Raw genomic sequence first — 183,116 nt, forward strand, 5'->3', positions numbered from 1 at the left:
GCAGCATAGCTATGTACGGACGGGATAACCGCTGAAGGCATCTAAGCGGGAAACCCCCCTTAAAACGAGACCTCCCTTGAGGGCCGTGGAAGACGACCACGTCGATAGGCCGGGGGTGCAAGCGCGGCGACGCGTTGAGCCGACCGGTACTAATCGCCCGATTGGCTTGATCGCTCTCGTGATCCGTGTCCGGACTGGTTCGGCAGCCGAAAAGGCTGGCGAAGCCAGAGACACACGAAACAAGAAGACCCGCAGCGATGACGCTGCCTGCTTGCCGAACGAAACACTCGCCGTCGCAGCACCCTGCGCCGCCGAGTGCCAAAAAAGTTGCGATGTGCCGGTCTGGTGGCCTGAGCGGCGTGCCCAGAACCCGATCCCATCTCGAACTCGGCCGTTAAACACGCCAGCGCCTATGGTACTGTGTCTCAAGACACGGGAGAGTCGGTCGCTGCCAGACCTGCCCATCGCAATACACACACCTTCCCTCACCACGAACACCGATCCGGCCCCCGGACACGGCGCACGCTCACACAGAGCCCGCGTCGACCCGGATCAGCCGCACAGACTTGGCGCGGGGTGGAGCAGCCCGGTAGCTCGTCAGGCTCATAACCTGAAGGTCACAGGTTCAAATCCTGTCCCCGCAACCAAATCCGACACACAGAACCCGCCGCGCTTAACAGCGCGGCGGGTTCTGCGTTTATGGCTGTCTGTCGCATTGAAGCGCTCGTGGCGCGGACACGCTCCGCGACCGGGCCTGCCCTCCGCGAGGGGAGGGGAGTCCGAGCACCGCGCCGCCCCGGGTTCGCGGTCTGTGCCACCTGCATCACGCGCGTCGAAGCCCGTCGTCGACCAGCCTCATCGCGAGCGGCCGAACCGGTTCCCGGGCGCGGTCCCCGGGCCGCGACCTTGGCGGTGTTGGCCTCGCAGGCACCTGGCCTTAAGATGCGGTGGGGTACGTCGTGATACGGCGTAAGGGGGGAGCGGCAATGATCTCACAGGCAGGCGGCACGGCTGACCTCGATCGGAGCTGAAGAGCGCGGTTTGCGCGTCTCCGCTCCCTCTCATCGTCCAGGCCGACCGGTGATGCATCGCGCATCGCCGCCGAGGCTGGTCGCCCTGGCCCTGGCCCTGCTGGTCGCCGCGGGGACTCAACCCGCGCGCGCCTTCGACCTGTTCGGCCTGTTCGGCAGCGAGCCGGAGCCGCCGCCACCGAGCGCCACGGCGCTTCCGTACACGCTGCGGATCACCGGCACGGACGATTCCGACGTTCTGCGGGCCCTGCAGGACACGTCGACCCTCTATCGCCTGCGGCAGGAGCCGCCACCCGACGGCGAGGGCCTGCTGCGCCGGGCCGATACCGACCGCGCCAAGCTCGCCGACGTCCTGTCGGGCTACGGCTACTATCAGGGAACGGTCACGATCCGGATCGACGGCGCGCCGGTGCCGGGCCAGGCGGCGTCGGCGGTGGGTGCTGCGGAGGCGTGGCGCAACCGCGGCCTCGTCCCGGTACGGATCGCGGTGGATCTCGGGCCCCTCTACCAGCTGCGCCGGATCACCGTGCGCGATCCGGCGGGCAACCCGTTCCCGGACTCCGAGCTGCCCGCGCGGGTCACCCGCATCGACGAGGATGTGCCCGCGCGCTCCGCCACGGTGCTGGCGCGGGAAGCGCAGATCGTCGACCAGTTCCGCGCGCAGGGCCATCCCTTCGCCAAGGTGATCGCGCGCGACCCCGTGGTGGACGATGCCGCCCACGTGATGGACGTGACCTTCACGGTGGCGCCGGGCCCGGTGGCCGGACTCGGCCCGGTCACGGTCAGCGGTGCGCCGGGCATCGACCCGGCCACCATCCGCTCCTTCATCTACGCCGAGCCGGGCGACCCGTACTCGCCCCAGGCGGTGGCGGCGATCCGCCGGTCGGTGGCGCGGATCGAGGGGATCGGCGGCGTGCGAGTCCGCGAGGGCACGACCCTCGACGCCGACGGGAACCTGCCGCTGTTCGTCGCGGTCACCGAGCGCGAGCGCAACCTCGTGGGCGTCTCGGCGCGCTACTCCACCGTCGACGGGCCGGGCGTGCGGGCCTACTACGCCAACCGCAACCTGTTCGGTGGCGGCGAGTCCTTCAGGGTGGACGCCGACATCTACTACCTGGGCCTCGGCAACGACCCGTTCGCCAACCAGCGCAAGCTCGCGGGGATCGGCACGAACGGCCTCGGCGGCCGCCTCTCGGCGACCTACGTCCAGCCCGCCCTGTGGGGGACGCGCAACGACTTTCTCGCCAACGCCTTCGTCACCCGAGAGGTGCAGCAGAGCTACCTCGTGGATGGCGGGGGCGTCTCGGGGGCGATCCGCCACCGGTTCTCGGACACGTTCTCGGCGCAGATCGGGCTCGACGCGCAGGCGGGCCGGTCGAAGGACGCCCTCGGCACGGTCAATTACCGGCTGATCGGCGTGCCCGCCTCGGTCACCTACGATTCCACCGACAGCCTCCTCGACCCGACCCGGGGCGTCCGGGCCATCGCGTCGCTGGCGGTCTATCCCGGCGCGATCTCCTCGCCCGGCATCGTCGTGGCCAAGGCGCAGGGCTCCACCTACTACGCCCTCGACGACGAGGCCCGCGTGATCCTGGCCGGCCGCGTCGGCTTCGGCTCGGTCTCGGGCGCGCCGCTGGGGGAGATCCCCGACAATTTCAGGTTCTTCGCGGGCGGCGGCGGCTCGGTGCGGGGCTACCCGTACCGGACCCTCGGGCCGATCGGTCCCTTCAACCTGCCGATCGGCGGCCGCAGCCTGCTGGAGGCCTCGCTCGAGGCGCGCATCAAGGTCACCGACACGATCGGCGTGGTGCCGTTCTTCGACGCGGGCACCGCCTTCGCCTCGGCGACGCCGGATTTCGACGAGAAGATCCGCAAATCCGTGGGCATCGGCCTGCGCTACTACACCGGCATCGGGCCGATCCGCGCGGACGTCGCCTTCCCGCTCGATCCCTACAAGGGCGGACACGTGCGTCCCGCCGTCCTGTATCTCAGCCTGGGGCAGGCGTTCTGAATGGTGTTCCGAACCGGACTCACGCCGCGCACCGCGCGTCCGACCGCCCGTCCCGGCCGGTGGAGCCTGGCGCTCGTCCTGGTCTGCCTCGCCCTGCTGCCCTGGACCCTCGCGGCGACGCGCGCCGACGAGGGCGACAAGTCCGTCCTCGGCGGCCTCCTGTCCCGCGCCCTGTCGACGCCCTCGTCGCGGGTGGCGATCGGCGCCATCGACGGCGCCCTGTCCTCGGACGCGACCATCCGGGACGTGGCGATCAGCGACCGCGACGGCGTCTGGCTGAAGCTCGACCGGGCCCGCATCGTCTGGCGGCGGCTCGCCCTCCTGTCGGGACGGCTGGAGGTCGACAGCCTCGAGATCGGGCATCTCGACGTCCTGCGCCGCCCGATCCCCGGACCGCCGCCGCCCGAGGCCAAGCCCGACGGGCGGCTCCTCCCGGACCTGCCGGTCAAGGTCGAGATCAAGGGGTTCAAGCTGGCCGAGCTGACGCTGGGCGAGGCGGTGGCCGGGCAGCCGGCGCGGCTGTCGGCGGAGGGCCGGGCGAAGCTCGGCGCCGCCAGCGAGGGGCTCGACCTGCAGGCGAGGGCGCAGCGCCTCGACGCGCCGGGCCGCTTCCTGCTGTCGCTGCTGTTCGTGCCGAACGGCGAGCGGCTGGAACTCAAGGCGAACCTGGTCGAGCCGGCGGGCGGCCTGCTCTCGAAGGCCGCCAACCTGCCCGGCACCCCGCCGATCGACTTCGCGCTCGACGGGACCGGGACACTGGATGCCTGGGGGGCCAAGCTCGACTTCACGGCCGGTCCCGACATCGGCGCCAGGGGCGGGGCGAAGATCTCCCGCATCGGGGCCGAGCGGCGCCTCGCCCTCGACCTCGCGGCCCGGATCGAGGGGCTGATGCCCGGTCCGGCGGCGGCGGTCTTCGCCGGCACCACCAAGCTCGACGGCGGCCTCGCCTTCGCGGATAGCGGCGCCTTCCGGATCGACCGGCTGGAGCTGACCTCCCGCACGGCGCGCCTGACGGCCGGCGGCAGCCTCACCCGCGACCGGATCGCCGACCTGACGCTGCAGGCGCGCGCCCTGCCGACGGAGGGCGACGTCACCCGGGCCGGCGAGGCCGAGATCGGCAAGCTCGTCTTCGACGGCAGCCTCAAGGGACCGCTGGCGGCGCCCACCGTCCGGGGCCGTCTCGACGCGGCCGCACTGCGCAGCCGCGATTCCAGCCTCGACCGGATCGAGGCCAGCCTCGGCATCGACCCGCAGGGCGAGCCGTCGGCGCAGCGTTTCGCCATCGCGGCGGACGGCCGGGTCGACGGCCTGAAGCTCGCCGACCCGGCCCTGCGCCGGGCGATCGGCAGCCGGGCCACCGTGACGCTCCGGGCCTCGGCCGGCGCCGACGGCGTTCTCGATATCGCGGCGCTCAAGCTCGATTCCGACACGGCGCGGGCCGCCTATGCCGGCCGGGTCGGCCAGAACACCCTGACCGGCACCGTGGACGCGGCGCTGCCGGACCTCTCCGTCTTCTCGGGCCTCGCGGGCCAGGGTCTCGCGGGCAGCCTCGACGCCAAGGCGCGGCTCAGCGGCGATCCGGCGCGCAAGGCCGTCGCCGCCGAACTCGCCGTGACGACGAGCGGCGTCGTCACCGGGATCCGCGCGGCCGACCGCACCCTCGGCCGCGCGCCGAGCCTCCAGGGGCGCGTCTCCCAGACCTTCGACGGGTACGGCTTCGACCATCTGCGCCTCGAAGGCTCCGGCGTCACCGCGACCCTGCAGGGCGAGGCGACGGCGACCCGCGCGGACGTCACCGGCAGGATCGACCTCAAGAGCCTCGCGGATCTCGACGGGCGCCTCACCGGCAGGGCGGGCGTCGACGCGCGCCTGACCGGATCCCTCGAGCATCCGGACGTGACCGCGACCCTGACGGCGCCCTCCGCCACGGCGGCCGGCAAGCCGATCCGGGACCTGCGCGTCGAGGCGGTCCTGCGGGACGCGCTCCTCGCGCCGGACGGCACGGTCCGGCTCGGCGGCGATGTCGGCGGCAAGCCGCTGACCGGCGGCGCGCACCTCGCGCGCGTCGGCGGGGACTGGGTCCTCGACCGGCTCGGCCTCGATCTCGGCTCGGTCTCCGTCGCCGGCGAGGCGACGGTCGCGGCCGACACGTGGCTGTCGGCCGGCGCGCTCACCGTGCGGGCCGGCGACCTGACGGACATCGCGCCCCTGGTCCCGGAACCGGTCGCGGGCCGTCTCGACGCCGCGCTGACCCTCGCCCGCGACGGCGGGCGCCAGGACGTGACCGTCCGCGCCACCGGGGCCGGTCTCCGCTACGGCGAGACCGCCCTCGCGCGGCTCGACGCGGACCTCTCGGGACGCGACCTGCGCGCCCACCCGGTCCTCGACGGGCGCGTCGAGGCCGACCGGCTCCTGGCCGCCGGCCAGCAGGTCGACACGATCCGGCTCCTCGCGAACGGCACGCCCGCCTTCAGCGACGTGAACCTCACCGCCCGGGCGCGCGGCTTCACGCTCGACGGTGCCGCGCGGGTCGTCCCGGCCGCGGACACGCGGATCGAGATCCAGCGCCTGTCGGCGGCCCGCGGCAACGACCGCTTCGCCCTCACCGGGCCGGCGGCGATCACCCTCCGGGACGGCGGCGCGGTGATCGACGGCCTGTCGATCGCGGCGGGCTCCGGCCGCATCACGGTCGTGGGCCGCGCCGGGCGGGATCTCGACCTCAAGGTGGCGATCCGGTCGCTGCCCCTGTCGCTCGCCCGGATCGCCGCACCGAGCCTCGCCCTCTCGGGGACCCTGGACGGGGAGGCGGATCTCCGCGGCCCCGCGACGCGGCCGGAGGGGCGCTACGCGGTCAGCGTCGCCAAGCTCGTCGCCCCGCAGACGCGGCAGGCCGGCTTGCCGGCGATCGACGCGACCGCCAAGGGCACGCTGTCGGACGGGCAGGCGAGCCTGGACGGGCGGGTCACGGCCGGGCGCGGCGTCGCCCTGACGGTCTCCGGGTCGCTGCCCGTGGAGGCCGGGGGTCCGCTGGACCTGCGCGCGCGCGGGACACTCGACGCCGCCCTCGCCAATTCCCTCCTGAGCGTCGGCGGCCAGAGCGTCACCGGCAAGATCGCCATCGACGGCGGCGTCACCGGCACGCTCGCGGCGCCGCGGGCCCAGGGCGCGGCGGTGCTGAGCGGCGGGAGCTTCACCGATCCGCTGAACGGGCTCCGCTTCACCGGGATCGAGGGTCGCGTCACCGGCCGCGGCGACAGCGTCGTGGTCGAGCGCCTGACCGCGACCGCCCGCAACGGCGGTCAGGTCTCCGTCACCGGCCGCGTCTCCCTCGCGCCCGACTTTCCGGGCAATTTCCACGTCGTCGCCGACAAGGCCGAACTCGTCTCGAGCCCGCTGATGACGGCCGTGTCGAGCGTCGACATCACGCTGGCGGGGCCGCTGGCGCGGACGCCGCGGATCGCCGGCCGGGTGAACGTCGTGTCGATCGACGTCGCGGTTCCGGACCGGCTGCCGGCCACCATCAGGCCGCTGCCGGGCGTCCGCCACGTCAACACGCCGCCGGCCCTGAAGGCGCGCCTGGCGCAGCGGGCGGAGCGGAAGGCCGCGACCCGGTCCGGGCGACGGGGCGGGAAGCCGGCCGTCCCGTTCGACGCCACCCTCGACGTGACGATCGACGCGCCGAGCCGCATCTTCGTGCGCGGGCGCGGCATCGACGCGGAACTCGGCGGTGCGCTGCGCGTGACCGGCACCTCGGCGTCGCCCAACGCCAACGGCGCGTTCTCGCTGCGGCGCGGACAGTTCGAGCTCGTGGGCCAGCGCCTGGATTTCAGCCGCGGCCGGCTGACCTTCGCCGGCAGCCTGACCACGCCGGAGCTCGATTTCGTCGCCGAGACCAAGGCCACCGACGTGACCGCCCGCATCGCGGTCTCGGGCTTCGCGGACGCGCCGCAATTCTCCTTGACCTCGGATCCGGTCCTGCCGCAGGACGAGATCCTGTCGCGGATCCTGTTCAAGAAGGCCTCGGCCGGCCTGTCGCCGTTCCAGGCGCTGCAGCTCGCCCAGGCGGTCGCCCAGCTCTCGGGGGGCGCCGCCGGTCCGGACGTGTTCGAGCAGGCGCGCAAGAGCCTCGGCCTCGACAGCCTCGACGTCTCCACCGGCGCGAGCGGCGGGCCGGCGATCGGCGCCTCGCGCTACATCTCGGATCGGGTCAGCGTCGGCGTGAAGGCCGGGGCGAAGCCCGCCGACACCGCCGTCGGGGTCGACTTCGACGTCACCCGCCGGATCAAGCTGAAGGGCGAGGCCGGGACCGACGGCCGCACCAGCCTCGGCGTCGGCGCCGAGTACGAGTGGTAGCCGGCACGGTCACACAGCCGCCCGTTCCACCGCGCCCGCGGGGCTGCGGGATCGACACGCCCGGTCAATGGTTTAGGTTCGGGACGAGCGGCCGCCAGGGCCGCCGATCGGGCGGGAAACACCACGGGCGATGGACGAGCTTTTCGAGACCGATGACGATCCGCCGGTTCCGGAGGGCGGCCTGCTCCGCAAGCTCCCGATCATCAACAGGCGGGGCCTCCACGCCCGCGCCTCCGCGAAGTTCGTGCAGACCGTGGAGCGCTACGACGCCGCCGTGACGGTCACCCGGGCCGGCGAGACGGTCGGCGGGCGCTCGATCATGGGCCTGCTGACGCTCGGCGCCGCCATGGGCACACGCATCGCCGTCACCGCCGTCGGCCCGGACGCGGAGAGCTGCCTCGACGCCATCGAGGCCCTGCTGGCCAACCGCTTCGGCGAGGACGAGTAGCGTCTAGGCCGTCGCCTTACCCGGCCACGCGCAGAGGTCGGAGACCGGGCACCGGGGGCAGGCGGGCTTCCGGGCCGTGCAGATGTCGCGCCCGTGCCGGAACAGCCAGACATGGGCGTTGTCCTTGAACGCGTCCGGCACGATTCGGGCGAGGCCGTCGGCCACCGCGTCGACCGTCGCGCCCGGGGCGAGGGGGATCCGGTTCGCGATCCGGAAGATGTGGGTGTCGACCGCGATCACCGGCTCGTGGAAGGCGAAGTTCGCCGTGACCTCGGCGCTCTTGCGGCCGATCCCCGGCAGGCGGCGCATCTCCGCGGCGCTGCGCGGGACGGCGCCGCCGTGCTCCGCGAGCAGGACCGCCGACAGCCTGACGATGTTGCGCGCCTTGGAGGGCCCGAGCCCGACCGGCCGGACGATCTCGGTGATCCGGGCCTCCCCCAGGGCCGCCATGGCGGCGGGATCGCGGGCCTCGGCGAACAGCGCGTCCGCGATCCGCGAGACGGTCGGGCCGGTGGACTGGGCCGAGAGCAGCACGGTCACGAGCAGGCGGAACGGGTCGGTGCGGTCGAATCCGGCCTTCGGATCCGGGTCCCGCTCGGCGAGGCGCGCGAGGATGGCGGCCACCCGGTCGGCCTCGCCCGCCCCGCGCGAGCGCGGCACAGTCCGTGCGGCCGCCTTCCGGCGCGGAGCGGGTCGAACGCCGTGGGGCAGGTCGCGGGTCATGTCGGCCAGCTAGGGTTCGCCGCCCCCGTCGACAGGCGCCCCGGACGCGGCGGATTGACCGCTCACCGACCACTCAGGCCCGGGCGCAGCGCCAGGGCACCGCGTTGGCGCCGGCGCACAGGTGGAGCGTCCCGGCGACCACCGCGCCGGCCCGCCGGCGGAACTCGACCCGCAGCGCGCCGCGGCGGGCGAACAGCCGGGTGACCACACGCACCAGCGACGCCTCGGCCGGGTCGGCGATGATCGGCCGCGCGGCCGTGCGGGCGTCGAGGGCGAGGAAAGTCTCGACGGCGTCGCGGACCGCTTCCGGCTCGGTGACGGCGAGCATCTCGGTCTCCGCGGGCTCCCAGCCCTCGGGACGCACGCCGAGCAGGTTCCCGGCCGGGATCGGCCGGGAACGCGCCGGGCGGCTGGCCGCCAGGACGGGGCGCCGCGGCTCCGGATCCGGGGCGGGCGCGGACTGGCCGACGAGACGGAGCGGGCGGCGCAGCGCCCCGAGCCGCTCCCGCAGCGCCCGGTCGACGGCCTCCGCGGCCGCGCGCTCCACGAGGGAGGCCGCGTCGGGCTCGGCGGGCTCCCAGGGCCGGGCGCGGCGGCCCCAGACCGGATGCGGCATCGCCAGCGGGACCACGCCGCGCAGGGTCTCGTGGCCGTCGCGCGCGTCGCGGCTCCAGGCGAGGGCGACGGCGACGGGACGACCCGCCGGGCGGTGCTGGGCGAGCGGGAGGAGGTGATCCGGGTCGCGCAGCGGGTCGGTCACCGCGTTGCGCACCAGCATGGCCCGCCACGCGGCGACGGAAGCCGCGTCGACGGCACCGGGTCGCCGCAGATCGACCCGCCAGGTCCCGGTCTCGGCGCGATCCTCGGCGCCGTCCTCGGCACCGGCTCCGGCTTCCGGATCCGACGCGCGGTCCGGCCGCTCGGTGAGCCCGCCCTGTATCACGGTGAAGCGTCGCGCCATCCGCGTGTCCTGCCTCTCGACGACCCGTCCCGATCCGGGACGATCCGGCGCCTCCGGGGCGCCCTTCGCGTCGAGGGCTTCAAGGACGGTGCCGACCGCCGGCGTCAGGGGCCGGGGATCGCCAGGGGATTGTCGGTGAGGGCGGCGGCATCCGGCGCGTCGACCCGGGGGCGGCCGAGGAATGCGTCCCAGAGCTGGCGCACGAAGGCCGGATCGAGGTCGCGCAGGATCAGCACGAGCCGCGAGGTGTGGTCGGGATCCGGCCAGGCCGGGAGGGTGACCGGCGCGTGGAACACGTGCTGGACGCCGTGGACGACGAGGGGACGCTCGGGATCGTCGGCGAGGGCGACGAGGCCCTTGAGCCGGAGCAGCTTCGGCCCGTGGCCGGAGCGCAGGAGATCCATGAACATCTCGAAGGCGGGGCGCGGCACGGGCGCCGCGCTGGTCAGGCAGATCGCCCGGATCGACGCGTCGTGGCGGTTCACGTCGGCGTGGTGGTGATGCGCCTGCTCCAGGGCCGCGTCGCCGAGCCACGCGCGCACGTCGGCGGTCTTGCCGTCGAGGCCGAACAGGCCGCCGAGGAGCGTGTCCGCGGGGGCGTCCGGCGCGACGATCGGGGCGGCCGGGTTGAGCGCCGCGAGGCGCGCGCGGATCCCCGAGAGGTCGCCCGCGAGGTCGGCTTTGGTCAGCACGATCCGGTCGGCGACCGCGGCCTGCCGCAGGGCTTCCGGATGGGCGTCGAGGGTCGCGGCGCCCGCGGCCGCGTCCACCACCGTCACCACGGCCTGGAGACGGTACCGCAGCACCAGATAGGGATGGTAGATCAGCGCGTGCAGGATCGGCGCCGGATCGGCGAGGCCCGTCGTCTCGATCACGACCCGGCGGAACGGCCGGATCCGGCCGTTGTCGCGCTTGCGCAGCAGATCCTCGAGGGTGGCGATCAGGTCGCCCCGCACCGTGCAGCACAGGCAGCCGGCGCCGAGCAGGATCATGTCCTCGTCGACGGTCTCGATCAGCAGGTGGTCCAGGCCGATCTCGCCGAACTCGTTGACGATCACCACCGTGTCGGCGAGCGCGGGATCGCGCAGCAGCCGGTTCAGCAGGGTGGTCTTCCCGGCTCCGAGGAAGCCGGTGAGCACGGTCAGCGGGATGGGCTCCGGGCGGCGCGGGTCCGGAGCGGGGGCGGAAGACTCTGACAGAGGCGGCGACATGGGCGACGAAGTGGGGTGTGGCGGCCTCCGCGGCAACGCGGCGGCCGCACGGACACCCGCGCGGACCTACTCGTCGGCCGCCGCCTTCTTGGCGGCCGGCTTCCTGGCCGGGGCCTTGGCCGCCGCCTTGTGGGACGTCGTATCGGCCTTGGCGGGCGACGGCTTGTGGGCGGCCGCCTTCGGAGCCGGCTTGGTCAGGCCCTTCCCGGGCTTGGCCTCCGGCATCCCGGGCGTGACGTCCGACGTGTAGGCGCTGGCGTTCCGCGGCACGCCGTGGCCCGGCTTCGCGGCGACCTTGGGAGCGGATTTGGCGGCCGCCTTCGCGGCCTCGGCCCGCTCCAGGCGCGCCGCGCGCGCCTGCTTGGCCGCCTCCAGGGCGGCCGCGCGCTTGGCCTTGGCGGCCTCGAGCTTGGCGGCGCGAGTGTTGGCGGCGGCCGCCTTCTGCTCGGCCTCCTGCGCCTCGAGGATCTGCTGGCCCTCGGCCGGGTTGCGACCGACCCAGACGGCGATCGGCTGGAGCGGCGCCCGCGGCGGCAGGGACCGCGCCCGCAGGGCCGGGTTGGAGAACGCGGCGAGCGCCAGCGCCGGCGAGTTCGCCGCCGAGCCGCCGATCAGCTGCGCGGCCGAACCGGGGGCGCTCAGCGCGCCGGGACCGTCCTCGATGGCCGGGGGCTTCTTGCCGCCGCACACGAAGGGACGCATGTCCGGCGGCGCCGGGATCGCGGAGGCCGGCAGCGCGTCGAGGGTCGGGCTGGTCCAGCCGGCGCTCTGGCCGAAGGCGTAGTCGAACAGGTCGGCGGTCTTCACGTCGCGCTCGCGCGGGGTCGGCTGCCCCATCACGATGGTGACGATCCGCCGGCCGTTGCGCGTGGCGGTCGCCACGACGTTGAAGCCGCCCGAGCAGATGAAACCCGTCTTCATCCCGTCCGTGCCGGGATAGCGCCCGAGCAGGCCGTTGTGGTTCGCCATCACGGCGCGGCCGAACTGGATCGCCGAGATCGAGAACAGGTCGTGGGAATCCGGGAAGTCGCGGATCAGCGCCCGGGCGAGGACCGCCATGTCGCGGGCGGAGGTCCACTGGCGCGGGTCGGGCAGGCCGTTCGGGTTGAACCAGCGGCTGTCGTGCATGCCGATCCGCTGCCCGGTCTCGTTCATCAGCGCGGCGAAGTTCTCGACGGATCCCCCGAGCGACTCGCCGATCGCGTAGGCGACGTCGTTCGCCGACTTGACCATGATGATCTTCAGGGCGTTGTCGAGGGTGAGCTGCGTGCCCGGTTTGAAGCCCATCTTCGACGGCGGTTCCGCGGCGGCGGCGGCCGAGATGGTGATCATCGAGTCGAGCGAGACCTTGCCCTGCCGGACGAGGTCCAGGGCGACGTAGGTCGTCATCAGCTTCGTGATCGAGGCCGGGTACCAGGGGTCGGTCGGCGCCTGCGCGTAGATGACCTTGCCGGAATCCACGTCGGCCACGAGGATCGGCACCGTCACGGCGTTCGCGGCGCCGATCCCGACCAGGCCCGCCCCGAGCAGACCCGTCAGCGCCGCAAGCCCGACGGTGAGGCGTCGGTAGAGAGAAGAGGACATTCGAGCCCGACTCGTCAGAGGATCGCCTGGATCGACGCCCTGGGGGCGTCGGATTTCCGGCCGGCCAGCCGGAGAGCGGCGCAGCCCGGTCGGCCGAAAGGCGATCGCCGGACTGCATCTCGGCATGAACGAGCCTACCGTGGCAAGAGCAAGGCGAGATCACATCGCGGGTCTGCACGGCGCGGTTGTCGGTGGCCCGCGCGGGCGGCACGGCTTATGTGCAAGACGGGCGCGCAAGCCGGATCGCGCGCGACGGTGACTGGGACGGTTGTGGCTTACGCGGTCAAGGAGATCTTCCACACGCTCCAGGGCGAGGGCGCGCAGGCGGGCCGTGCCGCCGTGTTCTGCCGGTTCGCCGGATGCAACCTCTGGTCCGGGCGCGAGGCCGATCGCGCCGCCGCGGCCTGCCGGTTCTGCGACACCGATTTCGTCGGGATGGACGGGGAGGGCGGCGGGCGCTTCGCGGACGCGGCCTCCCTCGCCGACGCGATCGCCGCCACCTGGGCGGGCGGCACCGCGAACCGCTACGTTGTCTTCACCGGCGGCGAGCCGCTGCTCCAGCTCGACACGCCGCTGATCGAGGCCGTCCACGCGGCCGGGTTCGAGATCGCCATCGAGACCAACGGCACGCTGCCGGCGCCCCCGGGGATCGATTGGATCTGTGTCAGCCCCAAGGGGAGCAACGCTCTCGCACAGGTCTCAGGCCACGAGCTGAAGCTCGTCTACCCGCAGGCGGACAACGATCCCGCGGCCTTCGTGGATCTCGCCTTCCAGCACCGCTTCCTCCAGCCCATGGACGGCCCCGACCGGGTCGCCAGCACCGAGGCGGCGATCGCCTATTGCCGCCGGGACGCCCGCTGGCGGCTCTCTCTGCAGACCCACAAGATGATCGGCATTCCCTGAGAGGCCTGGATTTGGTCCCGGGATTGGGTTCGGACGAAGTGATCGCCAAGCCGGTGCCGCACGAGGCGCCGGTCCCCTCTCCCGTGCGGGAGAGGGGGTTACGGCGCGGTTGTCTCGACCGGGATCGCCGTCTCTCCGAACCGTCAGGACGCGATCGGGGACGGCACTACCTGACGATAGCCCTCCGCTGGGCGCGCGCCGCGCGGATCGCCGAGCGCGCGAACCGTCCGCCCGCGCGCGGCGGATCGGGATCCTGGCCGTCCAGCACGGCGCGGCGCAGGGCCACCAGCGCGGGATCGCCCCATCGGTCGAGGACGCGTCCGAACGCGGCGTGGCGCCCGGCATCGAACGGGACCGGTCGCCCGGCCCCGTCCCGCGCGGGATGGGCCGGATGCAGCGTCCCGCAGGGGATCCAACCCGGCGGGATCGGCGCGGTGGCCGCGTGCGTGCGTGCGAGTCGCAGGAGTTGCGGCAGCAGGTGGCACCGCGGCCCGGGCCCCGCGGCCGCCCGATCGGCCTCCGACGCGAAGACCTCGACACGACCGATGCGGGTGATGACGATCTGGTCCAGGCCCGAGATGACAGCGGACGGCATCGCCGCGGCGCCGGCGGCGAGGAGCGGACGCCCCGCCAGCGCCCGCAAGCGGGCGATCCGCGCGGGGTCGGCGGTCCGGATGCAGGCATCCGCGGCGCGCAGACCGAGGCCGAGATCGAACAGGCGCGCGGCGCGGTCCTCCGGCCGGATTGCCGCCTCGTCGGGACCCAGTTCGGTCAGAACGGTGCGCCGGCCCATCGCGCAGGCGGCCTCGGGAAGGCAGAGCGCGACCGTCTGGCTCCAGCCGTCGGCGAAGCCGGTCTCGTAGGCGAACGGCCTGAGATCCGGATGCGCCCGGACCGCGAGCGCGCCGCGGGCCGTGCGGAGCCCGATCGCGTCGTCCTCGAGGGGCCGTGCCGGCTCGTCGGGTTCCCGCGCGAACACGGCGGCGGCTCCGTAGCCGCCGAGGCTCCACGTGCAGGCCGGATCGGCCAGCTGGGCACGCAGCAGGCCGCCCACCGCGGGTCCGGCTCCGCCCGTCATCGGCTCCCCTCGTGCACGCCACCGCAGCCCGCACGCCTTGACACGGACGGCGAATGACCGGAAGTCGCGGTGCATCACCGAGGTTGTGGTCGGCGAGGCGGGCGCGCGACCCGGAACGACCGACGCGGAGACGTCCGCTGGACCTCGCGACGGGATCCGCAAGAAGGGCGCTGGCATGGACGTCATCGAGACCGAGATCCCGGACGTGAAGCGCATCGTCCTGAAGCGCTTCGGCGACGCGCGGGGCTGGTTCTCGGAGACCTTCCGGGCCGACACCCTGGCGCGGGCCGGCATCACCACGCCCTTCGTGCAGGACAACCAGTCCTTCTCGGCCCCGCAGGGGACGGTCCGCGGCCTGCACTTCCAGATCGCCCCCCGCGCGCAGGCCAAGCTGATCCGCGTGCTGCAGGGCGCGATCCTCGACGTCGCGGTCGACATCCGCAGCGACTCGCCGACCTACGGGAAGTACGTCGCCGTCACGCTCGACGCCGAGAACGGCGAGCAGCTCTACATCCCGCACGGCTTCGCGCACGGCTTCTGCACCCTGACGCCCGACGTCATGGTCGCCTACAAGGTCGACGACTACTACAGCCCCGAGCACGACCGGGCGCTGTTCTGGAACGATCCGGCGATCGGGATCCCGTGGCCGGTTTCCGGCGAGGCGGCGATCCTGTCCGACAAGGATCGCCGGGCGCCGAAGCTCGCCGATCTCGGCCGCGTCTTCTGAAGAGCGCGGCCCGGCCGCAATTTTGTCACGACGGCCGGTCTTAGGCTGCCACGGCTTTCTCAGTTCTCGATCGATCCGAAGAGGTAATCCACCATGCGCATCCTGGTGACCGGAGGCTGCGGCTTCATCGGCTCGGCGCTGGTGCTGCACCTCGTCAACGATCTCGGCCACGACGTCTGCACCCTCGACGCGATGACCTACGCGGCCAACCCGGTCTCGCTGGCGCCGCTCGCCGACAACCCGCGCCATCGCCTGGTCGAGGCCGACATCTGCGACCGCGCCGCCGTGCAGAAGGCCTACGCGGACTTCAGGCCCGAGGCGGTGATGCACCTGGCCGCCGAGAGCCACGTCGACCGCTCGATCACCGACCCGGGCGCCTTCGTGCGCACCAACGTGATCGGCACGCAGACCATGCTGGACGGCGCCCGCGGCCATTACGAGACGCTGCCGGAGGCCGAGAGGAAGACCTTCCGCTTCCTCCACGTCTCCACCGACGAGGTCTACGGCTCGCTGCCGCCGGACGCGTTCTTCACGGAGGAGAGCCGCTACGATCCGCGCTCGCCCTACTCGGCCTCGAAGGCGGCCTCCGACCACCTCGCCCGCGCGTGGCACGAGACCTACGGGCTGCCGGTCCTGGTGACCAACTGCTCGAACAATTACGGGCCGCGTCACTTCCCCGAGAAGCTGATCCCGCTGATGATCCTCAACGCCCTCGAGGGCAAGAAGCTGCCCGTCTACGGCGACGGCCTGAACGAGCGCGACTGGATCCACGTGGAGGACCACGCCAAGGGCCTCGTGGCCGTGCTGGAGCGCGGCCGGATCGGCGAGACCTACCTGCTCGGCGGCCGCGCGGTGCGCAACAACCTCGCGGTGGTCAAGGCGCTGTGCGCCGCCTTCGACCGGCTGCGCCCGCAGGGCGCGCCGCACGAGCAGCTGATCAGCTTCGTGGCCGACCGCCCGGGCCATGACCGGCGCTACGCGATCGACTGCACCAAGGCCGAGACCGAGCTCGGCTGGCGCCCGCAGAAGACCTTCGAGCAGGCGCTGGAGGAGACCGTGGCGTGGTACCTCGGCAACGAGGGCTGGTGGCGCCCGATCCGCGAGGGCCGCTACAAGGGCGAGCGCCTGGGGCTCAACGGCTGATGGACGTCCTCGTCCTCGGCGGCGCCGGCCAGGTCGGCACCGAGTTGCAGGCCCTGACTTGGCCGGACGGCGTCACCGTCCACGCGCCGGGCCGCGCGGATCTCGACATCACCGACGCGGACGCCGTCGCGGCGGCGCTCGCCGCCCGCGACTACCGGGCGGTGATCAACACCGCCGCCTACACGGCGGTCGACAAGGCCGAGTCCGACGTCGTCGCGGCGTGGCGCCTCAACGCGCTGGCCCCGGCGATCCTGGCGGCCGCGACCGCCGCCAAGCGAATCCCGCTGGTGCACGTCTCGACCGACTACGTCTTCGCCGGAACGAAGCCCGACGGGGCCTACGCGCCCGACGCGCCGATCGACCCGCAGAGCGTCTACGGTGCCAGCAAGGCCGCCGGCGAGCTGGCGGTGCGCACCGGCAACCCGCGCCACGCCATCGTGCGGACCGCCTGGGTGGTGAGCCCGCACCGGGGCAACTTCGTCAAGACGATGCTGCGGCTCGCGGCGGAGCGCGACGCGCTGACCGTGGTGAACGACCAGCACGGGTGCCCGACCTCGGCCGCCGACCTCGCCGCGGCCCTCGCGACGATCGCGCAGGCCATGGCCGCGGATCCGGAGGCGCCGACCGGCACGTTCCACTGCGTGAACCGGGGCGACACCACGTGGTGCGGCTTCGCCGAGGCGATCGTGGCGGGCTCGGCCCGGCGCGGCGGGCGCTCCGTGCCGGTCAAGGGCATCCCGACCTCCGCCTACCCGACACCGGCCCGGCGGCCGGCCAATTCGCGCCTGTCCACCGACAGCCTCACGGCCGCCTACGGCATCGCGCCGCGGCCCTGGCAGGCGGCGCTCGACGACATCCTGGACCGGCTCGTCGGGCCGGTCTCAGAGGGAGTTTCCAAGCCATGAAGGGCATCGTTCTGGCCGGCGGATCCGGCACGCGCCTGCACCCGGCCACGCTGTCGATCAACAAGCAGCTCCTGCCGGTCTACGACAAGCCGATGATCTACTACCCGGTCTCGGTACTGATGCTGGCCGGCATCCGCGAGATCCTGATCATCTCGTCGCCGGAGCACCTCGACAACTACAAGCGCCTGTTCGGCACCGGCGAGCAGTTCGGCCTGAAGTTCTCCTACGCCCTGCAGCCGCGGCCGGAGGGCCTCGCCCAGGCCTTCGTGATCGGGCGCGACTTCGTCGGCGACGACGACGTGGCGCTGATCCTCGGCGACAACCTGTTCTTCGGCGCCGGCATGGGCGAGCTCCTGGAGCGCGCGTCGAGCCGCAAGCAGGGCGCGACCGTCTTCGCCTACCACGTCGACAACCCCCAGGCCTACGGCGTCGTCAACCTCGACAAGTCGGGGCGGCCGACGAAGATCGTCGAGAAGCCGCAGAACCCGGAATCGACCTGGGCGGTGACCGGCCTGTACTTCTACGACAACCAAGTGCTCGACATCGCCGCCGACGTGAAGCCCTCGGCCCGGGGCGAGCTGGAGATCACCAGCGTCAACGAGGCCTACCTGCAGCGCGGCCAGCTGCACGTGGAGCGCATGTCGCGCGGCTACGCGTGGCTCGATACCGGGACCCACGACAGCCTGCTGGAGGCGAGCGAGTTCGTCCGCACCCTGCAGAACCGGCAGGGCCTGCAGGTGGCGTGTCTGGAGGAGATCGCCTACCTGCAGAAGTTCATCACCCGCGACCAGCTCGTGGCCCGCGGCGAGATGTTCGCCAAGACCGCCTACGGGCAGAACCTGCTGCGCCTCTCCCGCGAGAGCGAGGACGACCTGCGCCTGCGCCGCGGCAAGTAGCGCCGCCGGCGGCGCGGGGACGCCGCCCCGTCGCCGCCCCCCTTATCGGGGGGCGCAGCCGATGCAGATGCCGCGCATGAGCTTGTCGTTCTTCGCCTCGCGCGGCGTCCGCACGCGCCGGTCGTCCGGCGTCTCGGCACCGGCGCCGCGGCTCGGCGGCATGACGCGGCCGACCGACGAGGTGTTGGGGGCGGTCGCCGTGGAGGCGGGGCCGCCGCCGGTGCCGGTCTGGGCCTGAGCCAGCGCGGGGCCGGTCGCCAGGACCGGCAGGAGGAGCGCGAGGCCGAGGGCGGTGAGGGGGCGGGTCATGGGTGCGGAACTCCGTGCCGGGCCATAACGCGGGTGTGACCGTCCGGTTCGATCGGGCCGCGCGATCCCCACCTTTGTTCGCCTTTGCAGAAGCGATGCGGCGCCGTATCAGGGGCCGCGTTCCCGCCGCCGCCATCCTGATGCGTCGAAACTCGGAGCCGCCGCGACGATGCGGGACCCCAACGCGATCGACTTCTGGCGCGGCTTCGCCCTGATCACGATCTTCATCAACCACATCCCGGGCAACACCTTCGAGCGCTACACCTTCTCGCAGTACGGCATCTCGGACGCGGCCGAGCTGTTCGTGTTCCTGGCCGGCTGGTCGATCGGGATCGCCACCCGCGGGCGCGACGGCAACCCGGAGCCGCCGGGCCGGAGCGTGGTGCGGCTCCTCGCCCGCACCGTCGAGGTCTACCGGGCGCAGCTCACCGTGATGCTGCTGGCGCTCGCGATCATCGCGGGGGCGGCGCTGCTGCTCGACAACCCGCTGATCCTCGAGTGGCACAATGCCGGCGGCTTCTTCGCGGACCCGATCCAGTCGGTCTGCGGGATGGCGCTGCTGACCTACCAGCTCGGCTACTTCAACATCCTGCCGCTCTACGTACTGCTGATCGGCATCGCGCCCGTCTTCGTCCTGGTCGGCCGGTTCAGCCTGCTCGGGGCCCTGGGCCTGTCCGTGAGCGTCTATCTCGCGAGCCTCGTCTTCGGGTGGAACGTCCCGTCCTGGCCGGGCGAGGGCGACTGGTTCTTCGATCCGCTCTGCTGGCAGCTCCTGCTGGTGCTGGGCTTCGTCCTGCAGGGCTGGAACCTCCGCTCCGACGCCCTGCGCCGCTGGTCGCGGCGCCTGATCCCGGCGGGCGTCGTGATCGTTCTCCTCGGGATCGTGCTCGCCGTGACGGAGATCCGCCCGGATCCGATGCTCGTTCCGGAGCCGCGCCTGCTGTTCACGTTCGAGAAGACTTACCTGACCCCGGCGCGACTGGTTCATTTCCTGGGGGTATTGTTAGCGTTTGCACCGCTTTACGCGGTGCTCGCCCCCCGAATCGGCCGCGTCGTCGGTTATCTGAGTCAGATGGGCCGGAATTCACTGGCTGTCTTCTCGATGGGCTCGATCCTGAGCCTGATCGGACAGCTCGTGCGTTTCCAGACGGGCGGCGGCGCGCTGATCGATATGCTGGTCGCCGGCTCGGGCCTGGTCGGGCTGGGGTTTACGGCATGGTTCGTCGAATGGCGCAGCCGCAGCAGATCGTCGCGACCCCGCGCATGACGCGGGCCCGGCTCGCCGCGGCGCTGGCCGTGCTCCTGCTGTCGGGCCCCGCCGGCGGCGCGGCCGCGGCCGAGCAGGCCGCCGGCCCGGTGGCGGACGATCCGGCCCTGTCGCAGGAATGCCGGGTCCCGGGGGCGCAGCTCTACAGCGTCGCCCAGCTCGGCGCCGTCAAGGCGGCGCTGGCGGAGAACCGACCGCTCAAGATCCTGGCGATCGGCGGCAGCGCGGCGCCGGGCGCCTCGGCCTCCTATCCGGCCAAGCTCGAGGCCGCCCTGGAACACGCCCTGCCGAAGGTCGACGTCGTGATCGACCACCGCGGCCTGCCGGGCGAGATCGCCTCCGGGGCCGCCGAGCGCCTGCGCACCATGGTGGCCGAGGCCGAGCCCGACCTCGTCGTCTGGCAGGTCGGCACCCACGACGCCATCGCCCGCGTCGACGTGGACGCCTTCGCGAGCGCGCTGGCCGAGGCCGTGGGCTGGATGCGGTCCCACGGGATCGACGTGGTGCTGGTCGACCCGATCTACACGGCCAGCATGGCGGCCGACGTCGACTACAACCGGATCGTCGAGGCCGTCCGGAGCGTCGCGACCCAGCAGGGCGTGCCGCTGGTCCGGCGCTACGAGGCCCTGCAGTACCTGTCGCGCCGCAGCGACAAGGGCGAGGGTCACATGCTCGGCCGCCAGTTCCGGCTCAACGACCTCGGCCTGCGCTGCATGGCCGAGCACGTGGCGCTGACGATCGCCACCTCGCTGATGCGGACCGAGACGCCCAAGGAGCCCAAGGCGGCGCCGGCCCAGCCGCCCTTAACCGAGCCGCAACGCGCCCCGGGCTAGACCGGACGGCCAGAGATCGGCCTCCCGCCGAGTTCGGGACCGGCGCGGAGCGCGTAGTGTCAGCCACGGCCCTCCCTGTCCTCGCGCTCCGGCACCTCCGGGCGCTGCGCAGCGGCCCGCAGCGGGCGGCCCTGACGGTCTTCGCGATCCGCGTGGGGTCGGCCGGCTTCGCCTACGGCGCCCAGGTGCTCGCGGCGCGGCTGATGGGCTGGGACGCCTACGGGATCTTCGCGTCGGTCTGGGTCTGGACCGCGATGCTGGGCCACACCCTGACCCTCGGCCTCTCGCAGGGCGCCTGCCGGTTCGTGCCGGGCGACCAGGCGCAGGGCGACCTCGACCTCGCGCGCGGCTACATCCGGGCCGGCGCCCTCGTGACCGGCGGAGCGGCGCTCGCCGTCGCCTGCCTCGGCGCGGCGCTGCTCGTGCTCGAGCCGGGCCTGTTCGCCCCCGCCTACTGGGCACCGATCCTGGTCGCGCTCTGCGTGATGCCGCTCTTCGCGCTCCAGGACTACCTCGAGGGCGTGGCGCGCAGCCAGAACTGGGTCGGGCTCGCCATCGCGCCGCCCTACCTGCTGCGCCAGACTCTGATGATGGCCTGTATGGTCGCGGCGATCCTGCTCGGCGCGCCGCCCCGGGCCGAGGTCGCGATGGCCTGCATGCTGGTCGCCGCCGCGGTCGCGACCGCCCTGCAGGCCGCCCTCCTCGCCGCGCGGCTCCGGCGGGAGCTGCCGGCCGGGCCGCACCGCTACCGGTGGCGCACGTGGCTCGGCACGGGCCTGCCGATCGCCGCGATCGACCTCGCCAATGCCGGCTTCACCTTCGTCGACGTGATCGTGCTCGGCGCCCTGGTGAGCCCGGCCGAGGTCGGGATCTACTTCGCGGCGACCCGCATCCAGCAGTTCGTGGTGTTCGTGCACTACGCGGTCAGCGCGGCGACGCTCCAGCGCTACAGCGCCGCCCAGGCGCAGGCCAACCGCTTCCTCCTCGCCGAGCTGGTCCGGCGCCAGGGCCGCCTGACGGCGGCCGCGACGCTCGTGGTCGGCGGCGCGATCCTGGCCGTCAGCCCCCTGCTGCTGGCCATGTTCGGGCCGGGTCTGGGCGACAGCGTGCCGATCCTGTGCATCCTGATCGCCGGCAGCGTCGGGGCGAGCCTGTTCGGTCCGGGCGAGGATCTGCTGACCATGCTGGGCGGGGAGCGGCTCTGCGCCGGCATCACGGCGGGGAGTCTCCTCGCCGCCGCCGGCCTGTGCCTCGCTCTGGTCCCGGCGCTCGGGACGCTCGGCGCGGCCGTGGCGGTCGCGGTGGCGAGCGTGGGCCGGGCCGCCCTGCTGGCGCGCGCCGCGGGGCGGATCCACGGGCTGCCGACCCCGGTCTGGGCCGCCGGAGCGGTCCGATGATCCCGGCGAGCCCCCTGCGCGCGCCGTCCGGAGCCGTCGTCACCCTCGGCGACGCGCCGGAGCCGGAAGCCTGGGACGCGCTGGTCGCGGCGGGCGCCGCGGCGCACCCGCACTTCTCCCGGCACGTCATCGAGGCCCATCGGACCGCCGGGCTGCTGCCGGCGGCCCTCCGCTACGTCACGGTCCGCGCGGGCGACCGTCTCGTCGGGCTGCTCCCGTACCGTGGGGCCCGGGACCTGACGGGCCTCGGCGGCCGGGTTCTGCGGCCCTTCCTCTCGCCCTACGTGACCGCCACGGCTCCCCTGGTCGCCGACGGTCCGGACCGGGCCGCGCACGCGCTGGCCCTGGTGGCCGGCCTCGAGGCCGCCTCCGGCGGATGCCCCTGGCGCTGGCCGCTGCTGCCGACCGGGGAGGGCGCCGTTCCGGAGATGCTCGCGGCGATGCGCGCGCGCGGCTGGGCCATCGGCACGGTGGCGGGCTTCGACCGCCCGGTCATGGTCCGGCGCGCCGACCACGCGGCGTTCCTCGCCGACCATCCCGGCCGGGCGCGCTTCAAGGATCTGCGCCGCCGGGCGCGCCGCCTGTCGGAGACCGGAACCGTCGCCCACGCGTGCGCCACGGGCGGATCGGACCTCGCCCGCCTCGTCGCGGCCTTCCTCGACCTGGAGCGCGCCGGCTGGAAGGGGCAGGCCGGCACCGCCATGGCCTGCCGGCCCGAGAGCGCCGCGCTGGCCGAGGCGCTGTTCACCGCGGTTCCGGGCCCGGTCGCCGTCCGGGCCGACGCGCTGACCCTCGACGGCCGGCCTGTCGCCGTCAGCCTCGCCCTGGTCAGCGGCGGCACCGCGACCCTGCTGAAGACCGCCTACGACGAGGATCTGCGCGGCCACGTCCCGGGCCTGCTGCTCGAGGCCGAGATCGTGCGGGCCTGCCACGAGACCGGCTTCGCCGACCGGCTCGACTCGGCGACGCTGGAAGGATCGGCGCTGGAAGGTCTCTACCGCGACCGGGTTCCGGTCGCCGAGATCATCGCGGTCCCGCCCGGTCGACAGGTCATCTCGCTGGAGCGGCGCCTCCGGCTCGCCCGGTTCGAGCGGGGCGCGCGCGCGGCCGCGAAGCGGGCCCTGCGGCGGCGCTAGGGCAGGTTCAGCGCGTTCCGCACGCAGCGCTGGTCCCCTCTCCCGTGCGGGAGAGGGACAGGGTGAGGGATCGGGTCTGTCCGAACGAAGCGCAGTCTGGCCGAGCGGCAATGGCGCGCTCGACCGAGAGGCCTCTTGTCCCTCACCTCAACCCTCTCCCGCACGGGAGAGGGGGCGATGGCGCGGCTGTCGCGTTCGGAGCCGCCGCCCTATCAAACCGTTCCGGAGCGATCGGGACAGGTTCTCGCGCCTCACCCCATCCTCTCGCGGCGGGTCCACGGCGCCCTGAAGCCGCGGTGCGGCCCGCTACCGGCCCCGGTACAGACCGTCGCCCTGCACCCGATCGTAGACGCCGTGCCCGGTCCGGGCACGATAGGCGCGGCCGGCGATCGCGCCGGGGGTCGGCGGCGTGCCGGGCTGCGCGAAGCTCGTCTCGGGCCGGTAGGCCGGCCCCCAGCCGATCTCCTCGTCGCCCGCGGGATCCTTGCCCGGGAAACCCGTGACGTAGCCCGTGCTCTGGGCGAGCGCGGGCCCGGCGGCGAGCCCGAGCAGGAGCGCCAGCGTGCAGCGGTACGTTGTCCTGGATCGCATCGGCCGTATCCTCCGGTCCGGTCCGCCGGGCGGACCACCTGCGGGGCAAACCCGGTCCGGAACGGAGGGTTTTCCGGCGTGTACTCATGCCGCGGGCGAGACGGCGGGCGGGCTGTTGGGAATTCCGGCCGGCCGCGGGGCGGGCGATGATCGCGGAGGCGGGCGTCATGGACGACTGGAAGGCGGGGCTCCGGGCGGAAATGCGGGCCATCGACATCGCCACGGGCGAGGCGGCCTCGGCGCAGCTGCCGGACCTGCTGCGACGCCTGAGCCGGCATCAGGCCGGTCTCGGCGGCAACCCGGTCCTGTCGCTGTACCGGCGCTGGCGCATCCGACGCCTGGCACGCGCCGTCGCGGACGCGCGCTGGCACGCGGAACAGGGCCGCCTCGCACGCCGCGGCGGGCTCGATCCGCGTCCGTGAACGGTCCCGCTCAGGCGGCGGAACGGCCCGCCCGCGGCGCCTCGCGCCTGACAATCGTGGAATCGGCGGTCGTGGAAGGGGCCGAGCCGGCCGGAACGCCGGCCTCGCGCTCGGCCGGCGTGGCCGGCAGGCGGACGAGCACGATGGTGCCCACCGTCTCCTCGGAGCGGATCCGGAGCGAGCCGCCGTGGAGCTCGACCATCGAGCGGGTGATGGCGAGGCCCAGGCCCGAACCCTTGTGGCACCGGGTCATCTGCCGCTCGACCTGCGTGAAGGGCCGGCCGAGGCGGGCGAGGTCGGAAGTCGGGATGCCGATGCCGTTGTCCTCGATATAGAGGTGGGTGCACGCGCCGGCGCGGCGGCCCCGGACGGCGACGCGGCCGCCGGCGGGCGTGAACTTCACGGCGTTCTGCACGAGGTTGGCGAGGATCTGCCGGATCGCCTGCGGATCGGCCAGCAGCTCGAGGCCGGGCACGACGTCGACGCTGACGGTGATCGCCTTCTCGCGGGCGGCCGCCTCGACGGGCGCGAGGGCCGCGCTGATCGCGGTCTCGGCGGAGATCGCCCTGGGGCTCAGGCGCACGCGCCGGGCCTCGAGCCGGGCCATGTCGAGGATGTCGTCGATCATGGACAGCAGGTGTGAACCGCTCTCGCGGATGTCGCGGCAATACTCGGTGTAGCGCGGGGTGCCGAGCGGCCCGAGAACCGCGTTCTCCATCACGTCGGCGAAGCCGATGATGGCGTTGAGCGGCGTGCGCAGCTCGTGGCTCATATTGGCCAGGAACTCGGCCTTGGCCTGGTTGGCCGCCTCGGCGGCCGCCTTCTGGTCGAGGTAGCGCTCGGCGAGGTCCGCGAGCTGCTGGGTCTGGAGTTCGAGGGTGCGGCGGGACCGTTTGAGGTCCTTGACGGTCTCGATCAGCTCGCGCTCGGAGGCGAGGAGCTGCTCCTGGTTGCGCTTCAGGCTGGTGATGTCGGTCCCGACCGACACGTAGCCCCCGTCCTTCGTGCGCCGCTCGCTGATCTGCAGCCAGCGGCCGTCGGCGAGTTCCGCCTCGAAGGTGCGGGCGGCCATGTCGGTCAGCGCCATCCCGGCCTCGGGCGATTCCCGCCGGACCTGGGGCAGCACGCCGCGTCCCATCACGTCCGTGTAGCTCCGGCCCGCCTGCGCATCCTCGGGGCTCAGGGCGTGGAGGTGGCGGAATTTCGAATTGCACAGGACCAGGCGGTTGCCGGTATCCCAGAGCACGAAGGCTTCCGAGATCGCCTCGACGGCGTCGCGCAGGCGCATGTCGGCCGCGGCGTTGGTCTCCTCCAGGGCCCGCTGCTCGCTGATGTCGTTGGCGATGCCGACGAGGTGGCGGCCGCCGTCGGCGGCGTCGGCCACGACCTCCGCGCGGGCGCGCAGCCAGACGTAGGCCCCGTCGGCGCCGCGCATGCGGAAGGCGTGATCGATATGCGTCTGGTTGGCCGCGAGCCCCCGGGCGAGGCTGTACAGGTCGCCGTCGTCGGGATGGACCAGGCCGTTGACGTCCCCGAACGAGAGGTACTCGTGCTGCCGCCTGTAGCCGAGCAGCGTGTACATCGAATCGGACCAGTAGATCCGGCCGCGCGCGATGTCCCAGTCCCACAACCCGCAGGCGCCCCGGCGCAGGGCGGTCTCCAGGCGGCCGCGGATCTGCTCGCGGGCCCGGTCGGCGCGGGCGGCCTGGCGGGTCTGCAGGCCGTAGGCCAGTCCGACTCCGACGATCACGATCGCGGCGGCGGCGATCAGGACGATCTGGTCGCGGGTCCGGGCGCTCCAGCCGCGCAGCAGCGGCTCGATGGGCTGGAGCACCGCCACCTGTCCCGCGCCGCCGGGCAGGCTGTGCACCGCGGCGAGCACGCTCTCGCCGCCGGGAAGCTCGAGGGCCATCGCGCCGGCGCGCTCGCCGAGGCCGGAGAGCGGCTCGCTCTCGCCGAGCACCGCCGAGAGGGTCGTGCGGTCGGCCGGCAGCGGCGGATGGGCGGCGACGATGCGGGTGTCGGGGCGGACCACCAGCAGGCGACGGCCGGGATGCCGCTCGCTTTCGGGCATCAGGGCGCGCAGGTCCTCCGCCACGGTGCCGGCCGGATCCACCGCCCGCGCGGCCAGACGGGCGAAGCCTTCGACCTCGGCCTTCGCGCCCGCCAGGATCTCGGCACGCTGGCCCTGGATATGGAGGGTGGCGAGCCCGACGAGGCAGGCCAGGAACACCGCGAGCGTTCCCGGCACGGCGTAGCGCAGCCAGCGCTCGGCCTGGCCGAGCCGCGGATCCCGGCTCCGCATGGGCCACGAGATCGTGAGACTCGAATCCGCACGCGCGGAGAAGGAAGCGGAAGCCGCCTCCGGCATGGCCGAACCTCGCCCGTGGGAACTGTGATCCGGTGTGGGCACCCGGCCCCCGAAGGCCCCCCGAATCTGACTGAATACAATCACTTCGGGGGGCAGTTTGTCCACGGATTTTTTACATAAGGGCTTGACGGAACCCAGGTGTTGCCTGGGAGCCCGAGAATCGATTTCTACCGCAGGTTCAGACGGTTAGCCGCCTCCGAGGGTGCGCGCGAGGATGTCGGCGGTGTCCCGGGAAAGCCCCGGGATCGCCTTGATCCCATTCAGCATTTCGACCGCTTTGGCGCCGCGTGATTTTTCCAGCCGGCGCCAGGATCCGAAGGCCGTGAGGAGCCGCGCGGCCACCTGTGGGTTGGTCGAATCGAGCGCCGCGACCGTCTCGGTCACGCGGGCGAATCCCGCCCCGTCCGGTCGGGCGAACTGGGTCGGGTTGCCGAACGCGAAGCTCCCGATCAGCGCCCGCACGCGGTTCGGGTTGGTCATGGTGAAGGCCGGGTGTTCCTGCAGCCGCGCGATCCGGTCGAGGGTGCCGGGCTCGGGGATCTGGGCCTGGAGGGCGAACCACTTGTCGAGGACCAGGGGCTCGTCGGCGTAGCGGGCCGCGAACTCCGCGAAGGCGGCCTCGCGGGTCTCTCCCGGGATCAGCGCCAGCGTGCCGAGGGCCGCGAGCCGGTCGGTCATGTTGGTCGCCTCGGCCAGCCGCGCGGCGGCGCGGGCGGCCCCCTCCCGGGGATCGCCGGCGGCGATCAGGTCGAGGGCCGCGTTGCGGAGCGACCGGCGCCCCGCCGAGGCGGCGTCGGGGCTGTAGGGCGCACCGGCCACCGGCGCGAGCGCCGCGTCGATCGATTCGAGCCGCGGCCGCAGGGCCTGGCCCAGACGCGCCCGCAGGTTGAATCGCGCCCGGTGGATCGCGGCGGGATCCACGTCGGCCGGCACCGCGTCGGCGGCCTCGCCCTCGCTCGGCAGCGCCAGGACCAGGGCCGCGAAGGCCGGGTCGGCCAGGGCCTCGTCTTCGAGGAACTGGCCGAGTGCCGCGGCGAACGCCTCCGTCCGATCGGCGTCTGGCTCGAGGATCAGCCGCAAAGCGACGTCCTGCGCGGCCTGCCAGCGGTTGAACGGGTCGCTGTCCTGCGCGAGGAGCCGCATCCGCTGCGCGTCGGTCAGGGCGAGGTCGAGCCGCACCGGGGCGGAGAAGTCGCGCAGGAGCGAGGGGACCGGCTCCTCGGCGACCGCGTCGAACACGATCTCGGCCTCGGGGCGGTCGAGCACGTAGACGCCGTCCCGCACGTCCGGGCAGGTCGCGCCCGCCAGCGGCCCGGACGCCCCGACCAGCCCGAGGGCCACGGGGATCACCAGGGGCGGCCCGTCGGACTCCCCGCCGCCGCCGGGCAGGCTCTGGGCGAACCGGAGGGTGTAGCGGGCGGCGGCCGGATCGTACGCGGCCGCGACGGCGAGGCGGGGCGTGCCGGGACGCTCGTACCAGCGGGCGAAGGCGCCGAGATCGCGCCCGGTCACCGCCGCGAAGGCCGCCAGGAAGTCCTCGACGGTGGCGGCGCGGCCGTCATTGTCGGCGTAGTACCGGTCCATGCCGGCCCGGAAGGCCTCGGGACCGATCAGCGTCCGCAGCATCCGGACGATCTCGGCGCCCTTGTCGTAGACGGTCGCCGTGTAGAAGTTGTTGATCTCCGCGTAGGCCCGCGGCCGCACCGGGTGCCGCAGCGGCCCGGCATCCTCGGGGAACTGGCGCGCCCGCAGGGAGCGCACCTCGGCGATGCGGTGCACCGGCCGGGAGCGCATGTCGGAGGAGAATTCCTGGTCTCGGAAGACCGTGAGACCCTCCTTCAGGCAGAGCTGGAACCAGTCCCGGCACGTGACGCGGTTGCCAGACCAGTTGTGGAAGTACTCGTGCGCGATGATCGCCTCGATCGCCGCGTAGTCGCCGTCGGTCGCGGTCTCGGGACTCGCCAGGACGTATTTGTCGTTGAAGATGTTGAGGCCCTTGTTCTCCATGGCGCCCATGTTGAAGTCGGACACCGCGACGACGTTGAACACGTCGAGGTCGTAGGCGCGGCCGAAGGCGGTCTCGTCCCAGGCCATGGAGCGGATGACGGCGTCGAGGGCGTAGCCCGCCCGGTCTTCCTTGCCGGGCTCGACGTAGACCGCGCAGGTGACGGGGCGGCCCTCCATCGTGGTGAAGCGCGTCTCGACCTTCCCGAGCCGGCCGCCCACGAGGGCGAACAGGTAGGCGGGCTTCGGGTGGGGATCGTGCCAGATCGCGAAGTGGCGGTCCGGCCCGGCCGCGCCGGTCTCGACGGGATTGCCGTTGCCGAGCAGGACCGGCGCCTCGGCCCGGTCGGCCTCGATGCGCGTGGTGTAGACCGACAGTACGTCCGGCCGATCGAGGAAGTAGGTGATCCGGCGGAAGCCGTCCGCCTCGCACTGGGTGCAGTAGACGCCGTTCGACCGGTAGAGGCCCATCAGCTTCGTGTTGACGGTCGGATCCACCTCCGTGACGAGGCGCAGCGCGAAGGGCCGCTGCGGCGGATCGCGGAGGATGAGGCCGGACGGCGTCGCCGCGTAGGAGTCGGGCGCCAGCGGCGCGCCGTCGAGCGCGACCGAGACCAGCCGGAGATCGTCGCCGTCGAGGGTGAGCGGTGCCGCCGGCACGCCGGCCGGGTTCGGCCGCAGCGTCAGCGTCGCGTCGATGCGGGTCGCGTGCGGGTCGAGACGGATGTCGAGGTCGACGCGATCGATCAGGTAGTCGCTGGGCCGGTATTCCTCGAGGCGGATCAGCGGCGGCGTCTCGGTGCGCATTCGGCTCACTCCGGGTGCGGGGCGGGCCCGTTCTGGTCCCTCGGAGCGCGCGGCGCAACGATCGGAGCCGTCGAAACGGCCGGCGTGGCGCGGTCCTCGCCCGGCTCAGAGCCCCGGGGCGGGGCGGCCCTCCGCGCGGAGCGGCCGCTCGAGGCCGACCCTGTCGAGCGTGGCGGACAGGCGGGCGCGGACGAACGGCTCGGCCCAGCGCATCACGGCGTAGCTCAGCAGGAGCATGGCGCAGCACGCGGCCACGAGCGCCGCGTAGGGCGGAACCCCGCCGCCGACGAGGCGGTGGATCAGGGCGGCACCGTTGACGTTGTGCAGGAGGTAGAGCGGGTAGGTCATCAGTCCGAGCCGTCGGGCCAGCGCGCAGCCCCGCTCGCCGAGCCGCACGCGGAGCCACGCGTTGCCGCGCACGCTGGCCACGATCATCAGGACGCAGCCCGCGAAGACGAGGCGCGGGAGGAGCGGATCCTCGCTGCGGCCCATCTGGAACAGGAACGACCCGGCCGCGTCACCGATCTCGACGAGCGCCCCGACGGCGCAGACGGCGATCACGCAGAGCCGACCGGCCGTCGGCCCCTTGACGAGCGACAACCACAGGAAGACGCCGAGCGCGAAGAAGCAGCCGTGGCGCAGGAGCGTCAGCTCGGCCACGCGGTTCGCCGCCAGGGCGGGGAGGTTCGGCACGGCCAAGGTCGCGACCCAGAAGAGGGTGCTCACACCGCCGACCGCGGCGCAGACCGGGCCGATGCTCCGGAATCGCCCGAGCCGCAGCAGCGCGAAGACGAGTGCGTAGAAGGCGATCTCCACGCCGAGGGTCCAGTAGACGCCGTCCAGCCACGGCTCGACTGGAACGAACAGGACGCAGTCGAGATAGGCCCGCAGCACGTGCCGACCGGACCCCATGCGGCCGATGGCGAGCGAGACCAGGGCGGTGAGCGTGGCGCAGATCCAGACCGCCGGCACGAGGCGCAGGATGCGGCTGCGCAGGAAGGCGCGCGGGGTCGCGTGCTCGGCCGAGTAGGCGATCACGAAGCCCGAGATGACGAAGAACAGCTCGACCCCGATCCATCCGAACCACGTCCAGGCGAACAGGCCGGGGTAAGCTGCGGCGGAGTCGAAGGCGCGCCCGGCCGTCGAGAGCGGCGCCTGCCACGCGTAGGCGCCCAGATGAAAGACCATGACCAGCATTGCGGCGAGGAATCGCGCCGCATCGAGACCGATCATCTGTGCATCATGCCTGCCGCCCTCGGATCCCTGCGTCCTCATCACGGCCCCCGACGTTCGAAACCGCTCTCTTCATCCCGCGGGATAAGACGAATCCGTCGCGACCGGGCTACATCTTGCTGGGTAAGCCGCGCCCATACTTTCGGCCGAAGGGTCTCTCCTCCGGCGGATCGGGAGTTCGCGGCGGGACCGACGGGACGCACGCGGCGCGAGGCCCGCCGCCGGGCCGACGATGCCGGGGGCTGCCGAAACGCCCGCCCGGTCGGCTCGACGGGGTCCGACCGCGCGAACGCCCGGGCCCGATTGTCCCGAGTCTGTATCGGACGGCCTTCTCACCGCCGGAGCGGCCGCTAGCTAGCGGGGCGAGTCAGCCGGAGCGGGCCGGTGGCCCGTCTTCGAAGAGAACAGGACAGGATCCGATGGAATTTCTGCACACCATGGTCCGGGTCGCCGACCTCGACCGGGCACTCGCCTTCTACGTCGACACGTTCGGCCTGAAGGAGGTGCGCCGCGTCGAGAACGAGAAGGGCCGCTTCACCCTCGTCTTCCTCGCCGCGCCCGGCGATGTCGAGCGGGCCTCGGCGACCAAGTCGCCCCTGATCGAGCTCACCTACAACTGGGATCCGGAAACCTACTCGGGCGGGCGCAATTTCGGCCATCTCGCCTATCAGGTCGACGACATCTACGGCTTCTGCACCAAGCTGCAGGAGAAGGGCGTCACCATCAACCGGCCGCCGCGCGACGGCTACATGGCCTTCGTGAAGTCGCCGGACGGCATCTCCATCGAGATCCTCCAGAAGGGCGGCGCCAAGGAGCCGCAGGAGCCGTGGAAGTCCATGGAGAACACCGGCACCTGGTAACGGGCCCGCGCCCTTGACCCGGACGGCCCCGCGGGCGCATCTGCCCGCGGATCAGCCGGCCGGGCGGCCGCTCCGGACGCGCGAGCGTTCGGGGAGGAAAGTCCGGGCTCCATGGAGAGACGGTGCCGGATAACCTCCGGCGGGGGCGACCCCAGGGACAGTGCCACAGAGAGCAGACCGCCCCGGATCCGTCCGGGGTCAGGGTGAAAGGGTGCGGTAAGAGCGCACCGCGGACGCGGCAACGCGGACGGCACGGCAAACCCCACCGGGAGCAAGACCGAATAGGGGCGGCGCGCCCTTCGCGAGAAGGGCAGGCCGGCTCTCCAGGCCAGTCGCCCGGGTTGGTTGCTCGAGGCGATCGGCGACGATCGTCCCAGAGGAATGGCTGCCACGCCGGCGCGCGCGAGCGCTCCGGCCCTACAGAACCCGGCTTACAGGCCGGCTGATCCACTTCCCGATAAGACTTGCACCTGCAAGGCTTTATCGCCCCGCCGGAGTTCCCGCGCGGGCGGCCGGCGCGCCGAAGATTCCGCGGCGGCAAAAACCTTCGGTTAACCTTGCCGGGTTCAGATCGGTCCGCGCGGCAGTGCCAAGCTTGTGCGTTGACGATCCTCCGAGGCCCATGATACCCGGCATCCTCCCGTCAACGGCGTGTATCGGATCGCCGGGCGCACCCTGCCATCGCGCAGGTCCCGTCCGTGCGCGGCGTCTTGCGCGCTCCGCATCCGGTGCCGTTCCCGTCACGCGCGCCGCGCTCGCGCGGCCCGGCACAGGGCACCATGAGACGCACGAGCCGCATCCGCGCCCGGGTTTCCGGGACGCGCCGACAATCCGCCCATCCGCGCGCGCCACGGCGCGCCGGCGCGTCGAGGCGGTCATGACTCGGCGCCGCTCCTCCCCCGAGAGTTCGCCCCGCCACGGCGGCGGCGATGCGGCGGCTGAGCCGCACGTCCCCGTCCTCCTCGCGGAAGTCGTCGACACGCTCGGCACCGCGGGCGGGATCGCGGTCGACGGCACGTTCGGTGCCGGCGGCTACACCCGCGCGCTCCTCGCGGCGGATCCGGCCCTGCAGGTCGTCGCGATCGATCGTGACCCCACGGCCATCGCGGGCGGACAGGCGCTCGTCGCGGAGTCCGGCGGGCGCCTGCGCCTCCTCTCCGGCCGCTTCGGCGACCTCGACAGCCTCCTCGCGGAGGCCGGCATCGCGCAGGTCGACCGGGTCGTCCTCGATATCGGCGTCTCGTCGATGCAGCTCGACGCGCCGGAGCGGGGCTTCTCGTTCCGCAGCGACGGCCCCCTCGACATGCGCATGGCCTGCGACGGGCCGAGCGCCGCCGACCTCGTGAACGAGGCCGACGAGACCGTTCTGGCCGACATCATCTACCATTTCGGCGAGGAGCGGCGCTCGCGCGCGGTCGCCCGGACCATCCTCGAGGCGCGGCGCCGCGGGCGGATCGAGACCACCGCGCAGCTGGCCGAACTCGTCGCCGGCGTGGTCCGGACCGAGCCCGGCAGCCACATCCACCCGGCGACGCGGACCTTCCAGGGCCTGCGGATCGCCGTGAACGACGAGCTCGGCGAGCTGGTCCGTGCCCTGCACGCGGCCGAGCGCGTGCTCAGACCCGGCGGCCGGCTCGCCGTCGTGACGTTCCACTCGCTCGAGGACCGCATCGTCAAGCAGTTCTTCGCGGCGCGCAGCGGCCGCTCCGCGCAGGGCTCCCGGCACCTGCCCGGGGGCCCGGTCGAGACCGTCCGCAGCTTCCGTCCCGTCACGAAGGGCCCGGTCCTGCCGGGCGAGGCCGAGACCGCCCGCAACCCGCGCGCGCGCTCGGCCAAGCTCCGGGCCGCGGAGCGCACCGAATCCGACGTTCCCGAGCCGCTGGCCGCGCTGACCGCGCTGGCGAGCCTGCCCGACGCGGCCCGCGGAGGCCATCGCCGATGATCCGCCTCCTGAACCTGCTGGCGGTGGCCGGCCTCGTCGCCTCGGCGATCTACGCCTACTCGATCAAGTACGACACGCTCTACCAGGGCGGTCAGGTCTCGAAGCTCCAGACCGCCCTGCACAAGGAGCGGCAGGCGATCGCCGTGCTGCGCGCCGAGTGGCAGCTCCTGACGCGGCCCGACCGGCTCCAGGCGGCCGTCGACAAGCATCTCGCCCTGGAGCCGATCGGCACCAGCCACTTGGCGCGCCTCTCGGATCTGCCTGCCCGGCCGGAGCGCGGCGACGAGATCGGCCGTCTGCTCGCCGCCACGGCGACGCCCAAGGACAAGGGCGCGATCGAGCCGCGCACGACCGGCTCGATCACCCGCACCGTCACCACGACCCGCACCCCGACGACGGCTTCGAGGTAAACCCCCGTGTCCGATCACGCCGACGAGACCCTAGACCCGGCGGTCGAGCCCGCCGTGTCGGACCACGAGGCGGCGCTGCTCGAAGCCGCCGCGCTGGCGCATGCCGCCGGCGCGCCGCGCCCCCTGGAGGAGGAGGCGCGCGAGCCCGAGCCGCGCGCCGACCGCGCCAAGGCGCTCCTGCGCAGCATGTTCCGGCTGGCGATCGAGCGCTCGCACCTGCGGGTCGCGATGGTCGGGCTGGTCTTCGTCGGCGTGTTCGGGACGATCTCGGCCAAGCTCCTGATGATGGCGATCTTCGGGGAGCCGCCCAGCCAGGAGCACCGGGTCGCGGCCGCGTCCTCAACCGCCTTCCGGCCCGACATCATCGACCGCAACGGCGAGATCCTGGCCACCGACATCCGCACGGTCTCGGTCTTCGCCGAGCCGGGCAACATCTACGACAAGGACGAGGCGGTCGAGCTGCTCACCGCCGTCCTGCCGGAACTCAACGCCTCCGAGCTGCGCGCCAAGCTGACGCAACGCAAGGACAAGAAGGGCGCGGGCTTCGTCTGGGTGAAGCGCGAGCTGACCCCGAAACAGCAGGCCGAGGTCCACCGGCTCGGCATCCCCGGCATCGGCTTCCTACCCGACCACAAGCGGGTCTACCCGAACGGCGTCGCGGCCGCCCACATCCTGGGCGCGACGAACCTCGACGGCATCGGCATCGCCGGTATGGAGAAGTACATCGACTCCACCGGGCTGCAGGCCCTCAACAGCTTCGGGCTGATCAACAAGCAGGCCGACCTGAAGCCGGTGCAGCTCTCGCTCGACCTGCGCGCGCAGTTCGCCGTGCGCGACGAGCTGGCCTGGGGCATCGACCACTTCAAGGCCAAGGCCGGCGCCTCGATGATCCTCGACGTGAAGACCGGCGAGGTCATCGCGCTCGTCTCCATGCCGGATTTCGACCCGAACGATCCCAAGGACGCGCTCTCGCCCGACCGCATCAACCGGATGAATGTCGGCGTCTACGAGATGGGCTCGACCTTCAAGGCGATGACGCTCGCCATGGCGCTCGATTCCGGCAAGTACAACGTCAACTCGACCTTCGACACCCGGGGCGGCGTGCTGAACTGGGGCCGGCAGAAGATCCACGAGTACCACGGCACGAACCGCGTCATCACCATGCCGGAGGTGTTCACGCACTCCTCCAACATCGGCTCCGCCAAGATGGCGCTCGGCGTCGGCGTGCCCGGCCACAAGGCCTTCCTGAAGAAGATGGGCCTGCTCGACCGGCTGCGCACCGAGTTGCCGGAGAGCGCGGCGCCGATCGTCCCGTCCCGCTGGACCGAGATCAACACCATCACCATCGCGTTCGGCCACGGCATCGCGGTGGCACCGATCCAGGCCGCGGCCGCGGTGGCGGCCATCGCCAACGGCGGCGACCTGATGACGCCGACCTTCCTCAAGACGACGCCCGAGGCGGCGCGGGCGCGGGCCACGCACGTCCTCTCGGGCCAGACCTCCGAGGCGATGCGCTACATCATGCGGCTCAACGCCGCCGAGGGCTCGGCCAAGAAGGCGGCGGTCCCGTACTACTTCGTCGGCGGCAAGACCGGCACCGCCGAGAAGGTCATCGGCGGCCGCTACATCCACAACCGCCTGTTCACGACCTTCATGGCGGCGGCGCCGATGAACGATCCGAAGTACCTGTTCGTCACGATCATGGACGAGCCGCAGGGCCTGCCGGAATCGGGCGGCTACGCCACGGCGGCCTGGAATTCCGGCGTGGTCACCGGCAAGGTGATCGAGCGCGTCGCGCCGATCCTCGGCCTGCCGCCGCAATTCGAGCCGCCGGTGAGGCCGTTCCCGCAGATGGTCAAGCTCAACGCCTACCACGTCAACCAGCTGGGCGGCCCGTGAGATCGGATCGATGAGGGTGCAGCGATGAGCGCGCGGCTCGCCGACCTCTTCCCCGAGGCTGCTGGCCCCGCCGCGGACCTGACCGTCTCGGACCTCACGGCCGACAGCCGGCAGGTCGCGACCGGCACTGTGTTCGTCGCCGTTCCCGGCACGAAGGCCGACGGCCGACGTTTCGCCGCGCAGGCCGCGCAGCGCGGCGCCGCCGCGGTCGCCGGGGAGGGGGCCCGTCCCGCCGACCTGCCCGACGCGGTCGCCTGGATCCCGGTTGCCGACGCGCGCCGGTCGCTCGCCCTCGCGGCGGCCCGCCTCGCGGGCCCGCAGCCCGAGACCGTGGTGGCGGTCACCGGCACCGCCGGGAAGAGCTCGGTGGCCGACTTCGTCCGCCAGATCCTGGCGCGTCTCGGCCGCGACTCCGCGAGCCTCGGCACCGTCGGCATCGTCACCAACCGCGGCGCGCAGTACGGCTCCCTCACGACCCCGGACCCCGTGACGCTGCACCGGACGCTGGCGCAACTCGCCGCGGACGGCGTCACCGATCTCGCCATGGAGGCGTCCTCCCACGGGATCGAGCAGCGCCGGCTCGACGGCGTGCGCCTCGACGCGGCCGGCTTCACCAATCTCGGCCGGGACCATCTCGACTACCACGCGAGCATCGAGGAGTACCTCGCGGCCAAGCTGCGGTTGTTCACCGAGCTGCTGCCGCCGGGCCGCCCGGCCATCGTCAACGCCGACGGCGCTTACGCCGAGCGCGTCATCGCCGCCGCCGAGGCCGCCGGCCGGCCGGTCCGCACGGTCGGGCGGGGCGGCCGGGACCTGCGGGTCGAGGCGGTCCGCACGGAGGGGTTCGCGCAGGTCGCCCGGATCCTGTTCGCGGGCCGGGCCCGGGAACTGCGCCTGCCGCTCGTCGGCGAGTTCCAGGTCGAGAATGCCCTGGTGGCGGCCGGCCTCGCACTGGCTACCCCGGCGGGGGCGGCCGATCCCGACGGCGTCCTGGCGGCCCTCGACCATCTCACCGGCGTCCCCGGCCGCATGGAGCGGATCGGCGAGGCGCGGGGCGGCCTCTGCCTCGTCGACTACGCCCACAAGCCCGAGGCCCTGGAGAGCGTGCTCGCCGCGCTCCGCCCCTTCGCGTCGGGCCGGCTGATCGTAGTCTTCGGCTGCGGCGGCGACCGCGACCGGGGCAAGCGGCCGCTGATGGGCGCCATCGCGCAGCGGCTCGCCGACGTCGTCATCGTCACGGACGACAACCCGCGCACCGAGGACGCGGCCGCCATCCGCCGGGCCATCCTGGACGCGGCGCCGGGCGCCGAGGAGATCGGCGACCGGTCGGAGGCGATTCACAGCGCCGTCGACCGGCTCGGGCCGGGCGACGTGCTGGTCGTGGCCGGCAAGGGTCATGAAACCGGCCAGATCGTGGGAGATCGCACGCTGCCGTTCTCGGACCACGCGGTCCTGCGCGCCGCGATCGCCGCGGCGGCCTGAGGACGACGGGGGACCGACGATGACCGCACTCTGGACGCGGGAGGAGCTGGAATCCGCGACGGGCGGCCGGTTGGCCGGCGCCGGGCGCGCGATCGGCGGCGCCTCGATCGACACCCGCACGCTCCAGCCCGGCGACCTGTTCTTCGCGATCCGCGGCGACACCCGCGACGGCCACGACTTCGTCCCCGACGCCCTGGGGCGCGGCGCCGGGGCCGCCGTGGTGAGCGCCGCGCGCGCCGAGGCGCTCGCGGTCCACGGCCCCGTCCTGGCGGTGCCCGAGGGGGGCGCCGACCCGGTTCTCACCGCGATGGTGCGCCTCGGTGCCGCCGCCCGGGCCCGGACGCGCGCGCAGGTCGTGGCGGTCACGGGCTCGGTCGGCAAGACCGGGACCAAGGAGGCCCTGCGCCACGTCCTGTCCGAGCAGGGCGAGACCCACGCCTCGGCGGCCTCCTACAACAACCACTGGGGCGTGCCCCTGACCCTGACGCGGATGCCGCGCTCCGCGCGCTACGGCGTGTTCGAGATCGGCATGAACCACGGCGCCGAGATCGTGCCGCTGACCGCGCAGGTCCGGCCGGACATCGCGCTGATCACCACGATTGCGCCCGCCCATATCGAGCATTTCGCCTCGCTGGCCGCGATCGCGGACGCGAAGGGCGAGATCTTCTCCGGGCTCCAGCCCGGCGGCGTCGCCATCCTGAACCGCGACGCCCCGCATTTCGACCGCCTGGCCGCCCACGCCCAGGCCTCCCGGGCGGGCCGGGTGGTGACCTTCGGCGAGCACGCGGATGCCGACGTCCGCGCCCTTAGGATCGTGCTGCGGTCCGACCTGTCGGTGATCGACGCGGTGGTGATGGGCCAGCCCGTCACTTACAAGCTCGGCACCGCCGGCCGGCACGCGGCGCTGAACTCGCTGGGCGTCATGGCGGTGGTCCACAGCCTCGGGGCCGACCTCGCCCGTGCGGCCCTGTCGCTCGGCGGGCTGACGCCGCCGGCGGGGCGCGGCGAGCGCACCGCCCTCGAGATCGGCGGCGGCACCGCCTACCTCGTGGACGAGAGCTACAACGCCAATCCCGTCGCCGTCCGCGCGGCGCTGGCGACCCTGGCGGGGATCGAGACCGGGCCCCGCGGCCGCCGGATCGCGGTGCTGGGCGACATGCTCGAGCTCGGCGCCGCCGCGCCCGACCTGCATCGCGGCCTGGCGGAGGCGATCGAGGCGGCCCGGATCGACCTCGTCTTCACGGCCGGTCCGCTGATGCGCCACCTGTTCGAGGCCCTGCCGGTGAGCCGCCGCGGCGCGGTGGCCGACACCGCGGCCGACCTGCTCGAGCCGCTCGCCCGGACCCTGCGGTCCGGCGACGCCGTCATGGTGAAGGGATCGAACGGCAGCCGCATGGGCCGGATTGTCGAGGCGCTGAAAGCCCGCTACGCGGTCGATCCGACCCGGCGGACCCAGGCCGTCCCGTGACCGGCACGCCTGCGCGTGCGGCGCCGTCCCCCGAAACCTGAGCCTGAACAAGGGGGCCGAGCGCCCGGATGCTGTACCTTCTCTCGGACCTGAGCAGCAGCTTCACGCCGCTCAACGTGTTCCGCTACATCACCTTCCGCACCGGCGGCGCGCTGTTCACGGCGGGCCTGTTCGTGTTCTGGTTCGGGCCCTGGATCATCTCGCTGCTGCGGATCCGCCAGGGCAAGGGCCAGCCGATCCGCGAGGACGGACCGCAGACCCACCTGCTGACCAAGCGCGGCACGCCCACCATGGGCGGCCTGATGATCCTGGCCGGCGCCGTCGTGGCGATCCTGCTCTGGGCCAACCCGCGCAACCACTACGTCTGGGTGACGCTGACCGTCACCCTCGGCTTCGGCGCGATCGGCTTCTATGACGACTACCTCAAGGTCACGAAGCAGTCGCACAAGGGCTTCTCGGGCAAGTTCCGCCTCGCCCTCGAGGCGTTGATCGCCATGGCGGCCTGCGTGACCATCGCGGTCTACTCGCCCGCCGCCCTCCAGAACCAGCTCGCCTTCCCGGTATTCAAGGACGCGCTCCTGAACCTCGGCTGGTTCTACCCGCTGTTCGGCGCCTTCGTGATCGTCGGGGCGGGCAATTCCGTGAACATGACCGACGGCCTCGACGGCCTCGCGATCGTGCCGGTGATGATCGCCTGCGGCACGTTCGGCTTCATCGCCTACCTCGTCGGCAACTCGTTCACCGCCAGCTACCTGCAGGTGAACTACGTCCGCGACACGGGCGAGCTCGCCGTCGTCTGCGGCGCGGTCATCGGCGCCGGGCTCGGCTTCCTCTGGTTCAACGCGCCGCCGGCCCAGATCTTCATGGGCGACACCGGCTCCCTGGCGCTGGGCGGCCTGCTGGGCTCCATCGCGGTGGCGACGAAGCACGAGATCGTCCTGGCGATCGTCGGCGGCCTGTTCGTGCTGGAGATGATGTCGGTGATCATCCAGGTCGCGTCGTTCAAGCTCACGGGCAAGCGCGTGTTCCGCATGGCGCCGATCCACCACCATTTCGAGCAGAAGGGCTGGAAGGAGCCGCAGGTCGTGATCCGGTTCTGGATCATCGCGGTGATCCTGGCGATGGCCGGCCTGGCGACGCTGAAGCTGCGCTGAGAAATCGTGCTAGAGGGGCGGCCTGAGAGGTCGATCCGATCCTCGCCCTCGTCCTGAGGCGCGGCCGCGGAGGGGAGCCTCGAAGGAGGCTTCCGGCCGGCCGCGCGATCCCGGGAGCCCGCCTTCGGGGTCGCCGATGCGGGGCGCCCGGGAGGAGGGTCCGGTTCGGGTCGGCCGGGTCCGGTCGCCGCATCCAGAGTTCCGCATGACACCCGTCACCGTCTTCCAGGACAAGACCGTCGCCCTGTTCGGGCTCGGCGGCTCGGGGCTCGCCACGGCGCTGGCGCTGAAGGCCGGTGGCGCGGGCGTGCAGGCCTGGGACGACAATGCCGACAGCCTCGCCCGCGCGCGGGAGGCCGGCATCGAGACGCGGGACCTGCGCGCGGCCGACTGGTCCGCGTTCGCCGCCTTCGTGCTGAGCCCGGGCGTGCCGCTGACCCATCCCGAGCCGCACTGGAGCGTCCGGCTCGCCCGGGATGCCGGCGTCGAGATCATCGGCGACATCGAGCTGTTCTGCCGGGAGCGGCGGGCGCAGGCGCCGGGGGCGCCGTTCGTGGCGATCACCGGGACCAACGGCAAGTCGACCACCACGGCGCTGATCGCCCACGTGCTCGCGCAGGGGGGCCGCGACGTGCAGATGGGCGGCAATATCGGCACCGCGATCCTGTCGCTGGAGCCGCCGGCCGCCGACCGCGTCCACGTGATCGAGATGTCGTCGTTCCAGATCGACCTGACGCCGAGCCTCGACCCGAGCGTCGGCGTGCTGATGAACATCACGCCGGACCATCTCGACCGGCACGGCACGATGGAGCAGTACGCGGCCATCAAGGAGCGCCTGATCCAGGGCGCCGACCTCGCGGTGGTCGGCGTCGACGACGCCCCGAGCCGCGCCATCGCGGACCGCCGCGGCGCCGACCTCGTGCGCGTCCACGTGCCCCACGGCGACGTGCTGTGCACCGACGCGCTGACGGTGCGCGACGGGATCGTCCGGGAGCCGGACGGGACGGCCCTCGCCGACGTCAACGGGATCGGCTCGCTCCGGGGGGCGCACAACTGGCAGAACGCCGCGGTGGCGGTGGCCGTCGCGCGGGCCCTCGACCTGTCGCCGGAGCAGATCCAGGCCGGCCTGACCTCGTTCCCGGGCCTGCCCCACCGGATGGAGGAGGTCGGGCGGCGCGGCCACGTGCTGTTCGTCAACGACTCCAAGGCGACGAACGCGGATTCCACCGAGAAGGCCCTAACCGCCTTCCGGGACATCCACTGGATCCTCGGCGGCAAGGCCAAGGAGGGCGGGATCTTCCCGCTGGTGCCGTATTTCGAGCGGGTCGCGCACGCCTACCTGATCGGCGCGGCGTCGGACGCCTTCGCGGCGACCCTGGAGGGCGCCGTGCCCTACACGCGCTGCGAGACCCTCGAGAACGCCGTCCCGAAGGCCGCCGAGAACGCCGCCGCCTCGGGCGCACCGGAGCCGGTGGTGCTCCTGTCGCCGGCCTGCGCGTCCTACGACCAGTTCCGGAACTTCGAGATCCGCGGCAACCGCTTCCGCGAGCTGGTGCAGGCGCTGCCCTGAGGCAGCGCCACTTCAGCGCGCCAGAACCTCAGCGCGCCAGAACCTCAGCGCGCCAGAACCTCAGCGCGCCAGGACCTCAGCGCGCCAGAACCTTGGCGGCGTCGCGGGTGGTGTCGACCGCATGCGAGACGTTGGCCACCGACTGGACGATCGCCCCGATATTGCCGGTGATCTCCGTGACGGCCCCCGCGGCGCTCTGCATGCTCTCGGCCAGATCCCGGGTCACGGCACTCTGCTCCTCGATGGCGGCCGCGGTGGCCACCACGGTCTCGCGCATCACCGAGACCGAGGACCCGATCGAGCTGAGAGCCTGCACGACCTCCTGCGAGACGCGCTGCACGCTGGCGATCTCGCCGTTGATCTGACCGGTGGCGCGCGCCGCCTGGTCGGCCAGCGCCTTAACCTCGGAGGCGACGACCGCGAAGCCGCGGCCCGCCGCGCCCGCGCGGGCGGCCTCGATGGTGGCGTTCAGCGCCAGCAGGTTGATCTGGCCGGCGATGTCCTGGATCAGGCCGACGATGCCGGTCATGGCGGTGGCGGTCTCGGCCAGCCGCTTGGTGTGGCCGTCCGCGTCCTGAACACAGGCATAGGCGGTGTCGGTGGCGCTCTGGGAGCGCACGATGCTCTGGGACATCTCCGCCACCGAGGCCGCCAGCTCCTCGGCGGCGGCCGCCACGGTCTGGACGTTCCCGGAGGTCGAGTCCGCCGCCGACGAGGCCAGCGAGGCCGCCGTGGTCGAGTGCGTCACCGCCTGCTCGATCTCGCCGAAGTTCTGATCGATCAGGGTCCGCAGGTTGGCGAACAGCCGGACCTGGTCGCTGATGTCGGTGGCGAATTTCACCACCTTGTAGGGCCGGCCGGCGGCGTCGAGGATCGGGTTGTAGGAGGCCTGGATCCAGACTTCGCGCCCGTCCTTGCCGATCCGCCGGAACTGGGCCGCCTGATAGGTGCCGTTCCGCAGGGCCGCCCAGAAGGCCCGGTAGGCCTCGCTCTCCCGGTAGGCGGGCTCCACGAACAGGCTGTGATGCTGCCCGAGCACCTCGGCGCGGCTGTAGCCCATCGCGGCGAGGAAATTGTCGTTCACCGCGATCACCGTGCCGTCGAGGTCGAAGGCGATGACCGCCTGCACCTTGTCGATCGCGGCGATCTGCCCGGCGCGGTCGGCCTCCTCGGTGCGCTGCTGCGTGATGTCGGTGGCGAACTTCACCACCTTGTAGGGCCGGCCGCGGACGTCGAGCATCGGGTTGTAGGAGGCCTGGATCCAGATCGACCGGCCGCCCCGGCCGACCCGCTGGAACTGGCCCGACTCGAAGGTGCCGGAGCGCAGGCGTTCCCAGAAGGCCCGGTAGTCCGGCGCGTCCCGCTGGGCGGGCTCCATGAACATGCTGTGGTGCTGACCGACGATCTCCGGCAGCGTGTACCCGACGACGTCGAGGAAATTCCGGTTCGCCGACAGGATCCGCCCCGCCAGGTCGAACTCGATCACGCCCTGAACCCGGTCGAGGGCCGCGAGCTTGGCATGCGCTTCACGGACGTTCAGGGCAGAGAACATGGCGCGTCGGCTTCCGCTGGGCGGATCGGGCGCGGCGCACCGCGACCCGCCGGGTCGATACATCCGAAAGTTGCAATGGGAAGATTAACATAGAGTGTCTTTTTACTAGTATTGCGCCGTCCTAATACAGCATCCCAGGGCCGCCGGCTGCGTGGCCGTCGCGTCCCGACGCGTCCTGACGTGCCCCGACGCGCCCCGACGCGCCCCGACCTGTCGGTCATAAGGCTCCGTTTACCATTCCTGCCGAGGATCCCGGCCGACCCGCGCGGATCGGCATCCGCGCGGCCTGGAGTCGTTGCCCGGCATGATGTCACGCGCGGAACGCACCCCCCTGACGGACTGGTGGTGGACGGTGGACCGCGGCCTGCTCGCGGCGCTGTTCGCGCTGATGGTCGCGGGCCTCGTCTTCCTGATGGGCGGCGGCCCGCCCGTGGCCGAGCGGATCGGCCTGCCGACCTTCTACTTCCTCAATCGGCAGGCGATGTACCTCGCGCCGACCATCCTGCTGATCTGCGCGGTCTCGTTCCTGTCGCTGCGCGGCATCCGGCGGCTCGCGCTCGTCACGTGGATCCTGGGCGTCATCCTGTGCCTGCTCGCCGGCAAGTTCGGGCCCGAGATCAAGGGCGCGCATCGCTGGATCCAGTTCGGCTCCTTCGGCCTGCAGCCCTCGGAGTTCGTGAAGCCGGCCTTCGTGGTCGTCGCCGCCTGGGCCTTCTCGGAGGGCGCCCAGCGCCGCGACATGCCGGGCGGCATCCTGGCGCTGCTGCTCCTGCCGATCACCATCGTGCCGCTGCTGCTCCAGCCCGATTTCGGCCAGACCATGCTGATTACCATGGTGTGGTGCGCGCTGTTCTTCGTGGCCGGCCTCCACCTGATCTGGGTGGCCGTCCTCGGCGTGCTGGGCCTCGGAGGTGTGTTCGCTGCCTACCTGTTCTTCCATCACGTCCGCGAGCGCTTCAACAAGTTCCTCGACCGGGATTCCGGCGGCGGCTTCCAGGATTTCTGGTCGCGCGAATCGTTCCGCTCGGGCGGCTGGTTCGGCACCGGGCCGGGGGAGGGCGTGGCCAAGCGCCACCTGCCGGACGCGCATACCGACTTCATCTTCTCGGTCACCGGCGAGGAGTTCGGCGTGATCGTCTGCCTCTGCCTCGTGGCGCTGTTCGCCTTCATCGTCCTGCGCGGCCTCAAGCTGGCGCGGCGCACCGACGACACCTTCTCGCGGCTGGCGATCACCGGCCTGACCACGCTGTTCGGCCTCCAGGCCTGCATCAACATGGCGGTGAACACCCAGCTGATGCCCGCCAAGGGCATGACGCTGCCCTTCGTCTCCTACGGCGGCTCCTCGCTGATCTCGCTGGCGCTCGGCACCGGCTTCCTCGTCGCCCTGACCCGCAAGCGCCCCCGCACCGTGATGCTCAGCCAGAAGCCCCCCGGCACCGCGCCCGCCACCGTCGCCGGGGTGATGCGGTGACGGTCTTCACGCCCACGATCCTGCTCTGCGCGGGCGGCACCGGCGGCCACCTGTTCCCGGCCGAGAGCCTCGCCCACGCCCTGCGCGCTCGCGGCATCCGCGTGGCGCTCGCCACCGACGCCCGGGTCGATGCCATCGCGTCCGAGTTCCCGGCCTCCGAGGTGGTCACCATCGCCTCGGCGACGCCGTCCGGCCGCTCGCCGCTGAAGCGGGCCGGTGCCGTGCTGACCCTCGGCCGAGGCTTCGGTGTCGCCGCGAAGGAGATCCGCCGGATCAACCCGGCCGCCATCGTGGGCTTCGGCGGCTACCCGACCGTGCCGCCGGTGCTCGCCGGCCAGATCCTGCGCGTGCCGACGATCCTGCACGAGCAGAACGCCGTGATGGGCCGGGCCAACGCCTTCCTGGCGCGGGGCGCCCGCACCATCGCCACCGGCTTCAAGGTCGTGCGCGGCGTGCCCGACAAGGCCAAGGCCCCGCGGATCCACACCGGCAATCCGCTCCGCCCGGCGGTGATCGAGGCGGCCAAGGTCCCGTATCCCGCTTTCGGCGCGGGCGACGCCCTGCGCCTCCTGGTCTTCGGCGGCAGCCAGGGCGCCCGGGTCATGGGCAAGGTCGTGCCGGAGGCGATCGCCCGCCTGCCCGACGCGCTGCGCGCCCGCCTGCACCTCGTCCAGCAGGTCCGTCCCGAGGACCTGACGGCCGTTCAGAACCGCTATCTCGCCATGGGGCTCGCCGGGATCGAGGCGGCGCCGTTCTTCAAGGACCTGCCGGCGCGGATGGCCGCCAGCCACCTCGTGGTCTCGCGCTCGGGTGCTTCCACGGTCTCGGAACTCGCGGCGATCGGCCGCCCGGCGATCCTCGTGCCGCTGCCAGGCTCCCTCGACCAGGACCAGGCCGCCAACGCCGCGACCCTCGACGCGATCGGCGCGGCGCTGGCGGTGAAGCAGCCGGATTTCACGCCCGAACGGCTCGCCGCGGAGCTGACCGCCTGCTTCGAGACGCCGGCAAAATTGACCGCGGCGGCCGATGCGGCCAGAAGCGCGGGCATCCACGACGCCGCCGAGCGGCTGGCCGAGGTCGTCGTCGAGACGGCCGCCCGCACCTGATTTCTTGAGGGATTCCGCACCGGCGGTCCCGCCACCAGACGGTTCGACCCATGAAGCTGCCCGACAAGCTCGGCCCCATCCACTTCATCGGCATCGGCGGCATCGGCATGTCCGGCATCGCCGAGGTGATGCACAACCTCGGCTACACGGTGCAGGGCTCGGACGCCTCCGACAACGCCAATGTCCGCCGTCTCGCCGAGAAGGGCATGCGCACCTTCGTGGGCCACGAAGCCAAGAACGTCGAGGAGGCCGCCCTCGTCGTCGTCTCGACAGCGATCCGGCGCGACAACCCCGAGTTGCAGGCCGCCCGCGAGCGACGCCTGCCCGTGGTGCGACGGGCCGAGATGCTGGCGGAGCTGATGCGCTTCAAGTCCTGCGTGGCGATCGCCGGCACGCACGGCAAGACCACGACCACGTCGCTCGTCGCCACCCTGCTCGACGCCGGCAACCTCGACCCGACCGTGATCAACGGCGGCATCATCAACGCCTACGGCACCAACGCCCGCATGGGGGCGGGCGAGTGGATGGTGGTGGAGGCCGACGAGTCCGACGGCACCTTCCTGAAGCTGCCGGCGGACGTCGCGATCGTCACCAACATCGATCCCGAGCACCTCGACCATTTCGGCTCGTTCGACGCGATCAAGGACGCGTTCCGGCGCTTCATCGACAACATCCCGTTCTACGGCTTCGCGGTGATGTGCATCGACCACCCGGTGGTCCAGGACCTCGTCGGCCATATCGAGGACCGGCGGATCATCACCTACGGCGAGAACCCGCAGGCCGACGTGCGCCTGATCGACGTGGACCTGCGCGGCGGCCAGAGCCGCTTCCGGGTGATGATCCGCGATCGTCGGCCCGGCTACCGGATGGAGATGGAGGATCTCGTCCTCCCGATGCCCGGCAAGCACAACGCCCTCAACGCCACCGCGGCGCTCGCCGTCGCGCACGAGCTCGGCGTGAAGCCGGACGCGATCCGCCAGGCGCTCGCGGGCTTCGGCGGCGTGAAGCGGCGCTTCACCCGCACCGGCGAGTGGAACGGCGCGACCATCTTCGACGATTACGGGCACCATCCGGTGGAGATCAAGGCGGTGCTCAAGGCCGCCCGCGCCTCGACCGAGCACGGCGTCGTCGCGGTCGTGCAGCCGCACCGCTACACCCGGCTGCAGTCGCTGTTCGACGATTTCTGCACCTGCTTCAACGATGCCGACACGGTCATCGTCGCGCCGGTCTACGCGGCCGGCGAGCAGCCGATCGAGGGCTTCGACCGCGACAGCCTCGTGGCCGGCCTGCGCTCCCGCGGTCACCGCGACGCCCGGGCCCTGGAGCGGCCGGAGGAACTCGCGGGCATCATCGCGGAGCTCGCCAAGCCCGGCGACTACGTGGTGTGCCTCGGCGCCGGCACGATCACCCAGTGGGCCTACGCCCTGCCGGACGAACTCGCCGCGCGGGGCCGGTAGGCGCGGTGCGCGCGCCCGCCCCGGGAGGCCTCTCGGGTCGGCGGCACCCTCGACCGTCCACACTGGGCTGCGCTCCGAGGATGAACCCGGCGGTGACTCTCCGGACCCCGGCCTCGCAGCGTCCGCTGCCACCCCGATGCGACGACACCAGGATCGCCGCATCCCTCTCCCCGCGGGCGGGGCGAGGGGAGACACACAGATGACCGCCTCTCTGCACGATCGCATCCGGGCCGCCGCGCCCGACCTCCGCGGGCGCCTGCTCGCCGACCAGCCGCTCGCCGACCTCACTTGGTTCCGGGTCGGCGGACCGGCCGAGGTGCTGTTCACCCCGGCCGACGAGGAGGATCTCGCCCGCCTCCTCGCCGCTCTCGATCCGGACGTGCCGGTCACGGTGATCGGGCTCGGCTCGAACCTGATCGTGCGGGACGGCGGCGTGCCGGGCGTGGTCGTGCGCCTCGGCGGCAAGGCCTTCGGCAGCATCGCGGTCGACGGCGACGCGCTGACCGTCGGCACCGCGGTCCCGGACATGCGCCTCGCCAAGGCGGCCGCCGAGGCCGGGCTCGACGGGCTCGCCTTCTACCGGGGCATCCCCGGCTCGATCGGCGGGGCGCTGCGCATGAACGCGGGCGCGCATGGTGGCGAGACCACCGACGTGCTGGTCGAGGCCCGCGGCATCGACCGCGAGGGCGCGCTGCGCACCTTCAGCCACGCCGACATGGGCTTCTCCTACCGGCACTCGGACGCCCCGGAGGACGTGATCTTCACGCGCGCCGTCTTCCGCGGGCGGCCCGGCGACCGGGTCGCCATTGAGGCCGAGATGGAGCGGGTCACCGCCGCCCGCGAGGCCGCGCAGCCGATCCGCGAGCGGACCGGCGGCTCGACCTTCGCCAACCCAGACGGCGGCAAGGCGTGGCAGCTCGTCGACGCCGCCGGCTGCCGCGGATTGAGGCGGGGCGGCGCCCAGGTCAGCGAGATGCACTGCAACTTCCTGATCAATACCGGTACCGCGAGCGCGGCCGATATCGAGGGGCTCGGCGAGGAGGTCCGCCGCCGCGTCCGGGAGACCAGCGGGGTCGCATTGCGCTGGGAGATCCGGCGCATCGGCCGCCCCGCCGGCACGACGTGAGAGCGGTGTTCCGGACGGACCGGTGCGCTCAGATCCTGATTGAAGCCGACCTATTCGAGGTGCCCTGATGTCCAAGCACGTCGCCGTCCTGCTGGGCGGCACCTCCGCCGAGCGCGAGGTCTCCCTCAGTTCCGGCAAGGCCTGCGCCGACGCGCTCGAAGGGGAGGGCTACCGGGTCACCCGGGTCGATGTCGGCCCCGACATCGCCGCGGTGCTGACGGCGCTCCGGCCGGACGTGGCCTTCAACGCGCTCCACGGGCCGGACGGCGAGGACGGCACCATCCAGGGCCTGCTGGAGATCCTCAAGATCCCCTACACCCATTCCGGCGTCCTCGCGTCGGCGCTCGCCATGAACAAGGAGCGGGCCAAGACCGTCATGCGCGCCGCCGGCGTCGACGTGCCCGAGGGCCGGATCGTTAACCGTCGTGAGGCCGCCAGGACACACCCCCTGCCGCCACCCTACGTCGTGAAACCGATCGCGGAAGGCTCATCGGTGGGTGTGATCATCGTGCGCGACGGCCGCTCGCACCCGCCCCAGATCCTCGCCTCCGAGGAGTGGACGTTCGGCGAGCAAGTCCTTGCAGAACCTTACATTGCTGGCCGCGAACTCACCTGCGGCGTGATGGGCGACAAGGCCCTCGGGGTGATCGAGGTGAAGGCCGCCACGGGCGATTGGTACGATTACGACGCCAAGTACGCCCCGGGGGGCTCGGTGCACGTGCTCCCGGCCGAACTTAAACCAAATGTTTACCAGCGTGTCCAAGAACTGTCGTTAACGGCGCATCAAGCACTGGGCTGTCGGGGCGTCAGCCGTGCCGACCTTCGCTACGACGACACACCGGGTGGAACCGGTCTGCTCGTGGTGCTGGAGGTCAACACGCAACCCGGCATGACCCAGACGAGCCTTGTGCCGGAGATGGCGGCCCATGCGGGCCTGAGTTTCGGTGAGCTCGTCCGATGGATGGTGGAGGACGCTTCCCTGAATCGCTGAGCGGCGACGCCGCCGGCCGGAGCGGTCCCGCGCGCCTCGCCGGCGCGATCCTGGGCCGGCTCACCGGCCGCGGCACGTCCCGGTCGCTCTCGGTTCGTCGGGCCCGCCCGAGTCAGCGCCTGAGCGAGCGCCTGCCCCGCGGCGCCGGGATCGTGGCGGTCTCCGTCTCCGCCGCCGCCGTGGCGCTCGCCGGTTTCGTGGCGAGCGGCCGCTACGACGCGTTCGTGGCCGAGCAGGGCCGCCCCCTCGACATCGCCGCGCGCGTCGCCGGCTTCGGCGTCGAGCGCGTCACCATCTCGGGCATCTCCCGCATGTACGAGCGCGAGGTCCTGGCGGCCGCCGGGATCGACTGGCGCTCCTCGGTTCCCTTCCTCGACGTCAACGACGTGCGCGAGCGGCTGCTCCGCGTACCGCTGATCGCGCAGGCCTCGGTCCGGAAGATCTACCCCAACGAGATCGCCATCACCCAGGTGGAGCGCGAGCCCGCGGCCCTCTGGCAGAAGAACGGCGAGATCAGCGTGATCGCCGCCGACGGCACCGTCATCGACGCCATGCGCGACGACCGCTACGCCAGCCTGCCCCTGGTGGTCGGCGAGGACGCCAACACCAAGCTTCCGGAATACCTCGCCCTCATCGCCGCCGCGGGGCCGCTCGCCGAGCGGATCAAGGCCGGCACCTACGTGTCCGGCCGGCGCTGGACCCTCAAGTTCGACGGCATCGACGTGCGCCTGCCCGAGGTCGATCCGGCCGCGGCACTCGCCCGCCTCGTCCGGTTCGAGCGCGAGGCCCACCTGCTCGAGAAGGACGTCATCGCGGTGGACCTGCGCATGCCGGACCGCCTGGTGGTGCGCCTGACCGAGGAGGCCGCCGCCGCCCGCGCGGAAGCCCAGAAGGCGAAGAAGAAGGGCGCGGCCAGCTGATGCCCTTCCTGTCGATCTCCGCCCGTCCCGCATCCCGCGCCCGGTAGCGTCAATGCACAGCCAACACGGCCTCACGCCGCGCTTGAAGCCGCTCTCCGCCCGGCGCTCGACCACCCTCTCGGTGCTCGACATCGGCACGAGCAAGGTGGTCTGCCTCATCGCCGAATTGCAGCCCGCCGAAGCGCTCACGACGCTCCGCGGCCGCACGCACCTCGCGCGCATCATCGGCATCGGCCACCAGCGCTCCCTGGGCCTGAAGGGGGGCGCCATCGTCGATCTCGCCGCGGCCGAGAGCGCGATCCGTCAGGCGGTCCACGCCGCCGAGCGCATGGCCAAGGTCGAGGTCCAGTCGGTCATCGTCAACATGTCGGGCGGCCGGCTCGCCTCGCAGCATTTCCAGGCGCGGGTGAACGTCCGCTCGGGCACCGTCACGGGCAGCGACGTCGAGCGGGTGCTCGAGACCGCCAGCGCCCACGGCGTCAGCCCCGGCCGGGCCGTGCTGCACGCGCTGCCCACCGGCTACGCCCTCGACGGGCAGGGCGCCGTCATCGACCCGTCGGGCATGATCGGCGAGGCGCTCAGCGTCGACCTGCACGTCGTCACCAGCGAGCTCGCGGCCGCCCGCAACGTCATGCTGGCGGTGGAGCACTGCCACCTCGGCGTCGAGGCGGTGATCGCCACGCCCTACGCGGCCGGCCTCTCGGCGCTGGTCGACGACGAGGCCGAGATGGGCGTCTGCGTCGTCGACATGGGCGGCGGCACCACCAGCGTCGGCGTGTTCTCCGGCGGCCACCTCGTTCACGTGGACGCCCTCGCGGTCGGCGGCCACCACGTCACCATGGACATCGCCCGCGGCCTCTCCACCCGCATGGCGGCGGCCGAGCGGCTGAAGACCCTCTACGGCTCGGCCCTCTCCACCCCCTCCGACGACCGCGACATGATCGCCGTGCACGGCGTCGGCGAGGACGAGGGCGAGGCGCCGGCCCACATCCCGCGCTCGCAGCTCGTGCGGATCATCAAGCCGCGCGTCGAGGAGGTGGTCGAGCTGGTGCGGGACCGCCTGCGCGACGCGGGCTTCGCCGCCCAGGCCGGGCGGCGCGTCGTCCTCACCGGCGGCGCCAGCCAGCTCGTCGGTCTGCCCGAGGTCGCCCGCCGCGTCCTCCAGGGTCAGGTGCGGATCGGACGGCCCCTCGGCATCCGGGGCCTGCCGGAAGCCGCCAAGGGTCCGGCCTTCTCGGCGGCGGTCGGCCTGCTCGTCTACCCGCAGGTCGCCCATGCCGAGCATTTCGAGCCGCGGGGGCACGGCGCCTTCGCGGCGACCGGGACCGACAACTACCTGAACCGGGTCGGCCGCTGGCTCCGGGACAGCTTCTAGGTTTCACGCCCGCCCGCTCGCGCGGGGGGATCGAAGGGATCCGGCGCCCAGGCGTCGCACGGACAGCACAGTTAGCGAGAGGCTCGACACCATGGCCATCACCCTCCAGGCGCCGGACATCCGGGAACTGAAGCCCCGCATCACCGTCTTCGGCGTCGGCGGCGCCGGCGGCAACGCCGTCAACAACATGATCGAGTCGGGCCTCCTCGGCTGCGAGTTCGTCGTGGCCAACACCGACGCGCAGGCGCTCACCTCCTCGAAGGCCGAGCGGGTGATCCAGATGGGCCTGGGCGTCACCCAGGGCCTCGGCGCCGGATCGCACCCGGAGGTCGGCTCGGCCGCCGCCGACGAGGTGATCGACGAGATCCGCGACCAGCTCTCCGGCGCCCACATGTGCTTCATCACCGCCGGCATGGGCGGCGGCACCGGCACCGGCGCCGCCCCGGTCATCGCCCGCGCGGCCCGCGACATGGGCATCCTGACGGTCGGGGTCGTGACCAAGCCGTTCCAGTTCGAGGGCATGCGCCGCATGCGGACCGCCGAGTCCGGCATCCAGGAGCTGCAGGCCGCGGTCGACACCCTGATCGTGATCCCGAACCAGAACCTGTTCCGGGTCGCCAACGAGAAGACCACCTTCGCGGACGCCTTCGCGATGGCCGACCAGGTGCTCTACTCGGGCGTCGCCTGCATCACCGACCTGATGGTGAAGGAGGGCCTCATCAACCTCGACTTCGCCGACGTCCGGGCGATCATGCGCGGCATGGGCAAGGCCATGATGGGCACCGGCGAGGCGTCCGGCGAGAAGCGCGCCAACCGCGCCGCAGAGGCCGCCATCGCCAACCCGCTCCTCGACGACGTCTCGATGAAGGGCGCGCGCGGCCTGCTGATCTCGATCACCGGCGGCTCCGACCTGACCCTCTACGAGCTCGACGAGGCCGCCACCCGCATCCGCGAGGAGGTCGACCAGGACGCCAACATCATCCTGGGCGCCACCTTCGACGAGAGCCTCGACGGCATCATCCGCGTGTCGGTGGTCGCGACCGGCATCGAGCCGGCGCTGATCTCGGCGAACTCGCCCAACAACCCGGCCATCGCCGAGACCGAGCAGCGCATCGCCGAGGTCGCCGAGCGCCTGCGCGCCGAGGCCCGCTCGCGCGCCGCCTCGCCGGTGCCGAGCATCCGCACCGAGTCGGTCGCCCCGGCGCCGATGCCCGCCCCGGCCCCCGCGCCGCTCGCGGCCCCCGAGATGCGCCCCGAGTCGCGGATCGACAGCCGCATCGAGGCCGCCGCGCCGATGACCCGCGACGACGTCGTGCTCGCTCCGGTCCAGGCGCGCGCCGCGGCGCCGTTCGTCCCGGCCCCCGCGCCGCAGCGCGTCGAGGCGGCGCCCGCCGTCGAGGCCGGTCCGTTCGTGCCGCCGCGTCCGGCCGCCCCGACGGGCACGCCGCTCGCCCGCGCCCCGCGCATGCCGCAGATCCACGAGCTGCCGCCGATCGCCCAGACGCAGATCATGGCGAACCGCGCTGCCGAGGAGGCCGCCCCGGAATCCAAGCGGACCTCGCTGCTGCGCCGGCTCGCGACGGTGGGCTTCGGCGGCCGCCGCGAGGACATGGACGGCGCCCCGGCGGCCCGGCCGGCCTCGCCCGCCGCCCCGCAGCCGCACATGGCCCAGTCGCACATGGCCCAGCCCCACATGGCGCAGCCTCACGTGCCGCCGGCCCCGCGCGCTCCGGCCGCCCCCGCGGTCCCGCAGTACCGCCCGGCCCAGGGCAACCTCGACGGTCAGGGACGGGCCGCGCCCCAGCCGCGGATGATGGACGACGATCAGCTCGAGATCCCGGCCTTCCTCCGCCGTCAGGCGAACTGACCGGGCCGGGTCTCCGGCACGGCCCGGGGCTGGCGGGAAACCGCTGGCCCCTTCGCGCTGCAGCAAAGCAACTCATGGTTGTTGCGGTGAGAAATAGAGCTCGACGAGGCTGTGCGCCGCGCCTCTCGAGCCGCGGCGCATGGTGCATCCGCGCCACAGAACGGCCGCGGGTTAGTCACGCATTAACCAACCTTTAAGCCTTTGGTGGAGCAGCGCTTTGTGGTGACGAACCGCTAAGCGTGTCTGTAACAGACCGTAAGAATCCGTGATTTGGCTGCCCTGTGCGGCGCAGCTATAGAAACCATGTGATCGAGACGACACGCAGCAGGACACAACCTGATCGCGTGGGCTAGGGCATCAAGCAGCGGACGGATCAGTCAGTTTCTCCTCACCCCCAGTCGGGGTGGCGGAAATGATCGCGCCCGGGGGCTAAGGAATGCGAACGCATAAACAGACGACCCTCAAAGGGCCGGCGACTCTCTCGGGGATCGGAGTTCACTCCGGCAACCCCGCCGAGATCACCATCCGACCCGCTCCAGCCAATCACGGCATCGCCTTCCTCCGCACCGGCACCACCCACGGCAACGACCGCCTGATCAAGGCGCATCACGCCCTCGTCTCCGCCACCGAACTCTGCACCGTCCTGGGTGACGTCGAGACCGGCGCGGTCGCCACCGTCGAGCACCTGATGTCCGCCCTGTACGGGCTGGGCGTCGACAACGCTCTGGTCGAGATCGACGGCCCCGAGATGCCGATCCTCGACGGGTCCGCGCTCCCCTTCGTCCAGGCGATCGACCAGACCGGCATCGCCACCTGCGACACGCCGCGGCGCTGGCTCAAGATCCTCCGCCACGTCCGCATCGAGACCGGGACATCCTTCGCGGAACTGCGCCCGATCGACCGCGGCTTCCGCCTCGACGTCGAGATCGACTTCGAGAGCCCGGTGATCGGCCGTTCCCGCAAGGCGATGGACCTGTCGCCCGCGACCTACCGCCGCGAGATCGCCGGCGCCCGCACCTTCGGGATGATGCGGGACGTGGAGCGCTACTGGAAGGCGGGCTTCGCCCTCGGCGCCTCCCTGGAGAACACCGTGGCGGTCGGCGAGACCGCGGTGGTCAATCCCGAGGGCCTGCGCTTCCAGGACGAGTTCGTCCGCCACAAGATCCTCGACGCCATCGGCGACCTCGCCCTGGCCGGCCTGCCGATCCAGGGGGCCTACCGCTCCTATTGCGGCGGCCACCGGATGAATGTCGGGGTGCTGTCGGCCCTGTTCGCCGACCGTGCGAACTACGCCATCGTCGAGGCGCAGGGCTCGCGCCGCGAGACCGTGCTGTCCGAACTCGGCGCCGGCCTGGGCCTCGCCGCCTTCGCGGGCGACCTGTAGCCCCTGTGACCGACGGGCCACAGCCCCCAACCGATCCTGACTGCCGCAGCCTTGCCGCTTTCGTGCCCGAATCGAACGGCACGGTTTAACGGTCCGTGAACGGCGGGCACGGCCCGGGGCGGGCCGGATCCACCCACGCGATGGCATGACGGCGCGCAACGGCGCCGGTTCCGGGAAAGAGCGCCAGATGCCTGTCACCATTCGTCATCGCCGGGCAGCGGCCTTCGCGGCGCCCCTCGTGGCCGTCCTCGGCCTGGGCCTCGGCGGCTGCGACTTCGACCCGACGAGCATCTTCGCCGAGAAGTACAAGCCCGAGGTCGTGCCGGACGTTCCGGCCGACAAGCTGTACAGCGACGGCCTCGCCAAGCTCGAGGACAGCGACTACGAGGGCGCGGTCAAGAAGTTCGACAGCCTGGACAAGCAGTACCAGTACTCCGATTGGTCCCGGAAGGCGCTGCTGATGACGGCCTACGCCAATTACGAGGGCCAGAAGTACGACGACGCGATCAGCGCCTCGAAGCGCTACCTTCAGCGCCATCCGGCCAGCAAGGATGCGGCCTACGCGCAGTACCTGATGGCGATGTCGAACTATAAGCAGATCCCGGACGTCACCCGCGATCAGGAGCGCTCCGAGAAGGCCCTCGTCGCGCTGCAGGAGCTGGTGCAGAAGTACCCGACCTCCGAATACGCCGCGGACGCGAAGGCGAAGATCCAGATCACCCGCGATCAGCTCGCCGGCAAGGAGATGGAGATCGGCCGCTTCTACCTCGAGAAGCGCAATTTCCCGGCGGCGATCAACCGCTTCCGCGACGTGGTCGCCAAGTATCAGACCACCCGGCACGCCGAGGAGGCGCTCGAGCGCCTGACCGAGGCCTACTGGGCGCTCGGCATCACCCAGGAGGCGCAGAACGCCGCCGCGGTGCTCGGCCACAACTTCCCGGAGAGCCCCTGGTACAAGGACGCCCACGCGCTGCTGGCGCAGGGCGGTCTCGAGCCCCGCGAGGAGAAGAGCTCGTTCCTCTCGAAGATCTACCGGACCGTCACGGGCAAGACCGCCTCGGCCCAGTAAGCCGCCGCGCCCGCGCGGGGACCGCCCACGAACCATCGAGGCCCGGAGCCGCCGCTCCGGGCCTTTCCCATTGCGGCGCCCGGCGCGTTGCACCAACCGCGCGGTGCGACGCATTTTTGGGGTGAATCCGCGCCGCGGCGGCCTTATGTCTGCGGTCCCATCCTGAGGAATCCCCGTCGCCGCATGCTGGCGCAGCTCGCGATCCGCGACATCGTCCTGATCGACAGGCTCGAACTGAATTTCCGATCGGGACTCAGCGTCCTGACCGGGGAGACGGGCGCGGGCAAATCGATCCTGCTCGACGCCTTCGCCCTGGCGCTCGGCGGCCGCGGCGACGGCCGCCTCGTCCGCCACGGCGAGGCGCAGGGCGCGGTCACGGCCGTGTTCGACCTGCCCCTCGATCATCCGGCGCGCCGGATCTCGGCCGAGGCCGAGATCGACACCGAGGGCGACCTGATCCTGCGCCGGACCCAGATGGCGGACGGCCGGACCCGAGCCTTCGTCAACGACCAGCCGGTGGGCGTTCAGGTCCTGCGGGCGATCGGCGCGGCTCTCGTGGAGATCCACGGTCAGCACGATGACCGGGCGCTGGCCGACCCCGCCTCGCACAGGGCGATCCTCGATGCCTTCGGCGGCCTCCAGACCCAGCTCGCGAAGGTCGCCGCCGCGTCGCGGACCGTGCGGCATGCCCGCACCGAACTCGCCGAGCACCGCGCCCGCGTGGAGGCGGCCCGCAAGGAATCCGACTTCCTGCGCCACGCCGTGGAGGAGCTCGCCGCACTGGCGCCGCTCGCCGGTGAGGAGGCCCAGCTCGCCGAGCGCCGCACGATCATGCAGCAATCCGAGAAGGTCGCGCGCGAGCTCAACGAGGCGCTCGAGGCCGTCGGCGGCCCCCATTCGGGCGTGCCGCACCTCTCGGCCGCCCTGCGCAAGCTGGAACGGCGCGCCGCGCAGCTTCCGGCCCTGGTGGACCCGTGCGTGAACATCCTCGACGCCGCGATGGTCGCCCTCGACGAAGCCCGCGCGGTCCTCGAGGCGGCGGTGGCCGAGACGGAGTTCGATCCCCGCGACCTGGAGCGCGTCGAGGAGCGGCTCTTCGCCCTGCGCGCCGCGTCCCGTAAGTACGATGTCCCGGCCGACGACCTCGCGGCCCTGGCGGAGCGCTACGCCGGCGACGTGGCGGCGATCGATGCCGGCGAGGCGGCGCTGGCCGGGCTGGAGCAGGCGCTCGCGACGGCGGAGGCCGCCTACGCCGAGGCGGCCGAGAAGCTCAGCGCCGGGCGGCGCCGGGCGGCCAAGCAGCTCGACGCGGCCGTGAAGGCCGAGCTGCCGCCGCTCAAGCTGGAGCGCGCCCGCTTCATCACCGAGATCGCCACGGACCCGGATTCCCGCGACCCGGCCGGCACCGACCGGGTCGAGTTCTGGGCCCAGACCAATCCCGGGACCAAGCCCGGCCCGATGATGAAGGTCGCCTCGGGCGGCGAGCTGTCGCGCTTCATGCTGGCGCTGAAGGTCGTGCTGGCCGACAAGGGCTCGGCCCCGACGCTCATCTTCGACGAGATCGATACCGGCGTGGGCGGCGCGGTGGCGGACGCCATCGGGATGCGGCTCGCCCGGCTGGCGGCGACCGTGCAGGTGGTCGCGGTCACCCACGCGCCCCAGGTCGCCGCGCGGGCGGAGACGCATTTCCTGATCGCCAAGGCCCCCGTGAAAGGGGCCGGCCGCGTCGCCACGCGGGTGGCGAGCCTGCCGGTCGCCGAGCGCCGCGAGGAGATCGCCCGGATGCTGGCGGGCGCCACCGTCACCGACGAGGCCCGGGCGGCGGCCGCGCGACTCCTCCAGGGCGCCGACGCGTGAACCGGCGTCAACCTTAACCGTTGGTTGAAGGTAACAATTCGTTAACCATTCATCGCGAGAATGCTGCCATCCCGGTACCGCGGCAGGGTTGGGCGGTCGAAGGGCGGGAGGAGCCATGAAGCCGTCAGTCGTCGACTCCGATGGGTCTCTGCCCGCGGGACAGCCCCTGAAGCGGGCGGTCGACACCCGCCAGCTCGGCCTCACGCTCCGCACGGTCTACGAGGGCAGCGTCGACACGCAGCCGATCACCGACACGCATGTCGAGCTACTCCTGCGCCTGCGCCAGAAGGAGCGGGAGCTGCGCCGGGCGGTCTGACCCGGGGCGGCGGCCTCACCAGCGGCGCGCCCCCGGCCGGCGACGGTACTCGGCCGCACGAATCAACGTCAGCACGCGGTCGAGACTCACCAGCAGCTCCGCCTCCTCGACGCGCGCCGCGGAGGCCGCGTCCGGGTCGGGGCTGAATTTCTGCCGGGCCTGCGCCAGCGCGAGCGCCCGCTCCACGGCCTCCCGCTCGGCGTGCAGGGCCAGCCAGGCCGGATCGGATTCCGTCGCCGCATCCACCTCGTCGCCGCCCACGATCCGCGCGTCCTTCTGCTGCCGGCTGCCGCTCCTGGCGGAGAGGAACGCGCGAGAGGCCGGAACCGTGCCGCGCCCGGCCGACGCGCGGTGTCGTCCCCCGTGTCGTCCCCCCGTCATCCCCCGTGTCATCCCGGTGTCATCTACTTGTCGTAACCGCCCGGCCATCGGGCGGCCGGCGCTGGGTCTCTTCGGAAGATCGGCCGCAGGGCTCTGCCGCGGGCACGGGCCCGCCGGCGGGGCAGCGCAGGCTCTAGCCCGACGGCAACGGAGATTCCTTTGAGACCCTTCGCTTACGCGCTCGCCGTCGGCCTCGCGACGGTTCAGCTGGCGTCCGCGGCGCTCGCCGCCGATATCACCGGCGCCGGCGCCACCTTCCCGTTCCCGGTCTACTCGAAGTGGGCCGAGGCCTATCGCAAGGAGACCGGCTCGGGCCTCAACTACCAGTCGATCGGCTCCGGCGGCGGCATCAAGCAGATCCAGGCCAAGACGGTCGATTTCGGCGCCACAGACGCGCCCCTGAAGCCCGAGCAGCTGGCCAAGGACGGCCTCGTCCAGTTCCCGACCGTGATGGGCGGCGTCGTGCCGGTGGTGAACATCCCCGGGATCGAGCCCGGCAAGCTGAAGCTCACCGGCGACGTTCTGGCCGACATCTACGCCGGCAAGATCGCGAAGTGGAGCGATCCGCGCATCGCCAAGCTCAATGACGGGCTGAAGCTGCCCGACGCCAACATCACCCCGGTCTACCGCTCCGACGCGTCGGGCACGACCAACATCTTCACCACCTACCTGTCCCAGGTCTCCGAGCCCTGGAAGAAGGAGTACGGCGCGGCCACGACGATCTCCTGGCCAGTCGGTCAGGGCGGCAAGGGCAACGAGGGCGTGACCGCCACCGTCAAGCAGGTTCCGAACGCGATCGGCTATGTCGAGTCGGCCTACGCCAAGCAGAACAAGCTCTCCTACGCCCTGCTGCAGAATAAGGCCGGCCAGTACCCGCAGCCCGACGACAAGGCGTTCCAGGCCGCGGCGGCGAGCGCCGACTGGAAGGCGACCCCGGGCTTCGGCATCTCGCTGACCAACCAGCCGGGCGAGGCGGCGTGGCCGATCACGGCGGCGACCTTCATCCTGGTCCACAAGGACGCCGTCGACCCGGCCAAGTCCGCCGCCGTGCTCAAGTTCTTCGACTGGGCCTACAAGAACGGCGACACGCTCGCCACCGACCTCGACTACGTCCCGCTGCCGGACAACGTCGTCGAACTGATCCACCAGGAGTGGAAGGACGTGAAGGGCAAGGACGGCAAGCCTGTCCTCAACATGTGAGCGTGGCGGGGAGGGGGTGAGAACCTCCTCCCTCGCTTCCGGGAACGCACCGCGCTACCACGCCCCCCTTCGCAGAGAACCGCGGATGCCCGCTTTGACCGAATCGATCGCCCTCGGCCGAACCCGTTCCGCGACCGCGCGGAAGGCGCCGAGCCGGAGCCTCGACACGCTGTTCCGGACCTGCTCGTACGGCGCGGCCCTGCTGGTGCTGCTCGTGCTCGCCGGCATGCTCGGCTCGATCCTGTACGGCGGCTGGCCCGCCTTCCGCGAGTTCGGCTTCGGCTTCCTGACCTCCAGCGCCTGGAACGTCGGGACCGAGCAGTACGGCGCCCTGGTCGCGGTGATCGGGACCGTCGCCTCCGCCTTCCTGGCCCTGCTGATCGGCGTGCCCGTCTCGCTGGGCATCGCGGTCTACCTCACCCAGCTCTGCCCGGGCTGGGCCCGCAAGCCGGTCGCCATGACGATCGAGCTGCTCGCGGCCGTGCCGAGCATCATATACGGCATGTGGGGCCTGTTCGTGTTCGCGCCGCTCTTCGCGCGCTACATCCAGATCCCGGTCTCGAACCTCGTGGAGGGCATGCCGATCGTCGGCACGCTGTTCTACGCCCGGGTGCCGTCGGGCGTCGGCGTCTTCACCGCCGGGATCATCCTGGCGATCATGATCGTGCCGTTCATCGCCTCGATCGCCCGGGACATGCTCGACCAGATCCCGACCGTGCTGCGCGAGAGCGCCTACGGCATCGGCTGCACCACCTGGGAGGTCGTGCGCCACGTGCTGGTGCCGCAGGCGGCCGTCTCGATCATCGGCGCGATCATGCTGGGCCTCGGACGGGCGCTCGGCGAGACGATGGCGGTGACCTTCGTGGTCGGCAACGCCAACCGGCTCTCGGCCTCGATCTTCGACCCGAGCTCGACCATCGCGTCGCGCATCGCCAACGAGTTCAACGAGGCGGACGGCCTCCAGCTGAACGCGCTGATGGCGCTGGGCTGCATCCTGTTCGTGATCACCTTCGTGGTGCTCATCATCGCCCGGCTGCTGACGCGCCGCGTCCAGTCCGCCTGAGGAGCACGCGCGATGGTTTCCTCCAGCACGATCGCCCCGGCTGCCCAGCGCCGCCCCGGCCGCGTCCGTCAGGGACGCCGCGTCGCTGACCGGACCCTGCGCGTCGCCTGCACCGCCGCGACGGTGGTCGGCGCCCTGGTTCTCGGCTCGATCCTGGTGATGCTGATCGTCCAGGGCGTGCGCGGCTTCACGCCGACCCTGTTCACCAACCCGACCCCGGGCCCGGGCTCCGAGGGCGGCGGCATCGCCAACGCTATCCTGGGCAGCCTCGTTCTGACCGGGATCGGCATCCTGATCGCCACGCCGGTCGGCGTCATGGCCGGGACCTTCCTGGCCGAGTACGGGCGCGGCTCGAAGCTGGCCGCCCTGATCCGCTTCCTCAACGACGTCCTGCTCTCGGCGCCGTCGATCCTGATCGGCCTGTTCGTCTACACGCTGATGGTGCGGCCGATGGGCACCTACTCGGGCTGGGCCGGCGGCGTGGCGCTGGCGATCATCGCCGTGCCGGTGATCGTGCGCACCACCGAGGACATGCTGCGCCTCGTGCCCGGCACCCTGCGGGAGGCCGGCGCGGCGCTCGGCGCGCCGCCCTCGACGGTGATCATGAGCGTGACCTGGCGGGCGGCCTCGGCCGGCATCGTCACCGGCATCATCCTGGCCCTCGCCCGCATCGCCGGCGAGACCGCGCCGCTGCTGTTCACCGCGCTCAACAACAATTCCTGGTTCTCGGCCAACCTGATGGGCGGCGTCGCGAACCTGCCGGTGATGATCTACCAGTTCGCCCTCTCGCCCTACCCGAACTGGCAGGGCCTGGCCTGGGCGGGCGCGCTTCTGATCACCACCACCATCCTGGCGCTGTCGATCATCGCGCGCCTCGTGATCAAGCCGCAGGCCTCGCGCTGAGCCCCCTTTCGAGGACACGACGATGAACGCCGCCTCCGCGATCCCCACGGTCGAGCTGAACCGCAACCGCGCCGAAGAGGGCGGCCCCGTGCGGATCGCCGTCAAGGACCTGAACTTCTATTACGGCAGCTTCCACGGGCTTAAGGACGTCAACCTCAACTTCCACGACCGGCAGGTGACGGCGCTGATCGGCCCTTCCGGCTGCGGCAAGTCCACCCTGCTGCGCTGCTTCAACCGGATCTACAGCCTCTACCCGGAGCAGCGCGCGGAGGGCGAGATCCTGCTCGACGGCGAGAACATCCTCAGCCCCTCCGTCGACCTGAACGAGCTGCGCTCGCGCATCGGCATGGTGTTCCAGAAGCCGACGCCGTTCCCGATGTCGATCTACGACAACGTGGCCTTCGGCCTGCGCCTCTACGAGAAGCTGCCGAAATCCGAGCTCGACGGCCGGATCGAGGAATCCCTGCGCAAGGCCGCCCTCTGGGACGAGGTGAAGGACAAGCTCCGGCAGCCGGGGACCGGCCTGTCGGGCGGCCAGCAGCAGCGCCTGTGCATCGCCCGGACGGTGGCGCAGAAGCCGGAGGTGATCCTGTTCGACGAGCCGACCTCGGCCCTCGACCCGATCTCGACCGGCCGCATCGAGGAGCTGATCGAGCAGCTGCGCGACGAGTTCACCATCGTGATCGTCACCCACAACATGCAGCAGGCGGCGCGCATCTCGCAGTTCACCGCCTTCATGTATCTGGGGCAGCTCGTCGAGTTCGGTCCGACCAACCGGATGTTCATGAACCCGACGGAACGCCGCACGCAGGACTACATCACCGGCCGCTTCGGCTAGTCTGCCGGGCCGCTCCGGTCCCGGGACCGCCGCTCGCGTCTCCGGCGCGCCGGCGGGTCCCGCAAGCCTCCCGGAGGGCCGTCCCCGGGACCCCATCGAAGGATCCGCCATGCCCGGCCATATCGTCACCTCCTACGACACCGACCTGGAGAACCTGCGTCGCTCGATCTCGGAGATGGGCGGCGTCGCCGAGAAGATGACCGCGGAGGCGACCGACGCCCTCGTGCGCCGGGACGACACGCTCGCCCAGGCTGTGATCCTCGCCGACAAGCGCCTCGACGCGCTGCAGCGGGACATCGAGGAGCGCGCCGTGCTGCTGATCGCCCGGCGCCAGCCCCTGGCCATCGACCTGCGCGAGACCATCTCGGCGATCCGCGTCTCCGGCGATCTGGAGCGGATCGGCGACCTCGCCAAGAACGTCGCCAAGCGCGTGGTGGCGATCTCCGATCAGGCGCCGGCCCAGAAGATCGTGCTCGGCGTGCGCCACATGAGCGACCTCGCCGAGGGTCAGCTGAAGGACGTGCTCGACGCCTACGGGAGCCGCGACGTCCAGGCGGCCCACGACGTCTGGGAGCGCGACGGCGAGATCGACGCCCTGTACAATTCCCTGTTCCGCGAGCTCCTGACCTACATGATGGAGGATCCGCGCAACATCTCGTTCTGCACGCACCTCCTGTTCTGCGCGAAGAACGTCGAGCGCATCGGCGACCACACCACCAACATCGCCGAGACGATCCACTACCTCGCCACGGGCGAGACGCTGGCGGGTGACCGGCCGAAGAACGACGCGTCGAACTACGCGACCGTGGACGGCGTGCAGGCGCCGTGAGGCGCCGACCCCGGCGCCTTCCTGTGGGCGCGGCCGGGGTCACTCTCCGTGCGGGTTGAGGCGGGGCGGCGCCTCCTGCACCATCCGGGGACCGCCCGCAGAACGAGTCTTCGAACGTGAGCATGCAAGTCCTGATCGTCGAGGACGAGGAGGCCCTGAGCACGCTGCTGCGCTACAACCTGGAGGCCGAGGGCTTCCTGGTGGATTCGGCGGCGCGCGGCGACGACGCCGAACTGCTCCTCGCGGAGCGGATCCCGGACCTCGTCCTGCTCGACTGGATGCTGCCCGGCCTCTCGGGGATCGAGCTGTGCCGCCGGATCCGGGCGCGCCGGGAGACCGAGCGCCTGCCGGTGATCATGCTCACCGCCCGGGGCGAAGAGGGCGACCGTGTCCGCGGGCTCGGCACGGGCGCCGACGACTACATCGTCAAGCCGTTCTCGGTCCCGGAGCTGCTCGCCCGGATCCGCGCGCTCCTGCGCCGGGCCAAGCCCGCCCACGTCTCGGACCGGCTGGCGGCCGGCGACCTGGAACTCGACCGCACCGGCCACCGCGTCCGCCGCGGCGGCGAGGAGCTGCATCTGGGCCCCACGGAGTTCCGGCTCCTGGAATTCCTGATGCTGGCGCCGGGCCGGGTCTTCTCCCGCGAGCAGCTCCTCGACGGGGTGTGGGGCCACGACGTCTACATCGACGAGCGCACCGTCGACGTCCATGTCGGGCGGTTGCGCAAGGCGCTGAACGGCCCGCGCCAGACCGACCCGATCCGCACGGTCCGGGGCTCGGGCTACGCCTTCGACGAGACCTTCTCGCTGGAGGCTTGAGGCGGCCCGAAGGGCTGTCGGAGCGCCTCACCGCTCCGGCGCGCCGTCATCGCGAGCGGAGCGAAGCGACCCAGAGCGGCGGGACGCCGGCGCGCGCGGCGCTGCTGGGTTGCTTCGCTCCGCTCGCAAAGACGGTGGGACGGGCCCGCGAAGATTCGCGCGTCCCGGCCTCCAGGGACTCAGCGCGCCAGCGCCGCGCTCCGGCCCGAGGCGGCCGGCACCGCCTCCAGCGCCGCCAGGACCGTCCCCTCGGTGAGGATCTGCGGCAGCACCTGGGGCTCTCCCGTCCCGGTATAGAGCAGGTAGAGCGGGACGCCGCTGCGCCCGTGCTTCTCCAGGAGGCGGGTGATCTCGGGGTTCTGGTTGGTCCAGTCGCCCTTCATGTAGGTCACGCCGCGCTCGGCCATCGCGGCCCGCACGGCCTTCGTGTTGAGCGAGGTCGCCTCGTTGACCGCGCAGGTGATGCACCACGCGGCGGTCATGTCCACGAAGACGGGGCGGTGCGCGTCGAGCAGGGCGTCGAGGCGCGCCTGCGTGAACGGCTCGATCCCGTCGGCGGCGGCCTGCGCGGCCGGCGCGGCGCGATCCCGGGGCAGGGTGACGGCGAGGGCCCCAACGGCGATCAGCGCCAGCGCGGCGGCGGCCTGCGCGACCCGGCCGGCCCGCGGCGGGGCGGCGCGGCCGTGCTCCCAGGCCCAGGCGGCGAAGCCCACGAGGACGAGGCCGATCAGCGCCGCCAGCAGCCCGCGCGGGTCGACCTGCTGCGCCAGCACCCAGATCAGCCACGCCACGGTGGCGTAGACCGGGAAGGCCAGCACCTGCTTGAGGGTCTCCATCCAGGCGCCCGGCCGCGGCAGCGCCCGCAGGGCCGGCGGCCAGAGGGTCAGGAGCAGGAAGGGCAGGGCGAGGCCGAGGCCGAGGCTCGCGAAGACGGCGAGCGCCACGCCGGCGCTCTGGGTCAGCGCGAAGCCCACCGCCGAGCCCATGAACGGCGCCGTGCAGGGCGTCGCCACCAGGGTCGCGAGCACGCCGGTGAAGAACGAGCCGCTCAGGCCGCCGCGCCGGGTGAGGCCGTCGCCGAGGCCGGCGAGCCGGCCGCCGACATGGACCGCGCCCGAGAGGCTCAGGCCCATCGCGAACAGCAGGTAGGCGAGCCCCGCCACGATGGCGGGCGACTGGAGCTGGAACCCCCAGCCGATCGCGGCCCCGCCGCTCTTCAGGCCGATCAGCGCGGCGGCGAGCGCCAGGAAGCTCGCCAGGACGCCGGCCGTGTAGGCGAGGCCGTGGAGCCGCAGCCGGGCCGGCCCCTCGCCCGCGTGCCGCACGAGGCCGAGCACCTTGATCGACAGGACCGGGAAGACGCAGGGCATCAGGTTGAGGATCAGGCCGCCGAGGAAGGCGAAGGCCGCGGCGGTCGCCAGCGTCAGCGCGTCGAAGTCGGCGGTGGCCGGCGCGGTCGCGGGCGGCGCGGTCGCGGCCGCCGCCGCGGCGGCCGGGAGCACCGGCTCGTCGCCGTACGCGAAGGCGAGCCGGCGGGTCCCGGCGGCGTCGACCTCCTCGACCGTCAGGACGCCGGGCAGCGCGGCGGGCACTGGGTCGGTCGGGCTGCTCCGGGCGAGGGTCAGGTGCAGGCCGGTCCCGTCGACGCTCATCACCTGCGCGGCGGCGTTGTCGATCGCCGTCTCGGCGTAGGGGAAGTACGCGGCGTTCCGGACCGCCTCGGGCTTGAGGCCGGCCGCGGCGAAATCGAGGCGCAGGGTGTCGCCCTGGCTCGACAGGCTCAGGGGCCAGAGCGCCGGCACGGGGAGCGCGGCGCGGGCGCGCGCGAACAGCGCGGCGTTGGCCGGGTCCGGCTCGGCCTTGCCGACCGGCAGGGTCAGGGCGAGATCGGCCGAGCCGGGCACGCACTCGGTCTCGCAGACGAGGTAAGTCAGCTTGGCCTGGATCCGCACCGGGTCGGCCGGGTCGAGGCTCGGCGGCGGCGTCACCGGGACGAGGAGCGTGACCTCGCCCTCGTAGCCGTAGTTCATGAGGGTCGCGATCGGGATGCGCTCCGGCGCCGGCCACCGGATCGCGCCGGCGCTGAAGCCGGCCGGCAGGGTCCAGGTCACCTCCGGGGGCAGGCCGGAATCGCCCGGGTTGCGCCAGTAGACGTGCCAGCCGGGCTTGACCTGCATCCGCACCGCCAGCGTGAAGGGCTGCGCGCCGGCGACGGCGGCGGGCTCGGCCACGAGGCTCGCGCGCACGAGGTCCGCGGGCGTGCGGAAGCCCTGCGGGACCCCCTGTGCCGCGGCGGCCGAGAGGCCCGCGGCGAGGGCCAGGATCAGGAGGGCGAGGCGGCGGATCATGCTGTCCCTTCGCGCGCGGGGCGGTCGCGGTTTCACGCGCGGCGTGTCGGGCTCGGCGCGGGCGTTTCCATGGCGTCCGGTCTTACCATGGCGTCGGGTCTTACCATGGACCGCGTCCGGGATCCCCTGCGGCCGGCTCACCCCTCGAGCGGCGCCGTCGCCCGCTCGAGCCAGTCGCGCGTCGCGGTGTCGAGCCAGGGCGCCAGGGTCTCGCGGACCCTCGCATGATAGGCGTCGATCCAGGCCCGCTCCCCGGGCTCGAGCAGGTCCGGCCGGATCAGCCGGCGGTCGTAGGGAGCGAGCGTCAGCGTCTCGAAGCCGAGCATCGGGCGCTCCCCGCCCGCGATCGCGCGGGCCTCGACCAGGACGAGGTTCTCGATCCGGATGCCGTAGGCGCCGCGGGCGTAGTAGCCCGGCTCGTTCGACAGGATCATGCCGGGCTCGAGCGCCACCGTGCCGGTCTTGGCGATCCGCTGCGGCCCCTCGTGAACCGACAGGAAGGCGCCGACGCCGTGACCGGTGCCGTGGTCGAAGTCGAGGCCCGCCTGCCAGAGCGGTGCCCGCGCGAAGGCGTCGATCTGGGCGCCGGTCGTGCCGACCGGGAACACCGCCCGGGCGATGGCGACGTGCCCCTTCAGCACCCGCGTGAACCGGTCGCGCATCTCCGGGCTCGGCGCGCCGACCGCGACCGTCCGGGTGATATCGGTGGTGCCGTCCGGGTACTGCGCTCCCGAATCGATCAGGAACAGCTCGCCCGACTGGACCGCCCGGTCCGTGGCGCGGCTCACCCGGTAGTGGACGATCGCGCCGTTCGGTCCGGAACCCGAGATCGTGGGGAACGAGACCTCGCGCAGGTCGCCGCCGGCGGCCCGGAAATCTTCCAGGGCCTCGACGGCGGCGATCTCGGTGAGGCCGCCGGCCACGGCCGCACCGTCGAGCCAGGCGAGGAAGCGCGCGACGCTCGCCCCGTCCCGGACATGGGCCGCGCGGGCGCCCGCGATCTCGGCGGCGTTCTTGACCGCCTTCATGCCGGTGATCGGGTCCTTGCCGACATCGGCCGTGCCGCCGGCGGCCTCGATCTTCTCCTTCAGGGCGACGGCGCCGGTCGCGGCGTCGAGGCGGACGCGCACGCCCGCCAGGGATGCCAACCCGTCGTCCAGGTCCGCCCGCGGCAGGATCTCGGCGATCGGCGCGAGTTCCGCCCGCAGGGCCGGATCGACGTTCGGAGAGACGAGGTACAGCCGGGCCCGTCCCTCGCGCGGCAGGATGGCGTAACCCAGCGCCAGGGGCGTGTGGGCGACGTCGGACCCGCGCAGGTTGAAGGCCCAGGCCAGGTTGTGCGGGTCGGAGATCACCAGGGCATCGCAGCCACCCTCGGCGAGCGCCGCCCGGATCCGGCCGAGCTTGTCGGCGGCCCCCTCGCCGCACAGCGCGTCGGGATGGACCACCACCGGACCGGCCGGCGGCCGCGGCCGACCGGCCCAGACCGCGTCGACGAGGTTCGGCACCGCCCGCATGGTCCCGCCGGCGCGGGTCACGGCCCGCTCCAGGCGCGCTAGACCGTCCGGGGTGTGCAGCCAGGGATCGTAGCCGAGCACCTGATCCCGCCGCAGGTTGGCTCCGACCCAGACCTCCGGCGTCGATTCGGCAAGCGGCACCACCGTGACGAGGCCGGTATCGACCTGCTCGGGCGCCTGCAGGGTGTAGCGCCCGTCGACGACCAGCGCCGCGGAATCCATCAGGATCACGGCCGTGCCGGCCGAGCCGGTGAAGCCGGTGAGCCAGGCCAGCCGCTCGGCGTCGGCGGGAACGTATTCCGACTGGTGCTCGTCGGCCCGCGGCACGACGAAGCCGTCGAGTCCGGTCTCGCACAGCGCCGCCCGGAGGGCCTCGATCCGCTCGGCGCCCTTCCGGTGGCTCGGGTCGTCGAAGCTCTGGAAGCGCTGGCGCTGTCGGGACGGACGGGTCTCGGTCATGCGGCGAGCCTAGCGCCCGCCGCTCCCGCGTCGCAACACCCTGTTGTCATGAGAAAGAGGTTGGTCGGAGGTCGGTTGCGGTGCTTAAAGATCGTTAGCAATCTTATCACGCCGCGGATTCTCGCTTATTACTCAGACATGCCACGCCGCGTTTACTACCGGATCAGCGACAGACCCGACGGCCGCTTCGACGCCGTCGTGACGATCGAGCCCGACACGGTCGTCCGCCGCGACGGCTTCGATTCGCTCGCCGAACTCGAAGAGTGGATCGACGGCCTGCGCGCGCTGATGGCGGCGCTCGGCGCGCCGGTGTCGCAGGCGGACGCACCGGGGTCGCCGGCCGAGACCGCGGGCGCGCCGGACCGGCCGGGCCGGCTGCGCACCGCGCGCTGATCAGCCGTTCGTGATCGGCAGGTCCGGCGCCCGGTCCGCGGGTGCCCCATCGTAGCCCTCGAGCCAGGCCCGGCGCGCGGGCGAGTCGGCCGGATAGGGGCAGGCATCCTTGGGCCGCCCCTGCGCCCGAGCGCGGGCGCCCTCGGCGATGGGGTCCGCGGGCGGATCGTGGAGCGGCGTCTGGCTCATGGCCGGACAACACGCCGGCGGACGGGGAGTTCGGGGCGATCCCGCGCCGGTCAGCGCCGCGGACGCGGCGCCGCGCCGCCGCGCATCAGGACCAGGGCGACCCATCCCTCGATCACGCCGCGGCGCACGAGGGAGAAACCCTGGGGGCGGTAGGCGGAGAGCACGCCCGGCACGTCGCGCTCGATCAGGCCGGACAGGACCAGCACGCCCTCGGTGGCGACGACCCGCGCCAGGGTCGGCGCCAGGAGCCTGAGTGGCCGGGCCAGGATGTTGGCGAAGACGAGATCGAAATGGCGCGGCCGGTCGGCGAGGCGGTGGCGGACCCCGGGCCCCTCGTAGAGCTTGAGATAGGGGCCGAGCCCGTTGGCGCGGGCGTTCTCGCGGGCCGTGCGCACGGCCTCCGCGTCCAGGTCGCCGGCCACCACGGGCTGCCGCAGGGCCTTGGCGGCCGCGAAGGCGAGGATCCCGGTTCCCGTGCCGACATCGAGGACGTGGACCGGGCGCCGGCGCTTGAGTTCCGAGACCAGGGCGCGGAGGCAGCCCAGCGTCGTTCCGTGATGCCCGGTCCCGAAGGCGAGGGCGGCCTCGATCTCGATGGCCAGATCGTTGCCCCGGACCGAATCGCGGTCGTGCGAGCCGTGGACGAGGAACCGGCCGGCCCGGACCGGCTTCAGGCCCTCCAGCGACGCGCGCACCCAGTCCTGCTGGTCGATCGTGCGGAACTCCGCCGCGTCGGCCGCGTCGCCGATGACCGGGCGGATCAGTTCGCGGACGTAATCCTCGTCGGGCGCGTCCGCGAAGTAGGCCTCCAGGCGCCACGTGCGCCCGTCCTCGTCCTCGAAGGCCGCCACCGCGGTCTCCGTGGGATCGAACATCTCGCCGAGGAGGTCGGTCATCGCGCGGGCCGAGCGTTCGTCGGTCAGCAGACGCAGGACGTGGGACGGGCGATGGGGCGGCAGGCCTTCGAGCATGGTGCCCGGCTGTAACGCCGGGGCGCGCCGCAGCCCAGGGGCTGGCGCGAAAAAATCCGGGCTCGGCAAGGGTGGGGCCGCGGGGCGGGGCGGCGGAGCGGACCGGCGGCCCCGCCCGTTGTTGCCGGACGGTCACAAGCGCCAATACTTATCTTCTGCGCGACTCAAATCAGTGTCCACAGCCATCGCGTGTGCTTAAACAATCTCGGCTTACCCAAGGCCGGACCCTCAACTCGGGCGCGCCGCACTTCCCGGTGCGGCGCGCCTGTTTTGACAGACGATCGTGCTGCCATGACCGCGCCTCTCCTCATCAGCGTCGCCTTCGCGGCCGTGACCGCGGGCGCCGCCACGCTCTGGGCCTTGCTGGTCGCGAACGGCATGAACGGCATGCCGGAGGCGCGCCCGACCGAGCGGCACGACATCCGGACCTGGTGACGGCGCGGCACCGATTCGCGCGAGCGGGCGCCCAGGAATGAGGCAGGTTGTTCGCGCGTTAACCAAATGATGTACGGCAGCTGCGGAACTGGCCGACTTGCGCGGCGTTTTTGCCGGCTTTTTACGTGAATCACGATTGAGCAGGGTGCGTACAGCGTGACCAAGTCCCGGCGTTCCGGCCCCCGCGGGCCCGTGGTCGTCAACGGCGCGGCCGTGCCTGCCCGACCACGCGAGCGGATCTTCGGCGGTCCCGCACCGGACGGGCCGCTCCCGGGCCATCTCCTCGTCCTGCTGAGCCGCCTCCACCGGGCCGAGGCCGAGCCCAAGGACCGGCCGGAGGCCAAGCTCGGCTGACGCGCGGTCACCCGGGTGGCCGGGCCTTGGCCGACCGCCCGCGCGCGCCTATGATCCCCGTCGTTCCCCGCCGTATATAGCGGGTCGCGACCGGAGAGATCTGCGTGATGCCCCTGACTCGACGGATCCTGGTCGCCTGCGCGCTCGCGGCGCTGGTCCTCGCGCCGACCGACAGGGCCGCGCGGGCGGACGAGCCGGTCGTCGTGTTCGCGGCCGCGAGCCTCAAGAACGCCCTCGACGACGCCGCGGCAGCCTGGACGAAGGCGACCGGCAAGACCGCGCGGATCTCCTACGCCGGCTCGAACGCCCTCGCGAAGCAGATCGAGGCGGGGGCGCCGGCGGACCTGTTCATCTCGGCCGACCTCGCGTGGATGGATTACGTCGACCGGGCCGGGCTGCTGAAGGCCGGCTCGCGGATCGACCTCCTGCGCAACGCCCTGGTGCTGATCGCCCCGGGGCCGAAGGACAGCGCCGCGGATCCGCAGGTGGCCCTGGCGCCGAACCTCGGCACCACGCTGACGCGGATGCTCGGCGGCGGGCGGCTGGCGATGGCGACGATCGACGCCGTTCCCGCCGGCAAGTACGGCAAGGCCGCCCTGGAGAAGCTCGGCGCCTGGGACGCCGTGAAGGGGCAGGTCGCCCAGGCCGAGAACGTGCGCGCCGCCCTCCTGCTGGTCGCCCGGGGCGAGGCGCCGCTCGGCATCGTCTACGCCACCGACGCGGCCGCGGACCCGAGCGTCCACGTGGTGGCGACCTTCCCGGCCGACAGCCACCCGCCGATCGTCTATCCGGCGGCGGTGACCCGGGAGTCGCGCAACCCGGATGCCGGGACGCTGCTCGGCTACCTGCGCGGCCCGGAGGCCCGGGGTTCCTTCGAGCGCCAGGGCTTCACGGTGGTCGCGCAGCCCGGTGCCAGCCAGTAGCGGCGCGCCGCCCCCTTGCTCGGGCTCACGCCGGACGAGTGGACCGCCGTCGGCCTGAGCCTGCGGGTGGCGACGGTGGCGACGCTCGCGAGCCTCGTGCCCGGCCTCGCCGTGGCGTGGCTGCTGGCGCGGCGCCGGTTTCCCGGCCGCGCCCTGCTGGACGGGCTGGTCCACCTGCCGCTGATCCTGCCCCCGGTCGTGACCGGCTACCTGCTGCTGCTGGCCTTCGGCCGGCGCGGCCCGCTCGGCGCGCCCCTCGCCGAGATCGGCGTGGTCTTCTCCTTCCGCTGGACCGGGGCGGCGCTGGCCTGCGCGGTGATGGGCTTCCCGCTCATGGTGCGGGCGATGCGGCTGTCGATCGAGGCCGTGGACCGGCGTCTGGAGCAGGCGGCCGGGACGCTGGGCGCGAACCCCTTCGCGGTGTTCCTGACGATCACGCTGCCCCTCAGCCTGCCCGGGTGCCTCGCGGGCGCCGTGCTGGCCTTCGCCAAGGCGATGGGGGAGTTCGGCGCGACCATCACGTTCGTCTCGAACATCCCGGGCGAGACCCAGACCCTGCCGTCGGCGATCTACACGCTGACGCAGGTTCCCGGCGGGGAGGGGCCGGCCCTGCGCCTCACCCTGATCTCGATCGCGATGTCGGTCGCGGCGCTGCTGGTGTCGGAATTCCTGGCGCGGCGGGCCGGTCGGCGCCTGGGGGCGGGCTGAATGGCGACCGATCCGGGGTGGGACGCCCGCTCAGGCATACGCGTAGGGTCCGCCCTGCTGCAGCGCCCTCTGGTAGGCCGGACGGGCGTGGATGCGCGCGAGCCAGTCCGCGACGCGCGGGCCCGCGCCCGTGCCGCGCGCCGCGAAGGCCTCCAGCGGGAAGCTCATCAGGATGTCGGCCGCGGTGAAATCGGCGCCGCAGAAATACGGGCGGCCGGCGAGTTCCGTCTCCCAGAAGGCCGCGTGCCGGCGCAGGTCCGGATCGACGAAGCCCCGCAGCACCGTGTCGGCGATCCGCCGGACGAGGGGCCGCAGCGGCCAGGGACTGCCCGGCGCCAGCCGCCCGAAGACCAGCTTCAGCAGCAGCGGCGGCATCGCCGAGCCCTCGGCGTAGTGCGACCAGTAGACGTAGCGCCGCCGCTCCTCCGTCCCGGGTACGGGCACCAGCCGCGCGCCGGCCAGATCCGTCAGGTAGGCGACGATCGCGCCGGTCTCGGCGACCACCGTCCCGCCGTCGGTGATCACCGGCGCCTTGCCCAGCGGGTGGACGGCCAGGAGCTCGGCGGGCGCGCGCAGGGTCCGCGGGTCGCGGGCGTGGCGGATCACGCGGTAGGGCAGCTCCAGTTCCTCCAGCAGCCAGAGCACGCGCTGCGAGCGGCTGTTCTCGAGGTGGTGGACCGTGATCATCGCGGGCAAGTCCGGGCCGGCGCCGGGACGCGCCGGGGCTCCTGTTACGCGAGTCTGTCCGCGTGAGCATCCAGGTCGACGTTCAGCTCCGGCGCGGCACCTTCGCGCTCGCGGCCGCCTTCAAGGCCGGGCCGGGGCTGACCGCCCTGTTCGGGCGCTCGGGCTCGGGGAAGACCACGCTGATCGACCTGATCGCCGGCCTCGCGCGGCCGGACCGGGGCCGGATCGTCGTCGGCGGCACCCCGTGGGTCGACACCGCGTCCGGCCTGGTGCTGCCGTCGCACCGGCGCCAGGTCGGCGTGGTGTTCCAGGACGCGCGGCTGTTCCCGCATCTCAGCGTCCGGACCAATCTCGGCTACGGCCGGGTCTTCGCGCGGCGCCGCGCCGACCCGGCGGCCTTCGCGGCCGTGACCGACATGCTCGGCATCGACCATCTCCTCGACCGGCGGCCCGCCGGTCTCTCGGGCGGCGAGCGCCAGCGGGTGGCGATCGGCCGAGCGTTGCTGGCGAGGCCGCGCCTCCTGCTGATGGACGAGCCCCTCGCGGCCCTGGACGAGGCCCGCAAGGCCGAGATCCTTCCCTACATCGAGCGCCTGCGCGACGAGGCCGGCGTGCCGATCCTCTACGTCAGCCACGCCGTCTCCGAGGTGGCCCGGCTCGCCAACACGGTGATCGTGCTGGAGGCCGGGCGGGTGGCCGCCGCCGGCCCCGCGGAGACGATCCTGCGCCGCGCCGATCTCGTGCCGATCCACGAGGCCGAGGCCGGCGCGCTCCTCGACATGGTCGTCGAGGCCCTCGACGCCGCCACCGGGCTCACGCGCCTGACGGGCGCCGCCGGGAGCCTGTTGGTGCCGGGCCTGTCGCGCCCGGCCGGGACGCGGCTGCGGGTGCGCATCCCCGCCCGCGACGTGCTCGTCGCCACCGAGCCTCCCCGCGGCCTCAGCGCCCGCAACGTGCTGGCCGGCCGGATCTGCGGCCTGACGGCCGCGGGCGCCGAGACGGCGGTGGAGATCGACTGCAACGGCGCCCGTCTCGTGGCGCGCGTGACCGGCGCGGCCGTCCGCGAACTCGGCCTCGCCCCGGGGCGCGAGGTCCACGCCATCGTCAAGAGCGCGTCCTTCGATCCGGCGGGGATCGGCCTGCTGCGGCCGCCGCGGGCGATCTGAGACCGCGACGCGGCTCGGTGCGACGAGCCGGTCGAGCCCGGGAGGCGCACCCGCGGCGCAGACCACTCGCTTTGGTTGTAAAATTGAGCATTAAAACAACCATTAGTTAGAACATCGCCGCCACGATGGATCGTGCAGTGGTCGTGCTGCGCGAGTCGCGGAGGGCGATGCGATGGGCATGCGGCGCTTGCGCCGGCGGAGTGCGCCGAACGGGTGGACCTGCCGGCGCGGCAGTTCCGCGGTGGAGTTCGCCCTCGTGGCGCCCGTGCTGTTCCTGCTCTTCGCCGGGATCGCGGTGTTCGGGATCTGCCTCGGCGCCGCCCACAACCTCCGCCAGATCGCCGCCGAGGCGGCCCGCGCCTCCGTGGCCGGCGTCACGGATGCCGAGCGCGCGAACCTCGCCCAGTCCATGGTGAACCGGAGCCTGAGCGCCGGCGCGATGTTCCGGCCGGGCAGCATCGTCGTGCAGGTCGGGCCGGATCCCAGCGACGCGACGGTGTACACGGTCACCGTCACCCTCGACGCCAACACGCTCGGCATCAACGCCTTCGCGCGCCTGCTGCCGATGCTCCCGACCGTGCTGCGCAGCACCGTCAGCGTCCGGAAGGGCGGCCTGTGACCGGCCGGGGCGGGCGCCTGCGCCGCTTCGGGGCCGCGCGCGGCGGCAACGTCGCGATCCTGGTGGCGCTCGGCAGCGCGATGCTGATGGGGGCGGGCGCGGTCGGGATCGATCTCGGCCTGGTCTTCCAGGCGCGGCGCAAGGCGCAGGGGGCGGTGGACATCGCCGCCATGCTGGCGGCCGTCGATCCGAGCCAGGCCGACACGGTCGCCCGCCGCTCCCTCGGCGACAACGGCTACGGCGCGGCGACCGCCACGGTCGCGCCCGGCAGCTACGACGCGAGCACCAAGGGCGTCGCCCCGGGCGGCCGGTTCAGCGCCGGCGGCAGCCCGGCGAACGCGGTGCGGGTCGGCCTCGCGACCTCGGTCCCGGTGACCTTCGGCCGGGCGATCGGCCTGCCCGCCGCGGTGCCGCTGCGGGTGACCGGCACCGCCGCGAGCGCGCAATTCGCCGCCTTCACGATCGGGTCCGGCACGCTGAAGCTCGACGGCGGCATCGCCAACGCCCTGCTCGGCGCGCTGCTCGGCGCCAAGCTGTCGCTCAGCGTCAGCGACTACGATGCCCTGGCCAGCGCCCGCGTCGACGGGCTGCGCGTCCTCGACGCCCTCGGGGCGAGCCTCAACATGCAGGCCGCGAACTACACCGACATCGTTCAGGCGAATGCCAGCGTCGGTCAGATGCTGATGGCGCTCCGGGTCGCCGCGGCGGACAACGGCAGCGCGGTGTCGGCCCTGTCGGGGATCCTCAACGCCCTGCCGAATGCCGGAAACCTCGTCGCGATCGGCCAGGTGGACGGGCTCGGCGACGCCGCCGCGCTGGCGCCGCCGCGGGGCTTCGCCGGCCCCTCGCTCAACGTGCTGAACCTGCTGGGCGCGGCCGCCTCCCTGGCGAACGGCCAGAATCAGGTGGCGATCGATCTCGGAGCCACGGTGCCCGGCCTGCTCTCGACCCGCCTGACCCTGGCGATCGGAGAGCGCAAGCGCAGCTCCGGCTGGGTCCGGCCGGGCAGCCGGAACGCCACCGTGCAGACGGCGCAGACCCGGCTGCTGATCGAGACCACCGTCACGGCGCTCGGGCTCGGAACCATCACCCTGCCGGTCTACGCGGAGGTGGCACCGGCGCAGGCGACCCTGCGGTCGCTCAGCTGCGCCGGGTCCGGCGGACGCAAGGTCACCCTCGACGCGCAGACGGGACTGGCGACGCTGGCGATCGCGCAGGTGCCGCGCACCGCAATCAACGGGGGCAGCGCGAGCCCCGACCTGTCGCAGCCCGCGCCCCTGGTCACGGTGCTCGGGATCACCGTCTCCGGGCGCGCCCTGGCGACGCTCGGCACCGGGTCGCAGACCCTCGTGTTCTCGGACGCGGACATCGCCAACCACACGGTGCGCACGGTCGCCTCGGGCAACCTGACCCAGTCGCTCACCGGCAGCCTGCTGCGCAATCTCGTGCTGAGCGTCGGCGATGTCGGCGTGCCGCCGCTGATCCAGTCGACCCTGACGACCGCCCTGGGCACCGTGACGCCGGGTGTCGACCTCGTGCTCGACACCGTCCTGCGCAGCCTCGGCCTGCGTCTGGGCTACGCCGACCTCGAGGTCGACGGCACCCTCTGCAACCAGGCCGTCCTGGTGCAGTGAGCCGGGCCGGACGGCCCGGCAGAGCCCCGACAGGACGCGGCAGCCCCGCTCAGTGGCCGCCGCGGCGCGCACCGGTCGTGGAGGCCTTGGCGATGCGCCGTCCGAGGTGCAGCAGCAGCATGTCGATCAGGAGTTGAAGCTCGGAATCCGCCACCCCCTCCAGGGCGTCGCGGCATTCGAGAGCGCGGTCGACCGCCTGGGTGAGCGCGTCCGCGGGCTCGGGCATCGCGCGCGTCGCCGACGGCTCGTCGGTCACGTCGATGATGACACCGTGCCCGAGGCGCCGGCTCGACGCGCCCGGCGGGATCCGGCCGCGATCGAGGATCCGGCGGACCTGCCCCGAGGGCGACAGCGTCCGGTACTCGGCCACGAACAGGCCGCCGCGCTCGCGCAGAGCCTTGAACTGCCGCACCACGGCCGGCCGATCCTCGGGATGGACGCAGGCCTTGGCGACCGAGAGCGGGAGGGGGCGCCCGGCGAGCCCGGCATCCCCGGCCAGCACCTCGGCGGCGCCGGCATCGAGGACGCACCGCTCGGCGCGCGGCGACCACGACCACGCGCCGATGATCCCGGAGGCGTCGAGGGCGGCCGAGAGGTCGACCGGCCGAGGGCGGGGGCCCTGGATTGCGTCGGCCATCATGGGCGAACTCCGGTTCCAGCGCGCACCGTGCCCGCCTTCGTCGGAGACATACAACCGTTGATGGAATTAATGAGCAGTTAACTCAACTCGATAGCCCGTGAAGCATCAACGGCATTCCCCTGCGCGGACGGCGGAATCCCGATCGTCGGGCCGCCGGGCCGCGCCGATCGGGGCCGGGATCGACCCGCTCAGGTTGCAATCGCGGTCGCGCCTCAGCCGAGCTGCGTGAGCAGCGTGAAGGCGCCGAAAATCAGGACCGCCCCCACCGAGGCGGCGAGCAGGATGAGCGCCGCGCGCGATTCCCGCATCTCCGGTGACATGGCGCCCTCCCTTCGCGGCCCGCGTTGGCTCGCGGGCGAGTTCCGTCAGGATTCGCACCGGCCGGCCGCGCTGTCGACGGCCGGACGGGCTCGCGCGGCGACATCGCCCGCCATCCGGAAAGTCCCGGAGGGCGGGCACGGCGCCCGGCGTCAGGCCGCGGTGCGGCGCTCGACCATCCGCGCCAGGAAGGCGCTGCCGATCGGGATGATCGAGTCGTCGAAGTTGTAGCCGGCATTGTGCAGGCCGGGCCCCGGATTGGCGCCGAGCCAGACATAGGCGCCGGGGACCGCCATGGTCATGTCGGCGAAGTCCTCGCTGCCCATCTTGGGCACGACGTTCGACTCGACCTTGTCGGCGCCCAGGAGCTCGGTGGCGACCTCCGTGGCGGCGGCCGCCTGCGCGGGGGCGTTCTCCAGGACGGAGAACACGTCCTGCAGGTCGACCGTGACCTCGGCGCCGTAGGCCGCGCCGAAGCCGGCCGCCAGCTCGCGCATGCGGGTTCCGGCGAGCGCCCGGATCTCCTTGTCGAAGGTGCGGATCGTGCCGGCGAGATGGGCCGTCTCGGGGATCACGTTGTAGGCGGAGCCCGCCTCGATCCGGGTGATCGACAGCACGATGGACTTCAGCGGGTCGGCGTTGCGCGACACGATCGACTGGAGCGCCTGGGCGAGGCCGGTGGCGATGATGATCGGGTCGACGCCCCGGTGCGGCTGGGCGGCGTGGATGCCCTTGCCGCGGATGTGGATGTCGAAGAAGTCCGCCGCCGCCATGATCGGCCCCGGCCGGAGCTTGATCATGCCGTGGCCGCCGCCGGGCTGGTTGTGCAGGCCGTAGATCTCGTCGCAGGGGAAGCGCTCGAACAGGCCGTCCTTCAGCATGGCCCGGGCGCCGCCGCGGCCCTCCTCGGCCGGCTGGAACACGAACACCGCGGTGCCGTCGAAATCGCGGGTCTCGGCGAGGTAGCGCGCCGCGCCCACCAGCATGGTCGTGTGCCCGTCATGGCCGCAGGCGTGCATCTTGCCCGCGTAGGTCGAGCGGTAGGGGAGGTTGGTCTCCTCCTCGATGGGCAGGGCGTCCATGTCGGCGCGCAGGCCGATGCGCTTGCCGTTGTCGGTGCGGCCCTTGAGCAGGCCCACCACCCCGGTGCCGCCGACGCCGCGATGCACCTCGCAGCCGAACGTCTCGAGGAGGTCGGCCACGATGCCGGCCGTCCGGACCTCCTCGAAGCCGAGCTCCGGATGGGCGTGCAGGTCGCGGCGCAGGGCCGTCAGCTCGTCGGCGTAGGTCTTGATGCGGTCGATCGGGCTCATGGCTCGGAACTCTCGGGGGGGGAGGTGGTGGACGACGCGGTTCGGGACGGTGTCGCGCCCGCGCAGGCGTCGCCCGCGTCCGCGCGCCGGAACGGCGTCAGCGTGTCGAGGACGTCGACCGCCTCGGCGACGTGGGCGCGCTCCCGCTGCAAGTAATCGGCCACCGCGCGGCGCAGCGCCGGGTCGGCGATGTCGTGGGCCGAGTGCATCAGGACCGGCCGGTAGCCGCGGGCGAGCTTGTGCTCGCCCTGGGCACCCGCCTCGACCCGCTTCAGGCCCCGGGCGATCGCGAAGTCGATCGCCTGATAGTAGCAGATCTCGAAATGCAGGAAGGGGTGGTCCTCGATGCAGCCCCAGTTGCGCCCGTAGAGCGCGGTATCGCCGATGAGGTTGATCGCCCCCGCGATGTAGGCGTCCCCGCGCTTCGCCATCACGAGGAGCACCCGGTCGGCCATGCGCTCGGACAGGAGCGAGAAGAACCGGCGGTTGAGGTAGGGCCGCCCCCACTTCCGCGAGCCCGTGTCCATGTAAAAGGCGTAGAACGCGTCCCAGTGGGCCTCGGTGATGGCCGCGCCGGTCAGGTGCTCCACGGTGATGCCCGGCGCCAGGGCGTCGCGGCGCTCCTTGCGGATGGTCTTGCGCTTGCGGGAGGCGAGGGCGGACAGGAAGTCGTCGAAGGTCGCGTAGCCGTCGTTCTGCCAGTGGAATTGCTGGTCGGTGCGCTGCAGGAAGCCGGCCGCGCCGGCCCGCTCCCACTCCGACTCGCGCATGAAGGTGACGTGGATCGAGGAGGCCTTGGTCTCGCCCCGCAGGGCCCGCAGGCCCGCGACGAGGCCGGCCGTGGCCTCGTCGGGATCGGCCCCCGGCGCGATCAGGAAGCGCGGCCCGGTCACCGGCGTGAACGGCACGCTGACCTGGAGCTTGGGGTAGTAGGCGCCGCCGGCCCGCTCGTAGGCGTCGGCCCAGCCGTGGTCGAAGACGTACTCGCCCTGGCTGTGCGATTTCAGGTAGCAGGGCGCGACGCCGAGGCGGACGCCGTCGCGCTCGACCGAGACGTGGAGCGGCAGCCAGCCGGTCCTGCGCGAGACGCAGCCCGAATCCTCCAGCGCCGACAGGAAAGCGTGCGACAGGAAGGGGTTGTGGGTCTCGTCGCCCGCCGCCAGGGTCTCGGGCGAGAAGGCGCAGGCATCCCATTCCGCCGCGCCGATCTCCTTCAATCCGGGAAGCGCCCGCACGGTCAGTGCGGCGGTCTCCGGCGTCGGCCCGGGTGCTTGCTTCATGGGCCGGACTCTAGCCCCTGACCGGCCGGGGGCAAGCGGGCGGATGCGCGCGGCGACCATGGCAGCGTTGTCAGACGGCCGCCGACGTCACCCGCCCCGCGCCTTCGCGCGGCCTCCAGGACGGCGCGCGGCGACGCGCGCGCGCTCCGAACCGGACGGCGCCGTCGCGGCCCGCGCTCACTCGCCGAGGCGGCCGACGCACGACACGTCGTCCGCCTTGCAGTCGAGGTAACCCTTCAGGACCTTGATCCGCGCGTCGGTCAACCCCTTCAGGCAGCCGTTGTACTCCATCGCGTAGGCCGAGCCCCCGTCGAGGCCCATGGTCTCGAGGAAGCAGGTCGCGTCCCGGTACGACAGCCAGGCCTTCTGGGCGCCCCGCAGGGCGTCCTTCGTCTTCGGGCCGATCTTCTTCGTCAGCTGCCCGTAGACGGCGTTCAGCGCCGTGTCGGCGGCCCGGTAATCGGCAGCCGCGCAGGCGTTGAGATCCGCCTGGGTCGTGCCCGCGCACGGGTCGGCCGCCGAAGCGGGCGCCGGGGAGAGCAGGGTCGCGGCGAGGGCGAGGCCCCCGCAGAGCCGCGCGAAGCGGGCGCGCGCGTCACTCGAAGCGGTCATGGCGATCTTGGTCGGACAGAATCGGACAGGGCGTAGGAAAATTTACGGGACGAAGCCCTCGAACACCATCTGGTCCGCGTGCGCGGCCGCGCGGGCGCGCTGCTCCGCATTCCGGACCGTCCAGGTCATGACGGGGATCTGACCGAGCAGCCGGCAGAGGTAGGTCGGCGCGCAGGGCAGGTCGTCCACCCGCCAGGACAGGAAGTCGGGCCGCGTCTCGGCGAGGTGCAGCAGGTCGGAGAGGGACCGGCGGAGCGAGGGGGTCAGCGCCGCGTAGACCGGGTCGTCCTGCGTCGTCTCCGCCACGATGCCCCGCGGGATCGCGGCGGGGCAGAGGTCGCGCAGGGCCGCGACCACCTGCGGGTCGAAGGATTTCAGCGCCACCGGCCCGTCATAGGCGGCGGCCACTTCGGCGGCGCGGGTCGCGAGCCGCAGGTCGCCGTCGTAGCGGGACTTCACCTCGATCACCACCGGCACCGCCCCGGCCACCGCCGCCAGGAAGGCCGGCAGCGTCGGGATCGTCTCCGCGGACCCGGCGACGGCGAGCGTCCCGAGTTCGGCGGCCGACCGGTCGGCCAGAGCCGCGCTCGCCCCGGTCAGGCGCCCGAGCGCGGCGTCGTGGAAGACCATCGCCTCGCCGTCGGCGCTGAGCTGGACGTCGCACTCGATGGCGAAGCCGCCCGCGACGGCCGCCCGGGCCGCCGCCAGCGTGTTCTCCGGCCGGCCCGCCGCGCGGTCGTGCAGGCCGCGATGGGCGATCGGCCGCGCGGTGAGCCAGTCGGGGGCGGCCACCGTCAGCGGACCTCGAACATCGCCTCGACCTCGACGGCGGCGTCGAGGGGCAACTCGGCCACGCCGACGGTGGAGCGCGCGTGGCGCCCGCGGTCGGCGAGGAGCTCGACCATCAGGTCGGAGGCGCCGTTCATCACCCCGGCCACGGCCGAGAAGCCCGGCGCCGCGTTGATGAAGCCGCCGAGCCGCACGCACTGGACCACCGCGCGGTCGAGGTCGCCCACCGCGGCCTCGAGCTGGGCGAGCACGTTGAGGGCGCAGAGGCGCGCGGCCGCCTTGCCGGCCTCGGCCGAGACGTTGCCGCCGACCTTGCCCTTGTGCTCGGCCGCGATGGCGCCGTCCGCGCCGAAGCAGACCTGGCCGGAGATCACCACGAGGTTGCCGGCGCGCACGAACGGCACATAGTTGGCGACCGGCGCCGCCGCCTTCGGCAGCGTCAGGCCCAGCGCCGCCAGGCGTTCCTTGATCGAGCTCATCGGGTTCTCCCAGGTTCCTGCGAATCCGCGGGAGCAGGAGCACGGCCGCCCCCCGCGGCGCAAGGGCCGCCGCCGCGAAGGCCGAGATCGCGGTCCCGCGATTCTCCGGTGATCCGGGACGGGACCGCCGCAGATTTGCCGTCAGGATCTGCTCTATCGGTGCCGCGCGCAGGGCTGCCCGTCGGGCCTGCCGGGCACTGAAACGTTGACAGGCGCCGGCTCTTTCATAGTAATCGCGCGCGTGCCGCCCAGGACTGAGGCGGCACTTTCATTTGGAGCCGGCTCAACGCTCGCTCCGGGATCCTGCGTGAAACGGAGATGGGACCCGTGACGTCAGCCCTTCTGCCGACCTACGTCCGCGCGCCGCTCGCTTTCGAGCGCGGCGAGGGCGCCTGGCTCGTGACGGAGGGTGGGGAGCGATATCTCGACTTCGGCGCCGGCATCGCGGTGAACGGCCTCGGCCACGCGCACCCGCACCTCGTCGGCGCGCTGACCGAGCAGGCGGGCAAGATCTGGCACACCTCGAACCTGTTTCAGATCCCGGGCGGCGAGCGCCTCGGGCAGCGCCTCGTCGACGCGACCTTCGCGGACGTGGTGTTCTTCTGCAACTCGGGCGCCGAGGCGAACGAGGCGGCGATCAAGATCGCCCGCAAGTACCACGCGGCCGGCGGGCAGCCGGAGCGCTACCGGATCGTCACCTTCGCGGGCGCCTTCCACGGGCGGACGCTGGCGACGCTCGCGGCCGGCGGCCAGCAGAAGTACATCGAGGGCTTCGGTCCGAAGGTCGAGGGCTTCGACCAGGTCCCGGCCGGCGACTGGGCGGCGCTGGAGGCGGTGATCGGGCCGGAGACGGCGGCGCTGATGATCGAGCCGATCCAGGGCGAGGGCGGCGTGCGGGAGATCCCCCACGCGGACCTGCGCCGGCTGCGCGAGATCTGCGACGCCAACGGCCTCCTCCTGATCATGGACGAGGTCCAGACCGGCGTCGGCCGCACCGGGCGGCTGTTCGCGCACGAATGGTCCGGCATCACCCCGGACATCATGAGCGTGGCCAAGGGCATCGGCGGCGGCTTCCCGCTGGGCGCCTGCCTCGCGACCCGCGAGGCCGCGCGCGGCATGACGGCCGGCACGCACGGCACCACCTTCGGCGGCAACCCGCTCGCCATGGCGGTGGGCAACGCCGTGCTGGACGTCGTGCTGGAGGAGGGCTTCCTCGCGCGCGTCGCCCGCTCCGGCCTGCTGCTCAAGCAGAAGCTCGCGGCCCTGCGCGACCGCCACCCGCACGTCATCCAGGAGATTCGCGGCGAGGGGCTGATGCTCGGCCTCAAGCTCGGCGTGCCGAACACCGACTTCGCCGCCGCCGCGCGGGACGCGCACCTGCTGGTGATCCCGGCGGGCGACAACATCGTCCGCCTGCTGCCGCCGCTGACCATCGGCGAGGCCGAGATCGACGAGGCGGTCCGCCGCCTGGACGCGGCGGCGTCCGGCTTCGAGGCCGTGCGCGGCGCGGCCGAGTAGGATCGATCCGCGCGATTGAGAACACCGCCCCCCGGACCCCGGAGGGCGGCCCGAAGCATTTCCGGGCGCGGTCGATCCCGCCGCGCGTGACGGAGATGCCCCTGCCAGGAGGTAGAGTGCGGTTCATGATCAGGTGATCGGTGAGCAGACTCTAGTGATTGTGACGCGATGAAAGCCCAGATTGACGGCCGGGCACAGCCCCCGGCCAGGCACCTGAACGGTGCCGGCCCTCGTCATTTCCTCGACCTCAAGGATTTCTCCGGTGCGGAGCTGCGCCGGGTCCTCGATGCCAGCGCCGCCATCAAGGCGCGCCGCCGCAAGGGCGAGTTGGCGGCCGAGCGCCCGCTCACCGGCAAGACCCTGGCCATGGTGTTCGACCGGCCCTCGACCCGCACCCGCGTCTCCTTCGACGTGGCGATGCGCGAGCTCGGCGGCGAGACCCTGATGCTCACCGGCTCCGAGATGCAGCTCGGCCGCGGCGAGACCATCGGCGACACCGCGCAGGTGCTCTCGCGCTTCGTCGACGCGATCATGATCCGCATCCTCGACCACGGTCAGATGCTGGAGCTGGCCGAGTACGCCACCGTCCCGGTGATCAACGCTCTGACCAAGGTCTCCCACCCGTGCCAGATCATGGCCGACGTACTGACCTTCGAGGAGCATCGCGGGCCGATCCGCGGCCGCAAGGTCGCGTGGTCGGGCGATTCGAACAACGTGCTGGCGAGCTGGGTCCACGCCGCCGCCCGGTTCGACTTCACCCTGAACATCGCGAGCCCGCCGGAGCTCGCACCGCCGCCGGCGCTCCTCGCCTGGGCGCAGCAGGAGGGCGCCGACGTCCACGTCACCACCGACGCCTTCGCGGCGGTGGACGGCGTCGATGCCGTCGTCACCGATTGCTGGGTGTCGATGGGCGACGACGACGAGGCGCACCGCCACAACCTGCTCAGCCCCTATCAGGTCAACGACAAGCTGATGGCGGCGGCCAATCCGGGCGCGATCTTCATGCACTGCCTCCCGGCCCACCGCGGCGAGGAGGTGACGGCCGAGGTGATGGACGGCCCGCGCTCCGTGGTGTTCGACGAGGCCGAGAACCGCCTGCACGCGCAGAAGGGCATCCTGGCCTGGTGTCTCGGCGCCAGCGGGCTCTGATCCCGCACTCATACTGTCCGGCCTCGCGCTCGCGGGGTCGGCGCACCATATAGGCGTGAGCGGGCGGCCCGTGCTGCCCGTCTCCCCATCACGGCCGCCGGAAGGCGGCATCCCGGCGACGAACGGAGCGCGCTGCGCCGCCGCTCCCGCTCCGGGCTGGACGGGGTGAGGGATCCGATCGCTCCGCCAAGGTCATCGCCTCACGCCGCCCGGCCCCCGGGAGGACGGATCCCCGCTTTGCCGGCACGCGCCGCCGGACGCATCGATCGGAGAGGGCATGACCTCAGGAACGCAGTCGCACCCCCAGTCGCCATCCCAGCCCCAGAATGCCGGCAACGGCCATGCCGGCGCGGACGACGCCGTCCTGCCCTTCGCCGTCGAGGCGCTGGACGTCCGCGGCCGCGTCGTCCGGCTCGGCCCGGCCGTCGACACGATCCTGCGCCGCCACGGCTACCCGGACCCGGTGGCGCGCCTCCTCGGCGAGGCCGCGGCGCTGACGGTGCTGCTCGGCTCCTCGCTCAAGTTCGAGGGCCGGTTCCAGCTCCAGACCAAGACCGACGGTCCGGTCGCGATGATCGTGGTCGATTTCGAGGCCCCGGACCGGCTGCGCGCCACCGCGCGGTTCGAGCCGGAGCGGGTCGCGGCCCTCGGGACCGGCCCGCTCAAGGATGCCGAGCTGATCGGCACCGGTCACCTCGCCATGACCATCGACCAGGGCACAGCGGCGAGCCGCTACCAGGGCGTCGTCGCCCTCGAGGGCCAGAGCCTGGAGGAGGCCGCGCACCAGTATTTCCGCCAGTCGGAGCAGATCCCCACGCAGGTGCGACTCGCCGTGGCCGAGGCCGTGGAGGAGGGGGCCGGGCGCTGGCGGGCCGGCGGCCTGCTCGTGCAGTTCCTGCCCCAGTCGGTGGACCGGGCGCGCCTCGCCGACCTGCCCCCGGGCGATATCCCGGAGGGCCACGCGCACCTCTCGGGGGACGCGCCGGAGGACGATGCCTGGGTCGAGGCCCGCTCGCTGGTCGCGACCATCGAGGATCACGAGCTGGTCGACCCGAACGTGTCGAGCGAGCGGCTGCTCTACCGGCTGTTCCACGAGCGCGGTGTGCGGGTGTTCGACCGCCAGCCGGTCCAGGAGACCTGCCGCTGCTCGCGGGAGCGCGTGATGGGCATGATCCGCTCGTTCACCCCGCAGGAGCGGCACGACATGGTGGCGGATGACGGGCGCATCGTCATCACCTGCGAGTTCTGCTCCCGGCGCTACGACCTCGACCCTCAGGAGGTCGAGGCCGAGATCGCCGGACAGCCGAGCCAGTAGAGCGCAGGACAGCGGGCCGGCGGACCAGCATGTCCGCGTCTACGGCCAAGCTTTTTCGCGCGAAACGCACGAAGATCGGTATTCGTTGCGTAAATTTTTGAGCCCTCCAGGCTGAACCGTTTCGCGACCTTTGACGTTGCGTCGCAGATTCAACATTGGAGGGTACGCCATGCGGAAATTGTCGATCGGATTGGCCGCGCTGCTGATCAGCACCTCGGCCTACGCCCAGCAGGGTGGCGCCGATCGCGGCGCCGGGATGGGCGGTCGCGGCGGTCAGGGTGGCGCCGAATCCGGCATGAAGGCCGGCGGCGGCGAGCGCGGCGGCATGCAGGGTGGCATGCAAGGTGACATGAAGGGCGGCCGCCAGGCGGCGTCCGAGCGCTCCGGTGCCGAGGCAGGCCGGTCCGCGCAGGGCCGCGAGGCCGGCGGCGAGGGCCGCACGGGTCAGGATCGCATGGCCCAGGATCGCATGGCTCAGGACAAGGACCGGGCCGGCGCCGAGCGGGGCGACCGCCGCGGTGATCGCGCCGACCGCGACGAGCGCGGGGATCGCGACGGCGCGCGTGCCGATCGCGGTGACCGCCGCGGTGACCGCCGCGCCGACCGGACCGATTTCCGCGGCCGGACCGACGTGAGCCGGACGGACGTCCGGTCCGAGCGGGTCGAGGGCGGCTTCCGCCGCGAGGGCCGCTACGTGTTCATCGGCGGCCGCCGGGTCGTGTACGGCTCGCCGGAGTATCGCCGCCTGATCGTCACCGAGAATCGCGGCCCGCGCGCGCGCTACGTCGTCATCCGCGGCCAGCGCGTGCTCTACGGCTCGCCCGAGTACCGCCGCCTGGTCAGCGTCCGCGAGACCGGCCCGCGCGAGCGCTACGTCGTCATCCGCGGCCAGCGCGTGGTGTACGGCTCCCCCGAGTACCGCCGCCTCGTCTCCGTCCAGGAGGACCGCTTCGTGACGATCCGCGGCCAGCGGGTGCGCTACGGCTCCGCCGAGTACCGGCGCCTGAGCGGCGGCGGTGCGGTCAGCGCGAGCTTCCGCTCCGAGCAGCGCGCCGGCGCGCGCTTCGACAACCGCGGCGGGCGCGACGGCATCCGCAACGCGTCGCGGAACGAGGGCCGCAACGAAGGCCGGATGGACCGGAACGACCGCGGCCAGGATCGCGGGATGGACAAGGCCTCCCGTCAGCAGGAAGGCAAGAACGACGGCATGCGCAACAGCGACATGCGCGGCGGCCAGCAGGACGGCATCCGCAACGCCTCGGACCGCGGCGGCCAGCAGGGCGGCATGAAGGCCGGCGCCGAGGGCGGCCGGACGGGCGGCGCGGAGCGCGGCGGCATGAGTGGCGGCAGCGCGGGCGGCAACGGCGCCATGGGCGGCGCCCAGGGTGCCGGCCGGGCCGGCGGCCAGACGGGCGGTGCCGGCCGCAACTGAGCGGCGTGAGCGCGGGGGCGGGGCCGACGGGCTCCGCCCCCGCGTCGTTTCGAGCTCGTCCGCCGCCCGCCGGCGGCGGGCGAGACCCGGTTCAGACCTTCAGGACGGGCTCCGCGATGTCGCCGCCTCCGCCGCGGGCTCTCAGGTAGTCCGGCTGGAACAGGCACATCCGCACGGCGTCGCGGTAGCGCCCGTTCACGAAGAACTCGTCCTTCAGCACGCCCTCGGGGTGGAAGCCGCAGCGCTCGTAGATCCGCACGGCCCGGGCGTTGTCCCGGTCGACGTGCAGGTAGAGCTTGTGGATGTTGAGCACGCTGAACGCGTAATCCATGGCGATCCGGGTGGCCTGCCACGCGTAGCCGCGGCCCTGGAAGCTCGGGTGGATCGCGATCTGGAACTCGCAGCGCCGGTGCAGGTGGTTGATCTCGACGAGCTCGATCAGCCCGGCCGGCTCCCCGCTCGGATCGGCCACGATGAAGCGCCGCTCGGTCTGGTTGTGGATGTTGCGCTCGTAGAGCTGCTGCAGTTCGGCGAAGGACTCGTAGGCCTCCTCGAACCAGTAGCGCATGATGCTGTCGTTGTTGTTGAGCTGGTGGACGAAGCGCAGGTCCTCCCGCTCCAGCGGACGCAGCTTGATGGTGATACCGGTCACCGCATTCATGACGCACTGGCCTCGATCAGCTCGCGCAGGAAGTGCTCACCCTGGCCCAGGGCGTCGAGGGTGATGAACTCGTCCGGCTGGTGCGCCTGGGCGATGTCGCCGGGGCCGCAGACCACCGTCGGGAGACCGGCCGCCTGGAAGCGCCCGGCCTCGGTGGCGTAGGGGACCGCGACGGTGTGGTTGCGTCCGGCGAGGCGCAGGCAGAGGCGCTCGGCCGCCGAGCCCGGCTCCGGGGCGAGGCCGGGGATGTCGACCTCCTCCAGCGTCTCGATCCGCCCGAACGCGCCGTAGCGGTTGAGGCGCTCGCGGGTGACCCGCTCGACCTCGGCCGCGAAGAGCCGCGGGATCTCGGCCGGGTCGAGATCCGGCAGGCCGCGATACTCCCAGAGGAAGCGGCACTCCTTGGCGAGGATGTTGCGGGCGGTGCCACCCTGGATCGTCCCGACATGGACCGTGGTCGAGGCCGGGTCGAACCGCCCGGACGGGTCGCCGCGCTCGATCATCAGGTCGGCGATCCGGTTGAGGCCGGCGACGAGGTCGCAAGCGGCCGACACGGCGTTCGCGCCGAGAGCGGGGCGGGCGGAATGGGCCTCGTGGCCGTGGACCGTGGTGAGGCAGGTGACGATGCTCTTGTGGGCGTCCGCCACCTCCATCCCGGTGGGCTCGCCGACGATCACCGCGGCCGGCCGGGGCAGGCCGTCGCCGAACCGCGCGATCCCGTCCATCGAGCCGAGGCAGGTCGTCTCCTCGTCGTAGGAGAGCAGGATGTGGATCGGCCGCTTCAGGCCGGCGGCGAGCATGTCGGGCACGAGCGCCAGGGCCAGCGCGTCGAAGCCCTTCATGTCGACCGCGCCCCGTCCGTAGGCCCGGCCGTCGGCGACGCGCAGGGTGAACGGGTCGCCGGTCCAGGCTTGGCCCGCCACCGGCACCACGTCGGTGTGGCCGGACAGGACGGTGCCGCCGTCGACCATCGGGCCGACCGTGGCGAGGATGGCGGCCTTGTCGCCCGCCGCGTTCGGGAGGCGCAGGTACGGGACGTCCCAGCCGTCGAGATAGGCGCAGACGGCGTCGATCAGGGCGAGGTTGGACTTGTCGCTCTCCGTGTCGAAGGACACGAGGCGGGCGAGCATGTCGAGCGGGCTCAGCCGCTCGCCGGTCGCGGACATGGATTCCTCCGGGGCGAGGCCCCGGGCCGGGACCTCAGTGCAGGCTGCGGCGGACGTGCGGGCTGTCGAGGGAGAAGGCGGGGATCTCGGCCTCGAAGCTCTCGCCGGCCACCGTCGCCATGGTGTAGCTGCCGGCCATCAACCCGTCGGGCGTGTTGAGCGGACAGCCGCTGGTGTAGCAGAAGGACTCGCCCGGCTCCAGCACCGGCTGCTTGCCGACCACGCCGGTGCCGCGCACTTCCTGGCAGGCCCCGTGCCCGTCGATGATCCGCCAGTGGCGCGAGCGCAGCTGGACCTGCTCGCTGCCGTTGTTCACGATCTCGACCGTGTAGGCGAAGAAGTACCGGCTCTCGGTCGGCGAGGACTCCTCCTCGACGAAACGAGACTGGACCGTCACACTTATTCCCCGCGTCTCGGCCTTGTACATCGCCCTAATTGGCCCTTCTTCGGACGGTACGACTCGCTGAAGCCGAATGGAACGCGCTTCCCGGCCGGTGGTAGTGGGCGGCGGAATCGCCGTCAATTGCGGCGGACTACCTCGCGCGGCGCGGCGGGCCGCCGGTCGCGGCGCCGGCCTCGCGAGGCCTCCGGACGCGGTTAAGCCCGCGTTAGCGGGTCCCGGCGGACAACGCTGCTCGGCGTGACGCGGACCGGCCGGGGCGCGCGAGGGAGTCAGGGGCGCGATGAACGCGGGCGCAGCCACGGGAGCCGCCGAGTCGAGCGCGGACGGCCGATCCGGCATCCTGCCGGCCCAGGCGATCGCCGCCCTCGCGCGGGCGGGCGGCATCCGGAATGCGAGCCCCTTCGCGGCCGATCAGATCCAGCCCGCGAGCCTCGACCTGCGCCTGGGCGCCAGGGCCTACCGGGTGCGAACGAGCTTCCTGCCCGGCTCGGGACGGACGGTCCAGGCCTGCGTCGACCGGCTGTCGCTGCACGCCGTGGACCTGCGCCCGGGCGCCGTCCTGGAGACGGGCTGCGTCTACATCGCGGAGCTTCAGGAGAGCCTCACCCTGCCGGCCGATCTCGCGGCGGCCGCGAACCCGAAGAGCTCGACCGGGCGCATCGACGTCTTCACCCGCGTCATCACCGACCGGGGCGAGGCCTTCGACCAGGTCGAGCCCGGCTACGACGGGCCGCTCTACGCGGAGATCTCGCCGCGCACCTTCCCGGTCCTCGTGCGCAGCGGCTCGCGGCTGTCGCAGATCCGCTTCCGCCGCGGGGCGCCGCGGCTGACCGAGGCCGAGCTCGGCCTGCTGCACGCCCGCTCGGCCCTGGTCGACGCCGGCAGCCCGTCCTTCCAGGGCGGCGTGGCGGTCTCGGTCGACCTCGCCGGCTTCGACGGCCTCGTCGGCTACCGGGCCAAGCGCCACACCGGCCTCGTCGACGTCGACGCCCCCGGCCGCCACCGGGCGGCGGATTTCTGGGAGCCCCTCGCCGCCGACGGATCGGGCAGCCTGATCCTCGATCCCGGCCAGTTCTACATCCTGGCCTCCAAGGAGGCGGTGCAGGTCCCGCCGGACCACGCCGCCGAGATGGTGCCGTTCGATCCCCTCGTGGGCGAGTTCCGCGTCCACTACGCGGGCTTCTTCGACCCGGGCTTCGGCTATGCCGGGGCCGGCGGGGCGGGCGCGCGGGCCGTGCTGGAGGTCCGCTCCCGCGACGTGCCCTTCCTTCTGGAGGACGGGCAGATCGTCGGCCGCCTCGTCTACGAGCGGATGCTCGACCTGCCGGAGACGCTCTACGGGGCGGGGGCCGGCTCGAACTACCAGGCCCAGGGGCTCAAGCTCTCGAAGCACTTCGCCCTGTAGTCCGGCCCGGACGCGCCGAAGGGAGCATCGATCGCATGGACGCCGTGGACCGGAAGATCCTCGATCTCCTCCAGCAGGACGCGACGCTCCCGGTGGCCGAACTCGCCGAACAGGTCGGCATCAGCGCGGCGCCGTGCTGGCGGCGGGTGAAGAAGCTGGAGGCCTCCGGGGTGATCCGCCGCCGGGTCGCCCTGGTGGACCGCCGCAAGGTCAACGTCCCGACCACGGTGTTCGTGGCCGTGAAGGCGCCGCGCCACGCCGCCGACTGGTCGGACGCGTTCCGGCGGGTGGTCGCCGGCTTCCCGGAGATCGTCGAGGCGTGGCGCCTGACCGGCGAGATCGACTACCTGCTGCGGATCGTGGTGCCCGATATCGAGGCCTACGACGCGGTCTACCAGCGCCTCATCGCCAAGCTCGACTTCTCGAACCTGTCCTCCTCCATCGCCATGGAGGAGATGAAGTACACGACCGCCGTCCCGACGATCTACGTGGCGTGACCCGACCGCGCCGAGGCGGGGCTCAGCCCGCCGCCACCGCGTAGGTCCGATGGATCGACGAATCCTGCGCCCGGTGGTCGTAGCCGTAGACGTGGATCGAGACGGCCGCCTCCGGCCCGTCATTGGCGATCCGGTGCAGGTTCGGCCCCGTGGGCATCATGCAGGCGACGAAGCCGGGCTCGCGGACGGCGTCCATGGTCGCCACCGCGTGGGTCTCGCTGATCGGGCGATACCACGTCTCCCGGAGGCTGCCGCGCAGCAGGCCGAAGCAGCACGAGCAGTGGTGGTCGTGGACCGGCGTGACCGTGCCGGGCGCCCAGACCATGGCCCAGACGCTGATCGCCTCGGTGCCGAACAGGAGATTCCGGCTCAGGCCGGGCCCCCGGCCGACCAGCCGCGACGGGTCGAGCAGATCCGGCTGGGCCAGCAGGCGCACCAGGGTCGCCCGGGCCGAGGCCAGATAGGCTTCCGGCGAGCGGCTCGCGGAGCGCGCGAGGTTCGCCAGCATCGCCTCGACGTCGGTCGGGGTGGTGGTCTGCGGCATCGGCAGGTCTCCTTCGGTGCCCTTTCACGAGGCTGCACGAAGGATACCCAGAGGCTGGCGATGACGGGTTGCGTTCTCGAGCGTGATCTCGCGCGCGGTGGCAATGCCATTGCCCGGAGACGCCTCGGCAGGAAATGGTGTTGCGCGCGCCCGATCATTCCCGCGCGGCTGATGCCGGCGCGGCGGGCTCAGCCGGTCGCGGCCTCGTCGAGCAGCCACGCCACGGCGCCCGCGCTGGTCACGCGGCCGGCCGGCAGGGTCTCGCCGGCGGCCAGCCGGGCCAGCGGGGCCCGCTTGCCGGCCCCGGTGACGAGGAACAGCACGTGCCGGGAGGACGCGAGCGCCGGCAGGGTCAGGCTGATCCGCGGAACGAACGGCTCCAGCCCGGCCTCCGGCACGGCGACGACGAGCCGCCGGGTCTCGTCGACGCCGGGTTTGCCGGGAAACAGCGAGGCGGTGTGGCCGTCCTCGCCGAGGCCGAGCAGCACGAGGTCGAAGAGCGGCCGGGCCGGGTCGAGGTGCTCGGCCCCGTAGAAGTCGAGGAGCGTCCGCTCGTAGGCGCGGGCGCCCGCCTCCGGGCCTTCGTCCGACGGGATGAAGTGGAGATGCGTCGGCGGGATCCGGGACCCGTGCCCGAACGCCTCCCGAACCATCCGGACATTGCTGCGCGGATCGTCCCACGGCACGGCGCGGTCATCGCCGAAGAACCAGTGGATCCGCTCCCACGGCACCCGGGCCGCGTAGTCCGGCCCGGCCAGCAGGCCGTACAGCACCTTGGGCGTCGAGCCGCCCGAGAGGCAGAGCGCGATCCGGTCGGACCGGCTCTCGCCGCAGTCCACGATGATCCGCTCGGCCGCCTCGCGGGCGACCGCCTCCGGATCCTTCAGGACGTGGGTTCCGACGGGAAGGCTCATGGGTTCGGGCCCTGCGGCTTCGGGGGTCGGACAGGTCGGCCTGCGGGCGTCCCGCTCAGCCCTTCGGCTCCTGGTGGCCGCCGAAGCCCTTGCGCATCGCCGAGAGCAGCTTGTCGGCGTAGCTCGCGTGCTCGCGGGAGCGGAAGCGGCGGTAGAGCGCGGCGGAGAGCACCGTCGCCGGGACGCCCTCCTCGACGGCGGCGTTGATGGTCCAGCGGCCCTCGCCCGAATCCTCGACGTAGCCGGAGAAGTCGGTGAGCTGCTCGTCGCCCGCGAGTGCCTGGGCGGTCAGGTCGAGCAGCCAGGACGAGACGACGCTGCCGCGGCGCCAGACCTCGGCGATGTCGCCCATGTTGAGATCGAAGCGGCGCTCGGCCGGCAGGTCGGACGCGTTGGCGTGGCGGAGGATGTCGAAGCCCTCCGCGTAGGCCTGCATCAGGCCGTACTCGATGCCGTTATGGACCATCTTGACGAAGTGGCCGGCGCCGGTCGGGCCCGCGTGAATGTAGCCCTGCTCGGCGCGGGGGTCGCGCCCCTCGCGGTTCGGCGTCTTCGGGATGTCGCCGATGCCGGGCGCCAGGGTCTTGAAGATCGGGTCGAGGCGGTCGACGGCTTCCTTGTCCCCGCCGATCATCATGCAGTAGCCGCGCTCCAGGCCCCAGACGCCGCCCGAAGTGCCGACATCCACGTAGTGCAGGCCCTTCTCCTTCAGGGCGGCCCCGCGGCGGACATCGTCGCCGTAGAAGGAGTTGCCGCCGTCGATGATGCAGTCGTCCGCCTGCATCAGCCCCGAGAGCGCCTGGACGGTCTGCTCGGTGATCGCCCCGGCCGGCAGCATCACCCAGGCCGCGCGCGGCACCTCGAGCTTTGAGACCAGGTCCTCCAGGCTCGACGCGCCGACCGCACCGGCCTCGACCAGGGCGGCGACGGCCGCCGGGTTCTGGTCGAACACCACGGCTGTGTGCCCGTCGCGCAGGAGACGCCGGACGATGTTGCCGCCCATCCGGCCGAGGCCGATCATGCCGAGTTGCATTGCTGCCCTTCCTTACCGATTGCCCCCGCGCGGCGAGGGTCAGGCCCCTACGGCTTCACCGTCGTCACAGGCGATCTGCCGCGGCGGACCGGCGGCGGGCCGGGAAGCCCCCCGCCGGCGGTCCGGGACGGCTAGACGACCGCCATCTTCAGGGCCGCCGCGACCCGGACGAGGCCGGCTTTCGTGTCGCCGCCCTTGAGGTGGACGCGCAGCGCCCGCCGGCCGCGCTCGGCGAGGACGGCGAAGTCGCCCCGCGCCTGCGCCGCGACGACGGTGCTGAACCCGAGCTTCCGGCCCGGGATCGGCAGGTCCTCGGCAGCGTCCGCGGTGATCTGCAGGAACACGCCGGTGTCCGGGCCGCCCTTGTAGGCCTGGCCGGTCGAGTGGAGGAACCGCGGCCCGAACTCCAGGCAGGTCGCGACCTTGCGGGCGTCGCGCACGGCGATCCGCGGCTCCTGCAGGATGGCGGCGGCCTCGGCGTCGCGCGGGACGTAGGCCAGGAGCCCCAGGTAATCGCCGTCCTTCAGGCGGCCGATCTGCGCCTTGATCGCGGCCTCGAGCCCCTCGGTGGCCGGCTTGAGGGCGTCGGCGTTCCGCGGATCGGCGTAGAGCGCGACCCAGTCGTCCTCGTAGAGCGGCGTCTCGGCGGGGAGGGCGCCCTTCGCCTCGGCCTCGGCGAACAGCTTCTTCGTCTCGACCTTGCTGGCCTCGACGTCGGGCTGGTCGAACGGGTTGATCCCGATCACCGCGCCGGCCACCGCGGTCGCCATCTCCAGGCGGTAGAATTCCTGCGGCAGCTGCTCGATCGAGTCGAGGGTGATGCGGGCGATCGGGTGGCCGTCCCGCTCCAGGGCGCGCAGGGCCTCGTCCTGCGCGGCCTCGGCGTTGCCGTCGAGGCGCAGGTAGATGAAGAACCGGTCGTGGCCGTAGACGGCCGGAACGCCGACCGGCTCGCCGTCCACCGGCACGAGGCCCTTGCCCTGCTTGCCGGTCGATTCCGCGATCAGCTGCTCGGCCCAGGCGCCGAAGCTCGCGATCGCCGGCGAGGCGACGATCGTCACCTTGTCGCGGCCGGCGAGCGCCGCGGCGCCGATGGCCGTGCCGAGCAGGACGCCCGGGTTCACGGCCGGCGGCACGGCCGGACCGCAGGAGCGGACCATGATGCGGGCGGTCTCGAGGAGCGCCTTCACGTCGAGGCCCATGGCGGCGGCCGGCACGAGGCCGAAGGCCGAGAGCACCGAGTAGCGCCCGCCGATCTGCTTCACGCCGTAGAAAATCTTCTTGAAGTTGTCCGCCTTCGCGGCGCGCTCCATGTCGGAGCCGGGATCGGTCACGGCCACGAAGTGGTCGCCGGCCTTCTCGCCGAGCACGTCCTTGGCGCGGGCCAGGAAGTAGTCGCGGAAGACGTTCGGCTCCAGGGTCGAGCCGGACTTGGACGCGACGATGAACAGCGTCCGGGCCAGGTCGATGCTCGCCTCCAGGGCGCGCACTTGATCCGGGTGGGTCGAGTCGAGGATCTGGAGCTTCGGGAACCCCTCGCGCTGGCCGTAGGTCAGGCTCAGGACCTCCGGTCCGAGGCTCGACCCGCCCATGCCCAGCACCACGGCGTCGGTGAAGCCCTCCGCCTTCACCCAGTCGGAGAAGGCGGCGTAGTCGGCGGCCTTCTCCAGCTCCTCCTCGACGATGTGGAGCCAGCCGAGCCAGTTCGCCTCGTCGTGGCCGGACCAGACCGCGGCGTCGCCCGCCCAGAGCCGGCGGATCGACCCGCTGGCGCGCCAGGATTCGACGGCCTTCTTGGCCTCGGCCGCCAGGGTGTCGTCCATGGCGAGGCTCTGCCCGTCCAGACGGTGCCCCAGCAGCGCGACGCGCTTGCCGGCGACGGCGCCCAGAAGGTTGTCGGCGGCGTCGATGAAGAGCTGCACGCCCTCCTTCACCAGCTGCTCGGCCACCGCCTCGATGTCGATCCCGGCCCGGGCGAGGCGGTTCATCACCGCCTCGGCGCCGGGCACGTCCTCCTCGATCGTGGCCCGCACCACGCCGTGGTCGCGGAACGCGTCCATGGTGGCCGGCGGCATCGTGTTGACGGTGTTCGGGCCGATCAGCTCCTCGACGTAGAGGACGTCGGAGTAGGCCTTGTTCTTCACGCCCGTGGAGGCCCAGAGCAGGCGCTGCGCCTTGGCGCCCTTCTCGGCCAGGGCGGTCCACTTGGATTCGGCGAAGATCGTCTTGTAGCGCTGGTAGGCGAGCTTGGCGTTGGCGATCGCCACCTTGCCCTTCAGCTGCTCCAGGGCGAACTTCTCGTCCGGGTCGTTGGCCTGCGCGATCTTCTCGTCGAGGAGCTTGTCGACCAGGACGTCGATGCGGCTGATGAAGAAGCTCGCCACGCTGGCGATCCGCGAGACGTCGTGGCCGGCCTTCGCGCGCGCGTCGAGACCGTCGATGAAGGCGCGCGCCACGGCCTCGTAGGCCTCCTGCGAGAACAGCAGGGTGACGTTGATCGAGATGCCCTCGCTCGTCAGCTGCCGGATCGCCGGGATCCCCTCCGGGGTGGCCGGCACCTTGACCATCAGGTTGTCGCGGGAGACCGCCTTGTGCAGGCGGCGCGCCTCGGCCAGCGTCGCCTCGGTGTCGAGGGCGAGGTAGGGTGAGACCTCCAGGCTGACGTAGCCGTCGGCACCGTCGCTCGCCTCGTAGACCGGGCGGAGCACGTCGGCGGCCGCCTGGATGTCGGCGATGGCGAGCCCCTCGTAGAGGTCGATGACGCGGCTGTCGCCGGTCGCCTGCACGGCCTTCAGGCTGTCGTCGTACTCGTCCGAGTGGCCGATCGCCTTCTCGAAGATCGACGGGTTGGAGGTGACGCCCCGCAGGCCGTCGCGCTCCACGAGCTGCTTCAGCTCGCCCTTCTCGATGAATCCGCGGGCCACGAAGTCGAGCCAGACCGCTTGATCCTGTTCGTCGTGCAGGGCCTTGAGCGCGTTCATGTCGGTTCCTCGCCTCGCGTACCGCGTACTCTCGCTCGAACGCACCCTCCCGCCCGGACCGGGCGGGAGAGCAGGCCCCCGGGCTACTTCCTGTGCTTGGCCACCTGCGCCTTCGCGGCGTCCAGGACCTTCTCGGGGGTAAAACCGAACTTGGTCTGGAGATCCTTGATCGGCGCCGAGGCGCCGAAGGTGTGCATGCCGATGATCGCGCCCTCGGAACCGGCGTAGCGGTCCCAGCCGATGACGCTGCCCTGCTCGACGGCCACCCGGGCCTTGACGGCGGGGGGCAGCACCGAGTCGCGGTAGGCCTCGTCCTGGCGCTCGAACAGGTCCCAGGACGGCATCGACACGACCCGGGCCTTCACCCCCTCGGCCTTCAGGGCCTCGTAGGCACCGACGCAGAGCTGCACCTCGGAGCCCGAGGCGAGCAGGATCACGTCGGGCGTGCCCTCGCTGTCGGCCAGCACGTAGCCGCCCTTGGCGGTGCCGGAGGCGGCCCCGTACTTCGCGCGGTCGAGGGTCGGCAGTGGCTGGCGCGAGAGGGCGAGAACCGCCGGCTGGTTCTTCAGCGTGAAGATCACCCGGTAGGCCTCGGCGACCTCGTTGGCGTCGGCCGGGCGCAGGGTCACGAGGCCCGGGATGCAGCGCAGCGACAGGAGCTGCTCCACCGGCTGGTGGGTCGGCCCGTCCTCGCCCACGCCGATCGAGTCGTGGGTAAAGATGTGGAAGACCGGCAGCTCCATGAGCGAGGCGAGCCGGATCGGCGGGCGCATGTAGTCGGCGAAGACCAGGAAGGTCGCGCCGTAGGCCCGCAGCCCGGAGAGGCCGAGCCCGTTCACGATCGAGCCCATGGCGTGCTCGCGGACGCCGAAATGCAGGTTGCGGCCGCCCGGCGAGAACGGGCCGAACGAGCCCGCGCCCTCGAAGGTCAGGTTCGACTTGTTGGACGGCGCCAGATCGGCCGAGCCGCCGAGCAGGAACGGCACGTGCTGGGCGATGGCGTTCAGCACCTTGCCGGAGGATTCGCGGGTGGCGAGGCCCTTGGCGTCCGGCTCGAAGACCGGGATGTCCTTGTCCCAGCCCTCCGGCAGGCGGCCTTCCAGGAAGGCGTTCAGGTCCTCGGCGTGGGCGGCGTCCGCCTCCTTCGCCTTGGCGAGCAGGCCCTGCCACGAATCGTAGAGGCCGGCGCCGCGCTTGCCGATGCCGTTCCGGAAGTTCTCCTGCACGCCGTCCGGCACGAGGAACTGGGCGTCCTCCGGCCAGCCGTAGGCGCGCTTGGCGCCCTTCACCTCGTCCTCGCCGAGCGCGTCGGAGTGCGCCTTGGAGGTGCCCTGCTTCTTCGGGGCGCCGTAGCCGATCACCGACTTGACGATGATGAGCGTCGGGCGGTCGTTGGTGGCCAGGAAGGTCTCGATCGAGCCCGCCAGCGCGTGCACGTCGTTGGCGTCAGCGACGCGCAGCACCTGCCAGCCGTAGGCCAGGAAGCGGGTCGCGACCTCCTCGCCGAAGGCCAGCTCCGTGTGGCCCTCGATGGTGACGGTGTTGTCGTCGTAGATCCAGCAGAGGTTGGCGAGCCGCAGATGGCCGGCGAGCGAGGCGGCCTCCGAGGCGACGCCCTCCATCAGGTCGCCGTCCGAGCAGACGGCGTAGACGTTGTAGTCGAACAGCGGCAGGTTCGGCCGGTTCAGGTGCTGGCCGAGGAAGCGGCTGCCCATGGCCATGCCGACCGAGTTGGCGACGCCCTGGCCGAGCGGGCCCGTGGTGGTCTCGACGCCGGTGGTGAAGTGGTATTCCGGGTGGCCCGGGGTCCGGCTGTCGAGCTGCCGGAACTTCTTGATGTCCTCCAGCGACACCGCCGGGGCATTGCCGCCGTCGCTCTCGGCGACGCCCGCGAGGTGCAGCAGCCCGTAGAGCAGCATCGAGGCGTGGCCGCAGGACAGCACGAACCGGTCGCGGTTCGGCCAGTGCGGGTGCGCCGGGTCGTAGCGCAGGTAGCGGTTCCACAGCGTGTAGGCGACCGGCGCCAGCGCCATGGGCGCGCCGGCATGGCCAGAATTGGCCTTCTGCACCGCGTCGATGGCGAGCGTCCGGATCGTATTGATGCTGAGCGTATCGATCTCAGCGAGGGCCGCCTTGGCGGGAGTGTCAGCACCGCTCATGATGTCGCGTCTTCCAGTTCGCCTCGCGCGGTCCGCTTCGCGGCTTCGCGCTGCCGTAGGACGGCGGGAGGAGCTCCGTTGGCCTTACCACCCTGCCGATCCGCCGGCCCTTCGCCGCGCGTATAGCTGAGGAGCGTGTTGACGAGGGCGACGTGGGTGAACGCCTGAGGGAAGTTACCCACAAGACGCTTGGCTTGCACGTCGTATTCCTCGCTGACGAGGCCGAGATCGGTGCAGATGCCGATCAGGCGCTCGATCAGCGCCCCGGCCTCGTCGCGCCGCCCCAGGCCGATGAGGTTGTCCACGTACCAGAAGGTGCAGGGCAGGAAAGCCCCCTCGGAGCCGGTCAGCCCGTCGGTGGTCTGGCCCTCGGTCTCGTAGCGGAGGATGAAGCCGTCCCACATCAGCCCCTTGCCGATCGCCTCCACGGTGCCGACCACCCGGGGATCGTGCTGCGGCAGGAAGCCGGTATGGGCGATGAGCAGCAGGCTCGCGTCCAGGGCCTTCGCGCCGTAGGACTGGACGAAGCTGTTGAGTGCGGGGTCGAAGCCCTTCTCGCAGACCTCGGCGTGGATCTCGTCCTTGACGGCGCGCCAGCGCTCGGCCTGCTCCTGCGTGGCGCCGTTCTCGTGCATCTCGTGCATGCGCAGGGCCCGGTCGAACGCCACCCAGGCCATGACCTTCGAGTGCGTGAAGTGGCGACGCCCGCCGCGCACCTCCCAGATTCCCTCGTCGGGCTCGCGCCACGCGGTCTCCAGGTGGTTCAGGATCGCGAGGCCGACCCGCAGGCCGTCCTTGCTCACCGGCAGGCCGCGGGCATGGGCCTGGTAGAGCGCGTCGAACAGCTCGCCGTAGACGTCGAGCTGGAACTGGCTGGCGGCGGCGTTGCCGATGCGGACGGGCCGCGAGTTCTCGTAGCCCGGCAGCCAGTCCAGCTCGATCTCGGGCAGCAGCCGCTCGCCGGCGATGCCGTAGAGGATGTGCGCCTGCTCGGGATTGCCCGCCACGGCCCGCAGCAGCCAGCCCAGCCAGTCGCGCGCCTCGTCGATGTAGCCGCCGTCCATCAGGGCGATCAGCGTCAGGGTCGAGTCGCGCAGCCAGCAGAACCGGTAATCCCAGTTCCGGATCCCGCCGAGCCCCTCCGGCAGGGAGGCCGTGGGCGCCGCCACGATGCCGCCGGTGGGCTCGTAGATCAGCGCCTTGAGGGTCAGCAGGGAGCGCTGGAGCATCCGGTCCCAGCCCGTGCCGCCGGCGCAGCGCGACGACCATTCGCGCCAGTGCTGGTCGGTGGCCTCGAGGACCTTGCGCGGCTCGATCGGGGGCGGGTCCTCCTCGTGGGAGGGACCGTAGCTCAGGACGAACCGGTGCTTGTCACCGGCATGGACGGTGAACTCGGACACCGTCGTCTGCGCGTCCGATCCCTTGAGATGGACGTCGGTGCGCAGCACGACCTTGTGCGGGCCCGAGACGGCGCGCAGGTCGCCCAGCTCCGAGCGGGAGACCCAGGGCACGGCCGAGCCGTAATCGAACCGGACCGCCATCTCCATCCGCATGGCGACGCGCCCGTGCACGCCCTCGACGAGCCGCACCAGATGGGACCCGTCGCCGACCGGCATGAAATCCGTGACCAGGACCTCGCCCTGCCGCGTGGTGTGGCGGGTCTCCAGCACGAGGCTGCCCGGCCGGTAGGACCAGCGCGTCTCGACGTGCTCGGCCTCGGGGAAGATCTTCCAGAAGCCGTGCGCCTCGGTTCCCAGGAGGCTGGTGAACAGGGCGGCCGCGTCGAAGCGCGGCCAGCACAACCAGTCGACGCTGCCCTGACGGCTGATCAGCGCCGCGCTCCGGCAATCCCCGACGAGCGCGTAATCCTCGATGCGTGCAGCCATCCGGCCCCGGCCCCGGTCCGCGGCCGGCAGTCCGGGCCGTCCGCTGCGACGCACCTAGGACGTCCGGTCACGAGATCCAGAGGTCGGGGTACCCGCTGCCCGACGCGGTCAGCGCAGGCAGTCGGCCACCGCCAGGGCCACCGTGCCCTGGACCACCCTCGCGCTGCTGCGCACGAGGTTCGCCGCGTCGCCGACGGCTTGCGCGGCCGGAACCAGGGTCTCCACCACCGAGGCCGCGAAGGGCATGGCCTGCGACGGGAGCAGGGCGTCCTCGGCCTCATCGGCCGCCCCGCGGGCCGGCGCCATGGGATCGGTGTTGCTGCGGGGCGTCTCAGGGCAGCGCCGGCCGGGGCAGGCGCGCCGGCCCGCGGCCGCGACGTGGGCGTTCGCCCGTGCGGCCACGGCCGGACGGGCGGGCAGGGACCCCGTCCGCGCGATCACGGCGTCGAGCGGGTACTGCTCGGCGAACGCGATCACGGCGGGCGGGCGGCCCGGCACCGCGACGGCGGCGATCGGCGCGAAATCCGTGGGTCCGGGAGCGGCGGACACGCCCGCTTCGACCCGGGCGCCGGGCTGCCCCGGCTTCGAGGTCGGGCAGTAGAGCGAGGCCACGCCCAGGATTGCCACGACGGCCAGCGTCGGCAGGAAGGGCATGGACACGCGGCCGTGGGCGGCGGCCGTCAGGGCGGGCTGATCTGGCCTGCGCATCCGAATCACCGATCTCCTTGACCGCCGCGAGGCCTGTACAGTGCGGCCAGCATTGCGGCGGAAGCTGGACCGTTTCTTTGCGCAGCGGTTACTGGTGCAGCAAGGTGGGATTCCGCGGAAACGGGCGCCGCGGGCCCAGCACGGGCACGGGCCTTGCTTAGCTCGCGGCGGCCCGCGCCGGGCCGGCCTCGAGAAGAAGACCCGCCCCGTACCGGGCCACGATGACTGAAACCAATCTCACCGTCGCCGTGATCGACCCGAGCCGCGCCCGCGCGGCCATCCTGGAAGAGGGCCTGCGCGCCGCCGGGATCGGGCGCGTGGTCGTGATTCCCGACACCGCCGACCTCATGGAGCGCGTCGCCGCGCTCAAGCCCGACGTGGTGGTGATCCATCTGGAGAGCCCGAGCCGGGACATCCTGGAGCAGATGTCAGGTGTCTCCCGGCAGGTCGAGCGGCCCGTGGCGATGTTCGTCGACCGCTCGGACTCGACCATGATGCAGGCCGCCGTCGATGCCGGGATCTCCGCCTACGTGGTGGACGGGCTGCGGGCCGAACGGATCAAGTCGATCCTCGACATCGCGATCCTGCGCTTCAACGCCTTCGCGCGCCTCCAGCGCGAGCTGACGGAGGCGCGGGGCGAACTCGCCGACCGCAAGCTGATCGAGCGGGCGAAGGGCATCCTGATGACCATGAAGGGTCTCTCCGAGGACGAGGCGTACAAGCAGCTGCGCCGCAAGGCCATGAACGAGAAGCGCAAGATCGCCGACATCGCCCGGGCGATCGTCACCACCGCGGACCTGCTCGGATGAGGCTCCAGCTCGGCTACGTTCCGCTCTGCGACGCGGCGCCCCTGATCGCGGCCCACGAACTCGGCTTCGCCCGGGCCGAGGGGCTCGACCTCGACCTCACCGCCGAGCCCTCGTGGGCGACGCTGCGCGACCGGCTGGCGCTGGGCCATCTCGACGGCGCGCACATGCTGGCGCCGCTGGCGCTGGCGAGCCGGCTCGCCCTGTCGGGGCCGCCCTCCGACCTGATCGTGCCGCTCCAGCTCAGCACCGACGGCAACGCCGTCACGCTGTCCAACACGCTCTGGGGCGCGATGGACCCGGCCAGCGAGGCCCTGGCGGATGTCGCCCGCGCCTTCGCGGGCGTGGCGGAGGCCCGGCACCGCGCCGGCACCCCGCTGACCCTCGGCACGGTGCATCCCTTCTCGTGCCACAGCTACCAAGTGCGGCTGTTCGCCGAGGCCGGCGGCCTCGACGCGGCGGCGTTCCGCACCGTCGTGGTCCCGCCGCAGCACTGCGTGGAGGCGCTGGCGCGCGGTCTGGTCGACGGGTTCTGCGCGGGCGCGCCCTGGAACGACGTGGCGGTCGCGGCCGGCCACGGGCGTGTGGCCGTCCACGGCAGCGCCCTCGCGCCGAACGCGACCGAGAAGGTGCTGGCCGTCTCCGCGCGGCTCGACGGCGCGATCCTGCCGCTGGTGCGGGCGGTCGCCCGGGCCGGACGCTGGTGCGCGGATCCGGAGAACCGGACCGAACTGATCCATCGCCTCGCCCGCCGGACCTATCTCGATCTCGATCCCGCCCTGGTCGGCCGGGCCTTCGGCGATCCGGACCCGTCCGCCGGGCCCGGCACGCGCATCCGCTTCGGCGCGGCGGTCGAGGAGCCGCGCGCCGCGCAGGCCCGGTGGCTGCTGGAGCAGATGCGGGCGTCGCAGCAGGTGCCCGCGCAGTTCGACATCGCGGCGGCGATCGCGACCGTCTACAGGGCGGATCTGTACCGGGCGGCGATGGCGGATCTCTGACGACGGCGACACTTCGCGCGGTTCGTCATCGGCGCGCGGAATCGCGGCGGGCAGCGGCGGAACGCGGGGCACGCTCGCCCGTTGTGCTTGAGCCATGCCCGGATGCCGCAAACTCGAAACTGGATCGTTGATTTCGCATCCGCGCGGGCGGGTCGAGCTTCGACGCTACGTCACGCGGGGCGGCCGCGTGCCCCGCGCCTGCAACGACAACCGTCGGGCGGGATCGCACCACGCCTGGTACTGGGTCCTGGCCGCCGGCGCGATGCCGACGCTGGGGCTCCTGGCGATGCTGTCGACGCTCCTGTAACGGACCGCGACGTCGAGATGGGCGCGTTCCACGCGCCGGCATTGCACGTCTGCGATTCTACAACTCGAGAATCGGTGCGACTCGCGGCGATACAGTCGCGAGAACTGACGTAATACGTTCATCATAATCCGAAGCTGCGCGTTGCCGGTCAGCCCATCGGGGCCGACGCGGCGATCGCGTGCGCGGTAGGCCCCCGTCGACGCGCCTCCGGACACGTCCCGACTCTCCTGTCGCTGCCGGAAAGCCCGGTCCGCCCGTGATCGCTTTTGCGACGGGTCGCACAGTTTTTGTGCAGTGCCGAAGCCGCCGCCTCGACCGCCCAAACGTCCCGGCCGCCCCACCGATCCTGCGGGTCCGCGCGGCGCTCGCGGGCCGCGCGGCGTCTGGCACGGAACCTGCAAACCTCCCCCCGTCCGTCAACGGCGACGGACAGCGCCGTCAGCGAGGCCGCTGATCCGGTTCTCCCTGGGGCTGAAGCCTGCCGGGAGACGACCGGCAGCGGCTTTTTCGTGGGCGGTCCGCCAACGACCCTGCACTCGAGGTTCCAGACGCGATCGAGCGATGGCGACATCCCCCATGGACACACGCGGACACGACGCGGGCACCGGGAACGGCCCGCCGCGCGAGAGGCTGGTCGTCGTCGGCAACGGCATGGCCTCGCTGCGCTTCCTGGAGCGGCTGACCGAGGCCGCGCCCGGCCGCTACGACATCACCTGCATCGGGGCCGAGCCCACGGCCGCCTACAACCGGGTCCTGCTCTCCTCGCTGCTCGGCGGCGAGGTCGACGAGGCGGCCTGCGCCTTCCGGGGCCTCGACTGGTACGCGGATCACGGCATCCGCCTGATCACCGGCGCGCCGGCGACGCGGATCGACCGGGAGAACGGGCTCGTCATCGCGGGCGAGACCCACGTCCTGCCCTTCGACAGGCTGGTCCTCGCGGTCGGCTCCCTGCCGATCCGCCTGCCGAAGCCCGGCATGGACCTCCCGGGCGTCATCACCTTCCGCGACCTCGCCGACGTGGCGGCGATCCGCCGTGCAGCCGTGCAGCACGCGAAGGCGATCGTCATCGGCGGCGGCCTCCTGGGCCTCGAGGCGGCGGTCGGGCTCGCGCGGCTCGGCGTCGAGACCACGCTGCTCCACGTCATGGACCGGCTGATGGAGCGCCAGCTCGATCACCACGCCGCCGGGCTGGTGAAGCGCGCCATGGAGGCGCGGGGCGTGCGCGTCATCCTCAAGGCCGACACCGCCCGGATCGAGGGCGCGTCCCGGGTCGAGCGCCTCGTGCTGGCGGACGGCACCGCGCTCCCGGCCGACCTCGTGGTGATGTCGGTGGGCGTGCGCCCCTCGGTGGCGCTGGCGCAGGAAGCGGGGCTGGCGATCGGCCGGGGCATCACGGTCGACGACCGGATGACCACCTCGGACCCGCGGATCTTCGCGCTCGGCGAGTGCGCCGAGCACCGCGGCCAGATCTACGGTCTGGTCGAGCCCGCCTACGAGCACGCCGACACGCTCGCCCGCCACCTCTCGGGCGAGCCGGCCGAGTACCGGGGCACGGCCCTGTCCACGAGCCTGAAGGTTTCGGGCCTGCCGGTCTTCTCGGCCGGGATCGTGGACACGCCCGACGACGCGGAGGCGATCGTGCTCTCCGATCCCGGCGCCGGCCTCTACCGCAAGCTGCTGGTGCGCGGCGGCCGGCTGATCGGCGCGGTGTTCGTCGGCGACATCGCCGAGCAGGGCGCCTGCAAGGGGCTGATCCGCTCCGGCGACCCGATCGAGAACGTGGACGACTTGATGTTCGGGCGCCCCGCGCCCGAGCCCCTGGCTGCTTGAGGAGGCGCGGATGTCCGAGACCACCACCCAGACCGCCGCGGGCGCGTTCGAGGCCGAGCAGAAGCGCTACCTCGAGGGTTTCGCCTCCGGCATCGCCGCCGTCCGCCTGACCGGCGGCCTCGCCGCGGGCGGGGCGGGGGCGGCCGCGCCGCCGGCCGAGCCGACGGGCCCGGACGCGATCCACATCAAGGCGCAGGACCGGACCGTCAAGGACGGCGGCAAGCTCTGCGACCAGGAGAAATGGAAGCGCGCCGAGAACCCGTTCGACGGCCACAACCGCCTCATCCGGGAGGCCGCCTCCGGCAAGCAGCCGAAGCCCGAGGACAATTTCCGCTGGCGCTACCACGGGATGTTCTGGGTGGCGCCGAACCAGGTCTCGTACATGTGCCGGCTGCGGATCCCGAACGGGATCCTGCACCACTGGCAGTTCGCGGGCATCGCCGACCTCGCCGACCAGCACGGCGGCGGCTACGTCCACGTGACCACCCGGGCGAACCTGCAGGTGCGGGAGATCGATCCCGAGCACGCCCAGCCCTTCCTCGACGGGCTCACCGATATCGGTCTCACGGCCCGGGGGGCGGGCGCCGACAACATCCGCAACGTCACCGGCTCCTCGACCGCCGGCATCGACGTCCAGGAGCTTCTGGACACGCGCCCGCTCGCCAAGTCCTGGCACAACTGGATCCTGAACGACCGCTCGCTCTACGGCCTGCCGCGCAAGTTCAACGTCGCCTTCGACGGCAGCGGCGTGATGCCGACGCTCGAGGAGACCAACGACATCGGCTTCCAGGCCGTGGAAGTGCTGGACGGCGCCGCCGTGCCGCCCGGCATCTACATGCGCCTCGTGCTCGGCGGCATCTCGGGCCACCGGGACCTCGCCCGCGATACCGGCATCGTGCTGAAGCCGGAGGACTGCAACGCCGTCGCCGACGCGATCATCCGGGTGTTCATCGAGAACGGCGACCGGACGAACCGCAACAAGAGCCGGATGAAGTACGTCCTCGACGCTTGGGGCTTCGACAAGTACCTCGCGGCCGTCGAGGACAAGCTCGGCCGCAAGCTCGACCGGGTCGCGCCGGAGCAGGTCGCGCCGCGGAAGGCCACCGACCGGTTCGCCCATGTCGGCGTCCACGCCCAGAAGCAGCCCGGCCTCAACTGGATCGGCGTGGTCCTGCCGGTCGGCAAGATGACCAGCGATCAGGTCCGGGCGCTCGCCAAGATCGCCGCCGAGTGCGGCGACGGCCAGATCCGCCTGACCGTCTGGCAGAACTTCATCTTCTCCGGGGTTCCGGACGCGAAGGTCGCCGAGGTTGAGCAGCGGGTGCTCGATCTCGGCCTCACCACCAAGGCGGCGGGCATCCGCTCCGGTCTCGTGGCCTGCACGGGGGCGAAGGGCTGCAAGTTCGCGGCCTCCGACACCAAGGGCCACGCGCTGATCATCGCCGACCACGTCGAGACGGCCCTGCCGAACCTCGACGTGCCGGTGAACGTCCACCTCACCGGCTGCCACCACAGCTGCGCCCAGCACTACATCGGCGATATCGGGCTGATCGGCGCCAAGGTCGTCGTCTCGGAGGAGGGCGACACCGTCGAGGGCTACGACGTGGTGGTCGGCGGCGGCTTCGCCGAGAACCCGAAGATCGGCACGGAGATCTGGAAGGCCGTGAAGGCCGAGGATGCGCCCGCCCGCGTCGAGGCGCTGCTGCGCGCCTACCTCGCCCTCCGCCAGGGCCCCGAGGAGAGCTTCCAGGCCTTCACCAGCCGCACCGGCGCGGAGGCGCTCCGCGACGCCGCCGAGGACCAGCCCGCCCTGAAGGCCGCCGCATGACCCAGCACGTCTCGCCCCCCCTCGTCCTGATCCCCGAGACCGCGCCCTTCAACGAGGACCAGCGCGCGTGGCTCTCGGGCTACTTCGCGGCCCTGCTCGGCCCCGCCGTCGCGGGCGCGACGGCGCTCGCGCCCGGCGAGGGCCCCGCCACGGGCCCCAAACTCGCCGACAACGACGACGCCCCCTGGCACGACCCGTCCGTGCCGATCGCCGACCGGATGGCGATGGCCAAGGACCGGCCCGAACCGCAGAAGCTGATGGCCGCCATGGCCCAGCAGGATTGCGGCCAGTGCGGCTACAACTGCGCCGACTACGCCAACGCCATCTTCCTCAAGAACGAGGCGCGCCTGAACCTTTGCCAGCCCGGCGGCAAAGAGACCCTGCGCATGCTCAAGAAGCTGGACGAGGAGTTCGGCGCCGCAGGCGGCGCCCCCGCGGCGCCGAAGGCGGAGGACGATGCCCCGAAGGCGGCGGCCGATCTCGGCCCGCTCGGCTACTGCCGCGAGAACCCGGTCGAGGCGCTGTTCCTGTCCCGCCGACGCCTCAACGATCCGGGCGGCGAGAAGGAGACGTGGCACATCGAGATCGGGCTCGACGGCACGCCGATCCAGTACGAGGTCGGCGACTCGCTGGGCCTGTTCCCCGCCAACGCCCCGGCACTGGTGGATGCCGTGATCGCGGAACTCGGCGCCCGGCCCGAGCGGGTGATCGGGGAAAGGACCCTGCGCGAGCACCTGCTGATCAACTACGCGCTCGGCGCGGCGCCCGACAATCTGTACCAGCTGCTGTCGCTGCTCACCTCGGGCGCAGCGCGCAAGAAGGCGCAGGCGCTCGCCTCCGGCGAGGATCCGGACGGCGACGCCGCCTATCTCGACGTGCTCGGCGCGCTCCACAAGTTCCCGGGCGCGCGGCCCGACGCCGAGGTCTTCCTGGAGGCCTTGGACGAGCTGCAGCCGCGGCTCTACTCGATCTCGTCCTCGCCCAAGATGGATGTCGGCCGCGTGTCGCTGACTGTCGACGCGGTGCGCTACAACCACCGCTCGCGGCTGCGGCTGGGCGTGGCCTCGACGCACCTCGGTGAGCGCCTTCCGGAGCAGACCAGGGTGAAGGTCTATCTCCAGAAGGCGCACGGCTTCGGCCTGCCGGCCGACCTGTCGAAGGACGTGATCATGTGCGGCCCCGGCACCGGCATCGCGCCGTTCCGGGCCTTCCTGCGCGAGCGCGCCGCCACGCGGGCGCCGGGCCGCAACTGGCTGTTCTACGGCCACCAGCGGCAGGCCTCGGACTTCTTCTACAAGGACGAGCTGAACAGCCTGAAGGACGACAAGGTGCTCACCCGCCTGTCCCTGGCCTGGTCGCGGGACGGGACGGAGAAGACCTACGTCCAGGACCGGATGCGCGAGAACGGCGCCGAGCTGTGGAAGTGGCTGGAGGGCGGCGCGCATTTCTACGTCTGCGGCGACGCCAAGCGCATGGCCAAGGACGTCGAGCGGGCGATCATCGACGTGGCGGCGCAGTTCGGCGGCAAGAGCCCCGAGGACGCGGTGGCCTATCTCGCGGCGCTCAAGAAGGCCGGGCGGTATCAGGCCGACGTGTACTGAACCGCAACTTGCTCTCCTCCCCTGGCGACCCCGGGCTTGCCCGGGATCGCTCGAGCTTGTGGGGAGGAGCCGGAGGTGGGGGTGGCGCAGGATGGGGCTCGGGCGGTGCCTTCTGCACCACCCCCACCCCTAACCCCTCCCCACAGGGGGGAGGGGAACGGCGGCGCGAAGCTTGCTCCCGCTCAGGACGACCTTGCGAGGATTCAGCCATGACCCAGCCAGTGGCGGCGCCGACGGTGCGGACCACCTGCCCCTATTGCGGGGTCGGGTGCGGCGTGCTCGCGACCCCGGACGGGCAGGGCGGCGCCACCATCGCGGGCGATTCCGAGCACCCGGCCAATTTCGGCCGCCTGTGCTCGAAGGGCTCGGCGCTGGGCGAGACCCTGTCGCTCGAGAACCGCCTGCTCCACCCGCAGGTCGACGGCGCCCAGGTCTCGTGGGATGCCGCGCTCGACACGGTCGCGGGCAAGCTCCGCGCGGTGGCGGACGAGCACGGGCCGGACGCGATCGCCTTCTACCTCTCGGGCCAGCTCCTCACCGAGGATTACTACGTCGCCAACAAGCTCGCGAAGGGCTTCATCGGCACGCCGCACGTGGACACCAACTCGCGCCTCTGCATGTCGAGCGCGGTCGCGGCCCACCGCCGGGCCTTCGGCTCCGATACGGTCCCGGGCTGCTACGAGGATCTCGACGAGGCCGACCTGATCGTGCTGGTCGGCTCCAACACCGCGTGGTGCCACCCGGTCCTGTTCCGCCGCATGGCCGACGCCAAGGAGCGCCGCGGCACCAAGTTCGTGGTCATCGACCCGCGCCGGACCCAGACCGCGCAGGAATGCGACCTGTTCCTCGGCATCCGGCCGGGCACCGACACCGCCCTGTTCTCGGGCCTGCTGGTCTACCTGTCGGACAACGGTTTCCGCGACCGCGCCTTCATCGATTCCCACACGGCCGGCCTCGACGGCGCCCTCGACCGCGCCCGCCAGATCGCGCCGGACCTCGCGGCTGTCGCCGGCGTCACCGGCGTGACCGAGGCCGACATCGCGGCCTTCTACGCCCTGTTCGCCGGCACCCGCCGGGTGGTCACGGCCTTCTCGCAGGGGGTGAACCAGTCGGCGCAGGGGACCGACAAGGGCAACAGCATCATCAACTGCCACCTCGTCACCGGCCGGATCGGCGAGACCGGGATGGGGCCGTTCTCGCTGACCGGCCAGCCGAACGCCATGGGCGGGCGCGAGGTCGGGGGGCTCGCCAACATGCTGGCCGCCCACATGCACTTCACCCCCGAGGAGGTGGACCGGGTGCGCCGCTACTGGGGCGCCCCGCGGATCATCACCGGCGAGGGCATGAAGGCGGTGGCCCTGTTCGAGGCGATCGGCCGGGGCAAGATCAAGGCGCTGTGGGTGATGGGCACCAACCCGCTGGTCTCGATGCCGCGGGCCGACGCGATCCGGGACTCGCTCGCCGGCCTCGACCTCTACGTGGTGTCCGAGGCGGTGGCGGATTCCGACACCGCGCGGGGGCGGGCCAGGACCACCGTGCTTCTCCCCGCCCAGGCCTGGGGCGAGAAGGACGGCACGGTCACCAATTCCGAGCGCCGGATCTCGCGCCAGCGCCGCTTCCTCGCGAGCCCCGGCGAGGCCAGGCCGGACTGGGCGGCGCTGGCGGATGTCGGGCGCCGCCTCGGCCACGGCCGGGCCTTCGCGTTCGATTCCGCCGCCGCGATCTTCCGCGAGCATGCCGGGCTCTCGGCCTACGAGAACAACGGCACCCGCGATTTCGACCTCGGCGCGCTCGCGGACATCGGCGACACCGCCTACGAGGCGGCCCTGCCGGTGCAGTGGCCGATCCCGAAGCGATCCGGCTTCCGGGGCGCCCCGCAGGGGAAGGCGAGGCTGTTCGGCGACGGCCGGTTCTACACCTTCGACCGGCGCGCCCGCTTCGTCGCGGTGCAGCCGCCGGCCCTCGCGCTCGCGGCCTCGGCGGCGTTCCCGCTCATGCTCAACACCGGCCGGGTCCGCGACCACTGGCACACGATGACGCGCACCGGGAAGAGCCAGCGGCTCTCCGCGCACCGGGCCGTGCCGTTCGTCGAGGTCCATCCGGACGACGCGGCGGTCCACGGCCTCGCGGAGGGCGACATCGCCCGGCTCACGACCGCGCACGGCGCGGCCGAACTGGAGGTGACGGTCACCGACACGGTGGTGCCGGGCAGCCTGTTCATGCCGATGCACTGGGGCGGCGCCTTCGCGTCGCGGGCCCGGGTCGGCGCGCTGGTGCGGGGCATGACCGACCCGGTCTCGGGTCAGCCCGAGCTCAAGGCGACCCCCGCGGCGGTCGCGTCCGTCGGCTACCGCGCCCGCGGCTTCCTGCTGACGCGCCGACAGGTGGCGCTGCCCGAGGGCTGGTGGTGGGCGCGCGCCGCGATCACCGGCGGCTGGGGCGCGCAGTTCGCCACCGCCGACAGCTCCCGCGCCGTGGCGCTGATGGTGCGCGGGCTGATCCAGAGCGAGGCGCTGCCGGGCGGCGAGCTGGCGGAATATGCCGACCACGCCCGCGATCGCTACCGCTGCGCGGTCTACGACGGCGACCGCCTCGTCGCCTGCCTCGCCTACGCCCCCGCCGCCGAGCGGCCGGACTGGGAGGCCGCCAAGGTCCTGTTCGCCGCCGAGGCGCCCGACGCCGCCGAGCGGCGGGCGCTGCTCTCGGGCCGCGCGGCGACCGCCTCGGCGGGTCCGGTGGTCTGCGCCTGTCACGGCGTCGGCGCGGACATTATCGCCGCGACCATCGCCGGAGGCGCCGGCTCCGTGGAGGCGGTGGGTGCCGCCTGCAAGGCCGGGACGAATTGCGGCTCGTGCATACCGGAGATCCGCAAGATGCTGGCCGGGCAGACCGCATGCGCCGCGTGATTTTCTGATACACTCGCCGGCGAGGATGGATCGGCTTCTCCTGTCAGATCACCTCATCCTGAGGTGCCCGCGTCAGCGGTCCTCGAAGAAGAGCTCCAGGGATCGCGGCCGACTGGAGCCTCCTTCGAGGCCTCCGCTCCGGCACCCGAGGATGAGGGGGCAGTCGGGACCGGCCGGATCAGGACGATTCAGGACAGGCCCGTGACCGAGACCCCCCTGCGCCCAGCCCGCGCCCCCCGCGAGACCAAGGCTGCCGGCCTGGAGCCGCTGGCGGTGCTGCCCGTCTTCGTCCCCCTGCGCGGCAAGCGGGTGGTGCTCGCCGGCTCGTCCGGCGGCGCCCCCTGGAAGGTGAAGGTGCTGGCCGCCGCCGGCGCCCATGTCGACGTCTACGCGCCCGAGCCCGGCGAGGAGCTGCGCGCCGTGCCGGGCGAAATCGTCGACGGGCAGGTGGTCCTGCACGAACGCCCCTGGAGCCCGGACGATCTCTGGGGCGCGGCCTTCTGCATCGGCGCGATGGAAGACGAGGCCGAGTGCGTCGCCTTCGTGGCGGCCGCCCGCGGCGCCGGCGCCATCGTCAACGCGGTGGACCGGCCACACCTCTGCGACGTGAAGTTCGGCGCCATCGTCAACCGCTCGCCGCTCGTGGTCGGCATCTCGACCGAGGGCGCGGCCCCGGTCTTCGGGCAGACCGTGCGCGCCCGGATCGAGGCGATGCTGCCCCGCGGGTTCAGTCGCTGGGTCGCGGCCGCCCGCGACTGGCGCGACGGCGTCACGGCCCGCTTCCACGGATTCGCCGACCGGCGGTTCTTCTGGGAGCGCTTCACCGACCGGGCCTTCGCGGAGCCCGACCGGGCGCCGTCGGACCGGGATCTCGCCGAGCTGCTCGGCGAGACCGAGACCGCCCCGAAGGGCGGCGCCGTGACGCTGGTCGGGGCCGGCCCCGGCGACGCGGAGCTGCTCACGCTCAAGGCGCTGCGGGCGCTGCGCAACGCCGACGTCATCCTCTACGACGACCTCGTCGCCCCCGAGATCCTGGACTACGCCCGCCGCGAGGCCCGCACCATGCTGGTGGGCAAGACCGGCCACGGCCCGTCCTGCCGCCAGGACGACATCAACGCGCTGATGGTGCAGCTCGCCCGCTCCGGCAAGCAGGTGGTGCGGTTGAAATCCGGCGACCCGCTGGTCTTCGGCCGGGCCGGCGAGGAGATCGAGGCCTGCCGGGCCGCCGGCATCCCGGTGACCGTGGTGCCGGGCGTCTCGGCCGCGCAGGGTGCGGCGGCGTCCCTCGGCCTGTCCCTGACCCATCGCGACGCCGCGCGCCGGCTCCAGTTCGTCACCGGCCACGACCGCCGCGGGGCGCTGCCGGACGACCTGAACTGGGGCGCTCTCGCCGATCCGAGCGTCACCACGATCGTCTACATGCCGAAGCGGACCCTGCGGGCCTTGCTGGCGCGCGCCGTGGAGGAGGGGCTGGCGCCCACGACGCCGGCGCTGCTGGTGTTCAACGCCACCCGCCCGAACCAGCAGGCCCTGCGCGGCACGGCCGCCGACCTCGCCGACCGGGTCGAGGCGGCGGGCCTCGACGGTCCGGCGCTGCTGATGGTGGGAGAGGCCTTCTCGGATATGCGCGGCGCGCTCCCGGCCCAGGCGGAGCAGGCCCGCGTGGCGGTCTGAGGCCGATGGCGCGGGCGCGGCGGGGGAGCTGCAGATCAGCGGCTCCGGCGCGTCCGGCTGATCCGGATCAGGTCTCGCCGGCCACGAAGGCGCGCATCAGGTAGTTGGCGATCGCCATGGGCGGCGGCGCCTGGATCCCCTCGGAATGCGTTCCCGCCAGCATGGCCGCGACGTCGGCCCGGCTGAACCAGCGCGCATCCTCCAGCTCGCTGGGATCGGTCACGATAACCTCGTCGAGCGCCTCGGCGGCGCAGCCCATCATCAGCGACGACGGGAACGGCCAGGGCTGCGACGTCCGGTAGGTGACGGCGCCGACGCGGATCTGCGTCTCCTCGAACACCTCGCGGCGCACCGCGTCCTCGATCGTCTCGCCGGGCTCCATGAAGCCCGCGAGGCAGGAATACATGTGCGGGCGGAAATGCGGACCCCGGCCGAGCAGGCAGGTGTCGCCCCGGCGCACCAGCATGATCACCACCGGGTCGACCCGGGGGAAATGGTGGGCGCTGCAACTCGGGCATTCCCGGCGGAAGCCGCCGGCCTTCGAGACGGTGGCGGTGCCGCAATTGGCGCAGAAGCCGTGGCGGGCGTGCCAGTCGAGCATGGACTTGGCCACGGCGAGCAGGCCGAGTTCCTCGGCCTCCACGGCGGAGTCGGTGGCGATCGACCTCAGGTCGAGGGTACGGGTCGGCCCCTCGGAGAAGCGCTCCGCGGCCTCGGCCGGCGCGGCGGCGGCGAAGACGGGCTGCCCGTCCCGGTGCCCGAGGAAGATGCGCGTCCCGCCGGCGAGGTCCGTCGCCTCCGCGACCGCGATCAGCGCGGTCTCCCCGCGCAGCACGATCCGGTCGCCGCAGATCAGCACCAGGCGGGCCTCGGGCGTGTCGAAGGCGGGCACCGCCTCCTCGGGCTGCTCGGCCGAGTGCCGGTCGAGGCGGTTTCGGACGAAGCCGAGGGTGTCGCGGGGATCGGTCATGCGAGGGTCAGGCCGCGGAGAAGAGGGCGCCGGCGCGCTCGAGGAGCTGGGCGCGGGCGTGGAGCGGGTAGGGCTTGCGGGTCTCGAAACCCCAGACCGGCCCCGGCCAGGCGGGATCCGACCGGAAGCGGCCGACCACGTGGACGTGGAGCTGCGACACCACGTTGCCCAGGGCGCCGACATTCACCTTGTCGGGCTTGGACAGGGCCTGCATCACCCCCGTGGCGATGCGGATCTCCTGCCAGAGCGCCGCGGCATCGGCCTCGGAGAGGTCGTTGATCTCGGTGAGGTTCGGGCGGCGCGGCACCAGGACCAGCCACGGGAACCGGGCATCGTCCATCAGCAGCACGCGGCACAGGGCGAGGTCGCCCACTTCGGCGGTGTCGGCCGACAGGCGCGGGTCGAGGGTGAAGGCGGGCTCGGTCATCGCCGACCGGTGTAGCGCAGCTTCCGCGTCGGCGCGCGGGTTTGCTGCGCCGTCGGTGACGCAGCGGCCCGATCGGCTCAGAGACCCGGCACGACGCCCTGGCGGCCCACCGCGATCGTCCCCGCCATCAGCCCACCGTCCTCGTCCGGGCGCGCGAAGATCGTCACGGCGGCGCCCCGCTGGAGCATCGCTTTCTCGCCAGGCGAGAACTGCGTCACCGGCGTGTCGTCGGGGATCGCGAAGGACGACTGGCCGCCGTTATAGGCGAGGGTCAGACGCATCGGCGCGCCCCGCTGCACGTCGGCCACCCAGCCGGCGGTGAGGCGCGCGCCCTGCGCGGTGTCCCAGGGCTGGCTGCCTGCCTCGAACCCGCGCTCGGACGGAGAGTACAGGGTCACGGCGGTCGCCTGCCGCGGCTCGGAATCGGACGCACCGAGGACGCTGACATAGCTCTCCGGCTTGATCGCCCGCAGGCTGGCGCCGTTCACCGCGTAGATGCGGGTCCGCGGGCCCATCCGCACGGCCAGGGTGCTGCCGCTGGTGCGGCGGATCTCCACGCGCTCCGAATCGGCCTGGACCACGGTGCCGCGGAACCGGACGGTCGCCGGCTCAGCGCGGGCGGCGGGGATGGTCGCGATCGCCAGAAGGCCGGAGAGGAAGAGACGTCTCACGGGGCTCTTCACGGGGCTCCTTTCCGAGCGTGTGACAATGGGCGTGCCGTCCGGCTGCGGGACCCGAACGCCGGGGACCGGGCCGGGTTCCCGGCGCCGAAGGACGTGCGGTGCCGCAATCCGTCGGCCGGGCTCGCGGAGCGCTCAATGCGCCATCAGCACCGGCATGTCGGCATGGGCGAGAACGTGGCTGGTGACGCCGCCGAAGATCATCTGGCGCAGGCGGCTCTGGGTGTAGGCGCCCTTGATGAGAAGATCGCAGCCGAACGCCTTCGCCTCCGCCAGAAAGGTCTCGCCGGGCACCCGCCGGCCGGCCGGCAGGGCCCGGTGCGACGCGTCCACGCCCTCGCAGGCCAGGGCCTGGGCGAGATCCTGCGCGGTCGGGCCCGGCACCATGCCGCCCTCGACGCTGAGCACGAGCACCCGCTCGGCCCGCCGCAGGAACGGCATCGCGAAAGCCACCGCCCGGGCGGTCTCGGTCGACCCGTTCCAGGCGATGACCACGGCGTCACCGAGGCTGGCCGGTGCCGTAGGCGGCGCCAGCAGGATCGGGCGGCCGCTCTCGAACAGGGCCGTCTCGAACGTGGTCATGCGCGGGGCGTTGTCGGTCGTGCCGGGGCGCCCGACCACCGTTGCCGAGAACAGCCGCGCGTACTGCCCGAGAAACGCGTCGCCTGTGGGGACGTCCTGTCGCCAGCGGTAGCGCGGTCCGGCATCCGGCACGCGGTCCGGTATGCAGAGCCCGTCGCGGGCGTGCCGCGGGATGCCAGCGCCGTCCATGAAGGCCACGAAGCGGCCGCCCGCCTCCTCGGCCTCGGCACGGTCGGCCTCCTCGTCGCGCAGCCACGTCATGCCGCCGACCATGTCGACCGGCACGTACTCGGCCAGCGCCGGGCGCAGGGACACGCCCTCGATCAGACTGCCGAAGCGCGTGGCCGCCAGCCGGGTCGTCTCGAAGACGGAGGGCAGGGCGTCGTGCATCGCGACGGGTACGAGCAGGGTCTTCATGCTGGCCTCCTCCTCGGGCACGCGAGGCTAATCCGCTCGGCCGCGCGGTGGAACCGGGCCCGGCACGGCGCGCACACGCTTTTGCGGCGCGCCCGGATCGAGCCTGCTCCGGAGGACCCGGGTCAGGGGCCGCTCGACGAGGCGGTGGACCACGAGCGCGGCCGCGGCGCTGGCCGCGAGCATCAGCGCCATGCTGGCCCAGGGATGCAGGGCGGGGGCGAGACCGAGCCGGAGCAGCCCCTCGCGCACGAGGCGCAGCGCGAACGGGTGCACGAGGTAGAGGGCGTAGGACGCGTCGCCGAGCGCGACGAGCCCGCGCACGGGGGACGGCAGCCGCGCGACCGCGGCCGCGTCGCGGGGCGGCCCGAGGGCGGCCGCCACCAGCAGGACGGCCGGCCCGCCGACGAGGAGCGGGCGCAGGAACCCGTCGGCCTCGCCGAGACCCGCGAGCACCCGTGCGGCCAGGATCAGCCCCAGCACGCCCAGCACCGCGAGCCCGACCCGCAGGGCAAGGGCCGGCCGGAACCCCGCGCCCCAGGCGAGGGCGAGACCGGCGCCGGCGGCGAATTCGAGCACGATCGGATCCGACCAGAAGCGCAGCGGCACCGGCAGGCCCGGCACGAGGGCGCCGACCGCCACGAGGACGGCCAGGCTCCCGCACAGCCACGCGACGGCGCCGCGCCGCCCGAAGCCGAGACCCGCGGCGAAGAGTGCGTAGAAGGCCGCCTCGTAGTTCAGGGTCCAGCCGAGGCCGTAGAGCGGCTGGACGGTGCCGTCGGGGCGGGCAGCCGGCCAGAACAGGAAGCTCGCCGCGAGGGCGACCGGGTCGCGCACCAGCGCGGCGGCCTCGCCCAGGAGGTTCGGCCGCGCGAGCGCCAGGACGAGGTAGAGCAGGCTCACCAGCCAGTAGAGGGGCACCACCCGGGCGACCCGGTGGGCGAGGAAGCGGGCGCGGCCGCCCGAGCGGCCCGCGAGCCGGCCGCCGGCATGGACGATGACGAAGCCGGAGATCACGAAGAACAGGTCGACCCCGCCCCACCAGGGCAGCAGCGTCGCGGGATCGAGCGCCGGGCCGGCGCCCCGGTCAGCGAGGAGGCCCGCCTCGTGCCGCGCGTGGTGCCACGCCACCATGAGGGCGGCGGCGGCGCGGAGGACCTGGACGGCGACGACGATCACGGGCTGCCCGCGCGCGTCGCGCTCCGAGCCCTGCCGGGAGGTGCGGCCGGAAGGACCCACTCGCCGAGGCCACCGTCCCGGACGAGCGCGATCGGCATCCTGCGGGATCCACCGAGAGGGTACGCGCGCCGGATTAGATCCGCTCGGGAACCGTATGGTCCGATGCGAAAACGGCAGGAACCATAAGCCGATAGCCTCGTTGACGGACCAATTCGCGAACCCGCCGGCTCCGAGTTGCCTGCGACGTCGTCTGCCGAGGCGTCCGTGCTGCACATGCGGCGTCCTTCCGCGGTTCGCGTGCCCATCTCGAACAGAGGTCCCGATGCTGAAGAACTACGCTGCCGCGTCCGCGCTCGTCCTGGCGCTGTCGACCCCGGCCATGGCCCAGAGCGCCAACGACTTCCGCATGCAGTCGATGCAGGCGAACGCCTTCGAGATCCAGTCCTCGCAGATCGCCCTGTCCAAGTCGCGCAACCCGCGCATCCGCTCCTACGCCCAGGAGGTGCTCCGTGACCACCGCGCCGCCAACGTCGCCCTGGCCGGCGGCCAGATGAACGGCGTCGCCGGCGATCCGGGCCTCGGTGGCTTGGTCACCGCCCCGATCGCGGTGGCGGGCAGCGCCGTGGGCGCCGGCGTCGGCGCGGCGACCGGCGTGGTCGGCGGCACCCTGGCGGGCGGCCCGGTCGGCGGCCTCGAGGGCGCGGGTGCCGGCGCGGCGCGCGGCGCCGCCGCGGGTGGCCAGATCGGCCGCGGCGACGTGATGGCGACCGGCGTCTCGACGATCGTCCCGCCGAACCCGGAGCAGCAGGCGATGCTGGCCCAGCTCTCGGCCGCCCCGGCCGGCGCGCGCTTCGACCGCCTGTACGCCTCGCAGCAGATCCAGGCCCATCAGATGACCATCGCGATGACCCAGGCCTACGCTCAGGGCGGCCCGAACCCGGCCCTGCGCAACTACGCCCAGCAGGCCCTGCCGGCCCTGCAGATGCACCTGCAGCAGGCCGAGCGTCTCCCGGGCGCCATGTAAGCGGCACGGACTTCGGCGGCCCGGCCTCGGCCGGGCCGAACGAGAAGGCGGCGGGCGCGAGCCCGCCGCCTTTCTCATGTCGATGGCTGTTCGAGCCAGGATGATCGCTGGCCGACCGCGGCGAACGACCTTCGCGGACGCGCCGCGCCGGCGCGTCCCAGCATCATCGGATCCGGGACCGGCCGACCGGCCCCGGATCTCAGCGCCCGCGCCGTGCGCTCACTCGCACGCGATGGCGGCGACGGAACGGACCGACTGGCCGGTCGTGTCGATCGGCGGCTTGAACTCGCCAGACTGCGGATCGCGCACCAGCAGGGAGCCGCTGGCCACGCCGAAATGCGCGCCGTGGATCTCGAGGCGGCCGTCGTCGACCCGCTCCTTCACGAACGGGAAGGTCAGCAGGTTCTCCATGCTCTGGACGACCACGGCGTGTTCCAGCTTGGTCAGGTAGTTCGGCGCGGCGGGATCGCCGGCCTTGTCCTCGGCCTGACCCACGAGCGAGACCCACTTGCCGATGAAGTCGCCGGGCGAGAGCGGCTTCGCCTTGTTGGCCCAGGCCTTGATGCCGCCGCAGGTGGCATGCCCGAGGACGACGATGTGCTTCACCTCCAGGGCCTGGACGGCGAATTCTAGGGCCGCCGAGGTGCCGTGATACTGGCCGTCCGGCTGGTAGACCGGCACGAGGTTGGCGACGTTGCGGATCGTGAACAGCTCGCCCGGGCCGGCATTGAAGATCGCGCTGGGCGAGACCCGGCTGTCGCAGCAGCTGATGACCAGGATCTCCGGATTCTGCGTCGAGGCGAGCTGCGCGAAGCGCCGACGCTCGGTCGGGAAGCGGTCGAGGAGGAAGGACCGGTAGCCTTCGGTCAGGTAGACGGGGAACATAAAGTCGTCTCCAGTTAGACAAATCCGCGACAGCGGGAGTGAAATCAAAGTCCTCGCCAAGCAAGAACGCGCGGCTGGGCCGGAATAGTCCCGCCCACGAGATCCGAGGCCAGATCCGCGAGGCCGGCCGGCTCCACGTGCTCACCGCTGGTGCGCAACTCGTCGAGCGGCCACCAGCGCGTCCCGATCAGCGGGTTGTCCTCGGTCTCGGCGAGCCGGCTCGTGTCGACGCGGTCGTCCGGAAGGCGGACGAGGAAGTAGCGCTCCCGGGCGTCCCGTGCCTGACGGAACAGGTGGAACGGGCCGTCGCAGGCCGCGACCTGCGGGCCGATCGCGGCGTCGCCCCGGCCGATCTCCTCCTCGAGTTCCCGCCGGCAGGCGGTGACGTGGTCCTCGCCGGGCTCAAGGCCGCCGCCGGGCATGAACCAGAACCGGAGCGGCGCCCCATCCGGCCCCCTCGCGTGGACCGACGTGTAGGCGATGAGCAGGATCCGGTCCCGCGGATCGAGGACGATCGCGCGGGCGATGTGTCGGACGGGCAGGGGGTTCGCGGCGCTCATGCAGCCAGAGCTAGAGCGCGCGCCGGGGACGGACACCGGCCGCGCGCGCGCCTGCGTGCAAAACAGCATGTTGCGGCCGTCGACGCGCCCGGCGGAGGTGCGGGGCGCCGGTTCAGGACGGCGGGCGGGGCGCCGGTGCCCAGATCACGACGGGGAGCCCGAAGGCGTCGCGCTCGGGCGGATCCGGCAGCGGCACGGCCTGTCCGAGGCTTATGTCGCGGGCCACCACGAGGGCGGCCAGCGCGTCGAGATGGTCGTCCTCCGGAACGCCCTTGACCCGGGACCCGATCAGCGCGTCCGGCAGGCCCGCCGCCGCGAGGAGCGCCCGCCGGAGGTCCAGCCCCTCGCGGGCGCGCCTGCCCTTCTTGGGCAGGCCGAGCGGCCGGCCGCCGTTGAGGGCGTGGAAGGCCACCTCGGGATGCACCTCGTGGACCCGCGCGCGCCCCTCCGGGCGCTCCCGCAGGAGCGTGTCGACCGCGCGGACGTAGCGGAAGATGTTGTAGCCCTGGATCGACGGCGCGAAGGGCGGGTCGCTCGCGGCCCGCGAGGCGGCCTTCGCAGCGGCGTAGTCGGGGGCGTAGACCGCGCTCCGCGGCGGCATCGGGAACACCGAGGCCCGCGCCGGCCCGAGCCGGGCGCGCGCGGCCCGGTCGGCGCCGCGACCGCCGCCGGTTATCCGGTCGGGCAGCCCGATTGGCACGTCGATCCCGACGATGCCGGGCCGCTCCGGCGCGTCGAGGAGCGCGGCGACGTCGGGGAACAGGGCGCAGCGGTGCCGGTCGGGGTCGTCGAGGTCGAGGAGCGCGCCCGCCCAGGCGCCACGGCAGCCGTCCAGTCCCGCGATCCAGCGCGCCATGCCATTCCCCCGCCGCGGTGCGTGCGGCCGCCGTTCCGGCCCGCGTTCTTGCCGGGATGCGCGCGGAAAGCTATCCGCGTCGCCGAGGGCGCCGCCGGCCCGGGAGAAGCGTGATGAGCGAGATCCGTCCCCGTCGCAGCGTGCTGGCGATGCCGGGCTCCAACGCCCGGGCGCTGGAGAAGGCGCGGTCGCTCCCCGCCGACGTGATCCTGATCGACCTCGAGGACGGCACCGCCCCCGCCGCGAAGGCGGCGGCCCGCGCCCAGGTCGCCGCCGCGGTCGCCGCGCGGGGCTTCGGCCCGCGCGAGGTCGTGGTCCGCATCAACCCGCCGGAGACCGAGGACGGCGAGGCCGACCTCGTGGCGCTCGCGCCGGCCGCCCCGGACGCGATCCTGGTGCCGAAGGTCCGGACCTCCGACGCGCTGATCGCCGTGGGCTCCCGCCTGCGCCGCCTCGGCGCGCCCCTGGCGACGCGGGTCTGGGCGATGATCGAGACGCCGATGGCGGTGGTGAACGCCGCTGAGATCGCGGGCGCGGCCCGGGACGTGGACGGCCGGCTCGGCGCCCTGGTGATCGGCCCGAACGACCTGCTGAAGGCCTCCCGGATCCGGCCGCCGGGGCGGGCTGCCCTGCTGCCCTGGCTGATGAACGTCCTGGCCGCCGCCCGGGCCTACGAGATCGAGGCGATCGACGGCGTGTTCACCGACCTCAAGGACGCGACCGGGTTCGAGGCCGAGTGCGCGCAGGGCCGCGACCTCGGCTTCGACGGCAAGATGCTGATCCACCCGAGCCAGATCGGCCCGGCCAACGCCGCCTTCGGGCCGGATGCCGAGGAGATCGCGCAGGCCCGCCGGCTGATGGACGTGTTCGACGCGCCGGAGAACCGCGAGCGCGGGGTCATCGCGGTAGACGGCAAGATGGTCGAGCGCCTCCACGTCGAGGCCGCCCGGCGGACGCTCGCCATGGCCGAGGCGATCGCGCGGATGACCGCGTGAGCGACCTGCCGGAGGTCGGGCTGCGGCTGCTCGACCCGCGCCTGCCGGGCTGGGGCTTCCCGCGCTGGGGTTCGTCGGGCTCGGCCGGCCTCGACCTGCACGCCTGCCTCGACGCGCCCCTGGAGTTGCAGCCTCAGGGGAAGGCGGTCCTGATCCCGGCGGGGGTCAGCGTGCTGATCCGCGATCCCGCCTGGTGCGGGCTGATCTTCCCGCGCTCGGGCCGCGGACACCGGGACGGTCTGGTGCTCGGCAATGGCACCGGCGTGATCGACGCGGATTACGAGGGTCCGCTGCTGGTCTCCGCCTGGAATCGCGACGCATCCGAGCCCGTGCGGATCGAGCCGGGCGAGCGGATCGCGCAGCTCGTCTTCACGCGGATCACGCGGCCGGCGCTGACTGTGCTGGAGGGCGCGCCCGGCCCCGGCTCGGAGCGGGGCGCCGGCGGGTTCGGGTCGAGCGGGCGCTAGCGCGCCCTCCGTCATCACGAGCGGAGCGAAGCGACCCAGGGCAGCGCGACATTGCCAAGCGTGGCGCTGCCTGGATTGCTTCGCTCCGCTCGCAAAGACGGCGCGGCCGACGCCATCAACCAGGACGCGGATGACGACAGGAGCTCGGCGCCGCCCCTCAGTCCAGCGTCTTGCCGAGCCGCCCGGCCAAGTCCTGGATGAACTGGAACGCGGTCCGGCCCGAGCGCGAGCCGCGGGTGGTGGCCCATTCCAGGGATTCGGCGCGCAGCTGGTCCGGCGCCACGGCGAGGCCGTAGCGGTCGGCGTAGGCGCGGATCATCGCCAGGTACTCGTCCTGGCTGCACTTGTGGAAGCCGAGCCAGAGGCCGAACCGGTCCGAGAGCGAGACCTTCTCCTCCACCGCCTCGCCGGGGTTGATGGCGGTCGAGCGCTCGTTCTCCACCATGTCGCGGGCGAGCAGGTGGCGGCGGTTCGATGTGGCGTAGAACAGCACGTTCCCCGGCCGCCCCTCGATGCCGCCGTCGAGCGCCGTCTTGAGCGACTTGTACGAGGTGTCGTCGGCGTCGAAGGAGAGGTCGTCGCAGTAGACGAGCCAGCGGTGCGGGTCCGGCCGCAGCAGGGCCATCAGGTCGGGCAGCGCCTCGATGTCCTCGCGGTGGATCTCGACGAGCTTCATCGGCAGGCTGCCGGCGGGCCGGCGGGCGTTGATCTCGGCGTGGGCCGCCTTGACCAGCGAGGATTTGCCCATGCCGCGGGCGCCCCACAGCAGGGCGTTGTTGGCCGGCAGGCCGCGGGCGAAGCGCTCGGTGTTCTCCACCAGGGTGTCGCGCGCCCGGTCGATGCCGGTGAGCAGCCCCATCTCCACCCGGGCCACCTGCGGCACCGGGGTCAGCCGGCGCTCGGGTCCCCATAGGAACGCGTCGGCGGCGTTCGGGTCGAAGGCCGGCGGGGTGGCGGGCGCGGACCGCTCCAGCGCGGTGGCGATGCGCTCCAGGAGCGGCATCAGGGTGTCGAGGGTCGCAAGGCTCGTCATCGGCTCGGGGGGTTCGCGTGCGGGTCGGTCAGGCGGCCGGTTCTACGGGGAAGATCCGGGGAAATCATCCGTATCCGGATGCATGGCGCGGTCCTCCCGAACGCGAACCGGGATCGAGCGTTGGTATACCCGGCCGGTCGCGCCGAAACGTCCTCCGGGGAGTATCGATGGAAGCGGAACCGACGATCCGGATCACCCAGGTCGCGGATTACGTCTTCACGGTCGATTTCAGCGCGGCCCTGCCGACGCTGCGCACCGACGAGGCGCCCCCGATCGGCGGCGGGACCGGGCCGTTCCCCGAGCAGCTCCTGATCTCCGGCGTCGCGAACTGCCTCTGCGCCAGCCTCGTCTTCGCCCTGGGCAAGTTCCGCCAGGACGCGCACGGCGTCGCGGCCGAGGCGTCCTGCCGGGTGGAGCGCAACGCCGAAGGGCGGCTGCGCGTCACCGGGATCGGCGTCCACATCCAGCTCGGCGCCGCCGCCGCCGACATGCCGCGGATCGACCGGGTGCTGGAGCAGTTCGAGCGGTTCTGCACCGTCTCGGAGAGCGTGAAGGCCGGGATCCCGGTCGCCGTGTCGGTGGCCGACCGCCACGGCACGCGCCTGAAATGACGCGCGTCGGGGAAAGATCGGCCGCCCGGCGCATTGCCGCAGCACCGAACGGCCGCGATGGCCGCAATGCCCGCAATGCCCGGAGTGAGGAGACGCCATGACGGACCAGACGCGAGAGCCCGCCCGCGCCCCCGAGGCGCTCGCCGCCCTGTTCAATCAGCGCGCCAATGCCGGCGACGTCGAGGGCCTCGTCGCCCTCTACGAGCCCGACGCGGTGCTGGCGGCGGGTCGCGTCGTCGCCACGGGCCACGCCGAGATCCGGACCTTCTACGCCGAACTGCTGGCGCGCAAATCCGACTTCCCGGCGCCGGAAACGCCACCGCCGCTGCGCAACGGCGCGCTGGCCATGACCTTCGCGCGGCTGCCCAACGGCGCGTTCTCGGTGGAGGTTGCCCGCGAACAGGCGGACGGCACGTGGCTCTGGGCAATCGACCAGCTGAAGCTCGCGCCGCCGAAGGGCTGACGGCCGGCTCGGACGCTCCCGCGCGCTTGTCCCACCGGACGCGATGCGGCAAAGCGGGACCCGCGCGCTCGACGCCGCGCAGAAGACCCGAGCCGACTCGATGCACGACATCCGCGCCATCCGGGAGAACCCGGACGCCTTCGACCGCGACCTCCAGCGCCGGGGCCTCGCGCCGCTCTCGGCCGAGCTGATCGCCCTCGACGAGGCGCGGAAATCGTCGGTCTCGGCCGCGCAGGCCAACCAGGAGCGGCGCAACGCGCTGGCCAAGGAGATCGGCGGCGCCAAGAAGGCCAAGGACGAGGAGCGCGCCGCCGCCCTGATGGCCGAGGTCGCGGCCCTGAAGGGCGCCGAGCCGCAGCTGAAGGCGGCGCAGGACGCGGCCGACAGGACCCTGGCAGACCGCCTCGCCGCGATCCCGAACCGGCCGAGCCCCGACGTCCCCGAGGGCGCGGACGAGCACGGCAACGTCCTCTACCGCAGCCACGCCGCGACCCGCGAGCGGCTGACCGAGGGCAAAGAGCATTTCGAGCTCGGCGAGGCCGCGGGCCTGATGGATTTCGAGGCGGCGGCCAAGCTGTCCGGCTCGCGCTTCGTGGTGCTGAAGGGCCAGCTCGCGCGGCTGGAGCGGGCGCTCGGTCAGTTCATGCTCGACCTGCACACGCAGGAGCACGGCTACCTGGAGGTGGCGCCGCCGGTGCTGGTGCGCGACGCCGCCATGTTCGGCACCGCGCAGCTGCCGAAGTTCGAGGACGACCAGTTCTCGGTCTTCAAGGGCCTCGATTACGTCAGGTCGCTGCAGGGGCAGGCGGGCGCGGATGCCGCGCCGGTCAGCGACGAGCATTTCTGGCTCGTGCCCACCGCCGAGGTGCCGCTGACGAACCTCGTGCGCGAGGCGATCCTGCGCGAGGAGGAGCTGCCCCTGCGCTTCACCGCGCTGACGCCCTGCTTCCGGGCCGAGGCCGGGGCGGCGGGGCGCGACACCCGCGGCATGCTGCGCCAGCACCAGTTCAGCAAGGTCGAGCTGGTCTCGATCACGACGCCGGAGGAATCCGCCAACGAGCACGAGCGGATGCTGACCAGCGCCGAGGCGGTCCTGAAGAAGCTGGATCTGCCCTACCGGGTGATGACGCTCTGCACCGGCGACATGGGCTTCGCCAGCCAGAAGACCTACGACATCGAGGTCTGGGTGCCGGGCCAGCGCACCCACCGCGAGATCTCGTCCTGCTCGGTCTGCGGCGACTTCCAGGCGCGGCGGATGAACGCCCGCTACCGGGGCAAGGACGGCAAGCCGGCCTATGTCCACACCCTCAACGGCTCGGGCGTCGCGGTCGGCCGCGCGCTCATCGCCGTGATGGAGAACTACCAGAACCCGGACGGGAGCATCACGCTCCCGTCGGTGCTCCACCCCTACATGGGCGGGCTCAACCGGATCGAGGGCACCCGCTGATGCGCATCCTGGTCACCAACGACGACGGCATCCACGCGCCGGGGCTCGCAACCCTGGAGGAGATCGCCCGGGAGCTCTCGGACGACGTCTGGGTCGTGGCGCCGGAGAGCGACCAGTCCGGCGTGTCGCACTCGCTCTCGCTCAACGACCCGCTGCGGCTGCGGCAGGTCTCGGAGCAGCGCTTCGCCGTGAAGGGCACGCCGTCGGACTGCGTGATCCTGGGCGTGCGCCACATCCTGGGCGATCACGGGCCTGACCTCGTCCTGTCGGGAGTCAACCGCGGCCAGAACGTCGCCGAGGACGTGACCTATTCGGGCACGATCGCGGCCGCCATGGAGGGGACGATCCTCGGCATCCGCTCCATCGCCATGAGCCAGGCCTACGGTGCGGGCGGGCGCGGCGCGCTCAAGTGGGACTGCGCCCGGACGCACGGCGCGAAGGTCGTCCGGAAGATCCTGGAGACCGGGATCGAGCCCGGCATCCTGATCAATGTGAACTTCCCGGACTGCGAACCGGCCGAGGTGCAGGGCGTCGCGGTGGCGGCGCAAGGCTTCCGCAACCAGGCGCTGCTGTCGATCGACGCGCGTGTCGACGGGCGCGGCAACCCGTATTTCTGGCTGGCCTTCGCCAAGGCCCGGTTCGAGCCGGGCCACGGCTCGGATCTCAAGGCCATCGCCGAGAAGCGGATCTCGGTGACGCCCCTGCGCCTCGACCTCACCGACGAGCCGACGCTGACGCGCTTCGCGCAGGCCTTCGCCGAGTGATCGAAAGGACGTCGATCGATCTGGGAAGCCTGGAGGAGGCTGCCGGCAACGCGGCCTTCGTGATGGCGCTCCGGGGTCGCGGCCTGCGGGACACCGCGGTGCTGCGGGCCATGGAGCAGGTCCCGCGAGACACCTTCGCGCCGCCGCCGCATCGGGAGCACGCGCGGCGCGACATCGCGCTGCCGCTGTCCTGCGGCGCCTCGATGACGGCGCCGTCGACGGTGGCGCTGATGCTGGCGCAGCTGCGGCTGGAGCCCGGCCAGCGCGTCCTGGAGATCGGCACCGGCTCGGGCTACGTGACCGCGCTGCTCGCCCAGCTGGGCGCCGGGGCGGTGCTCAGCCTGGAGCGCTACACATCGCTGGCCGGGGCGGCGACGCGGCGGCTCGCGGCCCTGTCCGAGGTGCACGTCGTCCGGGCGGACGGGCTGGCCCCGGACCTGCCGGACGGCGGCTTCGACCGGATCCTCGTCCACGGCAGCGTTCCCGCGATCCCATCGCACTGGCGCGCGGCCCTGGAACCGGGCGGACGGCTGGTGACGGGCCTGCGCGGCGACGGCGGCTGCCGGGTGGCGGTGCTGGCGACGCCGGAGGCCGTGCCGGAACTCGGCGCGCCGGTGCGCCTGGCAGCCCTGGTGCCGGGACTGGCGCAGGTGCTCTGACAGACCTCCGTCATCGCGCGCGGCGACGCGGGGCCGCGCGCCCTCCGCAGGCGTGGCGCCGCTGGATCGCCTCGCGGCGCTGGCGAAGGCACCGGAGTGGCGGCTAGCCCACCCGCCGCGCCGCCCACCACAGCCGCCACAGCCGGCGCCAGCGCGGCAGCTCGACGGGCGTGTTGAGCGGGTCGTAGGAGGCCCGCTCCATGGCGGCGAGGTAGGGCTCCACCAGGGCCGTGGGCAGGAAGGCGGCGCCCGCCGAGGGCGCGATGGTCGGGCGGGCCGCCTCGAAGGCCTTCAGGTGCTGCCGGGCGAGGGCGCGAAGGTCGGCGCAGGCCCGGCGCAGGCCCGGACCGCCGCGGCCCGTGACGATATCCTCGCGGGTGACGCCGTAGCGGCCGAGGATGTCGGCCGGCAGGTAGACTTGCCCCGCGCGGGCGTGCCAGGGCAGAGCGCGCAGGAGCCCGGTGATGCCGTACGCCACGCCGGCATGGCCGGCCGCGCCCGCGCCGCCCGGTTCGGTGCCGTTGCCGATCACGAGGCTCGCCAGCCGGAACAGCGCCGAGGCGGTCTCGCCGCAATAGCCCTCCAGGTCGTTCACCCGGGGCATCGGATCCTCGTAGAGGTCGAAGACGCGGGCGTCGATCAGGTCGACGAAGGGCTGGCGCCCGAGGCGGTTCACCCGGATCGCCTCCTCCAGGGCCGCCGCCACCGGGTTGGCGCGCACGTCGCCGCGCGCCTCGCCCTGCAGGGCGTCGCGCCACCATTGCAGGCGGATCTCGCCGGCCATCGGGTTCGAGACGGCCTCGCGCACCCGCGCGATGGTCAACGAGAAGGCGTAGAGGGCGAAGAGGTGCGGGCGGGCGGCGGCCGGGGCGAACAGGGTCGCGTAGTAGCGGTCCGGGTCGCCGGCCCGCACGAGGCCCTCGCAGTGGGACTGCGCGAAGGCGAGCCCTGTCTCGGCGGTCTGGCCGTCGACCTCCGGCATCAGGCCACCGCGATCAGCGCGGCGGCGACCTTGCGGTTCTCGGCCACCAGGATGTTGTAGGTCCGGGCGGCGGCGCCGGTCTGCATCACGTCGAGGCCTACGCCGAGATCCTTCAGCCAGCCCCGGAGCGCGGGATCGATCGCCGCGATGTCGAGGCCGGTCCCGACGAGCAGCAGCTCGATGCCGCCGGCCTCGGCCTGGACCGGGCGCAGGGCCGTGCGGTCGATGGCCCGCGGCTCCGTCACGTCCCAGGCGCGGACCCCGGAGGGCAGCAGCAGGATCGAGCCGCGATGCGACATCCCGGCGAAGCGGAAGCCGCCGTTGCCGTAGGTGTCGATGATGTGCCGCCCCGGCACGAAGCCGGAGTCGAAATTCTTCGGACTTGGCTGATCGGCCATCTGGGAAAAGGGACTACTCCGCCGGTTGCGGGACGCCGGACCGCTCCGAGGCCGCGCGGGCGCCCGAGAGCATCAGGCCCAGATAGATCAACACCGGCGTCGAGACGAAGATCGCCGAGTAGGTGCAGATCAGGACGCCGCAGAGCATCACCACGGCGAAGCCCTTGATCGCCTCGCCGCCGAACAGCACCAGCGCCAGCAGCGACAGCGCCGACGAGATCGACGTCATCACCGTGCGCGACATGGTCGAGTTGATGGACAGGTTGAGCAGGTCGACGGTCGGAATGGTCTTGTACCGGCGCATGAGCTCGCGGGTCCGGTCGAACACCACCACGGTCTCGTTCAGCGAGTAACCGACGATCGTCAGGATCGCGGCGATCGAGGTCATGTTGAACTCGATGCGGCTGATGATGAAGACGCCGACGGTCAGCACGATGTCGTGGAGGGTGCCCACGATGGCGCCGAGCGCCAGCTCCCGCTCGAACCGGAACCAGAGGTAGAGCAGCACCGCCACGACGGAGAGCACGACGCCGAGCGTGCCGGACTGGACGAGCTCGCCGGAGACGCGCGGACCGACGGTCTCGGTGCGGCGGAAATCGTAATCCTTGTCGAAGGCGGCGTGCGCCTTGTTCATCACCGCGGTCTGGCCCTGCTCGCCGGGCTGGAGCGGCAGGCGGACCAGCACGGTGCCCTGGTTGCCGAGTTCCTGCACCTCCGGCTCGCCGAAGCCGAAGCCCGCGGCCGTGTGCCGGATCGACGCCACGTCCGCGGTGCCGGATTTCGCCTGCAGCTCCACCAGGGTGCCGCCCTTGAAGTCGATGCCGAAATTCAGCCCGATCGTCAGGAACAGCGCCACGGTCGCGAGCGACAGCACCGCCGAGAGCGGGAAGGTGAAGCGCCGGAATCGCATGAAGTCGAAATGCGATTCATCGGGCCAGAGGCGGAGCAGGCGCATGGTCGGTACTCTATTCGCGGACATCGCGATGGAGGACGGTCGAGGCGCGGGTCCCCTCTCCCGTGCGGGACAGGGGGGTCACGTCGCGCCGCCCGCGCTCCCTCGATGGCCTCCCAGACTAATCAGAACGGCAGGGTCTTCGGCCGGAACGTATTGTACCACACCGCGATCATCATCCGGGTCAGCGTCACCGCGGTGATGACCGTGGTGAGGATGCCGAGGATGAAGACCACGGCGAAGCCCTTCACCGGGCCCGAGCCGAGGAAGAACAGGATCAGGGCGGCGATCGCCATGGTCGAGTTCGAGTCGATGATGGTGGCGAAGGCCCGGTCGAAGCCCGCCTGCAGCGCCGAGATCAGCGAGCGGCCGGCCCGCTGCTCCTCGCGCATGCGCTCGTAGATCAGCACGTTCGAATCCACCGCCGTGCCGATGGTGAGCACGATGCCGGCGATGCCCGGGAGCGTCATGGTCGCCTCCAGCACCGACATCAGGCCGAGGATCAGCCCGACGTGGACGATGAGGGCGATGTTGGCGATGAAGCCGAAGGTCCCGTAGGTCGCGAACATGAAGGTCACGACGAGGGCCGCCGCCACCAGGGTCGCGAGCTTGCCGGCCTCGATGGAGTCGCGGCCGAGGCCCGGGCCGACGACGCGGCGCTCGACCACGGTGAACTTCGCGGGCAGCGCGCCGGCGCGCAGCAGGACCGCCAGATCGTTGGCCTGCTGCACGGTGAAGTTGCCGGTGATCTGACCCGAGCCGCCGGTGATCGCCGAGCGGATCACCGGGGCCGACACGACCTCGTTGTCGAGCACGATCGCCATGCGCCGGCCGATATTCTCCGAGGTCGCCTGTCCGAAGCGCTGCGCGCCGCGCAGGTTGAACTTGAAGCTCACCATCGGCTCGTGGGACTGCTGGTCGAAGGACGGCTGCGCGTCGGTCAGCTCGCCGCCGTCGGCCATGACCCGGCGCTCCACCGGGACCTTGGCGCCCTTCTCGTCCTTGGAGGGCAGCATGTCGACGTCGCCCGAGGGACTGTCGGCGAGCATGCGGAACTCGAGCTTGGCGGTGGAGCCGAGCAGCTTCTCGAGCCGCTCCGGGTTCTGCTCGCCGGGCACCTGGATCAGGATCCGGTCCGCGCCCTGCTGCTGGATCGACGGCTCGGTGGTTCCGGTCGAGTCGAGGCGGCGCCGGATGACCTCGATGCCCTGGCTCACGGCCCGGCGGGTGCGGTCGGTGATGCCGGCATCGGTGAGGGTCAGGCGGATCACCCCGCCCGGCTGCTCGGCGATGTCGAGGGTGCGGGCCGCCGTCTGGCCGATCGAGGTGGTGATCGGCTGCGACAGCTCCTGGAGCTTCGGCAGGACCTTGGCCCGGGCGGCGGAGTCGTCGATCTTCACCTGCACGCCGCGCGGCAGCAGGCCTATGCCGCCGTCGGCGCGGACGTTCTCCTGCTGGAGCACGCGGCGCACGTCGTCGCGCAGGGCCTTCGCCTGCGAGGCGATCAGCTCGTTCTGGTCCACCTCGAGCAGCAGCTGCGAGCCGCCCTGCAGGTCGAGGCCGAGCACGATCGCGCGGGTCGGCACCACCCAGCTGGGGAACCAGGGGGGCAGGCTGGCGACGAAGCTCTTGCGCTGCTCGGGCGAGAAGAAGCTCGGCACGGCGAGCATCAGCCCCACCAGGATCAGGCCCAGTGTCGCGATGATCTTCGCACGGGAGAAGCGCAGCATCGGCCGTCTTTTTCTCTTTTGGGCCGGCGCGCGGCGCCGGCCGGTTCAACCGGGAATTAGGCGGCCTTCACCGTGCCCTTGGCGCGGACCTCGGAGATCATCGACCGGACCACCCGCACGCGCACGTTCGGGGCGATCTCGACCTCGATCTCGGCCTGATCGTCCGAAGCCTTGGTCACGCGGCCGACGAGGCCGCCGTTGGTGACGACCGTGTCGTCCCGGCGCACGGACTTGAGCAGCGCTTGGTGGTCCTTGACCCGCTTCTGCTGCGGTCGCAGGATCAGGAAATACATGATCACGAAGATCAGGACGAACGGGACCACCTGAAAGGCGATCTCCGCTCCGCCAGCGGCCGCACCGGCCCCTTGCGCGAAGGCGGGGGTGATCAACGAGCGTCTCCTGCGAATGGCGCGCAGGCCTGCCGCCGGATGTGGCGCCCGCAGACCTGTCGAAAAGCGCGCGGACTATAGCCAGGGGCTTCCCGAAAGCAACGCCGAACCGCCGGGCATCGGCGGCGCGCTCATAGCAGGGCGCGGATGGCCGCCGCGAAGGCGTCCGGCGCCTCCTGGGGAAAGTTGTGACCGACCCCCGCGACGATCTCACGCCGGTACGGCCCGGTGAAATGGCGGGCGTCGGTATCCGTGGCGGGCGGCGGCCCGACGCCGTCATCGCCGCCGAGCAGCACGATCGACGGGACGGCGATCGTCGGCTGGGCTGCCAGCCGCGCCTCGATCCCCACCAGCGCCGGATCGCTCGAAACGAGGCCGAAGCGGTGGCGGTAGGAATGCACCACCACGTCGACGAAGTCGGGATTGTCGAAGGCGCGGGCGGTCCGCGCGAAAGTCTCCGCGTCGAAGGCCCAGGTCGGCGACCAGAGCTGCCAGAGCAGGCGGCAGAAGGCGTCCCGGTTCTCCGCGAGGCCGGCGCGGCCGCGCTCACCGTGGAGATAGTACTGGTACCAGAGGCGGTGCTCGGTCTCCGGCGCGGCCGGCCGCCGGGCGGCCGGGATGTTCTGGATGTTGTAGCCGACGCCGCAGCTGACGAGGCCCCGGGCCCGGTCCGGCCAGAGCGCCGCCACCACGCAGGCGGCCCGGCCGCCCCAATCGTAGCCGGCGAGCACGGCGCTCCCGACGCCGAGGGCGTCGAGAAAGGCGAGCAGGTCGGCCCCGAGTGCCGCCTGCTCGCCGGAGCGCGGCGTGGCGGCATCCAGGAAGCGCGTCGGCCCATAGCCGCGCAGGTACGGCACGAGACAGCGCACGCCATCGGCGGCGAGCTGCGCGGCCGCGGCCGCGCAGGCGTGGACGTCGTAGGGGAAGCCGTGGAGCAGCACCGCCGTCGGCCCGCCGGCCGGACCGGACTCGAGATAGGCGACCTTCAGGACGCCGGCCCGCACGCGCTTCATCGATGGCTCCCGGGTTCGCGATGCCGGGATCCTAGCCGGTTCGCCGCGCAATTGCCGCACGCGCTTGCCGTCGCCGGTTCGCGCCCGACTTCACCCTGCGACGAAGAAGCGCGACGGTGGAGAACCATGGGCCTGCTCGACGGTGCGAAGACCCTGATCGGCGATGTGGTTGCGGCGGCCAACCGGGCCCTCGAGGAGACCGGCAGCGGCAAGCTCGCCCTGTCGCTGGCGAAGTTCTATCCCGGCGGCCTCCCGTCCTTCCTCGACCGCCTGCGGGAGACCGGGCACGGGGAGGCGGTGGCATCCTGGCTCGGCTCGGGCGCGCGGCAGACGGTGCCGGAGAGCGCCATCGCGGCCTGCCTGCCGCAGGGCGTGACCGAGCGCCTCGCGTACGATCTCGGCGTTCCGGAGGCGCGGGTCCCCACGGTGCTGGCGGAGTTCCTGCCCGCGGCGATCGCCGACCAGAGCGAGAACGGCACGCTGAAGCCGCAGCCGAATTTCAGCACCCAGGTCCGCTGATCGCCCACCTCACGGGGCGGCGCACTTCATCTGCGGCGGCGCGGTCGCGCAGCTCAAGTGGCAGCTCTGCCTGGCGAAGCAGAACCACGACAGTTCGCCGCTCTTCAGGCAGGAGCCGCCACAATGGCGGTACGTGCCATAGAGCGGCCGAACGAAGACGGCATCCGCCAGAGGGCTCTCCTGAGCAAAGCGCTCCTGCGCCGGACGCGTCGATTCCGCGTCCGGCAGGGCCGCGGAGACGGACGCGACCGCGAGCACGCATGACAGCGCCAGGGATCTCATGAGAGCCGACCGCGGACCGATGTCCCGGCCGGCATTCCGGACCAAAGGCCGATCGCTGTCGACTAAATTGCGGTTCACACCGGCGCGTCGCGGACCACCGGCCTCTCCCGCTTCGCGGAGATTGCTCTAGACTCCCGCCACTGACCATTCGACGGGGGTCCACATGAGTCTGCTCAACACTCTCGGCGGCTCGCTGGGGCAGATCGCGCTGAAGGCACTGCCGGGCGTGATCCAGCAGGTGCTGCCCGGCGGACTGAACGCGCTGCTCGATCAGCTCCGGCGCTCCGGCTACGAGAGCCAGGTCAATTCCTGGCTCGGCCGCGGCCCGAACGAGCCGATCATGGCCGAGGACCTGCGCAAGGTGCTCGACAACGAGCAGGTGCGCCAGATGGCGGAGAAGCTCGGCGTTCCGATGGACCAGCTGTTCCCGACCCTGGCGCAGGCTCTGCCCGAGACCGTCGACCGTCACAGCCCCGAGGGGACGCTGCAGGCGCCGAAGGCTTAGGACAGCCGGCGCGGGTCGCGAGCCGGGGCGGCCGGACGGCGGACGACGCGAAACGGCGGCCCCGTCCGGGACCGCCGCCGCATCTTGCCGTCTCGTTCGGTGCCGCGCGGGCCGGCCTCGGCCCCGCGCGGTCCGTCTCAGTTGCTGGCGAGCTGGGACATCGGATCCACGGGCGCGCCGCCCTTGCGGATCTCGAAGTGCAGCTGCGGCGAGGTCACGTTTCCGGAGGCGCCGGACTTCGCGATGGTCTGGCCGCGCTTGACCTTCTCGCCGGGCTTCACGTCGATCTCGCCGTTATGGGCGTAGGCCGAGACGTAGCCGTTGGCGTGGCGCACGAGGACCAGCTTGCCGTAGCCCTTCACGTCGGAGCCGGCATAGGCGACCGTGCCCTCCTCGGCGGCCTTGACCGGAGTACCCTCCGGCACGGCGATGTTGATGCCCTCGTTGCCGGAGGTGCCGTAGCCGGAGATCACCCGGCCCTTGGCGGGCCAGCGGAAGTTCTCCGTCGCCTCGGCCACGGAGCCGGTGGCGGCGGGCTCGGGCTTGGCCGGCGCGGCAGCGACCGGGGCCGCCTTCGGCGCCTCCTTGGCGGCGACCTTCTCGACCTTCTCGGCGGCGGCAGCCTCCTTGGCGGCCTTCTGGGCGGCTTCCTTGGCGGCCTTCGCCTCGGCCAGCTTCTGGGCGGCCTCCGCCTTCGCGGCGGCCTTCGCCTCGGCCTTGGCCTCCTGAGCCTTCGCCTCGGCCTTCGCCTTGGCCTCGGCCTTCGGATCCGCCTTCTTCTCGTCGGCCTTCTTCTCGTCCGCCTTGGAGACCTGTCCCGGGCGCACGTGCTTCGGCTTCTCGCCCTCCTTCAGGGCGACGTCCTTGCGGGTCTTGGCGTCGGCGACCTTGCGGGCGGCGGCGTCGCGGGCGAGTGCCTCCTTGCGCTCCGCCTCCTCAACGGCGGCGGCCTTCTGCGCGGCCTCCTTGGCGGCCTTCGCCTCGGCCAGCTTCTGGGCGGCCTCCTTGGCGGCTTCCTTGGCCTCCTCGCGCTTGGTCGCGATCTTGTTCTCGACCTGCTTGGCGTCCTCGCGCTTCTCCTCGGCGGCCCGGGCCGGCCGGGCGGTCATCGGGGACGCGGCGGGGTTCAGCCCGGAGGCGTTGTAGACCGGGATCACGATCTGGCGGCCGGGCGTGATCTGGTTCGCGTTGCTCAGGCCGTTGGCGGCCAGGATCGCCGAAGCGGGCACGCCGAAGCGGGTCGACATCTGGTTCAGGCTGTCGTTGCGCGACACGGTGATCTGCGTGCCGCCCTCGGCGCTCCAGCCGACCTTGCCGGTCGATGCGACGCGGGTCGCGGGGGGGGCGGCGTTGGTCTGGACCGGCGTCGCGGCGGCGGAGGGCCGCGCGGCGGCGGGGGCGCCGAGCGCCTCCGACTGGATGCGGCCCGTCCGAACCGGCGGGACAGACTTGAGGCTCCCGTCCGGCAGGCTGCCGGTCGCGGAGGGTTCCGAGTCGAACGGGTTCGAGAACGGGTTCGTCAGACGCGACGCGTCCGACGAACAGGCGGCAGCCGCACCGCCGATGATGCCGATGAGCGCGACGCGCGACAGCGTCCGCAACATCTGACCCGTACCGCGCACCCGCATCGACGCACCCGTTTGCCTGACGCAACCTGATGCGCCAATGAAGACGGATTCAGGTTAAGCAACCGTTCCCGTTCCGACGGTCTGCGACCCTGGAGCGAAGGTAGGTGCAAGGTTTTCGCGCGGCCCACAGGATGATTCCCGCTCGCGGGATCGTCCCTTTTCGTAACCGGCCGGCACCCCACATCGCATCCATGTTTACCATCCGCAGCGCGCGCGACACCCTGGCCGACCTGCCCGCGCTCGAGACGGCGCGCCTCGCGATCGCCGCCCTCCGGCCTGCCGACGCGCCGGCCGTCCGCGCGCTCACCGACGATCCGGCCATCACCGCGGCGGTGGATTTCCTGCCGACGCCGTTCACCCTGCAGGATGCCGAGGATCTGATTCGCAGCTGCGCCCGGGGCCGGGACTGCTTCCTCGGCGCCTGGACGCGGGACGGCGCGCCCGATCCGCCCGGGCGCGCGCTCGTCGGCGTCTTCGGCACGCATCTGCGCGGCGCCGGCACGATCGAGATCGGGTACTGGGTCGGCGGCGCCGCCCGCGGGCGCGGCTACGCCTACGAGGCCGTCTCGGCGATCCTCGGGCTCCTCGGCGGGCGCTTCCCGGCGCGCGTCGTCGTGGCGGAGTGCCGCCCCGCCAACGTCGCCTCCTGGGGCCTTCTGGAGAAGCTCGGCTTCCGCGACACCGGCGAGGAGGGCCATCGGCCGGGCCGGCGCCTGCTCAGGCGGGACTGACGCCCGGGATCGGGCCGGCACCGACGTGCGCGGCCACGAGAAAGCCCCCGGACCGGAGGCCGGGGGCTCGAGGACGACCCGTTTCCTGAAGCGGACCGGACGGTCCGATCAGAAGGTGATGCCGGTCTCGACCATGTAGCGGTCCTGCGAGGTGCGGTTTCCGGTGCGGCCGAAGCCGGTGCCGAGCGTGCCCTCCGCGAGGTTGCCGCGGGTGATCCCGCCGAGTTCGACGTGGGCGTACTCCACCCGGAAGAAGTAGCGGTCGAAGGTGAAGGTCGGCGTGACCGTCACCGAGAAGGCGTTGCTGCCGGCGCCGAAGCCCAGCAGGTTGGTGCCGCCCGACCCGCGGACGCCCGTCTGCTCGGTGTACTCGACGCGGCCGGCCAGGGCGAAGTTGTCGGTGAAGGAGTAGGCCGCCAGCAGCGCCCCACCGTAGGTCGATGCCGAGTTGGCGATGCCGACGCGCAGGTCACGCTCGACGTTGGTGAACTGGAAGTACGGCGAGATGATCCACGGGCCGTTCGCGTAAGTGTAGTTGATGTTGAAGATGCCGCTGTTCTGCTGGAGGTTCGGCGTCGCGAACTGGTAGCGCGGGCTGCGGTCGAGGGCGTTGGTCCGGCCGAGGTTCAGACCGCCGTTGACGCCGATCGTGTTGTAGTCGTCGAGCTTGTAGGCGACGTTGCCGGTGAACCACGAGATCTCGTTGGAGAAGAACCCGTCCGTGCCGGCGACCGACACCGAGAGCGGCCCGCTGCTGTAGTTGACCTGCACGCCCTGGTTGATGAAGTTCTCCTGCACGAACAGGAGGCCGCGGTTGATGTTCAGGTTCTGGTAGGTGAACAGCAGCTCGGTGCCGATCATGGTGAACATCCGGCCGCCCTGGACCGACCATTCATCGTTGATCTGGATCTTGCCGTAGGCGACCGGGACCGGGCCGAACAGGAGGTCGGTCTGGGTGAAGGTGCTGAGGGTGGGGAAGCCGAGCTGCGGGATCGAGTAGCCGCCGGCCTGGATGTAGAACTGGAACGCGCCCTCGGGCTTCTGGATGATGCCCTGCACGTTCGAGAAGTCGAACCGGGCCGCGCGGTCGCGGTCGTTGGGCGCCGCCGGGGTCGAGAACGACGCGAACGGGTTCGACTGGGTGTAGCCGTAGCCGGTGATGGCGCCGCCCACGTAGAGGTCGCCGAGCGGTCCGGCCGAGAAGCAACTCGGATTCGGGTTGGCCTTGATCACGCCGCCGTAGGCCGGGCCGAGGAGCGTGGCCTTGCAGGGCTCGGCGGGGGGCGCGACCGGAACCGGCGCCGGGGCCGACAGGTCGGCCGCGAGGATGCTGGTCGAGGACAGCAGCACGGTGGCCAGTCCGGCCAGGGTGGATCGCTTCAGCATGGTGTCGCAGCTCGTTCGGGTTCGTCGACGGCCAAGCTGACATCGCGGTGCGATTGACACAAAATCAAACATAGAGCAGTTGCATAATTTTTGGGCAGTTCCGTATCGCTGCTCACGTTCGATGCGGAAATGTGACTTTGCCGCCACAATTGTATCGGAACCCCGACCTTTTCCTTCCGCGCAGGCCCGGAGGTCTTCCGCGCGGCGCCCCAATTCTAACGAGTCAGGCGGCTGGGCCGATCGGATCGCAGCGAAACCCTCCGAAGTCCTGCCGGGCCAGACGTTCTGCGAGCGCCGGCAGGAACAGCATCGCCTCATCGGCGAGGCGCCAGGGCGGGTTGACGACGATCAGGCCGCTGCCGGTCAGCCGCGTCGGGTCGTCCGGCCGGTCGATCAGCAGGTCGAGCCGCAGGGCGGGGCGGGGCAGGGCGGCCCCGAGGTCGCGGACCATCCGGTCGAGGGCCGCGGCGTCCTTGATCGGGTACCAGGCCAGGAACAGGCCGGTCGGCCACTTCGCCACCGCACGGGCGAGATGGGCGCCGAGGCGCTCGATCTCGCCGGGCACCTCGTAGGGCGGGTCGATCAGCACGAGGCCGCGCCGCTCCGGCGGCGGGATCTGCGCGTTGATCGCGGTCCAGCCGTCGAGGTTCATGACCTTGGTGCGGGGATCGCGGGCGTAGCGCCCCTGCAGGGTCGCGGCGTCCGCCGGGTGCAGCTCGACGAACACGCCCTTGTCGCCGGGGCGGAGCGCCTCCCGGATCACGGCCGGCGAGCCCGGATAGGCGGTGTCACCGTGGCGCGCCCGCACCGCCGCCACCGCGGCGCGGTAGGGCGCCAGCAGCGCCTCCACCTCCGGCGCGAAGGGCGCCCCCATCCGGCCCCAGCCGTCCCGCCACTCGCCGGTGCGGGCCGCCTCGTCGGCCTCGAGATCGTAGACGCCGAGCCCCGCGAAGGCGTCCAGCGCCCGGAACGGCTTGTCCTTGAGGCGCAGGTGGTCGAGCACCCGCGCCAGGACGAGGTGCTTGAGGACGTCGGCGTGGTTGCCGGCGTGGAAGGCGTGCCGATAGTTCATGGCAGCGCGCTGAAGCCGATCCCGGGCGCCGGGTCCAGGGGCCGGCGCGCGAAAGGCGGAAAAAACTCAGCGCGCGGCGTCGAGGCTCACCTCGGGCGCGCGGCAATTGCCGCGGGCGACCTCGGGGCAGGGTGTGAAGCCGCGCAGGTCCTTGCCGAAGCAGATCCGGACCTCCTGCAGCTGCCCGCGGGTGCAGGTGACCGCCATCATGTCGGGGCGCAGGCCGCGATTGGCCGCCACGAACTGCCGGGCGATCTCGATCGGCGCGAGGGTCTGCGGCGGGGCGCCGCCCTTGAGCCCGTCGGGGATCGTCACCGCGAGCCGCGCCGTGCGGGCGGCCGCGAAGTAGGCGGCGGGATCGAGACCCGAGCAGGTGCCGTGCTTGCGCCACTCGTACCGGGCGAGACCCTCGCTCGGGTAGACCTGCCCGGCGACCTCCATGGCCTGCCGGGTCGGGGCGCGGTTCACCGCCGAGCAGTTCTGCGGGTACCCGCTCGCGTATTGCGGCCACAGGCCGTGGACGACGAAGCCCAGGCCGCGTCCGGGGGCGCACTGGACGTCGTCCCGGCGGGCGCCCGGCCCCGCGCAGTAGGTCGGCGACCACGACAGGGCGAGGACGTAGAAGTCGAAGTCGCCGGGCGCGCCGCGCCGGGCGAAGCCGCCGTAATCCTGGGCGGCGGCCGGGGCGGCGGCCGACCCGGCGAGGAGCAGGCCCGCGAGGCCGGCGGCGCGCCCGCGCATGGTCAGGGACGCGCCATCCGGCAGGCCGTGGCGTAGGCGTAGGAGAGGTCGCGGTCGAGGCCGTGGATGCAGAACTCGACGCCCCAGGTCGCGCCGATGATCCCGAGGCTCTCGCGCACCGAGTAGTCGACCTTGCGGCGGACCCCGTCGGAGGTGGTCACGGTCGCGGTGCAGAACCGGCGCGGATAGGTGTCGAGGCCCCAGGGCCGCCACGCGGTGCGCTCGATCGTGTCGAAGGACAGGATCGTCATCGACGAGTTCCAGAACTTCGCCTCCTTCTCGGCGAAGTTGGTCGAGACCCGCTCCAGCACCGACGGGTCCTGGCAGCCCGGGATCTGCGCGTCGAACGGGAAGATCCGCTCCTCGGCGGGCTCGATGTCCTCCCGGGCCGACCGGGCGAGCGCCGGCTGGGCCAGGGCGAGAAGGGCCAGCCCGAGGGCGAAGCCGTGAAGAACCGGGCGCATGGCGCGTGCCTCGACGGATGTGCGATCCTGCATCCGCGAACGATGGCTTCGCCGCGCCGCCAGTCAAGCTCCGGCAGTCCCGCCCCGGCGCTTTGCCGGCCTGTGCGGCGCGGCCGCTACAGTCCCGCTTGGGGTGCGGCGCGGGAGCGGCGCCCGGCGCGGGTGCCGCGGGTCGCGCCCGTCTCTCAGTAGATCGGCTCCGCGCTCGGCGGCGCGCCGAGTTGCAGCGGCTCGTCGTACTCCTGCGCGGGCTCGTCGTGGGCGGCGACCCGCGGTGCCGGCCGCACGGGCGCCGTCGCGGTGTAGGCCGAGGCCGCGGCCGGACGGTCGAGGGGCCGGGCGGGCGCACGGGCGACCTGGGTCGCGCTCCCGGCCTTCGACATCGGCGACACGCCGTAGGGATCGTCCTCCTCGACGTCCACCGGCGCCTGAGGGCCGGCGGGCTGGCGCTGCGGCGGGATCGGGCGGCTCAGCGGCCGCTCGGCCCCGAGCTGCGGCGTGAACTTGATCAGCGGCTTGCAGATCCGGCGCAGACCGCGCGGGTCGTGCCGTGCGAGATCGACGTGGATGTGATCGTAGTGGAACACGTTCGAGCCGGGCGCCAGCACGGTGGTGAAGCGCTGGCAGGCGCCCAGGAAGATCTCGCGCAGGAAGCCCTGCTCGGCCTCCGTGCCGCGCCAGCCGCCCTTGACGGTGATCACGTGGCCGTCGGCGAGCTTGATCGACATGACGTCGATCGCGTTCCCGAAACCGTGCTCGGAGAGCTTGGCGCCAGGCTGGTTGTTGCGGCCGCGGCAGGAATAGGAGCCGGCGTTGATCTCGGCCACCGGCACGCCGAAGTAGAGGTTGGCGGCCGGCTGGATCGTGTCGGCGAGCCACGCCTCGGCCTCGGCCAGCGCCGGGCAGCCCAGCGTCATCCGCTGCTTCAGCAGGACGGAGCCGCCGCCGAGCCGCGTCACCCGGAAGGGCTGCTGCATGCCGCACGGCCCCGGGCCATCCATCGCCGCGATGGGCGTGATGTACTCCGAGGGCTCGACGAGCTTCTTGGCCAGGCAGACCTGCTCCGCCTGATCGCGCCACGGTTCACGTCGCTCGAAATGATTGATCGAGCACGCGGTGAGGCCCGCACCGAACAGCGCAAGGGCCGAGAACAGGGATACGCCACGCCACATGACCCGGACGATGCGCACGGTCGCGTAAAGCGTTCGTCAACGGCGTTTCGGGAATGCCGTCGGCTGTGGCGTCTCGGTTGACAGCGCCGCGGACCGCGGACTGAATGCATTATGCTCTCGCTTCTCGACCTCCGCGCCCGCATCGAAGCCGGCACCCTGACGCCCGCGGGCGCGATCGACCTGTGCCGCGCCGCGATCGCCGCGCGGGAGCCGGACCTGCGCGCGCTGGTCACCCTCGACGCGGCGCCGGCGATCCCCGAGACCGGGCCGCTCGCCGGCATCGCGGTCGGCGTGAAGGACATCATCGACAGCGCGGGCCTGCCGACCCAGATGGGCTCGCCGATCTACGCGGGCTGGAAGCCCCGGGGCGACGCCGCGGTCGTGAGCCGGCTGAAGCAGCTCGGTGCCGTCGCCCTCGCCAAGACCACCACCACGGCCTTCGCCAGCAGCGATCCGACCGAGACGGTCAACCCGCACGATCCCGGCCACACGCCGGGGGGCTCCTCGGCGGGCTCGGCCGCCGCCGTCGGCGCCGGGATGCTGCCGCTGGCCCTGGGCACGCAGACGGCGGGCTCGGTGATCCGGCCCGCGAGCTTCTGCGGCTGCGCGGCGATGAAGCCGTCGTTCCGGCTGATCCCCACGGTCGGCGTGAAGACCTACTCGTGGGCCCTCGACACGATCGGGCTGTTCGCCGCCGGGGTCGCGGACGTCGCCCACGCCCTCGCGCTCGTCACCGGGCGGCCGGAGATCGAGCGGGCGGAGGGGGGCTCGGCGCCGCGCATCGCCGTGGTGCGGCAGGACTTCGCCGGCGCCCCCGAGCCGGAGGCCGAGGCGGCGCTCACCCGCGCCCGGCAGGCGGCCGAGCGGTCCGGGGCGCGGGTGAGCGACCTCGCCCTGCCGACCGAGCTGGCGCAGGCCTGGGAACGCCACCGCCTCATCCAGAACTACGAGGGTCGGCTGGCGCTGGCCTGGGAGTACGACACGCAGGCCGACGCGCTGCCGCCGCGCACCCGCGCCCATCTCGATGACGGGGCGACGATCAGCCCGGCCCAGTACGATGACGGGCGCCGCCACGGCCATCACGCCCGCCGGGTGCTGAAGGGCCTCTTCGCCGATTACGACGCGATCCTGACCTTCTCGGCGCCGGGTCCGGCGCCCGCCACCCTGGCCTCGACGGGCGACCCGCGCTTCAACCAGCTGTGGACGCTGATGGGCGTGCCCTGCGTGAACGTGCCGGTGCCCGGCCACCGCCTGCCGGTGGGCGTCCAGGTGATCGGCCGTTTCGGCGACGACGGCCGGGCCCTGGCGGTCGCCCGGATGATCGAGGCCGCGCTGCGCGGCTGACCGGCCGCCCGCGCCCGTCGACGGCGCGGGCGGCCGGGGCGCTCAGCTGCTCGGCTGCTCGTGGAGCGTGTCCTCCACGTAGAGCTGCTCCAGCAGGACCTTGATCACCGCCATCAGCGGCAGGGCGAGGGCGATGCCCCAGAGCCCGAAGATCACGCCCAGGATCAGCTGGCCGGCGAAGATCGTGGCCGGCGGGATGTCGAGCGCCCGCTTCTGGATGAAGGGCGTCAGGCCGTAGCTCTCCAGGCACTGGACCGCGAGATAGACGCCGATCGCGCCGATCACCGCCTTCGTGCCCGAGGCCAGGGCGGCCAGGACGATGACGAGGCCCGCCACCAGCGGCCCGACCGTGGGCACGAAGGCGAGCAGGCCAGCCTGCAGGCCGAGGATCAGCGCGCCGCCGATACCCAGGAAGGCGAGGCCGGCCCAGGTGCACAGGAAGATCACCGCCATGATGATCAGCTGGCCGAACAGCCAGTGGCGGAGGGTCTCGCCGGCCCCGTCGAGGACCTGGCTGGCGCGCCAGCGCTTCGCCGGCGGCACGAACCGGACCACGCCGTCCCGGTAGGCCTTCGGGTCGGCCGCGAAGGCGAGACCCAGGAAGGCGATCACCAGGAGGTTGCCGAGGGCGTCGAACAGGCCGAGGATCACGGCCGCGGCCGGTCCGAGGACGCTGCCGGCATCCGAGACGATCGAGCTGCTGCCCTTCAGGAGTCCGTTCGCGAGGCCGCCGAGCCCCCCCTCACGCTGGCCCGAATCGGTCGAGCCGTCCTTGCCACCGCCCTGCGGTGCGAGGCTCGGCACGTCGATGCCGCGCTCCGACAGCCAGCCCGTGACGGTTCCGGCCTGATCCTTGATCGTCGTCCCGAGGTCCCGGCCCTGCTGGACGATGGTGGCGCCGCCGTAGCTCCCGAAGCCGATCACCGCGACCGCGACCGCCACGCTGGCGAGGGACAGCCGCAAGCCGCGCGGGAGCGGCAGGACGCGGCCGAGCCCGCGGGTCAGGCCGTCGAGGAACACGCCGAGGAGCACCCCGGCGAAGATGAGCAGGAGCGTGCCGGCCGACATCCAGGCCAGGGCCAGCGCCGCCACGAAGCACACGACGGCGATCCCGGAGACCGCGAGCGGTGCGGCCCCGCGCCAGGGCCCGACGGGACCGTCCAGTTCCTGAAGGCTGCTGTCCGACATCGTCGCTCCTAAACCGCGGGCTCACGAACGCCGCGGGCTCTCATGGGTCAAGTCCGCCGGCCGGCTTCTGTGCAATCCGGGGTGGGGATGCGCGTCCGCGCGTCGTCCGCGCGTCGTCCGCGCACGTCGCCGGACCGCAGGCTCCGGCAGTCGGGAGCCGGGAGCCGCACCGATCGTCGAGCGCCCTGGGGCAGCCTGAGCGCGACCCCGGGCACGGCCATCAGGCCCAGCGGCCGGCCGCGGCCTCGTCGTGGGCCGCCGCCTCGACCCAGCCGCCGGTCGTGCCGTCGGCGAGGTGCTCGCGCTTCCAGAACGGGGCGCGGGTCTTGAGGTAGTCCATCAGGAAGTCCGCGGCCTCGAACGCCGCGACCCGGTGGCTGGCGGCGGTGACTACCAGCACGATGCCGTCGCCCGGACGGACCATGCCGTGCCGGTGGATCACCCGCAGGGCCTGGAGCGGCCAGCGCGCCATCGCCTCGTCGGCGACGCGCCGGATCTCGGCCTCGGCCATGCCGGGGTAGTGCTCCAGCTCGAGGGCGGTCAGCCGGCCGCCCTCGTCGCGGCACAGGCCGGTGAAGGTCACGACGGCGCCGGCCCGGCCGCCCAGCGCGGCGCTCAGGCCGGCGATCTCGGCCGCGGTGTCGAAGGGCTCGGCCTGGATGCCGACGCTCGGGACGGGGGCGCTCATGGCCCGATCCATAGGAGTCCCCGGCTTCGCGGACCAGCCCCGTCCCTGTCACACCCGGTCCCGCCTCTATATGACACGGTCCGTCGCGCCCTGCCGGCCCGGCGCGCGGCCCGCCATCGTCCGGATGTCCCCGCGCGCTCCGGACGGCGCTGGAGAAGGATACCCGCGTGACCCCCGACCTGATCCTGCCCTACGACGGCGAGCAGCCGGACTTCGCCAGTCGCCCCGTCTGGTGCGGCCGCGGCAGCACGGTGATCGGCGCCGCCCGGATCGGCGCGCAGGCCTGGATCGGCGACGAAGCGGTGATTCGCGCGGACGGCCAGACCGTCACCCTCGGCGACCGCTTCTGGCTCGGCCACCGCTCGACGGTGCACATCGCCACCGCGACGCACGGCACCCGGTGCGGCGACCGGGTCACGGTCGGGCGCAATAGCGTGGTCCACGCCTGCACGCTCGGCTCCGACGTCGTCGTCGAGGACGACGTGGTGATCCTCGACGGCGCCGAGGTCGGCGACGGCGCGGTCCTCGAGGCCGGCGCGACGGTCTTCCCCCGGGCGACGCTGCCCGGCGGCTTCGCCTACGCGGGCAGCCCGGCCCGCCCCAGCCGCGCGATCGGATCCGACGAGGTCGCCGAGCGGGCCGAGCGGTTGCGCGAGCGGATGGGCGACGGGCCCGCGCTCCCGGCCGGGGAGGCGCTGGAGGTCGAGGACAGCGTCTTCGTGGCGCGCACCGCCCGCCTGCGCGGACGGGTGAGCCTCGGCGCCGGCGCGAGCGTGCTGTTCTGCTGCGACCTCAACGCGGAAGTCGGACCGATCGTGGTCGGCGCGGACACCAACATCCAGGACAACACGGTGATCCGCACCCGGGCGGACGGGGTGGTAATCGGGCGGGACACGACCATCGCCCACAACGTCCGGATCGCCGATTGCCGGATCGGGGCGCGGGCGCTGATCGGCATCGGCGCGACGATCGCGGCCGGCACCCTCATCGCCGACGACGTCATGCTGGCGGCCGGGGCCACCACCGATCCCGGGCAGATCCTGGAGGCCGGCTACCTCTGGGGCGGCCGCCCCGCCCGCATCCTGGGCCCCCTCGACGCCGAGAAGCGGGCGATGATGATCCGCATCGTCGAGGGCTACTGCCGGCACGGCCGGGAATACCGGGCCGCGCAGGAGGCGCTGGCCTGACGGCCCGCCGTCAGTGCTGCAGGATCTTCGACAAGAAGGTCTGCGCGCGCTCGGAGCGGGGGCTGCCGAAGAACTCGTCCTTCCGGGCGTCCTCGACGATCTCGCCGCGATCCATGAAGATCACCCGGTCGGCGACCTTGCGGGCGAAGCCCATCTCGTGGGTCACGACCATCATGGTCATGCCCTCCTTGGCGAGCTCCACCATCACGTCGAGCACCTCGCCGACCATCTCGGGGTCCAGCGCCGAGGTCGGCTCGTCGAACAGCATCACCACCGGGTTCATGGCGAGCGCCCGGGCGATGGCCACGCGCTGCTGCTGACCGCCCGAGAGCTGCCCCGGGAACTTGTTCGCGTGGGCGCCCAGACCGACGCGGGCGAGCAGGTCGAGGCCGCGCTTCTTCGCGTCCTCGGCGCTGCGGCCGAGCACCTTGCGCTGGGCGATGGTGAGGTTGTCGGTGATCGACAGGTGCGGGAACAGCTCGAAGTGCTGGAACACCATGCCGACCCGCGAGCGGAGCTTCGGCAGGTTGGTGGCCCTGTCGGCGACCTTCGTGCCGGCCACCGTGATCTGGCCCTTCTGGAAGGGCTCCAGGGCGTTGACGCACTTGATCAGGGTCGACTTGCCCGAGCCCGAGGGGCCGCAGACGACCACGACCTCGCCCTTGGCGACCTGGGTGCTGCAGTTCGTCAGCACCTGGAAGTCGCCGTACCATTTGCTGATGTTGTCGATGGCGATCATCGTCTCGCCGGGGGCCACCGCCTGGGCGCCGGAGATCAGGCTGCCCGGCTGCAGGCCGGCATCCTTCGGCGCGTGGCTGGCATCGGCGACGGGTTCGGCGGCGGTGGGGGCCGGCATCGGGGACGAGGTCATGACACGGTCTCCAGTGTCGGTCAGCGGATGATGGCCACGCGGCGCTGCAGGCGGCGCACGAGGTACGAGGCCGAGAAGCAGATCGCAAAATAGACCACGGCGGCGAAGACATACATCTCGACGAGACGGCCGTCGCGCTGGGCGACCTTCGAGGCGGCGCCCATGAAGTCGGTGAGCGAGAGCACGTAGACCAGCGACGTGTCCTGGAACAGGATGATGGTCTGGGTCAGCAGCAGCGGCAGCATGTTGCGGAAGGCCTGGGGCAGGATCACGTTGCCCATGGTCTGCCAGTAGTTCATCCCGAGGGCCTGGGCGGCGGCCGTCTGACCCTTCGGGATCGACTGGATGCCGGCGCGCATGATCTCCGAGAAGTAGGCCGCCTCGAAGGCCATGAAGGTGATCAGGGCCGACGGGAAGGCGCCGACCTGGATCGGCGTCGAGGATCCGGTCAGGTAGGCGCCGATATACGGCACCAGGAAGTAGAACCAGAAGATCACCAGAACCAGCGGCAGCGAGCGGCAGAGCTCGACGTAGCCCTTGGCGACGTGCCACAGGCCGGGAATGCCCGAGAGCCGCGCCATCGCCAGCAGCGTGCCGATGATGACGCCGCCCACGGCGGCCATGGCGGTGAGCGTCACGGTGAAGACCATGCCCTGACCGAACAGGTAGGGCAGGGACGAGACGATGACGGAGAAGTCGAAATTCGAGAGCATCGGGGCCTGTTACCGGTGGCCGTCGGGCGGGGTGGCGGAGCGGAAGCGGGCGGCCCTCAGCGCTGGCCGGGGATGGCGACCGCCTTCTCCAGGAAGGTCGCCGCCGTGACGACCACGAGGTTGATGATCACGTAGAGGATCGTCGCGGCCGTGAAGGCCTCGAACACCTGGAACGAGAATTCCTGCATCGAGCGGGCCCGGGCGGTCAGTTCCAGCAGGCCGATGGTCAGCGCCACCGACGTGTTCTTGAGATTGTTGAGAAATTCCGAGGTCATCGGCGGCAGGATGATCCGGTAGGCGTTGGGCAGCAGCACGTAGCGGTAGGTCTGATAGGTCGTGAAGCCCATGGCAGTGCCGGCCATGCGCTGGCCCCGCGGCAGCGACTGGATGCCGGCGCGGACCTGCTCGGCCACGCGCGACGCGGTGAAGAAGCCGAGGCAGACCACCGCCGTGTAGAACGGCGCGTCCGGCAATTGCTTGATCGCGTCGCCGATCCGGGTCGGGACCACTTCGGGCAGCACGAAGTACCAGAGGAACATCTGCACCAGCAGCGGCACGTTGCGGAACAGCTCGACATAGGCCGTGCCGATCGCGTTCGCGGGCTTCGACGGCAGGGTGCGCATCACGCCGATCAGGGAGCCCAGGAAGAAGGCGATCACCCAGGAGCAGAGCGCGGTCGTGATCGTCCACATGAGCCCCGAGAGCAGCATGTCGAGATACGTGCCGTTGCCCTCCGGCGAGGCGTCGAAGAAGATCCGCCAGTTCCAGTTGTAGTTCATCGCGCCGCTTCTACTTTGAACTTATAGAGACGCACCGCGGGCCGGAGCCCGCGATGCGCATCATGGCATGAAACCGGACCGAACGGGTCTCAGTAGGCCGCCGGATCGGGGCTCGAGATCGGGGTCGTGAACTGCTTCTTCATCTCCGCGCTCATCGGCAGGTTGAGATTGATGTTGCGCGGCGGGATCGGCTGGGTGAACCACTTCTCGTAGAGGGCCTTGCCCTCGGGGCTCGTGTAGAGCTTGGCGGTAGCGTCGTCCGCGACCTTCTTGAACTCCGTGTCGTCCTTGCGGAGCATGATGCCGTAGGGCTCGGGCTTCGACAGGGCCTCGGTGGAGATCTCGTAGGCGGAGGGGTCCTTCGACGAGGCGGCGAGCGAGGCGAGCAGCACGTCATCCATCACGAAGGCGGCGGCGCGGCCGGTCTCGACCATCAGGAACGCCTCGGCGTGGTCCTTGGCCGGCAGGATCGTCAGGCCGAGCTTGCGCTCCGTGTTGGCCTCGTTGATCTGCTTGATGTTCGTGGTGCCCGAGGTCGACACGACGGTCTTGCCCTTCAGGTCCTCGATCGTGTGCAGGTTGGCCGACTTCTTCGAGACGTAGCGGGTCGCGGTCAGGAAGTGCGAGTTGGTGAACCACACCTGCTTCTCGCGCTCGGCGTTGTTGGTGGTCGAGCCGCACTCGAGATCGATCGTGCCGTTCGCCATCAGCGGGATGCGGGTGGCGGAGGTGACCGGGTTGAGCTTCACCTCGAGGTTCGGGAGGTTGAGCTTGGCCTTCACGGCGTCGGCGATCTTGTAGCAGATGTCCATCGCGTAGCCGATCGGCTTCTGATCGGCGCCGAGATACGAGAACGGCACGGAGGCGTCGCGGTAGCCGATGACGATGGCGTTGGCGTCCTTCACCTTCTTGAGGGTGCCGGTCAGCTCCTGCGCCCCGACGCTCATCGGAGCGAGGACGAGGGTCAGGCCCAGCGCCGCGGCGGCGCCGCGGCGAGCGATATCAGACTGCATCGGTACGGAACTCCTGGATCGGGCCGAACGACATCGGCCGGCGGCGGGGTACGCGGGCCCGCCCGCTCGGGCGACGCCTTTGCAATGATGGTGCCGGGAGAAAGCGCGATGCGCCGCGCGAGCCTGCGGCTGAGTACGGACAAGTTGCGGCCAAGCCTCTGCGCACGTCCGCAGATGCGGTCCCTGCCGTCCTCATGGCCTCCTCCCAAGCGCTGAGCCGGCCTCACGCTCGCGCCGGCGGCATCATGCACACTTCTTAGGCGTACGCACGCGGTGCGGAGGACGGATCCGCCCGGAAAGCTGACGAATCCACGGTATAGAAAACGACGACGCCGCCCCCCGCGGTATCGGGAGGCGGCGTCGGACTGAAATCCCGGTTCGTGACCGCGGCTTACTTCGTCAGCTCATTGCCGCTGTAGTCGATCTTGCCGTCGGGTCCCTTCTTCCACTCGTACATGACGTAGTCGGGCCGGGTGATGTCGCCCTTCTTGTCGTAGGCGATCGGGCCGACCACCGTGTCCACCGGCTTGCCCTGGTGCAGCCATTCGGCGAGCTTCTTGCCGTCGCTGGAGCCTGTCTCGGCCATCGCCTTGGCCAGGACCTGCACGGCCGCGTAGGAGTAGAGCGTGTAGCCCTCGGGATCGATGTTCTTGGCCTTGAAGGCGGCGAGCGCCGCCTTGGCGTTCGGATTCTTGCGGGCGTCCGGCGGGAAGGTGGTCAGCGTGCCCTCGGCCGCGGGACCGGCGATCGCGACCAGCTCGCGATCGACCATGCCGTCGCCGCCCATCATCGGCGCCTTCAGGCCCTGATCGCGCATCTGGCGCAGGATCAGCCCGGCCTCGGTGTAGTAGCCACCGAAATAGACGACGTCGACGTTGGCGGACTTCAGCTTGGAGACGAGCGCCGAGTAGTCCTTCTCGCCCGGGTTGATGCCCTCGGACATGACCTCCTTGCCGCCCTTGGCCTTGAAGGCCTTCAGCGTCTCGTCGGCCAGCCCCTTTCCGTAGGGGGTCTTGTCGTGGACGAAGGCGACCTTCTTGCCCTTGAAGTGATCGGCCAGGTACGTGCCGGCGACGGCACCCTGCTGGTCGTCGCGGCCGCAGGTGCGGAACGTGTTCCACATCCCGCGCTCGGTGAACTTCACGTTCGTGGAGGCCGGCGTGACCTGGATGATGCCGGCGTCCAGGTAGACGTCGGAGGCCGGGATCGACACGCCCGAGTTGTAGTCGCCGACGACCATCTTCACGCCGTCGCTGGCGAACTTGTTGGCCACCGAGACGCCCTGCTTCGGGTCGGAGGCGTCGTCGCCGACCGTGACGGTCAGCGTCGTGCCCTTCAGCGTGCCGGCCTTGTTGAGGTCCTCGACCGCCTGGCTCGCGCCGTTCTTGAGCTGCGCGCCGATGGCGGCGCTGTTGCCGGTGATCGGCGCGGCGACGCCGAGCTTCACCTCGGCGGCCTGGGCGGCCGCCGCCATCGCGCCGAGGGCGAGCCCGGCCAGCAGAATCGATCTCATCGCGTACTTCCCCTAAGTGTCAGGACCGCACGTGCGGATCCGGCCGCACTCATCGGACCTCGCCGGCCGCGGGCGCCCGTGCGCGCCATGTCAGCGGTGAGGTCTTCTCGTAGAGCCAGCGGTACTGGCTCGTCATCTGGCGCGTCCGCGTGTAGCGGAAGCCCGCAGCGCCGATGATCATGACGATGACCGCGTCGACCGCATAGTAGTGCAGCGACAGCAGGGTGCCCGAAAACAGGGCGTAGTGAATGAAGCGCACGGCGGCTGCCACCAGAAGCAGCGCCAGGGCGCATTGCCAGAACGGCCGCCAGCCCCGGGCGATGCCGCGGGCGGCCATCCATCCGGCCCACCCGCCCATCACGACGGTCACCAGCAGGAACAGCCAGGCCGACGGCTCCTCGTACAGGATCCCCTGCAGCACGCTCATGTGATGTCCGGTCGATTGCTTCGGTTAACGCGCCCCTCGCCGTCATCGCGAGCGCAGCGAGGTGACCCAGGGGAGCGCAGCCTCGAAAGGTGGGGCGCCGCCCTGGATTGCTTCGCTCCGCTCGCAAAGACGGGGATGCCAATGGCTTCAACCGAAAACGGCATCATGCCCCGACCGGGCCGGCATGCCCCCCCTCCAGGTAGGCGGCCTGGACGTTCGGATCGTCGAGCAGCGCCCGACCCGTCCCGCTCATCGTGACCCGCCCGTTGACCAGCACGTAGCCGCGATGGGCGAGCTTGAGGGCGTGGTAGGCGTTCTGCTCGACGAGGAAGATCGTCATGCCGTCGGTCCGGTTCAGCTCCCGGATCGCGTCGAAGATGCCCTTCACCACGAGCGGCGCGAGGCCGAGCGACGGCTCGTCGAGCAGCAGCAGCCGCGGGCGGCTCATCAGCGCCCGGGCGATGGCCAGCATCTGCTGCTCGCCGCCCGACATGGTGCCGGCGCGCTGGTTGAGGCGCTCCTTCACCCGCGGGAACAGGGTGCAGACCTTCTCCAGATCCTCGGCGAAGAAGCGCCCGTCATGGAGCGCGGCGCCCATCTGGAGGTTCTCGTAGACGGTCATGCGCGGGAAGACCCGGCGCCCCTCCGGCGACTGGGCGATGCCGAGCCGGGCGATCGCGTGGGTCGGCATCCGGGTGATGTCGCGGCCGTCGTAGGTGATCGTCCCCGAGCGCGCCTGGGGGCTGCCGAAGATCGTCATCATCAGGGTCGACTTGCCGGCGCCGTTGGCGCCGATCAGCGTGACGATCTCGCCCTCGGCCACGTCGAGGTCGACCCCGCGCAGGGCCGCGACGCTGCCGTAATAGGTCGAGACGTCGCGCACCGCGAGGAGCGGCGGCTTCCGTCCCGCCTGGATCGCCCGCGTCTCCTCGACGAGGACGTTGATGCCGGCGACGCTCATGCCGACGCTCCCGTGTGCGCCGCGTCCCCGTGCGGCACGGTGATCCCGACCTCGGCCTCCACGGCCTCGACCTCCTCGTCCTCGACGCCGAGATAGGCGGCGATCACCTTCGGGTCGGCCCGCACATCGGCGGGGGAGCCGTCGGCGATCTTCACGCCGTAATCGAGCACGACCACGTGGTCGGAGATCTCCATCACCACCGACATGTCGTGCTCGATCAGCAGCACCGAGGTGTCGTGCTCGTCGCGGATGTGGCGCAGGAGGCCGTTCAGCTCGGCCGATTCCCGCGGGTTGAGGCCGGCCGCCGGCTCGTCGAGGCAGAGCAGCACCGGGTCGGTGCACATCGCCCGGGCGATCTCCAGGCGCCGCTGCGCGCCGTAGGGCAGGGCGCCCGCCGGATCATCCGCCCGCTTCATCAGGTCGATGCGCTCGAGCCAGGCCTTGGCCCGCTCGATCGCCGCGGCCTGCGCGTCCCGGTAGGTCTTGAGGCCGAGCAGCCCGAGGATCGTGTAGCCCGAGGCCCGCATCAGCGGCGCGTGCTGGGCGACGAGCAGGTTCTCCAGAACGGTCATGCCCTGGAACAGGCGGATGTTCTGGAAGGTGCGGGCAACCCGCGCGGTGCGGTTCACCTTGTGGTTCGGAAGCCGCTCCAGCAGGTGCGCCGTGCCGTCGGCGTGGGCCAGCGTCAGCATGCCCTCGGTGGGCTTGTAGAAGCCGGTGATGCAGTTGAACACCGTGGTCTTGCCGGCCCCGTTCGGGCCGATCAGCGCGGTGATGTCGCCGCGGCGCGCCTCGAAGGACAGGTCGGAGACGGCGGTGAGGCCGCCGAACCGCATGGTCAAGTGCTCGACCGTGAGCACCGGCGGAGGGAGGGGGGACGTCGCCATCAGCCGTGCCCCTCGCTGACATGGGCGCCCGAGACCGCGCGCCGCTGGCCGAGCGACACGGACGGCATCCGCTCCGAGATCAGGCCGCGCGGCCGCCAGACCATCATGGCGACCATGGCGAGCCCGAACAGCAGCAGCCGGTACTCGCTCGGGTCGAAGCCCTCGCCGAACACGGCCTTCAGGAACCCGAGGTTGCGCAGCATCTCTGGCCCGCCGACCATCGCCACCGCGGCGATCGCGACGCCAACCTGGCTGCCCATGCCGCCGAGGACGACGATCGCCAGGATGATGGCGCTCTCCAGGAAGTTGAAGCTCTCCGGGCTGATGAAGCCCTGGCGCACGGCGAAGAACGAGCCGGCGAAGCCCCCGAAGGCCGCGCCCAGCGCGAAGGCCGTGAGCTTCGTGGCGGTGGTGTCGATGCCGAGCGAGCGGCAGGCGATCTCGTCCTCGCGCAGGGCCTCCCAGGCCCGCCCGATCGGCAGGCGGCGCAGGCGCAGGGTGACGAAGTTGGTGATCAGGGCCAGCCCGAGGATCAGGTAGTACAGGAAGATCAGCCGGTGCATCGAGTCGTACGGGATGCCGAAGGTGGCGGCGAACCCGCCCTCGCCCGCCGTGAACGGGATGCCGAAGAAGGTCGCCCGCGGGATCGACGAGATGCCGGCCCCGCCGCCGGTGACGTCGGTCCAGTTGATCAGGACCAGGCGGATGATCTCGCCGAAGGCCAGGGTGACGATGGCGAGGTAGTCGCCGCGCAGGCGCAGCACCGGGAAGCCGAGGATCATGCCCCACAGGCCGGCGAACAGGCCCGCCAGCGGCAGGCAGACCCAGAACGACAGGCCGAAGGTCGTCGACAGCAGCGCGTAGGAATAGGCCCCGACCGCGTAGAAGGCGACGTAGCCGAGGTCGAGCAGGCCCGCGAGGCCGACCACGATGTTCAGGCCCCAGCCGAGCATGACGTAGGTCAGGATCAGGATGCCGAGGTCGATCCAGTAGCGGGCCGAGGACAGGCCGCCGGTCGCCAGCGCGGAGATCATCGGCAGGGTCAGCGCGACGAAGATGAACAGCCAGAGACCGACCTTCGAGGTCTTCTGCCCGGCATCGGGCTCGCCGTGCACCGCCTCGGTGGCCTGGGCCGGGGAGGGGGTCAGCGCCCGCCGCGCGTCGCGGCGCAGCAGCACGAGGCGCTGGACGAGGCGCAGCACGAAGATCGCCGCGCAGAGCGCCGCCACCAGCCCCCAGCGCGGCACGAGCACCAGCTCGCTCCCAGGCCCGGGATCGGTCCGGTAGGCGATGATCGGGACGCAGAGGCCGAAGGTGACGAGGGCATAGAAGGCGGCGTCGCGCAGGATGCCGGCCATCGCGGAGCCGGGGAGAGCGTTCTGCGAGGCGGCCATCAGACTTTCTCGACCTCGGGCCGGCCCAGGATGCCCGACGGCATGAAGATCAGCACGATCGCCAGGATCGAGAAGGCGGCGACGTCCTTGTACTCGATGGAGAAATAGGCCGACCAGAAGGTCTCGATCAGGCCTATGATCAGGCCGCCGAGCACGGCGCCGGGCAGCGAGCCGATGCCGCCGAGCACCGCCGCCGTGAACGCCTTCACGCCGGGCACGAACCCGTCCGAGAAGGACACGACGCCGTAGTACATGAGGTAGAGGACGCCCGCGACGGCCGCGAGCGCGGCGCCGAGCACGAAGGTCAGCGAGATCGTGCGGTCCACGTCGATGCCGAGCAGCGCCGCCATCTTGCGGTCCTGCTCGCAGGCGCGCTGCGCCCGGCCGAAGGGCGTGCGCTGCACGAGGTACCAGAAGCCGGTGAGCAGCACGGCGGTCACCGCCATGATCAGCACCTGCTTCCAGGCCAGGAACACCGCGTAGCCGTCGCGCTCGAACAGCGTGATGCCGCCCGACAGCATCGGCGGGGTCGGCTTGTTGCGCGCGCCCTGCACGACCTGCACGAAGTTCGACAGGAAGATCGAGACGCCGATCGCCGAGATCAGCGGCGCGAGGCGGAACGAGCCGCGCAGCGGCCGGTAGGCCACCCGCTCGATCGCCCAGCCCCACAGGGCGGTCAGCACCATGGCGACCACCAGCACCACCAGGAAAGCCAGCGCGATGGAGCTGACCCCGAGCCAGACCGTCAGCAGCAGGAAGGTGATGAGCGCGATGAAGCAGGAGACCATGAAGACGTCGCCGTGGGCGAAGTTCACCATGCCGATGATGCCGAACACCATCGTGTAGCCGATCGCGATCAGGCCGTAGATCGAGCCGAGCGTCAGCCCGTTGATGAGCTGCTGTACGAAGACGTCCATGAACTCTCGCGCGCAGGTTGCTTGGGCCGCCTACGGAGAGCGCAGGCAGCTTGGCGGGGCAAGTCTCGTACCGCAGCCGTAGCACACCGGCCACCGGTTTCATCGCCGCCCGAGCGTCGCGTGAAAACAGTCGACCACGCCAGTAACGCCCCCTGGCCGGGCTTGCGTGTGGCGCAGTTCCTGCGACACGTTAACGAATTGCAATGCTCGATCATCCCGGGCCCAGGCGAGGAGCAGTACCGATGGCAGGGTCGCGACTCACGACGATGATCTTCATCGGCATGCTCCTCGGCATCGCCGTGGGCTACGCCTGCAGCATCACCTGGCCCGATCCGCAGACCGCCAAGGAGATCGCCGGCTACATCGCGCTGGTCTCCGACGTGTTCCTCCGCCTGATCAAGATGATCATCGCGCCGCTGGTCTTCTCCACGCTGGTCGTCGGCATCGCCCATCTCGGGGATACCGCCTCCGTCGGCCGGGTCGGCGGCAAGGCGCTGCTCTGGTTCGTCGGCGCCTCGTTCTGCTCTCTGATGCTCGGCCTCATCATGGTCAACCTGATGCAGCCCGGCCACAACCTGAACCTGCCGCTGCCCGATGCCGGGGCCGGCACCGGGCTCAAGGCGGCCTCGCTCTCGCTCAAGGAGTTCGTGACGCACCTCGTGCCGAAGAGCGCTGTCGAGGCGATGGCCAACAACGAGATCCTGCAGATTGTGGTCTTCTCGATCTTCTTCGGCGTGGGCCTCGCCGCCCTCGGCGAGAAGGGCCGCCTGCTCGCGCAGGGCATCGAGGGCATCGCCGACGTCATGCTCAAGGTGACGGGCTACGTGATGATGTTCGCCCCCGTGGCGGTGTTCGCCGCCATCGCGGCGACGATCACCACGCAGGGCATCGGCGTGCTCGTGACCTACGGCAAGTTCCTCGTGGAGTTCTACATCAGCCTCGGCGTGCTCTGGACGCTGCTGATGGGCGTCGGCTTCCTGCTGCTCGGGGGCGGCGGCATCATGCGCCTGTTCAACCTGATCAAGGAGCCCTTCGTGCTGGCCTTCTCGACGGCGTCGAGCGAGGCCGCCTACCCCAAGATGCTCTCGAACCTGGAGAAGTTCGGGGTGCCGAACCGGATCACCTCGTTCGTGCTGCCGATGGGCTACTCGTTCAATCTCGACGGCTCGATGATGTACTGCACCTTCGCGGTGATGTTCATCGCGCAGGCCTACAACATCCCGCTGAGCTGGGGCCAGCAGCTCACGATGCTGCTCCTGCTGATGGTGACCTCGAAGGGCATGGCCGGCGTGCCGCGCGCCTCGCTGGTGGTGATCTCGGCGACGCTGTCGCACTTCAACATCCCGGAGGCCGGGCTGCTGCTGATCATCGGGATCGACCAGTTCCTCGACATGGGCCGGTCGGCCACCAACGTGCTCGGCAACAGCGTCGCCACCGTGGCGGTCGCCAAGTGGGAGGGCCAGCTCAGCACCACCGACCAGCGCCTCGACCATGTCGGCACGGTGGCCTCGCCCGCGGAGTAGGGGCCGGTCCGGGGAAATCTGCGCGCGCCGCGATGGCGGGCGCAGGACGGCCGCTCTCATGAGCGCTCTCACGGGTGCCCTGAATCGCGGCGTGGCTTGTTCGGTGCCCTTCGGAGGCGGAGTGATGACGATGCGGCTCGTCGCGGTTCTGGCGCTGGCGCTGGCGGCGACGCCCGCCTCCGCCGTCGAGGTGCTCACCGGGACACTCAGGAGCGTCGCCGAGCGCGGAGAGATCGTCCTCGGCTACCGGGAGAGCTCGGTGCCGTTCTCCTTCGTGGAGGGCAAGCAGTCGGACGGGAGCCCCCGACCGATCGGCTACGCCATCGACCTCTGCAACGAGATCGCCGACGACGTCCAGGCGGCGATCGGCCGGCCGGTGAAGATCCGCTACGAGCCGGTCACCGCCGAGACGCGCATCGCGGCGGTGACCGCCGGCAAGATCGACCTCGAATGCGGCTCGACCACCGCCAATGCCGAGCGCCGCAAGCAGGTCGCGTTCTCGCCCGTGGACTACATCAGCGCGACGCAGCTGCTGGTGAAGCGCGGATCGGGCATCGCCTCCTACCGGGATCTCGGCGGGAAGATCGTGGTGGTCACGGCCGGCACCACCAACGAGAAGGCCGTGCGCGACCAGTTCGTCCGCCTGAAGATCGACGCGCAGGTGGTGACGGCGCCCGACCACGCCGCCTCCTACGCGATGGTCAAGGCCGGCAAGGCCGACGCCTTCGCCACCGACGACGTGCTGCTCTACGGGCTGATCGCCACGGACGCGAAGGACGGGGCGAACTACACGGTGCTGCCCGACAAGCTCTCCTACGAGCCCTACGGCATCATGTTCCGCAAGGACGATCCGGAACTCGCCGGCCTCGTGCAGCAGACCTTCACGCGGCTCGCCGAGTCGCGGGCGCTGCGCTGGACCTACGAGCGCTGGTTCCTCAAGCGCCTGCCCAACGGCGAACGCCTGGACATCCCGATGTCGAACGACCTGCGGGTCAGCTTCCAGCTGATGGGTCTCGACGGGGGCGAGTGACCGGCGCGGGGACAGGCGCGACGACCGGACGGCGCCTCGCTTTCGCCCAACCGGCACGCGAGGAAGACGCGACCTGATCGCTTCCCTCCCGCCGCGAGCGTGCCACCGTCCATGCTGATCGCCGCGCCCTGCCCGAAACCGCTCGCCCTGGCGCTGGCCGCCGCCCTCGGCTGCGCCGCCTCGGCGGCCTCCGCCCACCCGCACGTCTGGGTGACCGCCAAGGCGCAGCTCGTCTACGCGGACGGCAAGCTCGTCGGCGTCCGCGACACGTGGAGCTTCGATCCCGAGTATACGGCCTTCGTCACGCAGGGCCTCGATACCAACAAGGACGGCAAGCTCAGCCCGGAGGAGCTCGCCGGGCTCGCCGCCGAGAACACCGCCAACCTCGCCGAGTTCGGCTACTTCACGAAGCTGAAGGTCGGCGGCAAGGAGCAGGCCTTCGGCGATCCGAAGGAGCCGGCGGCGCACATGGACGACCGGGCGCTGGTCATGACCTTCCTGCTGCCCCTGAAGACCCCGGTCCAGCAGGGGCGGGGGGTCGCCGCGCTGGAGGTCTACGACCCGACCTACTTCGTCGCCTTCTCGTTCGCCGAGGGCGCGGACGCCGCCACCCTCGCGGGTGCGCCCCAGGGCTGCGCCGCCACGGTCACCCGGCCGAAGACCGAGCAGCCGAAGACGGCCGATGCCGGGTCGCCGGGCATGACCGAGGCCTTCTTCGAGGCGCTCACCGCCGCCTCGACCTACGGGGTGCAGTTCGCCAGCCGGGTTCTCGTGGCATGTCCGTAGGCATCGGGATCGTCGCCCCCGCCGGGGCGGGACGGCTGGGGCTGAGGCTCGGCCTCATGGCCGCGGCCATCGCGCTGGCCGCGCTGCTCGCGGCCGCGATCGCGTGGCTGGTCGCGCCCGGCCTCGCCGCGCCGCCGCCGCGCTCGCCCTTCGGGATCGGCTTCCGCGAGGCCGCGCCGGCCGCCACGGGTCTCGGCGGCGTCATCCTGGCGCTGCAGGCGAGCTTCTCCCGCAGCCTCAACGCCGCGGTGAGCGCGCTGCGGGGCGGCGGCAGCTGGACCCCGCTGATCGGCCTCGCCTTCGCGTACGGCGTGTTCCACGCCGCCGGCCCGGGCCACGGCAAGGCGGTGATCGCCGGCTACATCCTGGCGGGGGAGCGGGCGCTCCGGCGCGGCGCCGCGCTGAGCGTCTGCGCCGCGCTGCTCCAGGCCTGCGTGGCCGGGGCGATCGTCGGCCTCGGCACGCTGGTCCTCAACGCCACGGCGGCGAGCATCACCCGGGCCGGCACCCTGATCGAGACCGTGAGCTTCGCCCTCGTCGCCCTGATCGGGCTGGTCCTGACGTGGCGCAAGGCCGGTCGCCTCGCCAATCTCGGCGCGGGCTGCGGCCCGGGCTGCAGCCACCTGCCGGAACCGCAGGCCCTCGACACTCTCGACACGTGGCGCGAGCGGGCCGGGGTGGTGCTGGCGGCCGGGACACGCCCCTGCGCCGGCGCCGTGCTGGTCCTCGTCTTCGCGGTGTCGCAGGGCGTGCCCGGCGCGGGCGTGCTGGCGGTCCTGGCGATGGCGCTCGGCACCGCGCTGACCACGACGGCCCTGGCCTGCCTCGCGGTCTTCGCCAAGCGGATGGCGCTGCGCCTCGCGGGCGGACGGGGACAGGCCGGACTCCTGGCGCTCGGTGGCCTCGAACTCGTCGCCGCCGCCTTCGTGCTGGTCCTGGGCGCCGCGATGCTCTCGGGCCTCGCCCCGGGCCTCGGCGGCTGAAGGGCCTCGCCTTCCGGGGCGCGGCGTGCCACGCTGCGCGACCGAGACGGAGCGCGCGCCGATGCATCCCGACTTCGCGACGATCCTGAACTGGCGTCTGCTCGCCGGATCGCATCCCTTCCCCGGGCCAGACGGTGGGACCTGCATCAACGAGGCCGCGATGGTGGCCGCGGGCCTGCCCTACCGGGCGATCCGCTCCAGCGCGGACTGCCCACCCTGCTTCTCGCGGCCGGCCGCCGCCTACGCCCTCGGGCTCAACGACGCCATGCCGGACGAGGTGCGGCCGCAGCTGATGGCCTTCGTCCTGCGTCTGTCGGGCAGCGCCGACACGGCGGAGATCGAGGCCGCCCGCACCCGGCAGCTGGCGCTGGAGAGCGTCCGCCGCATCCTGGCGCCGCTCTGCGCGGTCGCCGGGATGGTCGAGGACGCGGAAGCCTGCTCCGGCGCGCCGGACTGGCCCGCGGCCCTGGCAGCGGCCCGCGCGGCCGCGTGGCGGGGCGGGGCGCGCGCGCAGGCGGCGGCCCAGGCGCGGCGCTGGCGGGAAGGCGCGCTGACCGCGGCGGTGTCCCGCTCTGCGACGGCGGCGGAACGCGCCGGCGAGGACGCGCGCTGCGCCGCCGAGGTGGCCGAGGGGGCGGCGCCGTTCCTGACCGGAACCTGGGCCGAGGCCTGCACGATCCTCGCGGAGACCCTCGCCATCGGCCGGCAGGCGCCGGAGATCGCCGTCGCCGGCGCCCGGCAGCGCATGGACGCGGCGCGCGCCCGGGTGCCGGGCTGATCAGGCCGCCGCGGGCGCGGCGTCGAGATCGAAGTCGATGGTGCCGCAATTCTCCAGGAACGTGCCGGTGAGGTGGTAGAAGAACGTGCCGTGGCCGACCACCGCGATGGTGGTCTCCGGGCGGGCCCGCAGCCAGTCGCGGAACGCCGCGACCCGGGCATCGAACAGGGGGCGCGGCTCCACCGGGTAGCCGCCGACCTCGCAGCCCGGCTCCGCGTGCCACCAGACCTCGGGCAGGTGCCCGACATCGAGGTGGGGGAAGTCCGCGGCGATCTCCGAGGCGACCCGGCCGACATCGCAGCTGCTCTCCTGGCACTCGCGGTGGAGCACCTCGACGAGCACCCGCGGCTGCCGGGGATGCTCGCCGAACAGGATCGCCGCGGTCTCGATGGCGCGGGTCAGGGGCGAGACCACCACGAGGTCGAAGGGGATCGGCCGCAGCCGCTCCCGCGCGGCCCGGGCCTGGGCCTGGCCCAGCTCGGTCAGGCGGGCGTCGGGCAGGCCGGGATCGCCGCCCCCGTGCCGGTGGGCGGCGTTGAAGGTCGACTGCCCGTGGCGGATGCAGACGATGCGGGTCTTGTCCTGCATGGATCTCGAAGACGTTCCGGAGAGGGAATGGCGGACCGGACCGCTCACGCGAAGCGGCCGCCGCGCTGGATGACCTCGATCTTGTAGCCGTCCGGGTCGGTGGCGAAGAAGAACCGCGCGAGCACGTCGTCCCCGTGCTTGAGGGTCTTGACGTCGGTGGCCGTGAAGCCCTCGCGCCGGTGCCGGGCGTGCTCGGCCTCCACGTCGTCGACCACGAAGGCGATGTGCCCGTAGCCGTCGCCGAGATCGTAGGGCTTGTCGCGGCCCTTGTTCACCGTGAGCTCCAGCTCGAACGGCGAGTCCGGATCCCGCATGTAGACGAGGGTGAAGTCCGGGAAGTCGAACCGGCCGGACACCGCGAGACCAAAGGCACGGGCATAGTAGTCGCGCGCGCGCTCTTCCTCGAGGACGCGGATCATGGCGTGGACGGGCTTGGACATGCGCGCGGAGTTCCGTGGGCACGCCGGCGGCGTGCAGCGCCCACTATGTGGCGCGATCCGCAGCCGCGAAAAGGCCGGTGGCGCGGCGCCGGGGTCGCGCCCCGGGACGTCGCCCACGAGCTGTCGAAGAACCCGGCCCGTGTAGACCGATCCCATATTGCATATCCTGGATCAATATCTGTTCTTTAAATCGTTCCAAGGAGTGTATTGGAGTCAATATATGAGGAGCCATGCTGATATAAGATATCGCAAAAGGCTCGGACACACAAAATCAAACCGCAAAATGATATTTGTCATTGACACAATCGCGCTTCCAACGCTTTATCGCAATCGACGACCAAAGTGAATCCCATGAGATCATGAGGCCGATCATCGATCGAGCGAAGGGATTTCAAGACAGTGATACGTCTATCCAATATCAATATACTTCCAAAAATTGCTGCCGTCATCGCGCTGATAAGCGTGATTGTCGGCGGATGTATCTGGTACGCTCAGGCGCGGATGACGGTCATCGACGACCGCTACAGCGAGTTCCTCGCCCGCGAGGCGACGGCGGTGGCGGAGGCACGCAGGCTGAACCGCCTGGTGATCGAGTTGAATTACTGGGTCTACCGGATCATCGCGGAGACCGATCAGGGCCAGATGCAGGCCGCCAACAGCGGCTTCGAGGCCGCGCTGCCCGCGGTGAGGGCGCTCCTTCCGAGCCTCCGATCGCACGCGCCGACCTTCGCCGCGCGCATCGATGAGCAGGCCGCGCGGATCGAGCGCTATCTCAGGGACGTGAGCGAGGTCCGCCGGCTGGGCACCGCCAATCAGAACGAGCAAGCCATCGCGCTGATCCACACGGCGATCGACCCGACGTTCTCCGGCTTGCTGACCGACGGCAACCGGATGGCCGAGGACATCGATACGTACATGCAGAAGGGCTCGGGCGACCTGACCGATCAGACCAACGAGACCCGCCAGACGCTGATGATCGTCAGCGGTCTCGGCATGCTGGCGGGGCTGCTGGCGGCAGTGTTCATCGCCACGGTCGGGATCACGCGGCCGCTCGACCGGCTGGTCAAGGTCCTGCAGCGGATGGCGCAGGGCGAGGTCGAGGCCGAGATCACCGAGGCCGCCCGAAGGGACGAGGTGGGGGCCGTCGGCAAGGCCGTCGAGGGCATCAAGGTCATGGTCACCCGCAAGGCCGCCGAGGAAGCCGAGATGAAGCGCCGCGCCGACGAGGCGGCGGTGGCCGCGCGCAGGCGGACCATGGTGGAACTCGCGGACGGGTTCGAGCGGGCAGTGGGCAGCATCGTCGGGATGGTCTCGTCCTCGGCTACCGAGTTGCAGGCCACGGCGCAGACCATGACGTCGAGCGCGACCGAGACGGCCAGCCAGTCCACAACGGTGGCGGCCGCCGCCGAGCAGGCCTCCGCCAACGTCCAGACCGTGGCGGCCGCCGCCGAGGAGCTGGGCACCTCCGTGCAGGAGATCGGCCGGCAGGTCCTCGGCTCGGCCAACCTCGCGCAGGCGGCGGTCGGCGAGGCGGACGAGACCCAGCACCTCGTTCAGGCGCTCAGCCAGGCGGCGACGCGCATCGGCGATATGGTCGGGCTCATCGCGAACATCGCCGGCCAGACCAACCTGCTGGCGCTGAACGCCACGATCGAGGCGGCGCGGGCCGGCGAGGCCGGCCGCGGATTCGCGGTCGTCGCCGCCGAGGTCAAGGAGCTCGCTGGCCAGACCGCCCGGGCCACCGAGGAGATCAGCCAGCAGATCGGCCAGATCCAGGGTGTGACCGGCCAGGCGGTCTCGGCCATCGACACGATCGCCGCCCGGATCCGCGAGATCGACGCGGTCGCCACCACCATCGCGGCGGCGGTCGAGGAGCAGGGCGCGGCCACGCAGGAGATCGTCCGCAACGTCTCGCAGGCGGCGGCCGGCACCGACGAGGTGACGAGCAACATCTCCGGAGTGGCGCGGGCCTCGGAAGAGACCGGAGCCGCGGCAGCCCAGGTTCTGGGAGCGGCCGGCGAGCTGTCGCGCCAGTCCGAGCATCTGGGCGTCGAGGTCGCACGCTTCCTCGGGTCGGTCCGGGCGGCCTGAGGCCGATCAGCCGCCGACCCGCAGGACCTGCGTCCGGGTGCCGGCCTGCGCGAAGGCGTCCGGGTCGGCGCCGGTCATCCAGACCTGCCCCGGGAGGGCCTCGAGGGCCTCGAACAGGCCGGCCCGGCGGCGGGGATCGAGGTGGGCCGCCACCTCGTCCAGGAGGATCAGCGGGGCGATGCCGCTCATGGCCCGCACCAGCCGCGCGTGGGCGAGGACGAGGCCGATGAGCAGCGCCTTCTGCTCGCCCGTGGACGCCGTCCCGGCCGGCACGTCCTTCGGGCCGTGGCGGACCACGAGGTCGCTGCTCTGCGGCCCGATCAGCGTGCGGCCGGCGGCCCGGTCCCGATTGCGGCCGTTGCGGAGCGCCATGCGGTAGCGGTCCTCGGCCTCGAGGGCCGGCCAGACAGCGACCAGATCGTCGAGGTCGCCCTCGAGGCGGATGGCCGCCCAGGGGAAGGGCTGCGCGTCGTCCCGGGTCTCGGCGATCAGCCGGTCGAGGCGCTCGGCGGTCTCGCGCCGGGCGAGCGCCACGGCGACGCCGAGCTCCGCGACCTCCCGCTCCACCGCGTCGAGCCAGCGGTCGTCGTCGGGCCGCTCCTCCAGCAGGCGGTTGCGCGAGCGCAGGGCCCGCTCCAGCGCGGAGACCCGGGCGCCGTGGGCGGCGTCGACCGCCAGCACGAGACGGTCGAGGAACCGTCGCCGGTCTCCGGCCGCCCCGCGGAACAGGCCGTCGAGGTCGGGGGTCAGCCAGACGACCCGCAGGAACTCGCTGAACGCCACCGGCGAGGCCGCGGTGGCGCCGTCAATCCGGCACAGCCGGCTCGCGCGCCCGTCGGGACCCGGCGGCTCGAGCCCGGTGCCGAGCCGGTGCTCGGCGCCGTCGCGGTCGAGGGTGAGCGAGACCGCGAATCCCCCCGGGCCGCCGCTGCGCGCCATGGCGGCGAACTCCGCCCGGCGCAGGCCCCGGCCCGGCACGAACAGCGAGAGCGCCTCGAGCAGGTTGGTCTTGCCCGCGCCGTTCTCCCCGACCAGCGCGACGAAGCGGGCCTCGGGCGTCAGTTCGAGGTCCGCGTGGTTGCGGAAATCGCGGGCGATCAGGCGGGTGACGCGCAGGCTCGACCCGTCGAGCTCGTCCCGCGGATCGCGGATGTCGCTCATCGGTGAACCGAGGGGTGAATCGAGGGGCCGAGACGCGCCGCGCTCAACCGTCCCTTGCTGTCTGACATCCCATCCAACCACCTCGCCCCGAGGCGCCCGCGTCAGCGGGCCGCGCGGGCGGGCTCCAGAAACCACATCGCCGTCCGGGGACCTCCCGCGCGGCCCCCGCTGCGCTCCGGCACCTCGGGACGAGGGCGGGACCGGGATCCGCGCGGCCGCCTCACACCCGCATCGGCATCAGCACGTACAGCGCCGGCGCGCCCTCGCGGTCCTGGATCAGGGTCGGCGAGCCGGGATCCGCGAGCTTGAACAGGGCGGTGTCGCCCTCGAGCTGCGCGGTGATGTCGAGGAGGTAGCGGGCGTTGAAGCCGATATCGAGGCCGGCCGCCTCGTAATCGACGTCGAGTTCCTCGGTGGCACTACCGGAATCCGGGTTGTTCACCGAGAGCGCGAGGCGCCCTTCGGCGAGCCCGAGCTTCACCGCGCGCCCGCGCTCCGACGAGATCGTCGAGACCCGGTCCACGGCCTTCGCGAAGGCGTCGCGCTCGACGGTCAGCCGCTTGTCGTTGTTGGCCGGGATCACGCGCTGGTAATCCGGGAAGGTGCCGTCGATCAGCTTGGAGATCAGTGTCAGGCCGCCGGCGAAGCGCAGGCGGATCTTCGCGGGCGACAGGTCGACCGAGACGGTCTCGCCGCCGTCGTCGAGGAGCTTCTGAATCTCGGCGACCGCCTTGCGGGGCACGATCACGCCCGGCATGCCGACGCTGCCCTGCGGGGCCGGGATCTCGACGCGGGCGAGCCGGTGGCCGTCCGTCGCCACCGCCCGCATCGCCGGGCCGTTCTCGGTCTCCAGCGTGTGCAGGTAGATGCCGTTCAGGTAGTAGCGGGTCTCCTCGGTGGAGATCGCGAACTGGGTCTTCTCGATCAGCCGCTTCAGGTCGGCGGCGGCGATCTCGAAGCCGTGCGGCATCTCGCCGGCGGCGAGGTCCGGGAAGTCGCCCTCCGGCAGGGCGCCCAGGGCGAAGCGCGAGCGTCCGGACCGGATCGTCATCTGGCCGGACTCGCCGCCGGTCTCCAGGGAGACCTGCGCGCCGTCGGGGAGCTTGCGCACGATGTCGTAGATCACGTGCGCCGGCACGGTTGTGGCGCCCGCATCCGCCACGTCCGCCGGCACGCTCTCGGTCACCTCGATGTCGAGATCCGTCGCCCGGAGCTGGAGACCCGACCCTTCCGCGCGCAGGAGCACGTTCGACAGGATCGGGATCGTGTTGCGGCGCTCGACGACCCGGTGCACGTGGCCGAGCGACCTGAGCAGGGCCGCGCGCTCGACAGTGACTCTCATCGCAATACTCAAGTGATAGGGACGGCGCCGCGGCCGGCGACCGTCGCGGAATATGGCCGTTCAGCTTGGCGAAGGGGACAGGGGAACGCAAGGCCGCCGTCGGTGCACCGCACAGCGACCTCCGCGTCCAGGGCGGATGCCCATGTCCGGAGCGGGGTATCGGCCCCCGGCGGCCCGTGCGAAAGCGCCGCGACCGACCCGGATCCCCCCATCCCGATCATGCTGCAGACCATCGACCCCGCGGGCAACACCGCAGACCCCTCGCAGGCCGCCCCGAGCGCTCCCCCGAGTGCTCGGCGGATCCTCGCCGCGAGCTTCGTCGGGACGGCGATCGAGTTCTTCGACTTCTACATCTACGCCACCGCCACCGCCCTGGTGATCGGCCCGGTCTTCTTCCCCGCCGGCGCGCCCGGCGTGCAGCAGCTCAGCGCCTTCGCGACCTTCGCCATCGCGTTCATCGCGCGGCCCGTCGGCGCGGCCCTGTTCGGGCATTTCGGCGACCGGGTCGGCCGCAAGGCGACGCTGGTGGCGTCGCTGCTGATCATGGGCATCTCCACGGTGCTGATCGGCTGCCTGCCGACCTACGCGTCGGTCGGCTGGTGGGCGCCGGCGGCGCTGTGCATCCTGCGCTGCGGGCAGGGGATCGGGTTCGGCGGCGAGTGGGGCGGCGCGGCGCTGCTGGCGGTCGAGAACGCGCCGCCGGGCCGGCGCGCGTGGTACGGCATCTTCCCGCAACTCGGGGCGCCGGTCGGCTTCGTCCTGGCCAATCTCGGCTTCCTCGCCCTCAGCTTCGGCCTGACGCCCGAGAGCTTCCAGGCCTGGGGCTGGCGCCTGCCGTTCCTGGCCTCGGCGGCGCTCGTCGGCGTCGGGCTCTACGTGCGCCTGAAGCTCACCGAGACGCCGGCCTTCAAGGCGGCGCTCAGCCAGGCGCGACCGGAGCGCGTGCCCTTCGCCACCATGCTGACCCAGCACGGCCACGCCGTCCTGGTCGGCACCTTCGCGATGGTGGCGGTCTACGCGGTGTTCTACCTCTCGACCGTCTTCGCCCTGGGCTACGGCACCGGCACCCTCGGCTACAGCCGGCCGACCTTCCTGCTTTTCGAGTGCATCGCGGTCTGCTTCATGGCGCTGGGCACCGTCGTGTCGGGGGCCGCGGCCGACCGCTTCGGCCGCCGGCCTGTGCTGCTCTCCGGCATGGCTGTGACGTTCCTGCTGGGCTTCCTCATGGGGCCGATGCTGGGCCACGCCGCCGGCACCGGCACCTGGCCGCCGGTCCTCGGCTTCCTGTGCCTCAGCCTCCTGACGATGGGGTGGGTGTTCGGACCGATGGGCGCCGTCCTGCCTGAGCTGTTCCCGACGCGGGTGCGCTACACGGGCGCCTCGGTGACCTACAACCTCGCGGGGATCCTCGGGGCGTCGGGCGCGCCCTACATCGCGCAGCAGCTCGCGGCCTACGGCGGCATCGGCTTCGTCGGGTTCTACCTGGCGGGGGCCGCGATCCTCAGCTTCCTCGCCGTGCTGGCCATGCCGGAGACCGCCGGCCGCTGACGGGACGGGCGGGCGCCGCCGGCCTCAGCGGCCGGCGCGATCCTGAGCCGCCGCCACGGTGGGCTCGAAGCGCCCGAGGAAGCGGGTCCGCTCCCACAGCTCGATCGCGTGGCGCCCGACCATCGCCCGGGCGCGGCGGCGCGCCTGCGTGTCGTCCTCGGCCGACAGGATCTCGGCCGCGCGGACGCGGCCGGCCCGGTCGAGCCGGAAAGCGCTGTAAGCGCGGCTCCGGTGAGCCGTTCCAGCATCCAGCGCGAGCATAGCGACATCCTCCGCGCCGGAACGTCCCGGAAGATGGTTAACCTTCGGTAAATCGCGGTTCTCGCGATCGAGGACGCGGTCCCGACGCGCCCGCTCGGCGGGGGCGGAGTTCCTCAGCTCCGCTTGTCGAGTGGGCGACCGAGGAGGCGGGCGAACTCGGCCTCGATCTCCTCCACCGAGAACGGGTTGCCGGATCCCTTCGCGTCGGGCGTGGGCGCGGACGGCGTCGTCGTCGTCGGCGGCGGCGGGGCCGGCACGGGCGGAGGGGGTTCGACCTTGGGCATCGCCGACGGCGGCACGGGTTTAGCCGGAGGCGGAGGTGGCGGCGGGGCCTCGGGCTCGTCGACCGGGGCGGGGGCGGGCAAAGGTTCGACCGGGACGCTCGCCATCGCGGCGGCCAGCGGATCGACGCCCTCGGGCGCCGGCGGGGCGGGCGCGGGCTGCGGCGGCGGCGTCACGGCCGAGGACGAGCGCGACAGGGCGGCCTGGAGCTGCCGGGCCATGTCGGACAGGACCACCGGATCGACCGACTTGCGCTCGGAGGGCACCGCGAGGCTCGGGGCCAGACGGGCGGGTTCCGGCTCCGCCGGTGCCGGCTCGAGCTTGCGCTCGGAGGCCGGGTTGGGCCGCGGCTCGATCAGCGGCGGCGCGGTCCGGCTCAGGATCCGCCGCGGCGCGACCGGCTCGCGCGGCGGGGGCGCGGGCGGCTCCACCGCCGGCGGCGCGATCGGCGGCGACACCATCGGCGGCGACACCATCGGCTCGGGCGCGGGCGGCGCCGGGGGTTGAGGCGCGGGCGCCTGGGGCGGCGCGGCACTCAGAGGTGCGGTGATGTCCTGGCCGGGCTCGTCGCCGCCGAACAGCCCGGGATCGAGGGGCAGAGTCACGGGCGGAGCGGAGGCCGAGCGCGGCACCGGCGACGGCACCACCACCGGCATCGCGAAGCCCGGATCGAACAGCGGTTCGGCGCGCCGGCCACCGGATTCCGGCAGACCGCGGGGCGGCTCGGGCAGGCGGCCGCCCTGGACGAGGGGGTCCGGGAGCGGCTCGTCCAGCGGCTCCGGCGCCAGCTCCGGCCGGATCGCCGCCTCCGGCAGGGGCCGCTGGCCGCGCTGGATGTTGCGCTCGACCACCACGTCGTTGGGGCCGCCCACGAGGAGCAGGTGCTCGACATTGTCCCGGCGCAGCAGGATGAGTTGCCGGGCCCGGTCAAGCTCGTACACGTCGACGATCCCGAGGCGCGGCTGGCGCCCGCGGCTCCCGGACCGCCCCGGCAGGGCGAGGCTCCGGCCGGTGAGCCGGCGCACCGTGAACACGATCGCCGCGAGCGCCGTGAAGATGACGGCGAAGATCACGATATACTGGACGATGGGGGAGCCGTCAGAGCCGAACACGGATTGCAGCCATCGCAAGATTACGCACTCGCACGTTCCGACCGCCGCGGGTGCGCGCCGGCACGGACTTGATCCATACCACGCCGGAGGGGCGGCAAGGCAAACGACGTTAAGAGTTCGTTAACAGACCTTTTAATTGAGCGCGCGCAAGACAATAGGTCGGGACTGCGCCGCCGGCCCGGCCGAACCGGGGGTTCACTCCCCCCGTGGCGCGAGCTGACGCGGGCACCGGCCGGCCCGGAGATCGGGCTTAACGCGCCGTTAACCATGCAGGCGGCAGATTTTGCCGAGCCCGCTCGTCCCGGCGCGGCCACGCCATCCCGGAGGCGACCATGGCCCTCACCGATCTGCCCGTGCTGAGCATGCTGCGCACGCGGATGCAATGGGCGCAGGCGCGCCAGGGCGTGATCGCCGAGAACGTCGCCAACGCCGACATGCCGGGGTTCAAGCCCCGCGACCTCGTGGAGCCGCGCTTCGACCGGGCGACCGGCGCCCTCGCCACCAGCGGCTCCGGCCTGACGCTCACGAGCGCGGGCCACATGGCACCGCCCGGCCAGACGGTCGGAGCCGACTCCAAGCGCGCCAAGGGCTTCGAGGTCCGGCCCAGCGGCAACGGCGTCAACCTCGAGGACGAGATGATGAAGGCCGGCGAGAACCAGGCGGACTACCAGCTCGCCGCCTCGCTGTACCAGCACAGCCTGACCACCCTGAAGATCGCGATCGGCAAGAGCTGACGCGCGACGGCCGAATGTGGAGCGCCGACGGCCGCGGGGTCGCGGCAGCGGGAGGGTCCTGAGCCATGGAATTCACGAAGTCGCTGGCGGTGGCGGCCGCGGGCCTCAAGGCCCAGTCGGGCCGGATGCGCATCATCGCCGAGAACATCGCCAACGCCGATTCCGCGCCGGCCTCCGCCGGGGCGCAGCCCTACCGCCGCAAGATCCCGACCTTCACCAGCCACCTCGACGACGAGACCGGTGCCAAGCTCGTCGAGGCGGGGCGCGTCAGGCGCGACCCGTCGGCCTTCCGGACCAAGTACGAGCCCGGCAACCCCGCGGCCGACGCCCAGGGCGTGGTGCAGATGCCCAACGTCAACGCGCTGATCGAGAACATGGACCTGCGGGAGGCCCAGCGCTCCTACGAGGCGAACCTCAACATGATCAGCGCCACCCGCAAGATGCTGGCGCAGACCCTCGGCATCCTGAAGTGACCCCCGAAGCCCGCGGCAGGACCGCTTAGCAAGGACGCATGGCGATGGCTTCGAGCAACTTCGCAGCGGGTGCCTACGCGGCCGTCCAGGGCCTCGCCGGCGGCCGGCCGGCCCCCCGGGTGCAGCCGACGACCGGCACCGGCACCGACTTCATGCAGATGCTCGGGCAGACCCTGGACAGCGTCGGCGATGCCGGCCGCCGGGCCGATTCCCAGGCCGTCTCCGCGGCCGCCGGCAAGGCCAACGTCGTGGACGTGGTCACCGCGGTCGCCGAGAGCGAGACGGCCCTGCAGACCATGGTGGCGGTGCGCGACCGCATGATCTCCGCCTACGAGGAGATCATGCGGATGCAGATCTGACCGGCCGACCGCTTCCCCGCCCGCTCCCCCCGCACAGATCGCATCCCCATGACCGGCCTCGCCATCCTCGACATCGCCCGCGACGGCATCTTCGTGTTCCTCAAGGTGGCCGGGCCCCTGATGCTGGTCGCGCTCGCGGTCGGCCTCGCCGTGTCCCTGGTCCAGGCCCTGACGCAGATCCAGGAGCAGACGCTGATCTACGTGCCCAAGGTCGTGGCGGTGTTCGCCGCGCTCCTGCTGATGCTGCCCTTCATGGGTGACGCCATGGCCGGCTACATGACCCGCATCGCCGCCCGCATCGCGGCCGGCGGCTGATGCGCCCGCCGGCCGGGACAGGCGCGGCCGCCGCGTGCCATAGGGGCCGCGATGAACCTGCTCCTGCCCGGCATCGCCTCGGCCTACCTGATCACCTTCGCGCGCATCGGCACGCTGATCATGCTGATGCCGGGGATCGGCGAGCAGACCGTGTCGCCGCGCCTGCGCCTCGCCTTCGCGCTTCTCACGTCCCTGGTGCTGTTCCCGACCGTGCGCCCGCTGCTCGGCGGCACGGAGGGCGTGGCCGGCCCGCGGCTGATCGGGCTCCTGTTCGGCGAGACGATCATCGGGCTGGTGCTCGGCCTCACGGTGCGGATGATCCTCGCCGCCCTTCAGACCGCCGGGGTGATCATCTCGGCGCAGGTCGGGCTGTCCTACGCGATGACGGTGGATCCGAGCCAGGGCGGCCAGCAGGTGGCGATCGGCAACTTCCTGTCGTTGCTCGGGATCACGCTGATCTTCGCCGCGGACCTGCACCATCTCGCCATCGAGGGCGTGGCCCGCAGCTACGTGGTGTTGCCCCCCGACGGCGTGCCGTCCTTCTCGGACGCGCTGATGCTGGCCACGAAGGCGCTCGCCCGGGGCTTCACCCTGGCGGTGCAGATCGCCGGCCCGTTCATCGCCTTCGGGATCCTGTTCAACCTGGGTCTCGGCGTGCTGTCGCGGCTGATGCCCCAGATGCAGGTGTTCTTCCTGGCGGTCCCGGCCTCGGTGCTGATCGGCATGCTGCTGCTGATGGGCTGCCTCGGCGTCATGATGGGCGTCTTCCTGGACGACCTGGGCCGGTATCTCGGGGATTACGTCGGCCGCTGAGCGGCCGGATCGCCCGTGCCCCGACGATGTCCCCGCTCTGAGCCCGACGCGCGATGGCCGACGATACCGACGACGAGGACAAGACCGAGGAGCCGTCCCAACGACGGCTCGATCAGGCGATCGAGCGCGGCGACGTCGCGACCAGCACCGAGATCAACACCTTCGCGATACTGGCCGCGTTCACCCTGGCGCTGCTGGTCGCGGCCCCGACCATCGCCTCGAACCTGCTGCACGGGCTCAAGGCCTACCTCGCCAACGCCCATACCCTGCCGGACGACGCCACGGCCATGAAGGCGGCCATGACGCGCGGCCTGTGGCTGTGGCTCCAGGCGGTGGCGGTGCCTGTCGGGCTGGCGGTCGTGGCCGGGCTGGCCGCGGGGCTCCTGCAGCACCCGCTGGTCTTCTCCGCCGAGACGCTGATGCCGAAATTCTCGCGCCTCTCGCCGATGGCGGGCGTGAAGCGGCTCCTCGGCGTCGAGGCCCTGTTCCAGTTCGGCAAGGGGCTGGCGAAGATCGCCGCCGTGGGCGTGGTCGGCGCGGTGATGCTGTGGAACGACCGCGACCGGCTGGAAGTGTTCGCACAGCTGGACCCGGCCGCCTCCATGCCGGCGATCCTGTCCCTCAGCCTGAAGCTGCTCGCCGGCATGCTGTGCATGCACCTCGCGATCACCCTCGGCGACGCGCTCTACGCGCGGTTCCGCTGGCGCAAGCGCCACCGGATGTCGAAGGAGGAGCTCAAGCAGGAGATGAAGGAGTCGGAGGGCAATCCCGAGGTGAAGGGGCGCCTGAAGCAGCTCCGGATGGCCCGGGTGAAGAAGCGCATGATGGCCGCGGTCCCCACCGCCACCGTCGTGGTGACGAACCCCACCCACTACGCGGTGGCGCTACGCTACGAGACCGGCATGGCCGCGCCGGTCTGCGTCGCCAAGGGCGTCGACGCGCTCGCCCTACGCATCCGCGCGGTGGCGGCCGAGCACGGGGTCGCGGTGATCGAGAACCCGCCGCTCGCCCGGGCGCTCCACGCCACCGTGGAGATCGACCGGGAGATCCCGGCCGAGCACTACCGCGCGGTGGCGGAGGTCATCGGGTTCGTGCTGCGCCTGCGGAGACGGGCGGCGTAGCCCCGCGCGATCCGCGCGCCGCGCCGTCTCGCCGAACGCCCGGTGGGGCGAAAGCCACGCTTCCTCCACCTTTTTTCGCGAGGCTGTGTCAAGGCTTGGCGCGACGAGACTGATGCCGCGCCCCGCATGTCCTGATATGGCCGGCGGACTAACCGGGTGACTGTTCTGGAATGAAGCCGATGGCCGACGTCACTGGACCTCCGGCGCCCGCCGCGGGCCCGCAGAATTCGGGTCCCCCGGTCGCGCAGGCCTCGTCCCTGCTCGGCACGGGCTCGATCGACCGCTCGGAACAGCCGGGCCGGGTCGGCCTGCTCCTCGTGCTCGCCGGCCTGCTGGTCGGCGCGGCCATCGGCCTGTCCTTCGTGGCCAATGAGCAGGCCCAGTCGCTGATCGTCTGGCTGCTGGCCCTCCTGGCCATGGCGGGCGTGTTCTTCCTGTTCGCCCTCGCCATCGGGGCGCTCCAGCTCAGCGGCAGCGCCGCCCGGGACGACATCACCAAGGGCATCGTCGACGCTTCGCCGGACGGCCAGCTGGTCGTCGAGGACGGCGGCCGGCTGATCTACGCCAACGAGGCCTATCTCCGGATCGCCAGCGGCGACACCTTCTCCAACCTCGTGCCGGTGGAGCGCATCCTCGTCGGCTCGCCGGAGGTCTCCGAGGCGGTCTACCGCCTGTCGCAGGCCTCGCGCGACGCCCGGGCCCACATCGAGGAGGTGCGGATGTCGCCGCCCCTCGGGCCCACGGCCGGCGAGCGCGGCTTCGGCTGGTACCGGGTCTCGGTGCGGCCCCTCGCGCGCCCGCGCCGGGCGGCCTCCCTCTGGACGGTGGCCGACATCACCGCCGAGCGGGAGCGGCAGGAGAACGTCTTCCAGGAGCTCCAGCACGCCATCGACTACCTCGACCACGCCCCGGCGGGCTTCCTGTCGATCGATCCGGCGGGCGCCATCGTCTACATGAACGCGACCCTGGCGGCCTGGCTCGGCTACGACCTCGCCAGCGTCGGCCCCGGCGGCCCGCACCTCACCGAGATCGCCCCGGAGGCGGACGTGCTGGTGCGCACGGCCGGCCTGCCGGGCGAGGTCCGCACCGACCGCTTCGACCTCGACCTGCGCCGCCGCAACGGCCACACCCTGCCGGTCCGGCTCTACCACCGGGTCGCCTTCGGCAAGGACGGCAAGCCCGGCTCGTCGCGGACCTTCGTGATCAACCGGTCCGCCGGGGCCGAGACCGACGAGCCGCAGCGCGCCGCCGAGGTCCGGCTGGCCCGCTTCCTCAACAACTCGCCGATCGCCATCGCGACCCTCGACAGCGGCGGCCGGATCGCCCGCGCCAACGCCTCGTTCACGCGCCTGTTCGGCACGGTCCCGCGGCAGGCCGACGACGGCGCCCCGGACGGGGAGGGTGTCCCGCGGGTCGAGCCCAACGTCGCCGACTCGGTGGCCGACCGGACCGCCCTGGAGGCCGGGCTCGCCCGCGCCGCGAGCGGGCGGACGGATCCGGAGCCCATCGAGGTCCAGCTCAACGGGCCCGGCGGCCGCTCGGCCCGGGTCTGGCTCAGCCCGGCCGACGGCGGCGATGCCGGCCAGCAGACCGACGAGGCCGAGCGGGTGATCCTCTACGCCCTCGACACGACGGCGCAGCGCCAACTGGAGCAGCAGGTCGCTCAGGCCCAGAAAATGAACGCGGTCGGCCAGCTCGCCGGCGGCATCGCGCACGACTTCAACAACGTCCTGCAGGCGATCATCGGCTACTCGGACCTGCTGCTCGCGAGCCACCGGCCGACCGACCCGGCCTTCCAGGACATCATGCAGATCAAGCAGAACGCCAACCGGGCGGCGGGCCTCGTCCGCCAGCTCCTGGCGTTCTCCCGCCGGCAGACGCTGCGCCCGGAGGTGATGAATGTCGGGGAGGCGCTCTCCGAGCTGACCCTACTCCTCAAGCGGCTGCTCGGCGAGCGCGTCGCGCTGGAGCTGAAGCACGGCCGCGAGGTCTGGCCCGTGAAGGCCGACGTCAACCAGTTCGAGCAGGTGATCGTCAATCTGGCGGTCAACGCCCGCGACGCCATGCCGGAGGGCGGCAAGCTGATGATCCGCACCGAGAACGTCTCCGATCCGGGGGCGGCCGCCGGGGCGGAGGGGCGCGGCGGGGCGCCGGCGGGCGACCACGTGCTGATCGAGGTGCGCGACACCGGCCAGGGCATCCCGCCCGAGCTGATGGAGAAGATCTTCGAGCCGTTCTTCACCACCAAGGAGATCGGCAAGGGCACCGGCCTCGGGCTCTCGACGGTGTTCGGCATCGTCAAGCAGTCCGGCGGCACCATCGACGTGCAGTCGAAGGTCGGGGAGGGCACGGCCTTCCGCATCTACCTGCCGCGTCACGTGCCCGTTGCGGAGCCCGAGGAGGTGCCGGTCGCGGCGGTCGAGCCGGCACTGCCGCGCGCGGAGCCGCTCGCGCCGGCCTCCACCACCGCCCATCCCGATTCCGGGTCGGAAGCCAAGCCGGTCACCGCGCCGGCCGCGGGCGGCGACGCCGCTGTGCCGAACGGGGAGACGCCGCCCGCCAAGGTCGACAAGCCGGCGCCGCGCAAGCCCGCCGCCGATCATACGGGGCAGGGGACCATCCTGCTCGTCGAGGACGAGGACCCGGTGCGGGCAGTCAACAGCCGGGCGCTCTCGGCCCGCGGCTACACGGTGCTGGAGGCGGCCTCGGGCCTCGAGGCCCTGGCGATCGTCCGCGAGGGCGCGCAGACCATCGATCTCGTCGTCTCCGACGTGGTCATGCCCGAGATGGACGGCCCGACGCTCCTGCGGGAGGTGCGCAAGCATCAGCCCGACCTGAAGGTGATCTTCGTGTCCGGCTACGCCGAGGACGCGTTCCGCAAGAACCTGCCCGAGGGTGAGACCTTCAACTTCCTGCCCAAGCCCTTCAGCCTGAAGCAGCTCGTCGAGACCGTGAAGAAGACGATGGCGGACTGACCGGCCCGTCGCGTCCGGTCACCGTCGCTCAACGAAGAGCGGCCCCGGAGAGACTCCGGGGCCGCGCATCTTCGAACGTCGCAAGGTCCGCCGCGCGCCGTCGCCGGCCCGCGGCGGCGCAGCCTAGGCCTCGCCCTCGTCGAGATCGTCCGCCGTCGGCGCGGCGTTCTCCAAGATCTTCTCGGCGACCAGACCGGAATTCTGCCGGATCGAGCCCTCGATCTCGGCCGCGATCTTCGGGTTGTCGCGCAGAAAGCCCTTCGAGTTTTCGCGGCCCTGGCCGAGGCGCTGGCTGTTGTACGAGAACCAGGCGCCCGACTTCTCGACGATCCCGGCCTTCACGCCGAGGTCGATCAGCTCGCCGACCTTCGACACGCCCTCGCCGAACATGATGTCGAACTCGACCTGCTTGAAGGGCGGCGCGACCTTGTTCTTCACCACCTTGACGCGGACTTGGTTGCCGATCGCCTCGTCGCGGTCCTTGAGCGTCGAGATGCGGCGGATATCGAGGCGCACCGAGGCGTAGAACTTGAGGGCGTTGCCGCCCGTGGTCGTCTCGGGGCTGCCGTACATGACGCCGATCTTCATCCGGATCTGGTTGATGAAGATGACCATGCAGTTCGAGCGCGAGATCGAGCCGGTCAGCTTGCGCAGGGCCTGGCTCATCAGGCGGGCCTGGAGGCCCGGCTGGCTCTCGCCCATCTCGCCCTCGATCTCGGCCCGCGGGGTCAACGCGGCCACCGAATCGACCACCAGCACGTCGATGGCGCCCGAGCGCACCAGCGTGTCGGTGATCTCGAGCGCCTGCTCACCCGTGTCGGGCTGAGAGATCAGCAGGTCGTCGAGGTTCACGCCGAGCTTGCGGGCGTAGACCGGGTCGAGGGCGTGCTCGGCGTCCACGAACGCGCAGACGCCGCCCTTCTTCTGGGCCTCCGCGATCGTGTGGAGCGCCAGCGTCGTCTTGCCGGACGATTCGGGACCGTAGATCTCGATCACGCGGCCGCGGGGAAGGCCGCCGACGCCGAGCGCGATGTCGAGGCCCAGCGAGCCGGTCGAGACGGTCTCGACCTCCTGGACCTTGTCGCTCTTGCCGAGCCGCATGATCGAGCCCTTGCCGAAGGCGCGCTCGATCTGAGACAGGGCGGCGTCGATCGCCTTGGACTTGTCCTTGTCCACCGGGGGCATGTCGACCACTTTCAATGCGGGCTGGGCCATCTGGCGGGCTCCTTATGAAGGGGTTGGACGCAGTTCACAACGCGCGTCGCCACCGCCTCTATGTACCCGTTTTGTTCTCAACCAGCAAGGCCGGAACGCGGTTTTGCTGCACGCAAGTCACGAAATCCCGGCTCGACACCCGGATGCCCCGCGACAGCAATCCAATCCGGTAATCGGCCGCCAAGCCGCGTACGAATGCCGACACAACGCGCCGAACGGGACGACCGCCAGCCGCAATGGCGACGCCTCCCGCGGTCCCGCAGCAGGCTCGGCCCGCCGGCGACCGGGACCCAACCGCCAGACATGCGGCCGAAAACGACGACGCCCGGCACGAATCCGGCTCTCGCGAGTCGAATTGCGTCCGGGCGTTCGTCGTACCGGTCGCCGGGCATCCCCGGGATGGTCACCCCAGAGGGGGCACCATCCCGCGACGCCGCGGGCCGGGATCTGGCGGACGCGGAGACCGCAGCCGCCGGGATCCCGGGATCAGGCGGCCTCGCCGGCCTCGGCCTGGGCGGCCTCGCCCTCGACCAGCTTCCAGGTCTTGGTCTTGGAGAACGGACGGCACTCCTCGATGAACACCGTCTGCCCGACCTTGGCGACGTTGCCCTCGTCGTGCGCGTGGTAGTTCTTCGACCGCCGCACGGTCTTCTTCATCACCGGGTGCGTGAAGCGGCGCTCCACCTTCACCACGATGGTCTTCTCACCCTTGTCGCTGACGACGGTGCCCTGCAGGATGCGCTTCGGCATGGTTGTCTCCTAAAACCCGCCTCAGCCCTTGGCCTGCTGCAGCGTCTTGGAACGCTGCAGAGTCCGGACACGGGCGATGTCGCGACGGACCTCGCGGACGCGGGCGACGTTCTCGAGCTGGCCGGTGGCCCCCTGGAAGCGCAGGTTGAACTGCTCCTTCTTGAGGTTGATCAGCTCGTCATTCAGCTGATCCGGCGACAGCGCCTTCAGATCAGACAGTCTCTGGGTCGACTTCACGATATCCTCCGTTCAGTCGGCGATGCGCTGGACGACCCGCGTGCGGATCGGGAGCTTCGCGGCGCCGAGGCGGAGCGCCTCCTTGGCGATGTTCTCGGCAACGCCGTCGACCTCGAACATGATCCGGCCGGGATGGACCCGGGCCGCCCAGTAATCCGGGGCGCCCTTACCGGAGCCCATGCGGACCTCGGTCGGCTTCGACGACACCGGGACGTCCGGGAACACCCGGATCCAGACGCGGCCCTGGCGCTTCATCTCGCGGGTGATCGCGCGGCGGGCCGCCTCGATCTGGCGGGCGGTGACGCGCTCGGGCTCGACCGCCTTCAGGCCGAACTGGCCGAAGTTCAGCTCGAAGCCGCCCTTGGCCGCACCGTGGATGCGGCCCTTGAACTGCTTGCGGAAGCGGGTCTTTTTCGGTTGCAGCATGGCTTCCTACCTTACGCGTGCTCGCGCTCGCGGCGTCCGCGCTCGCGGCCGCCCTCGCCATCGCGCTCACGGCGTCCGCCAGAGCGGCCGCCCTCTTCCTGGGCCTTCTTGTCCTGGGCCATCGGGTCGTGCTCGAGGATCTCGCCCTTGAACACCCACACCTTGATGCCGCAGGTCCCGTAGGTCGTGAACGCCGTCGCGGTGCCGTAGTCGACGTCGGCGCGCAGCGTGTGCAGCGGGACGCGGCCCTCGCGGTACCATTCCTGGCGGGCGATCTCGGCGCCGCCGAGACGGCCCGAGCAGTTGATCCGGATGCCCTCGGCGCCCAGACGCATGGCCGACTGCACGGCCCGCTTCATGGCGCGCCGGAAGGCGACGCGGCGCTCGAGCTGCTGGGCGATCGAGTCGGCCACCAGGGTGGCGTCGATCTCGGGCTTGCGCACCTCGACGATGTTGATGGTCACGTCGGCCTTCGTCATCGTGCCGACGAGCTTGCGCAGCTTCTCGATGTCCGCGCCCTTCTTGCCGATCACCACGCCCGGACGACCCGAGTGGATGGTGACCCGGCACTTCCGGTGCGGGCGCTCGATGACGATCTTGGAGACCGCCGCCTGCTTGAGCTGCTTCATGAGGGCGGCGCGGATCGCGACGTCCTCGTGCATGAGCTTCGCGTAGTCGCCCTTGTTGGCGAACCAGCGGGAATCCCAGGTCCGGTTGATGCCGAGCCGGAGACCGATCGGGTTGACTTTCTGACCCATCAGATCCTCCTCAAGCCGCTTCGGCTTGGCGGACTTCGCGAACCACGATGGTGAGGTTCGAGAAGGGCTTCAGGATGCGCGCGCCGCGGCCGCGGGCGCGGGCGTGGAAACGCTTGAGAACCAGCGCCTTGCCCACGAAGGCCTGGGAGACGACGAGGTCGTCGACGTCCAGGTCGTGGTTGTTCTCGGCGTTGGCGATGGCGCTCTCGAGGCACTTCTTGACCTCGGTCGAGATCCGCTTGCGCGAGAACTGCAACTCGGCGAGCGCCGTGTCGACCTTCTTGCCGCGGATCATCTGCGCCACGAGGTTGAGCTTCTGCGGGCTGACGCGCAGCATGCGCGCGACGGCCTTGGCCTCGTTCTCAGGGAGCGCGCGGGGGGTGGCTTGCTTGCCCATCTCAGCGCCTCTTCGCCTTCTTGTCGGCCGCGTGGCCCGGGAAGGTGCGGGTCGGCGAGAACTCGCCGAACTTGTGCCCGACCATCTCCTCGGTGACGTAGACCGGGATGTGCTTCTGCCCGTTGTGCACACCGAAGGTGAGCCCGACGAACTGCGGGAGGATCGTGGAGCGGCGGCTCCAGATCTTGATGACCTCGGAGCGCGAGGAGCCCCGCGCCGCCTCGGCCTTCTTGAAGAGGTAGCCGTCGACGAACGGCCCCTTCCAGAGAGAGCGTGCCATAGCGATTACTTCTTGCGGTTGTGGCGGCTGGACAGGATGAACACGTCGGTCCGCTTGTTGGACCGGGTCTTCTTCCCCTTGGTGGGCACGCCCCAGGGCGTGACCGGGTTGCGGCCGCCCGAGGTGCGACCCTCGCCGCCGCCGTGCGGATGGTCGACCGGGTTCATCGCCACACCGCGGTTGTGCGGGCGCTTGCCGAGCCAACGGTTGCGCCCGGCCTTGCCGAGCGAGATGTTCATGTGGTCCGGGTTCGAGACCGCGCCGACGCTGGCGAAGCACTGGCCGTGGACCAGGCGCTGCTCGCCCGAGTTCAGGCGGAGCGTCACGTAGCCCTGGTCGCGGCCGACGATCTGCGCGTAGTTGCCGGCCGAGCGGGCGATCGCGCCGCCCTTGCCGATCTTCAGCTCGACATTGTGGACGATCGTGCCCACCGGCATCGAGCCGACCGGAGCGGCGTTGCCCGGCTTGATGTCGACGCTCTCGCCGGCCACCACCTTGTCGCCCGGCTGCAGGCGCTGCGGGGCCAGGATGTAGCTCTGCTTCCCGTCGGGGAAGTTGATCAGCGCGATGAACGCCGTGCGGTTCGGATCGTACTCGATCCGCTCCACCGTGGCGGCGACGCCGAGCTGCTCGCGACGCTTGAAGTCGACGTTGCGCAGCACGCGCTTATGACCGCCGCCGCGGAAGCGGACGGTGATGCGGCCGAGATTGTTGCGGCCGCCGGAGGACGACTTGCCCTCCGTCAGCGCCTTCACCGGCTTGCCCTTGTAGAGCTCACGGCGGTCGACGAGCACGAGCTGGCGCAGGCTCGGCGTGACCGGTTTGAATGTCTTCAAGGCCATCGGCTTGGATCCCTAAATCCCGTCCTCAGAGCCCGGTCGTGACGTCGATCGAGTGGCCCTCGGCCAGGGTCACGATCGCCTTCTTCACGTCGGAGCGCTGTCCGCGGAGACCGCGGAAAATCTTCTTCTTACCCTTGGTGACAAGGGTGTTCACGGCCGTGACCTTCACGTCGAACAGCTTCTCGACGGCCTCCTTGATCTGAGGCTTCGTCGCCTTGGGGGCGACGCGGAAGACGACCTTGTTCTGCTCGGTCAGGTTCGTCGCCTTCTCGGTGATGACCGGGGAGACGACGATGTCGTAGTGGCGCGGATCGGCACTCATTTGAAACGCTCCTCCAGCGCGTCGACGGCAGCCTTCGTCAGGACGAGCGTGTCGCGGCGCAGGATGTCGTAGACGTTGATGCCCTGCACGGGCAGCACGTCGATCTGCGGGATGGCGCGGGCTGCCCGGCCGAAATTCACGTCGACCTCGGCACCGCCGATGATCAGCGCGTTCGAGAGGCCCATCTTGCCGAAGCGCTCGATGAGACCCTTGGTCTTGTGATCCTCGATCTTGATGTCGTCGACGACGATCAGGGTCGAGGCCTTGGCCTTGGCCGACAGGGCGTGGCGCAGGGCCAGCGCGCGGACCTTCTTGGGCAGGTCGTGGCTGTGGTCGCGCGGCACGGGGCCGAAGGCGCGCCCGCCGCCGCGGAACTGCGGCGCCGAGGCCGCGCCGTGGCGGGCGTTACCGGTGCCCTTCTGCTTGTAGAGCTTCTTGCGGGTCCGGTTCACGTCCGAGCGGTTCTGCACGGCGTGGGTGCCGGCGCGCCGCTTGGCGAGCTGCCAGCGGACCATGCGCTGCAGCAGGTCGGCGCGCGGCTCCAGGCCGAAGATCTCTTCGTTCAGCTCGACCGAGCCGGCACCGGCACCGTCGAGGGTCTTGATATCGAGCTTCATCACGCGGTCTCCTCAGCCGCAGGGGCCTCGGTCGCCGGGGCGGAGGCGCCGTTCTCGCGGAACTTGCCCGGCAGCGGAACGTCGGCGGGGAGCTTGCGCTTCACCGCGTCGCGGATCTGGATCCAGCCGCCGGCGACGCCCGGGACCGCGCCCTCGACCAGGATCAGGCCGCGCTCAGGGTCGGTGCGCACGACGCGCAGGTTCTGGGTGGTGACCCGCTCGACGCCGAGGTGACCCGGCATCTTCTTGTTCTTGAAGGTCTTGCCCGGATCCTGACGGCCACCGGTCGAACCGATCGAGCGGTGCGAGATCGACACGCCGTGGGTGGCGCGCAGGCCGCCGAAGTTCCAGCGCTTGATACCGCCGGCGAAGCCCTTACCGGTCGTGGTGCCGGTGACATCCACGAACTGGCCGGGGATGAAGTGGTCCGCGGTGATCTCGGCGCCGACCGGGATCAGCGCGTCCTCGGACACGCGGAACTCGGCGAGCTTCTTCTTCGGCTCGACCTTGGCGACCGCGAAGCGGCCCCGCTCGGCGGCCGAGACGTTCTTGACCTTGGCCTTGCCGACGCCGACCTGCAGCGCGACGTAGCCGTTCTTCTCGACGGTGCGGTGGGCAACCACCTGGCACTGATCGATCTTGAGCACGGTGACGGGGACATGCTCCCCCGCGTCCGTGAAGACGCGGGTCATGCCGACCTTCTGTGCGATGACGCCTGAGCGCATAGGTTCTCTCCCTCGCGCGATGAAACGGTAAGCTCTAAGTCCTCAGCGGACTCAGAGCTTGATCTCCACGTCCACGCCAGCGGCGAGGTCGAGCTTCATCAGCGCGTCCACGGTCTGAGGCGTCGGATCGACGATATCGAGCACCCGCTTGTGCGTGCGCATCTCGAACTGCTCGCGCGACTTCTTGTCGATGTGGGGCGAGCGGTTCACGGTGAACTTGGCGATGTGCGTCGGGAGCGGGATCGGGCCGCGGATGGTCGCGCCCGTACGCTTGGCCGTGGAGACGATCTCCTTGGTCGACGCATCGAGGATGCGGTGATCGAACGCCTTGAGGCGAATGCGGATGTTCTGACCGTTCATGATCCTGGAACCTTGAGAGGGACGGCGGGGTACGCGAGGCCTTCACCCCGCCGCGCCCTGCTAAGGATGCTTGCTCGAGCTCAGTCGTTGATGGCGGCGACGACGCCGGCGCCGACGGTTCGGCCGCCCTCGCGGATGGCGAAGCGCAGCTTCTCCTCCATGGCCACCGGCACGATCAGCGCCACGTCCATGGTCACGTTGTCGCCCGGCATCACCATCTCGGTGCCCTCCGGCAGCGTGCAGATCCCGGTCACGTCCGTGGTCCGGAAGTAGAACTGCGGCCGGTAGTTGGTGAAGAACGGCGTGTGGCGGCCGCCCTCCTCCTTGGTCAGGATGTACGCCTCGGCCTTGAACTTCGAGTGCGGCTTCACCGAACCCGGCTTGCACACGACCTGGCCGCGCT

General features: G+C 72.0%; 173 protein-coding genes, 1 tRNA gene, 2 rRNA genes, 1 other RNA gene and 1 pseudogene. 92 read left to right on the forward strand and 86 right to left on the reverse strand.

The genetic code is table 11. The annotated features are described in order from the left end of the window. From ACLBYB_RS18385 to ACLBYB_RS18410, 6 genes are all read left to right on the forward strand, one after another. Positions 1-174 (forward strand): 23S ribosomal RNA (locus ACLBYB_RS18385); the annotation flags it as partial. Positions 175-341: 167 nt separating this feature from the next. Next, a 5S ribosomal RNA gene (gene rrf / locus ACLBYB_RS18390) occupies positions 342-457 on the forward strand. A 113-nt stretch (positions 458-570) separates the two neighbouring features. Then, a tRNA-Met gene (locus ACLBYB_RS18395) sits at positions 571-647 on the forward strand. Positions 648-1,083: 436 nt separating this feature from the next. Beyond that, positions 1,084-3,042, forward strand: coding sequence for an autotransporter assembly complex protein TamA (locus ACLBYB_RS18400; RefSeq protein WP_447699622.1), 1,959 nt, complete (start codon positions 1,084-1,086; stop codon positions 3,040-3,042). Then, positions 3,043-7,395: a translocation/assembly module TamB domain-containing protein gene (locus ACLBYB_RS18405; protein ID WP_447699623.1), complete on the forward strand. Its 4,353-nt coding sequence runs from the start codon at positions 3,043-3,045 to the stop codon at positions 7,393-7,395. Positions 7,396-7,525: 130 nt separating this feature from the next. Further along, complete coding sequence (locus ACLBYB_RS18410; protein WP_091681076.1) at positions 7,526-7,843, forward strand: HPr family phosphocarrier protein; 318 nt, start codon at positions 7,526-7,528, stop codon at positions 7,841-7,843. Positions 7,844-7,846: 3 nt separating this feature from the next. Here the strand turns inward: ACLBYB_RS18410 and ACLBYB_RS18415 are convergent, their stop codons facing one another. The 4 genes from ACLBYB_RS18415 to ACLBYB_RS18430 all read right to left on the reverse strand — a co-directional run bounded on the left by ACLBYB_RS18415 (position 7,847) and on the right by ACLBYB_RS18430 (position 12,322). Then, positions 7,847-8,566: an endonuclease III domain-containing protein gene (locus tag ACLBYB_RS18415; protein ID WP_091681077.1), complete on the reverse strand. Its 720-nt coding sequence runs from the start codon at positions 8,564-8,566 to the stop codon at positions 7,847-7,849. Between the two features lie 73 nt (positions 8,567-8,639). Further along, entirely contained in the window at positions 8,640-9,527 is an 888-nt protein-coding gene (locus tag ACLBYB_RS18420; RefSeq protein ID WP_447699624.1) for a GNAT family N-acetyltransferase, read from the reverse strand. 104 nt (positions 9,528-9,631) lie between these two features. Continuing rightward, a complete protein-coding gene (locus ACLBYB_RS18425) occupies positions 9,632-10,738 on the reverse strand; it encodes a CobW family GTP-binding protein (RefSeq protein WP_447699625.1) in 1,107 nt (368 codons plus the stop codon). 66 nt (positions 10,739-10,804) lie between these two features. Beyond that, complete coding sequence (locus ACLBYB_RS18430; RefSeq protein WP_447699626.1) at positions 10,805-12,322, reverse strand: serine hydrolase; 1,518 nt, start codon at positions 12,320-12,322, stop codon at positions 10,805-10,807. A gap of 270 nt (positions 12,323-12,592) precedes the next feature. Between ACLBYB_RS18430 and queE the strand changes: the two genes are divergently transcribed. Then, positions 12,593-13,225 carry a 7-carboxy-7-deazaguanine synthase gene (gene queE / locus ACLBYB_RS18435; protein WP_447682113.1) on the forward strand — a complete coding sequence of 211 codons (633 nt, stop codon included), beginning with the start codon at positions 12,593-12,595 and terminating at the stop codon, positions 13,223-13,225. A gap of 166 nt (positions 13,226-13,391) precedes the next feature. Here the strand turns inward: queE and ACLBYB_RS18440 are convergent, their stop codons facing one another. Beyond that, entirely contained in the window at positions 13,392-14,303 is a 912-nt protein-coding gene (locus ACLBYB_RS18440; RefSeq protein ID WP_447699627.1) for a DUF6925 family protein, read from the reverse strand. A 175-nt stretch (positions 14,304-14,478) separates the two neighbouring features. Between ACLBYB_RS18440 and rfbC the strand changes: the two genes are divergently transcribed. From rfbC to rfbA, 4 genes are all read left to right on the forward strand, one after another. Then, positions 14,479-15,030: a dTDP-4-dehydrorhamnose 3,5-epimerase gene (rfbC, locus tag ACLBYB_RS18445; RefSeq protein WP_020094104.1), complete on the forward strand. Its 552-nt coding sequence runs from the start codon at positions 14,479-14,481 to the stop codon at positions 15,028-15,030. Positions 15,031-15,123: 93 nt separating this feature from the next. Further along, positions 15,124-16,173 (forward strand): dTDP-glucose 4,6-dehydratase, encoded by a 1,050-nt coding sequence (gene rfbB, locus ACLBYB_RS18450; protein ID WP_447699628.1) that lies wholly within the window; start codon positions 15,124-15,126, stop codon positions 16,171-16,173. Further along, positions 16,173-17,078, forward strand: coding sequence for a dTDP-4-dehydrorhamnose reductase (gene rfbD / locus ACLBYB_RS18455; protein ID WP_447699629.1), 906 nt, complete (start codon positions 16,173-16,175; stop codon positions 17,076-17,078). Before rfbB ends, rfbD begins: the two co-directional genes overlap by 1 nt. Next, complete coding sequence (rfbA, locus tag ACLBYB_RS18460; RefSeq protein ID WP_056534087.1) at positions 17,075-17,974, forward strand: glucose-1-phosphate thymidylyltransferase RfbA; 900 nt, start codon at positions 17,075-17,077, stop codon at positions 17,972-17,974. Before rfbD ends, rfbA begins: the two co-directional genes overlap by 4 nt. A gap of 42 nt (positions 17,975-18,016) precedes the next feature. Here the strand turns inward: rfbA and ACLBYB_RS18465 are convergent, their stop codons facing one another. Beyond that, positions 18,017-18,283, reverse strand: coding sequence for a hypothetical protein (locus ACLBYB_RS18465; protein ID WP_100252383.1), 267 nt, complete (start codon positions 18,281-18,283; stop codon positions 18,017-18,019). Positions 18,284-18,452: 169 nt separating this feature from the next. Here ACLBYB_RS18465 and ACLBYB_RS18470 point away from each other — a divergent pair, with 169 nt between their 5' ends. From ACLBYB_RS18470 to ACLBYB_RS18485, 4 genes are read left to right on the forward strand one after another with little or no spacing between them, the layout of a single operon-like run. Beyond that, entirely contained in the window at positions 18,453-19,550 is a 1,098-nt protein-coding gene (locus ACLBYB_RS18470) for an OpgC family protein (RefSeq protein WP_020094109.1), read from the forward strand. Continuing rightward, positions 19,511-20,383 carry an SGNH/GDSL hydrolase family protein gene (locus ACLBYB_RS18475; RefSeq protein ID WP_234082775.1) on the forward strand — a complete coding sequence of 291 codons (873 nt, stop codon included), beginning with the start codon at positions 19,511-19,513 and terminating at the stop codon, positions 20,381-20,383. Before ACLBYB_RS18470 ends, ACLBYB_RS18475 begins: the two co-directional genes overlap by 40 nt. Positions 20,384-20,439: 56 nt before the next feature. Further along, positions 20,440-21,780, forward strand: a complete 1,341-nt coding sequence (locus ACLBYB_RS18480; protein ID WP_091681092.1) for a lipopolysaccharide biosynthesis protein — start codon at positions 20,440-20,442, stop codon at positions 21,778-21,780. After that, positions 21,777-22,916 (forward strand): GNAT family N-acetyltransferase, encoded by a 1,140-nt coding sequence (locus ACLBYB_RS18485; RefSeq protein WP_447699630.1) that lies wholly within the window; start codon positions 21,777-21,779, stop codon positions 22,914-22,916. The genes ACLBYB_RS18480 and ACLBYB_RS18485 overlap by 4 nt, the downstream gene beginning before the upstream one ends. A 306-nt stretch (positions 22,917-23,222) precedes the next feature. Here the strand turns inward: ACLBYB_RS18485 and ACLBYB_RS18490 are convergent, their stop codons facing one another. Continuing rightward, a complete protein-coding gene (locus ACLBYB_RS18490; protein ID WP_020094113.1) occupies positions 23,223-23,507 on the reverse strand; it encodes a hypothetical protein in 285 nt (94 codons plus the stop codon). Positions 23,508-23,674: 167 nt separating this feature from the next. On the opposite strand from ACLBYB_RS18490, the gene ACLBYB_RS18495 reads away from it, so the two are divergent. Further along, complete coding sequence (locus tag ACLBYB_RS18495) at positions 23,675-23,929, forward strand: hypothetical protein (protein ID WP_026605077.1); 255 nt, start codon at positions 23,675-23,677, stop codon at positions 23,927-23,929. A 10-nt stretch (positions 23,930-23,939) separates the two neighbouring features. Here the strand turns inward: ACLBYB_RS18495 and ACLBYB_RS18500 are convergent, their stop codons facing one another. The 3 genes from ACLBYB_RS18500 to ACLBYB_RS18510 form a co-directional block, all read right to left on the reverse strand. After that, positions 23,940-26,234 (reverse strand): PAS domain-containing sensor histidine kinase, encoded by a 2,295-nt coding sequence (locus ACLBYB_RS18500; RefSeq protein WP_447699631.1) that lies wholly within the window; start codon positions 26,232-26,234, stop codon positions 23,940-23,942. 252 nt (positions 26,235-26,486) lie between these two features. After that, positions 26,487-29,111 carry an aminopeptidase N gene (gene pepN / locus ACLBYB_RS18505; protein WP_447699632.1) on the reverse strand — a complete coding sequence of 875 codons (2,625 nt, stop codon included), beginning with the start codon at positions 29,109-29,111 and terminating at the stop codon, positions 26,487-26,489. A 105-nt stretch (positions 29,112-29,216) separates the two neighbouring features. Then, complete coding sequence (locus tag ACLBYB_RS18510) at positions 29,217-30,344, reverse strand: acyltransferase family protein (protein WP_447699633.1); 1,128 nt, start codon at positions 30,342-30,344, stop codon at positions 29,217-29,219. A gap of 419 nt (positions 30,345-30,763) precedes the next feature. Here ACLBYB_RS18510 and ACLBYB_RS18515 point away from each other — a divergent pair, with 419 nt between their 5' ends. The 9 genes from ACLBYB_RS18515 (at position 30,764) to murD (ending at position 41,129) form a co-directional block, all read left to right on the forward strand. Next, on the forward strand, positions 30,764-31,204 hold the full coding sequence (locus ACLBYB_RS18515; protein WP_020094118.1) for a VOC family protein: 441 nt from the start codon (positions 30,764-30,766) through the stop codon (positions 31,202-31,204). Between the two features lie 51 nt (positions 31,205-31,255). Beyond that, positions 31,256-31,654, forward strand: an RNA gene (gene rnpB, locus ACLBYB_RS18520) — RNase P RNA component class A. 427 nt (positions 31,655-32,081) lie between these two features. Beyond that, positions 32,082-33,146: a 16S rRNA (cytosine(1402)-N(4))-methyltransferase RsmH gene (gene rsmH / locus ACLBYB_RS18525; protein ID WP_447699634.1), complete on the forward strand. Its 1,065-nt coding sequence runs from the start codon at positions 32,082-32,084 to the stop codon at positions 33,144-33,146. Continuing rightward, positions 33,143-33,556 (forward strand): cell division protein FtsL, encoded by a 414-nt coding sequence (gene ftsL / locus ACLBYB_RS18530; RefSeq protein WP_012319332.1) that lies wholly within the window; start codon positions 33,143-33,145, stop codon positions 33,554-33,556. The genes rsmH and ftsL overlap by 4 nt, the downstream gene beginning before the upstream one ends. Before the next feature lie 54 nt (positions 33,557-33,610). Next, complete coding sequence (locus ACLBYB_RS18535) at positions 33,611-35,455, forward strand: peptidoglycan D,D-transpeptidase FtsI family protein (RefSeq protein ID WP_376738867.1); 1,845 nt, start codon at positions 33,611-33,613, stop codon at positions 35,453-35,455. 24 nt (positions 35,456-35,479) lie between these two features. Then, a complete protein-coding gene (locus ACLBYB_RS18540) occupies positions 35,480-36,937 on the forward strand; it encodes a UDP-N-acetylmuramoyl-L-alanyl-D-glutamate--2,6-diaminopimelate ligase (RefSeq protein WP_447699635.1) in 1,458 nt (485 codons plus the stop codon). A 19-nt stretch (positions 36,938-36,956) separates the two neighbouring features. Further along, positions 36,957-38,405 (forward strand): UDP-N-acetylmuramoylalanyl-D-glutamyl-2,6-diaminopimelate--D-alanyl-D-alanine ligase, encoded by a 1,449-nt coding sequence (locus ACLBYB_RS18545; protein WP_447699636.1) that lies wholly within the window; start codon positions 36,957-36,959, stop codon positions 38,403-38,405. Positions 38,406-38,473: 68 nt separating this feature from the next. Then, positions 38,474-39,559 carry a phospho-N-acetylmuramoyl-pentapeptide-transferase gene (mraY, locus tag ACLBYB_RS18550; protein WP_020094123.1) on the forward strand — a complete coding sequence of 362 codons (1,086 nt, stop codon included), beginning with the start codon at positions 38,474-38,476 and terminating at the stop codon, positions 39,557-39,559. A 205-nt stretch (positions 39,560-39,764) separates the two neighbouring features. Beyond that, positions 39,765-41,129 (forward strand): UDP-N-acetylmuramoyl-L-alanine--D-glutamate ligase, encoded by a 1,365-nt coding sequence (gene murD / locus ACLBYB_RS18555; RefSeq protein ID WP_331298923.1) that lies wholly within the window; start codon positions 39,765-39,767, stop codon positions 41,127-41,129. Between the two features lie 76 nt (positions 41,130-41,205). On the opposite strand, the gene ACLBYB_RS18560 is transcribed toward murD, so the two are convergent. Beyond that, positions 41,206-42,681: a methyl-accepting chemotaxis protein gene (locus ACLBYB_RS18560; protein ID WP_020094125.1), complete on the reverse strand. Its 1,476-nt coding sequence runs from the start codon at positions 42,679-42,681 to the stop codon at positions 41,206-41,208. Positions 42,682-42,985: 304 nt separating this feature from the next. Between ACLBYB_RS18560 and ACLBYB_RS18565 the strand changes: the two genes are divergently transcribed. The 12 genes from ACLBYB_RS18565 (at position 42,986) to ACLBYB_RS18620 (ending at position 57,620) form a co-directional block, all read left to right on the forward strand. Then, positions 42,986-44,152 (forward strand): FtsW/RodA/SpoVE family cell cycle protein, encoded by a 1,167-nt coding sequence (locus tag ACLBYB_RS18565; RefSeq protein WP_020094126.1) that lies wholly within the window; start codon positions 42,986-42,988, stop codon positions 44,150-44,152. Further along, the gene (gene murG, locus ACLBYB_RS18570) at positions 44,149-45,258 is read left to right on the forward strand and encodes an undecaprenyldiphospho-muramoylpentapeptide beta-N-acetylglucosaminyltransferase (protein WP_447699637.1); all 1,110 of its coding nucleotides are present in this window, start codon (positions 44,149-44,151) and stop codon (positions 45,256-45,258) included. The genes ACLBYB_RS18565 and murG overlap by 4 nt, the downstream gene beginning before the upstream one ends. A gap of 50 nt (positions 45,259-45,308) precedes the next feature. Continuing rightward, positions 45,309-46,715: a UDP-N-acetylmuramate--L-alanine ligase gene (gene murC / locus ACLBYB_RS18575; RefSeq protein WP_447699638.1), complete on the forward strand. Its 1,407-nt coding sequence runs from the start codon at positions 45,309-45,311 to the stop codon at positions 46,713-46,715. Positions 46,716-46,914: 199 nt separating this feature from the next. Further along, positions 46,915-47,841: a UDP-N-acetylmuramate dehydrogenase gene (gene murB, locus ACLBYB_RS18580; protein WP_447699639.1), complete on the forward strand. Its 927-nt coding sequence runs from the start codon at positions 46,915-46,917 to the stop codon at positions 47,839-47,841. A gap of 67 nt (positions 47,842-47,908) precedes the next feature. Next, positions 47,909-48,832 (forward strand): D-alanine--D-alanine ligase, encoded by a 924-nt coding sequence (locus ACLBYB_RS18585; RefSeq protein ID WP_020094130.1) that lies wholly within the window; start codon positions 47,909-47,911, stop codon positions 48,830-48,832. Continuing rightward, complete coding sequence (locus ACLBYB_RS18590) at positions 48,799-49,752, forward strand: cell division protein FtsQ/DivIB (RefSeq protein WP_020094131.1); 954 nt, start codon at positions 48,799-48,801, stop codon at positions 49,750-49,752. Before ACLBYB_RS18585 ends, ACLBYB_RS18590 begins: the two co-directional genes overlap by 34 nt. 52 nt (positions 49,753-49,804) lie before the next feature. Continuing rightward, positions 49,805-51,127: a cell division protein FtsA gene (ftsA, locus tag ACLBYB_RS18595; RefSeq protein ID WP_012319319.1), complete on the forward strand. Its 1,323-nt coding sequence runs from the start codon at positions 49,805-49,807 to the stop codon at positions 51,125-51,127. 91 nt (positions 51,128-51,218) lie between these two features. Beyond that, complete coding sequence (ftsZ, locus tag ACLBYB_RS18600; protein ID WP_091979174.1) at positions 51,219-52,994, forward strand: cell division protein FtsZ; 1,776 nt, start codon at positions 51,219-51,221, stop codon at positions 52,992-52,994. A gap of 436 nt (positions 52,995-53,430) precedes the next feature. Continuing rightward, positions 53,431-54,378 (forward strand): UDP-3-O-acyl-N-acetylglucosamine deacetylase, encoded by a 948-nt coding sequence (gene lpxC, locus ACLBYB_RS18605; protein WP_020094133.1) that lies wholly within the window; start codon positions 53,431-53,433, stop codon positions 54,376-54,378. Between the two features lie 187 nt (positions 54,379-54,565). Then, positions 54,566-55,447, forward strand: coding sequence for an outer membrane protein assembly factor BamD (locus ACLBYB_RS18610; RefSeq protein WP_091979221.1), 882 nt, complete (start codon positions 54,566-54,568; stop codon positions 55,445-55,447). Between the two features lie 183 nt (positions 55,448-55,630). Beyond that, a complete protein-coding gene (gene recN, locus ACLBYB_RS18615; protein ID WP_447699640.1) occupies positions 55,631-57,304 on the forward strand; it encodes a DNA repair protein RecN in 1,674 nt (557 codons plus the stop codon). Positions 57,305-57,419: 115 nt separating this feature from the next. Then, the gene (locus ACLBYB_RS18620) at positions 57,420-57,620 is read left to right on the forward strand and encodes a hypothetical protein (protein ID WP_020094136.1); all 201 of its coding nucleotides are present in this window, start codon (positions 57,420-57,422) and stop codon (positions 57,618-57,620) included. A 15-nt stretch (positions 57,621-57,635) separates the two neighbouring features. Here the strand turns inward: ACLBYB_RS18620 and ACLBYB_RS18625 are convergent, their stop codons facing one another. After that, positions 57,636-57,881: a hypothetical protein gene (locus tag ACLBYB_RS18625; RefSeq protein WP_020094137.1), complete on the reverse strand. Its 246-nt coding sequence runs from the start codon at positions 57,879-57,881 to the stop codon at positions 57,636-57,638. 279 nt (positions 57,882-58,160) lie between these two features. Between ACLBYB_RS18625 and pstS the strand changes: the two genes are divergently transcribed. From pstS to phoB, 6 genes are all read left to right on the forward strand, one after another. Continuing rightward, positions 58,161-59,201 carry a phosphate ABC transporter substrate-binding protein PstS gene (pstS, locus tag ACLBYB_RS18630; RefSeq protein WP_447699641.1) on the forward strand — a complete coding sequence of 347 codons (1,041 nt, stop codon included), beginning with the start codon at positions 58,161-58,163 and terminating at the stop codon, positions 59,199-59,201. Between the two features lie 85 nt (positions 59,202-59,286). Further along, positions 59,287-60,264, forward strand: coding sequence for a phosphate ABC transporter permease subunit PstC (gene pstC, locus ACLBYB_RS18635; protein ID WP_447699642.1), 978 nt, complete (start codon positions 59,287-59,289; stop codon positions 60,262-60,264). Positions 60,265-60,276: 12 nt separating this feature from the next. Continuing rightward, positions 60,277-61,167 (forward strand): phosphate ABC transporter permease PstA, encoded by an 891-nt coding sequence (gene pstA, locus ACLBYB_RS18640; protein ID WP_447682083.1) that lies wholly within the window; start codon positions 60,277-60,279, stop codon positions 61,165-61,167. Between the two features lie 22 nt (positions 61,168-61,189). Beyond that, positions 61,190-62,005, forward strand: coding sequence for a phosphate ABC transporter ATP-binding protein PstB (gene pstB / locus ACLBYB_RS18645; protein ID WP_020094141.1), 816 nt, complete (start codon positions 61,190-61,192; stop codon positions 62,003-62,005). 109 nt (positions 62,006-62,114) lie between these two features. Then, positions 62,115-62,834 carry a phosphate signaling complex protein PhoU gene (gene phoU, locus ACLBYB_RS18650; protein WP_020094142.1) on the forward strand — a complete coding sequence of 240 codons (720 nt, stop codon included), beginning with the start codon at positions 62,115-62,117 and terminating at the stop codon, positions 62,832-62,834. A gap of 122 nt (positions 62,835-62,956) precedes the next feature. Next, positions 62,957-63,652: a phosphate regulon transcriptional regulator PhoB gene (gene phoB, locus ACLBYB_RS18655; protein ID WP_042671704.1), complete on the forward strand. Its 696-nt coding sequence runs from the start codon at positions 62,957-62,959 to the stop codon at positions 63,650-63,652. A 179-nt stretch (positions 63,653-63,831) separates the two neighbouring features. On the opposite strand, the gene ACLBYB_RS18660 is transcribed toward phoB, so the two are convergent. After that, a complete protein-coding gene (locus ACLBYB_RS18660; RefSeq protein WP_447699643.1) occupies positions 63,832-66,000 on the reverse strand; it encodes a protein-disulfide reductase DsbD family protein in 2,169 nt (722 codons plus the stop codon). Between the two features lie 137 nt (positions 66,001-66,137). Then, the gene (locus tag ACLBYB_RS18665) at positions 66,138-67,976 is read right to left on the reverse strand and encodes an aminopeptidase P family protein (protein WP_447699644.1); all 1,839 of its coding nucleotides are present in this window, start codon (positions 67,974-67,976) and stop codon (positions 66,138-66,140) included. Between the two features lie 138 nt (positions 67,977-68,114). Here ACLBYB_RS18665 and ACLBYB_RS18670 point away from each other — a divergent pair, with 138 nt between their 5' ends. Further along, positions 68,115-68,369 (forward strand): hypothetical protein, encoded by a 255-nt coding sequence (locus ACLBYB_RS18670; protein WP_056534027.1) that lies wholly within the window; start codon positions 68,115-68,117, stop codon positions 68,367-68,369. Here the strand turns inward: ACLBYB_RS18670 and rmf are convergent, their stop codons facing one another. Both rmf and ACLBYB_RS18680 read right to left on the reverse strand, forming a co-directional pair. Continuing rightward, complete coding sequence (rmf, locus tag ACLBYB_RS18675) at positions 68,370-68,558, reverse strand: ribosome modulation factor (RefSeq protein ID WP_447699645.1); 189 nt, start codon at positions 68,556-68,558, stop codon at positions 68,370-68,372. A 50-nt stretch (positions 68,559-68,608) separates the two neighbouring features. Further along, complete coding sequence (locus ACLBYB_RS18680; protein WP_447699646.1) at positions 68,609-69,529, reverse strand: 50S ribosomal protein L11 methyltransferase; 921 nt, start codon at positions 69,527-69,529, stop codon at positions 68,609-68,611. A 291-nt stretch (positions 69,530-69,820) separates the two neighbouring features. Here ACLBYB_RS18680 and ACLBYB_RS18685 point away from each other — a divergent pair, with 291 nt between their 5' ends. The 4 genes from ACLBYB_RS18685 (at position 69,821) to modB (ending at position 71,949) form a co-directional block, all read left to right on the forward strand. Continuing rightward, complete coding sequence (locus ACLBYB_RS18685; protein ID WP_020094149.1) at positions 69,821-69,964, forward strand: hypothetical protein; 144 nt, start codon at positions 69,821-69,823, stop codon at positions 69,962-69,964. Positions 69,965-70,120: 156 nt separating this feature from the next. Then, positions 70,121-70,318, forward strand: a complete 198-nt coding sequence (locus ACLBYB_RS18690) for a hypothetical protein (protein WP_026605083.1) — start codon at positions 70,121-70,123, stop codon at positions 70,316-70,318. 107 nt (positions 70,319-70,425) lie between these two features. Continuing rightward, entirely contained in the window at positions 70,426-71,241 is an 816-nt protein-coding gene (gene modA / locus ACLBYB_RS18695) for a molybdate ABC transporter substrate-binding protein (RefSeq protein WP_447699647.1), read from the forward strand. Positions 71,242-71,256: 15 nt separating this feature from the next. After that, entirely contained in the window at positions 71,257-71,949 is a 693-nt protein-coding gene (gene modB, locus ACLBYB_RS18700) for a molybdate ABC transporter permease subunit (RefSeq protein WP_447699648.1), read from the forward strand. 30 nt (positions 71,950-71,979) lie between these two features. Here modB and ACLBYB_RS18705 read toward each other — a convergent pair whose 3' ends face one another. Then, positions 71,980-72,636 (reverse strand): glutathione S-transferase, encoded by a 657-nt coding sequence (locus ACLBYB_RS18705; RefSeq protein WP_020094153.1) that lies wholly within the window; start codon positions 72,634-72,636, stop codon positions 71,980-71,982. 62 nt (positions 72,637-72,698) lie between these two features. On the opposite strand from ACLBYB_RS18705, the gene modC reads away from it, so the two are divergent. From modC to ACLBYB_RS18720, 3 genes are all read left to right on the forward strand, one after another. Then, positions 72,699-73,802 carry a molybdenum ABC transporter ATP-binding protein gene (modC, locus tag ACLBYB_RS18710; protein WP_447699649.1) on the forward strand — a complete coding sequence of 368 codons (1,104 nt, stop codon included), beginning with the start codon at positions 72,699-72,701 and terminating at the stop codon, positions 73,800-73,802. Positions 73,803-74,043: 241 nt separating this feature from the next. Continuing rightward, positions 74,044-74,421 (forward strand): TadE/TadG family type IV pilus assembly protein, encoded by a 378-nt coding sequence (locus tag ACLBYB_RS18715; RefSeq protein WP_244539964.1) that lies wholly within the window; start codon positions 74,044-74,046, stop codon positions 74,419-74,421. Next, the gene (locus tag ACLBYB_RS18720; protein WP_447699650.1) at positions 74,418-76,055 is read left to right on the forward strand and encodes a TadG family pilus assembly protein; all 1,638 of its coding nucleotides are present in this window, start codon (positions 74,418-74,420) and stop codon (positions 76,053-76,055) included. The genes ACLBYB_RS18715 and ACLBYB_RS18720 overlap by 4 nt, the downstream gene beginning before the upstream one ends. Before the next feature lie 49 nt (positions 76,056-76,104). On the opposite strand, the gene ACLBYB_RS18725 is transcribed toward ACLBYB_RS18720, so the two are convergent. From ACLBYB_RS18725 to ACLBYB_RS18750, 6 genes are all read right to left on the reverse strand, one after another. Continuing rightward, entirely contained in the window at positions 76,105-76,695 is a 591-nt protein-coding gene (locus ACLBYB_RS18725) for a PAS domain-containing protein (RefSeq protein WP_020094157.1), read from the reverse strand. Positions 76,696-77,165: 470 nt separating this feature from the next. Beyond that, on the reverse strand, positions 77,166-78,326 hold the full coding sequence (locus ACLBYB_RS18730; protein ID WP_056534002.1) for a M20 aminoacylase family protein: 1,161 nt from the start codon (positions 78,324-78,326) through the stop codon (positions 77,166-77,168). Then, on the reverse strand, positions 78,323-79,606 hold the full coding sequence (locus ACLBYB_RS18735; protein ID WP_132367501.1) for a GNAT family N-acetyltransferase: 1,284 nt from the start codon (positions 79,604-79,606) through the stop codon (positions 78,323-78,325). Before ACLBYB_RS18735 ends, ACLBYB_RS18730 begins: the two co-directional genes overlap by 4 nt. 177 nt (positions 79,607-79,783) lie before the next feature. Beyond that, the gene (locus tag ACLBYB_RS18740) at positions 79,784-80,218 is read right to left on the reverse strand and encodes a lysozyme inhibitor LprI family protein (RefSeq protein WP_447699651.1); all 435 of its coding nucleotides are present in this window, start codon (positions 80,216-80,218) and stop codon (positions 79,784-79,786) included. A gap of 42 nt (positions 80,219-80,260) precedes the next feature. Beyond that, entirely contained in the window at positions 80,261-81,010 is a 750-nt protein-coding gene (locus ACLBYB_RS18745) for a glycerophosphodiester phosphodiesterase family protein (RefSeq protein ID WP_091927080.1), read from the reverse strand. 2 nt (positions 81,011-81,012) lie between these two features. Beyond that, positions 81,013-81,486: a RidA family protein gene (locus ACLBYB_RS18750; RefSeq protein ID WP_020094162.1), complete on the reverse strand. Its 474-nt coding sequence runs from the start codon at positions 81,484-81,486 to the stop codon at positions 81,013-81,015. Positions 81,487-81,813: 327 nt separating this feature from the next. Here ACLBYB_RS18750 and ACLBYB_RS18755 point away from each other — a divergent pair, with 327 nt between their 5' ends. From ACLBYB_RS18755 to ACLBYB_RS18770, 4 genes are all read left to right on the forward strand, one after another. After that, positions 81,814-83,004: an aspartate aminotransferase family protein gene (locus ACLBYB_RS18755; protein ID WP_026605084.1), complete on the forward strand. Its 1,191-nt coding sequence runs from the start codon at positions 81,814-81,816 to the stop codon at positions 83,002-83,004. 168 nt (positions 83,005-83,172) lie between these two features. Beyond that, a complete protein-coding gene (argF, locus tag ACLBYB_RS18760) occupies positions 83,173-84,153 on the forward strand; it encodes an ornithine carbamoyltransferase (RefSeq protein WP_447699652.1) in 981 nt (326 codons plus the stop codon). A 277-nt stretch (positions 84,154-84,430) separates the two neighbouring features. Continuing rightward, positions 84,431-85,468, forward strand: a complete 1,038-nt coding sequence (locus tag ACLBYB_RS18765; RefSeq protein WP_447699653.1) for an Hsp33 family molecular chaperone — start codon at positions 84,431-84,433, stop codon at positions 85,466-85,468. 169 nt (positions 85,469-85,637) lie between these two features. Continuing rightward, on the forward strand, positions 85,638-86,900 hold the full coding sequence (locus tag ACLBYB_RS18770; protein WP_447699654.1) for a hypothetical protein: 1,263 nt from the start codon (positions 85,638-85,640) through the stop codon (positions 86,898-86,900). A 91-nt stretch (positions 86,901-86,991) separates the two neighbouring features. Here ACLBYB_RS18770 and speG read toward each other — a convergent pair whose 3' ends face one another. Genes speG through apaG form a run of 3 tightly spaced genes read right to left on the reverse strand, consistent with a single transcriptional unit; the run spans position 86,992 to position 89,154 of the window. After that, the gene (gene speG, locus ACLBYB_RS18775) at positions 86,992-87,561 is read right to left on the reverse strand and encodes a spermidine N1-acetyltransferase (protein ID WP_056533992.1); all 570 of its coding nucleotides are present in this window, start codon (positions 87,559-87,561) and stop codon (positions 86,992-86,994) included. After that, positions 87,558-88,727 carry an acetylornithine deacetylase gene (argE, locus tag ACLBYB_RS18780; RefSeq protein WP_447699655.1) on the reverse strand — a complete coding sequence of 390 codons (1,170 nt, stop codon included), beginning with the start codon at positions 88,725-88,727 and terminating at the stop codon, positions 87,558-87,560. The genes speG and argE overlap by 4 nt, the downstream gene beginning before the upstream one ends. Before the next feature lie 34 nt (positions 88,728-88,761). Further along, on the reverse strand, positions 88,762-89,154 hold the full coding sequence (gene apaG, locus ACLBYB_RS18785) for a Co2+/Mg2+ efflux protein ApaG (protein WP_012319280.1): 393 nt from the start codon (positions 89,152-89,154) through the stop codon (positions 88,762-88,764). A 256-nt stretch (positions 89,155-89,410) separates the two neighbouring features. Between apaG and ACLBYB_RS18790 the strand changes: the two genes are divergently transcribed. Then, positions 89,411-90,535, forward strand: coding sequence for a 2'-deoxycytidine 5'-triphosphate deaminase (locus ACLBYB_RS18790; protein WP_447699656.1), 1,125 nt, complete (start codon positions 89,411-89,413; stop codon positions 90,533-90,535). 35 nt (positions 90,536-90,570) lie between these two features. After that, the gene (locus ACLBYB_RS18795; protein WP_012319278.1) at positions 90,571-91,032 is read left to right on the forward strand and encodes an Lrp/AsnC family transcriptional regulator; all 462 of its coding nucleotides are present in this window, start codon (positions 90,571-90,573) and stop codon (positions 91,030-91,032) included. Between the two features lie 22 nt (positions 91,033-91,054). Here ACLBYB_RS18795 and ACLBYB_RS18800 read toward each other — a convergent pair whose 3' ends face one another. The 7 genes from ACLBYB_RS18800 to ACLBYB_RS18830 all read right to left on the reverse strand — a co-directional run bounded on the left by ACLBYB_RS18800 (position 91,055) and on the right by ACLBYB_RS18830 (position 101,257). Continuing rightward, positions 91,055-91,576, reverse strand: coding sequence for a cysteine dioxygenase family protein (locus ACLBYB_RS18800; RefSeq protein ID WP_100252413.1), 522 nt, complete (start codon positions 91,574-91,576; stop codon positions 91,055-91,057). Positions 91,577-91,764: 188 nt separating this feature from the next. Then, a complete protein-coding gene (pgl, locus tag ACLBYB_RS18805; protein WP_447699657.1) occupies positions 91,765-92,490 on the reverse strand; it encodes a 6-phosphogluconolactonase in 726 nt (241 codons plus the stop codon). A 55-nt stretch (positions 92,491-92,545) separates the two neighbouring features. After that, a complete protein-coding gene (gene gnd, locus ACLBYB_RS18810; RefSeq protein ID WP_020094173.1) occupies positions 92,546-93,523 on the reverse strand; it encodes a phosphogluconate dehydrogenase (NAD(+)-dependent, decarboxylating) in 978 nt (325 codons plus the stop codon). Positions 93,524-93,654: 131 nt separating this feature from the next. Then, positions 93,655-96,504, reverse strand: a complete 2,850-nt coding sequence (locus tag ACLBYB_RS18815; protein ID WP_447699658.1) for a bifunctional transaldolase/phosoglucose isomerase — start codon at positions 96,502-96,504, stop codon at positions 93,655-93,657. Between the two features lie 83 nt (positions 96,505-96,587). Next, positions 96,588-98,663, reverse strand: coding sequence for a transketolase (gene tkt, locus ACLBYB_RS18820; RefSeq protein WP_091681140.1), 2,076 nt, complete (start codon positions 98,661-98,663; stop codon positions 96,588-96,590). Beyond that, positions 98,660-100,549: a glycoside hydrolase family 15 protein gene (locus ACLBYB_RS18825; protein WP_447699659.1), complete on the reverse strand. Its 1,890-nt coding sequence runs from the start codon at positions 100,547-100,549 to the stop codon at positions 98,660-98,662. Before ACLBYB_RS18825 ends, tkt begins: the two co-directional genes overlap by 4 nt. Positions 100,550-100,657: 108 nt before the next feature. After that, positions 100,658-101,257: a hypothetical protein gene (locus ACLBYB_RS18830; RefSeq protein ID WP_447699660.1), complete on the reverse strand. Its 600-nt coding sequence runs from the start codon at positions 101,255-101,257 to the stop codon at positions 100,658-100,660. 221 nt (positions 101,258-101,478) lie between these two features. Between ACLBYB_RS18830 and ACLBYB_RS18835 the strand changes: the two genes are divergently transcribed. The 8 genes from ACLBYB_RS18835 (at position 101,479) to cysG (ending at position 113,207) form a co-directional block, all read left to right on the forward strand. Further along, on the forward strand, positions 101,479-102,066 hold the full coding sequence (locus ACLBYB_RS18835) for an ANTAR domain-containing response regulator (RefSeq protein WP_026605088.1): 588 nt from the start codon (positions 101,479-101,481) through the stop codon (positions 102,064-102,066). After that, a complete protein-coding gene (locus ACLBYB_RS18840) occupies positions 102,063-103,061 on the forward strand; it encodes a CmpA/NrtA family ABC transporter substrate-binding protein (RefSeq protein WP_056533963.1) in 999 nt (332 codons plus the stop codon). The genes ACLBYB_RS18835 and ACLBYB_RS18840 overlap by 4 nt, the downstream gene beginning before the upstream one ends. 127 nt (positions 103,062-103,188) lie before the next feature. Beyond that, the gene (locus tag ACLBYB_RS18845) at positions 103,189-103,368 is read left to right on the forward strand and encodes a hypothetical protein (protein ID WP_020094181.1); all 180 of its coding nucleotides are present in this window, start codon (positions 103,189-103,191) and stop codon (positions 103,366-103,368) included. A 576-nt stretch (positions 103,369-103,944) separates the two neighbouring features. Beyond that, on the forward strand, positions 103,945-105,198 hold the full coding sequence (locus tag ACLBYB_RS18850) for an NAD(P)/FAD-dependent oxidoreductase (RefSeq protein ID WP_447699661.1): 1,254 nt from the start codon (positions 103,945-103,947) through the stop codon (positions 105,196-105,198). A gap of 10 nt (positions 105,199-105,208) precedes the next feature. Then, a complete protein-coding gene (locus ACLBYB_RS18855) occupies positions 105,209-107,026 on the forward strand; it encodes a NirA family protein (RefSeq protein WP_091681146.1) in 1,818 nt (605 codons plus the stop codon). Continuing rightward, entirely contained in the window at positions 107,023-108,627 is a 1,605-nt protein-coding gene (locus ACLBYB_RS18860) for a sulfite reductase subunit alpha (RefSeq protein ID WP_056533955.1), read from the forward strand. The genes ACLBYB_RS18855 and ACLBYB_RS18860 overlap by 4 nt, the downstream gene beginning before the upstream one ends. Positions 108,628-108,836: 209 nt before the next feature. After that, positions 108,837-111,533 (forward strand): nitrate reductase, encoded by a 2,697-nt coding sequence (locus tag ACLBYB_RS18865; RefSeq protein WP_447699662.1) that lies wholly within the window; start codon positions 108,837-108,839, stop codon positions 111,531-111,533. A 201-nt stretch (positions 111,534-111,734) separates the two neighbouring features. Next, a complete protein-coding gene (gene cysG, locus ACLBYB_RS18870; RefSeq protein WP_447699663.1) occupies positions 111,735-113,207 on the forward strand; it encodes a siroheme synthase CysG in 1,473 nt (490 codons plus the stop codon). A 67-nt stretch (positions 113,208-113,274) separates the two neighbouring features. Here cysG and nudC read toward each other — a convergent pair whose 3' ends face one another. The 5 genes from nudC to ACLBYB_RS18895 form a co-directional block, all read right to left on the reverse strand. Continuing rightward, a complete protein-coding gene (nudC, locus tag ACLBYB_RS18875) occupies positions 113,275-114,177 on the reverse strand; it encodes an NAD(+) diphosphatase (protein WP_447699664.1) in 903 nt (300 codons plus the stop codon). 7 nt (positions 114,178-114,184) lie between these two features. Further along, complete coding sequence (locus tag ACLBYB_RS18880; protein WP_447699665.1) at positions 114,185-114,604, reverse strand: HIT domain-containing protein; 420 nt, start codon at positions 114,602-114,604, stop codon at positions 114,185-114,187. A 77-nt stretch (positions 114,605-114,681) separates the two neighbouring features. Further along, positions 114,682-115,275, reverse strand: a complete 594-nt coding sequence (locus tag ACLBYB_RS18885) for a hypothetical protein (RefSeq protein ID WP_447699666.1) — start codon at positions 115,273-115,275, stop codon at positions 114,682-114,684. A 144-nt stretch (positions 115,276-115,419) separates the two neighbouring features. After that, complete coding sequence (locus ACLBYB_RS18890; protein ID WP_020094190.1) at positions 115,420-116,283, reverse strand: universal stress protein; 864 nt, start codon at positions 116,281-116,283, stop codon at positions 115,420-115,422. Between the two features lie 27 nt (positions 116,284-116,310). Next, the gene (locus tag ACLBYB_RS18895; protein WP_447699699.1) at positions 116,311-117,459 is read right to left on the reverse strand and encodes an acyltransferase family protein; all 1,149 of its coding nucleotides are present in this window, start codon (positions 117,457-117,459) and stop codon (positions 116,311-116,313) included. A gap of 322 nt (positions 117,460-117,781) precedes the next feature. Here ACLBYB_RS18895 and ACLBYB_RS18900 point away from each other — a divergent pair, with 322 nt between their 5' ends. Further along, positions 117,782-118,483, forward strand: coding sequence for a DUF4142 domain-containing protein (locus ACLBYB_RS18900; protein WP_447699667.1), 702 nt, complete (start codon positions 117,782-117,784; stop codon positions 118,481-118,483). A gap of 219 nt (positions 118,484-118,702) precedes the next feature. On the opposite strand, the gene ACLBYB_RS18905 is transcribed toward ACLBYB_RS18900, so the two are convergent. The 3 genes from ACLBYB_RS18905 to ACLBYB_RS18915 all read right to left on the reverse strand — a co-directional run bounded on the left by ACLBYB_RS18905 (position 118,703) and on the right by ACLBYB_RS18915 (position 120,784). Further along, complete coding sequence (locus ACLBYB_RS18905; protein WP_020094193.1) at positions 118,703-119,368, reverse strand: carbonic anhydrase; 666 nt, start codon at positions 119,366-119,368, stop codon at positions 118,703-118,705. A 44-nt stretch (positions 119,369-119,412) separates the two neighbouring features. Then, positions 119,413-119,928: an NUDIX hydrolase gene (locus ACLBYB_RS18910; RefSeq protein WP_447699668.1), complete on the reverse strand. Its 516-nt coding sequence runs from the start codon at positions 119,926-119,928 to the stop codon at positions 119,413-119,415. Positions 119,929-120,040: 112 nt separating this feature from the next. After that, positions 120,041-120,784 carry a DUF429 domain-containing protein gene (locus ACLBYB_RS18915; protein ID WP_447699669.1) on the reverse strand — a complete coding sequence of 248 codons (744 nt, stop codon included), beginning with the start codon at positions 120,782-120,784 and terminating at the stop codon, positions 120,041-120,043. Between the two features lie 113 nt (positions 120,785-120,897). On the opposite strand from ACLBYB_RS18915, the gene ACLBYB_RS18920 reads away from it, so the two are divergent. Beyond that, the gene (locus tag ACLBYB_RS18920; protein ID WP_447699670.1) at positions 120,898-121,779 is read left to right on the forward strand and encodes an HpcH/HpaI aldolase/citrate lyase family protein; all 882 of its coding nucleotides are present in this window, start codon (positions 120,898-120,900) and stop codon (positions 121,777-121,779) included. Continuing rightward, complete coding sequence (gene dut, locus ACLBYB_RS18925) at positions 121,776-122,246, forward strand: dUTP diphosphatase (protein ID WP_447699671.1); 471 nt, start codon at positions 121,776-121,778, stop codon at positions 122,244-122,246. The genes ACLBYB_RS18920 and dut overlap by 4 nt, the downstream gene beginning before the upstream one ends. A 157-nt stretch (positions 122,247-122,403) precedes the next feature. On the opposite strand, the gene ACLBYB_RS18930 is transcribed toward dut, so the two are convergent. Then, positions 122,404-123,279, reverse strand: coding sequence for an ATP-binding protein (locus ACLBYB_RS18930; protein WP_447699672.1), 876 nt, complete (start codon positions 123,277-123,279; stop codon positions 122,404-122,406). A gap of 167 nt (positions 123,280-123,446) precedes the next feature. Between ACLBYB_RS18930 and ACLBYB_RS18935 the strand changes: the two genes are divergently transcribed. The 5 genes from ACLBYB_RS18935 (at position 123,447) to ACLBYB_RS18955 (ending at position 127,223) form a co-directional block, all read left to right on the forward strand. After that, a complete protein-coding gene (locus ACLBYB_RS18935) occupies positions 123,447-123,890 on the forward strand; it encodes an OsmC family protein (RefSeq protein WP_447699673.1) in 444 nt (147 codons plus the stop codon). Between the two features lie 97 nt (positions 123,891-123,987). Next, positions 123,988-124,353 (forward strand): YybH family protein, encoded by a 366-nt coding sequence (locus ACLBYB_RS18940; RefSeq protein ID WP_447699674.1) that lies wholly within the window; start codon positions 123,988-123,990, stop codon positions 124,351-124,353. Between the two features lie 100 nt (positions 124,354-124,453). Then, entirely contained in the window at positions 124,454-125,800 is a 1,347-nt protein-coding gene (serS, locus tag ACLBYB_RS18945) for a serine--tRNA ligase (RefSeq protein WP_447699675.1), read from the forward strand. After that, positions 125,800-126,564, forward strand: a complete 765-nt coding sequence (gene surE, locus ACLBYB_RS18950) for a 5'/3'-nucleotidase SurE (protein WP_447699676.1) — start codon at positions 125,800-125,802, stop codon at positions 126,562-126,564. Before serS ends, surE begins: the two co-directional genes overlap by 1 nt. A gap of 62 nt (positions 126,565-126,626) precedes the next feature. Continuing rightward, positions 126,627-127,223, forward strand: coding sequence for a protein-L-isoaspartate O-methyltransferase family protein (locus tag ACLBYB_RS18955; RefSeq protein WP_447699700.1), 597 nt, complete (start codon positions 126,627-126,629; stop codon positions 127,221-127,223). A gap of 103 nt (positions 127,224-127,326) precedes the next feature. Here the strand turns inward: ACLBYB_RS18955 and ACLBYB_RS18960 are convergent, their stop codons facing one another. The 6 genes from ACLBYB_RS18960 to ACLBYB_RS18985 form a co-directional block, all read right to left on the reverse strand. After that, positions 127,327-128,205, reverse strand: coding sequence for a phytoene/squalene synthase family protein (locus tag ACLBYB_RS18960; RefSeq protein WP_331298895.1), 879 nt, complete (start codon positions 128,203-128,205; stop codon positions 127,327-127,329). Beyond that, positions 128,205-128,603, reverse strand: a complete 399-nt coding sequence (locus ACLBYB_RS18965) for an Mth938-like domain-containing protein (protein ID WP_056533929.1) — start codon at positions 128,601-128,603, stop codon at positions 128,205-128,207. The genes ACLBYB_RS18960 and ACLBYB_RS18965 overlap by 1 nt, the downstream gene beginning before the upstream one ends. Before the next feature lie 13 nt (positions 128,604-128,616). Beyond that, positions 128,617-129,558: a protein translocase subunit SecF gene (secF, locus tag ACLBYB_RS18970; protein WP_012319245.1), complete on the reverse strand. Its 942-nt coding sequence runs from the start codon at positions 129,556-129,558 to the stop codon at positions 128,617-128,619. A gap of 122 nt (positions 129,559-129,680) precedes the next feature. After that, the gene (secD, locus tag ACLBYB_RS18975) at positions 129,681-131,285 is read right to left on the reverse strand and encodes a protein translocase subunit SecD (RefSeq protein ID WP_091927054.1); all 1,605 of its coding nucleotides are present in this window, start codon (positions 131,283-131,285) and stop codon (positions 129,681-129,683) included. 56 nt (positions 131,286-131,341) lie between these two features. Further along, positions 131,342-131,674 (reverse strand): preprotein translocase subunit YajC, encoded by a 333-nt coding sequence (yajC, locus tag ACLBYB_RS18980; protein ID WP_020094208.1) that lies wholly within the window; start codon positions 131,672-131,674, stop codon positions 131,342-131,344. Positions 131,675-131,805: 131 nt separating this feature from the next. Further along, on the reverse strand, positions 131,806-132,687 hold the full coding sequence (locus ACLBYB_RS18985) for an alpha/beta fold hydrolase (protein WP_447699677.1): 882 nt from the start codon (positions 132,685-132,687) through the stop codon (positions 131,806-131,808). 126 nt (positions 132,688-132,813) lie between these two features. Here ACLBYB_RS18985 and ACLBYB_RS18990 point away from each other — a divergent pair, with 126 nt between their 5' ends. Continuing rightward, complete coding sequence (locus tag ACLBYB_RS18990; RefSeq protein ID WP_447699678.1) at positions 132,814-133,206, forward strand: YidB family protein; 393 nt, start codon at positions 132,814-132,816, stop codon at positions 133,204-133,206. A 9-nt stretch (positions 133,207-133,215) separates the two neighbouring features. On the opposite strand, the gene ACLBYB_RS18995 is transcribed toward ACLBYB_RS18990, so the two are convergent. Then, positions 133,216-133,488, reverse strand: coding sequence for a hypothetical protein (locus tag ACLBYB_RS18995; protein WP_447699679.1), 273 nt, complete (start codon positions 133,486-133,488; stop codon positions 133,216-133,218). A 151-nt stretch (positions 133,489-133,639) separates the two neighbouring features. Between ACLBYB_RS18995 and ACLBYB_RS19000 the strand changes: the two are divergent. After that, positions 133,640-133,993 (forward strand): annotated as a pseudogene (locus ACLBYB_RS19000) (YidB family protein); the annotation flags it as partial. A 137-nt stretch (positions 133,994-134,130) separates the two neighbouring features. On the opposite strand, the gene ACLBYB_RS19005 reads toward ACLBYB_RS19000, so the two are convergent. Then, positions 134,131-135,621, reverse strand: a complete 1,491-nt coding sequence (locus ACLBYB_RS19005; RefSeq protein WP_447699680.1) for a peptidoglycan DD-metalloendopeptidase family protein — start codon at positions 135,619-135,621, stop codon at positions 134,131-134,133. Positions 135,622-135,812: 191 nt separating this feature from the next. On the opposite strand from ACLBYB_RS19005, the gene ACLBYB_RS19010 reads away from it, so the two are divergent. Beyond that, a complete protein-coding gene (locus tag ACLBYB_RS19010; protein WP_447699681.1) occupies positions 135,813-136,352 on the forward strand; it encodes a GNAT family N-acetyltransferase in 540 nt (179 codons plus the stop codon). A gap of 108 nt (positions 136,353-136,460) precedes the next feature. Here the strand turns inward: ACLBYB_RS19010 and ACLBYB_RS19015 are convergent, their stop codons facing one another. From ACLBYB_RS19015 to ACLBYB_RS19035, 5 genes are all read right to left on the reverse strand, one after another. After that, positions 136,461-137,738: a porin gene (locus tag ACLBYB_RS19015; protein ID WP_020094215.1), complete on the reverse strand. Its 1,278-nt coding sequence runs from the start codon at positions 137,736-137,738 to the stop codon at positions 136,461-136,463. A 223-nt stretch (positions 137,739-137,961) separates the two neighbouring features. After that, positions 137,962-138,810 carry a 23S rRNA (adenine(2030)-N(6))-methyltransferase RlmJ gene (locus tag ACLBYB_RS19020; protein ID WP_447699682.1) on the reverse strand — a complete coding sequence of 283 codons (849 nt, stop codon included), beginning with the start codon at positions 138,808-138,810 and terminating at the stop codon, positions 137,962-137,964. A gap of 66 nt (positions 138,811-138,876) precedes the next feature. Continuing rightward, positions 138,877-139,551: a ribonuclease T2 family protein gene (locus tag ACLBYB_RS19025; RefSeq protein WP_020094217.1), complete on the reverse strand. Its 675-nt coding sequence runs from the start codon at positions 139,549-139,551 to the stop codon at positions 138,877-138,879. A 2-nt stretch (positions 139,552-139,553) separates the two neighbouring features. Next, a complete protein-coding gene (locus ACLBYB_RS19030) occupies positions 139,554-140,015 on the reverse strand; it encodes a hypothetical protein (protein WP_020094218.1) in 462 nt (153 codons plus the stop codon). A 185-nt stretch (positions 140,016-140,200) separates the two neighbouring features. After that, complete coding sequence (locus tag ACLBYB_RS19035; protein ID WP_447699683.1) at positions 140,201-141,187, reverse strand: extensin family protein; 987 nt, start codon at positions 141,185-141,187, stop codon at positions 140,201-140,203. 111 nt (positions 141,188-141,298) lie between these two features. Here ACLBYB_RS19035 and ACLBYB_RS19040 point away from each other — a divergent pair, with 111 nt between their 5' ends. Continuing rightward, positions 141,299-142,531 (forward strand): amidase, encoded by a 1,233-nt coding sequence (locus ACLBYB_RS19040; RefSeq protein WP_447699684.1) that lies wholly within the window; start codon positions 141,299-141,301, stop codon positions 142,529-142,531. A 42-nt stretch (positions 142,532-142,573) separates the two neighbouring features. Here ACLBYB_RS19040 and ACLBYB_RS19045 read toward each other — a convergent pair whose 3' ends face one another. Both ACLBYB_RS19045 and ACLBYB_RS19050 read right to left on the reverse strand, forming a co-directional pair. Continuing rightward, on the reverse strand, positions 142,574-143,719 hold the full coding sequence (locus ACLBYB_RS19045; RefSeq protein WP_447699685.1) for an AI-2E family transporter: 1,146 nt from the start codon (positions 143,717-143,719) through the stop codon (positions 142,574-142,576). 220 nt (positions 143,720-143,939) lie between these two features. Next, positions 143,940-144,407: a molybdenum cofactor biosynthesis protein MoaE gene (locus ACLBYB_RS19050; protein ID WP_447699686.1), complete on the reverse strand. Its 468-nt coding sequence runs from the start codon at positions 144,405-144,407 to the stop codon at positions 143,940-143,942. A gap of 167 nt (positions 144,408-144,574) precedes the next feature. On the opposite strand from ACLBYB_RS19050, the gene ACLBYB_RS19055 reads away from it, so the two are divergent. After that, complete coding sequence (locus ACLBYB_RS19055) at positions 144,575-145,594, forward strand: gamma carbonic anhydrase family protein (RefSeq protein WP_020094224.1); 1,020 nt, start codon at positions 144,575-144,577, stop codon at positions 145,592-145,594. A 10-nt stretch (positions 145,595-145,604) separates the two neighbouring features. Here the strand turns inward: ACLBYB_RS19055 and ACLBYB_RS19060 are convergent, their stop codons facing one another. From ACLBYB_RS19060 to ACLBYB_RS19105, 10 genes are all read right to left on the reverse strand, one after another. After that, the gene (locus tag ACLBYB_RS19060; protein WP_447699701.1) at positions 145,605-146,333 is read right to left on the reverse strand and encodes an amino acid ABC transporter ATP-binding protein; all 729 of its coding nucleotides are present in this window, start codon (positions 146,331-146,333) and stop codon (positions 145,605-145,607) included. 152 nt (positions 146,334-146,485) lie between these two features. Continuing rightward, positions 146,486-147,178 carry an amino acid ABC transporter permease gene (locus tag ACLBYB_RS19065; protein WP_100252438.1) on the reverse strand — a complete coding sequence of 231 codons (693 nt, stop codon included), beginning with the start codon at positions 147,176-147,178 and terminating at the stop codon, positions 146,486-146,488. A gap of 56 nt (positions 147,179-147,234) precedes the next feature. Next, positions 147,235-147,957 (reverse strand): amino acid ABC transporter permease, encoded by a 723-nt coding sequence (locus ACLBYB_RS19070; RefSeq protein WP_100252439.1) that lies wholly within the window; start codon positions 147,955-147,957, stop codon positions 147,235-147,237. An 89-nt stretch (positions 147,958-148,046) separates the two neighbouring features. Beyond that, a complete protein-coding gene (locus ACLBYB_RS19075; protein ID WP_447699687.1) occupies positions 148,047-148,970 on the reverse strand; it encodes an amino acid ABC transporter substrate-binding protein in 924 nt (307 codons plus the stop codon). 391 nt (positions 148,971-149,361) lie between these two features. Further along, entirely contained in the window at positions 149,362-150,483 is a 1,122-nt protein-coding gene (locus tag ACLBYB_RS19080) for a branched-chain amino acid ABC transporter substrate-binding protein (RefSeq protein WP_447699688.1), read from the reverse strand. Positions 150,484-150,532: 49 nt separating this feature from the next. Beyond that, positions 150,533-150,901 (reverse strand): DUF6867 family protein, encoded by a 369-nt coding sequence (locus ACLBYB_RS19085; protein ID WP_026605095.1) that lies wholly within the window; start codon positions 150,899-150,901, stop codon positions 150,533-150,535. A 172-nt stretch (positions 150,902-151,073) separates the two neighbouring features. Beyond that, complete coding sequence (locus ACLBYB_RS19090) at positions 151,074-151,871, reverse strand: ABC transporter ATP-binding protein (RefSeq protein ID WP_447699689.1); 798 nt, start codon at positions 151,869-151,871, stop codon at positions 151,074-151,076. Then, the gene (locus ACLBYB_RS19095; protein WP_056533897.1) at positions 151,868-152,758 is read right to left on the reverse strand and encodes an ABC transporter ATP-binding protein; all 891 of its coding nucleotides are present in this window, start codon (positions 152,756-152,758) and stop codon (positions 151,868-151,870) included. The genes ACLBYB_RS19090 and ACLBYB_RS19095 overlap by 4 nt, the downstream gene beginning before the upstream one ends. Continuing rightward, positions 152,758-154,152, reverse strand: a complete 1,395-nt coding sequence (gene livM, locus ACLBYB_RS19100) for a high-affinity branched-chain amino acid ABC transporter permease LivM (RefSeq protein WP_447699690.1) — start codon at positions 154,150-154,152, stop codon at positions 152,758-152,760. The genes ACLBYB_RS19095 and livM overlap by 1 nt, the downstream gene beginning before the upstream one ends. Continuing rightward, positions 154,152-155,069 carry a branched-chain amino acid ABC transporter permease gene (locus tag ACLBYB_RS19105; protein ID WP_020094234.1) on the reverse strand — a complete coding sequence of 306 codons (918 nt, stop codon included), beginning with the start codon at positions 155,067-155,069 and terminating at the stop codon, positions 154,152-154,154. Before ACLBYB_RS19105 ends, livM begins: the two co-directional genes overlap by 1 nt. A 242-nt stretch (positions 155,070-155,311) precedes the next feature. On the opposite strand from ACLBYB_RS19105, the gene ACLBYB_RS19110 reads away from it, so the two are divergent. The 5 genes from ACLBYB_RS19110 (at position 155,312) to ACLBYB_RS19130 (ending at position 160,169) form a co-directional block, all read left to right on the forward strand. Next, positions 155,312-156,592: a dicarboxylate/amino acid:cation symporter gene (locus tag ACLBYB_RS19110; RefSeq protein ID WP_026605096.1), complete on the forward strand. Its 1,281-nt coding sequence runs from the start codon at positions 155,312-155,314 to the stop codon at positions 156,590-156,592. Positions 156,593-156,716: 124 nt separating this feature from the next. Next, complete coding sequence (locus tag ACLBYB_RS19115; protein ID WP_447699691.1) at positions 156,717-157,622, forward strand: amino acid ABC transporter substrate-binding protein; 906 nt, start codon at positions 156,717-156,719, stop codon at positions 157,620-157,622. A gap of 111 nt (positions 157,623-157,733) precedes the next feature. Continuing rightward, on the forward strand, positions 157,734-158,408 hold the full coding sequence (locus tag ACLBYB_RS19120; protein ID WP_091927041.1) for a DUF1007 family protein: 675 nt from the start codon (positions 157,734-157,736) through the stop codon (positions 158,406-158,408). Next, a complete protein-coding gene (locus ACLBYB_RS19125) occupies positions 158,399-159,391 on the forward strand; it encodes a nickel/cobalt transporter (RefSeq protein WP_100252447.1) in 993 nt (330 codons plus the stop codon). The genes ACLBYB_RS19120 and ACLBYB_RS19125 overlap by 10 nt, the downstream gene beginning before the upstream one ends. Positions 159,392-159,452: 61 nt before the next feature. Next, entirely contained in the window at positions 159,453-160,169 is a 717-nt protein-coding gene (locus ACLBYB_RS19130) for a hypothetical protein (protein ID WP_447699692.1), read from the forward strand. Here the strand turns inward: ACLBYB_RS19130 and ACLBYB_RS19135 are convergent, their stop codons facing one another. Further along, on the reverse strand, positions 160,170-160,757 hold the full coding sequence (locus ACLBYB_RS19135) for a histidine phosphatase family protein (RefSeq protein ID WP_447699693.1): 588 nt from the start codon (positions 160,755-160,757) through the stop codon (positions 160,170-160,172). Positions 160,758-160,801: 44 nt separating this feature from the next. Continuing rightward, complete coding sequence (locus ACLBYB_RS19140; RefSeq protein ID WP_020094241.1) at positions 160,802-161,197, reverse strand: VOC family protein; 396 nt, start codon at positions 161,195-161,197, stop codon at positions 160,802-160,804. A 501-nt stretch (positions 161,198-161,698) separates the two neighbouring features. Here ACLBYB_RS19140 and ACLBYB_RS19145 point away from each other — a divergent pair. Then, positions 161,699-163,288, forward strand: a complete 1,590-nt coding sequence (locus tag ACLBYB_RS19145; protein WP_447699694.1) for a methyl-accepting chemotaxis protein — start codon at positions 161,699-161,701, stop codon at positions 163,286-163,288. Positions 163,289-163,294: 6 nt separating this feature from the next. Here ACLBYB_RS19145 and recF read toward each other — a convergent pair whose 3' ends face one another. Continuing rightward, the gene (gene recF, locus ACLBYB_RS19150) at positions 163,295-164,449 is read right to left on the reverse strand and encodes a DNA replication/repair protein RecF (protein WP_091681201.1); all 1,155 of its coding nucleotides are present in this window, start codon (positions 164,447-164,449) and stop codon (positions 163,295-163,297) included. A gap of 220 nt (positions 164,450-164,669) precedes the next feature. After that, on the reverse strand, positions 164,670-165,791 hold the full coding sequence (gene dnaN / locus ACLBYB_RS19155) for a DNA polymerase III subunit beta (protein ID WP_100252450.1): 1,122 nt from the start codon (positions 165,789-165,791) through the stop codon (positions 164,670-164,672). A gap of 219 nt (positions 165,792-166,010) precedes the next feature. Between dnaN and ACLBYB_RS19160 the strand changes: the two genes are divergently transcribed. Continuing rightward, positions 166,011-167,339 (forward strand): MFS transporter, encoded by a 1,329-nt coding sequence (locus ACLBYB_RS19160; RefSeq protein ID WP_056533885.1) that lies wholly within the window; start codon positions 166,011-166,013, stop codon positions 167,337-167,339. 24 nt (positions 167,340-167,363) lie between these two features. On the opposite strand, the gene ACLBYB_RS19165 is transcribed toward ACLBYB_RS19160, so the two are convergent. Together ACLBYB_RS19165 and ACLBYB_RS19170 are read right to left on the reverse strand one after the other, a co-directional pair. Then, a complete protein-coding gene (locus tag ACLBYB_RS19165; protein WP_447699695.1) occupies positions 167,364-167,600 on the reverse strand; it encodes a hypothetical protein in 237 nt (78 codons plus the stop codon). A gap of 113 nt (positions 167,601-167,713) precedes the next feature. Further along, the gene (locus tag ACLBYB_RS19170; protein WP_447699696.1) at positions 167,714-168,994 is read right to left on the reverse strand and encodes a hypothetical protein; all 1,281 of its coding nucleotides are present in this window, start codon (positions 168,992-168,994) and stop codon (positions 167,714-167,716) included. A gap of 332 nt (positions 168,995-169,326) precedes the next feature. On the opposite strand from ACLBYB_RS19170, the gene flgB reads away from it, so the two are divergent. The 7 genes from flgB to ACLBYB_RS19205 all read left to right on the forward strand — a co-directional run bounded on the left by flgB (position 169,327) and on the right by ACLBYB_RS19205 (position 175,784). Beyond that, complete coding sequence (gene flgB, locus ACLBYB_RS19175) at positions 169,327-169,728, forward strand: flagellar basal body rod protein FlgB (RefSeq protein WP_056533882.1); 402 nt, start codon at positions 169,327-169,329, stop codon at positions 169,726-169,728. Between the two features lie 65 nt (positions 169,729-169,793). Further along, positions 169,794-170,201: a flagellar basal body rod protein FlgC gene (gene flgC, locus ACLBYB_RS19180; protein ID WP_020094248.1), complete on the forward strand. Its 408-nt coding sequence runs from the start codon at positions 169,794-169,796 to the stop codon at positions 170,199-170,201. 44 nt (positions 170,202-170,245) lie between these two features. Further along, complete coding sequence (fliE, locus tag ACLBYB_RS19185; RefSeq protein WP_012319201.1) at positions 170,246-170,560, forward strand: flagellar hook-basal body complex protein FliE; 315 nt, start codon at positions 170,246-170,248, stop codon at positions 170,558-170,560. Positions 170,561-170,608: 48 nt separating this feature from the next. After that, complete coding sequence (gene fliQ / locus ACLBYB_RS19190; protein ID WP_012319200.1) at positions 170,609-170,875, forward strand: flagellar biosynthesis protein FliQ; 267 nt, start codon at positions 170,609-170,611, stop codon at positions 170,873-170,875. Between the two features lie 51 nt (positions 170,876-170,926). Continuing rightward, on the forward strand, positions 170,927-171,688 hold the full coding sequence (fliR, locus tag ACLBYB_RS19195) for a flagellar biosynthetic protein FliR (protein ID WP_042675345.1): 762 nt from the start codon (positions 170,927-170,929) through the stop codon (positions 171,686-171,688). 53 nt (positions 171,689-171,741) lie between these two features. Then, positions 171,742-172,809 carry a flagellar biosynthesis protein FlhB gene (gene flhB, locus ACLBYB_RS19200; RefSeq protein WP_056533880.1) on the forward strand — a complete coding sequence of 356 codons (1,068 nt, stop codon included), beginning with the start codon at positions 171,742-171,744 and terminating at the stop codon, positions 172,807-172,809. Positions 172,810-172,988: 179 nt separating this feature from the next. Beyond that, the gene (locus ACLBYB_RS19205; RefSeq protein WP_447699697.1) at positions 172,989-175,784 is read left to right on the forward strand and encodes an ATP-binding protein; all 2,796 of its coding nucleotides are present in this window, start codon (positions 172,989-172,991) and stop codon (positions 175,782-175,784) included. A 123-nt stretch (positions 175,785-175,907) separates the two neighbouring features. Here ACLBYB_RS19205 and recA read toward each other — a convergent pair whose 3' ends face one another. The 13 genes from recA to ACLBYB_RS19270 all read right to left on the reverse strand — a co-directional run. Further along, on the reverse strand, positions 175,908-176,969 hold the full coding sequence (gene recA, locus ACLBYB_RS19210) for a recombinase RecA (RefSeq protein ID WP_373866322.1): 1,062 nt from the start codon (positions 176,967-176,969) through the stop codon (positions 175,908-175,910). Positions 176,970-177,485: 516 nt separating this feature from the next. Next, positions 177,486-177,749: a 30S ribosomal protein S17 gene (gene rpsQ, locus ACLBYB_RS19215; RefSeq protein WP_020094254.1), complete on the reverse strand. Its 264-nt coding sequence runs from the start codon at positions 177,747-177,749 to the stop codon at positions 177,486-177,488. 21 nt (positions 177,750-177,770) lie between these two features. Beyond that, complete coding sequence (rpmC, locus tag ACLBYB_RS19220; protein WP_020094255.1) at positions 177,771-177,986, reverse strand: 50S ribosomal protein L29; 216 nt, start codon at positions 177,984-177,986, stop codon at positions 177,771-177,773. Positions 177,987-177,998: 12 nt separating this feature from the next. Further along, positions 177,999-178,412: a 50S ribosomal protein L16 gene (gene rplP, locus ACLBYB_RS19225; protein WP_012319193.1), complete on the reverse strand. Its 414-nt coding sequence runs from the start codon at positions 178,410-178,412 to the stop codon at positions 177,999-178,001. 11 nt (positions 178,413-178,423) lie between these two features. Continuing rightward, positions 178,424-179,170, reverse strand: a complete 747-nt coding sequence (rpsC, locus tag ACLBYB_RS19230; RefSeq protein WP_012319192.1) for a 30S ribosomal protein S3 — start codon at positions 179,168-179,170, stop codon at positions 178,424-178,426. Between the two features lie 10 nt (positions 179,171-179,180). Then, positions 179,181-179,567, reverse strand: coding sequence for a 50S ribosomal protein L22 (rplV, locus tag ACLBYB_RS19235; RefSeq protein WP_012319191.1), 387 nt, complete (start codon positions 179,565-179,567; stop codon positions 179,181-179,183). A gap of 1 nt (position 179,568) precedes the next feature. Beyond that, positions 179,569-179,847, reverse strand: a complete 279-nt coding sequence (gene rpsS / locus ACLBYB_RS19240) for a 30S ribosomal protein S19 (protein WP_012319190.1) — start codon at positions 179,845-179,847, stop codon at positions 179,569-179,571. A 5-nt stretch (positions 179,848-179,852) separates the two neighbouring features. Further along, positions 179,853-180,689, reverse strand: a complete 837-nt coding sequence (gene rplB / locus ACLBYB_RS19245; RefSeq protein ID WP_020094256.1) for a 50S ribosomal protein L2 — start codon at positions 180,687-180,689, stop codon at positions 179,853-179,855. A 25-nt stretch (positions 180,690-180,714) separates the two neighbouring features. Continuing rightward, positions 180,715-181,011: a 50S ribosomal protein L23 gene (locus ACLBYB_RS19250; protein WP_020094257.1), complete on the reverse strand. Its 297-nt coding sequence runs from the start codon at positions 181,009-181,011 to the stop codon at positions 180,715-180,717. Beyond that, positions 181,008-181,628: a 50S ribosomal protein L4 gene (gene rplD / locus ACLBYB_RS19255; protein ID WP_020094258.1), complete on the reverse strand. Its 621-nt coding sequence runs from the start codon at positions 181,626-181,628 to the stop codon at positions 181,008-181,010. Before rplD ends, ACLBYB_RS19250 begins: the two co-directional genes overlap by 4 nt. Continuing rightward, entirely contained in the window at positions 181,628-182,353 is a 726-nt protein-coding gene (gene rplC / locus ACLBYB_RS19260) for a 50S ribosomal protein L3 (RefSeq protein WP_020094259.1), read from the reverse strand. Before rplC ends, rplD begins: the two co-directional genes overlap by 1 nt. 51 nt (positions 182,354-182,404) lie before the next feature. Continuing rightward, a complete protein-coding gene (gene rpsJ, locus ACLBYB_RS19265; RefSeq protein WP_007569268.1) occupies positions 182,405-182,713 on the reverse strand; it encodes a 30S ribosomal protein S10 in 309 nt (102 codons plus the stop codon). A gap of 80 nt (positions 182,714-182,793) precedes the next feature. Beyond that, a partial coding sequence (locus ACLBYB_RS19270; protein WP_447699698.1) for an EF-Tu C-terminal domain-related protein occupies positions 182,794-183,116 on the reverse strand: 323 nt, incomplete at its 5' end.

Source organism: Methylobacterium sp. D54C (assembly GCF_053345595.1).

Excerpts from the sequence above, each read along its gene's own strand:
- pgl (WP_447699657.1), bottom strand. The coding sequence starts at position 92,490 with ATGAGCCTTCCCGTCGGAACCCACGTCCTGAAGGATCCGGAGGCGGTC.
- rplB (WP_020094256.1), bottom strand. The coding sequence starts at position 180,689 with ATGGCCTTGAAGACATTCAAACCGGTCACGCCGAGCCTGCGCCAGCTC.
- surE (WP_447699676.1), top strand. The coding sequence starts at position 125,800 with ATGCGCATCCTGGTCACCAACGACGACGGCATCCACGCGCCGGGGCTC.
- ACLBYB_RS19090 (WP_447699689.1), bottom strand. The coding sequence starts at position 151,871 with ATGAGCGTCGCCGGCATCAACGTCCTCGTCGAGGAGACGCGGGCGATC.
- ACLBYB_RS19030 (WP_020094218.1), bottom strand. The coding sequence starts at position 140,015 with ATGCGCCCGGTTCTTCACGGCTTCGCCCTCGGGCTGGCCCTTCTCGCC.
- ACLBYB_RS18470 (WP_020094109.1), top strand. The coding sequence starts at position 18,453 with ATGCGGGACCCCAACGCGATCGACTTCTGGCGCGGCTTCGCCCTGATC.
- rpsC (WP_012319192.1), bottom strand. The coding sequence starts at position 179,170 with ATGGGTCAGAAAGTCAACCCGATCGGTCTCCGGCTCGGCATCAACCGG.
- ACLBYB_RS18825 (WP_447699659.1), bottom strand. The coding sequence starts at position 100,549 with ATGGCTGCACGCATCGAGGATTACGCGCTCGTCGGGGATTGCCGGAGC.
- ACLBYB_RS18705 (WP_020094153.1), bottom strand. The coding sequence starts at position 72,636 with ATGATCACGGTCCACCACCTCGAGAACAGCCGCTCGCAGCGCGTGCTC.
- ACLBYB_RS18960 (WP_331298895.1), bottom strand. The coding sequence starts at position 128,205 with ATGCCGGAGGTCGACGGCCAGACCGCCGAGACAGGGCTCGCCTTCGCG.
- tkt (WP_091681140.1), bottom strand. The coding sequence starts at position 98,663 with ATGAGCGGTGCTGACACTCCCGCCAAGGCGGCCCTCGCTGAGATCGAT.
- apaG (WP_012319280.1), bottom strand. The coding sequence starts at position 89,154 with ATGTACAAGGCCGAGACGCGGGGAATAAGTGTGACGGTCCAGTCTCGT.
- serS (WP_447699675.1), top strand. The coding sequence starts at position 124,454 with ATGCACGACATCCGCGCCATCCGGGAGAACCCGGACGCCTTCGACCGC.
- ACLBYB_RS18515 (WP_020094118.1), top strand. The coding sequence starts at position 30,764 with ATGGAATTTCTGCACACCATGGTCCGGGTCGCCGACCTCGACCGGGCA.
- ACLBYB_RS18670 (WP_056534027.1), top strand. The coding sequence starts at position 68,115 with ATGCCACGCCGCGTTTACTACCGGATCAGCGACAGACCCGACGGCCGC.
- nudC (WP_447699664.1), bottom strand. The coding sequence starts at position 114,177 with ATGACCGATCCCCGCGACACCCTCGGCTTCGTCCGAAACCGCCTCGAC.
- rmf (WP_447699645.1), bottom strand. The coding sequence starts at position 68,558 with ATGAGCCAGACGCCGCTCCACGATCCGCCCGCGGACCCCATCGCCGAG.
- ACLBYB_RS19020 (WP_447699682.1), bottom strand. The coding sequence starts at position 138,810 with ATGAACTATCGGCACGCCTTCCACGCCGGCAACCACGCCGACGTCCTC.
- ACLBYB_RS19130 (WP_447699692.1), top strand. The coding sequence starts at position 159,453 with ATGCATCCCGACTTCGCGACGATCCTGAACTGGCGTCTGCTCGCCGGA.
- murC (WP_447699638.1), top strand. The coding sequence starts at position 45,309 with ATGAAGCTGCCCGACAAGCTCGGCCCCATCCACTTCATCGGCATCGGC.
- ACLBYB_RS18565 (WP_020094126.1), top strand. The coding sequence starts at position 42,986 with ATGATGTCACGCGCGGAACGCACCCCCCTGACGGACTGGTGGTGGACG.
- ACLBYB_RS18545 (WP_447699636.1), top strand. The coding sequence starts at position 36,957 with ATGACCGCACTCTGGACGCGGGAGGAGCTGGAATCCGCGACGGGCGGC.
- flgC (WP_020094248.1), top strand. The coding sequence starts at position 169,794 with ATGGAATTCACGAAGTCGCTGGCGGTGGCGGCCGCGGGCCTCAAGGCC.
- ACLBYB_RS19145 (WP_447699694.1), top strand. The coding sequence starts at position 161,699 with ATGACGGTCATCGACGACCGCTACAGCGAGTTCCTCGCCCGCGAGGCG.
- ACLBYB_RS18560 (WP_020094125.1), bottom strand. The coding sequence starts at position 42,681 with ATGTTCTCTGCCCTGAACGTCCGTGAAGCGCATGCCAAGCTCGCGGCC.
- ACLBYB_RS19125 (WP_100252447.1), top strand. The coding sequence starts at position 158,399 with ATGTCCGTAGGCATCGGGATCGTCGCCCCCGCCGGGGCGGGACGGCTG.
- ACLBYB_RS18765 (WP_447699653.1), top strand. The coding sequence starts at position 84,431 with ATGACCTCAGGAACGCAGTCGCACCCCCAGTCGCCATCCCAGCCCCAG.
- ACLBYB_RS18835 (WP_026605088.1), top strand. The coding sequence starts at position 101,479 with ATGACTGAAACCAATCTCACCGTCGCCGTGATCGACCCGAGCCGCGCC.
- ACLBYB_RS19135 (WP_447699693.1), bottom strand. The coding sequence starts at position 160,757 with ATGCAGGACAAGACCCGCATCGTCTGCATCCGCCACGGGCAGTCGACC.
- ACLBYB_RS18865 (WP_447699662.1), top strand. The coding sequence starts at position 108,837 with ATGACCCAGCCAGTGGCGGCGCCGACGGTGCGGACCACCTGCCCCTAT.
- rfbD (WP_447699629.1), top strand. The coding sequence starts at position 16,173 with ATGGACGTCCTCGTCCTCGGCGGCGCCGGCCAGGTCGGCACCGAGTTG.
- ACLBYB_RS18420 (WP_447699624.1), bottom strand. The coding sequence starts at position 9,527 with ATGGCGCGACGCTTCACCGTGATACAGGGCGGGCTCACCGAGCGGCCG.
- gnd (WP_020094173.1), bottom strand. The coding sequence starts at position 93,523 with ATGCAACTCGGCATGATCGGCCTCGGCCGGATGGGCGGCAACATCGTC.
- ACLBYB_RS18485 (WP_447699630.1), top strand. The coding sequence starts at position 21,777 with ATGATCCCGGCGAGCCCCCTGCGCGCGCCGTCCGGAGCCGTCGTCACC.
- ACLBYB_RS18725 (WP_020094157.1), bottom strand. The coding sequence starts at position 76,695 with ATGATGGCCGACGCAATCCAGGGCCCCCGCCCTCGGCCGGTCGACCTC.
- rplV (WP_012319191.1), bottom strand. The coding sequence starts at position 179,567 with ATGGGCAAGCAAGCCACCCCCCGCGCGCTCCCTGAGAACGAGGCCAAG.
- fliQ (WP_012319200.1), top strand. The coding sequence starts at position 170,609 with ATGACCGGCCTCGCCATCCTCGACATCGCCCGCGACGGCATCTTCGTG.
- ACLBYB_RS19010 (WP_447699681.1), top strand. The coding sequence starts at position 135,813 with ATGTTTACCATCCGCAGCGCGCGCGACACCCTGGCCGACCTGCCCGCG.
- ACLBYB_RS19075 (WP_447699687.1), bottom strand. The coding sequence starts at position 148,970 with ATGCAGTCTGATATCGCTCGCCGCGGCGCCGCCGCGGCGCTGGGCCTG.
- ACLBYB_RS18940 (WP_447699674.1), top strand. The coding sequence starts at position 123,988 with ATGACGGACCAGACGCGAGAGCCCGCCCGCGCCCCCGAGGCGCTCGCC.
- ACLBYB_RS19035 (WP_447699683.1), bottom strand. The coding sequence starts at position 141,187 with ATGTGGCGTGGCGTATCCCTGTTCTCGGCCCTTGCGCTGTTCGGTGCG.
- ftsA (WP_012319319.1), top strand. The coding sequence starts at position 49,805 with ATGCACAGCCAACACGGCCTCACGCCGCGCTTGAAGCCGCTCTCCGCC.
- dnaN (WP_100252450.1), bottom strand. The coding sequence starts at position 165,791 with ATGAGAGTCACTGTCGAGCGCGCGGCCCTGCTCAGGTCGCTCGGCCAC.
- ACLBYB_RS18890 (WP_020094190.1), bottom strand. The coding sequence starts at position 116,283 with ATGAAGACCCTGCTCGTACCCGTCGCGATGCACGACGCCCTGCCCTCC.
- ACLBYB_RS18900 (WP_447699667.1), top strand. The coding sequence starts at position 117,782 with ATGCTGAAGAACTACGCTGCCGCGTCCGCGCTCGTCCTGGCGCTGTCG.
- ACLBYB_RS18685 (WP_020094149.1), top strand. The coding sequence starts at position 69,821 with ATGACCGCGCCTCTCCTCATCAGCGTCGCCTTCGCGGCCGTGACCGCG.
- recA (WP_373866322.1), bottom strand. The coding sequence starts at position 176,969 with ATGCCCCCGGTGGACAAGGACAAGTCCAAGGCGATCGACGCCGCCCTG.
- mraY (WP_020094123.1), top strand. The coding sequence starts at position 38,474 with ATGCTGTACCTTCTCTCGGACCTGAGCAGCAGCTTCACGCCGCTCAAC.
- ACLBYB_RS18405 (WP_447699623.1), top strand. The coding sequence starts at position 3,043 with ATGGTGTTCCGAACCGGACTCACGCCGCGCACCGCGCGTCCGACCGCC.
- ACLBYB_RS18620 (WP_020094136.1), top strand. The coding sequence starts at position 57,420 with ATGAAGCCGTCAGTCGTCGACTCCGATGGGTCTCTGCCCGCGGGACAG.
- ACLBYB_RS18910 (WP_447699668.1), bottom strand. The coding sequence starts at position 119,928 with ATGAGCGCCGCGAACCCCCTGCCCGTCCGACACATCGCCCGCGCGATC.
- ACLBYB_RS19070 (WP_100252439.1), bottom strand. The coding sequence starts at position 147,957 with ATGAACTACAACTGGAACTGGCGGATCTTCTTCGACGCCTCGCCGGAG.
- ACLBYB_RS18475 (WP_234082775.1), top strand. The coding sequence starts at position 19,511 with ATGGCGCAGCCGCAGCAGATCGTCGCGACCCCGCGCATGACGCGGGCC.
- ACLBYB_RS19110 (WP_026605096.1), top strand. The coding sequence starts at position 155,312 with ATGGCAGGGTCGCGACTCACGACGATGATCTTCATCGGCATGCTCCTC.
- ACLBYB_RS18510 (WP_447699633.1), bottom strand. The coding sequence starts at position 30,344 with ATGATCGGTCTCGATGCGGCGCGATTCCTCGCCGCAATGCTGGTCATG.
- recF (WP_091681201.1), bottom strand. The coding sequence starts at position 164,449 with ATGAGCGACATCCGCGATCCGCGGGACGAGCTCGACGGGTCGAGCCTG.
- ACLBYB_RS18800 (WP_100252413.1), bottom strand. The coding sequence starts at position 91,576 with ATGCCGCAGACCACCACCCCGACCGACGTCGAGGCGATGCTGGCGAAC.
- ACLBYB_RS18905 (WP_020094193.1), bottom strand. The coding sequence starts at position 119,368 with ATGTTCCCCGTCTACCTGACCGAAGGCTACCGGTCCTTCCTCCTCGAC.
- rplD (WP_020094258.1), bottom strand. The coding sequence starts at position 181,628 with ATGAAGCTCGATATCAAGACCCTCGACGGTGCCGGTGCCGGCTCGGTC.
- fliR (WP_042675345.1), top strand. The coding sequence starts at position 170,927 with ATGAACCTGCTCCTGCCCGGCATCGCCTCGGCCTACCTGATCACCTTC.
- pstC (WP_447699642.1), top strand. The coding sequence starts at position 59,287 with ATGCCCGCTTTGACCGAATCGATCGCCCTCGGCCGAACCCGTTCCGCG.
- ACLBYB_RS19045 (WP_447699685.1), bottom strand. The coding sequence starts at position 143,719 with ATGTCGGACAGCAGCCTTCAGGAACTGGACGGTCCCGTCGGGCCCTGG.
- ACLBYB_RS18830 (WP_447699660.1), bottom strand. The coding sequence starts at position 101,257 with ATGCGCAGGCCAGATCAGCCCGCCCTGACGGCCGCCGCCCACGGCCGC.
- phoB (WP_042671704.1), top strand. The coding sequence starts at position 62,957 with ATGCAAGTCCTGATCGTCGAGGACGAGGAGGCCCTGAGCACGCTGCTG.
- rfbC (WP_020094104.1), top strand. The coding sequence starts at position 14,479 with ATGGACGTCATCGAGACCGAGATCCCGGACGTGAAGCGCATCGTCCTG.
- ACLBYB_RS18965 (WP_056533929.1), bottom strand. The coding sequence starts at position 128,603 with ATGGCCGATCAGCCAAGTCCGAAGAATTTCGACTCCGGCTTCGTGCCG.
- rfbB (WP_447699628.1), top strand. The coding sequence starts at position 15,124 with ATGCGCATCCTGGTGACCGGAGGCTGCGGCTTCATCGGCTCGGCGCTG.
- ACLBYB_RS18400 (WP_447699622.1), top strand. The coding sequence starts at position 1,084 with ATGCATCGCGCATCGCCGCCGAGGCTGGTCGCCCTGGCCCTGGCCCTG.
- pstB (WP_020094141.1), top strand. The coding sequence starts at position 61,190 with ATGAACGCCGCCTCCGCGATCCCCACGGTCGAGCTGAACCGCAACCGC.
- ACLBYB_RS18585 (WP_020094130.1), top strand. The coding sequence starts at position 47,909 with ATGTCCAAGCACGTCGCCGTCCTGCTGGGCGGCACCTCCGCCGAGCGC.
- ACLBYB_RS19005 (WP_447699680.1), bottom strand. The coding sequence starts at position 135,621 with ATGCGGGTGCGCGGTACGGGTCAGATGTTGCGGACGCTGTCGCGCGTC.
- lpxC (WP_020094133.1), top strand. The coding sequence starts at position 53,431 with ATGCGAACGCATAAACAGACGACCCTCAAAGGGCCGGCGACTCTCTCG.
- ACLBYB_RS18440 (WP_447699627.1), bottom strand. The coding sequence starts at position 14,303 with ATGACGGGCGGAGCCGGACCCGCGGTGGGCGGCCTGCTGCGTGCCCAG.
- ACLBYB_RS18495 (WP_026605077.1), top strand. The coding sequence starts at position 23,675 with ATGGACGACTGGAAGGCGGGGCTCCGGGCGGAAATGCGGGCCATCGAC.
- flgB (WP_056533882.1), top strand. The coding sequence starts at position 169,327 with ATGGCCCTCACCGATCTGCCCGTGCTGAGCATGCTGCGCACGCGGATG.
- pepN (WP_447699632.1), bottom strand. The coding sequence starts at position 29,111 with ATGCGCACCGAGACGCCGCCGCTGATCCGCCTCGAGGAATACCGGCCC.
- ACLBYB_RS18735 (WP_132367501.1), bottom strand. The coding sequence starts at position 79,606 with ATGAAGCAAGCACCCGGGCCGACGCCGGAGACCGCCGCACTGACCGTG.
- ACLBYB_RS19205 (WP_447699697.1), top strand. The coding sequence starts at position 172,989 with ATGGCCGACGTCACTGGACCTCCGGCGCCCGCCGCGGGCCCGCAGAAT.
- rpsQ (WP_020094254.1), bottom strand. The coding sequence starts at position 177,749 with ATGCCGAAGCGCATCCTGCAGGGCACCGTCGTCAGCGACAAGGGTGAG.
- livM (WP_447699690.1), bottom strand. The coding sequence starts at position 154,152 with ATGGCCGCCTCGCAGAACGCTCTCCCCGGCTCCGCGATGGCCGGCATC.
- ACLBYB_RS18815 (WP_447699658.1), bottom strand. The coding sequence starts at position 96,504 with ATGAACGCGCTCAAGGCCCTGCACGACGAACAGGATCAAGCGGTCTGG.
- ACLBYB_RS19080 (WP_447699688.1), bottom strand. The coding sequence starts at position 150,483 with ATGAGATCGATTCTGCTGGCCGGGCTCGCCCTCGGCGCGATGGCGGCG.
- ACLBYB_RS18425 (WP_447699625.1), bottom strand. The coding sequence starts at position 10,738 with ATGTCGCCGCCTCTGTCAGAGTCTTCCGCCCCCGCTCCGGACCCGCGC.
- recN (WP_447699640.1), top strand. The coding sequence starts at position 55,631 with ATGCTGGCGCAGCTCGCGATCCGCGACATCGTCCTGATCGACAGGCTC.
- ftsZ (WP_091979174.1), top strand. The coding sequence starts at position 51,219 with ATGGCCATCACCCTCCAGGCGCCGGACATCCGGGAACTGAAGCCCCGC.
- ACLBYB_RS18930 (WP_447699672.1), bottom strand. The coding sequence starts at position 123,279 with ATGACGAGCCTTGCGACCCTCGACACCCTGATGCCGCTCCTGGAGCGC.
- ACLBYB_RS19250 (WP_020094257.1), bottom strand. The coding sequence starts at position 181,011 with ATGAGTGCCGATCCGCGCCACTACGACATCGTCGTCTCCCCGGTCATC.
- ACLBYB_RS18500 (WP_447699631.1), bottom strand. The coding sequence starts at position 26,234 with ATGCGGAGCCGGGATCCGCGGCTCGGCCAGGCCGAGCGCTGGCTGCGC.
- ACLBYB_RS19115 (WP_447699691.1), top strand. The coding sequence starts at position 156,717 with ATGACGATGCGGCTCGTCGCGGTTCTGGCGCTGGCGCTGGCGGCGACG.
- ACLBYB_RS19105 (WP_020094234.1), bottom strand. The coding sequence starts at position 155,069 with ATGGACGTCTTCGTACAGCAGCTCATCAACGGGCTGACGCTCGGCTCG.
- pstA (WP_447682083.1), top strand. The coding sequence starts at position 60,277 with ATGGTTTCCTCCAGCACGATCGCCCCGGCTGCCCAGCGCCGCCCCGGC.
- ACLBYB_RS18750 (WP_020094162.1), bottom strand. The coding sequence starts at position 81,486 with ATGAGCTCGATCAAGGAACGCCTGGCGGCGCTGGGCCTGACGCTGCCG.
- ACLBYB_RS18915 (WP_447699669.1), bottom strand. The coding sequence starts at position 120,784 with ATGGCGCGCTGGATCGCGGGACTGGACGGCTGCCGTGGCGCCTGGGCG.
- ACLBYB_RS19025 (WP_020094217.1), bottom strand. The coding sequence starts at position 139,551 with ATGCGCGGGCGCGCCGCCGGCCTCGCGGGCCTGCTCCTCGCCGGGTCG.
- fliE (WP_012319201.1), top strand. The coding sequence starts at position 170,246 with ATGGCTTCGAGCAACTTCGCAGCGGGTGCCTACGCGGCCGTCCAGGGC.
- ACLBYB_RS18850 (WP_447699661.1), top strand. The coding sequence starts at position 103,945 with ATGGACACACGCGGACACGACGCGGGCACCGGGAACGGCCCGCCGCGC.
- ACLBYB_RS18680 (WP_447699646.1), bottom strand. The coding sequence starts at position 69,529 with ATGCTCGAAGGCCTGCCGCCCCATCGCCCGTCCCACGTCCTGCGTCTG.
- ACLBYB_RS19120 (WP_091927041.1), top strand. The coding sequence starts at position 157,734 with ATGCTGATCGCCGCGCCCTGCCCGAAACCGCTCGCCCTGGCGCTGGCC.
- ACLBYB_RS19140 (WP_020094241.1), bottom strand. The coding sequence starts at position 161,197 with ATGTCCAAGCCCGTCCACGCCATGATCCGCGTCCTCGAGGAAGAGCGC.
- secD (WP_091927054.1), bottom strand. The coding sequence starts at position 131,285 with ATGCTGCGCTTCTCCCGTGCGAAGATCATCGCGACACTGGGCCTGATC.
- ACLBYB_RS18855 (WP_091681146.1), top strand. The coding sequence starts at position 105,209 with ATGTCCGAGACCACCACCCAGACCGCCGCGGGCGCGTTCGAGGCCGAG.
- ACLBYB_RS18795 (WP_012319278.1), top strand. The coding sequence starts at position 90,571 with ATGGACGCCGTGGACCGGAAGATCCTCGATCTCCTCCAGCAGGACGCG.
- ACLBYB_RS19050 (WP_447699686.1), bottom strand. The coding sequence starts at position 144,407 with ATGAGCGCCCCCGTCCCGAGCGTCGGCATCCAGGCCGAGCCCTTCGAC.
- ACLBYB_RS18490 (WP_020094113.1), bottom strand. The coding sequence starts at position 23,507 with ATGCGATCCAGGACAACGTACCGCTGCACGCTGGCGCTCCTGCTCGGG.
- ACLBYB_RS19165 (WP_447699695.1), bottom strand. The coding sequence starts at position 167,600 with ATGCTCGCGCTGGATGCTGGAACGGCTCACCGGAGCCGCGCTTACAGC.
- ACLBYB_RS18540 (WP_447699635.1), top strand. The coding sequence starts at position 35,480 with ATGAGCGCGCGGCTCGCCGACCTCTTCCCCGAGGCTGCTGGCCCCGCC.
- speG (WP_056533992.1), bottom strand. The coding sequence starts at position 87,561 with ATGAATGCGGTGACCGGTATCACCATCAAGCTGCGTCCGCTGGAGCGG.
- ACLBYB_RS18665 (WP_447699644.1), bottom strand. The coding sequence starts at position 67,976 with ATGACCGAGACCCGTCCGTCCCGACAGCGCCAGCGCTTCCAGAGCTTC.
- ACLBYB_RS18995 (WP_447699679.1), bottom strand. The coding sequence starts at position 133,488 with ATGAGATCCCTGGCGCTGTCATGCGTGCTCGCGGTCGCGTCCGTCTCC.
- ACLBYB_RS18880 (WP_447699665.1), bottom strand. The coding sequence starts at position 114,604 with ATGACCGAGCCCGCCTTCACCCTCGACCCGCGCCTGTCGGCCGACACC.
- ACLBYB_RS18990 (WP_447699678.1), top strand. The coding sequence starts at position 132,814 with ATGGGCCTGCTCGACGGTGCGAAGACCCTGATCGGCGATGTGGTTGCG.
- murB (WP_447699639.1), top strand. The coding sequence starts at position 46,915 with ATGACCGCCTCTCTGCACGATCGCATCCGGGCCGCCGCGCCCGACCTC.
- ACLBYB_RS19040 (WP_447699684.1), top strand. The coding sequence starts at position 141,299 with ATGCTCTCGCTTCTCGACCTCCGCGCCCGCATCGAAGCCGGCACCCTG.
- rpsS (WP_012319190.1), bottom strand. The coding sequence starts at position 179,847 with ATGGCACGCTCTCTCTGGAAGGGGCCGTTCGTCGACGGCTACCTCTTC.
- murD (WP_331298923.1), top strand. The coding sequence starts at position 39,765 with ATGACACCCGTCACCGTCTTCCAGGACAAGACCGTCGCCCTGTTCGGG.
- ACLBYB_RS18860 (WP_056533955.1), top strand. The coding sequence starts at position 107,023 with ATGACCCAGCACGTCTCGCCCCCCCTCGTCCTGATCCCCGAGACCGCG.
- ftsL (WP_012319332.1), top strand. The coding sequence starts at position 33,143 with ATGATCCGCCTCCTGAACCTGCTGGCGGTGGCCGGCCTCGTCGCCTCG.
- ACLBYB_RS18590 (WP_020094131.1), top strand. The coding sequence starts at position 48,799 with ATGGATGGTGGAGGACGCTTCCCTGAATCGCTGAGCGGCGACGCCGCC.
- flhB (WP_056533880.1), top strand. The coding sequence starts at position 171,742 with ATGGCCGACGATACCGACGACGAGGACAAGACCGAGGAGCCGTCCCAA.
- ACLBYB_RS19065 (WP_100252438.1), bottom strand. The coding sequence starts at position 147,178 with ATGCTCTCGAATTTCGACTTCTCCGTCATCGTCTCGTCCCTGCCCTAC.
- rsmH (WP_447699634.1), top strand. The coding sequence starts at position 32,082 with ATGACTCGGCGCCGCTCCTCCCCCGAGAGTTCGCCCCGCCACGGCGGC.
- secF (WP_012319245.1), bottom strand. The coding sequence starts at position 129,558 with ATGCGCCTGCTCCGCCTCTGGCCCGATGAATCGCATTTCGACTTCATG.
- ACLBYB_RS19015 (WP_020094215.1), bottom strand. The coding sequence starts at position 137,738 with ATGCTGAAGCGATCCACCCTGGCCGGACTGGCCACCGTGCTGCTGTCC.
- ACLBYB_RS18730 (WP_056534002.1), bottom strand. The coding sequence starts at position 78,326 with ATGAGCCCGATCGACCGCATCAAGACCTACGCCGACGAGCTGACGGCC.
- ACLBYB_RS18955 (WP_447699700.1), top strand. The coding sequence starts at position 126,627 with ATGGCGCTCCGGGGTCGCGGCCTGCGGGACACCGCGGTGCTGCGGGCC.
- rplC (WP_020094259.1), bottom strand. The coding sequence starts at position 182,353 with ATGCGCTCAGGCGTCATCGCACAGAAGGTCGGCATGACCCGCGTCTTC.
- ACLBYB_RS18465 (WP_100252383.1), bottom strand. The coding sequence starts at position 18,283 with ATGACCCGCCCCCTCACCGCCCTCGGCCTCGCGCTCCTCCTGCCGGTC.
- rfbA (WP_056534087.1), top strand. The coding sequence starts at position 17,075 with ATGAAGGGCATCGTTCTGGCCGGCGGATCCGGCACGCGCCTGCACCCG.
- ACLBYB_RS18415 (WP_091681077.1), bottom strand. The coding sequence starts at position 8,566 with ATGACCCGCGACCTGCCCCACGGCGTTCGACCCGCTCCGCGCCGGAAG.
- ACLBYB_RS18985 (WP_447699677.1), bottom strand. The coding sequence starts at position 132,687 with ATGAAGCGCGTGCGGGCCGGCGTCCTGAAGGTCGCCTATCTCGAGTCC.
- ACLBYB_RS19095 (WP_056533897.1), bottom strand. The coding sequence starts at position 152,758 with ATGGCGACGTCCCCCCTCCCTCCGCCGGTGCTCACGGTCGAGCACTTG.
- ACLBYB_RS18740 (WP_447699651.1), bottom strand. The coding sequence starts at position 80,218 with ATGACCGCTTCGAGTGACGCGCGCGCCCGCTTCGCGCGGCTCTGCGGG.
- ACLBYB_RS18790 (WP_447699656.1), top strand. The coding sequence starts at position 89,411 with ATGAACGCGGGCGCAGCCACGGGAGCCGCCGAGTCGAGCGCGGACGGC.
- ACLBYB_RS19160 (WP_056533885.1), top strand. The coding sequence starts at position 166,011 with ATGCTGCAGACCATCGACCCCGCGGGCAACACCGCAGACCCCTCGCAG.
- ACLBYB_RS18920 (WP_447699670.1), top strand. The coding sequence starts at position 120,898 with ATGAGCGAGATCCGTCCCCGTCGCAGCGTGCTGGCGATGCCGGGCTCC.
- argE (WP_447699655.1), bottom strand. The coding sequence starts at position 88,727 with ATGTCCGCGACCGGCGAGCGGCTGAGCCCGCTCGACATGCTCGCCCGC.
- ACLBYB_RS18840 (WP_056533963.1), top strand. The coding sequence starts at position 102,063 with ATGAGGCTCCAGCTCGGCTACGTTCCGCTCTGCGACGCGGCGCCCCTG.
- ACLBYB_RS18770 (WP_447699654.1), top strand. The coding sequence starts at position 85,638 with ATGCGGAAATTGTCGATCGGATTGGCCGCGCTGCTGATCAGCACCTCG.
- ACLBYB_RS18410 (WP_091681076.1), top strand. The coding sequence starts at position 7,526 with ATGGACGAGCTTTTCGAGACCGATGACGATCCGCCGGTTCCGGAGGGC.
- rpsJ (WP_007569268.1), bottom strand. The coding sequence starts at position 182,713 with ATGAACGGTCAGAACATCCGCATTCGCCTCAAGGCGTTCGATCACCGC.
- modA (WP_447699647.1), top strand. The coding sequence starts at position 70,426 with ATGCCCCTGACTCGACGGATCCTGGTCGCCTGCGCGCTCGCGGCGCTG.
- argF (WP_447699652.1), top strand. The coding sequence starts at position 83,173 with ATGAAAGCCCAGATTGACGGCCGGGCACAGCCCCCGGCCAGGCACCTG.
- ACLBYB_RS18430 (WP_447699626.1), bottom strand. The coding sequence starts at position 12,322 with ATGTCCTCTTCTCTCTACCGACGCCTCACCGTCGGGCTTGCGGCGCTG.
- phoU (WP_020094142.1), top strand. The coding sequence starts at position 62,115 with ATGCCCGGCCATATCGTCACCTCCTACGACACCGACCTGGAGAACCTG.
- ACLBYB_RS18610 (WP_091979221.1), top strand. The coding sequence starts at position 54,566 with ATGCCTGTCACCATTCGTCATCGCCGGGCAGCGGCCTTCGCGGCGCCC.
- ACLBYB_RS18935 (WP_447699673.1), top strand. The coding sequence starts at position 123,447 with ATGGAAGCGGAACCGACGATCCGGATCACCCAGGTCGCGGATTACGTC.
- ACLBYB_RS19060 (WP_447699701.1), bottom strand. The coding sequence starts at position 146,333 with ATGATCGCCATCGACAACATCAGCAAATGGTACGGCGACTTCCAGGTG.
- rplP (WP_012319193.1), bottom strand. The coding sequence starts at position 178,412 with ATGCTGCAACCGAAAAAGACCCGCTTCCGCAAGCAGTTCAAGGGCCGC.
- ACLBYB_RS18660 (WP_447699643.1), bottom strand. The coding sequence starts at position 66,000 with ATGATCCGCCGCCTCGCCCTCCTGATCCTGGCCCTCGCCGCGGGCCTC.